Annotated in this window: 184 protein-coding genes and 1 pseudogene (2 of these 185 running past the window's edge); 101 read left to right on the top strand and 84 right to left on the bottom strand. The window is 67.2% G+C overall.

Annotation, left to right across the window (positions count from 1 at the left end):
- The 4 genes from ABZ827_RS06680 to ABZ827_RS06665 all read right to left on the bottom strand — a co-directional run.
- Positions 1-420, bottom strand: the 5' end (the start) of a protein-coding gene (locus ABZ827_RS06680) for a cation:dicarboxylase symporter family transporter (RefSeq protein ID WP_357233506.1). 933 nt of this gene lie to the left of the window's left edge; only the first 420 of its 1,353 coding nucleotides appear in the window; it begins with the start codon at positions 418-420; its stop codon lies beyond the left edge, outside the window.
- Between the two features lie 269 nt (positions 421-689).
- Positions 690-2,357 (bottom strand): hypothetical protein, encoded by a 1,668-nt coding sequence (locus tag ABZ827_RS06675; RefSeq protein WP_357233504.1) that lies wholly within the window; start codon positions 2,355-2,357, stop codon positions 690-692.
- Positions 2,358-3,217: 860 nt separating this feature from the next.
- Positions 3,218-3,466 carry a WhiB family transcriptional regulator gene (locus ABZ827_RS06670; protein WP_357233502.1) on the bottom strand — a complete coding sequence of 83 codons (249 nt, stop codon included), beginning with the start codon at positions 3,464-3,466 and terminating at the stop codon, positions 3,218-3,220.
- 27 nt (positions 3,467-3,493) lie between these two features.
- Positions 3,494-4,042 carry an HNH endonuclease gene (locus ABZ827_RS06665; RefSeq protein WP_357233500.1) on the bottom strand — a complete coding sequence of 183 codons (549 nt, stop codon included), beginning with the start codon at positions 4,040-4,042 and terminating at the stop codon, positions 3,494-3,496.
- 931 nt (positions 4,043-4,973) lie between these two features.
- Here ABZ827_RS06665 and ABZ827_RS06660 point away from each other — a divergent pair.
- The 4 genes from ABZ827_RS06660 to ABZ827_RS06645 all read left to right on the top strand — a co-directional run bounded on the left by ABZ827_RS06660 (position 4,974) and on the right by ABZ827_RS06645 (position 10,926).
- Positions 4,974-7,163 (top strand): malate synthase G, encoded by a 2,190-nt coding sequence (locus tag ABZ827_RS06660; RefSeq protein ID WP_357233498.1) that lies wholly within the window; start codon positions 4,974-4,976, stop codon positions 7,161-7,163.
- Between the two features lie 130 nt (positions 7,164-7,293).
- Positions 7,294-8,052: an NAD(P)H-dependent oxidoreductase gene (locus ABZ827_RS06655; RefSeq protein WP_357233496.1), complete on the top strand. Its 759-nt coding sequence runs from the start codon at positions 7,294-7,296 to the stop codon at positions 8,050-8,052.
- Between the two features lie 164 nt (positions 8,053-8,216).
- Positions 8,217-9,923, top strand: coding sequence for a hydrogenase maturation protein (locus tag ABZ827_RS06650; RefSeq protein WP_357233494.1), 1,707 nt, complete (start codon positions 8,217-8,219; stop codon positions 9,921-9,923).
- Positions 9,924-10,083: 160 nt separating this feature from the next.
- Positions 10,084-10,926, top strand: coding sequence for an MHYT domain-containing protein (locus tag ABZ827_RS06645; RefSeq protein ID WP_357233493.1), 843 nt, complete (start codon positions 10,084-10,086; stop codon positions 10,924-10,926).
- A gap of 285 nt (positions 10,927-11,211) precedes the next feature.
- Here ABZ827_RS06645 and ABZ827_RS06640 read toward each other — a convergent pair whose 3' ends face one another.
- The 8 genes from ABZ827_RS06640 to ABZ827_RS06605 all read right to left on the bottom strand — a co-directional run bounded on the left by ABZ827_RS06640 (position 11,212) and on the right by ABZ827_RS06605 (position 20,759).
- Positions 11,212-12,789, bottom strand: a complete 1,578-nt coding sequence (locus tag ABZ827_RS06640; RefSeq protein ID WP_357233491.1) for a hypothetical protein — start codon at positions 12,787-12,789, stop codon at positions 11,212-11,214.
- 129 nt (positions 12,790-12,918) lie between these two features.
- Entirely contained in the window at positions 12,919-13,812 is an 894-nt protein-coding gene (locus ABZ827_RS06635) for a 3-methyladenine DNA glycosylase (protein ID WP_357233489.1), read from the bottom strand.
- Complete coding sequence (locus tag ABZ827_RS06630; protein WP_357233487.1) at positions 13,809-14,876, bottom strand: hemolysin family protein; 1,068 nt, start codon at positions 14,874-14,876, stop codon at positions 13,809-13,811. Before ABZ827_RS06630 ends, ABZ827_RS06635 begins: the two co-directional genes overlap by 4 nt.
- Positions 14,869-16,278 carry a hemolysin family protein gene (locus ABZ827_RS06625; protein ID WP_357233485.1) on the bottom strand — a complete coding sequence of 470 codons (1,410 nt, stop codon included), beginning with the start codon at positions 16,276-16,278 and terminating at the stop codon, positions 14,869-14,871. Before ABZ827_RS06625 ends, ABZ827_RS06630 begins: the two co-directional genes overlap by 8 nt.
- A gap of 261 nt (positions 16,279-16,539) precedes the next feature.
- Positions 16,540-17,976, bottom strand: a complete 1,437-nt coding sequence (locus ABZ827_RS06620) for a GuaB1 family IMP dehydrogenase-related protein (RefSeq protein ID WP_357233483.1) — start codon at positions 17,974-17,976, stop codon at positions 16,540-16,542.
- A 71-nt stretch (positions 17,977-18,047) separates the two neighbouring features.
- Positions 18,048-19,358 carry a DEAD/DEAH box helicase gene (locus tag ABZ827_RS06615; RefSeq protein ID WP_357233481.1) on the bottom strand — a complete coding sequence of 437 codons (1,311 nt, stop codon included), beginning with the start codon at positions 19,356-19,358 and terminating at the stop codon, positions 18,048-18,050.
- Positions 19,359-19,392: 34 nt separating this feature from the next.
- A complete protein-coding gene (locus ABZ827_RS06610) occupies positions 19,393-20,331 on the bottom strand; it encodes a M56 family metallopeptidase (protein WP_357233479.1) in 939 nt (312 codons plus the stop codon).
- A gap of 38 nt (positions 20,332-20,369) precedes the next feature.
- Complete coding sequence (locus tag ABZ827_RS06605) at positions 20,370-20,759, bottom strand: BlaI/MecI/CopY family transcriptional regulator (RefSeq protein WP_357233477.1); 390 nt, start codon at positions 20,757-20,759, stop codon at positions 20,370-20,372.
- Between the two features lie 281 nt (positions 20,760-21,040).
- On the opposite strand from ABZ827_RS06605, the gene ABZ827_RS06600 reads away from it, so the two are divergent.
- Both ABZ827_RS06600 and ABZ827_RS06595 read left to right on the top strand, forming a co-directional pair.
- Positions 21,041-21,748, top strand: coding sequence for a hypothetical protein (locus ABZ827_RS06600; protein ID WP_357233475.1), 708 nt, complete (start codon positions 21,041-21,043; stop codon positions 21,746-21,748).
- Positions 21,749-21,931: 183 nt separating this feature from the next.
- Positions 21,932-22,378 carry a PaaI family thioesterase gene (locus ABZ827_RS06595; RefSeq protein ID WP_357233473.1) on the top strand — a complete coding sequence of 149 codons (447 nt, stop codon included), beginning with the start codon at positions 21,932-21,934 and terminating at the stop codon, positions 22,376-22,378.
- A gap of 90 nt (positions 22,379-22,468) precedes the next feature.
- Here the strand turns inward: ABZ827_RS06595 and ABZ827_RS06590 are convergent, their stop codons facing one another.
- Positions 22,469-23,233 (bottom strand): SDR family oxidoreductase, encoded by a 765-nt coding sequence (locus ABZ827_RS06590; protein ID WP_357233472.1) that lies wholly within the window; start codon positions 23,231-23,233, stop codon positions 22,469-22,471.
- A gap of 194 nt (positions 23,234-23,427) precedes the next feature.
- Between ABZ827_RS06590 and ABZ827_RS06585 the strand changes: the two genes are divergently transcribed.
- Both ABZ827_RS06585 and ABZ827_RS06580 read left to right on the top strand, forming a co-directional pair.
- The gene (locus ABZ827_RS06585) at positions 23,428-25,059 is read left to right on the top strand and encodes an ABC-F family ATP-binding cassette domain-containing protein (RefSeq protein WP_357233470.1); all 1,632 of its coding nucleotides are present in this window, start codon (positions 23,428-23,430) and stop codon (positions 25,057-25,059) included.
- Positions 25,060-25,141: 82 nt separating this feature from the next.
- The gene (locus ABZ827_RS06580) at positions 25,142-25,375 is read left to right on the top strand and encodes a helix-turn-helix domain-containing protein (protein ID WP_280422023.1); all 234 of its coding nucleotides are present in this window, start codon (positions 25,142-25,144) and stop codon (positions 25,373-25,375) included.
- An 83-nt stretch (positions 25,376-25,458) separates the two neighbouring features.
- On the opposite strand, the gene ABZ827_RS06575 is transcribed toward ABZ827_RS06580, so the two are convergent.
- From ABZ827_RS06575 to ABZ827_RS06560, 4 genes are all read right to left on the bottom strand, one after another.
- Positions 25,459-26,418 carry a hypothetical protein gene (locus ABZ827_RS06575; protein WP_357233469.1) on the bottom strand — a complete coding sequence of 320 codons (960 nt, stop codon included), beginning with the start codon at positions 26,416-26,418 and terminating at the stop codon, positions 25,459-25,461.
- Between the two features lie 12 nt (positions 26,419-26,430).
- Positions 26,431-26,877, bottom strand: a complete 447-nt coding sequence (locus ABZ827_RS06570; protein ID WP_357233467.1) for a hypothetical protein — start codon at positions 26,875-26,877, stop codon at positions 26,431-26,433.
- A gap of 209 nt (positions 26,878-27,086) precedes the next feature.
- Entirely contained in the window at positions 27,087-27,503 is a 417-nt protein-coding gene (locus ABZ827_RS06565) for an acyl-CoA thioesterase (RefSeq protein WP_357233465.1), read from the bottom strand.
- A gap of 39 nt (positions 27,504-27,542) precedes the next feature.
- The gene (locus ABZ827_RS06560; protein WP_357234561.1) at positions 27,543-27,965 is read right to left on the bottom strand and encodes a cupin domain-containing protein; all 423 of its coding nucleotides are present in this window, start codon (positions 27,963-27,965) and stop codon (positions 27,543-27,545) included.
- 145 nt (positions 27,966-28,110) lie between these two features.
- Between ABZ827_RS06560 and ABZ827_RS06555 the strand changes: the two genes are divergently transcribed.
- Positions 28,111-28,611 carry a MarR family transcriptional regulator gene (locus tag ABZ827_RS06555; protein ID WP_357233463.1) on the top strand — a complete coding sequence of 167 codons (501 nt, stop codon included), beginning with the start codon at positions 28,111-28,113 and terminating at the stop codon, positions 28,609-28,611.
- 30 nt (positions 28,612-28,641) lie between these two features.
- Here the strand turns inward: ABZ827_RS06555 and ABZ827_RS06550 are convergent, their stop codons facing one another.
- Together ABZ827_RS06550 and ABZ827_RS06545 are read right to left on the bottom strand one after the other, a co-directional pair.
- Positions 28,642-29,208 carry a helix-turn-helix domain-containing protein gene (locus ABZ827_RS06550; protein WP_357233461.1) on the bottom strand — a complete coding sequence of 189 codons (567 nt, stop codon included), beginning with the start codon at positions 29,206-29,208 and terminating at the stop codon, positions 28,642-28,644.
- Positions 29,209-29,489: 281 nt separating this feature from the next.
- Complete coding sequence (locus ABZ827_RS06545) at positions 29,490-32,294, bottom strand: aconitate hydratase (protein WP_357233459.1); 2,805 nt, start codon at positions 32,292-32,294, stop codon at positions 29,490-29,492.
- 270 nt (positions 32,295-32,564) lie between these two features.
- On the opposite strand from ABZ827_RS06545, the gene ABZ827_RS06540 reads away from it, so the two are divergent.
- From ABZ827_RS06540 to ABZ827_RS06510, 7 genes are all read left to right on the top strand, one after another.
- On the top strand, positions 32,565-33,215 hold the full coding sequence (locus ABZ827_RS06540) for a DUF6676 family protein (protein WP_357233457.1): 651 nt from the start codon (positions 32,565-32,567) through the stop codon (positions 33,213-33,215).
- 243 nt (positions 33,216-33,458) lie between these two features.
- Positions 33,459-34,616, top strand: a complete 1,158-nt coding sequence (locus tag ABZ827_RS06535; RefSeq protein ID WP_357233455.1) for a MoxR family ATPase — start codon at positions 33,459-33,461, stop codon at positions 34,614-34,616.
- A gap of 32 nt (positions 34,617-34,648) precedes the next feature.
- Entirely contained in the window at positions 34,649-35,599 is a 951-nt protein-coding gene (locus ABZ827_RS06530) for a DUF58 domain-containing protein (RefSeq protein WP_357233453.1), read from the top strand.
- Positions 35,596-36,597 (top strand): VWA domain-containing protein, encoded by a 1,002-nt coding sequence (locus ABZ827_RS06525; RefSeq protein ID WP_357233451.1) that lies wholly within the window; start codon positions 35,596-35,598, stop codon positions 36,595-36,597. The genes ABZ827_RS06530 and ABZ827_RS06525 overlap by 4 nt, the downstream gene beginning before the upstream one ends.
- 176 nt (positions 36,598-36,773) lie before the next feature.
- The gene (fabG1, locus tag ABZ827_RS06520; RefSeq protein WP_357233449.1) at positions 36,774-37,490 is read left to right on the top strand and encodes a 3-oxoacyl-ACP reductase FabG1; all 717 of its coding nucleotides are present in this window, start codon (positions 36,774-36,776) and stop codon (positions 37,488-37,490) included.
- A 115-nt stretch (positions 37,491-37,605) separates the two neighbouring features.
- Positions 37,606-38,439 (top strand): NADH-dependent enoyl-ACP reductase InhA, encoded by an 834-nt coding sequence (gene inhA, locus ABZ827_RS06515; RefSeq protein WP_357233447.1) that lies wholly within the window; start codon positions 37,606-37,608, stop codon positions 38,437-38,439.
- 24 nt (positions 38,440-38,463) lie between these two features.
- Positions 38,464-39,516, top strand: coding sequence for a ferrochelatase (locus ABZ827_RS06510; RefSeq protein WP_357233445.1), 1,053 nt, complete (start codon positions 38,464-38,466; stop codon positions 39,514-39,516).
- Between the two features lie 33 nt (positions 39,517-39,549).
- Here ABZ827_RS06510 and ABZ827_RS06505 read toward each other — a convergent pair whose 3' ends face one another.
- Positions 39,550-40,365: a hypothetical protein gene (locus ABZ827_RS06505; protein ID WP_357233443.1), complete on the bottom strand. Its 816-nt coding sequence runs from the start codon at positions 40,363-40,365 to the stop codon at positions 39,550-39,552.
- Positions 40,366-40,429: 64 nt separating this feature from the next.
- A complete protein-coding gene (locus tag ABZ827_RS06500) occupies positions 40,430-41,257 on the bottom strand; it encodes a DUF3097 domain-containing protein (protein WP_357233441.1) in 828 nt (275 codons plus the stop codon).
- A gap of 102 nt (positions 41,258-41,359) precedes the next feature.
- Here ABZ827_RS06500 and ABZ827_RS06495 point away from each other — a divergent pair, with 102 nt between their 5' ends.
- From ABZ827_RS06495 to ABZ827_RS06475, 5 genes are all read left to right on the top strand, one after another.
- A complete protein-coding gene (locus tag ABZ827_RS06495) occupies positions 41,360-41,791 on the top strand; it encodes an NfeD family protein (protein WP_357233439.1) in 432 nt (143 codons plus the stop codon).
- Positions 41,791-43,038 carry an SPFH domain-containing protein gene (locus tag ABZ827_RS06490; protein ID WP_357233437.1) on the top strand — a complete coding sequence of 416 codons (1,248 nt, stop codon included), beginning with the start codon at positions 41,791-41,793 and terminating at the stop codon, positions 43,036-43,038. The genes ABZ827_RS06495 and ABZ827_RS06490 overlap by 1 nt, the downstream gene beginning before the upstream one ends.
- A gap of 126 nt (positions 43,039-43,164) precedes the next feature.
- Entirely contained in the window at positions 43,165-44,448 is a 1,284-nt protein-coding gene (locus ABZ827_RS06485) for an ABC transporter substrate-binding protein (RefSeq protein ID WP_357233435.1), read from the top strand.
- A 71-nt stretch (positions 44,449-44,519) separates the two neighbouring features.
- Positions 44,520-46,301 (top strand): hypothetical protein, encoded by a 1,782-nt coding sequence (locus ABZ827_RS06480; RefSeq protein WP_357233433.1) that lies wholly within the window; start codon positions 44,520-44,522, stop codon positions 46,299-46,301.
- A complete protein-coding gene (locus tag ABZ827_RS06475) occupies positions 46,298-47,965 on the top strand; it encodes a tetratricopeptide repeat protein (protein ID WP_357233431.1) in 1,668 nt (555 codons plus the stop codon). The genes ABZ827_RS06480 and ABZ827_RS06475 overlap by 4 nt, the downstream gene beginning before the upstream one ends.
- Before the next feature lie 25 nt (positions 47,966-47,990).
- Here ABZ827_RS06475 and ABZ827_RS06470 read toward each other — a convergent pair whose 3' ends face one another.
- From ABZ827_RS06470 to ABZ827_RS06450, 5 genes are all read right to left on the bottom strand, one after another.
- Positions 47,991-49,637 (bottom strand): ABC transporter, encoded by a 1,647-nt coding sequence (locus tag ABZ827_RS06470; protein ID WP_357233429.1) that lies wholly within the window; start codon positions 49,635-49,637, stop codon positions 47,991-47,993.
- Positions 49,634-51,103: a glycosyltransferase gene (locus ABZ827_RS06465; RefSeq protein ID WP_357233427.1), complete on the bottom strand. Its 1,470-nt coding sequence runs from the start codon at positions 51,101-51,103 to the stop codon at positions 49,634-49,636. The genes ABZ827_RS06470 and ABZ827_RS06465 overlap by 4 nt, the downstream gene beginning before the upstream one ends.
- Positions 51,100-52,548 carry a hypothetical protein gene (locus ABZ827_RS06460; protein WP_357233425.1) on the bottom strand — a complete coding sequence of 483 codons (1,449 nt, stop codon included), beginning with the start codon at positions 52,546-52,548 and terminating at the stop codon, positions 51,100-51,102. The genes ABZ827_RS06465 and ABZ827_RS06460 overlap by 4 nt, the downstream gene beginning before the upstream one ends.
- A gap of 6 nt (positions 52,549-52,554) precedes the next feature.
- On the bottom strand, positions 52,555-54,513 hold the full coding sequence (locus ABZ827_RS06455; protein WP_357233423.1) for a hypothetical protein: 1,959 nt from the start codon (positions 54,511-54,513) through the stop codon (positions 52,555-52,557).
- Between the two features lie 108 nt (positions 54,514-54,621).
- On the bottom strand, positions 54,622-55,335 hold the full coding sequence (locus ABZ827_RS06450; protein ID WP_357234558.1) for a TVP38/TMEM64 family protein: 714 nt from the start codon (positions 55,333-55,335) through the stop codon (positions 54,622-54,624).
- A gap of 353 nt (positions 55,336-55,688) precedes the next feature.
- Between ABZ827_RS06450 and ABZ827_RS06445 the strand changes: the two genes are divergently transcribed.
- The 3 genes from ABZ827_RS06445 to meaB are packed head-to-tail and all read left to right on the top strand — an operon-like array spanning position 55,689 to position 60,837.
- Positions 55,689-57,563, top strand: coding sequence for a methylmalonyl-CoA mutase family protein (locus ABZ827_RS06445; RefSeq protein WP_357233421.1), 1,875 nt, complete (start codon positions 55,689-55,691; stop codon positions 57,561-57,563).
- Positions 57,563-59,848: a methylmalonyl-CoA mutase gene (gene scpA / locus ABZ827_RS06440; RefSeq protein ID WP_357233419.1), complete on the top strand. Its 2,286-nt coding sequence runs from the start codon at positions 57,563-57,565 to the stop codon at positions 59,846-59,848. The genes ABZ827_RS06445 and scpA overlap by 1 nt, the downstream gene beginning before the upstream one ends.
- The gene (meaB, locus tag ABZ827_RS06435) at positions 59,845-60,837 is read left to right on the top strand and encodes a methylmalonyl Co-A mutase-associated GTPase MeaB (RefSeq protein ID WP_357233417.1); all 993 of its coding nucleotides are present in this window, start codon (positions 59,845-59,847) and stop codon (positions 60,835-60,837) included. Before scpA ends, meaB begins: the two co-directional genes overlap by 4 nt.
- 12 nt (positions 60,838-60,849) lie before the next feature.
- On the opposite strand, the gene ABZ827_RS06430 is transcribed toward meaB, so the two are convergent.
- From ABZ827_RS06430 to ABZ827_RS06420, 3 genes are all read right to left on the bottom strand, one after another.
- Positions 60,850-61,671 carry an amidohydrolase family protein gene (locus ABZ827_RS06430; protein ID WP_357234555.1) on the bottom strand — a complete coding sequence of 274 codons (822 nt, stop codon included), beginning with the start codon at positions 61,669-61,671 and terminating at the stop codon, positions 60,850-60,852.
- Positions 61,672-61,789: 118 nt separating this feature from the next.
- A complete protein-coding gene (locus ABZ827_RS06425) occupies positions 61,790-62,860 on the bottom strand; it encodes a nucleoside hydrolase (protein ID WP_357233416.1) in 1,071 nt (356 codons plus the stop codon).
- A 120-nt stretch (positions 62,861-62,980) separates the two neighbouring features.
- Positions 62,981-63,751 carry an MHYT domain-containing protein gene (locus ABZ827_RS06420; protein ID WP_357233414.1) on the bottom strand — a complete coding sequence of 257 codons (771 nt, stop codon included), beginning with the start codon at positions 63,749-63,751 and terminating at the stop codon, positions 62,981-62,983.
- Between the two features lie 442 nt (positions 63,752-64,193).
- Here ABZ827_RS06420 and ABZ827_RS06415 point away from each other — a divergent pair, with 442 nt between their 5' ends.
- From ABZ827_RS06415 to ABZ827_RS06395, 5 genes are all read left to right on the top strand, one after another.
- Positions 64,194-64,424, top strand: a complete 231-nt coding sequence (locus ABZ827_RS06415; protein WP_357233412.1) for a hypothetical protein — start codon at positions 64,194-64,196, stop codon at positions 64,422-64,424.
- A gap of 119 nt (positions 64,425-64,543) precedes the next feature.
- A complete protein-coding gene (locus tag ABZ827_RS06410; protein WP_357233410.1) occupies positions 64,544-65,437 on the top strand; it encodes a Sir2 family NAD-dependent protein deacetylase in 894 nt (297 codons plus the stop codon).
- A 114-nt stretch (positions 65,438-65,551) separates the two neighbouring features.
- Positions 65,552-65,965, top strand: coding sequence for a YjbQ family protein (locus ABZ827_RS06405; protein ID WP_357233408.1), 414 nt, complete (start codon positions 65,552-65,554; stop codon positions 65,963-65,965).
- 27 nt (positions 65,966-65,992) lie between these two features.
- Positions 65,993-67,054 carry a Gfo/Idh/MocA family oxidoreductase gene (locus ABZ827_RS06400; protein WP_357233406.1) on the top strand — a complete coding sequence of 354 codons (1,062 nt, stop codon included), beginning with the start codon at positions 65,993-65,995 and terminating at the stop codon, positions 67,052-67,054.
- Positions 67,055-67,150: 96 nt separating this feature from the next.
- The gene (locus tag ABZ827_RS06395; protein WP_357233404.1) at positions 67,151-69,358 is read left to right on the top strand and encodes a molybdopterin-dependent oxidoreductase; all 2,208 of its coding nucleotides are present in this window, start codon (positions 67,151-67,153) and stop codon (positions 69,356-69,358) included.
- A gap of 30 nt (positions 69,359-69,388) precedes the next feature.
- Here ABZ827_RS06395 and ABZ827_RS06390 read toward each other — a convergent pair whose 3' ends face one another.
- On the bottom strand, positions 69,389-70,012 hold the full coding sequence (locus ABZ827_RS06390) for a helix-turn-helix domain-containing protein (RefSeq protein ID WP_357233402.1): 624 nt from the start codon (positions 70,010-70,012) through the stop codon (positions 69,389-69,391).
- A gap of 149 nt (positions 70,013-70,161) precedes the next feature.
- On the opposite strand from ABZ827_RS06390, the gene ABZ827_RS06385 reads away from it, so the two are divergent.
- Positions 70,162-71,118 (top strand): oxygenase MpaB family protein, encoded by a 957-nt coding sequence (locus ABZ827_RS06385; protein ID WP_357233400.1) that lies wholly within the window; start codon positions 70,162-70,164, stop codon positions 71,116-71,118.
- A gap of 73 nt (positions 71,119-71,191) precedes the next feature.
- Here ABZ827_RS06385 and ABZ827_RS06380 read toward each other — a convergent pair whose 3' ends face one another.
- Positions 71,192-72,937: an amidohydrolase family protein gene (locus ABZ827_RS06380; RefSeq protein WP_357233398.1), complete on the bottom strand. Its 1,746-nt coding sequence runs from the start codon at positions 72,935-72,937 to the stop codon at positions 71,192-71,194.
- Between the two features lie 74 nt (positions 72,938-73,011).
- Positions 73,012-74,457 carry an NADP-dependent phosphogluconate dehydrogenase gene (gene gndA, locus ABZ827_RS06375; protein WP_357233396.1) on the bottom strand — a complete coding sequence of 482 codons (1,446 nt, stop codon included), beginning with the start codon at positions 74,455-74,457 and terminating at the stop codon, positions 73,012-73,014.
- Between the two features lie 247 nt (positions 74,458-74,704).
- Here gndA and ABZ827_RS06370 point away from each other — a divergent pair, with 247 nt between their 5' ends.
- Entirely contained in the window at positions 74,705-75,721 is a 1,017-nt protein-coding gene (locus tag ABZ827_RS06370) for an alpha/beta hydrolase family protein (RefSeq protein ID WP_357233394.1), read from the top strand.
- 124 nt (positions 75,722-75,845) lie between these two features.
- On the opposite strand, the gene ABZ827_RS06365 is transcribed toward ABZ827_RS06370, so the two are convergent.
- The 4 genes from ABZ827_RS06365 to ABZ827_RS06350 all read right to left on the bottom strand — a co-directional run bounded on the left by ABZ827_RS06365 (position 75,846) and on the right by ABZ827_RS06350 (position 86,605).
- Positions 75,846-77,240, bottom strand: coding sequence for a condensation domain-containing protein (locus tag ABZ827_RS06365; RefSeq protein WP_357233392.1), 1,395 nt, complete (start codon positions 77,238-77,240; stop codon positions 75,846-75,848).
- Positions 77,241-77,250: 10 nt separating this feature from the next.
- Complete coding sequence (locus tag ABZ827_RS06360) at positions 77,251-78,696, bottom strand: MFS transporter (RefSeq protein ID WP_357233390.1); 1,446 nt, start codon at positions 78,694-78,696, stop codon at positions 77,251-77,253.
- On the bottom strand, positions 78,693-85,292 hold the full coding sequence (locus ABZ827_RS06355) for an SDR family NAD(P)-dependent oxidoreductase (RefSeq protein WP_357233388.1): 6,600 nt from the start codon (positions 85,290-85,292) through the stop codon (positions 78,693-78,695). Before ABZ827_RS06355 ends, ABZ827_RS06360 begins: the two co-directional genes overlap by 4 nt.
- A 257-nt stretch (positions 85,293-85,549) precedes the next feature.
- Positions 85,550-86,605 carry an alpha/beta hydrolase family protein gene (locus ABZ827_RS06350; RefSeq protein WP_357233386.1) on the bottom strand — a complete coding sequence of 352 codons (1,056 nt, stop codon included), beginning with the start codon at positions 86,603-86,605 and terminating at the stop codon, positions 85,550-85,552.
- 288 nt (positions 86,606-86,893) lie between these two features.
- On the opposite strand from ABZ827_RS06350, the gene ABZ827_RS06345 reads away from it, so the two are divergent.
- Entirely contained in the window at positions 86,894-87,394 is a 501-nt protein-coding gene (locus tag ABZ827_RS06345) for an SRPBCC family protein (protein WP_357234552.1), read from the top strand.
- Between the two features lie 33 nt (positions 87,395-87,427).
- Here ABZ827_RS06345 and ABZ827_RS06340 read toward each other — a convergent pair whose 3' ends face one another.
- On the bottom strand, positions 87,428-87,805 hold the full coding sequence (locus ABZ827_RS06340; RefSeq protein WP_357233384.1) for a hypothetical protein: 378 nt from the start codon (positions 87,803-87,805) through the stop codon (positions 87,428-87,430).
- 187 nt (positions 87,806-87,992) lie between these two features.
- On the opposite strand from ABZ827_RS06340, the gene ABZ827_RS06335 reads away from it, so the two are divergent.
- Entirely contained in the window at positions 87,993-88,415 is a 423-nt protein-coding gene (locus tag ABZ827_RS06335) for an organic hydroperoxide resistance protein (RefSeq protein WP_357233382.1), read from the top strand.
- Between the two features lie 11 nt (positions 88,416-88,426).
- Here the strand turns inward: ABZ827_RS06335 and ABZ827_RS06330 are convergent, their stop codons facing one another.
- Together ABZ827_RS06330 and ABZ827_RS06325 are read right to left on the bottom strand one after the other, a co-directional pair.
- Entirely contained in the window at positions 88,427-89,452 is a 1,026-nt protein-coding gene (locus tag ABZ827_RS06330; RefSeq protein WP_357233380.1) for a hypothetical protein, read from the bottom strand.
- Positions 89,453-89,524: 72 nt separating this feature from the next.
- Complete coding sequence (locus ABZ827_RS06325) at positions 89,525-89,758, bottom strand: hypothetical protein (RefSeq protein ID WP_357233378.1); 234 nt, start codon at positions 89,756-89,758, stop codon at positions 89,525-89,527.
- A gap of 122 nt (positions 89,759-89,880) precedes the next feature.
- Between ABZ827_RS06325 and ABZ827_RS06320 the strand changes: the two genes are divergently transcribed.
- Positions 89,881-91,155 (top strand): hypothetical protein, encoded by a 1,275-nt coding sequence (locus ABZ827_RS06320; RefSeq protein WP_357233376.1) that lies wholly within the window; start codon positions 89,881-89,883, stop codon positions 91,153-91,155.
- A 42-nt stretch (positions 91,156-91,197) separates the two neighbouring features.
- Here ABZ827_RS06320 and ABZ827_RS06315 read toward each other — a convergent pair whose 3' ends face one another.
- The 3 genes from ABZ827_RS06315 to ABZ827_RS06305 form a co-directional block, all read right to left on the bottom strand.
- Positions 91,198-92,772: a DHA2 family efflux MFS transporter permease subunit gene (locus tag ABZ827_RS06315; protein WP_357233374.1), complete on the bottom strand. Its 1,575-nt coding sequence runs from the start codon at positions 92,770-92,772 to the stop codon at positions 91,198-91,200.
- Complete coding sequence (locus tag ABZ827_RS06310; RefSeq protein WP_357233372.1) at positions 92,769-93,251, bottom strand: MarR family transcriptional regulator; 483 nt, start codon at positions 93,249-93,251, stop codon at positions 92,769-92,771. The genes ABZ827_RS06315 and ABZ827_RS06310 overlap by 4 nt, the downstream gene beginning before the upstream one ends.
- A gap of 160 nt (positions 93,252-93,411) precedes the next feature.
- Positions 93,412-94,338: an alpha/beta fold hydrolase gene (locus tag ABZ827_RS06305; RefSeq protein WP_357233370.1), complete on the bottom strand. Its 927-nt coding sequence runs from the start codon at positions 94,336-94,338 to the stop codon at positions 93,412-93,414.
- 207 nt (positions 94,339-94,545) lie between these two features.
- On the opposite strand from ABZ827_RS06305, the gene ABZ827_RS06300 reads away from it, so the two are divergent.
- Positions 94,546-94,872 (top strand): Lsr2 family protein, encoded by a 327-nt coding sequence (locus ABZ827_RS06300; RefSeq protein ID WP_357233368.1) that lies wholly within the window; start codon positions 94,546-94,548, stop codon positions 94,870-94,872.
- Positions 94,873-94,983: 111 nt separating this feature from the next.
- On the opposite strand, the gene ABZ827_RS06295 is transcribed toward ABZ827_RS06300, so the two are convergent.
- The 3 genes from ABZ827_RS06295 to ABZ827_RS06285 form a co-directional block, all read right to left on the bottom strand.
- Positions 94,984-95,829 carry an SAM-dependent methyltransferase gene (locus tag ABZ827_RS06295; RefSeq protein WP_357233366.1) on the bottom strand — a complete coding sequence of 282 codons (846 nt, stop codon included), beginning with the start codon at positions 95,827-95,829 and terminating at the stop codon, positions 94,984-94,986.
- 52 nt (positions 95,830-95,881) lie between these two features.
- A complete protein-coding gene (locus ABZ827_RS06290) occupies positions 95,882-96,766 on the bottom strand; it encodes an SAM-dependent methyltransferase (protein WP_357233364.1) in 885 nt (294 codons plus the stop codon).
- Positions 96,767-96,833: 67 nt separating this feature from the next.
- Complete coding sequence (locus ABZ827_RS06285; RefSeq protein ID WP_357233363.1) at positions 96,834-97,289, bottom strand: hypothetical protein; 456 nt, start codon at positions 97,287-97,289, stop codon at positions 96,834-96,836.
- Positions 97,290-97,996: 707 nt separating this feature from the next.
- Between ABZ827_RS06285 and ABZ827_RS06280 the strand changes: the two genes are divergently transcribed.
- From ABZ827_RS06280 to ABZ827_RS06270, 3 genes are all read left to right on the top strand, one after another.
- Positions 97,997-98,890 carry a helix-turn-helix transcriptional regulator gene (locus ABZ827_RS06280; RefSeq protein WP_357233361.1) on the top strand — a complete coding sequence of 298 codons (894 nt, stop codon included), beginning with the start codon at positions 97,997-97,999 and terminating at the stop codon, positions 98,888-98,890.
- 313 nt (positions 98,891-99,203) lie between these two features.
- On the top strand, positions 99,204-100,562 hold the full coding sequence (locus ABZ827_RS06275) for a M20/M25/M40 family metallo-hydrolase (RefSeq protein WP_357233359.1): 1,359 nt from the start codon (positions 99,204-99,206) through the stop codon (positions 100,560-100,562).
- Positions 100,563-100,583: 21 nt separating this feature from the next.
- Positions 100,584-101,111, top strand: coding sequence for a YbhB/YbcL family Raf kinase inhibitor-like protein (locus ABZ827_RS06270; RefSeq protein WP_357233358.1), 528 nt, complete (start codon positions 100,584-100,586; stop codon positions 101,109-101,111).
- 87 nt (positions 101,112-101,198) lie between these two features.
- Here the strand turns inward: ABZ827_RS06270 and ABZ827_RS06265 are convergent, their stop codons facing one another.
- Together ABZ827_RS06265 and ABZ827_RS06260 are read right to left on the bottom strand one after the other, a co-directional pair.
- Positions 101,199-103,028, bottom strand: coding sequence for a long-chain fatty acid--CoA ligase (locus ABZ827_RS06265; protein ID WP_357233356.1), 1,830 nt, complete (start codon positions 103,026-103,028; stop codon positions 101,199-101,201).
- 189 nt (positions 103,029-103,217) lie between these two features.
- The gene (locus tag ABZ827_RS06260; protein WP_357233354.1) at positions 103,218-104,723 is read right to left on the bottom strand and encodes a PfkB family carbohydrate kinase; all 1,506 of its coding nucleotides are present in this window, start codon (positions 104,721-104,723) and stop codon (positions 103,218-103,220) included.
- A 371-nt stretch (positions 104,724-105,094) separates the two neighbouring features.
- Here ABZ827_RS06260 and ABZ827_RS06255 point away from each other — a divergent pair, with 371 nt between their 5' ends.
- Positions 105,095-105,460 carry a hypothetical protein gene (locus tag ABZ827_RS06255; RefSeq protein WP_357233352.1) on the top strand — a complete coding sequence of 122 codons (366 nt, stop codon included), beginning with the start codon at positions 105,095-105,097 and terminating at the stop codon, positions 105,458-105,460.
- A gap of 19 nt (positions 105,461-105,479) precedes the next feature.
- Here the strand turns inward: ABZ827_RS06255 and ABZ827_RS06250 are convergent, their stop codons facing one another.
- Genes ABZ827_RS06250 through ABZ827_RS06240 form a run of 3 tightly spaced genes read right to left on the bottom strand, consistent with a single transcriptional unit; the run spans position 105,480 to position 107,856 of the window.
- A complete protein-coding gene (locus tag ABZ827_RS06250; protein ID WP_357234548.1) occupies positions 105,480-106,556 on the bottom strand; it encodes a quinone-dependent dihydroorotate dehydrogenase in 1,077 nt (358 codons plus the stop codon).
- 5 nt (positions 106,557-106,561) lie between these two features.
- A complete protein-coding gene (locus tag ABZ827_RS06245) occupies positions 106,562-106,828 on the bottom strand; it encodes a DUF5703 family protein (RefSeq protein WP_357233350.1) in 267 nt (88 codons plus the stop codon).
- On the bottom strand, positions 106,828-107,856 hold the full coding sequence (locus ABZ827_RS06240; protein WP_357233348.1) for a hypothetical protein: 1,029 nt from the start codon (positions 107,854-107,856) through the stop codon (positions 106,828-106,830). The genes ABZ827_RS06245 and ABZ827_RS06240 overlap by 1 nt, the downstream gene beginning before the upstream one ends.
- A 159-nt stretch (positions 107,857-108,015) precedes the next feature.
- On the opposite strand from ABZ827_RS06240, the gene ABZ827_RS06235 reads away from it, so the two are divergent.
- The 3 genes from ABZ827_RS06235 to ABZ827_RS06225 are packed head-to-tail and all read left to right on the top strand — an operon-like array spanning position 108,016 to position 111,117.
- Complete coding sequence (locus ABZ827_RS06235) at positions 108,016-108,363, top strand: hypothetical protein (protein WP_357233346.1); 348 nt, start codon at positions 108,016-108,018, stop codon at positions 108,361-108,363.
- A gap of 17 nt (positions 108,364-108,380) precedes the next feature.
- Positions 108,381-108,935 carry a hypothetical protein gene (locus ABZ827_RS06230; protein ID WP_357233345.1) on the top strand — a complete coding sequence of 185 codons (555 nt, stop codon included), beginning with the start codon at positions 108,381-108,383 and terminating at the stop codon, positions 108,933-108,935.
- Between the two features lie 16 nt (positions 108,936-108,951).
- A complete protein-coding gene (locus tag ABZ827_RS06225; RefSeq protein WP_357233343.1) occupies positions 108,952-111,117 on the top strand; it encodes an MMPL family transporter in 2,166 nt (721 codons plus the stop codon).
- A gap of 7 nt (positions 111,118-111,124) precedes the next feature.
- Here ABZ827_RS06225 and ABZ827_RS06220 read toward each other — a convergent pair whose 3' ends face one another.
- From ABZ827_RS06220 to ABZ827_RS06205, 4 genes are all read right to left on the bottom strand, one after another.
- On the bottom strand, positions 111,125-112,024 hold the full coding sequence (locus tag ABZ827_RS06220; RefSeq protein ID WP_357233341.1) for a heme ABC transporter ATP-binding protein: 900 nt from the start codon (positions 112,022-112,024) through the stop codon (positions 111,125-111,127).
- 116 nt (positions 112,025-112,140) lie between these two features.
- Positions 112,141-113,220 (bottom strand): iron ABC transporter permease, encoded by a 1,080-nt coding sequence (locus tag ABZ827_RS06215; RefSeq protein ID WP_357233339.1) that lies wholly within the window; start codon positions 113,218-113,220, stop codon positions 112,141-112,143.
- 145 nt (positions 113,221-113,365) lie between these two features.
- Positions 113,366-114,403: an ABC transporter substrate-binding protein gene (locus ABZ827_RS06210; protein ID WP_357233337.1), complete on the bottom strand. Its 1,038-nt coding sequence runs from the start codon at positions 114,401-114,403 to the stop codon at positions 113,366-113,368.
- Between the two features lie 50 nt (positions 114,404-114,453).
- Positions 114,454-115,428, bottom strand: a complete 975-nt coding sequence (locus ABZ827_RS06205) for an aldo/keto reductase (protein ID WP_357233335.1) — start codon at positions 115,426-115,428, stop codon at positions 114,454-114,456.
- 422 nt (positions 115,429-115,850) lie between these two features.
- On the opposite strand from ABZ827_RS06205, the gene ABZ827_RS06200 reads away from it, so the two are divergent.
- The 6 genes from ABZ827_RS06200 to ABZ827_RS06175 all read left to right on the top strand — a co-directional run bounded on the left by ABZ827_RS06200 (position 115,851) and on the right by ABZ827_RS06175 (position 121,200).
- The gene (locus ABZ827_RS06200; RefSeq protein ID WP_357234545.1) at positions 115,851-116,786 is read left to right on the top strand and encodes an undecaprenyl-diphosphate phosphatase; all 936 of its coding nucleotides are present in this window, start codon (positions 115,851-115,853) and stop codon (positions 116,784-116,786) included.
- 85 nt (positions 116,787-116,871) lie between these two features.
- The gene (locus ABZ827_RS06195) at positions 116,872-117,573 is read left to right on the top strand and encodes a histidine phosphatase family protein (RefSeq protein ID WP_357233333.1); all 702 of its coding nucleotides are present in this window, start codon (positions 116,872-116,874) and stop codon (positions 117,571-117,573) included.
- Positions 117,574-117,696: 123 nt separating this feature from the next.
- Positions 117,697-118,281 carry a DUF3090 domain-containing protein gene (locus ABZ827_RS06190; RefSeq protein ID WP_357233331.1) on the top strand — a complete coding sequence of 195 codons (585 nt, stop codon included), beginning with the start codon at positions 117,697-117,699 and terminating at the stop codon, positions 118,279-118,281.
- The gene (locus ABZ827_RS06185; RefSeq protein ID WP_357233329.1) at positions 118,278-119,084 is read left to right on the top strand and encodes an SCO1664 family protein; all 807 of its coding nucleotides are present in this window, start codon (positions 118,278-118,280) and stop codon (positions 119,082-119,084) included. Before ABZ827_RS06190 ends, ABZ827_RS06185 begins: the two co-directional genes overlap by 4 nt.
- A gap of 167 nt (positions 119,085-119,251) precedes the next feature.
- A complete protein-coding gene (gene mshC / locus ABZ827_RS06180) occupies positions 119,252-120,493 on the top strand; it encodes a cysteine--1-D-myo-inosityl 2-amino-2-deoxy-alpha-D-glucopyranoside ligase (RefSeq protein ID WP_357233327.1) in 1,242 nt (413 codons plus the stop codon).
- A gap of 143 nt (positions 120,494-120,636) precedes the next feature.
- Entirely contained in the window at positions 120,637-121,200 is a 564-nt protein-coding gene (locus ABZ827_RS06175) for a TetR/AcrR family transcriptional regulator (RefSeq protein ID WP_357233325.1), read from the top strand.
- A 21-nt stretch (positions 121,201-121,221) separates the two neighbouring features.
- Here the strand turns inward: ABZ827_RS06175 and ABZ827_RS06170 are convergent, their stop codons facing one another.
- On the bottom strand, positions 121,222-121,800 hold the full coding sequence (locus ABZ827_RS06170; protein WP_357233323.1) for a helix-turn-helix domain-containing protein: 579 nt from the start codon (positions 121,798-121,800) through the stop codon (positions 121,222-121,224).
- Positions 121,801-121,919: 119 nt separating this feature from the next.
- Between ABZ827_RS06170 and ABZ827_RS06165 the strand changes: the two genes are divergently transcribed.
- Complete coding sequence (locus ABZ827_RS06165) at positions 121,920-122,585, top strand: class I SAM-dependent methyltransferase (RefSeq protein WP_357233322.1); 666 nt, start codon at positions 121,920-121,922, stop codon at positions 122,583-122,585.
- 42 nt (positions 122,586-122,627) lie between these two features.
- Here the strand turns inward: ABZ827_RS06165 and ABZ827_RS06160 are convergent, their stop codons facing one another.
- Together ABZ827_RS06160 and ABZ827_RS06155 are read right to left on the bottom strand one after the other, a co-directional pair.
- The gene (locus ABZ827_RS06160; RefSeq protein WP_357233320.1) at positions 122,628-123,089 is read right to left on the bottom strand and encodes a VOC family protein; all 462 of its coding nucleotides are present in this window, start codon (positions 123,087-123,089) and stop codon (positions 122,628-122,630) included.
- Positions 123,086-123,673: a DinB family protein gene (locus ABZ827_RS06155; RefSeq protein WP_357233318.1), complete on the bottom strand. Its 588-nt coding sequence runs from the start codon at positions 123,671-123,673 to the stop codon at positions 123,086-123,088. The genes ABZ827_RS06160 and ABZ827_RS06155 overlap by 4 nt, the downstream gene beginning before the upstream one ends.
- A 63-nt stretch (positions 123,674-123,736) precedes the next feature.
- Here ABZ827_RS06155 and ABZ827_RS06150 point away from each other — a divergent pair, with 63 nt between their 5' ends.
- Entirely contained in the window at positions 123,737-124,762 is a 1,026-nt protein-coding gene (locus ABZ827_RS06150; RefSeq protein ID WP_357233316.1) for a YafY family protein, read from the top strand.
- Positions 124,763-124,836: 74 nt separating this feature from the next.
- On the opposite strand, the gene ABZ827_RS06145 is transcribed toward ABZ827_RS06150, so the two are convergent.
- The 4 genes from ABZ827_RS06145 to ABZ827_RS06130 form a co-directional block, all read right to left on the bottom strand.
- Positions 124,837-126,447, bottom strand: a complete 1,611-nt coding sequence (locus ABZ827_RS06145; RefSeq protein WP_357233315.1) for an acyl-CoA synthetase — start codon at positions 126,445-126,447, stop codon at positions 124,837-124,839.
- 43 nt (positions 126,448-126,490) lie between these two features.
- Positions 126,491-127,741, bottom strand: coding sequence for a hypothetical protein (locus ABZ827_RS06140; protein ID WP_357233313.1), 1,251 nt, complete (start codon positions 127,739-127,741; stop codon positions 126,491-126,493).
- A 5-nt stretch (positions 127,742-127,746) separates the two neighbouring features.
- Positions 127,747-128,298 (bottom strand): nuclear transport factor 2 family protein, encoded by a 552-nt coding sequence (locus tag ABZ827_RS06135; protein ID WP_357233311.1) that lies wholly within the window; start codon positions 128,296-128,298, stop codon positions 127,747-127,749.
- Between the two features lie 117 nt (positions 128,299-128,415).
- Positions 128,416-128,616, bottom strand: coding sequence for a ferredoxin (locus ABZ827_RS06130; RefSeq protein ID WP_357233310.1), 201 nt, complete (start codon positions 128,614-128,616; stop codon positions 128,416-128,418).
- A 362-nt stretch (positions 128,617-128,978) separates the two neighbouring features.
- On the opposite strand from ABZ827_RS06130, the gene ABZ827_RS06125 reads away from it, so the two are divergent.
- The 5 genes from ABZ827_RS06125 (at position 128,979) to ABZ827_RS06105 (ending at position 133,403) form a co-directional block, all read left to right on the top strand.
- Complete coding sequence (locus ABZ827_RS06125) at positions 128,979-129,392, top strand: carboxymuconolactone decarboxylase family protein (RefSeq protein ID WP_357233308.1); 414 nt, start codon at positions 128,979-128,981, stop codon at positions 129,390-129,392.
- A 70-nt stretch (positions 129,393-129,462) separates the two neighbouring features.
- Positions 129,463-130,332, top strand: coding sequence for an LLM class F420-dependent oxidoreductase (locus ABZ827_RS06120; protein ID WP_357233306.1), 870 nt, complete (start codon positions 129,463-129,465; stop codon positions 130,330-130,332).
- A gap of 2 nt (positions 130,333-130,334) precedes the next feature.
- Positions 130,335-131,630, top strand: coding sequence for a glycosyltransferase family 4 protein (locus ABZ827_RS06115; RefSeq protein WP_357233304.1), 1,296 nt, complete (start codon positions 130,335-130,337; stop codon positions 131,628-131,630).
- A complete protein-coding gene (locus ABZ827_RS06110) occupies positions 131,624-132,355 on the top strand; it encodes a class I SAM-dependent methyltransferase (RefSeq protein ID WP_357233302.1) in 732 nt (243 codons plus the stop codon). The genes ABZ827_RS06115 and ABZ827_RS06110 overlap by 7 nt, the downstream gene beginning before the upstream one ends.
- Positions 132,342-133,403 (top strand): prenyltransferase, encoded by a 1,062-nt coding sequence (locus tag ABZ827_RS06105; RefSeq protein ID WP_357233300.1) that lies wholly within the window; start codon positions 132,342-132,344, stop codon positions 133,401-133,403. The genes ABZ827_RS06110 and ABZ827_RS06105 overlap by 14 nt, the downstream gene beginning before the upstream one ends.
- A gap of 218 nt (positions 133,404-133,621) precedes the next feature.
- Here the strand turns inward: ABZ827_RS06105 and ABZ827_RS06100 are convergent, their stop codons facing one another.
- A complete protein-coding gene (locus ABZ827_RS06100; protein ID WP_357233298.1) occupies positions 133,622-134,488 on the bottom strand; it encodes an LLM class F420-dependent oxidoreductase in 867 nt (288 codons plus the stop codon).
- A gap of 438 nt (positions 134,489-134,926) precedes the next feature.
- Here ABZ827_RS06100 and ABZ827_RS06095 point away from each other — a divergent pair, with 438 nt between their 5' ends.
- Positions 134,927-136,537 carry an AMP-binding protein gene (locus ABZ827_RS06095; protein ID WP_357234542.1) on the top strand — a complete coding sequence of 537 codons (1,611 nt, stop codon included), beginning with the start codon at positions 134,927-134,929 and terminating at the stop codon, positions 136,535-136,537.
- 92 nt (positions 136,538-136,629) lie between these two features.
- On the opposite strand, the gene ABZ827_RS06090 is transcribed toward ABZ827_RS06095, so the two are convergent.
- Positions 136,630-137,943 (bottom strand): salicylate synthase, encoded by a 1,314-nt coding sequence (locus ABZ827_RS06090; protein ID WP_357233296.1) that lies wholly within the window; start codon positions 137,941-137,943, stop codon positions 136,630-136,632.
- A 267-nt stretch (positions 137,944-138,210) separates the two neighbouring features.
- Here ABZ827_RS06090 and ABZ827_RS06085 point away from each other — a divergent pair, with 267 nt between their 5' ends.
- The 17 genes from ABZ827_RS06085 to ABZ827_RS06005 all read left to right on the top strand — a co-directional run bounded on the left by ABZ827_RS06085 (position 138,211) and on the right by ABZ827_RS06005 (position 164,614).
- The gene (locus ABZ827_RS06085) at positions 138,211-140,898 is read left to right on the top strand and encodes an ATP-binding cassette domain-containing protein (RefSeq protein WP_357233294.1); all 2,688 of its coding nucleotides are present in this window, start codon (positions 138,211-138,213) and stop codon (positions 140,896-140,898) included.
- Positions 140,895-142,649 carry an ABC transporter ATP-binding protein gene (locus ABZ827_RS06080; protein ID WP_357233292.1) on the top strand — a complete coding sequence of 585 codons (1,755 nt, stop codon included), beginning with the start codon at positions 140,895-140,897 and terminating at the stop codon, positions 142,647-142,649. The genes ABZ827_RS06085 and ABZ827_RS06080 overlap by 4 nt, the downstream gene beginning before the upstream one ends.
- 281 nt (positions 142,650-142,930) lie before the next feature.
- Entirely contained in the window at positions 142,931-146,932 is a 4,002-nt protein-coding gene (locus tag ABZ827_RS06075; protein WP_357233291.1) for an amino acid adenylation domain-containing protein, read from the top strand.
- Entirely contained in the window at positions 146,929-148,761 is a 1,833-nt protein-coding gene (locus tag ABZ827_RS06070; protein WP_357233289.1) for an IucA/IucC family protein, read from the top strand. Before ABZ827_RS06075 ends, ABZ827_RS06070 begins: the two co-directional genes overlap by 4 nt.
- Complete coding sequence (locus ABZ827_RS06065; RefSeq protein ID WP_357233287.1) at positions 148,758-151,115, top strand: penicillin acylase family protein; 2,358 nt, start codon at positions 148,758-148,760, stop codon at positions 151,113-151,115. The genes ABZ827_RS06070 and ABZ827_RS06065 overlap by 4 nt, the downstream gene beginning before the upstream one ends.
- Positions 151,112-152,584, top strand: coding sequence for a condensation domain-containing protein (locus ABZ827_RS06060; protein WP_357233285.1), 1,473 nt, complete (start codon positions 151,112-151,114; stop codon positions 152,582-152,584). Before ABZ827_RS06065 ends, ABZ827_RS06060 begins: the two co-directional genes overlap by 4 nt.
- 86 nt (positions 152,585-152,670) lie before the next feature.
- Positions 152,671-154,212, top strand: a complete 1,542-nt coding sequence (locus tag ABZ827_RS06055; RefSeq protein ID WP_357233283.1) for a pyridoxal-dependent decarboxylase — start codon at positions 152,671-152,673, stop codon at positions 154,210-154,212.
- A complete protein-coding gene (locus tag ABZ827_RS06050; RefSeq protein ID WP_357233281.1) occupies positions 154,205-155,518 on the top strand; it encodes a SidA/IucD/PvdA family monooxygenase in 1,314 nt (437 codons plus the stop codon). The genes ABZ827_RS06055 and ABZ827_RS06050 overlap by 8 nt, the downstream gene beginning before the upstream one ends.
- A gap of 170 nt (positions 155,519-155,688) precedes the next feature.
- Entirely contained in the window at positions 155,689-155,937 is a 249-nt protein-coding gene (locus ABZ827_RS06045) for an acyl carrier protein (RefSeq protein ID WP_357233279.1), read from the top strand.
- Positions 155,934-157,097, top strand: a complete 1,164-nt coding sequence (locus ABZ827_RS06040; protein ID WP_357233277.1) for an acyl-CoA dehydrogenase family protein — start codon at positions 155,934-155,936, stop codon at positions 157,095-157,097. Before ABZ827_RS06045 ends, ABZ827_RS06040 begins: the two co-directional genes overlap by 4 nt.
- Positions 157,094-158,350 carry a wax ester/triacylglycerol synthase domain-containing protein gene (locus ABZ827_RS06035; protein ID WP_357233275.1) on the top strand — a complete coding sequence of 419 codons (1,257 nt, stop codon included), beginning with the start codon at positions 157,094-157,096 and terminating at the stop codon, positions 158,348-158,350. Before ABZ827_RS06040 ends, ABZ827_RS06035 begins: the two co-directional genes overlap by 4 nt.
- Positions 158,351-158,395: 45 nt before the next feature.
- Positions 158,396-160,033 carry a long-chain-fatty-acid--CoA ligase gene (locus ABZ827_RS06030; RefSeq protein WP_357233274.1) on the top strand — a complete coding sequence of 546 codons (1,638 nt, stop codon included), beginning with the start codon at positions 158,396-158,398 and terminating at the stop codon, positions 160,031-160,033.
- Between the two features lie 107 nt (positions 160,034-160,140).
- A complete protein-coding gene (locus ABZ827_RS06025) occupies positions 160,141-160,623 on the top strand; it encodes a hypothetical protein (protein WP_357233272.1) in 483 nt (160 codons plus the stop codon).
- 109 nt (positions 160,624-160,732) lie between these two features.
- The gene (locus ABZ827_RS06020; protein ID WP_357233270.1) at positions 160,733-161,470 is read left to right on the top strand and encodes an ATP-binding cassette domain-containing protein; all 738 of its coding nucleotides are present in this window, start codon (positions 160,733-160,735) and stop codon (positions 161,468-161,470) included.
- Entirely contained in the window at positions 161,470-162,258 is a 789-nt protein-coding gene (locus ABZ827_RS06015; protein ID WP_357233268.1) for an ABC transporter permease, read from the top strand. The genes ABZ827_RS06020 and ABZ827_RS06015 overlap by 1 nt, the downstream gene beginning before the upstream one ends.
- Positions 162,259-162,427: 169 nt before the next feature.
- The gene (locus ABZ827_RS06010; RefSeq protein WP_357233266.1) at positions 162,428-162,862 is read left to right on the top strand and encodes a site-specific integrase; all 435 of its coding nucleotides are present in this window, start codon (positions 162,428-162,430) and stop codon (positions 162,860-162,862) included.
- A gap of 312 nt (positions 162,863-163,174) precedes the next feature.
- Positions 163,175-164,614, top strand: coding sequence for a hypothetical protein (locus ABZ827_RS06005; protein WP_357233264.1), 1,440 nt, complete (start codon positions 163,175-163,177; stop codon positions 164,612-164,614).
- 9 nt (positions 164,615-164,623) lie between these two features.
- On the opposite strand, the gene ABZ827_RS06000 is transcribed toward ABZ827_RS06005, so the two are convergent.
- The 5 genes from ABZ827_RS06000 to ABZ827_RS05980 all read right to left on the bottom strand — a co-directional run bounded on the left by ABZ827_RS06000 (position 164,624) and on the right by ABZ827_RS05980 (position 167,904).
- The gene (locus tag ABZ827_RS06000; RefSeq protein WP_357233263.1) at positions 164,624-164,920 is read right to left on the bottom strand and encodes a Tn3 family transposase; all 297 of its coding nucleotides are present in this window, start codon (positions 164,918-164,920) and stop codon (positions 164,624-164,626) included.
- On the bottom strand, positions 164,836-165,252 hold the full coding sequence (locus tag ABZ827_RS05995; RefSeq protein WP_357233261.1) for a Tn3 family transposase: 417 nt from the start codon (positions 165,250-165,252) through the stop codon (positions 164,836-164,838). The genes ABZ827_RS06000 and ABZ827_RS05995 overlap by 85 nt, the downstream gene beginning before the upstream one ends.
- A 74-nt stretch (positions 165,253-165,326) precedes the next feature.
- A complete protein-coding gene (locus tag ABZ827_RS05990) occupies positions 165,327-166,139 on the bottom strand; it encodes an ABC transporter permease (protein ID WP_357233259.1) in 813 nt (270 codons plus the stop codon).
- Complete coding sequence (locus ABZ827_RS05985; RefSeq protein WP_357233257.1) at positions 166,136-166,954, bottom strand: ABC transporter permease; 819 nt, start codon at positions 166,952-166,954, stop codon at positions 166,136-166,138. Before ABZ827_RS05985 ends, ABZ827_RS05990 begins: the two co-directional genes overlap by 4 nt.
- Positions 166,954-167,904 carry an ATP-binding cassette domain-containing protein gene (locus ABZ827_RS05980; RefSeq protein ID WP_357233255.1) on the bottom strand — a complete coding sequence of 317 codons (951 nt, stop codon included), beginning with the start codon at positions 167,902-167,904 and terminating at the stop codon, positions 166,954-166,956. The genes ABZ827_RS05985 and ABZ827_RS05980 overlap by 1 nt, the downstream gene beginning before the upstream one ends.
- A gap of 946 nt (positions 167,905-168,850) precedes the next feature.
- Between ABZ827_RS05980 and ABZ827_RS05975 the strand changes: the two are divergent.
- The 8 genes and pseudogenes from ABZ827_RS05975 to ABZ827_RS05940 form a co-directional block, all read left to right on the top strand.
- Positions 168,851-169,153, top strand: a pseudogene (locus ABZ827_RS05975) (metalloregulator ArsR/SmtB family transcription factor); the annotation flags it as partial.
- 6 nt (positions 169,154-169,159) lie between these two features.
- Positions 169,160-169,579, top strand: a complete 420-nt coding sequence (locus ABZ827_RS05970; RefSeq protein ID WP_357234539.1) for an SRPBCC domain-containing protein — start codon at positions 169,160-169,162, stop codon at positions 169,577-169,579.
- A gap of 257 nt (positions 169,580-169,836) precedes the next feature.
- Positions 169,837-170,619 (top strand): GntR family transcriptional regulator, encoded by a 783-nt coding sequence (locus ABZ827_RS05965; protein ID WP_357233253.1) that lies wholly within the window; start codon positions 169,837-169,839, stop codon positions 170,617-170,619.
- Positions 170,620-170,847 carry a ferredoxin family protein gene (locus tag ABZ827_RS05960; RefSeq protein WP_063057804.1) on the top strand — a complete coding sequence of 76 codons (228 nt, stop codon included), beginning with the start codon at positions 170,620-170,622 and terminating at the stop codon, positions 170,845-170,847.
- 7 nt (positions 170,848-170,854) lie between these two features.
- The gene (locus ABZ827_RS05955; protein ID WP_357233251.1) at positions 170,855-172,234 is read left to right on the top strand and encodes an ABC transporter substrate-binding protein; all 1,380 of its coding nucleotides are present in this window, start codon (positions 170,855-170,857) and stop codon (positions 172,232-172,234) included.
- On the top strand, positions 172,231-173,085 hold the full coding sequence (locus ABZ827_RS05950) for an ABC transporter permease (protein ID WP_357233249.1): 855 nt from the start codon (positions 172,231-172,233) through the stop codon (positions 173,083-173,085). Before ABZ827_RS05955 ends, ABZ827_RS05950 begins: the two co-directional genes overlap by 4 nt.
- The gene (locus tag ABZ827_RS05945; protein WP_357233247.1) at positions 173,082-173,849 is read left to right on the top strand and encodes an ABC transporter ATP-binding protein; all 768 of its coding nucleotides are present in this window, start codon (positions 173,082-173,084) and stop codon (positions 173,847-173,849) included. The genes ABZ827_RS05950 and ABZ827_RS05945 overlap by 4 nt, the downstream gene beginning before the upstream one ends.
- Complete coding sequence (locus tag ABZ827_RS05940) at positions 173,846-176,542, top strand: fumarate reductase/succinate dehydrogenase flavoprotein subunit (RefSeq protein ID WP_357233245.1); 2,697 nt, start codon at positions 173,846-173,848, stop codon at positions 176,540-176,542. The genes ABZ827_RS05945 and ABZ827_RS05940 overlap by 4 nt, the downstream gene beginning before the upstream one ends.
- A 66-nt stretch (positions 176,543-176,608) precedes the next feature.
- On the opposite strand, the gene ABZ827_RS05935 is transcribed toward ABZ827_RS05940, so the two are convergent.
- Entirely contained in the window at positions 176,609-178,282 is a 1,674-nt protein-coding gene (locus ABZ827_RS05935) for an FAD-dependent oxidoreductase (protein WP_357233244.1), read from the bottom strand.
- The gene (locus ABZ827_RS05930) at positions 178,283-179,641 is read right to left on the bottom strand and encodes a cytochrome P450 (protein ID WP_357233242.1); all 1,359 of its coding nucleotides are present in this window, start codon (positions 179,639-179,641) and stop codon (positions 178,283-178,285) included.
- 214 nt (positions 179,642-179,855) lie between these two features.
- Between ABZ827_RS05930 and ABZ827_RS05925 the strand changes: the two genes are divergently transcribed.
- The 11 genes from ABZ827_RS05925 (at position 179,856) to ABZ827_RS05875 (ending at position 190,825) form a co-directional block, all read left to right on the top strand.
- A complete protein-coding gene (locus tag ABZ827_RS05925; RefSeq protein ID WP_357233240.1) occupies positions 179,856-180,749 on the top strand; it encodes an SDR family oxidoreductase in 894 nt (297 codons plus the stop codon).
- Between the two features lie 4 nt (positions 180,750-180,753).
- Positions 180,754-181,809, top strand: a complete 1,056-nt coding sequence (locus ABZ827_RS05920; RefSeq protein WP_357233238.1) for a TIGR03857 family LLM class F420-dependent oxidoreductase — start codon at positions 180,754-180,756, stop codon at positions 181,807-181,809.
- Complete coding sequence (locus ABZ827_RS05915) at positions 181,806-182,870, top strand: phosphotransferase (RefSeq protein WP_357233236.1); 1,065 nt, start codon at positions 181,806-181,808, stop codon at positions 182,868-182,870. Before ABZ827_RS05920 ends, ABZ827_RS05915 begins: the two co-directional genes overlap by 4 nt.
- Positions 182,871-183,012: 142 nt before the next feature.
- The gene (locus ABZ827_RS05910; RefSeq protein ID WP_357233234.1) at positions 183,013-184,188 is read left to right on the top strand and encodes an LLM class flavin-dependent oxidoreductase; all 1,176 of its coding nucleotides are present in this window, start codon (positions 183,013-183,015) and stop codon (positions 184,186-184,188) included.
- Complete coding sequence (locus ABZ827_RS05905; protein ID WP_357233232.1) at positions 184,185-184,637, top strand: MarR family transcriptional regulator; 453 nt, start codon at positions 184,185-184,187, stop codon at positions 184,635-184,637. Before ABZ827_RS05910 ends, ABZ827_RS05905 begins: the two co-directional genes overlap by 4 nt.
- On the top strand, positions 184,634-185,317 hold the full coding sequence (locus ABZ827_RS05900; protein ID WP_357233230.1) for a CE1759 family FMN reductase: 684 nt from the start codon (positions 184,634-184,636) through the stop codon (positions 185,315-185,317). The genes ABZ827_RS05905 and ABZ827_RS05900 overlap by 4 nt, the downstream gene beginning before the upstream one ends.
- A 22-nt stretch (positions 185,318-185,339) precedes the next feature.
- Positions 185,340-186,065: a trimeric intracellular cation channel family protein gene (locus ABZ827_RS05895; RefSeq protein ID WP_357233228.1), complete on the top strand. Its 726-nt coding sequence runs from the start codon at positions 185,340-185,342 to the stop codon at positions 186,063-186,065.
- Between the two features lie 27 nt (positions 186,066-186,092).
- Positions 186,093-187,346: an amidohydrolase gene (locus ABZ827_RS05890; protein WP_357233226.1), complete on the top strand. Its 1,254-nt coding sequence runs from the start codon at positions 186,093-186,095 to the stop codon at positions 187,344-187,346.
- A 60-nt stretch (positions 187,347-187,406) separates the two neighbouring features.
- Positions 187,407-187,865: a helix-turn-helix transcriptional regulator gene (locus ABZ827_RS05885; RefSeq protein ID WP_357233224.1), complete on the top strand. Its 459-nt coding sequence runs from the start codon at positions 187,407-187,409 to the stop codon at positions 187,863-187,865.
- On the top strand, positions 187,862-188,272 hold the full coding sequence (locus ABZ827_RS05880) for a VOC family protein (RefSeq protein WP_357233223.1): 411 nt from the start codon (positions 187,862-187,864) through the stop codon (positions 188,270-188,272). Before ABZ827_RS05885 ends, ABZ827_RS05880 begins: the two co-directional genes overlap by 4 nt.
- A 156-nt stretch (positions 188,273-188,428) precedes the next feature.
- A complete protein-coding gene (locus ABZ827_RS05875; protein ID WP_357233221.1) occupies positions 188,429-190,825 on the top strand; it encodes an excinuclease ABC subunit UvrA in 2,397 nt (798 codons plus the stop codon).
- A 97-nt stretch (positions 190,826-190,922) separates the two neighbouring features.
- On the opposite strand, the gene ABZ827_RS05870 is transcribed toward ABZ827_RS05875, so the two are convergent.
- Both ABZ827_RS05870 and ABZ827_RS05865 read right to left on the bottom strand, forming a co-directional pair.
- The gene (locus ABZ827_RS05870; RefSeq protein WP_357233219.1) at positions 190,923-191,255 is read right to left on the bottom strand and encodes a VOC family protein; all 333 of its coding nucleotides are present in this window, start codon (positions 191,253-191,255) and stop codon (positions 190,923-190,925) included.
- Positions 191,256-191,474: 219 nt separating this feature from the next.
- Entirely contained in the window at positions 191,475-193,067 is a 1,593-nt protein-coding gene (locus ABZ827_RS05865; protein WP_357233217.1) for a serine hydrolase, read from the bottom strand.
- 251 nt (positions 193,068-193,318) lie between these two features.
- Here ABZ827_RS05865 and entS point away from each other — a divergent pair, with 251 nt between their 5' ends.
- Complete coding sequence (entS, locus tag ABZ827_RS05860) at positions 193,319-194,629, top strand: enterobactin transporter EntS (protein ID WP_357233215.1); 1,311 nt, start codon at positions 193,319-193,321, stop codon at positions 194,627-194,629.
- On the opposite strand, the gene ABZ827_RS05855 is transcribed toward entS, so the two are convergent.
- From ABZ827_RS05855 to ABZ827_RS05830, 6 genes are all read right to left on the bottom strand, one after another.
- Positions 194,598-195,575 carry an ABC transporter substrate-binding protein gene (locus ABZ827_RS05855; RefSeq protein ID WP_357233214.1) on the bottom strand — a complete coding sequence of 326 codons (978 nt, stop codon included), beginning with the start codon at positions 195,573-195,575 and terminating at the stop codon, positions 194,598-194,600. The two genes, entS and ABZ827_RS05855, sit on opposite strands and share 32 nt — an antisense overlap.
- Positions 195,576-195,599: 24 nt before the next feature.
- A complete protein-coding gene (locus ABZ827_RS05850; RefSeq protein WP_357234536.1) occupies positions 195,600-196,415 on the bottom strand; it encodes an ABC transporter ATP-binding protein in 816 nt (271 codons plus the stop codon).
- A gap of 11 nt (positions 196,416-196,426) precedes the next feature.
- Positions 196,427-197,521, bottom strand: a complete 1,095-nt coding sequence (locus tag ABZ827_RS05845) for an iron chelate uptake ABC transporter family permease subunit (RefSeq protein WP_357233212.1) — start codon at positions 197,519-197,521, stop codon at positions 196,427-196,429.
- Positions 197,515-198,534 (bottom strand): iron chelate uptake ABC transporter family permease subunit, encoded by a 1,020-nt coding sequence (locus tag ABZ827_RS05840; RefSeq protein ID WP_357233210.1) that lies wholly within the window; start codon positions 198,532-198,534, stop codon positions 197,515-197,517. Before ABZ827_RS05840 ends, ABZ827_RS05845 begins: the two co-directional genes overlap by 7 nt.
- 228 nt (positions 198,535-198,762) lie before the next feature.
- Positions 198,763-199,380: a dihydrofolate reductase family protein gene (locus ABZ827_RS05835; RefSeq protein ID WP_357233208.1), complete on the bottom strand. Its 618-nt coding sequence runs from the start codon at positions 199,378-199,380 to the stop codon at positions 198,763-198,765.
- 61 nt (positions 199,381-199,441) lie between these two features.
- A complete protein-coding gene (locus ABZ827_RS05830) occupies positions 199,442-200,032 on the bottom strand; it encodes a TetR family transcriptional regulator (protein ID WP_357233206.1) in 591 nt (196 codons plus the stop codon).
- An 857-nt stretch (positions 200,033-200,889) separates the two neighbouring features.
- Here ABZ827_RS05830 and ABZ827_RS05825 point away from each other — a divergent pair.
- A complete protein-coding gene (locus ABZ827_RS05825; protein WP_357234534.1) occupies positions 200,890-201,318 on the top strand; it encodes an endonuclease VII domain-containing protein in 429 nt (142 codons plus the stop codon).
- Between the two features lie 208 nt (positions 201,319-201,526).
- Here ABZ827_RS05825 and ABZ827_RS05820 read toward each other — a convergent pair whose 3' ends face one another.
- Positions 201,527-219,694: an amino acid adenylation domain-containing protein gene (locus tag ABZ827_RS05820; RefSeq protein WP_357233204.1), complete on the bottom strand. Its 18,168-nt coding sequence runs from the start codon at positions 219,692-219,694 to the stop codon at positions 201,527-201,529.
- Between the two features lie 1,068 nt (positions 219,695-220,762).
- Here ABZ827_RS05820 and ABZ827_RS05815 point away from each other — a divergent pair.
- Entirely contained in the window at positions 220,763-221,197 is a 435-nt protein-coding gene (locus ABZ827_RS05815) for a Fur family transcriptional regulator (RefSeq protein WP_357233202.1), read from the top strand.
- A gap of 23 nt (positions 221,198-221,220) precedes the next feature.
- Positions 221,221-223,404 carry a catalase/peroxidase HPI gene (gene katG / locus ABZ827_RS05810; RefSeq protein ID WP_357233200.1) on the top strand — a complete coding sequence of 728 codons (2,184 nt, stop codon included), beginning with the start codon at positions 221,221-221,223 and terminating at the stop codon, positions 223,402-223,404.
- A gap of 88 nt (positions 223,405-223,492) precedes the next feature.
- Here katG and ABZ827_RS05805 read toward each other — a convergent pair whose 3' ends face one another.
- Entirely contained in the window at positions 223,493-224,137 is a 645-nt protein-coding gene (locus ABZ827_RS05805) for a dihydrofolate reductase family protein (RefSeq protein ID WP_357233198.1), read from the bottom strand.
- A gap of 58 nt (positions 224,138-224,195) precedes the next feature.
- Between ABZ827_RS05805 and ABZ827_RS05800 the strand changes: the two genes are divergently transcribed.
- A complete protein-coding gene (locus ABZ827_RS05800; RefSeq protein WP_357233196.1) occupies positions 224,196-224,735 on the top strand; it encodes a helix-turn-helix domain-containing protein in 540 nt (179 codons plus the stop codon).
- Between the two features lie 256 nt (positions 224,736-224,991).
- Positions 224,992-225,876, top strand: coding sequence for a hypothetical protein (locus ABZ827_RS05795; protein ID WP_357233195.1), 885 nt, complete (start codon positions 224,992-224,994; stop codon positions 225,874-225,876).
- Positions 225,877-225,910: 34 nt separating this feature from the next.
- Here ABZ827_RS05795 and ABZ827_RS05790 read toward each other — a convergent pair whose 3' ends face one another.
- Complete coding sequence (locus ABZ827_RS05790; RefSeq protein ID WP_357233193.1) at positions 225,911-226,450, bottom strand: hypothetical protein; 540 nt, start codon at positions 226,448-226,450, stop codon at positions 225,911-225,913.
- Positions 226,451-226,489: 39 nt separating this feature from the next.
- Positions 226,490-227,137, bottom strand: a complete 648-nt coding sequence (locus ABZ827_RS05785; protein ID WP_357233191.1) for a DUF308 domain-containing protein — start codon at positions 227,135-227,137, stop codon at positions 226,490-226,492.
- Positions 227,138-227,251: 114 nt separating this feature from the next.
- Between ABZ827_RS05785 and ABZ827_RS05780 the strand changes: the two genes are divergently transcribed.
- A complete protein-coding gene (locus ABZ827_RS05780; RefSeq protein ID WP_357233189.1) occupies positions 227,252-227,611 on the top strand; it encodes a DUF6191 domain-containing protein in 360 nt (119 codons plus the stop codon).
- A 73-nt stretch (positions 227,612-227,684) separates the two neighbouring features.
- Complete coding sequence (locus ABZ827_RS05775) at positions 227,685-228,902, top strand: TerC family protein (RefSeq protein WP_357233187.1); 1,218 nt, start codon at positions 227,685-227,687, stop codon at positions 228,900-228,902.
- Positions 228,903-228,943: 41 nt separating this feature from the next.
- Here ABZ827_RS05775 and ABZ827_RS05770 read toward each other — a convergent pair whose 3' ends face one another.
- Positions 228,944-229,732 (bottom strand): SDR family NAD(P)-dependent oxidoreductase, encoded by a 789-nt coding sequence (locus ABZ827_RS05770; protein ID WP_357233185.1) that lies wholly within the window; start codon positions 229,730-229,732, stop codon positions 228,944-228,946.
- A gap of 67 nt (positions 229,733-229,799) precedes the next feature.
- The gene (locus ABZ827_RS05765; protein ID WP_357233183.1) at positions 229,800-230,468 is read right to left on the bottom strand and encodes an NAD(P)H-dependent oxidoreductase; all 669 of its coding nucleotides are present in this window, start codon (positions 230,466-230,468) and stop codon (positions 229,800-229,802) included.
- A 68-nt stretch (positions 230,469-230,536) separates the two neighbouring features.
- On the opposite strand from ABZ827_RS05765, the gene ABZ827_RS05760 reads away from it, so the two are divergent.
- On the top strand, positions 230,537-230,686 hold the start of the coding sequence (locus ABZ827_RS05760; RefSeq protein WP_357233181.1) for a MarR family transcriptional regulator. 300 nt of this gene lie beyond the right edge of the window; the window shows 150 of its 450 coding nt (coding positions 1-150); the start codon lies at positions 230,537-230,539; the stop codon falls past the right edge of the window.

Below are 230,686 nucleotides of genomic sequence, written 5' to 3'. Positions count from 1 at the left end.
GATGCCGTGGATGAAATCCACGGTGCCACCGGCGCCGTGCGCCTCCTCGGCGTACTGCGCGCCCTGGCCCGCCGAATCCGTGATCTCCAACCCGGTGCCCGGATCGAGCAGGTTGCCGACCAGCAGGCCGATACCGAGGGCCACCGTCGACATCACCAGGAAATATCCGATGGCCAGGCCGCCGACCTTTCCGACTGTGGCCGCCGCGCGCACCGATCCGATGCCGAGGACGATCGTGCAGAAGATCACCGGTGCGATCATCATCTTGATCAGGTCGACGAACATCGTGCCCAGCGGCGCGAGCGCGCGCCCGGTTCCCGGCGCGAGCCAGCCGACCAGAATTCCCGCCAGGACGGCCACGATAACCGCCAGATAGAGCCAATGGGTGCGGTCCCGCCGCGTTCGATTCCCGTCCTTCATGACCTGATCCCCTTCCGAATCGTCGTACACGGGCGAGGTGAACCCGGCCACCGCGCCTGTGCAGAATGATGGACCGGTATGTGACACACGTCATGATTTTGCGGATATCGTTGCGCGGAAAGAAGTTTGTGCGGGCGCGGTACTCGCGGATCACCGCGGCGCTGACCGGAGCGGCTCGCCGAGGGCGGTGTGGCGCTCCGGTTACGGCGGCCCCCGGCCCTGCTGTCGCCGTCGGGAATCCTTGGGCCGACGGCCCGGATGACCGCCGGTCAGGGCGTGGTGAGGGCCCCGACCATCGCGGTGCCGAACTCGAGGTCGTTGCTGGTGGGCAGGACCTTGTAGGTGCCACCGGTGCGCTGGGTCAGGGTGCGCAGGGAGTCGCTGCCCGCACCGCCGACGACGATGACATCGACGCGGATCGGCTTCTCCGGATTCCCCTCGTCTTCGATGGCTGACAGCAGGTCTGCGCCGTTGAGCGCGGAATCGCCCTCGGGCCCGTCGGTGACCAGCAGGATCGAGTTGGTGCGGTCGGGGGCGTAGCCCTCGACCGCGCTCCGGTAGGCGGCGAGCAGTGCCGGATAGCATTCATCGGCTTTCGTATCCGTCGCCTGGATCGAACCCAGTGAACCCATCAGAGTGCCGCGGTGCTCGTCGGTGAGCGGGGCAGTATCGGCGACCACTTCGAACGGGTTGCCCGCGTCGAGATCCTTCCCGAAAGTCCAGATACCCAAACCGAATTCCGGCGGCATGACATTGACGGTGGACGCGAGGGCGCCGACGGTATTGGTCAGCCGGGTCAGGTCGCCCTCGGCGGCCCCCATCGATGCGGAAACATCGAGCAGGGCCGTGGCGTGGACGCCGAGCACAGGATTTCCGAGGAGGCCGCGGAGCCGGTCCAGTGCGGCCCGCGGCGGTGAGGCGACCGGATCGGCCGGCGGAGCGCCGAAACCGGCCGCGACCAGATCGCGTTGCTGTTCCGGTTTGCGCAGGTACTCCGCGAACAGGCCCGCGACCAGGTTCTCCGTCTTGTCCACCCACGGTCCGGACATCAGCGCGGCCGGATAGTCGGCGATCGGGGTCGCGCCGGTGGGCACGTAGAAGGTGGTACTGCCGTTCGCCGCGAGCTGTCGCTGGGTCACCGGCACCACGTGGACGCCGGCTTCGGCCGGGGCGGCAGACGAGAGAGCCGTGATCGCCGCGGAGGTGTCGTCGGCCTTCGGCGCGGCGGCGGCCAGACCGGATACCGCGGATACGGACTGCCCGGCGGTAACGGCCTCCTCGGTCAGTGGGTCGGTACCGGCGACAGCGCCCGCGACCGCGGCGGCAACCGCCAGTGTCGTATCGCCCGGTGGCATTGCCATCTGCAGGCCGTTCCAGCCCGGCAGTCCGATGGCTTCGAGTGAACCCTGCTGCAATCGGGGCAGATCCGCCCAGGAGGTCCGGGTGGAGGCCAGTGCGTGGCGCAATATCTCGGGTACGGCGAGCACGATCGGACTGGACGCGATCGAGCGCGGGCTTCCCTCGATCAGACCGGGAACCCGCATCGATTCGATCTGCCGGCTGGATACCGGAATCCACAGCGCCGGACGGGGTCCGAGCACCGGATTCCAGGTCGCCTCGGAGGTGAAGGCCGCGACCATATCGGCGGTCGCCCGCTCGGTGATCACCACCTCGGCGCAATGGCCGCGCACGACCGGCCGGGTCTCGTTGTATCGATCCGCGATTGTGCGTATCGGGTCGGCGATCTCGGGATCGACGGTGACGTCGAGGACTGCGTTGCCCTCCACACATTCGCCGTCGGACGCTTCACTCGCCGAGTCCGGACCTAATTGCCACCAGCCGACAACGAGTACGAGCAGAACCACAACCACCACCGCGGCGGTCACCGGTCCCTTGCTGATCTCCCGGGAAGAGCCGGTGCTGCGATGGGTACCCACGGCCAGTCAGTGTAAGGAGAGAACCCGGGTTATGGCGCCCCGGACGGGGCTGTGCTTATGGTTCCGTCTCCGGCAACGGGTCGGGCGCTGCAACACTGCTCTCGGCGTAGAGCGTCTAACCACTGATCTTGAGGGAGATCACCCGCGAAGGGGCGGAGGTAGACCACCCGCGAAGGAGCAGGAGGTAAACCACGCGCGGAGGAGCCCGAGGTAGACCACGCGCGGAGGAGCCCGATGTAGACCGTTCGTGAAGGGGCGGGCTGTGTTATTGGAGCCGCTCCGCGGCTCGAGGGCGGGGCCCTATTAACCCCGCTTCTTCACTCCGACGCTCGGTCGCTGCGCTCCCTCGCTCTGTCGCTGCAGAAGCGGGGCGGGCCCCGCCCGCAAAGGTTGACCGAACTCGAAGGGTGGGAGCTGGGTTCATCCGTGGGTCTTTACTCCTCGCCGGTCGGTCGCTGCTCGCGTTCGGCTCATTCGTTCCGGCTCGGGGTGGCCGCGTACGCCGGGCCTGCCCCCGCCTGAGCGCAGATCGCCCACACCGTTTCACGGATGGCCGGCATTTCCGGGCGGGGCCCGCCCGGTTCTGGAGCGACGGAGCGGGGGAGCGAAGCGGAGGAGCGCAGGAGTGAAGAACCGGGTTAATAGGGCCCCGCCCTCGAGGCGCGGAGCGCCTCCAAAAATACAGCGCGCGCCTTCAAGGATGGTCTACGCCGAGAGCGGGGCTGGATGGTCCACGCCGAGATATCAGCAGGGCTGGATGATCTGCGCCGAGAGCAGGGGCAACAGGGCCCCGACCCGCAACGCTGGAGGCGGCGCGAAAATTACAGCCCCGCCTCCAGCGTCGTACCGGGTTGTGCCGGTTATTCGCGGATCATCTTTCCCCGGTCGAATTCGTGCCCACCCCACACCCCGGACTGTCCGGTCTGTTCGGCGAAGGCACGGCAGTCCGGCCGGATCGGGCACCGGCCGCAGACCTGACGCGCGTACTCGAAGTCCTGCGATGGGTACGGAAACCACGCCTCGTGGTTCGGGTCACCGCGGCAGGCGGCGCGATGCCAGCCACGGCTGTCGGATATGGGCAGCAGATCCGCCAGCACTTCGACGGTCATATCGATCCCCTCCTTTCGCGGATCGGTTCAGGGTGTCGCGGCCAGGTGCTTCCACACCCGCCGTTGTTCTCGGGCCAGCGGTTCGGGTGCCCGGGGTTCCCAGAGCAACCGCATACCCGCCTCCTCCGGAGTGCGGTCGGCCTTACCGGTATTGCAGGTCACGCAGCAGGCGATGAGGTTCTCCCAGGTGTTGGGGCCACCTCGGCTGCGCGGGCGGATGTGGTCGACGGTGGGCGCCCAGCCGCCGCAGTACCCGCACCGGTTCCCGTCGCGCCGCAGGATCGCGGCGTGCGTGGCCCGGCCGCCGGGCGACCGCACGGTGATATGGGCGAGGTACCGGTAGCGGACCAACCGGATCGTCTCGGGCAGCATGATCTCGGTGTGCTGGGAGCGGACCGGGAAATGCGGCCGGCGGATCACGACCGATTCGGCGATACCGCTGGTCAGCAATACGATCGCCCGGTCCGCGCCGATCTGGTCCAGCGCCTCGTAGCTGGCATTGAGCACCAGGACACGGCTGTGTATCCAATTGTCCGGAGTGAGCGTCACCGGTTCGGCGACAGCGTGTATCGGCATGGGAATCACCAGGTTTCGACAGCCGGGACGACCCGGACTTCAACAGGGGGAACGGAACGAGAGCGTCAGCGGCGACGTGGGAGGAGTAGATCGATCCCGAGATCGCCGGCGGGTTTCGGCTGCTGTGCCTGTTCGGCGTTCATCGGCCGGGCCGATACGCGGGCCCGACGCTCGGATTCGGCGCTGGACCGGGTGCTATCAGCCGGTGCGACTGGATACAAGATCACTCCTCCCTTCTCCGTATCGTCGGCCTGCCCCTGTGGCCTGCCGGTGGAATACATGGTGGCACAGCGCAGTACCGGTTGTCGGCCCATTTTTCGGTGCCCGCACCGTGACGCACGGCCCCCGGCCCGACCGGTATGCACGGCCATACCGCCCGGAGAGTCTGCTCCGGCACGTCCGCCCGGGGCGATAATGTTCGACCAGCATTCGTGATTGTTCAGCCCCTGTTCGAGGTCGATACCCACCCCGAGCCCGAACCGACAGGACCGAAGGCCCATGGAGACGGCGCTCCCCGCCCCCAGATCCGCCGGCTTTTCCGGGCGGGGCCCGCCCGGTTCTGGAGCGACCAGAGCGAAGGAGCGCAGCGACTGAGCGCCGGAAGTGAAGAACCGGGTTAACAGGGCCCCGCCCTCGAGCCGCGGAGCGGCTCCAAAATTACAGCCCGCCCCTTCACGAATGGTCTATGCCGAGAGCGCGGTTTTCTTCACCGATGGCCTACGCCGAGAGCGCGGGAATCGTCTCCACGGACGATCCACGTCGAGAGCAGAGCCAGATGGTCCACGTCGAGAGCAGTGTTGACAGCACCCCCACCCCGCGCAACCGGAGGTGGCGCCATAAACACAGCTCACCCGCCGACCGTCCCGGCACTACCGGCCGGTAACATAAACATCGACTTTCCACCCGGTATTCGCGGAAGTGAGGCACGTAGATGACAGAGCGGAAAAAGGTCGGCGGGCTCGAGGTTGCCACCGTTCTCCACGACTTCGTAGAGAACGAAGCGCTCCCCGGCACCGGCGTCGATTCCGCCGCGTTCTGGGCCGGTGCCGAGCGGATCATCACCGAGTTCGCACCGCGCAACCGCGCCCTGCTGACCGAACGCGACGAAATCCAGGACAAACTCGACGCCTGGCACAGTGAGCATCCGGGGGCGAACTACGACAAGTCCGCCTACAAGCAGTTCCTGACCGAGATCGGCTACCTGCGGCCCGAGCCCGCCGATTTCACCGTCGGCACCACCGGGGTCGACGACGAGATCAGCAGCACCGCCGGCCCGCAGTTGGTGGTTCCGGTGAGCAATGCCCGCTTCGCCATCAACGCGGCGAACGCGCGCTGGGGCTCGCTCTACGATGCGCTGTACGGTACCGACGCCATTCCGGAGACCGGCGGCGCCGAGAAGGGCACCGGTTACAACAAGGTGCGCGGTGACAAGGTCATCGAATGGGCGCGCAACTTCCTCGACGACGCGGTCACCCTCATCACCGGGTCCCATATCGGTTCCACCTCGTACACGATCGTCGACGGTGAGCTCGAAGTCGGCCTGGAGGACGGTACCGCCATCGGCCTGGCCGATGCCGATCAACTCGTGGGCTATATCGGCGACCCGGCAGCTCCCAGCGCCGTCCTGCTGAAGCACAACGGCCTGCATATCGAGATCCAGATCGATCCCGAATCGCCTATCGGCAGCACCGACAGCGCCGGGGTGAAGGATCTGGTCATCGAATCCGCGGTCACCACCATCATGGATTTCGAGGATTCGGTCGCCGCGGTGGACGCCGAAGACAAAACCCTCTGCTACCGCAACTGGCTGGGTCTGATGAAGGGCGACCTCGCGGAGGAGGTCACCAAGGGCGGCAAAACCTTCACCCGCACCATGAACCCCGACCGCGTCTACACCGCGCTCGACGGTTCCGAGCTCGCGCTGCACGGGCGGTCGCTGCTGTTCGTGCGCAATGTGGGCCATCTGATGACGAGCGACGCGATTCTCGACGCCGACGGCAACGAGGTGCCCGAGGGCATCATGGACGGCATCATCACCTCGCTTGTCGCCGCGCATTCCCTCCGTGACGATGTGGCGCTGAAGAACAGCCGCACGGGCTCGGTGTACATCGTGAAGCCGAAGATGCACGGTCCGGACGAGGTCGCTTTCACCAACGACCTGTTCGCCGCCGTGGAGGACGTGCTGGGGTTGCCGCGCAACACCCTGAAGGTCGGCATCATGGACGAGGAGCGCCGCACCACCGTCAACCTGAAGGCCTGTATCAACGCGGCGGCCGACCGGGTGGTGTTCATCAACACCGGCTTCCTGGATCGCACCGGGGACGAGATCCACACCTCGATGGTGGCGGGTCCGATGATCCGCAAGGCCGAGATGAAGACCCAGCGCTGGATCCTGTCCTACGAGGACTGGAACGTCGACACCGGTCTGGCCGCGGGTCTGCCCGGTAAGGCGCAGATCGGCAAGGGTATGTGGGCCATGCCGGACCTGATGGCCGGGATGCTCGAGCAGAAGATCGGCCATCCGAAGGCCGGCGCCACCACCGCCTGGGTGCCGTCGCCGACGGCCGCCACCCTGCATGCCACCCACTACCACCTGGTGGATGTGTTCAAGCGGCAGGCCGAGATCGCCAAGGGCGGTGCGCGGGCGAGTGTCGACGATATCCTGCAGATCCCGCTGGCGGCCGATACGAACTGGAGCGAGGCGGACAAGCAGCAGGAGCTGGACAATAATTCGCAGTCGATCCTCGGCTATGTGGTGCGCTGGATCGATCAGGGCGTGGGTTGTTCGAAGGTTCCCGATATCTCCGATATCGCCCTCATGGAGGATCGCGCCACCCTGCGGATCTCGAGCCAGCTGATGGCCAACTGGCTGCGCCACGGCGTGGTCACCGCCGACCAGGTGATCGCCAGCCTCGAGCGGATGGCGCCCGTGGTGGACCGGCAGAACGCCGGCGATGCCGGCTACCGGCCGATGGCTCCGGATTTCGCGGGCAGCGTCGCCTTCCAGGCGGCCAAGGAGCTGATCCTCGAAGGAACCACGCAGCCCAATGGATACACCGAGCCGATCCTGCACCGCCGCCGCCGCGAAGCCAAGGCGCTGGCGGCCAAGGACGGGTCGTAGCAATACGAGCGCCGCAAACCGACGTCGCCCCCGGCCGGTAACGGCCGGGGGCGACGTCGTTCGGTCGGCCCCACCGGCTCCGATTTCTTCGCTCGGAATGCCCGGGCCCGGTGGCGAGGTTGGTCCGGATATGAAGGTGCTGATCGTGTATGCCCATCCCGAGCCGGATTCGCTGACCGGAGCGTTGAAAGACGTAGCCGTGGAAAGGCTCCGCGCCGAGGGCCACGAGGTCCGGGTGAGCGATCTGTATGCCATGGACTGGAAGGCGCACGCCGACGCCGCGGATTTCGGCGAGGTCGCGGAAACGAACTTCATGCTCGCATCGGGCGAGGCGTTCGAGAACGGAACGCTCAGCGCGGATATCCGGAACGAGCAAGAGAAACTGCTGTGGGCCGATACGGTGCTGCTGCATTTCCCGCTGTGGTGGTTCTCCATGCCCGCGATGCTGAAAGGATGGGTCGACCGGGTTTTCACCTGCGGATTCGCCTACGGCGCGGGCGGAACCGCGATTCCGCGATACGGCGACGGTGTGCTGGCGGGCCGGCGGGCCATGCTCGTGGTCGCCGTCGGCGGCCGGGAGCCCGCGTATTCCGAGCGTGGAATCAACGGACCCATCGAGGATCTGCTCTTCCCTATCCACCACGGGATCCTGTACTACCCGGGCATGGATGTCCTGCCCCCGTTCGTCGTGCACGGTGCCATCCGGGTGGACGACGACCGTTTCGCGGCGATCGCGGACGAACTGCGGGAACGACTTTCGTCTCTCGACCGGACCGAGCCGATCCGATATCGGCGGCAAGCCGGTGGTGACTACGACCGTGGACTACGGCTCGAACCCGGCCGGGAGAGTCCGGGATCGGCCGGATTCGAGTTGCACGTAACCTCCTGAGCTGCGGATGCGCCGGCTTCCGCGGCTCGAAGTCGCTGGTACGCGGGCGGATACGGGCGGGCGTCGAAGTGTCGGCAGTGTCACTCGGACTGCGACCGTGGCGCCGGGCGATTAGCTTTGTCGGGAATCGAAAGATTACTTTGGGATCGCATAGATCTCGCCCGATGGAGGAAACCTTGCGCGTCCTGCTCGTCGCCAGCGCATTCAACAGTCTGACTCAGCGCGTGCACACCGAACTGCGCGCTCGCGGGTACGAGGTGGGGGTCGAGCTGGCGCTCGGTGACGATCTGCTCCGGGCCCGGGTTACGCATTTCCGGCCGGACCTCATCCTGGCACCGATGCTGACCACCGCGATTCCGGAAGACGTCTGGACCGAGTACCCGGTCCTGATCGTGCATCCGGGCCCGAAGGGCGATCGTGGACCCTCCTCGCTCGACTGGGCGATCAGCACCGGCGCCCAGGAGTGGGGCGTGACCGTTCTGCAGGCCGTCGCCGAAATGGACGCGGGGCCGATTTGGGCGTCGATGCCGTTCGCGGTCGCCAGCTGCGGTAAGAGCGAGCTGTACCGTAACGAGGTTTCCGATGCCGCGGTGGCGGCGGTTCTGCTGGCAGTGGACCGGTTCGCCGGCGGCGACTTCGAGCCCGAGCCGCTGGACTACGGCCGGCCCGATGTGCGCGGGGAATTGCGGCCCTACCATTCCCAGCGATACCGCATGATCGATTGGCGGACCGAGGACACCGCGTCGGTCCTGCGTAAATTGCGCGCCGCCGACTCCCAGCCGGGTGTTCTCGACGAATTCTACGGCCGGGAGTACTTCGTCCACGGCGGGCACCGGGAAGACCGGTTGCGCGGTGTTCCGGGAGCGGTGATCGCCACTCGTGACGGTGCGATCTGCCGGGCCACGGCCGACGGCGCGGTCTGGCTGCCGCAGCTGCGGCGCCGCCGGGTACCGGGCGGGCCGCGGACCTTCAAACGCCCCGCCGTCGACGCGCTCGGTGCCGATCTACCCGGCAATGTTCCGGAGGTCCCGGTCACCCCGGCCGAGGCGGCAGTCCGCGATACATGGTCGGAGCTGCGGTATTACGAGCAGGGATCGGTCGGCTATCTGGAATTCGCCTTCGCCGGCGGTGCGATGAGCACCGAGCAGTGCCGGCGGCTGCTGGCCGCGTACGAGCAGGCCTGCGCGCGGCCGGTCCGGGCGCTGGTACTGGGTCCCGCCCGCGACTTCTTCTCCAACGGTATCCACCTCAACGTCATCGAGGCGGCCGAGGACCCGGCCGAGGAATCGTGGCGCAATATCACCGCGATGAACGATCTCGTCGAAGCGATCCTCACGACGACGGACAAGCTGGTGATCTCGGCGCTGGCCGGGAACGCGGCGGCCGGTGGCGTTATGCTCGCGCTCGCCGCCGACGAGGTGTGGTGCCGCCAATCGGCTGTGCTCAATCCGCATTACCGGTTGATGGGGCTGTACGGCTCGGAATACTGGACGTATTCGCTGCCGCGGCGAGTGGGATCGACGGAGGCCGCCCGGCTCACCCGTGAGACTCTGCCCGTCGGGGCCACGGCGGCCGCGGAAATCGGCCTGGTGGACCGGGTCGTCGCGGGTAGTACCACGCAATTCCGCGAATGGGTACGTCGGGAGGCGACGCTGCTGGCGGATTCGCCGGAACTGGAGAACTGGTTGACGGCCAAGAAACAACTGCGTGAAGCGGACGAATCGGCCAAACCGCTGGCCGAATACCGGTCCGAGGAATTGGCGCATATGCGCCGGAACTTCTTCGCCGAGGGTGAGCCGTACCACGAGTTGCGGCGAAACTTCGTCTACAACGTGGCGCCACCGGCCACCCCGGCCTACCTGTTGGGCTAATCGCTGTGCGGTACGCGATAGCCCAGTTGTGACATCAGGTGGCGGCCACCCGCCTGCCTGATGTGAAATTTTTACCTTGCAACCGGGTTCGGGTGCATCGAACTACTGTCCACGCGGTGGTGGTTCGGAAAACGACTAATACAAGCGGAGTAGAGAGAACGTGCTACATCTCGAGCACTTCAGCAACGGCTGGGTGACTCCTGTCCTTGCCTATGTGATGTCATTCATCGGTTCGGTCCTCGGCCTGCGCTGCGCGGTGCGGGCCAGGACAGCGAGACCGGCCGTCGGATGGCTGCTCGCGGCAGCCATCGCGCTCGGCGGCGCGGGGATCTGGGTCATGCATTTCACGGCCATGCTGGGGTTCACCGTCGAGGGCACGAGCATCCGCTACAACATGCCGATAACGCTGCTCAGCGCGGCCATCGCGATTGTCGTGGTGTTCATCGGGCTCACGATCGTCGTGCGCGGAAACCGCGAGGTGATCTCGCTGCCACTCGGTGGCGCGGTGACCGGGCTCGGAGTAGCCGCCATGCACTACCTGGGCATGGCGGCTATGAGCACCGGCGTCGCGATGGAATACAGCACCGGTCTGGTCCTGCTCTCGCTGGTGATCGCGGTCGTCGCCGCCACCGCGGCACTCTGGTTCATGTTGCACGTGCAGGGCTGGGGCAACACCGTGGGTGCGGCGATGATCATGGGTGTCGCGGTATGCGGTATGCACTACACCGGGATGGCGTCCATGAGCGCCCACCACGGTGAACATCAGGGATTGCCGGAGGGGGTGGCACCGGTCGAGCTGCTCACTCCGCTGCTCACCACGGTCGCACTGGTGGTCGTGGGTCTGGTTGTGCTGGTCGGAGTGGCCGAACTCGAAGTACGCAGTGTCGCCGCGGTGGCGGGTCCGGCACCCGAACCGAATAAATCCGGCACTCTTCTCACCACGGATCCGTCCACGCTGGCACATAGTGGCCGTGAGTGGCCACGGCTGCAGACCCACGATTAGTCTCGGATTCGCAGATGTGACATCGCCGGTGCCCGGTTGTCCCGATCTGCCGGGGGCCCTATTCTCGGCCACCGTATCTGCAAGCTGATGTGAGGACTGGCTCGATGGGTAGTACTGTGCTCGATATTGCCGCGCTGATCGTGACGCGGGTCGGGGATTTCTGGAACTGGGCGACCACCGGTTCGGCGGGATTCCCGCCGCTGTGAGTCGGTAGCCGACAGATACGCGGAACCCGGATGCTCGAGGGCATCCGGGTTCCGTTGTTCCTGGCGGCCCACCGTGCGCTCAGGAACCCACCACGGACTGTTGATCGGCGGGCGGCGAGTACACCGATTCGTCCACGTGCAGAACCATGAATCCGTTGTCGGAACAGGTGACGTGGAGATCGTTGCCGCGCCATTCCGGCGGCGACAGACACCAGTCGGTGGAAACATCGCCCAGGGCGAGTTTGCCGGTGCGCGAGGAGAGCGCCTGGGACGGATCGAACTGGCCCTCGAGGACCGCGCGGGCCGCGCTCGGCGCCGTCATCGCCGGGATACCGAGCAGCGACGCCAGCGCGTGCGGGGAGTTGACCATATCGAGGTTGCGCCCCGTCCGTGCGGGCGGGTTGAAGTAGGCGATCTCCCGGATGGCCCCCGGATCGCGGATATCGAACACCCGGATCCCGGACGAAATCCAGCCGCAGGCCAGTGCGGTCGGGTTCACCGGGCGGTCGGCGGCGCAGTAATGGGATTCGTAGGCGAAGATCGAACCGCCCATGGAGGAGGCGATACTGCTGTCCAGATTCTGCGGCAGATTGATCTCCAGCTTCACCTTCGCGACGACCCGGGGGTCGGCGTCATCGGAGACATCGATCAATTTCACGCCACCGGAGCCCCCCTCGTCGACCGTGTAGATATAGGGCTTCCCGTCGTAGGTGACCGGAATGCTGTGCTGGGTGGCCCACCCGTCGGACCAGAACATGCGCCCGATGTGCTGCACCTGGGGATTCGGGTCGCGCCGCTGTACCGCGCTGACGTCGAGAACGGTCACCCCGCTGAGCGCCGACAGATAGACGCGGTTCCCGTCCGGGCTCACGCCGAAACCGTGCGCGGTGATTCCGGTGAGCCCCTGCCATACGACCCGGGGGTTGGTGGGATCGCTGAGATCGACGGCGCTGAGGAAGCCCGGTGTGATCCCGGACGCCCAGTAGGTGTTCCCGTCCGGCGAGAACCCGCCCTCGTGGGTGGTGATCGGCAGGGGCATACCGAGGTTCGCGCCCGGTCCCGGATTCAGCAGCCGCGGATGCGCACAATCGGAAATATCGTAGACCGAGAGGTAGCCGGCCCCGACGAGCATCGGAACCCCGGTGCCCACCAGCAGTTTCCGCTGCGGGTTCACCTTCAGGCTCTCCCAGGTACCGGCGACCATCGCCGGTTCGTTCAGGGTCGCGGTCGGGCGTGGATTCGCCGGGTCGGAGACGTCGAGTACCTGGACTCCGCCGTTCTGGTGCAGCAGGTTGCCGGGGAAGAAGGTTCCCATATAGGAGCAGTGTTCGAAGCTGGTGGAGGTGATTCCGGCACCGCGGCCGGCGAACTGACCGATCATCGACATATTGCACCGGTAGCCCTGAGTGCTGCGTCCACTGTCCCGGTCGGCGGCCGGCACATCGCCCTGCAGGCCGGGTTCGGGCATGGAGCCGGGCCCGCATTCGGCACGGGGTACTGCGGTGCGGCCGATATCGAGGAACTCGCGGACCTCGTTCTGGATATCGGATCGCAGATCCGCCGCGGCGCTGCCCGGCACCATGATCGCGGCGACCACCGCGACCGCGCCCAGGGCCAGTGACCTGGCCCGATAGACCTGTCCGAAGGGACGCCCCATCGCATCCTCACGCTTCCCGAGCAATCTCGTCCGAACCGTCCGGGTTGGGTTTGGGACACATCCCGGAATTGTTCAGTGATGGTAGCGATTCGGGCCCGGGGCAGGGGCGGTTTCGCCGAAATGTCTGGGTCAGTCCAGCGCTGCCAGTAGCGATTCGCAGGAGTCCAGCAGATGCCGGCGCAATACCGCTGCTCGATCGGCGATCGCAGCCTGGGCTCGGACGTAATCGGCCCGTCCGGCCGGGGTTTCGATCGGGACGGGTTCGTAGCCGTATTCGCGCAGATCGTACGGACTGGCGCGCATATCGAGCTCGCGGGCATCACGGGCCAGGGCGAAACAGTCCAGCAGCAGATCCGAGCACAGCAGCGGAGAGAGTTTGAAACTCCACTTGTACAGGTCCATATTCGCGTGCAGACAGCCCGGCTGCTCGCTGTGCAGTTGGCCGTCCCGGGTGAGTTGCCGGTCGTTGCGGCCGACGGCGGGCGGGGTGAAGAACCGGAACGCGTCGAAATGGGTGCAGCGCACCGGCATCGACTCCACCACGGCATCGGTACCCGCGGCGCCGAGACGCAGCGGGACCGCATCGTGGCGGACCTCCCCGGCGCGGTACACCATCGCCCATTCGTGCAGGCCGAAACACGACAGCTGGGCCGGTCGCGTCGCGGTCGCACGCAGTAGGCCGGCGATATAGGCCACGGTCTCGCCGCGGCTGCGGAGAAATCGGGGATCGGCGGTGACGACGACCGAGGCGGGGTCTGCGTCGTCGAGCAGGTGGTAGCCGCGCAGGCCCGTGTACTCGGGAGCGCCGCGCAATGCGACACCGTAACCGGGATGCCAGCGCCGTAGCTGAGCGGGCCGGTGGCTGTAATAGGTCCACAGGAAATCGAGCACCGGATGTTTCACCCCGGCCGCGCGGCGCTGCAGGTAGTCGCCTGCCAGGCTGTCGGCCCGCGCGCGGTGTGCGGTGGCGCGGGCCCGCCACTCGGATTCGGCGAGTATCCGGAGGGTGACCCCTGCCGTCATTCGGCCACCCGGTGCGTGGCATCGCGCACTGTACCGACGAACTGTTCGACCAGATCCTCCAGTGCGACGATGCCGACCGTGTTACCGCGCGCGTCCACCACCCGGCCGAGGTGGCTGCTGGTCCGCCGCAGTCTGGCCAGTGCCTCGTACAGGGTGGTCCCCAGCAGAACGGTCGGTAGCGGCCGGATATCGGTCCGCGGTATCTCGGTGTTCGGTCCGGCCGCCTCGTCGGATACCTTGTCGAGTACGTCCTTGACATGCAGGTAACCGACCAGGGAACCGTCGGCGGCCCGCACCGGGTACCGGGAGAACCCGGTTTCGGCGACCGCGTTCTCGATATCGCCGAGGGTGGTGCCGCCCGCCCCGCGTAGCGGGACGGTGCGCATCCGGTGTAGTGGGACCATCACCTCGGCCACGAACCGCTCGCCCGTACCCAATGCCTGGGTGAGGCGGCGGTGCTCCTCCTCGTCGAGCAGCCCCTCGGACCGGGATTCGCCGATCATCTCGGCGAGTTCGTCGCTCGAAACGGCGGCCTCGAGTTCGTCTTTCGGTTCGATCCGCAGCATTCGCAGGGTGGTATTGGCCGCGAAGTTGTAGATCGCGATGAGCGGCCGGGCGATGCGCAGCCACGCCAGATGCAGCGGCACCAGCAGCAGCGCACTGCGTTCCGGCCCGGCGAGGGCGATGTTCTTCGGGATCATCTCGCCGAGCAGGATGTGCAGGATCACCACGATGGTGAGTGCCAGGACGAACGACACCGGGTGGAGCAGGGATTCCGGTAGCCCGGCCAGTTCGAAGGGGTGTTCCAGCAGATGCGCGACCGCGGGTTCGCCGACGCGGCCCAGCAGAATCGAGCAGATGGTGATACCCAGCTGCGCGGCGGCCAGCATCATCGACAGGTTCTGTCCCGCCCGGATCACGGTGTCGGCGTTGCGTTTACCCTGTGCGGCCAGCGCTTCGAGCCGGTCACGCCGGGCCGAGATCAGCGCGAATTCTGCGGCGACGAAGAACGCGTTGCCCGCCAGGAGTACGACGGTGAACGCGACGGCGAGTAGATCACCCATGGTGGTGCTCCCGTCCGGCCGGTTGCTGTTCGCGATGTAGCGATGCCGCGTCGATCGATGCGGCATCGACCGGTACGAGCCGGATCCGGTCCACGCGACGTCCGTCCATCCGCTCGACCCGGGCGAGCCAGCCGCCCGGTCCGTCGATATGACGCCGATCGGGTCCGCGATGCTGCGGGAGGACGACCGTATCGCCGGCCACCGGGATGCGACCCAGTCTGGTCAGCACCAGGCCACCCAGGGTTTCGTATTCGCCTTCGGGGGCGATGTAGCCGGTAGCTCGCGATACCTCGTCGATCCGGAGCAGACCGGAGCAATCCCAGCCGTCGGAGACGCGGCGTACATCGCGCTCTTCCTCGTCGTGCTCGTCGCGTACATCGCCGAGGATCTCCTCGATGATGTCCTCCATGGTCACCAGGCCCGCCGTGCCGCCGTATTCGTCCACGACCAGCGCCACCTGCATACCGTCGGCCCGCACCCGTTCCAGGACCTCGTCCCCGTCCAGGCTGGCGGGAACAACGGGAACGGGCTGGGCGATCTGCGCCAGGCCCACCCCTGCGCGGGTGCGCGCGGGATGTGCGAACGCCTGTTTGACGTGCACCACGCCGAGGGTGTTGTCCAGATCGCCGTCGATCACCGGGAACCGCGAGAATCCCGTGCGGGCGGCCGCGGCCAGCAGGTCGCCGATGGTGCCGGTGCGGTCCAGCGCCTCGATCTTGACCCGCGGAGTCATCAGCTCCTCGGCACTACGTTCCCCGAACTGCAGCGAACGGTCCAGGATCTGCGCGGTGCGCTGGTCGAGGGCGCCGTGCTGGGCGGAGGTCCGCACGAGCGAGCCCAGCTCCTGCGGGGAACGCGCGGAACGGAGTTCCTCGGCGGGTTCCACCCCGAACCGGCGTACCGCCCAGTTCGCCGAACCGTTGAGGAACTGGATCATCGGTTTGAACACCGCCGAGAACGCCACCATCGGCCCCGCGGTTGCGCGTGCGGTGGCCAGGGGAGCCGCGATCGCGATGTTCTTCGGAACCAGTTCGCCGTAGATCATCGAGAGCGAGGTGGCCAGGATCAGGGCCAGGACGAGCGAGATACCGGTGGCCGCGGAATCGGGAATCCCCACGGCGCCGAACAGCGGTGTCAGAAATCGGGCCAGCACGGGCTCGGCGATATAACCGGTGATCAGCGTGGTGATGGTGATACCGAGCTGGGCGCCGGACAGCTGGAACGAGAGGGTGCGATGTGCTTGGCGGACGGCGCGCGCCCGGACATCGCCGCTGCGGGCGTGCGCTTCCACCGTGCTGCGTTCCAGAGCGGTGAGGGAGAATTCCGCGGCTACGAAGAGAGCTGTGCCCGCGGTGAGCGCCACGAACCCGATGAGGCTCGCGATGGTGAGTAGGACGGACATATCACCACCACCCGGCGAGCATCGGCATCAGCGAAGCGGGTCGAACCGGAGGTCGGTGGAGGGTCGTGCGGAGGGGGACGCCGGGTCTGTCACCCGGCTCGATAGATGAGCCCTCCTGAGTGGCGCCCTCGGACGCGGGTGACAACTGGTTCCTTTCGTCCTGAAGATTCGTGCCGGCGGCCGCCGACGATCCTCATGGTACCGGCCTGTGCACCCGGGTGCACAGGCCGGTGTACTCCGGTATCGGAGGGCCCGAGCGGTTCACCACCCGCCCGGCAGCGGACGGCCCTCGGCGAATCCGGCCGCTGACTGGACGCCCAGTACGGCGCGATCGTGGAACTCCGCGAGGGTGCGCGCGCCCGCATAGGTGCACGCACTGCGGACGCCGGAGCAGATATGGTCGATCAGATCCTCGACTCCGGGACGCTCGGGGTCCAGGAGCATCCGGGAACTGGAGATCCCCTCTTCGAACAGGGCCTTACGCGCCCGGTCGTAACCGTGATCTGCGCTGGTACGAGCCGCAACCGCACGTTTGGAGGCCATTCCGAAGCTCTCCTTGTAGGCCTTGCCCTCCCGGTCGACCCGCAGATCGCCGGGGGACTCGTAGGTTCCGGCGAACCAGGACCCGATCATGACATTGGAGGCGCCCGCCGCGAGTGCCAGCGCGACATCGCGCGGATGCCGGACACCACCGTCGGCCCAGACATGCGCACCGAGCTCCGCGGCCGCGGCGGCGCATTCGGCGACCGCCGAGAACTGGGGACGGCCGACACCGGTCATCATGCGGGTGGTGCACATCGCTCCGGGCCCGACTCCGACCTTCACGATATCGGCCCCGGCCGCGATCAGATCTCGGGTGCCCTCGGCGGATACCGTGTTCCCGGCCACCAGGGGTACCCCGAGGCTCAGGTCACGGATGGCGCGCAGGGTTTCCAGCATTCGCACCTGATGTCCGTGGGCGGTATCGACCACCAGGACATCGGCGCCCGCGTCCACCAGCGCCTTGGCCTTGGCCGGCACGTCACCGTTGATTCCGACGGCGGCGGCGATCCGGAGCCGGTTTTCCTGATCGACGGCCGGGGTGTAGATCCCGTCCCGGACCGCGCCGGTGCGGGTCAGCACACCCGCGAGGGTGCCGTCCGGGGCGAGCAGGACCGCCAGGCCGGCGTGTGCGGCCTCGAGCCGGTCGAAGATGTAGGAAGGCTCGGCCGTCACCGGAGCGGTGACGAAATCGGTGGTGGCGATCTCGCGCAGCCGGGCGAACCGGTCGACATCGGCACAGGCCGCTTCGGTGACGACGCCGACCGGCCGGCCCTCGTCGACCACGACGACCGCGCCGTGCGCCCGTTTGTGGATCAGCGCCATGGCATCGGAAACCGAATGATCCCAGGTGAGAGTCACCGGGGTGTCCGCGGTGAGCGAGCGGCTTTTGACGAAGGCGATGGTCTCGGCAGCGGCATTGTTGGGCAGATCCTGCGGTAACACCACGATCCCGCCGCGCCGGGCCACCGTTTCCGCCATCCGCCGCCCGGCGACGGCGGTCATATTCGCCACGACGAGCGGGATGGTGGTGCCCGAACCGTCGGACGTGGTGAGGTCCACGTCGAACCGGGAGGCGATATCGGTGCGGTTCGGAACCAGGAAGACGTCGTTGTAGGTCAGGTCGTACGGCGGGGTTTGCCCGGGGAGAAACTGCACTGCACCCATGGTAATAGGGAGCCGGCCGTGGTGGGCGGCATCGCGGGGTGCGGCCGTCTACCGCACGGTCATCACTTCGCCCGGCGGCGATGTGGCCGGCGGGCCGGCGGCGGGGCAGCGGCCCGGTGTCCTCGTCCGGACCCGCGCCGCGGCCTGTCCCGATCGCGGGCGGCGGGTTCCGGGGGTGCCGACGGGGCGCCGGCCGGTGCTCGGGCACCGGTGAGCTGCTGGAGTGTCCGATCGTCCGGGCGGACGGTGTGGGTCACCACGTCGACCCCGGCTGCCCGCGCCAGAGCGGTGACTTCGGCGCGCTGGTCCGGGGTCACCACGGTGACGACCGTGCCGCTCGCGCCGGCCCGTGCGGTACGGCCGGCTCGATGGACATAGTCCTTGGGGTCGGCGGGTGGGTCGGCGTGGACGACCAGCGATACCGCGTCGACATGGATACCGCGTGCGGCGATATCGGTGGCGACCAGCGCCGAGACCCCGCCGTCGGCGAATGCCGCGAGCGTGCGCAGCCGCCGGTTCTGAGCGCGACCGCCGTGCAGTGCCGCGACCGCGATGCCCTGCTCGCGCAGTCGCCGGGTGAGTTTCTCCGCGCCGTACTGGGTGCGTACGAACAGCAGGGTGCGTCCTTCGCGCGCGGCGATCCGCGCGAGCACGGCGGGTTTGTCCGCGGGTTCGACGTAGAGCAGGTGGTGGATCGCGACGGCTGCCGCGGGCTCGGGGGCCACGCTGTGGGTTACCGGATCGCGTAGATACCGCCGGACCAGATCGTGGACCGATTCGTCGTCGAGGGTCGCCGAGAACAGCAGTCGCTGTCCGTCACCGGGGGTCGCGTCCAACAGCTGCCGGACCTGGGGGAGGAATCCGAAATCGGCCATATGGTCGGCTTCGTCGATCGCCGTGACCCGCACCGAGTCCAGTACCGCGGCGCCCTGCTCGACCAGATCGGTGAGCCGGCCGGGGGTGGCGATCAGCAGATCGACACCTCGCTGGAGTTTCTCGGCCTGCCGGGCGGTGGGCATCCCACCGACAGCGGCGGCCAACCGGAGTCCCAGCGCGAAGGGTTCCAGCGCTCGCTCGATCTGCAGCGCCAGTTCACGGGTCGGGGTCAGGACCAAGCCACGCGGGGCGCGGGGAATGGCGGGCCGCCCGGCGAGCCGGGCGAGCATCGGCAGACCGAACGCGAGGGTTTTGCCCGACCCGGTCGGCGCGCGACCCAGAATATCGCGACCGGCGAGTGCATCCGGAATGGCGGCGTCCTGGATGGGCAGCGGGTCGGTGAGGCCTTCCCGGCGCAGGGCCTGGACCGTGAGCACCGGCAGACCCAGGCGGGCGAACGGGGGAGGGCCGGCCGGATCGGCCGCTTTCGCGGACACCGGTGGCTGTGGCTCCGGGGCTCCTCGTACGGGTTCAGGCACGGAAGAGCCGGCTCAGCTCGACCAACCAGGGAATCGCGACCGACAGTGTCGGCACCACCAGGATGGCGATCGAGGCGAGATACGCGGCACCGGCGATCCGGAGATCGCCCAGCGGACCGGCCAGACGCTGGATCCGGATGAGCGTACTGGGGCCACCCACCGCGAGCGCACCCTGCGGGGCGATCGATTTCGAACACGCCACCAGGGCCCGGGCCAGGGGTTTGGGCCCGGTGACCTTCACCGCGGAATCGTCGGCGAGCAGTTCGATGAGCAGTTTCACCGAATCCAGTGCCGATTTGCTGCGGACGAAGCGGGGAAACGCCTCATGCGCCGCGGTGAACGCCTCGAGCACCAGATCGTGGCGGGCCCGCAGATGTGACCGCTCATGGCTGAGGATGGCGGTCAGCTCCTGTTCGTTGAGGTTGTCCAGGGTGCCCGCGCTCACGACCACGCGCCGCCGCAGCCCGGGCAGGCAATAGGCGATGGGCTCGGTGGCCGAGAGCACCCGGATATCCGCGGCCCGGCGGACCGGACCGCTCTGATCGAGCAGGTCCACCAGCATGCGGTGCCGGGCCCGGCGCCGGCGGGTATGGATCCCGACCCGGATCGACGCGTACATCAGCCGCCCGCCGACCATCAGCGTCAGCATGAAGACGGAGACATATGCCAGCCACAGCGGCAGCCCGAGCGCATCGATCTCATCGGTGGGTTTGGTCGTGGGCCGGCCGTCGGGGCCGGGGACCAGGAGTTCGGCGGCGATGGCGAGGCCGGAACTGAAGGCGCTGAGTACGGCGGCCAGGGCGATGGCCTGCCAGAGTACGAGTGCGGCACGGGGCACGCGGTAGGTCCAGGTCGCGCGACTGAGTGCCTCCGGAACGGGTCCGGCGAGAAGCAAGGCAAGTACGGCGAAGGCCGGTGCTGCTGCATCCATCGACTCTGCTCACTGCGTTGTGGGGCCAGGGTCCGAGCTCACTGCGGCGGTGCGGTGTCCTCGGTTGCTTCGAGCTTAGCGAGCGCATCCCGCAGGGCCGCGGCTTCATCCTTTCCGACCTGCTCCACGAAATGCACCAGGGCCGCCGCCCGGCTGCCGGCCTCCTCGGCTTGCTGCAGCGCATCCATCATGAGTCCGGCGACCAGCTCGTCGCGGCTGTGTACCGGAGCGTACCGGTGCGCGCGATCGTCGCGCCGCTGCACCACGAGGTTCTTCTTCGCCAGTCGCTGGAGCACCGTCATCACTGTGGTGTACGCGAGTTCGCGGCGCGCCGACAGGGCCTCGTGCACCTGCCGGACCGTTTGTGGTTCGTCGGCGGACCACAACTGGTCCATAACCGCCTTCTCGAGTTCACCAAGTCCAGCCATCTCTCGATTTTACGACTTCAACGACGCTTGGGCGTACTACAGGGTGTCGTAACCGCGTGGGATTGGTCATAGCTCACAGTTTCATCTGCCTCGCCGGTGGGATAGGGGTGTTCTTCCGCGGGCTCCCGCAGCTACATCGCTGCGGGGTCGAGCGGGTGCGGGATACGAGGGGGCTGCGGCCATTAATTCTTCATTCGCGCGAAACACTTGCTAGGTCTGGTAAGGCTAACCTATCTTTCGATCAAGTCGTTGCTGCGAACGCCGATCCCGAGGAGGTTCGAATGTCCGAACTGGCCACTGTGCGCATCCCCCGTCCCTACGAGGCGCCGTTCGGTTCGGCATGTTCCCGCCTGCGTGCCCTGCAACCCGAGCATCCGCGTGTCTACGCCGCCGCTGCGATGGCCGATCAGGGCAAAAGGCGCTGGTGGGCGCTGTCCACGGGGCTGCGTGAAGGTCGGATCGATCTGATGTACCGGCGTCATGCCGCGGAAATGATCAGTGCGTCCGCGGCCGCGGAGGTCGTGGCCACCGCGCTGATCCACGCCGTGCTGGGGCGCGTCGCCGCGCTGTGGGTCGCCGACGGCCGCGCCTGGGATCCCGGGCTGGAGAATGTCTGGATCCACACCGACAACGACGGTGGTATCGACTGGGCGGGTCTGACGGATACGACGATTCGGGTAGTCGACGGTGACCGGCTGGCCGGCTCACCCGGCGTGGTGACCTTGCCGTGTGAACGGGCGATGTGGGTATGGCTCGCTTATCGCTGTGAACCCTCGCTGTTGCTGGTGCAGGGGGCACTGGCCCGCTGTGCGGGGTTGAGTCCGCGTCGTTTCTGGGCGCTGGTCGCCGAATCCGTTTCCGGCGCTACGACCTACGTTCCCGAGCTGGCGGGTGCGGATCCGGTGGCGGGCGCCCGCCGTGGGCAGGGGCTGCTGATGGCGCTGGAGGATCGCGGGCTGGCAATCCGGCGCGCGCAACGTGTTGCCTAGTTAGGTAAGGCTGACCTATACTCGAAAACGGCGTACGGATCGCGCGAGAGTCCCGAGGGCTGCGGTGACCCCCGATCCAATGCGCGCGACGGGCCCCACCTCCTGGTGGGGCCCGTCGCTTCCTTTCCGCATCCCGCGTGGCCGGTTCATTCCTGCCCCGGCCTCGCATGCGATTGTTGATCCATGACGGAACAGCAAACCCGGCTCCCGGATTCGATGGCCGATCTCACCGCCGAGGAGATGAACGAGATCAACAAGGGCACGTTCGCGGACCTGCTCGGTCTGCGGGTGACCGAACTGGGACCGGACCGGGTATGCGGCGAATGGGTCGTTACCCCGCGGCACCACCAGCCCGCCGGGATCCAGAACGGTGGTGTGCTGTGCACCGTCGTCGAAACTCTCGCCAGTACCGGTGGGGCCGCCTGGTACGGCGATCGCGGAGTCGTGGTCGGAGTCAACAACTCCACCGACTTCCTCCGCGCGGTACGCGAGGGAAAGCTCACCGCCGAGGCCACCCCGATCCATCGTGGCGGGATGCAGCAGCTCTGGCAGGTTGTGGTCACCGACGCCGACGGCCGTCTGGTCGCCCGCGGTCAGGTGCGGTTACAGAATCTGCCGCATCGATCCTGACCCACCCCCGCCGATACGACGGCGGTGGGCGGGAAAGAGAACGGGCCGCGGCAGTGCACAGACACCGCCGCGGACCGGTTCCGATCAGCCTCAGAGACCGCCGGTCGACAGCAGACCGCCATCGACACGGACTGTCTCCCCAGTGATCCACTCCGCCTGGTCGGAAGCCAGGAAAGCGATGAGCCGGGCCACATCCTCCGGCGAACCCAGCCGCTTCATCGGATAGGCCTGCGCGGCCGCATCCTCGTCCGCCGAATACAGCGCGTCCGCGAAACTGGTCTTCACGACGCCGGGCGCGACCGCGTTGACGCGGATCTTCGGGCCGAGCTGCCAGGCCAGTTCGTCGGTGAGGCGGATGAGTGCCGCCTTGGACGCCCCGTAGGCCGCGATCACGCCGGTCGAGCGCAGACCCGCCACGCTGGCCACATTCACCACGGCGCCCCCGTGCTCGCCCATCCACGCCTTGTACGCCTCCTGGACGTAGCCCAGCGCGGCGACGACGTTCACATCGAAGATCTTGCGGACGGCGTCCAGATCGGCTTCCATCAGCGCGCCGTACACCGGGTTGATACCGGTGTTGTTGATGAGGATGTCCAGCGATCCGAATTCGGTGACCGCGCGCTGTACGGCGGCCGCGCGAGCCTCGGCATCGCCCGAGTTCCCGGCCACCGCGACGACCTCGCCCTGGTGCCCCAACCCGCGCAGTTCGGCGGCCGCCTTGTCCAGCGGCTCGGGTTTACGCGCGGTGATCAGCACGTTCGCGCCCCGGCTCAGCAACTCCGCGGCCACCGCGTAGCCGATACCCCGGCTGGCCCCGGAGACCAGCGCGCTCTTACCCAACAGATCGGTGCTCATATCCGGGCACGTTACCCCGCACGGCCGGTTTCCCGGTCGGCGGCGGACCGCTGCGCCGCCCGGCCCGGGCGAGCACTCGGGCAGGCCGGGTAAAATCGGTGGTTCCGTGTCCGGGTACCGCCGATCATGGGTGGAACAACCGCCACCGAAGGCACCGGACCCCCTGTTCCCGACCCTACTCCGAGGAGATATCTGTGATCACCGCGACCGACCTAGAGGTCCGGGCCGGCGTCCGTACCCTGCTGTCCGCGCCGGGCCCGGCGCTGCGGGTGCAGGCCGGTGACCGGATCGGCCTGGTCGGTCGTAACGGTGCCGGGAAGACCACCACCCTGCGCATCCTGGCGGGTGAGGGCGAGCCGTACGCCGGAACGCTCACCCGGTCCAGTGATATCGGCTATCTACCGCAGGATCCCCGTGAGGGAAATCTCGACGTCCTCGCGCGCGACCGGGTGCTGTCCGCGCGCGGACTGGACGCGCTGATGCGGGATATGGAGAAACAGCAGGCGTTGATGGCCGAATTGGCCGACGAGACCGAACGCGAACGTGCAGTCCGTAAGTACGGCCGGCTCGAAGATCGTTTCTCGGCGCTGGGCGGGTACGTGGCCGAGAGCGAGGCCGCCCGGATCTGTCACAGCCTGGGCCTGCCCGACCGGGTGCTGGGTCAGGCACTGCGCACCCTCTCCGGCGGTCAGCGCCGGCGAATCGAACTGGCGCGCATCCTGTTCGCGGCCTCCGACGGCAGCGGCGGCCGCTCCGACACCACCCTGCTGCTGGACGAGCCCACCAACCATCTGGACGCCGATTCGATCACCTGGCTGCGCGGTTTCCTGCAGAACCACGACGGCGGCCTCATCGTCATCAGCCACGATGTCGATCTGCTCGCCGATGTGGTCAACAAGGTCTGGTTCCTCGACGCCGTTCGCGGTGAGGCCGATGTCTACAACATGGGCTGGACCAAATACGTCGATGCCCGCGCCACCGACGAACAGCGCCGCCGCCGGGAACGCGCGAACGCGGAGAAGAAGGCCTCGGCGCTGCGCTCGCAGGCCGCGAAGCTCGGTGCGAAGGCCACGAAAGCCGTTGCCGCTCAGAACATGGCGAAACGCGCCGACCGGCTTATCGCGGAACTGGACGAGGTGCGCGTCGCGGACAAGGTCGCGCGGATCAAATTCCCGGAACCCGCGGCCTGCGGTAAGACCCCGCTGATGGCGGAGAACCTGACCAAGGCCTACGGCTCGCTGGAGATCTTCACCGGTGTGGACCTGGCCATCGACCGCGGCAGCCGCGTCGTGGTGCTGGGTCTCAACGGTGCGGGAAAGACGACGCTGCTGCGGCTGCTGGCCGGCGCGGAACAGCCCACCGCGGGCGGGTTGGTCCCCGGCCACGGCCTGAAGGTCGGCTACTTCGCGCAGGAACACGACACACTCGACGATTCGGCCAGCGTTTGGGAGAACATCCGGCACGCGGCACCGGACGCGGGTGAGCAGGAGCTGCGCGGTCTGCTGGGGGCCTTCATGTTCAGCGGGCCGCAACTGGAGCAGTCGGCGGGAACGCTGTCCGGTGGTGAGAAAACCCGGCTGGCGCTGGCGGGGCTGGTCTCCTCGGCCGCCAATGTCCTGTTGCTCGACGAACCGACCAACAACCTGGACCCCATCTCGCGCGAACAGGTCCTGGACGCGCTGCGCACCTATGCCGGCGCGGTCGTCCTGGTGACCCACGATCCGGGGGCCGCCGAGGCGCTGAATCCGGAGCGGGTGATCCTGCTTCCGGACGGTACCGAGGACCATTGGTCGGCGGAGTATCTGGAATTGATTCAGCTCGCGTGAGTTTCATCACAAGAACTCATTGCCGGATGCTCGCCGAATGCTTAGCCTGAGAGAGACGCTGCTCGGCGACTCGGAGGAAGCCATGGGCGACAGACCGGTACAGAGCAAGAGCACGCTGGGTAAAGGCACCCGCGTCACGGGAAAGTCACGCGACCGCCTACAGACCCAGTTGAAGAAGCAATACGAAGCAGGAGCGAGCATCAGGTCGCTGGCACGAGCGACCGGACGTTCCTACGGGTTCATCCACAACGTGCTCACGGAGTCGCATGTGCAGCTCCGTAGCCGTGGTGGCGCGAACCGCCGTAAAGCACGCTGACCGCACGGTATTCGCGGGCCCGCCGCCGGGCATAGTCCGGCGGCGGGGTATCCGTGGGCGAGGGGACCGGCCCGGCCGGGCGGCTACCACCCGGATACGGCACCGTCTCCGTGGGCCAGCAGGTTGGCCAGACTCGCGAAGATCGGCAGTCCGGTCTTGATCTCCAGATAGGCGAACTGCCCCTGTGGATTGACCTCGAGGAAATAGTGCTCGCCGTCCAAGCCGATCCGCAGGTCCAGCACGCCGAAACTGAGTCCCAGCGTGCCCATCAGAATCGCCAGTGATTTGCTGACCGATGCCGGTAGCCGGGCGGGGGAGAAGTCGACCGAGATATCCAGCCGTGAATCGACTCGCCCCGCGCCCGCGGGGGAATCGATCCGCACCACCCACTCCTGTCCTTCCACCCACACCACACGCAGATCGCATTCCGGGTCGATATAGCGCTGGAAGGTGGTCGGCGACGAGCGGATGGCGGTCAGCCGGTCCAGATCGGCGGGTTCGACGAGCCGGGTCTCGGAGAACTCCGCACGCGAGGTTCCGGTGCGTTTGAAAACCACGGGAGCCCCGCAGGTTTCGACGAACTCCCGAGCCTCGTCCGGATCGTTGGTGATCAGTGTCTCCGGTAGGGCACAGCCGGCGAGGCGAGCCGTCTCCAATTGGACGATCTTGCGATGGGCGATCCGGTCGTGACCCGGGTCGTTGACCCAGCGGGCCGGGAGCGACCACAGCAGGCCCTGCGCGAAACCGTCGCATTCGGCCTGCCGATAGGCATCGTCGTCCGCGCGGACACCGGCGGGTACCCGGCTGGGATGCGGCCGCCGCCACCACACGGCACGGATATCGTCCAGTCCGGTCAGACCGGCCAGGGAGCGGGTCGTTCCGTGGCCGTCGAGCCGGAAACTGCCCGATTCGCGCGGAAAATCGCGAAGATCCAGCAGGAGTGGGTCGATCCCGTGTCGTTCTCGCAGTGTCGCCTGTACGGCCGCGGCGTGCAGATCGTCGAATTCGGAGACGATGAGGACCGACCCCGTACGGGTGGTCATCGATCGCGCCACTCAGTCGAGGCTGTCGCAGTGGATACCGTCGTCGCTGCCGTCACGCGACCTGGTCTGTGCGCAGGTGAAGGTAGCCGGGTGCACTGGAGAGTCGGCGATATTCAGTCGCGCCGTCCAGGCCTCGGTCAGCCGGCGTAGCTGTTCGTCGCCGAAGGCAGGCGACGGTGGCGCCGCCAGTGTCATCGGTCGTTCCCCCACATCGATGCGCAGTCGGCGGGTGAAATCGGCCGTCGCACCGGGCCGTATCTCGATCAGGACCGCGTCCGCGGGCATGGCGGTCCGGTTGTCGTACTCGCGGATGGCGAGCACATCGCCGCGGTGGAAGGTCCACGTCCCCTCCGCAACTCGTACCCGGATATCGCAGTCGGACTCGCCGACGACTACACCCGTGAGGGTGGCGGTCGCTCCGGATTGTGTTGTGCCGAGGGGGTGGAGGGCATCGGTCATCTGAATCTCCGATCTAGCTCGCAATGTGCCACGACCCGAGCGCGTCCGGATCATAACGCCGCACGCAGACAGGGGAAGCTGATATTGCCCGATTTGCCCGTCCCGGGATCTGATCTTGTTTCCGCAAAAATTCCTGTGGCGGAAGATTTCCGGAAAGCAGACTGGACGTTCGGACCGGAAAAATGTTTGCCGGAACCGCCGGAGTGCGGTCAGCCGCCGAGTAGTTCCGGCTTCTCGGCCAATCCGCGTAACCGCGCGGCCGGATCCTCGAGCAGCCGCCGGGCGTCCAGATCGAGCAGGCCGCCGATCACCGCCACCTCGGCCGCGAGCGTGCCGTCGACGCGGATCATCTCCTGCCGGATGCGATACGTCTTGCCGGTGCCCCATTCGAATTCACAGGTGACCCGGAATTCGTCACCGCCGCGCAGTTCGCGCCGGTACTTGATGGTGCTTTCCAGTACTACCGGTCCGATGCGGGCAGCCACCAGTTTGTCCGCCTGGAGGCCGGCGGCCAGCAAGCACTCCCAGCGGGCGTGTTCGGCATACTGCAGGTAGACCGCCTGATTGACATGGCCTTGGACATCGAGTTCATAACCGCGGACGGTCACGGGGACGGAGAAGGTCATGCCGATGCGAACCCGCCCGGGGCCGCCGTTGTTCCCGGATCAGCGTCGCTGGGCGTTGCGCTCCTGCCACCACCGAGGCGCGTCGACGAAGTGGTTGTCGTATTCATCCTGTGATGCGGCGAGTTCTTCCAGGGTCGCCTCGCCCCGTGCGATGCGTTCGAGCAGCCGGAAGTAGCCGAACCGTTGGACGCCGGGCATGAGTGCGATCAGGATACGGGCGCCGGCATCCGGTGTGGCGCCGAAGGCGTGAGTGGTCGTCTTCGGGACGACAGCCGTGCCGCCCGCGCCGATGGTGACGAGGCGATCCCCGGCCAGGAGTTGCAGTTCGCCTTCGGCGACATAGAACAGTTCGTCGGAGAGTGTGTGGAAATGCGGTGCGGCGCCGTCGGCGCCGCGCGCCATGGTGACCTCGACGGTGCTCACCGAGCCGTTGGCCTGTTCGGCATCGATGAGCAGACGCATGGTGACCGATTCGGTGCGCAGGATCTCGGCGTCGCCGGCTTGCTGGATCGCGGGGGGATGGGGGGTGCTGTCCACGGCTACTCCTAGTGATTCGGAGGCGAATAGTTCGTTGCCAAACTATATGCCGGCGAATAGAATCTTGTCCATGACCGAATCCGATGCGATCGATGCCATCGAGCGGCAGTGGCGACGCGAACGTCCCGACCTGGACCTGGCGGCGATGGTGGTCTTCGGCCGGCTCGGCCGGCTCGCGATCGTCGCCGAACGCGCAATAGAGTCGGTGTTTCTCGCGCACGGCCTGCGACGCGGCGAATTCGACGTGCTGGCCGCGCTGCGGCGGGCCGGGGCTCCCTTCGAGCTCAATCCCTCCGGGCTCGCGGAGACTCTCATGCTGTCGCGGGCCGGGATGACAGGACGGTTGGACCGCCTGGAATCGGCGGGCTACGTGCGGCGGATCGCCGATACCGGCGATCGGCGCGCGGTGCGGGTCGCACTGACGGCCGCGGGACGGGAACTCGTCGATACGGTGGTGACCGACCACACCGCCAACGAGACGCGGATGCTGTCGGCTTTGACCACGGCCGAACGCGGGGAGCTGGACCGGATCGCCGGAAAGCTGCTCACCGCACTCGAATCCGGCGGCTGACGGCCGTCCGGTGAGCGCGCGGCACGGCGCTCACGGGCGCCGGCGCACCGAAGCCTCCACCAGATCCAGGACGGCGGTGAGGTTTTCGTTGGTATGCCCCGAAGCGATGCGGGCGATCAGACCGTCGAGCACCAGGTCGAGATAGCCCAGCAGGACATCGGTGGGCACATCGTCGCGCAACGCACCGGCGGCTTTGCGGCGTTCCAGCCGGGCCAGGGTCGCGGCGGTGAGTTCGGCCGAACGCTGCGTCCAGCCGGCCCGGAACTCCGGATCGGTGCGGAGCCGGCGGGCGATCTCGAGCCGGGTGCCCAGCCAGTTGTACTCCTGCGGGTCGGCGAGCATATTCCGCATCACCTGCACAATGCCCTGATTGGCCGCGACGTCGGCCATCCGCTCGGCATCCTCCTGGGCAAGTGCCAGGAAGAGCGCGTCCTTATCGCGGAAATGATGGAAGATCGCGCCGCGGGACAGGCCGATGCCTTCCTCCAGGCGGCGCACCGTGGCGCCTTCGTACCCGAACTCGGCGAAACAGCGGCGCGCGCCGTCGAGTATCTGTGTGCGCCGGGCGGCCAGATGATCGTCGCTGACCTTGGGCATGAACTCTCCTCCACAGAGGGGTGGATACGAAACACGGGCTATGGTCACAGATACGCGCAACCCCGCCGCGGCCGAGACCGAGGCGGGGAATCCCGGTGTCTACTATGTGATCTCGTGCGGACTGCGCCGCACCCGGGTACGCGTAGCCGCGTCCTGCGGCGATTCGGGAGTCCTCGCGGACCCGGTCGCCGCGCGCCGGACCTCGAAACCTGATGAGCCGCAGGCTCTGGTCCCGAGGGCCGCCGCGCGGAACCGGCAAAGCCCGGCCCGCCGTAGGCCGATCAGCTCCGGATCATATTCCGCAGCACGTACTGCAGAATGCCGCCGTTGCGGTAGTAATCCGCTTCACCGGGGGTGTCGATCCGGACCACCGCGTCGAATTCGACCTTCTGGCCGTCTTCCTTGGTCGCGGTGACGTGGACGGTCGACGGGGTGGTACCCGAGTTGAGCTCCTCGATACCGGCGATATCGAAGACCTCGGTACCCGTGAGGCCCAGCGATTTCGCCGATTCGCCCGCCGGGAACTGCAGCGGGATCACACCCATACCGATCAGGTTCGACCGGTGGATACGCTCGAAGGATTCGGTGATGACGGCCTTGACGCCGAGCAGCCGGGTGCCCTTCGCGGCCCAGTCCCGGGAGGAACCGGAGCCGTATTCCTTGCCGCCCAGTACGACCAGCGGGATACCGGCCTTCTGGTAGTTCTGCGAGGCGTCGTAGATGAACGCCTGCGGGGCGCCCTCCTGGGTGAAGTCGCGGGTGTAACCGCCCGAAACATCGTCGAGGAGTTGGTTGCGCAGCCGGATATTGGCGAAGGTGCCGCGAATCATCACCTCATGGTTGCCGCGCCGCGAGCCCAGGGAGTTGTAGTCCTTGCGCGCCACGCCGTGGGAATCGAGGTAATCGGCGGCCGGGGTGCCCGGTTTGATGGCGCCGGCGGGCGAGATGTGGTCGGTGGTGACCGAATCGCCCAGCAGTGCCAGCACGCGGGCGCCCTTGATATCGGCGACCGGTTCCGGCTCCATGCCCATACCGTCGAAGTAGGGCGCCTTGCGGACGTAGGTGGAATCGTCGCTCCACTCGAAGGTATTGCCCTCCGGGGTGGGCAGGCTGCGCCACCGCTCGTCGCCCTTGAAGACGTCGGCGTAGGACTTGGTGAACATCTCCTGGCTGATCGCCGATTTGATGGTGTCGTCGATCTCCTGCGCCGAGGGCCAGATGTCCTTCAGGAACACCGGGTTGCCCTGAGTGTCCTTGCCCAGCGCGTCGTTCTCGAAGTCGAAGTCCATGGTGCCCGCGAGCGCGTAGGCGATGACCAGCGGCGGCGAGGCCAGGTAGTTCATCTTCACGTCGGGGGAGATACGTCCCTCGAAGTTGCGGTTACCCGACAGCACCGCCGTGACGGTGAGGTCGTTGTCGTTGACCGCTTTGGAGATTTCGTCCGGCAGCGGACCGGTGTTGCCGATGCAGGTGGTGCAGCCGTAACCGCCCAGGTAGAAGCCGAGCTTCTCCAGGTACGGCCACAGGCCGGCCTTGTTGTAGTAATCGGTGACGACCTGCGAGCCCGGGGCCATATTGGTCTTCACCCACGGCTTACTGGTCAGGCCCTTCTCCACCGCGTTACGGGCGAGCAGTGCCGCGCCGATCATGACCGACGGGTTCGAGGTGTTGGTGCAGGAGGTGATACCCGCGACCGCGACCGCGCCGTGGTCCAGGATGAACTCACCGCGCTCCTCGCTGGCGACCCGCACCGGTTTGGAGGGCCGGCCCTGGGAGTTGACCGCCGCGGACAGCACGTCGACGGCGCCGTCGTCGGCGAAGGACAGCGTGGCCGGATCGGAGGCCGGGAACGATTCCTCGACGGCCTCGTCCAGCTGGGAATGCGGCGTCGGGTGCTGATCCTCCACGTAGTTGTGGATGTCCTTGCGGAACGCGACCTTCGATTCGCTCAGCGCGATCCGGTCCTGCGGGCGCTTGGGGCCGGCGATGGAGGGCACCACGGTGCTCAGGTCGAGCTCGAGGTACTCCGAGTAGGTGGGTTCGGCGGCCGGATCGTGCCACATGCCCTGTTCCTTGGCGTAGGCCTCGACGAGCGCCAGCTGCTCATCGGTCCGGCCGGTCAGGCGCAGGTAGTTGATGGTCTCCTCGTCGATCGGGAAGATCGCCGCGGTGGAGCCGAACTCGGGGCTCATATTGCCCAGGGTGGCGCGGTTGGCCAGCGGCACCTCGGCGACGCCCTGACCGTAGAACTCGACGAACTTGCCGACCACACCGTGCTTGCGCAGCATATCGGTGACGGTGAGCACCACGTCGGTGGCGGTGACGCCCGGTTTGATCTCACCGGTGAGCTTGAAGCCCACCACGCGCGGGATCAGCATGGAGACCGGCTGGCCCAGCATGGCGGCCTCGGCCTCGATACCGCCGACGCCCCAGCCCAGCACACCCAGGCCGTTGACCATGGTGGTGTGCGAGTCGGTGCCGACGCAGGTGTCCGGGTAGGCCTGGCCGTTACGGACCATGACGGTACGGGCCAGGTACTCGATGTTCACCTGGTGCACGATGCCGGTGCCGGGGGGGACGACCTTGAAATCGTCGAACGCGCCCTGTCCCCAGCGCAGGAACTGGTAGCGCTCGCCGTTGCGCTCGTATTCGAGTTCGACATTGCGCTCGAAGGCGTCGGCGCGGCCGAAGACATCGAGGATGAGCGAGTGGTCGATGACCATCTCGGCGGGGGAGAGCGGGTTGACTTTCTCCGGATCGCCGCCGAGAGCGGAAACCGCCTCGCGCATGGTGGCCAGGTCGACCACGCAGGGCACGCCGGTGAAGTCCTGCATCACCACACGGGCCGGGGTGAACTGGATCTCGATACTGGGCTGGGCGTCGTGGTCCCAGTTCGCCAGGGCGCGGATATGGTCCGCGGTGATATTGGCGCCGTCCTCGGTCCGCAGCAGATTCTCGGCGAGGACCTTCAGTGCGTACGGGAGTTTCTCGGTGCCGGGCACAGCCGAGAGTCGGAAGATCTCGTAGGAGTTGCTTCCGACCTCGAGGTTGCCCTTGGCGCCGAAAGTATCGATACTTTTCGTCACGTCAGCTCCACTTGTCGGGTGTGGGCGCCGTCGGCGGGGCTGTGCCGGCGGCGGTACGTCTCTGGCATGAGGTGCCGGCCCGGGATGGCGCCGGTCCCCGCGATTCCCAACCCTAACAGTACGCTTGTCCTGTGAAATTTCCGGGCCGATGGCACCGCCGCCGCTCGGCCCGGCAACCATCGGGCGTGGCGCGTGTAGGTCAACCGCTGCCTCGTCGCGTAATCTGCTCTCGAGCTGGTCCGGGTTGCCGGGGCGTACCGTCGGGTACTCGTGGAACTCGTGCCCAGTATCGGACTCCCCGTTGCGTCGTCCATCGATGCGACCTCGACCAACACCGGATGGAAGATGCCCGTCAACCACACTTCGGCCTTCTCCCTCGGGGCCACCAAACTGCCGGACGAATTCGACTCGGACACCATGCAGGAGGTTCGTTCCGATCTCGCCGACAACGGTGTGTCCGCACCCGACGACGACGACCAGAGCGATCTGGCCGCAATCGTGGCCGACGCGCGTGCGCAGGGCATCGATCTGAGCATCGTGGTGATGCACGGCAACCCGGGCCACGATTCGGAGCTGCGGGACCTGGCCACCGAGGTCGCCGGGTTCCAGCACGGAACGGTCGCGGTGTTCAGCGACGACTGGATCGGCACCGCCAGTGATTCGATCAGCCGGGTGCACCTGGAATGGGCCGAGGACAAGGCCAAGTTCAAAGAAGGCGACAGCGAGGAAGCCGCGCAGATTCTGGTGCACCGCCTCGAACAGACCCCGACGATGAGCTGGACCGGGATCACATCCGTGCTGCTCACCGTGCTCGTCCTGACGATCGGCGGGCTGTACTGGATCAAATCGCGCCGCGAGAACACACCGGTCGCGGCGGGCACCCCGGCCGCGCCCGCCGCCGAGGAACCGGCGCCGCGGTAGCCGCTGCCCCGTCCAGCCCTGCGACACGGCCGAGGTTTCGACAGCCCTTGTGGCGGGCATCATGCCGTATCGGTACGTATGGTCGACAGCGACGGGCGATGAAAGCGGCCGTGGCTCGACCACAGCGGCCGGTCACCGTATCCGGGTGCGGCGGAATTCGCGACAGTGGAGCCGGGTGCGGCGGATACGGCCATCACCTGGAATAGTTGTGACAGCACGCACAAGACCGAGGCGAAAGCGGGGATGTTGGTGACTTCGACGGATGGTGTCAGCGGGGCAGATTTGGCGAAAGAACCGCCGGCGCCTGCTTCGAACACCCTCGAACGTGACGTCCAGACCCTGGAAAAAGCGATATACGAGGTCAAACGGGTTATCGTCGGGCAGGATCGGCTGGTCGAGCGGCTATTGGTCGGGGTGCTGGCACGCGGGCATGTGCTGCTCGAGGGTGTGCCCGGTATCGCGAAGACGCTCGCGGTGGAGACCTTCGCCAAGGTGGTCGGCGGTTCGTTCTCCCGCGTCCAGTTCACCCCCGACCTGGTCCCCACCGACCTGGTCGGTACCCGTATCTACCGGCAGGGCCGGGAAGAGTTCGATACCGAACTCGGCCCCGTCGTGGCGAACTTCGTGCTCGCCGACGAGATCAACCGCGCACCGGCGAAGGTGCAGTCGGCGCTGCTCGAGGTGATGGCCGAGCGGCATGTGTCGATCGGTGGCAAGACCTACCCGATGCCCGATCCGTTCCTGGTGATGGCCACCCAGAACCCGATCGAGAGCGAAGGCGTGTACCCGCTGCCGGAGGCGCAGCGCGACCGCTTCCTGTTCAAGGTGGTCGTCGACTATCCCTCCGTCGAGGAAGAGCGCGAGATCATCTACCGGATGGGTGTCGCGCCGCCGGAACCCGGGCAGATCCTGGAGCCGGCGGAGTTGCTGCGACTGCAGAAACTCGCGGCGAGCACCTTCGTGCACCACGCACTGGTCGACTATGTGGTGCGGGTGATCTCGGCCACCCGCAATCCCGCCGAGTTCGGTATGCACGATGTCGCGAACTGGGTGGCCTACGGTGCCTCGCCCCGCGCGAGCCTCGGCATCATCGCCGCCGCCCGCGCCGTGGCACTCATCCGTGGTCGTGACTATGTGGTCCCGCAGGACGTTATCGAGGTGATCCCGGATGTGCTCCGGCATCGCCTGGTGCTGTCCTACGACGCGCTCGCCGACGAGGTCAGCCCCGAGGACGTCGTTCAGCGGGTGCTGCAGACCGTCGGTATGCCCCAGGTCGCGCCGCAGGCGGTGGCACCCGGTGCACCGCCCGCCGCGGAGAACGGCAACGGCCGTTCCGCCCCGCCGCAGCCCGCCGGGGCGCCCCAGGTACCGCAGACCGCCGGCACGAACCAGACCCAGTGACCCGGTCACCGGACCCCCGTGCCCGAGTACCCATGGCCGATCACGCGCCGCCGTCGTTCCGTTCGGGAGAACTGACCGATCCGCATCTGTCGGCCGCGCTCAAAACGCTGGAGCTCACCGTGCGCCGCCGGTTGGACGGTGTCCTGCACGGTGACCATCTCGGCCTGATCCCCGGACCCGGTTCGGAGCCGGGCGAGGCGCGCGCGTATCAACCCGGCGACGATGTCCGGCAGATGGACTGGTCGGTAACCGCCCGCACCACCCATCCGCATGTCCGGCAGATGATCGCGGACCGCGAGCTGGAGACCTGGATGGTGGTGGACCTGTCCGCCAGCCTGGACTTCGGTACCGCGGCCTGCCAGAAACGCGATCTGGTGGTCGCCGCCGCGGCCGCGATCACCCATTTGACGATGGGTGGCGGGAACCGGATCGGCGCTGTGGTCGCCACCGGTGAGCAGTTGCTGCGGATTCCGGCGCGTAGCGGCCGGGTGCACGCGCAATCGATGCTGCGCAGTATCGCCACCACCCCGCATCCGCGCGACGGAGTGCGCGGCGATCTACGCGGTGCGATCGAATCCCTACGCCGCCCGCAGCGTAAACGCGGGCTCGCGGTGGTCATCAGCGATTTTCTCGGCGATATCGGCTGGCAGCGGTCATTGCGCGCCATTGCCGCGCGCCACGAACTGCTGGCCGTCGAGGTACTCGATCCGCGCGATATCGCGTTACCCGATATCGGTGACGTGGTACTGCACGATCCGGAAACCGGACGCACCCGCGAGTTCAGCGTCACCCCGCAATTGCGCGCCGACTACGCGGCGGCCGCGCAACGGCACCGGCAGGAGGTCGAGCAGACTCTGCGCAGCTGCGGCGCCCCGGTGCTGACCCTGCAGACCGACCGGGACTGGATCGCCGACGTGGTCCGGTTCGTCTCCACCCGGCGCCACAGCCTCGGCGCCTCGACCCCACGGGTGCCACGCCAGTGAGTATTTCTGATTTCGCTTCCCCGATCTGGCTCGGGTTCCTTGCTGTCATCCTGCTGCTCGCATTGGGATATCTGCTGGTCCAGCGCAGTAAGCATCGGAATATGCTGCGGTTCAGCAATATGGAGCAGCTCGAGAAGGTGGCACCGAACCGGCCGAGCTTCTGGCGTCATGTGCCGATCGTGCTGCTGATCGTGGGCATGGTGTTCTCCACGATCGGCGCGGCCGGTCCGACCGCCGAGAAGAAGGTGCCCCGTAACCGGGCCACCGTCGTACTCGTCATGGACGTCTCGCTGTCCATGGAGGCCACCGATGTCTCGCCGAATCGGCTGCAGGTCGCCCAGGAGGCCGCCAAGAACTTCGCCGACGGCCTCACGCCCGGAATCAATCTGGGTTTGGTGACCTATGCCGGCACCGCCTCGGTACTCGTCTCGCCCACCACCGATCGAGGGTCGGTGAAGGCCGCGATCGACAACATCAAGCTCGCCGAACGGACGGCCACGGGTGAGGGGATCTTCACCGCGCTGCAGTCGATCGAGACCCTGGCCTCGGTTCTGGGCGGTTCGGAAACGCCGCCGCCCGCGCGGATCGTCCTGATGTCCGATGGTAAACAGACGGTCCCGGATTTCGAGGATGTCGACAATCCGCGTCACGAGTTCGTGGCGGCCCGGCTGGCCAAGACCAAGAAGATTCCGGTGTCGACCATCTCCTTCGGTACGAAATGGGGTGTTGTCGAGATACCCCGGGACGACGGCGGTACCGATCAGGTCGATGTTCCGGTGGACGACGAGGCGATGCAGGAGATCGCGCAACTCTCGGGCGGGGAGTTCTATACGGCCTCCAGCCTGCAAGAGCTGTCCAGCGTCTACGACACCCTGGAGGAACAGATCGGGTACGAAGTGACCAGAGGCGATGCGAGCAGACCGTGGTGGATGCTCGGTCTGCTCGCGACGCTCGCCGGTGTCGTGGTCGCCCTGGTCCTGCGTCAGCGGTTGCCGTAGCCGGGGCCGGACCTGATCGGTTCCGGCTGCCACGGGCTTTCGCGGGCCGGGTTCAGAGCTGGACCCGGCCCGCGTCCTGTCTGCCGGTGTTTTGTCGAAGATCCACAAGTCCGCCGGGAGAATTCCGGTGGACGTCCCATGCGAGTGGCCGCCCCTCGGCCAGGTAGGTTGTCCCCATGTCGAACTTCACAGCACGTTCGGTCCTGGTGACCGGCGGTAACCGCGGTATCGGGCTCGCGGTGGCGCAGCGCCTGCACGCCGACGGTCACAAGGTGGCCGTGACCCATCGTGGTTCGGGCGCACCCGAGGGCCTGCTCGGGGTGAAATGCGATGTCACCGACAGCGAATCGGTCGATCGGGCCTTTGCCGAGGTCGAGGCGCAGCAGGGTCCGGTGGAGGTTCTGGTCGCCAATGCCGGGATCACCGATGACACCCTGCTCATGCGGATGAGCGAAGAGCAGTTCACCAAGGTTGTCGACGCCAACCTGGCCGGCGCCTTCCGGTGCGCCAAGCGGGCCAACCGGGCCATGCTGCGCGCCCGCTGGGGCCGGATGATCTTCCTCGGCTCGGTGGTCGGGCTCGCGGGCCAGGCCGGGCAGATCAACTACGCCGCCTCGAAGGCCGGTGTCGTCGGGCTGGCACGCTCGATCACGCGTGAGCTCGGCTCGCGTTCGATCACCGCCAACGTCGTCGCGCCCGGTTTCATCGAGACCGATATGACCAAGGATCTGCCGGACAATCTGCGGGAGATGGCCGAGAAGTTCATCCCGCTCCAGCGCGTCGGCAAGCCCGAGGACGTCGCCGCTGTGATCAGCTTCCTGGCCTCGGAGGACTCGGCCTATGTTTCCGGCGCGGTGATCCCGGTCGACGGCGGTATGGGTATGGGGCACTGACCCGCCCGCAGTTCATCGACCACATTTCGAAGGCCACGCCGACGACACCGTGAGCGCGGTCGGCGCTCCGGCCGGGCGTTACACAACACCACACATCAGGGAGAACCGAGAACTCATGGGCGGATTGCTCGAAGGCAAGACGATCCTCGTCACCGGCATCATCACCGATGCTTCCATCGCGTTCCACGCGGCGGCGATCGCGCAGAAGGAGGGGGCGAAGGTGATCATCACCGGGATCACCGAGCGCCTGCGGTTGATCGACCGGATCGCCAAGCGGCTGCCGGAGGAGGTGCCGCCCGCCATCGGGCTCGATGTCACCAACGACGAGGACCTGAGCAAACTGCCCGACGAGCTCCGCCGGCTCGCGCCCGAAGGTATCGACGGTGTTCTGCATTCGATCGCCTTCGCTCCCAAGACACTGATGGGCCCGGACGCGGTGCCGTTCCTCGACGGTCCCAGTGCGGACGCGGCGAAATCCTTCGAGATCTCCGCGTGGAGCTATGCGGCGCTGGCCCGCGCGGTCCTGCCGGTGATGAACGAGCGCGGGTCGATCGTGGGCATGGATTTCGATCCTCGTACCGCGATGCCGTACTACAACTGGATGGGTGTGGCGAAGGCCGCGCTGGAGTCGGTGAACCGGTACGTGGCGCGCGAAGTCGGATACGCCAAGAAGATCCGGTCGAATCTGGTCGCCGCGGGACCGGTGAAAACGCTTGCCGCCAAAGCCATCGCGGGTACCGCCACCGATGACGCCAAACAGTTGAAGCAGCTGGACACCTACTGGGACGGCGCCTCACCCATCGGCTGGGACGGCGGGGCCGAAGTGGTCGGTAAATCGATCGTCGCGTTGCTGTCGGATTGGCTGCCCGCCACCACCGGGTCGATCATCTACGTCGACGGTGGAGCCAGCCACAACACCTGGTTCCCCGAGAACATGCCGCTGGACTGACGACCCGACCGAAGAGGAGGAGCCGTGGCCCGCGCGGCCGACGCATTACTGCTGCTGTCCTTCGGTGGACCGGACGGTCCCGAGGATGTGCTGCCGTTCCTGGAGAACGTCACCCGCGGGCGCGGTGTCCCACCCGAACGCCTGGCCGAAGTCGCCGAGCACTATCTGCATTTCGGCGGGGTGTCACCGATCAACGCCTGCAACCGCGAGATCATCGCGGCGATAGAGCGTGAGCTGGTACGCGCCGGCCTGGATCTGCCCGTCTATTTCGGCAATCGCAACTGGCATCCGCTGGCCGAGGACACACTGGCCCGGATGACGGCCGACGGTGTGCGCTCGGCCCTGGTCTTCCCGACCTCGGCCTGGGGCGGCTACTCGGGGTGCCGCCAGTACGACGAGGATATCGCCCGGGCCCGCGCGGCAGTGGGGCCCGATGCTCCCGAACTGGTGAAACTGCGCCAGTATTTCGACCATCCCCTGCTGATCGCGGCCTTCGCCGACGCCATCGGCGCGGCCCGGGCAGCACTTCCCACCGACCGGATCGAGAGCACCCGGCTGGTGTTCACGGCGCATTCGGTGCCGGTCGCGGCCGATAACGCGGCCGGACCACCGGCGGACGGCGGACGCCTCTACAGCCGGCAGGTCGGGGAAGCGGCTCGGTTATGTGCTGTCGCAGCCGGTTTCACCGATTACGACGTGGTGTGGCAGTCCCGTTCCGGACCCCCGCAGGTGCCCTGGCTGGAACCGGATATCGTCGACCATCTGGAAACCTTGCCGGGCAAGGGGTTCGACGCCGTGGTGATCTGCCCGGTCGGATTCGTCTCCGACCACCTCGAGGTGATCTGGGATCTCGACAACGAGGCCGCCGAGAAGGCGGCCGAACTGGGTATCGCCTTCGCCCGCGCGGCGACACCGGGCACCGACAGCCGGTTCGCCGAGATGGTGGTGGAGTTGGCCGGGGAACAGATACGCGGTGCGGCCGCCCGCCGACTCGGTGAGGTTCCGGGCTACGGATGCACGGTCGACGGCGCGGCCTGTGCTGTCGATTGCTGCGCACCGGTGCGACGTCCCTCATAGCAGTACGTTCCCCGGAGATTGCTCGCGGCGATCTCAGCGGGTCTGTGGGGCCGCGGTGTGCACGGCGACGAGCCGGGCGGCGCGGATCGCGTCCCACAGCGGGCGCAACAGCGATTCGTGGGCGGTGGCGGCGGTGGCCGAGGTGGGCGCGGAGGCCGGTTCACGCTGGGCGACGGTCAGGATGGCCGCGACATGGTCGGCGGTATCGAGGATGCGTTTGGCGCGCAGTGGGACGTAGTCCGGGTAGGTGTGCCGTGAGTAGTCGGCCAGCTCCGCCTCGATGAGTTCCCGCGGGTCGGAATCGCCGGCGCCGAGGCCCGTCGTATGCAGGCGCATGAGGGCGTCCGCGGCATCGCGCACAGCTTCGCGCATCGCGTACTCGGCTTCACCCAGCGACATATCGGGGCCTGCCGTGCGGGGCATCGGAACGGCGTAGATCGTCCACTGCAGGGTCGACTCGTCCGTGTGATACGGGATGAGACCCGTGCCGTCGCTGCCCGGCACCCCGATGAGGATACCTTCGCCCGCCTCGATCGCGTCGCTGGCGAAGGCGGTGCCGACCGGAAGACCGCGGACATCGCCGGGCACCGGCAGCACCAGCCGCAGCTCCGCCCCCGGCACGGCCAGTGCTTCGCGAAACATCTTGAGCAGCGCCATGACCGCTGTCCCGGACGGCTCCCCGAGTGCCGACCACGGCAGATCGGTGCGCCCGCCGGTGACCGGATCGCCGGCGGCGAGAGTGTGCACGGGTGCCCACGCGTGCAGCGCCTCGAGGATATCGTCGGGCGCGTTGCGACCCGCGAGCCACGAACCGGCCCACAGCGTGAGGGTGGCACTGGGAGAGCACATAATCATCGAGCATAAAGGGTGTCGGCAACCCGCGGGCAGCCTCTGCGCAGCCTGTTCGGGCGGGTTAGAATTGTTGCCCCGGTTCGGTGACGAAATCGATCAGCCGTTCCACCGCGCCGAGTAGCGGCGCCTCCAGATCCCGGAACGAATTCACCGCCGAATACACGCGGCGCCAGCCCTCCTGGGGTGTGCCCCAGCCCAGTCGCTCGCAGATACCGGTTTTCCAATCCTCGCCGCGCGGAATCCGGGGCCATTCCGCGATTCCCATCGTCGCGGGTTTCACCGCCTGCCATATATCGACATAGGGATGCCCGGTGACCAGAACGTATTCGCCGAGTCCGGTGGTGAGATGTGATTCCTTGGACCCGGTGACCAAATGGTCCACCAGGACACCGACCCGTTTACCGGGGCCGGGCTCGAACTCGGCCAGCCGGGCAGCGAGGTTGTCGAGTCCCTCCAGATGCTCCACCACCACTCCCTCGACCCGGAGGTCATGGCCCCAGACCCGTTCCACCAGTGCGGCATCGTGCACGCCCTCGACCCAGATGCGGCTGGGCGCGGCGACTTTCGCGCGCAGACCCTCGACGCGGGTCGAACCGGAAGCCGAGCGGACCGGTTTCGGTGGTACCGGTGATTTCGGCCGGACGAGTGTCACCGGTACACCGTCGATGAGAAACGCGGCTTCGCGTAGCGCGAAGAGGCGCACCGTTCCGCGGCCGTCCTCCAATTTCACGAAATCGCCGTCGTAGCTGCGGTCGAAACCCACCACCGCGCCGCAGAATCCGCTGGCCGCGTCCTCCACTACGAGATCGGTTTCGGCCTCGATCCGCGCGACGGTGCGTTTCGCGGTGCGCGGATGGCCGGAGAAGATATCGCCGTATCGATCGCTCACCGGGCCGAAAGTAGCGTATCGGCGGTTGCCGCGTGGGCTGCCGGTGCGGGGTGTCGCCCGTCGGGCCCCCGTCCGGTGGCATATCCCACTAAGCTGGGCCACGTGGCCGCTATTGTCTGGCTGGTCGCCGGCGTGCTGCTGGCGGCTGCCGAGATGTTCGTCGGTGAACTGACGCTGCTGATGCTCGGTTCCGCCGCGCTGCTGACGGCGGGGGTGAGCTTTCTGACCGACGCTCCCGTGGTCGTGGACGCGGTGGTCTTCGTCGTCGCGGCGGTTGTCCTGCTGCTGGGTGTCCGGCCGACCCTGTTGCGGCGCTTCGGCACTCCGCCGCCGACACCGACCAATGTGGACGCGCTGACCGGTAAGACCGCATTGGTACTGGAACCGGTCGGTGAACACGACGGGCGGGTGAAATTGAGCGGTGAGGTGTGGAGCGCCCGGTCCTTGGATCCGGGGGAGCAGTATCCGGAGGGCGCGACCGTATACGTGATGAAGATCGACGGGGCGACCGCTGTCGTCTGGAAAGGGCCGTAATGGCTGCATTGATTCTCGTGATCGCCCTTGTACTGCTCGCGGCGGTGGTGGTGTTCAAGTCGATCGCCCTGGTGCCGCAGGCCGAGGCCGCGGTCATCGAACGATTGGGCCGGTATTCGCGGACGGTATCGGGACAGCTGACATTCCTGGTGCCCTTCGCCGACCGGATTCGCGCCAAGGTCGACCTGCGCGAACGGGTGGTGTCCTTCCCGCCGCAGCCGGTGATCACCCAGGACAATCTGACCCTGCAGATCGACTCGGTGGTGTACTTCCAGGTGATGCAGCCGCAGGCGGCGGTCTACGAGATCTCCAACTACATCGCCGCCGTGGAGCAGCTCACCGTGACGACCCTGCGCAATGTGGTCGGCGGTATGACCCTGGAGGAGACCCTGACCTCCCGCGACCAGATCAACAGCCAGCTGCGCGGGGTACTCGACGAAGCCACCGGACGCTGGGGGCTGCGAGTGGCGCGAGTCGAGCTCAAATCCATCGATCCGCCGCCGTCGATCCAGGAATCGATGGAGAAGCAGATGAAGGCGGACCGGGAGAAGCGCGCCATGATCCTCAACGCCGAGGGCACCCGGGAATCGCAGATCAAAACGGCCGAGGGTTCCAAACAAGCGCAGATCCTCGCTGCCGAGGGGGCCAAACAGTCGGCGATCCTGTCCGCCGAGGGCGAACGGCAGAGCCGTATCCTGCGGGCCCAGGGTGAACGGGCCGCCTCGTACCTGCAGGCGCAGGGTCAGGCGAAAGCCATCGAGAAGGTTTTCGCCGCAATCAAATCCGGGAAGCCCACCCCGGAGTTGCTCGCCTACCAGTACATGCAGACCCTGCCCATGGTCGCCCGCGGCGACGCCAACAAGGTGTGGCTGGTGCCCAGCGATTTCGGTAAGGCGCTGGAAGGCTTCGCGAAGAATTTCGGCACCCAGGGCGAGGACGGTGTCTTCCGGTACGAACCACGTCCCGAAGACGAGGCCCCCGGCAAACCGGAGGACGATTCCGACGAGGTGGCGGATTGGTTCGATACCAGTACCGACCCGGCCGTCGAGCGCGCGGTGCGCGCCGCGGAATCGGTGGCCCGCACTCCGGTGGATACGGCGGCGCCGGTCAGCACAACCAAACCGGACCCGCGCAACCAGCCTCCGCAGGCGGTGCTGCCCCCGCAACCCGGCCCTTCGTACGGTCCGCAGGCGCAGCCGGGGGTGCCCCCTCAGCAGCCGTACCAGCAGGGTCCCTACCAGCAGTAGTAGTCGTAGGAGTCGTCCGTTCGGTGCACCGGACGACAACCGGGTCCATCGGGCGAATACCCGCCACCGCGCCGCGGGCCGGGGGATAATCGGAACCCTCTGCTGGACAAGGCTATCGGGGGGACCGTGACGACACGCCGTACCGTGCTCCGGACCGCGGCGGTATTGCCGCTACTGGCGGCCTGCTCGCCGGATGTCCTGCTCGGAGCTCCGGGGTCGGTGCGGATCGCGGTCTCCTGGAGCGGTCAGGAACTGTCGGCCTTCCAGTCCGTGCTCGCGGCCGCTCGGCTACCGGAGCCGGTGGAGGTGGTGCCGCTGGGTGACGAGATCTACACCGCGCTGACCGCGCAGGGGCGATCGGCGCCGGATATCGTCATGCTCCCGCAGGCCGGCCTCGTCCGGGATCTCGTGGCTGACGGCCGGTTGCGCCCGGTCCCGCAGGATCTCTGGTTCGATGCGCGGGGCCCGCGCTACAGCGACCAGTGGCGCCGGCTGTGTTATCACGGCGACCGCTCGTACGGGGTGCCGTTCAAGGCAAGCGGCAAATCGCTGGTCTGGTACGACCGGGAAGCCGTCGCCGAACTCCGGCTCGCCGATCCGGCGGACTGGTCGCTGCTCGACTGGTCGGTGGAGGTGCGCCGGCTGGCGGGTACCGGACGGCGGTTCCTGGCGCTCGGCGCGGCCGACGGCTGGGTGCTGACCGATCTTTTCGAGAATATGCTGCTGGCCGAGTCACCGGCGGTATACGGGTCGCTGGGATCCGGGGAGCGGGACTGGGATGATCCCGCGGTCCGGGCCACCTTCGCCGGGCTCGGCGACCTGTGGGGAGTGCGGGAAGGCCTGCCCGGCGGGGTTGCCACCGCCCTGGTCCGGCAGTTCGCCGACGCGGTGCGCGATGTTTTCGAACATCGCCGCGCGGTGGCGGTGGCGGCGCCCGATTTCGCCGAACCGGTGGTGCGCGACGCCCTGCGCAGGTCGGGGCGCGCCGAGTCCGCGGCAGGTGTCGTGCCGTTCCCGGCGGTAAACGCCGACCGGGAAAGACCCCGCATCGTCGGTGGTGATGTCATGGTGCTCACCAGCGCCGCCGGCCCTCGCGCCGACGCTGTGGTGCGCGCATTGGCGGACCCGCAGGCGCCACTCGCCTGGATCCAGGGAATCGGGGGGTTCCTCGGTCCGAACGCGCGGACACAGGCTGCTTATTCGCCCTGGTCGGCGCCCACAGCTGCCGACCTGTGGACCTGGCAGGCCTTCGATCTGTCCGACCGGATCGGGGCGGTCGGCGGCCGCGACGGGCTCTGGCGGGTGCTCACCGAATTCCTGATCACCGTGGGCGATGCCGGTGGTGATGTGCGGGCTGCCACGGATACCGCGGTGACAGCGTTGACACGGTTCGAACGGGGGTGGCGATGATATCGCCGGAAACGCGGCAGCCGGATGTACCGGGAGAGGGATCGCGGATATACGAGGCGCACGGTCTGCGGATGGAACTGCCGACCGCGCGGCTGCGCGGCCCGCTTGTCCCGGGTAGTCCGCCGCACCGTGGGATCACCCGGATCGCCGGCGCGCCCGCGGTGCTGTTGCTGGCGCTGCTGCTGATTCCGGCGGGTGTCACGGTGGTGCTGGCGGTGCGCACCCAGGTATGGCTCGTGGTGTGCTGCGTGGTCCTCGCGGCCGCGTTCGTGGTGGCGATGGTGCGCCTGCGCCGGAAAGACCGGCGCGGAGACGAACCCCGGGCGTGGGTGGCTCCGGTGCTGGTCGCGGTGGTAGCCGTGCTGGTTTTGTACCGGATCGGTCAGCCGTACGCACGCAGTCTGTACTGGATGGGTTTCGCCGCGGTACTGCTGGTGGCGGCGATGGTGCTCGCCTGGTGGAGTCGTAACACCCGGGGCCTGTGGCTGCTCCCGCTGATCGTGCCGTTCGGGATCTCCGCGTTCGTCGCCGGTGTGGCGTTCCGGCTCATCTTCCAATATTCGGGCGCGCAGGTCGGATTCGACGGATTCCCCGGCTACCGGTCCTGGTTCGCGGTGATGCTCGGGTCGGCGTTCCTGTGGACCTGGCTGGGTTTCCTCATCGCGTTGTTCCGGGCGAGTGTCCGTGCCCTGGCCGGCGATCCGGTGCGGTGGAGCCGGGTGCAGGACGAATCCGGTCTCACGTTGTACCTGCGATTGTTCACGTTGCAGCGCCCGGTGGTGCTGGTCGCGGGGCTGGTCGTGGGAGTGGCCGCCGCCCGCGTATTCGATGTGGTGCTGATCGGTGTCCCGGGTTCGGTTCAATACCGGCTCGACAGCGCCACGGTGTACTGGTGGCGCCTGGCCGCCGACCCCGCCACCGCCGGTGAGGCCGCCGCGTACGCCCTGCCCCTGACGGTTCTGGTCGCGGTGGTGGCATGGACACTGCAATTCGATCTGCGGGATCGCCGGCCCGGATTGTCGCCGGTCCCGGGGATGGCCTACGCGGGGCACGCGGTTCCCGGGGACACCCGCCGGTTCGCCGCGTACGCGCGCACGCTGGGTTTCGGCCTCGTCTCGGTCGCGGCGATGATACCGCTGGTGGCGTTGCTGGTGGTGGCGCTCCAGGGGCCCGACGGCTGGTCGTTACATGCCTTCACGGATATGTGGGCGGATCGGGCGCTGTTGAAATCCATTCAGGCGACCCTCTGGGTGGCGCTGCTCGCGACGATCGTCGTTATGGCGGCCGCCGCGCCGCTGGCCTACCGGCTCGCGGTAACACCGGACGGTTGGGTGTCGAAGAGCCTGGTCTCCGCCCTGGTTGTGCTCGCGGTACTGCCGGTACAGGCATATCTCGGTCCGCTCGATATGTTCATCGACGGCCACGGCCTGTCCGGTACGCGGATTCCGCTGGTTCTCGTGCATGTGGCCGCCGGTCTGCCGATCGCGGTGCTGATACTGCGCGGAGCCGTCGCCGCGCCACCGGGTAGCCCGGCCGCGGACGCGCTGCGCGGTCTGGCCGCCCCGGGGACGCTGGCTCGGCGGCTGGTCGTCTCCGCCGGTCCGGCCGCTGTCGCGGTGGCGGTGCTCGAATTCGTGCAGGTGTGGAACGATTTCGTCGTCGGTCTGCTGATCAGCGGCGCGGGTGCGTCCCCGTGGTCGCTGCTGCTGTGGGGCGAGGCGCGCCAGTTCGGGGAGAACGCCGCACAGCTGGCGGCCGGTGCGCTCATCTCCGCGGTGCTGCCGGTCGTGCTGGTGCTCGCGACCTGGCGCCGCTGGATTGTCCCCGGCCTGACCGCGGGGGTGCTGCGATGAGGGAGCCGCTGCCGCCTTCCTCGGTGGTTCCGGGCGTCCTGGGCGGACTCTCCGTACTCGCCACCACACTGCTGCTGGAACTGGGCCGCAATCTGGTGATGAACTCGTTCGGCGAGAGCGACGGCGTACGCCTGCTCTCCTCGGGGTTGCGGTGGCTGGCCCTGCTCATCGTGGCGCTGGCCGTGCTGTACAGCGGGTACCGGGTCGCGGTGGATCGGCGCGCCCGGCTCAGACTGGTGGACCGGCGCCGGACGCTGGCCGTGCTGGACGGGGCACGGCCGGTGGGGCCCGCCGTTCCGCGGCCGGTATCGCTGCCGGAAGTGGCGTATGCCCGGGATCTGCACAGCGAATTCGTCGAGGCGCTGGGCCGGCTGCCCGTGATCGAATACGACGCCGCGACTCTGTCCGCGATCCTGAGCGCCGTGGCCGATGTGCACGACGGTGAACCGCGACCCCCGGCGGATGGACGGTGGACCGCGCCGGGTCTGCGCGAATGGTTGCTGGACGGCGACATAATGATCTGGTCCTGCAATCGCTATGGACTGATGCGAGTACCCGCGACTGCGTCCGCGCATGTGGAGCGGGTGGGCGAGATATGGCAGGCCGCGTTGTTCGGGCTGCTGTCCCATTGCGCCGAGCAGGCGTCGAGCTGGGCGGTGGCACTGACGACGGTTCCGTTCGCGCCGGGCGCCCGGCGCTGGTTCACCGTCGAGGAGCCTTATCTCCGGGAGCTTGTACGCCGGTGCGGCACAGGTGGATTCGCCTGGCCGATACCCGCTGCCACGGTCGTGCAATTGGTTCGGATCGCCGACGCGCTGGATGTGTGGTACGCGCACCAGGTCAGGGTGCGGGACGACAAGAGTGCCGTGGTGGCAGAGAATCTGCTCGCGCTTACCGCGCGGTCCCGGTTGAGCTGGTTCGAGCGGCTGATGCGGGTGCGGCGGCCCGTACCGGCCGACAGCGAGACAGCGCGACGGCGGCCGGGAGTCGACTGCGGGCTACGAAGACGGGCGACCGGGCTCGCCGCACGGTGGGACCACCGGGAGGCCTTGGCCCGGCTGCGCACGGCGGTCACACCGGACGACCTGACCGAGGCTGTGCGGCAGCTGCGGTCAGCGTGGTGGCGGCTGCCGCGGGAGGATGTGACCAATCAGGTGCGCGTGCTCGTCAACCTGGCCGTCGCCCATATCGAGCAGGGCCGGCTGGACGCTGCCGCGGATCGACTGGAACTGGCGGCAGTGCGTGCCGTCGAGGAGGAGGACGCCGAGGGCCGCGCGCTGGTGCACGAACTGGACGGCGCGGTGTGCTGGGCGCGTGGCGAACCACGTGGCGCGCTGCGGCATTGGCAGCGGGCGCTGGGCATCTACCAGGACCTCGCCGATGACCGCGGCGTCGGCCGGTGTCTGCAACATATCGGTTCGGCGGTACTCGTCGCCGAGGAGCACGGCGACCTCGTACTCGGCGCCGATACCGCTCCGGCAGCGGCCGATATGCCACGTTGTGCCCACGGCTGGCTGGCCGAAGCGTTGCTCCTGTTTCCCGGCGCTGCCGTCGCTGCGGACTACTCGGTCGAGGCCGCGGCGATACGGGGTGGCGCCGAGCCGCCGGAGATCGGTCGGCGGCCACTCCCGCTTCGTGACGAATCCGCTGAAGCCGAGCCCTGACCGGCGGCAACACGATGGTTCGCGTTCATCGGGACCGGACACGGTACAACCGCCAGACCGGTTGGTCGTCGCCGTCGTTGGGGATCTCCAGTTCCAGAGTCGCTATTTCCGCACCGGTTTCGTAGAGCGTGGGGTACCGGACATTGACGGCGTCGGAGGCGCCGCGGCCACTGTTCGGGACGGCCAGGATGTACTGGACCCCGTATGCGGCAGGGTCGTTGAGGATCGTGATGAAGTCCTGATCGGAGGGGATGATGTAGGTGTGCGGCCGGTCGGTCGCCGTGTACACCGCGAATCCGTAGACCGTATCCATCAGGACCGACGAGTCCGGCAGGCCGAGATCGTCGATGTACCGTGCCAATTCGCGTTCGGTATGGAACGAGGCGATGATGCGCCGCTCCTCGGAGCGGGTCGCGGAGGTGTCGTCCGGGGCCGGGAACACGATCTCCTGCAGGGCGTACTGCTGGACCGAAAGAGTCGGCGACATCATCAATGCGCCGGTGACGATCGGGGTCGCGATAACCAGCACCGTCGCGAATACGGCCGGCGTGAGTGCCCGGCCCCCGGTGATGACCGGGCGTGGCCGGCGGTGGCGGCCCGGTCGCCGGGCGGGGATCGTGCCCCGGGCCGGCACCAGCTGGCAGGCCAGGACGATCATCAGCGGTATCGCGCTGATGTAGAAACGCAGGAAGGGGAAGGTCGTTCCGGTCATATAGTTGCGTGTCGCGAAGACCAGTACCGCGCCGAAGACGATGCCCGCGGCCAGGACTTCGGGGTCGCGGCGGCGCCACGACAGGACCAGACAGACCGGGATCAGGATGGGCAGCACCGGCCCGAGGAGTATTGTCTCGCTGATCGAGAACAGCAGTCCGTAGAGCGGCCCGTGGATCGCGCCGGTGCTGCTCTGCGCGACGATGCTCAGGTTGCCGTAGGTGGAGGTGAACTGCTGGAACGGTTCTCCGGTGATCAGCCAACTCGTGACCGTCCAGACCACGAATGCCACCCCGGTGGGTGCCGCCACGAGCAGTGCGTCCATCGCCGCATCGGTGATCCGGAACCGGCGCGGCCCGCGGGCCCTCAGCTCGGTCACAGTGGCGACGAACAGCGTGACACCGGCAGCGGCCGGAAGCGCGTCGTACCGGGTCAGATAGGCGAGGGCGAGAGCGAGACCGGCGAGGCACAGATCGTGGACGTCGTCGGTGTGCAGCCAGCGGATCAACCGGCGTGCGGTCCAGCACAGCAAGAAGACGAAGGGGGCCTCGCTCATCCCGTTCGCCGCGTAGAAAACGATCATCGGGTTCAGCGCGAAGATCGCCGTCAGCACCCAGATCAGCCAGGTCGGCGCGCCGCGATCCGCGCAGATACCGCGTATCTGTACGACCGCCCCCGCCATGAACGGCGCCGACATGAGAACGCCGGTGATGTTGAAGGAGGTCAGCGCGGGCCACCAGTGGCTGAGCAGGACGACCGGTAGCTGCAGGACGGTGGTCAGCGGGGTGAAGATGAAGCCGATGGCGGCCAGGTGGGGATCGCGGCTGAACAACACGCTGCGCGCGGCCGCTACCCGGCTCAGCGAGTCGCCGAGAATATAGTGCGGTTCGATGGCCAGATACAGCCCGGCTGCCACATATACGGCCGTGGCGAGTGCGAACAGCCAGCGCGAGGTCCTCATTGCGGCGGTCCCGCCGGCCCCGGTCCGTCCGCGCCGGGCAATCCGTGGAAGGTCTTCTCCCAGTACGACGGTTTGCTGATGAGCTGGTACACGCCCTTGATCGCGGCGACACTCATCAGCACCCAGTAGAGCGGCGTGGTCAGCGCCGCGAGCAGCAGTACGGTCAACCGGCTTTCCCGGCAGGCGACCAGGTTCATGTACATCACCGCCGTATTGCCGAACACCAGACAGAACAGGGCGGGAAAGTAGATATACGGCGGGAACTGATCCTGGACGGCGTGCGGCTGGCCGAGCAACCACGCCAGGGTGATCAGCCAGAAGAGCATGTTCAGGCAGGCGATGAGCGGTGTACCGGCGAGCAGCGTCGTGAAACGCGCGAAACCGATCGGACCGAGCATCCGCCACAACCGGACCGGCCGCCGCATATGTACCAGCCAGGTCTGCAGATAGCCCTTGTACCAGCGGGAGCGCTGCCTGATCCAGTTGATCGGGTCGCTGTTGGCTTCTTCCCAGGTGACGGAGTCCAGAACGGCGGTACGGTAGCCGCTCTCGGCGATCCGGACGCCCAGGTCGGCATCCTCGGTGACGTTGAACGGATCCCAGGCGCCTATCTCGTCCAGAACGTCGCGCCGGAGATGATTGGAGGTGCCGCCCAGCGGGATCGGGGCATCACCGCGCATCAGGCCCGGCAGGATGAAACCGAACCACAGCGCGTAGTCGGCGGTGAACCATGCCGTGAGCAGGTTCTGGCCGCCGTTGTGGAAGGCCAGCCGGGCCTGGACGCAGGCGGTGTCGGCGGGCAGCCTGCCGAAGGCGACCGCGGCGCGCCGCAATTGCAGAGGATCGGGCCGGTCCTCCGCGTCGTAGATGGTGACGATCTCGCCGGTGGCGAAATGCAGGCCGAAATTACAGGCTTTGGGTTTGGTCCGCGGATCAGCAGGGGGGACCTCCACGATCTGCAGTGATCCGGGTGCGTCCACGGCCCGGGCCGCCGTGATGGTGGCCTCGTCGTCGGCCTCGAGCAACAGCAGTATCTGGAGTTTGTCCGCCGGGTACCGGAACGCGGCGAGGTTCTCGATCACCGTCGCGATCACCTCCGGCTCCCGGAAGGCGGGCACCAGGATGGTGTAGGTGGGTAGCGCGTCGTCGCCGACCGCGTCCGCCTCGGCGGCGGTGACAGTCACGATGCTGCGGCCGTCCAGACCGCGGAAGAAAAGGATGAGGCGATCGACGAGCGTCCACACGTACGCGGCGGTACAGACCACGGTGATCGCGATCAGGGTTTGTATCCGGGCGAAAACCGCGCCCAGGACGAGCGCGACCAGCAGGCCGACGAGCACCCAGCGCTGCCAGGGAACCACCACTCGGGCGGCGGATACCTCGGGGCGTTTCTCCCGCAATCCGTGCACGGCATCGTGCAGGGCCGTGGCCACCGGATCGGTCCGGCCCGGCTGCTCGTCGTTCACCACTGCTGCACCTCCACGAGCTGCCGGCCCAGCGTTTCGAGTAGATCGGCGTCCTTGAACTCCGGGTCGGTGGCCGTGACCGCGGAGACGCCCCGGGCGAGGAGGGCGATCATCGCCGAGGCCGTACCCGCCACGGACGGCGCCGGCGGCAGGAAATAGGCGTCGGGTTCGTGGTTGTCGACGGTCATCACCGTGACCCGCTGGATATGGGCAGAATCCCGCCGCCAGATGAAGGTGAGGTAGTTCCAGGTGAGGTGAATACGCTCGTCGACGACCGAATACATCGTCCCGACGAGATCGCGTCCGAGCGGGACGGAACGGGGCGGGTTGCTGACCCGGGCGTAGCGCATATCGTAGGTGACCAGGGTCGGGGTGACATCGAGGGCCGCGCCGTAGCGGACGGTGAGCAGGTCGATCTGCGCCGTGCGATCGCGGCCGAGGGTATCCCAGAGTGGATTCGGTTCGAGCGTGCGAATTGTCTGCCGCAGGAAGGTCGAATCATTGCTGTAGAAGTGTTGCGGCCAGTCGAACGCCCGCAGGTCCGTCTGGCGCCAGCCCGGCGGGACCGCCAGCCCTGTCGCCCCCTGATACCGCGGTCCGGCGCCGATATTCTCGCTCGACATGGCCGGCATCGGCGCCACCATGATCAATAACGCGGCCGCGGCGACCACGCCGAGGACATACCACGGGTTGTCCGGACCGCCGCCGATCGGTGGCGCGGTATCGGCGGGCAGCGGCGTTTCGCGCAGGAGCAGGGCGCAACCAACGACGACGAGAGCGGTCACCGGGACGACACCGCCCAGGATGACCGAGATGCGGATATCCGGAAACCGTTGCGTGAGAACCACGAAGACAACGCAGTCGAGGGTGACCGCCAGCGCGCTGACCCAGGCCACGCGGCGCCGGCCGCGGTGGAAACCGTAGGCCAGGGTGATCGCCGAGGCCACGATCAGCACCAGCGAATACGCGAACAGGCCGCCGCCGAGCGCGACAGCGACGAGCCGGTAGACAACCGGATTGACGACCAGCAGGAGCACCCAGACTTCCCAGTAGCGCATGGTCGCCCGCATCCCGAACAGCAGGACGGCGCCCGATATCACGAACAGGATCAACGCGAGCACATCGAAATGGAAGAGCTCGTAGAACGGGGCGTAGCGGGGGAGCAGTAACCGTTGTACGAACAACGCGACGATGAGGCCGATGAGGCCGACGATGACATCGGTTTCCCGGTCGTGGATCGGCAGGACCGGTTTCCGGCGCCGTCGCACACCGAGCATCAACGCCAAGGCCAGCAGCGGCAGTATGAAAAGGTAACCGATCGAGGTGCCCTCGCCCCCACCTCGCCAGATATCGGCCAGGGTGCGCCGGAACGCCAGCGCGGTGAGGACCAGTAATAACGTCCAGCGGACCGCGATGCGCGTGACCGGTACTGCGGTGCGGCGCATGGCCGATCAGTGCCGGTTCGCCGGGCGGAGACCGCGCGCCGCGAACCACAACGCGACGACTAGTCCGACGGCCAGTAGGACTCCGGCGACGATGAGCACGGTGCGCATCGTCCCCGAGATCGATGCTTCGTTACCGGTCTCCGATGGCGTGGTGGGCAGGCTGTAATCGGTGGGTGCGCGCCCGGCGGCGGTGAACAGGACATCGCCGGACAGGGAATACCAGCCATCGGGCCGGTCGGCCAGCCAGTTCAGGGTGCGGTCGAGTTCGCCGGGGCCGGCGTTGCTGGTGGCCACCAGCAATTGGTGATTGCCGTCGTAGTAGCTCTGCAACGAGGCGAACCGGAGGTCGGGTGAGAGTTGCAGCTGGGTTGTAGTGCCGTCGTCTTCGGTCAGCTGCAGCCGGGTGTCGTCCGTTTTGCCGAGGGGCGGTGTGACGCCGTCGGGCGTCTGCCCGTCGGCCATGATGATGATCGCGGGCCGGGTGCCCGATACTGCCTCGGGCAAGGGGGTCCATCGTGGGTCGAGCCGGGTCGAGGTGAGTGACTGCAAACCGGTCGTCAGGCCGACCGCCCGGCTCAGATCGTCGAAACCCCCGGAGGTGGCGGCCACATCGACCGCCGGGAGCAGACTCTGCGGAAGCGCCTGGAATCCGCGAGGCGGACCACCTGGTGCGGTTTCACTGGTGACCTCGCTGCCGGGCAGGATCGTGAGCGTCAGTGGCTGATCGGTACCGCAGCGGCCGGTGTCACCGGTAGTGCGCAGGGTGACCTGTACCGGTGTACTGCGCTGCAGGACGTCATCAGGGATATCGATCCAGCGGTCGATCTGCCCGGACGACTCCGCGGCCCAGGTCGCGAGTTCCCGGTCACCCGCGGTGACGGTGATCTGGCCCGCCTGACTGGGTGGTAGCGGTGTGTAGTGCCCCTGCAGCTTGATCCGGATATGCCCGGAAGGCCGGCCGAGCCGGGACTGGTCGAGCGCGAACCGGACGCTGACCTCCGCATGTGAACTCGCGTCGAGGGTGCCCACCCCGAGCTGCCCGAGGGTGGTGGTATCCGGTGCCAGGATCGGTGCCTGGTCGAGCGACCCCGCGACGGCGCGGCTGCCGACCGCGAATTCGGAAACCTGGCTGGTGATCAGCCGGATCTGGTCGAGGAGCGCCTCGCCGTCACCGGTGACATACAGTGCCGGGGGCCCGGCCGCCGGGCTCAGCGTTGTGGCGGCCTCGCCGGCGGCTCGGATGGCGACCGAGCGACTGAACGGGCTGTCCGGTTCGGTGACCGACCCGTCCGGGGATATTCTGCGCAAACTCACGCGGACCGGCTGGCTCCCGTAACGGGCGACGACGGCGGTGGACAACGACAGGGCAGCGGTCGACTCGAGGTCGGACGGTGTATCCGGGACGTATACCCGTAGCTCCTGGAGGATGGGTGGCAGGAAATCGGCGAGGACGGCCGGTATCTCGGGGGTCCCGGAATAGCCCACCCGCATATCGCGCAGTACCGCTCCGTGATCGAACCAGTCGTCGGGGCAGCGGCCCTCGGCCGGATAAAGATTCGTGTGCAGAGTGATGGTGGCCGCCTGCTCGTCCACCGCTACCTCGTCCAGCGGCAGGGTCACCGGCACCCGGGTGGCCGGGCCCGCAGGGAGGTCGGCGTGCGCGATGAAGCGATTCCCGGATTCGATATCGATGGTTGCGCGCTCCAGATCGGCCGGGAGATCGACCGCCATCGTGAGTTCGGTGGGGGTCGTACCGGCCGGCACCGGAATCGTCAGGTCCACCTCGTCGTCGTCGCGCATGGTGATCGGATCGCCGAGGCCCAGATCCCGGGCGGAGAATTCCGTTGCCGCACCCGCCGCGGATTCGGCACCATCCGGCGGTTGCGCGGGCCCGGTTCCGGAAACGAGCACGAGGAGGGCGAGCACGGCCCAGCAAGCAGACAACGAGCGTACGAGAATCCGCATGGGCAGGACCCCTCAGCTATTCAGCGGCGATATAGCGGACGGATCCGAAATATCGCTGATTCCGCGCGTCAACCCTGGCTGGGGAAATGGTAACTGAGACAGTGGCAGCTATTGTTCAGCAACAACTGTGCGCGCGTTGCGTCCCGAATCGTCAGTGCGGTCCCGGTCGGCGACGGCCGGGGAATCGTGTGCGGCCGGCTTCCAGCGCTGGTCGATGAACAGGCCGATCGAACCGGCGGCGATACAGGCGAGCGATATGACCACCATGGCCGGGTGGGTGCCACCGGTCAGCGCGTCGGCGAGAACCACTGTCGCTGCCGTGCCGGGCAGGATCCCGATAACGGTGGCGCCGAGGTAGGGCCAGAAGCGGATCGAGGACAACGCGCAGGTGTAGTTCACCACCGAGAACGGTGCGAAGGCGATGAGACGGAGCGCGCCCACGGCGAGCCAGCCGCGGCGGCGTAGCCGTTCGTCGACGAGCCGCACCGAGGGATGGTCCAGATAGGGGGCGACCCGGTCGCGGCCGAAAACGCGCACCAGGAGAAACGCGGCCGCGGCGCTCAGTACCGACGCGGCGACCGCCACCGCGAGACCGACGACGGGGCCGAACAGCAATCCCGATGCCACGGTGAACACGGTGCGCGGAACGGGGGCGATGGTGACCACGGTGTGCGCGGCGAAGAACACCAGCGGGAAATAGGGACCGGCTTCTTCGGCCCATTCCTGGATCTGGCGGGGGTCGGGCAGTGGGGTCAGCAGGGCCGCCGCGCAGACGACCGCGGCGAGGCACAGCAGGAGGACCAGCCGCCGGTCGCTGAGCATACGGGACACCGCGGCGAGATTACCTGGTGTTATCCGGGTCGCGCCGATCGGTGCCGAGGCCGGCCGGGATCGCGGCGACCGAATCGCGTGTCGTGATGCCGGGTGCCCGGGTTCCGTGCGCCGGGGCAAGTTAACAGTCAGCATATGTTCGTGCCCCGTGACGGTTGGCAAATCGGCGCGAGGTTACTCATTGGTAGCGGTGGCCCCGGGCATGCGGTTCCGGGCTCCCCGCTAGCATCGGAGGGGCGGGCTGAATGCCCGTTAACCAAAGTGTTCGCTGAGCTGGGCGGATACCAAGGTACCCGCGCACGCAGGTGGTGCGCTTGTACTGGAACGACAAGAGGGAACAGGGTATGCCGATTGCTGCAGAGCCCGCGGCCGGAGCTGATCCGTCCTCGTCCGCGGTGCCCGATTATCCCGCCTGGCGCAAGGGTGTGGCGGGTGTGCTGGCCAAGGCCCGCAAAGTGGATGCGGCCGAACTCGGTGCGGAACCCGAAAAACTGCTGACTCAGTCCACCTATGACGGACTGAGTGTCGCGCCGCTGTACACGCGCCGCGACGAATTGCCCGAGGAGCCGCTGCCCGGCGCCTACCCGTTCGTTCGCGGTGGTGACGGTGCGCGCGATGTCCACCGGGGCTGGTTCGTGAGCACCCGGATCGGGGCGACCGATCCCGCTGCCGCCAATCAGGAGATCGTGAGCGGGCTGGAGAACGGCCTGAGTGCCGTCGAGCTGACCGTCGGCACCGGCGGCCTGCCGCCCAGCGGCCTCGCGACCGCGCTCGACGGCCTGCTCCTCGATCTGGCGCCGTTGAGCCTGCGGGCCGGTGCCGCGGCGGCCGACGCCGCTGCCGCGGTACTCGCCGTCGTCGACGACTATTCGGCGACCGAACGGGCGGATATCCGGGTCTCCTTCGGTGCCGCACCATTGACCAGCGCATTCTCCGGTGCCGAGGATCTCGGCGTGGACGAGACCGTCCGCCTGGCAGGTCTCGTGGCACAGCGGCCGGAAACTCTCCGCGCGATCACCGTGGACGGAACGGTCTTTCACGATGCGGGCGCATCGGACGCCCAGGAACTGGGCGCGGCGGTAGCCGCCGGACTCGAATACCTGCGGGTGCTGTCGGCGGAGCTGCCGGTGCCGGAGGCGCTGCGCCAGCTGGAGTTCCGTTTCGCCGCCACCGACGACCAGTTCGCCACCCTGGCCAAATTCCGGGCCGCCCGGCGCCTCTGGGCCCGGGTCGCGCACGCGCTCGGCGCGCCCTCCGAAGGCGCCGCCCCGCAGCATGCGGTGACCTCGGCGGCCATGATGAGCCGGCGCGACCCCTGGGTGAATCTGCTGCGCACCACCCTGGCCGCTTTCGGGGCCGGAGTGGGCGGGGCCGATACCGTCACCGTGCTGCCCTTCGATTCGGCGCTGCCCGCCGGGGAACTCGGCGTCTCGGCGGCGTTCGCGCAGCGGATGGCTCGTAACACCCAGCTGCTGCTGCTCGAGGAATCCCACCTCGGGCATGTCCAGGACCCGGCCGCCGGATCCTGGTATGTCGAGAGCTTCACCACCGACCTCGCCGCCACCGCATGGGAATTCATGCAGGAGATCGAAGCCGCCGGTGGATACCGGGCGGCTCTGGACTCCGGTTGGCTCGCCGAGCGGATCGATACGACCCGCACCCGGCGGCAGGACGATATCGCCCATCGCCGTACCGCGGTCACCGGAGTCAGCGAATTCCCGAATCTCGCGGAGGCGCCCCTGTCGGAGGCCGCACTCGCCGCCGGGCCGGGACAGCGTTACGGGGCGGATTTCGAATCATTGCGCGATCGGTCGGATGCGTACCTGGCAGCGCACGGTTCACGGCCGAAGGCGCTGCTGGTGCCGCTGGGTACCGTCGCCGAACACAATGTGCGGGTCACCTTCGTCGCCAACCTGCTGGCGTCCGGCGGTATCGAATCGATCAACCCGGGCCCGCTCGCCGGTGACGAGATCGCCGCGGCGGCCAGGGATTCCGGCGCGGCCATCGCGGTTCTGTGCGGTACCGACGCCCGCTACGGCACGGACGCCGCCGCGGCGGTGGAACAACTGCGCGGCGCGGATGTGGGGACGGTGCTGCTGGCCGGGCCCGAGAAGGTGCTCGCCGCTATCGACGAAGCCCAGCGGCCGGACGGGTTCCTGGCGGCCCGTATCGATGCGGTGACCGCCCTGACCGCCCTGCTGGAGAAGGTGGGAGCCTGATGACGACACAGCGAATCGAGCAGGTGATCGGCAGTTTCGCCGAGGTACCGCTCACCGAGCCCGGTTTCACGCCGGAACCGGCCGGCGACAGCGCGCGGGATGCCTTTGTGCAGGCCTCCGCGGCCGCCAACAACTACGCCCCCGAACAGCTGGTGTGGTCGACGCCCGAGGGTATCGACGTCCCGCCGGTCTTCACCAGGGCCGACCGTGACGCGGTGGCCGCGGCGGGATTCCCGCTCGACAGTGTTCCGGGTATCGCGCCGTTCGTGCGCGGGCCGTATCCGACCATGTACGTGAACCAGCCGTGGACCGTCCGGCAATACGCGGGCTTCTCGACGGCCGCGGATTCCAACGCCTTCTACCGGCGTAATCTGCAGGCCGGGCAGAAGGGTCTGTCGGTGGCCTTCGATCTGGCCACCCACCGCGGCTACGACTCCGATCATCCGCGGGTGCAGGGTGATGTCGGGATGGCCGGCGTCGCCATCGACTCCATCCTGGATATGCGCCAGCTCTTCGATCAGATCCCGCTCGACCAGGTCAGCGTCTCGATGACCATGAACGGCGCGGTGCTGCCGATTCTGGCGCTGTACGTGGTAGCTGCGGAAGAACAGGGCGTCGCGCCCGAGCAGCTGGCCGGAACGATTCAGAACGATATTCTGAAAGAGTTCATGGTCCGCAACACCTACATCTATCCGCCGAAACCGTCGATGCGGATCATCTCCGATATCTTCGCCTACACCAGCGCGAAGATGCCGAAGTTCAATTCGATCTCCATTTCCGGCTACCACATTCAGGAAGCCGGAGCGACCGCCGATCTGGAGCTCGCTTACACCCTCGCCGACGGCGTGGAATACCTGCGGGCCGGTATCGACGCGGAAATGGAGATCGATAAGTTCGCCCCCCGGCTCTCGTTCTTCTGGGCCATCGGGATGAACTTCTTCATGGAGGTCGCCAAACTCCGCGCGGGCCGGTTGCTGTGGAGCGAACTGGTGGCGAAATTCGATCCGAAGAACCCGAAATCGCTCTCGCTGCGTACGCATTCGCAGACTTCGGGATGGTCGCTGACCGCGCAGGACGCGTACAACAATGTCGCCCGGACCTGTATCGAGGCGATGGCGGCCACCCAGGGTCACACGCAGTCCCTGCACACCAACGCCCTGGACGAGGCGCTCGCGCTGCCGACCGATTTCTCGGCCCGGATCGCGCGCAACACCCAGCTGCTCATCCAGCAGGAGTCCAACACCACCCGGCCGATCGACCCGTGGGGTGGTTCGTACTACGTGGAATGGCTGACCCACCAGCTCGCGGAACGCGCTCGCGCGCATATCGCCGAGGTGGAGGCGCACGGTGGAATGGCGCAGGCCATCGGCGAGGGTATCCCGAAGCTGCGAATCGAGGAGGCGGCCGCTCGCACCCAGGCGCGGATCGATACCGGCCAGCAGCCGGTGATCGGCGTCAACAAGTATCAGGTCACCGAGGATCACGAGGTCGAGGTCCTCAAGGTCGAGAATTCGCGGGTGCGCGCGGAGCAGATCGAGAAATTGCGGCAATTGCGCGCCGACCGCGACCAGGCTGCCGTGGAACGCGCGCTGGCCGAATTGTCCAGGGCAGCGGGCTCTTCCGAGGGCGGTATGGCGAACAACCTGCTGGCGCTGGCCATCGACGCCGCCCGCGCCAAGGCCACCGTCGGTGAGATCTCCGACGCCCTGGAGAAGGTCTACGGCCGCCACCAGGCCGAGATCCGTACCCTGTCCGGTGTGTATCGCGACGAGGCCGGCAAGGTCACCAACATCACGACCGCCGGCGATCTGGTCACCGAATTCGCCGAGGCCGAAGGGCGCCGGCCGCGCATCCTGGTCGCGAAGATGGGCCAGGACGGGCACGACCGGGGACAGAAGGTGATCGCGACGGCCTTCGCCGATCTCGGGTTCGACGTCGATGTGGGCCCGCTGTTCCAGACCCCCGAAGAGGTGGCGCGCCAAGCCGCGGACAACGATGTGCACGTCGTCGGTGTGTCCTCGCTGGCGGCCGGTCACCTCACGCTGGTGCCCGCCCTGCGGCAGGCGCTGGCCGATGTCGGCCGGCCCGACATCATGGTCATCGTCGGCGGTGTCATTCCGCCCGGTGATTTCGACGAGCTCTACGCAGCGGGTGCCGCGGCGATCTTCCCGCCGGGGACGGTTATCGCGGAGGCCGCGATCGATCTGCTGCGCAAGCTGGGTGCCGTGCTCGGCCACGAGCTCGGTTCGGGTGCTTCCGGATCCGAGGCGAATACGCAGGGATGAATCCGCGCGCCATCGATATCGACGCGCTCGCGCAGGCGGTCCGCTCCGGTGAGCGGGCCGCCCTCGCCCGGGCGATCACGCTGGTCGAATCCACTCGATCCGATCACCGGGACCAGGCGCAGCAACTACTGCTGCGGTTGACCCCGGAAGCCGGTGCGGCACTGTCGAACCGGGTCGGCATTACAGGTGTGCCCGGGGTCGGGAAATCGACCTTCATCGACGCTCTCGGGATGAGCCTGATCGCGGAGGGACATCGAGTCGCGGTGCTGGCGGTGGATCCGTCGTCCACCCGTACCGGCGGCTCGATCCTCGGCGACAAGACCCGGATGGCGCGGCTGTCGGTGGAGGCGAACGCCTTCATCCGCCCCTCGCCGACCGCCGGGACGCTCGGCGGGGTCGCGAAGGCGACGCGCGAGACCATCGTGCTGCTGGAGGCGGCCGGATACGACGTGATCCTGGTGGAGACCGTCGGCGTCGGCCAGTCCGAGGTGACGGTCGCGAATATGGTCGATGTGTTCTGTTTCCTCACCCTGGCCCGCACGGGTGACCAATTGCAGGGCATCAAAAAGGGTGTGCTCGAGCTGGCCGATCTGGTCGCGGTGAACAAGGCCGACGGCAAACACGAGATCGAGGCCAAGGGCGCGGCACGCGAACTGGCGGGGGCGCTACGGCTCATCCATCCGCATGATGCGCTGTGGCGGCCGCCGGTCCTCACCATGAGCGGTCTGGAGGGGACCGGGCTGGAGAAGTTCTGGCAGACGGTGCTGGACCACCGGCGAGTGCTCACCGACGCGGGGGAGTTCGCCGAGAAGCGCCGCCGGCAGCAGATCGACTGGACCTGGACGATGGTGCACGACCAACTGCTGCGCAGGCTCGCCGACAATCCGAAGGTGAAAGCGATCCGTGGGGAAGTAGAGGCGCAGGTGCGGGACGGCAGCCTGACCGCCGCACTGGCCGCCGGGCGATTACTGGACGCCTTCGACAGCTGAGGAGCTGCCCGGCTACTTCAGGCCGAACAGTTGCGCTGCGGCGCCGTAGCAGACCGCGCGCAGCCATTCGTCGCCGAGATCGAGACGTTCCAGTGCGTGGACGCCGTGGCGGTACGGGTACGGGATATTCGGGAAATCGCTGCCGAACATCATCCTGTCGCCGTGGTCGGCCAATCGCTGCCGGTCGGCGGGCGGGAACGGGGCGGTGTCCTCGGCGAAATCGGTGAAGGCCATGGTCGTATCGAGATGGACGCCGGGATAGCGGTCGGCGAGGTCGAGGAATTCCCGGTACTCCGGCATGCCCATATGGGCGACGATCAAGGGCAGCCGGGGAAATCGGCGGAGGAGCTCGGCTATCGGTTCCGGGCCGGTGAATGCGCCGGGCGCGGGCCCGGAGCCGCAATGGATCACAGTCGGGACCGCCGCGTCACTCAGTGTGCCCCAGACGGGTTCGAGCAGCGGATCGCGGGGATCGTAGGCGCCGACCTGAATATGCGCTTTGAACACACGCGCGCCCGCGTCGAGCGCGGCCGGGACATAGCCGGCCGCGGCCGGCTCCGGAAAGAACGTCGCGGTGTGCAGGCAGTCGGGAACCTCGGCGGCGAATTTCGCGGTCCAGTCGTTGAGCCACGCCGCCATATCCGGGCGGTGCGGATACACCAGGGCGGTGAATGCGCGGATCCCGAACCGGCGCAATGCGTCGAGCCGCACGGTTTCCTCGTCGCGATAGGTGATCGGCCACGGGCGGCCGGTGAGCGGACCGGCCGCATCGAAATACGCCCAGACCTTGCGCAGCACCCGGTGCGGCATGAAATGGGTGTGGACATCGATCATTCCGGGAAGACCGAGCCGCTGCCGGAACTCCGCCAGATACGTCTCGTCGGCCGGGATCTCGGATTCTCCGGAAACGGTCACTGGTTCTCCTGGGGCGGTCGGGTGATGGGTGCGCCGGTCACCCGGGTTCGGCGGCGATTCGCTCCGGGGCGGGGTCGCCGGGACAGCGAGCGCGGGCGTAGTCGCCGATGCGGGCGATGAGGCGATCGAAGAACCGGTCGGGATCGGTAGCGACGACGATATCGGCGTTGGGCGGGCGACCCCACATACCTGCCCAGTCGGCAACGGTGGTGGCGCGGGTGAGCGTTCCGGTGAGCTCCACGTCGACCGTCGCGGGCCGGGTGCGGGCCAGTGCGGGATCGAGGGCGACGGCCGCGGCGAACGGATCGTGCATATGGGCCAGATAGCCGAGGTCGTAGGAGTGGTGAAAATCGAAGTAGAAGCGGACGGCGTCGGTGAGATGCCGGACGATCGGATTACTTGCCGCGGATCGGGCCTCGGACGGGTCCTCCGGTGCGACGGTTTCGACCGGTACGCTCCCGGCTCGTTCGGCCAGCCGGGCCAGATGTACGGGCCGCATCTCGATGGTTTCGGTGATATCGAGCGCGCAGACGAGCGGGCGGCGATCCGCCGGCGCCGCGGAGAAGGCGTCGAAGACGAGCTTCGCGGCTTCGGGGTCGACATGGATGTTCCACTCATTGGTGGGTGTGGTGTTCCCGGGATGGTTGAAAGCGCCGCCCATGATCACCAGGCGGCGCAGCAGCCGCGGGAGCTCGGGTTCCGCCCGCAGGGCGAGGGCGAGGTTGGTGAGGGGACCGGTGCACAGGCCGATCAGTTCGCCCGGCCGCTCGCGTACCAGGTCGACCCACATGCTCGCGGCGCTGCGCGCCGAGACGCGCCGGGTCGGAATGGGGAGTTCCGCATAACCGACACCGTGCGGTCCGTGGGTGTCCTCGGTGGTGCGCAGTGGTATCTCGAGCGGATCGGCCGCACCGAGGGCCACTTCGATATCCGGGGCGCCCGCGAGTTCGAGCCATGCGAGATTGTTGATCGCCACCTGCGCTGCCGGCACGTTTCCGGCGGTGGCCGCGATACCGGCGATCTCGGCGTCCGGACTGGCGAGCAGGTACAGCAGGGCGAGGGAATCGTCCACCCCGGTATCGACGTCCATGATGATCCGCTGCGGCACTCCCTGAGCGTAGCGAGACCGGGGCGGGGCAGAACGGCCGCCACCCACGCCGGGTCCGTGCGGGCAGACGCGGCGCGATCACGTCACGTGACGCACTTTGGCCAGGGGGGCTAGGACTGCTCAGTCCCGGGTGGGCCAGTAATGGTCTGTGGCGGGCCGGCGGGTGAGAGGCGCCGCGCCGCCTACCTCGGTGAGACCCAGGTGGAACAGCATGCCGACCGTCACCAGGCTGACACTCACGATCAGTGGTGTGAGCAGTTGCGCGGCTCCGGCTCCCGACGGTGGCATCTGGTGCTGGTGGTCGCCGATATGCATGGCGAACATTCCGGTGTAGTGCATACCTGCGACGGCGGCACCCATCACGAGGGCGGCGCCGAGCGTGGCCAGGGTGCCACGCACATTGAGGGTGAACCATAGTGCGGCGGTCGCGGCGACAACGGCGATGACCATGGACAGTGCCACGGTCGGCCAGTCGTATCCGATCTCCGCGTCGGTCTTCATCGCGTACATACCCGCGTAATGCATGGTGCCGACACCGATTCCGGTGACCACGCCTCCGATGAGCAGACCCTGAGTCCCCAGTTTGCGCTGCTGGGCCAGGCACAGGCCGAGCCAGACCACGACCATGGCGATCAGTGCGCTGGCCAGGGTGATGGGAACGTCGTATTTGATGGCCGCACCGTCGATCCGGAATCCGAGCATCGCGATGAAATGCATGACCCAGATACCTGTGCCGCCGATGGCGACGGACGCGGCGATGAGCCAGCCGTCGAAAATCGAACCGCCGCGGACACGGCTCATGCACCGTAGCCCGAGCAACGACCCGGTGAACGACATGACGTATGCGACCACGGGGGTTAGCCAGCCGTGGCTGAAGTGGTCGATCTCCACCAGTGGACCTCCTCGCTGGATGGAATACCGACCCCGCAACAGCGGAACACGAGCATTCCAGAATGTGAACGTGCAGGGAGTGAATTTAGAGGAGATATATAGTAAAAAACAAGGGCCCCAGAAGGGACATAGGCACATATGCGACACCCGGTCCGGCGACGGTCCCGGGAAAAGTGCCGCGCGTACGATCTCCGGACGCGGGAGGGCATTTCCGCTATCGATCGGCACCCGGCGGTGCTCAGGTAATTCCGCGCTGTTACTACCGAATACGGCCGCACAGTACTCCGGTCGGCCGGTCCCGGAACAGTCGCCCGGACTGTCACGGGATATCGGCGCGAGGCGGTCGGTGACCATATCGGCCGTGTGGCCGGGCTGGGGTTTTTCGGTTGAGCTGTGTTTCACCGGCCGTCGGCGTAGGCTTCGAGGAACTCGAAGGAGACCAATGCCTGGCATATCCAGCCGCCCTACACCCGTCGATCACGATCTACCCGACGCCGAACTGGCGGAGTTCGCCGAGATCCGAAGTGCCGAACGAGCCGAGGTCGCCCGGCGCAGCGCCGTTGCTGCCCGGATCGTCGCGGGACACGCTACCGACGCCGCCGATTGCCGTAACCTGCTGGCGATGCTCGGACTCGACGCCGAGGCGGGCAAACTCGCAGGTCTCCAGACCTGAACCCGGGCCGGCTGCCGGTACCGGCCGGAAGAACCGGCGCCGATACGGAATCGGTGGTCGTGCCCACGTAGGCCGGAGGGCCGGTGCGGCGCGGCCGGTGACGTACGTACCCTCGGAGCATGGTCGATTCGGTTCTGCTCAGCGCTGACCCCCCGATACGCTGTGCGGATCTCGTCGACGATCTGTTCGAGGTGATCGGTGACCGGCGGATGGTCGTACTCACCGGTGCGGGGATCTCGACCGACAGTGGAATCCCCGACTACCGCGGGCCCGGCTCACCGCCGCGCAACCCGATGACCTACCGGCAGTTCGTGGGCGATCCGGAATTCCGCCGACGGTACTGGGCGCGTAACCATATCGGCTGGCGATACATGGATGCCGCCCGCCCGAACCCGGGTCATCGCGCGCTGGCCGAACTCGAGCGGCGCGGTGTCGTCGCCGGGGTGATCACCCAGAATGTCGACCTGCTGCACACCAAAGCGGGCAGCAGGCAGGTGATCGATCTGCACGGCAGCTATGCCCAGGTCCGGTGTCTCGCCTGCGGTGCCCGCATCTCCCGGATGACCCTGGCCGAGCGGCTGGAACTGGTCAATCCCGGTTTCGCGGCCGCGTCGGTGACCGGACTCGAGGTGGCGCCCGACGCGGATGCGGTGGTCGAGGATATCGACGGTTTCCGCATGGTGGATTGCGAGCGGTGCGGCGGGCTGTTGAAGCCGGATATCGTCTACTTCGGGGAGAACGTGCCACTGGACCGGGTCGCGGCGGCTCAGGAACTGGTGGATACGGCCGAGGTGATCCTGATTGCGGGCTCGAGCTTGACGGTGTTGTCGGGCCGCCGGTTCGTCCATCGGGTCGCCCGCCGCGGCGGGACCGTGCTGATCGTCAATCGCGGCCCCACCCGCAGTGACAGCATGGCCGCCCGCACGGTGAATGCGGGTTGCTCGCCTGTTCTGGCCGGTCTCGCGGATCGTTTCGGGAATCGCCGGAACCCGGCGGCGCCCCGGGGCACCTGACCGGGTACGCGCGAGAGGCGAACGGAACCGCCGCGATGTCCCGGCCGCGTATCGACCGGCCCGCGGGTGCGTCGCGGCATGCCGGAACCGGGGGGAGTGCGTAACCTGCGCACTATGCGGAGCACACTGATCGCGGTACACACCGGCACCGCGGAGACGGTCCGGGATATCACCGGCGAATGCTCGGAATTCGCGCGTGCGGCCGGCGGCGACGGGTTGCTGCATATCTTCGTCCCGCACGCCACCGCCGGTGTGGCCGTGCTCGAACTCGGGTCCTACAGCGACGACGATCTGCTGGCCGCACTGCGTGAGCTGCTGCCGGCCGACGATCGCTGGCGGCACGCGCACGGGTCGCGCGGGCACGGGCGCTCACATGTGATGCCTGCCCTCATCGCCCCGTACGCGACCGTTCCCGTCCTGGACGGCGAACTCGCTCTGGGGACCTGGCAGTCCATCGCTCTGGTGGATGTGAACGTCGACAACCCCGATCGGCAGGTGCGGCTGTCGTTGCTGACCTCCGCGGCGTGAGGGCCGGATCCGGGTAACGTCGCCCGCATGAGCAGTCTCGGCGTGGCGATTATCGGGTACGGCTCGGCCGGGGCGGTGTTCCATGCCCCGCTGATCGCCGCTGAACCGCGTTTGCGGGTGGCCGCGGTGGTCACGGGGTCCGCGGAACGGTCCCGGCACGCCCGGGACACCCATCCCGGGGTCCGGGTTCTGCCCGACGCCGACGCCCTGTTCGCCGACCTGTCCGGTATCGATGTGGTTGTCGTCGCCGCCCCGAACCGCCTGCACGCCCCACTTGCGCACCGTGCCCTCGCGGCGGGTGTCGCCGTGGTGGTGGACAAGCCGTTCGCGGTATCCGCCGATGCGGCGGCCGAGGTCATCCGGGACGCTGCGGCGGCCGGTGGCCTCCTCACCGTTTTCCACAATCGGCGCTGGGACGGCGATTTCCGGACCGTCCGGCAGTTGGCGGACGAGGGTCGGCTGGGGCGGGTGCGCAGGTTCGAATCCCGGTTCGAGCGCTGGCGTCCGGTGCCGAAGAGTGGCTGGCGGGAAACGGGTACCGCGGCCGACGCCGCCGGCATCCTCTACGACCTGGGCAGCCATCTCGTCGATCAGGCGCTGGTGCTGTTCGGTCCGCCCACGGATGTGTACTGCGAGCTGGATATCCGGCGCCCCGGGGTCAGCACTGATGACGATATGTTCCTCGCGCTGACCCATGCCGGTGGTGTCCGGTCCCATCTGTGGGCCAGTGCGGTGGCGCCGCGGCTGGGCCCGCGGTTCCGGGTACTGGGTGAGGGAGCCGGCTACGAGGTCTACGGTCTCGACCCGCAGGAGGCCGCTCTGCGCGACGGCAGGAGTCCGGGCGACGGAAAGCCCTGGGGGACGGTGGATCCCGAGCGGTACGGAATTCTGGGTGCGGATCCGGACGGTGCGCCGGTTCCCACTCTGCCCGGCGATTACCTCGCCTTCTACAGCGGGCTGGCCGATGCGATACTCGACGGCGCGCCCGTTCCGGTGGACCCCCGAGACGCTCTGGCCGGTCTGCGGATTCTCGAGGCCGCCCGCGAATCGGCCGGTTCGGGCACGGTGGTGCGGATCCGATCCGAGTAGTGCGTTTCCGGGAAACTGAGGGCGGTACGCCGCAGTTTGTCGCGGGAAACGGCCGAACCCTATCCGAGAGCCGGGGTGACGGGTCATGATGGAGTCATGGCCACACAAACGTCTCCTACTCCCGCCGGCGCCGGTTCCCGGAACCTGCTGCGCACCTGCCCGCTGTGCGAGGCGGTATGCGGTCTGGAGCTGACGCTGGACAGCGATGACCGGGTGACGGCGGTCCGCGGGGACAAACACGATCCGTTCAGCGCCGGATTCATCTGCCCGAAAGGCGCGAGTTTCGGCCGTCTCGACAACGATCCCGATCGCCTCACCGAGCCCATGATCCGGGACCGCGCCACCGGTACCTGGCGGATCGCCGGCTGGGACGAGGCCTTCGATCTCATCGCCGCGCGAATCCCGGCGATAAAAGCGGCCCACGGTAATCAGTCGGTCGGTCTCTATCTCGGTAATCCCAACGCGCATACGGTGGCGGGCACCCTCTACGCCCCGGCACTGATCCGCGCACTCGGTACGAAGAACCTGTACTCCGCCAGTACGGCCGATCAGATGCCCAAACAGCTGGCCTGCGGCCTGCTCTACGGGGATCCGCTGGCCGTCCCGGTTCCCGATCTGGACCGCACCGACTATCTGCTGATGCTCGGCGCCAACCCGCTCGAATCCAACGGCTCGGTCTGCACCGCCCCGGATTTTCCCGGCCGCCTGCGCGCGCTGCGGGCGCGTGGCGGACGGCTGGTGGTGGTGGATCCGCGGCGCACCCGGACCGCCGCTCTCGCGGATGAGCATCTCTTCGTCCGGCCGGGTACGGATGCCTATCTGCTCCTGGCGATGGTGCACACGTTGTTCGCCGAAGAGCTCACCGGCGTCGCCACCGAGGTACAAGGCCTGGATGAGGTGCGTGCCGCGGCAGCGGACTTCGGCCCGGAAACGGTGGCCGGCCGCACCGGGGTACCCGCCGATACGATTCGCCGCCTGGCACGCGAGCTGGCCGCCGCCCCTACGGCCGCGGTGTACGCCCGGATCGGTACCTGCACAGCCGAATTCGGGACGTTGACGCAGTGGCTGGTCGATATTCTCAATACCCTCACCGGCAATCTCGACCGGCCCGGCGGGGTCATGTTCGCCACCGCGGCGGCCCGCGGGATCGTCCGCACCAAACCGTTCCGGCCGGGCCGGTGGCGCAGCCGGGTGCGGCAGTTGCCGGAGGCGATGGGGGAGCTGCCGGTCGCCACGCTCGTCGATGAGATCACCACTCCCGGAGAGGGGCAGATCCGCGCCCTGATCACGGTGGCGGGCAACCCGGTATTGTCGGCGCCCAGCGGACCCCGGCTGGACGGTGCGTTCGCCGGACTCGACTTCATGGTGAGTATCGACCGCTACCTCAACGAGACCACCCGGCATGCGGATGTGATTCTGCCGCCACCCCGCCCGGTACAGTCCCCGCACTACGATTTCGCGCTCCTGCAGTTCGCGGTACGCAACTACGCGCGGTATTCACCGCCGCTGGTTGCACTGGGCGAGCGGCCGTCCGAGGCGGCTCTCTATGTCCGGCTGGGCGCGGCTGTGAGCGGGCAGCCGCACAATCCCGGCGCGGATTTCGACCCACTGGCCGCGTTCGACGAATTCGTCATCGGCGATACGCTGCAGCGGGCCGGACTCGCGCAGCGCCGGCCGGAACTGCTCGGCGGCACCACGACCGAACAGCGGCTGGATCTGATGCTGCGGCTCGGCCCCTACGGTGCGTGGAACGGCGGCGAGCTGAGTCTGCAGACCCTGCTGGACAATCCACACGGTATCGATCTGGGGCCGCTGCGGCCCAGATTGCCGGAGGTTCTGCGGACCGCCTCGGGGAAGGTCGAGCTGGCACCCGAACTGCTGCTGGCCGATATCGATCGCCTGCGCGCCGGCGCGGCGAACCCGCCGGCGGAACTGGTGCTGATCGGGCGCCGCCATCTGCGCTCCAACAACAGCTGGATGCACAATATGGAACGTCTGGTCGGCGGCACCAACCAGTGCACCCTGCAGATCCATCCCGACGATGTATCCCGTCTGGGTCTCGGCGACTACGCGATCGTGAAATCCGCCGCCGGTTCGCTGACCGTCCCTCTGGAACCCACCGATTCGATCATGCCCGGGGTTGTGAGCCTGCCGCACGGGTGGGGCCATTCGGGGAGCGCCCAGCAGGTGGCGGCCGAACATCCCGGTGTGAACGCCAATACGCTGACCGATGATTCGGTGCTCGATATCCCGTCGGGTAACGCGGTGTTCAACGGTGTTCCGGTCTCCTTGACGCCCGCCTGATGCGCGTCGGCGCCGTCTCCGGCAGACGGGTCAGCTGTCGCCCGAAGACGGGAACATCAAGGGGGCCAGATAACGCCGGGCGAATTCACGCGCGTCCTCGGTATCGCCGAGCGGTAGTACACCGCGCGGATTGGTGATGAAGGAGATAGTGAGCCGGACGAACAGTTCGGCCACCACCTCGGGGTCGAAACTGCCCAGCTCCCCGCGTTGCTGCCAGTAGGTGAGGAACCGGGCCACCAGTTCCCGGCCCTGGGCGACGGCATCGTCGCCGGTGAGGAAATCGGTGAGCTGTCCGGCGGCACCGGTGGAGCGCAGGCTGCGGGTGAGCAGCCGGGGCGCGGTGGCCTCGCTGACGAAGGCGGCGAACATATCGGCCAGGGCGCCCACCGGCCCGGCGGAGCGGTGCATGGCGTCGCCCACGATCGTCGAGACCCGCTGCGATTCGGCCATCAGCGCGTACCGCAGGATCGCGGATTTGGTACCGAAGCGCCGGTACACCGTCGCCACACCGACACCGGCGGTTTCGGCGATCCGGACCATGGTGGTGTCCTCGAATCCGCGGGCGGCGAAACATTCACGGGCGGCGTCGACGATATCGCGTGATCTGGTGTCCAACTGCTGCAGTTCGGTCCACGGCGCAGCGGTGGTCTCCATTCACACCAGCCTACCGGCCTCGTCGCCCGGCGGAAGTCTCCGTATCTGGACCGCGGGAGGCAGGTGCGCACCGTGGTTTCCGGTCCTGATTCGGTGATAGTCTGAAGGCGGTAAAACTATCATTTCTCCGTTGATCCCGAGGTGACGAGATGGCGAACAACGCGACGATGCGCCCCGCCGAACAGTCCGCCGACCCCCGTATCCGGCCGGAAGTCCTGCGCGAATTCCGCAAACACTCCGGCAGCGTCCTCGCGGGCGTCTTCGCCGGCGCGGCCTTCGATCAGGTCGCGCTGGTTCCGGTGGCGGCATCGGTGGACCGCACCGGCCGGTTCGAGGCCAACTTCGCCGACCGCGGGGTGCGCAGCGGAGTTTCGGCGATGATCGCCCTGTGGGGTGATTCCGACGACCGCCGTGCCGAGGCCGAATGGCTCAAACTGCGCCATCGTGATGTCCGTGGGACCGGCGCCGCGGACTTCGAGGACGTGAAATACAGTGCGCTGAGCCCGTTCACCTGGAAGTGGATCGCGGTGAGCGGAATCTTCGTCGTGCTCAACACCTTCACCTATTGCACCGGCGTCGAACCGAGCCCGGCGGAGGAGGAAGCGGCGTACCAGATGCTGCGCGAGGTCTTCGCCCATCTGGAACTGCCCAGCGCCGCGGGGAAACTGCCGGTCGATCTCGCCGAGGCCCGGGAGTACTACGACACCATGGCGACCGAGGAACTGCGCACCAATCCGTTCCTCGTGCAGAAATTCGCCGGGCTCACCCGGCTGCCCTTGCCGACCCTGGGCCTGCCGCCGCTCGCCCGGCGTGCGCTCACCCCGCTGTGGCTGGTGACGCGCCCGATCGCGGGGCATGTGATCCAGGTGTGCTCGTCCAAGGCGATGCACCCGCGGGTACAGGAGATGACCGGTTTCGAACTCACCCCGCGCCACGATCGGGAGTTCGCGGTGTACGTGTGGTTACTGCAGTGGGCTTGGCGGAACCTGCCCGACCGGCTGTTGCTACAGCCCCTGGCCTACAACCGGTTCCAGTACGAAAAGCTGGTCCGGGCGTTCCGTGGCTACGGCCTGGACTCCTTCGCGGTCCCCGCGGACCGGCGCTGAATCGCGTGTGAGCAACCACGGCCGGATGTCCGCGGTGCGGTACCCGAACCCGGCCGGAACGGGACGCCGGATATCAGTGCTGTCGTGCCCGGAGGAACCTGCCGGTTCGTTCGGTACCGAGCACGGGATCGGCGGTACCGGCGCCGAATACGAAGCGGCCGCCGATGTACACGGCGGTGACCGCCGCGTCGTTCCGGTTGACCATCCGGGACAGGTTTCCGTACTGGGCGATCGGGCTCTCGGCATAGGCGTCGAGTGAATCGTCGAGACCGGCCGGGTCGACGATCACGAGATCGGCGCGATCGCCCTCGCGTAGATGCCCGGCGTCGATGTCGTACCAGTCGGCGAGTTCGCCGGTGAGCCGGTGTACCGCGCGCTCCAGCGGGATGACCGGGGTACCGGCCTGTTCGGCCCGGTACATACGGCGCAGGAAGCGGAGCCCGAAGTTGTAGAAGGCCATATTCCGCAGATGCGCACCCGCGTCGGAGAACCCGAGCTGGATACCGGGGTGGGCCGCGAATCGATCCAGGATCTCCGGACGGTGGTTGGAGATGGTGGTGCGCCAGCGCAGTTTCGTACCGTGTTCGAGGACCAGATCGAGGAATGCGTCCACGGGGTGCACGCCGCCCCGGTCGACCCCCACCTGACCGAAGGTTTTCCCGATGACCGCCCCGTCGGGACAGTCGACGATTTCGGCGTCGAAGAAGTCGCGATGCCAGACGCGCAGGCCGAACCTGGCGTCGTAGTCCTTGCGGAACCGCCGGCGATAACTCTCGTCGGCGAGTAGCGTATCGCGTTCCATCCGGTCGGCCAGGTGCAGAGCCGCCGCACCCGATCCGAACTCTTCGAATATCACCAGGTCGATCCCGTCGGCGTATACCTCGAACGGGACCGGGAGATGCTGCCACCGGAAATCCGCGCCGAGCGCGTTGACCAGGCGCGCCAGCGACCCGATGAGCACGACCGCGAAAGGGTTGGCCTTGATATCGGCGGCCGACAGCAGGGTGGTCTTCAACCGCTTGCGGGCGATACCCAGACTGCTGAAGATCATCGCACCGAGACTGCGCGGTGAGGTGATATCCGGACCGCCCTGCAGAATCCGGCCCCGCACGCGCAGGATCGCGTTGAGCCGGCGCCGTTCCCGGGCTTTGGCGTAGGTCGAGGGCAGCGTGCGGGAGCGGCAGGTTTCGCCGTCGACCTTGTCGAACAGGAGTTGCTGCGCCGACATACCGACGAACCCGGCATCGAGTGCCTCGTGTAGCGCTGCTTCCATCTCCGCGAGCTCCGCACGGGTTGGTCGCACATCCTTACGAGTAGCGCGATCCAGGCCCATGCGGGCGGTCCGGATATCGGAATGCCCGAGCATTGCCGCGATATTGGGTCCCAGCGGCAACTGTTCGAGGGCGGTGACGTATTCGTGCGCCGAATGCCAGGTCTTGGTGTCGTCGAGGGTGTCGATGACGCGGCGGCGAGGGATGGCCTCCACCCGGCCGAAGATATCGCCCGCCCCGGTGGGGTCGATATGGACGGTGGACAGCGAGCACGAACCGAGCAGCACGGTGGTGATTCCGTGCCGCACCGATTCCGACAGCGACGGTGTTTTCAGCACCTCGATGTCGTAGTGGGTATGGATATCGATCATCCCCGGCAGAACCCATTTGCCCCGGGCGTCCACCACATCCGGGCAGCCGGTCTCGTCGAGTGGGTCTGCCGATACGGTCACGACCCGATCGCCGCGCAGTCCGAGATGCCGAACCGCCGAGGGTGCCCCGGTTCCGTCGAACCAGCGGCCGTCTTTGATGATCGTGTCGTAGCTCACACTCTCATTGCAACTGGTCAAGTGACCGGAGTCAAGAGAGGGCGGCGCCGGGCCGGCGGCCCGGCGCCGGCGGTTCAGTCGGCCCGGGCCTCGGACCGGTCCTCGCTCCACAGCGTGTGGTATTTACCCGCGGCGTCCACCCGCTCATAGGTGTGCGCGCCGAAGAAATCGCGCTGGGCCTGGGTGAGCGCGGCCGGTAGCCGCTCCGCGCGCAGCGCGTCGTAGTACGACAGCGACGAGGCGAAGGCCGGTACCGGGATACCCAGCAGGGTCGCGGTGGCGACTACCCGGCGCCAGCTGTCGATCGCGGTTTCGATCGCGCTGCGGAAGTAGGGCGCCAGGATCAGGCTCGGCAGCGCCGGGTCGGTTTCGTAGGCCTCCTTGATCCGGTTCAGGAAGCGGGCCCGGATGATGCAGCCGCCACGCCAGATGGTGGCGAGATCGCCCGGCGTGAGATCCCAGCCGTATTCCGCGCTGCCCGCGGCGATCTGATCGAAACCCTGGGCGTAGGCCACAACTTTGGAGGCATAGAGGGCCTGCCGGATATCCTCTGTGAACTGCGCGATATCGGTGGGTTTGGCCGCCAGTTCGCCGGCCGCCAGATCCTTGGCGGCCGCGCGCTGGCCCCGCGAGCCCGACAGCGCCCGGGCGAAAACCGCCTCGGCGATACCGGTCACCGGGACACCGAGATCGAGCGCCGATTTCACCGTCCAGCGTCCGGTGCCCTTCTGCTCGGCCGCGTCGACGATGACGTCGACCAGCGGTTTGCCGGTTTTCGCGTCCACCTGGGAGAGCACCTCGGCGGTGATCTCGACCAGATAGCTTTCCAGATCGCCGGAGTTCCACTGGGTGAAGATATCGGCGATCTGCTTCGGATCCAGATCCAGCGCGGCCCGGAACAGGTGATAGGCCTCGCCGATCAGCTGCATATCGGCGTATTCGATACCGTTGTGGACCATCTTCACGAAATGCCCGGAACCGTCGGGTCCGATATGGGTGCAGCAGGGGGTGCCGTCCACCTGGGCGGCGATCGACTCCAGCAGCGGACCCAGCGATTCGTAGGACTCGACGGGCCCACCGGGCATGATCGAGGGCCCGTTGAGCGCGCCTTCCTCGCCGCCCGAGATACCGGCGCCGACGAAGTTCAGACCACGCTCCCGCATCGCCGCCTCCCGGCGGATGGTGTCGGTGTAGAGGGCGTTACCGCCGTCGATGATGATATCGCCGGGTTCCATGGCGTCGGCGAGCTCGGAGATCACCGCATCGGTGGCATCCCCGGCCTTCACCATGATGAGCACCCGGCGTGGTTTCTCCAACGCCGCCACGAACTCGGCGACGGTCTCGGTACGGACGAAATCGCCGTCGTCGCCGTGGGCGACCAGCAGAGCGTCGGTCTTGGCGACGCTGCGGTTGTGCAGGGCCACGGTGTAGCCGTGCTTGGCGAAGTTGCGGGCGATATTGCTGCCCATCACCGCCAGGCCGGTGACACCGATCTGGGCACGCGCTGTGGAGGACGCCATGAACCTGCTCTTTCCTTCGACAGTTCCAACAGTTTCGGCCGGTCGCACCGATGCCGCGAGCAGGGCGTTTCGCTCGACGGCGCCAGTGACTGCCTCTGCTCTTTTCTACCGGGTGGCCCCATGGCCGTGCGCGCGGACCCGCCGATGCCGTGCCTCACGGACTGCTGCGGTACCGCTCGATCGCTGTGGCCGGACTCTTCGCGGCAGCGCACAGGTGGTCCGGGACCCGCACCGGAATCGACTGTGCGTGGAATCCGAGGCCGGTACCCGCGCAACGGAAATCGACGATGCGGCAGGCGGTTTCGGGATGTACAAGGGAAGTGTGCGGTTGAAATGTCTGTTTGCGGTATCGAGTGCGGCGATCACGGTAGCGATGTCACTGTTCACCTCCACCCCCGCGGTGGCCGGGCCGGGGCCCCGGGTGGATGCGGAAAGGCCGCTCGGGGAGCGCGCGATCCAATTGGATGTGTTCTCTCCGGCGATGAACAAGGTGGTCACCAACCGGGTCGTTCCGGCGGCCGGGGGTGGACCCGCTCCCACGGTGTACCTGCTGACCGGTATCGGTGGCGGGACCGACGGTATCTCCTGGTGGGACGATACCGACGTCCGCCAGTTCTTCGCGGACAAGAACGTGAACGTGGTGATGCCGGTCGGCGGCGCGTACACCATGTACACGGATTGGCATACCGACGACCCGGCCCTCGGCCGTGCTCGCTGGCAGACCTATCTCACCGCGGAACTGCCGTCGGTGGTGGACGCCCGGTTCGCGACCACCGGGCGTAATGCCGTCGCCGGCGTCTCGATGAGCGGAGGCTCGGCGGTGGATCTGGCGATCCAGGCCCCCGGGCGCTATCAGGCGGTCGCATCCTTCAGCGGATGCCCCTGGTCGGCCGATGCCGCGGGGATCGCGATGGTCAGCGCCCAGGTGGTACGCGGCGGGGCGAATCCGGGCAATATGTGGGGCGTGCCGGGTAGCTCGGGCTGGCAGGCGCACGACGCCTTCGCCCAGGCGCAGCGGCTGGCGGGTAAGACGGTCTACCTGTCCGCCGCGTCGGGTGTCCCGGGCGGTATCGACCGGGGCTGGGGGTTCCCGCCCGTCGAGGCGATCGCCAGTGCCTGTACCTCGGCCTTCGCCGGGCGGCTCGCCCAGTTGGGAATCGGTGCCGTCCATATCGACCGTCCGGCCGGTGCGCATACCTGGGGCCAGTTCGAATACGACCTACACGATTCCTGGCCGCATCTGGCGCGGGCGATCGGCGCCTGAGGGCCGGAGGATGCCGCTGCGCATGCGGACGGGCCCGGCGATGATGGTGTCATGAACCAGATGCGGTGCACCTATTGCACCGGCACTCAACCGCGGATGCCGGCGGTCGACTTATCCCCGGCGCTCAGTCGCGTTCGGCGGCGGCCGTCCGCATGATCCGGCCCAAGGTGTCCAGATAGCGCCGCACCGATTCGTGGGCGACCGGGTTGTCCGGGTAGATAACGCTGATCGTGGTTTCGCCCGGCAGCCGGTTGATCCAGATGAGGGCTTCCTCGCTGGCCGCCCGGTTTCCGTAGAGGCCGCTGCCGGCGATATCGAAGAACTCGCTACCGGCGAAATCGCGGGCATCGACAAAGGAGATCATCGGGTTGGACCAGTTCGGGCCGACCGCGATACCGCTATCGGCCGGGGCCAGTTCGAGAACACGGTGGATGGTTGTGGTTTTCAGCCGCATACCGTTCTCGTAGGCGCGCTGGGCTCGCGCCACCGTCCGCTCGAACGAGGCGCGTATCCCGATCGGGAACGCCACCGGCACCAGGGCCACATACCAGCCGATCGAGGCCATCTCCTCGAAGGTGCTGCGGGTGTTCAGCGGTGTGATACCGAAGTAGTAGTCGCTCTCGGTGAGTTCCCGCTCGGCCAGAGCGGCCGCGGCGAACACCCCACCGGCGAACTCGCCGCCGTTGTCCCGGCAGATCTTCTCGAAACGAGCCGCCGAATCCTCGTCGAACAGCGTCACCGTGCGGTGCGCGCTGCGGTGCGTATCCGCACCGCGAAGTCCCAGATCCAAGGGGAAGCAGGGCAGCTCACCGTCGTTGCCGCGCAACAGTCGTAACCAGGTGCCGACTTCGGGGGAGGAGAGCGTCAAACGCGCGGATGCCGCACGTTCCCGGACGCAGTACTCGGTGTAACTGGCCGGCTGTGGGATGGGCGACGCCTGATCCCAGGCATGTTTCGCGTACAGGCAGGCCAGTTCGAAAGACGAGATATGCTGCCCCACACCGTCGGTGTGGAGATGGTCGACGGCCATGAACACGGTGGTGGATTCGGCATGTTCGACTGCCCAGAAGGTGAAACAGTCCCACTGGGTAGGTGGCGGCGTCCGCGATTGCGCGAGGTCGCGGATGGCCGCGGCGTCACCGACCGGACCGTGATCGATGGGCTCGAACTCGATATCGCCGGGTTCGAGGAGGTGCCGCCGGAGCGCGCCGTCGGGTTCGAGGGAGAACCAGCTGCGGAAAGTGTCGTGCCGGGTGAGGAATTCGTTGACCGCGCGGGTCATCGCCGCCCGGTCGAGCACGGTGGGCACTTCCGCGGTGACCAGGCACAGTCCGGAGGCCCGGTATTCGGCGCCGGCATTGCGGTGCGCCTGACGCAGATAATGCTCCTGCTGATGTGACGGTGGCGCGCTGTGCACGGGGGCCACAGCGGCCGCGGTCCGGGCGCCGGCCGTCGCCTCCCAGCTGATCACCCGCCCGGGCGCGGGATTCCATTCGTCGATGAGTCCGAAATCGACCATCTCTCGTTCCTCAGGTCACCGCCGGCGCGATCGCCGGTTCGGAATTGTCCGGCACAGCCGGCTCGGGAAGAGCCAGCGTGACGGCGGCCAGAATCAGCGCGACCACCGCGATCGCCGACAGCATGGCTGTGCTGCCGCCGAGCGTATGGGCGCGGAAGAAAACGGTCGCCAGCAGTGCGAGACCGACACCGTTGCCGATCTGCTCGATGGTGGGGAGCAGGCCGGACGCCTCGGCCATCTGTGTGTCGTCCAGGCCGGACAGCATGATGGGTTGCAGTGGAACAGCGAAAACACCCGCGCCGAAACCACACAGGAAAACCGGTGCGGCGCACAGCAACATGTTCACCTGTCCATCGGTGATATTCACATACGCGACTCCCATCAGCACACAGGTGGCGTACACCACGAGACCCACCGCGAGCACCCGCACACCCCACCGTTTCACCAGGAACGGGGAGAATAACGCACCCGCACCGGCGCCCAGCGCGAACGGGGTCATCGCGATCCCGGTGCGGAGCGGGGAGAACTGCAGAACATCCTGCAGGGTGATCGAGATGGCGAAAACGAACGCGGTGAACAGGCCGAAGAATCCGGTGATCACGATCGAACCGACCGCGAAGCCGCGATCGGCGAACAGATCGAGCCGCAGCAGCGGTCCGGCATCACGCCGGGTCGCGCGTCGTTCGTGCAGCAGCGTGAGTGCTCCGAAGACGATCGCTACCGCGATGATCAGGCACGGAACCGGACGCCAGCCGCGTAGGTGGATCTCCGAGAACGCATAGAGCAGAGCGAACAATGTCGCGGCGGAAAGGACTGCGCCGGGGAAATCCATCGGGACCCGCTGCGATGGCGCGTCGAGCCGCAGGAACCGCCAGGCCAGGGCGAACGCCACGACACCCAGCGGCAGGTTCATCAGGAAGACGGTGTGCCAGCCGAGCCCGGCGATATCCGCGGTCACCAGGGCGCCGCCCAGGATCGGCCCGAGCAGTCCCGCGAAACCTGAGGTGGCGCCGTAGAGCGCGAATACCCGGGTGTGCAGTTCGCGCGGGAACAGGGCGGTGAGTATCGCGATCGTCTGTGCCGCCATCCCCGCCCCCGCGACGCCCTGCACGATGCGGGCGAGGACGAGTTCGTTCGCGCTGCCCGCCGTACCGCACCACACCGATGCGGCGGTGAAGGCGACGACCGCGAGGAGGAACATCCGCCGCCGGCCGATCCGGGCGCCGAGCCGGGCGGCGGGCAGCAGGGTGCACGCGAACGCCAACGCGTATCCCGAGACGATCAGCAACTGCTGGGCGGTGCTCGCGTGCAGGTCGGTGGTGATCTCGGGCAGTGCGGTATTGACGATCGTCACGTCGATCATCTGCATGAACACCGACAGCAGGCACCCCGCGAAGGCGAGCCAGGCGCCCGGGCCGGTGCCGGCCCGGGCGGCGGCGATCGCGCCCGATATCACGGAAGCGCCTTGCCACCGAGTAGTACGGCATCGGCCGGGGTTTCGCCCGCGGATGCCGGTTCGCTGCCGTTGTTATCCGTCGCGGTGGACTCCGTGTCTGTGCTCACCCGCGGCTCACCGCCGTTGGCGGTATATAGCGAGCCGTTACCGTTCGCCGCGTGGGCCGGGCCGTTCCCGTCGACCGTCGCGTCCGGTGTATTTGCGGCCGGCGCGGTACCGGCGGACGCCGCATCGGTGCTGCCCCCGGTCGCATCGGGCAGGGCCGCCGCGAAACCGGCGGCCGGATCGGTGGCCAGGATCAACTCGGCCACTTTCGGTCCCGCCTGTTCGAGCGAGAACGATCGGCCCATCTGCAGCGACATCAGCTCGACCCCCAGCTGTTTGCTGACCCGGGAACCGAATTCGACGGCCATCAGCGAATCCAGGCCCAGTTCGGTGACGGGGGCGGTCAGGTCGATGGTGTCGGGTTGCACTCCCATGACGACAGCCAGCTGGTCGGCGAGCATCCGGGCCATGGCCTGACCGCGCTTTCCCTCTTCCAGCGCGGCGAGATCGGCTTTCAGTTTCGCCAGCATCGAGTTGTCCTGCACCGAGGCCGCGACGAGCGCGGTGAGCCGGCCGGTGCGGCTCATCTGGGGGAACGCCGCGGTGAGTTTCGACCAGTCGGTGGGTATGACGGCGGCGCGGGTGACTCCGAGCCGCAGAGCCTGTTCGAGGTAAACCGTTCCGTCGGCCATATCGATGGGCCCGAAACCGGCCAACTCCAGATACTTCGCGACTTTCTCGTCGGCGGCCATGCCCCCGGCGGCGCCGGACATATGTCCCCAGCCCACGCACAGCACCCGCTCACCGGCCCGGGACCATTCCTCGGCCAGGGCCTCCACGGCGAGATTCGCGGCGGTGTAATTGTACTGGCCGTAGATTCCGAACATGGAGCCGCCGGAGGAGTACAGGACGAACATATCCAGTTCGGCGCCGGCGCGTGCGACGGCATCGTGGAGCACTCGCGCGCCGTGGACCTTGGACCGGTAGACGCGCGCCAGCTGCTCGGCGTCCATCTGCCCGACCCGGTTATCGGCCACCGCACCCGCGGCATGGAAGACGCCGCGCAGCGGATGCCGGGGGTCGTGTGCGCGGGCGACCAACGCGGCCACGGTCTCCGGCTCGGCGATATCGGCACGCTCCTCGATCACGGTGACATCGGCGGCGCGCCAGGCGGCGAGCTGCTGCCGGGCGGCGGGTGTCGAAGCTCCGCTGCGGCCGACCAGTACCAGCCGGCGCGCGCCCTTGGCGACGAGCCAGGTACCCGTGGCCATACCGAAGCCACCGAATCCGCCGGCGATGAGATAAGTACCCGCCGGGTCGATCTCGAGCTCGGGCAGCATGGGCCGTACCGGCGGCGCCTCATCGGATATCGACAGGGCGACGCGGCCGATCTTGGTCGAACGGATGGTGTCGTCGAACGCCTTCGCGACTTCGTGCGTTCCGTAGAGTTCGTAGGGCAGCGGCTGATATTCGCCGGTCCGGAACTTCTCCACCACACGGCGCAGCAGATCCGCGAGCTGCAGGGGCCGGTACCGGCACATGCGGTCGAGGTCCATCGAGAAGTACGAGAGGTTCTTGTCGAAATTGGCGAGCTCGAGCAGACCGCCGGTATAGATATCGGCCTTACCGACCTCGACGATACGGCCGAATTCGCGGATCGCCTTGAAGTTCTGGCGCAAGGCCTCACCGGGCGCCGAACTCAGGATCACATCCACACCGGCACCGTCGGTGAGGCCCAGGACCGCGTCGGCGAAGTCGAGCGAACGGGAATTCAGGGCGTGATCCGCGCCGAGCTCGAGGATATGCGCGCGTCGCTCCTCCGTACTCGCGGTGCCGATGATCCGCGCGCCCCGGGCCTTGGCCACCTGGATCGCCGCGGACCCCACCCCGCCGGCGGCGCCGTGGATCAAAACGGTTTCGCCCGGTTCCAGGCGCGCCAGGTCGAGCAGGGAGTACTCGGCCGTTCCGAACGCGGTGGTGCTGGTGCACACCGCGGGGTCGGTGCCGGCGGGCAGCGGTATGACCGCCGCACGATCCACAATGTGATAGCGCCGCATCATGCCCTTCGCGGCGATCGCGACCAGGTCGCCGACCGCGATATCGGTGACTCCGTCGCCGACCCGGGTGACCGCACCGACACCTTCCATCCCGGGGCTGGTTCCGAAGAACGTCTCGGCCAGTTCGCGTTCGCCGAGGATCCCCATGACCTTGAGCGGGTCTTTGTAGTTGAGGCCGATGATGCGCATTCCGACCTCCACCTCGCCCGGTCCGGGGTCGCGGCGCGGCGCACGCCGCCAGGCCAGCGCGGACAGGAGTTTCGATTTCGGTATCTCCAGCGCGAAATCGGCCTCGGGATCGGTGAGGGGTTCGGCTGTGTCCAGCGTATCGATCCGCTCCTGCAGCGGCGCGGTGATCCGCGGCAGCCAGCGGGCGCCGTCACGCAGCAGTACTTCGTCGGAATTGTCGTACCGGAATGCTCCGGGGACCGAGAGTTCGGTGACGAGATCGTCCATCGTGGTGCCGGGTTCGGTATCGATCAGCCGCCAGCGCAGCGCGGGCTGCTCGTTCAGCAGCACCCGGCGCGCGCCGGCCAGTGCGGCCTGCCGCGAATCCGGGGGCGTCGCCGTATCCGGAAGAGCGAAGGCGTGTTCGGTGACCACCGTGATATGACAGGTACCGTCGCCGATCCCGACCATCGGGGTATCGCCCTCGCCGGGTGCCACGAACTCGTGGGCGGCGACCGCGATCCGTTTGAACGTCCACAGATCGGCCAGATCATCGTCGATGCGGCCCGCTACGACGACCAGATGTACCCGAGTCGTCTCGGGGTCGTCCGATCCGGTACGCAGCAGCTGGGTGAGCTCGGCCTCCAGGCCGGGATCGTCACCGGTGGTGAGCCGGTACCGGGCGCGGGGGAGGGTATCGGCGAGAGCGCGGGCGCGCTCGCTCTCGCCGAGCGCGAGCACCACGGTGGCGGCGGTACCGGTATCGCCGAGCGCCGCCGGGTCGATCGGTTCGGCTTGTTCCACGGTGTCCGCGTAGTAGAAATCGGCCATCCGCTGCAGCGGGCTGCCGCCCGGGGTGAGCGCACCCAGCCGGACGCCGAGCAGATGCAGGCACAGGGTGCCGTCGGAGGCGAGCAACCGTACGTCCGCGAGATGACCGGCTTCCGGGTCGCGCCGCGCGACCACGGTCACCTTCGCGGGCAGCGGCCGGTACATCCGCACCGCCGAGACCCCGACCGGGACCATGGCCCCGTCGCCGAGCCCGTCCTGCGCGAACAACAATGCCACGGTCTGCATGGCGGCGTCGACGACGGCCGGATGCGCGAGATGTCCGGAATCCGCGGCGATGGTCGCATCGACGGTGGCCACTACAGCGTCGCGGCCCGCCCGGACCGAGGTGACCCGCCGGAACGCGGGACCGTACTGCAGGCCACGGGAGGCCAGTGCGGCGTAGAACAATTCGGGTTCGAATTCGACCGCCGACTCCGGTTCGGGCACCGTATCCATGATGGTCTCGTAGCCCCCGTTGAGAATCCGCCCGGTGGAATGGACGGTCCACACCGAGCCGGTGGCGCTGCGGGACCGGATCAGGAACCGTCCACTGGCGTCCTCGATCCCGAGTTCCAGGAACGGCACGTCGGGCTGGGCCATGACCAGCGGTGCCACGAACCGTACATCCTCGAGCGCGATCCGCTTGTCACCGGAGCGGGTGGCGGCGGCGCTGAGCGCCGCGTCCAGGTATGCCGCACCCGGCATGATCCGCATCCCGCCCACCACATGATCGGGTAGCCACGGCAGCAGTTCGGTACCGACCTGCAGCATCCAGCCGGATCGGCCTTCCATATCCGGGTCGCCGAGCATCGTGTAGGTATCGGGGCTGCCCAACCGCAGTTGTTCGAACAGCGGCAGTGGATTGTGCAGCCGGGTGTTCTGCCACGGGTAGCGGGGGAGCGGAAGGTGTTCGGTGGCGGGCCGGTCCGCCGGAAACAGCGTGGCGGTATCGAGGACGCCGGCGGCGTATACGCCGGCGATCGCGCGGCGGATACTGTCGGTATCGCCTTGCTTGCGGTTCAGCGTCGCGACCGTGGCGCCGTTCTCGCCGGCGGCGAGCAGCACCTCCCGGATATTGCCGGACAGGACCGGATGCGGTCCGATCTCGAGGAAAACCCGGTGACCGGCGTCGACCAGACCCGCGATGGCATCGGCGAAACGCACCGGCTGCCGGACATTCGCGCACCAGTACTCGGCGTCGAAACCGTCCTCGGCTTCCACCACCGCCTGTGCGGTCACGGTCGAGACCAGCGGGATCCGCGGAGCCCGCGGCGCCAGGTCCGCGAGCGCGGTGCGCAGTTCGTCGAGGATCGGGTCCATGAACCGGCTGTGGTAGGGCACCTCGACCCGCAGTGCCCGGGCGAACGCACCGTCCTCGGTGAGTTTCTCGGCGATCTCGTCGAGACGGTCCACATCGCCGGCCAGGGTGAGGGATCCGGGGCTGTTCACCGCGGCGATATCCACGGCGTCGTCGTCATCGAAATATTCGCGCACCTTGTCCGCGCCGGTACCGACGGCGAGCATCGCGCCGGTGCCCGCGGTCGTGGCCTGGAGCCTGGATCGGTGGTAGGCCACGGTGACGGCTTCGTGCAGGGTCAGCATGCCGGTCACATAGGCGGCCGATACCTCGCCGACACTATGGCCCACGATGCGGGCCGGGGTGATTCCGTACTGCGCGAGTTCGGCGACCAATCCGACCTGCACCAGGAAGTTCGCGGGCTGGGCGACCTCGGTCGCGGTGACCCGGGACTCCTCTTCGGGGCGCAGCAGTTCCTCGATGATCGACCAACCGGCGACCTCCCGGAACGCGGCATCGACGGTACGCGCCGTGGCGGCGAAGACCCCGTCGGCGGTGAGCAGATCGCGGGCCATACCCCACCATTGGGGTCCCATCCCGGAGAACACGAACACGGGTTCGTCGGTGCGCTGGGCGACAGTACGCACGGCGTCGCGCCCCTCCCCGGCCGCGTACTGCCGCAATTCTTCGATCAGCTCGCCGCGCTCGCGCAGCGGTACCCCGGTGCGGAACTGGTGGTGCGCGAGCCGGGTCCAGGCGGCTTCGGCCAGATGGTCCGGGTCGGCGCCGGCCGCCAAGAGGTCGGCGAACCGGCCGGCCATGGCCCGCACCGCGGGGGCACTCCGGGCCGAAACCGGTAGTACGCCGAGATGGTCGCGGTCCCGCTCGTCCGGTGCCGCGGCCGTGGGCCGGAATTCTTGCAGGATCGTATGCGCGTTGGTGCCGCCGTACCCGAATCCGTTCACCGCGATCGACATCGGATCCGCGTCCTCGGGCAGGGGCTGGGGCTCGAGCTGGATATGCAGGTTGAGGTCGGCGAACGGGATATCGGGGTTGGGTTCGTCGAGCCAGCCCTGTGGCGGAATGGTCCGATGATGCAGGGCGAGTGCGGATTTGATGACACTGGCGATCCCTGATGCCGCTTCGGTGTGTCCGAGGGTGGCCTTCAGCGAACCCACGCCCAGGGAACCCGCCCGGGTCGCGGCAGCACCGTACACGGTTCCCAGGGCGCGTAGCTCGATCGGATCGCCGACCGGCGTGCCGGTACCGTGCGCTTCGACGTAGGTGATCTGCTCAGGCGACAATCCGGAGCGCTCACAGACCGTCCGAGCCAGCGCCTCCTGTGAATCCGCGTTCGGCACCGTGATCGCGGCGGTGCGCCCGTCCTGGTTGGACCCCGTCGCCTTGACCACCGCGTAAACGCGATCGCCGTCGCGCAGCGCATCGTCGAGTTTCTTCAGGACGACGATGCCACCGCCCTCGCCGCGCCCGTACCCGTCACCGGCGGCGTCGAAGGATTTACAGCGCCCGTCGACCGCGAGGAACCCGCCCTTGCACATCATGACGAAGGTCTCGGGCTGCAGCATGACGTTCACCCCGCCGGCGACCGCCATCGTGCAGTCGCCGTTCCCAATCGCCTGACAGGCCAGGTGGAACGCCACCAGTGACGAGGAACAGGCGGTGTCGATGGTGAGCGCGGGACCGACAAGGTCGAGCGCGTAGGCGATCCGGTTCGAGAGCATGGTGTAAGACGCGGACGCGGCGGTGTGCATATCCACATGCGCGAGCGCGGGGCCCACCACTCCGACCACGGACTGATCGACCACGAAGCCGCCGATATAGACGCCGACCGATTCCCCGGTGGCCTTACCGGCGACACCGGCGTCGTCGAGGGCTTCCCAGGTCACCTCCAGGAGCAGTCGCTGCTGGGGGTCGAGGCCGGTGGCCTCGCGCGGGGAGATCCCGAAGAAATCGGGATCGAATTCCCAGGGGTCGCTGGTGAGGAACGCGCCGTGTTTGGTGTAGCTGCGGCCGGGCGTGCGTTTCTCGGGGTCGTAATAGCGGCGGTAATCCCAGCGGTCCGCGGGGATCTCGACGACGGCATCGCGTTTATCGACTACGAACTCCCAGAACGATTCCGGGGAGTCGATTCCTCCGCCGAATCTGCAGCCGATACCGACTATGGCAATGTCCGACATCTATGTGTCCTCCCGGATTCGGGGTGATCTGCGGTTTCCGCCGCGGACGTCGCCGGAACATCTGTTGCGATGAAAGTCCGGCCAATATGCCAAATGGTCGCAAAATATCCGGTGCCGCTACGACAATGGCCCGATGCTACCGATCGAAATACGGTGTCTGGAATGGCTTCCAGACAACCTTCCGTCACCGCACAAGCGGTGCCGAGCCCAATTGTGAAGTAGCCCAGTGCGGTTGCGTTCCGCACTGGCGTGTCCACTCAATCCCCTAGAGTCGCTGCGAATACCGGCCACGAATCGTGTAGTTCCTGCTGCCAGTACCCCCAGGAATGGGTTCCGTCGGGCCGCAGCGCCACGGTGGCCGGTATCCCGAGTTCGTGCAGGCGTTCGCCCAGGCGGGTCGCGCAGCCCGCGGCCACGGTCTCCAGGAGGCCGCCGACGAGCATTTGATCGATCAGTTTCCCCGGATTGCGCTGGATCCCGGGGCCGTCCATGGTATCCAGGGCGCCGGGCGCACCGGTTCCGGCGGACACATACAGTGCGAGGCCGCGCAGCGCCTCGGCGTGCAGGAAGGGATCATTGTCGTTCCACGCGCGATCCTGAGGTGGGCCCCACATGTTTTCCGGATCTCCGCCATTGCTGCGGACCACCAGCTCGACGACGGCCCGGCCCTGTGGATCGCTGGTCCGCACACAGCCGCTGTAGGAGCCGAGCGCCCGGTAGCGGCCGGGCGCCGCGAGCGCCAGCTGGAACACCGAAGCGGCGGCCATCGAAACCCCCGCGAGCGCGTTGGCCCCGCTGCCGTGGAAGGTGCTGTCGATCAGCGGCGGGAGTTCCTCGGTGAGGAATGTCGTCCAGCGCTGACGTCCGAGGATCGGGTCGTCGGCCCGCCAGTCGGTGAAATAGCTGCCCGCACCACCGATCGGGTTGACGATGGTGACCTGCTCGGAATCGAAGTGTTCGGCGATATCGGTGCGGTCGAACCAATTGCCACCGTCGCCACCCCCGGTGATCCCGTTGAGCAGATACAGCACCGGCGCCTCGGCCGCGGGGTCCGCGGCGGGAAGGACCCGAACCGGAATCACCCGGTCCATCGCGGGCGAGTACACCGAGAGTTCCAGGGTGCGTCCATCGAGGGCGCGTACCCCCGCGGTCCGTGCCTCCTGCGATACCGGCCGGCCCGGCGTCGAGGGGGCGGGAGCCGTGGGGGGCCGGTCCGGCGGCTCGGCGGAACCGGGTGCTGTCGCCACGGGTGCGAGGGCGAGCGCGGTCACGGTGACGAGAATTATGCGATTCGTGCGGCGAAGGTGTCGCATCGCCGGAAGTTATTCCGCCCGCCGCCGCCGCGGACGCGATTCCGCCGAAGTCTGTGAGACGGGCCAGTGCGGGCCGGCTTTCCCTGCCACCGGTCCCAATCCGCCTTCTCGCGCCCTGCCGCCGCCGAGGTTACCGCCAGGATATGGACATATAACTGGACAGGTGTCACGATCGGTGCGCAGCCCGTAGTCCGTGGCTGTGCCGAGCGACGAGAGGAATATGAGCATGGACACCCGTGCCAACCGGGGGCCGGAGAGCGAAATCGGCGGTGGCCGGCCATGAGCACGATGCGTCCCTGTGAACGGGTCGGGGTCGAATTCATCGACAGCGCGCCCGTGCGGTTCAGCAACAGCGTGGATCTGGCGATCACCCCGGAACAGCTGTTCGAGGTCCTGGCCGATGCCGAATCCTGGCCCCGCTGGGCGACCGTGATCACCAATGTCACCTGGACCAGTCCCGAGCCCCGCGGAGTCGGAACGACCCGGCTGGTCGATATGCGCGGCGGGCTGGCCGGCGACGAGGAATTCCTGGTCTGGGAGCCGAACACCCGGATGGCTTTCCGGTTCAACAGCTGCTCCACCGGTGCCGTCGCGGCGTTCGCGGAGGACTACCGAGTGGTCGCCACCCCTGAGGGCTGCCGACTCACCTGGACCCTCGCGCAGCGTCTGGCCGGTCCGGCGCGTTTCACCGCGTTCGCGGCGAAACCGTTCATGAATATGGCGTTCCGCAGGTTCCTGGCGAATCTGCGCCGCTATACCGACAGCCGTTTCGCGGTCGCCGGGTCCTGACAGGTGTCACCGGCGGGCCCACGGCCCGCCGGGTCAGCCCATCAGCAGTGAACCCGCCAGCCATGCGCCCAATACCAGTACGACCCCGATCAGCGCGCCCGGATACAGTGCGCGACCGCTGCGTGCGGCATTGAGCGAGGTCGCCGCGCCGAGCAGGAATCCGAAGCAGCCACCCAGGACGATGATCCAATTACCGGTACTCGGATCGGTGGTGCAGCCGGTGCGTCCCTCACAGACACCCATGGCCAGCAGGAACCACGGGGAGATGACGACCGAGACAATCGCCAGGGTGGCGAGCAGGAACCACAGCAGCGCGGTGATCACCAGATCGGGCTCGCGGGGCTGCGGCAACGGCCCGCCGCGGCCGTAGGCCTCGTCCGGGATGGGGGAGACCGGATAGTCGGTGGACATCTGGTTCGGGAACATATGCCTCGCGATCGCTCGAGCCGACAGGGCCGCTGGATGTTATTTCGGAACCTTCCCTGTGCCGCAACTGATCCGGCACGCGCGCGACACTACACTGCGCGGAGAGACGCGGCAGCGAACCGCGGACCGCGGTACGGACAACCGTGCCGGCCCCGAACAGAGGAGAACGGCGATGCGTGTGCTGTACACGGCCGAGGCACTGGCCACGGGCGACGGCCGCAACGGACATACCCGCACCACCGACGGCAGTATCGATCTGGATCTGGCCGTTCCGAAGGAAATGGGCGGTAACGGTGGCGCCGCGAACCCGGAGCTGCTGTTCGCCGCCGGGTACGCCGCATGCTTCCACTCCGCGCTGCGTATGGTCGGCTCGCAGGCCAAGGCGAATGTCAACGATTCGGCGGTGGGCGCGAAGGTCGGTATCGGCACTGTCGACGGGGGCGGATTCGGACTGACGGTGACCCTCGAGGTCTCGCTTCCTCATCTGTCCGAGGACGACGCACAGGCTCTCGCGGACAAAGCACACGAGGTCTGCCCGTACAGCAATGCGACGCGGGGCAATATCGACGTGGAGGTCCGGGTCGCCCGGGATTGAAGGATCCGCCACTAGCGCTGCGCCGGCCCCGTCCCGGGCGGCTCACTGTCGTCGGGCGGATCCGTGGCCTCCGTCCGTGACTCCGTCGCTTCCGATCCGGTCGCGGTTGCGTCGGGTGGGCGTGTCGCCGGGCCGGCCCCGGTTGCGTCGGCCGCCGGGCGATCGGTGCCTGTGGTGGCCACATAGTTCGATGTCGTCCCGCGGGATACGCTGATTCGCCAGGGGGTCCACGTCGAGCCCGAGCCGTCCGTACGCCGCGGCATCGTCGCCACCGCGATCACGGCCGCACCCACGGCGATCACCACCGCCGCGATCGCCGCGCTGGTGATGGTGCCCGATGCGACGTAGTCGACCTGATTCAGGCCCGCCACCGGCTTCGAGCCGTCGTTGAACGCCCAGTTGATCCAGGAGCCGATCTGGCCACCCAGATCCCAGCGGCGGATCGTCATGTTCTTGAGGCTTTTCTGCTGGGAGGTCAGATACAGCAGATTCGCGAGGACCAGCAACGCGCTGAGCACGGAAGCGCCGGTGGCGATCCGGGCGAATCGCGGCGAACCGGTGACGATATGGATCGCGACCGCGGCGATGGTGACCGCGATGACGCTACTGGCGGTGACCGCCCACGAACCGGTGAAATTCGCCGCGGGCGGCGGCCCCTCGGACGACCATACGGTCAGATACTTGGTCGTCGAGTCGACCTGTCCGAACGGTGTGGCCGCGGCCATCCCATCCGGGCCATGGGCCACCATCCAGTGCTGGAACATGAGGATGAACGTGACAACGAATCCGAGCGCGGAGAACACATAGCCCCATTTACCGCTCAGCCGTGGTGTCGTACGGATTTCCTCGGCCCGGTCCCGCGTCCGGCGAAGCGCGGCGGCGGCGAGCGCTCGCCGCCGATCCCAGCGCTCGTCCCGGAGGCTGCCGGTGGCCTGGCCGCCGGTCGCTGTACTGCTCGGGGTGGACGCGGACGGCGTATGCACCTCACCGGCCGGTTCGGCACCCGCGGTCCGGCCCCACGGGGTCGGTTTGACCATCAGTCCAGTCTATTTCCGTGTTCAGCACTGGGAATAGGTGCCGGAAGCGGTTCCGGCCCATCGAATTCGGTGTCAGGCCGCGCCCGAGTGCCCCGCACGGCCGTTGGCGACCAGATCGACCACCGTATCGCGCAGGCCGGTTTGGATACGCAGTGAATGTCCCCGGAGGGCCGTCGAAGCCGCGCTTCCCGAGCCGGCGGATTCGGCCTCGGCGAGATCGACGAGTTCGTTGACGATATGACACAGCGCGAGCAAGCGCCGCACCATATCCCGCCGCTCGTCCGGCGGTATGACTTCCGTGTTCACGACTGTGTCATCGCGCGCGGTCCAGGAGTTGTTTCGTCTGTGAGCGGCATCGTCCAGATGCCGAGCGTGCCCCGCCCTCCCGGAGAACGACAACGCGGGGTATCTGGGTAGCGTTCGGGGCAGTGTCGCCGAGCACGGCAGGCGCCGGAGCAGCGTCCACGACACAGCCGATCTACTGCCGGGAGGTAATGGTGAACGTCGGCCGGGTACTACCGGCGCTGCTGGCAGCCGTACTCCTCGGGTCGTGCGCCGCCTGCGGGTCCACCGGCGATAGGCAGGTGACCGGCGCGCCGGCCCGTGGGGAAATCGTATCGGCGAGCCCGGTGATGGAGCTGAACGGTCCGCAGACCAGTGGCTATCTGGACCGATGGCAGTATCCGGTGGCGCAGGCGAACGGTATTCGCGCGTACCGGGTCGTCTACGGAACCATCGCGCCGGACGGTGCTCCTACCACGGCGAGCGGGCTGGTCGTCGTCCCCGATACCGGTACCCGGCGGCTACGAGCGGTCTCCTACGCGCACGGCACGGTTGTGCGCCGGGACGAGGCACCGACCGTTGCCGGTGAGACCGATCGTGCCCGGACGGCCATGTTCGCCGCCGCCGGTTATCTGGCGGTGGCGCCGGACTATCTCGGTCTGGGTACCGGACCGGGCCCGCACCCGTACGGGCACGCACCGTCGGAGGCCTCCGCGTCGGCGGATCTACTGCTGGCCGCGCGCACCCTGCTCGCCGAGCAGCGGCGCGAACTCCACCCCGAAGTGTTGGTTACCGGATTCTCCCAGGGAGGTCAGGCGGCGCTGGCGCTCGGCCGGGAGTTGAGAGCGGGAAAGGTCGAGGGGCTGGGCCCGGGCGCGGTCGCGGCGGTGAGCGGGCCCTACGACGTTCAGGAGGTACAGGCTCCGGCCGCGCTGGACGGTCGCGTCGAGGCCCGGCAGGCGGTCGTCTTCCTCGCGTACTGGATCACCGCGATGAACCGGATCTACCACCTGTACAACGATCCCGCCGACGCGTTCCGGCCGCCGTACGCGTACGAGGTCGAGGCGCTGTTCGACGGGCGCCACGATCTGTTGTCCATTTCCGCCGGATTGCCGAGGACCCCGCAGGAGCTGCTGACCCCCGAGTACCTCGAGCTGGCCCGGAACCCCACCGGTCCCGCCCTGCGGGCCATGGCCGACAGCGATGCGGTCTGCGACTGGTCTCCGGATGTACCCGTCCGGCTGTACGGGGCCACCGGTGACCGCAGTGTCCCGTTCGAGAACTCACAGCGGTGTATGAAGGCCGAGCTCGGCGCGGACGCCGAACTCATCGATCTGGGCGCCGCCGATCACGGTGGCACCGTCCACACGGCGCTGCCGCGGATTCTCGACTGGTTCAGGAATACGGCACCGCCCGCCTGAACCGGTCGGTTCGGGCGGGCGGTGTGACGCGGCCGAGCGGAATCAGTGCATGAGCACCGGCGCCGGCTTATCCGTATCGGTTGTCGCGACATCGCTCGCCTTGCGGGGCAACAGCAGCGAGAAGCCGACCGTGACCAGGCACAGCACGAAGGCCACCCAGAAGCTGCTCGCATAGGCATCGGACATCTCGCCCAGCATCACGGCCTGGAACTTATCGCCCAGGCTCGCGATGTACTGCAGCACCGACGGGTCGGGCTGTCCGCCGGTCCGCTGCGCTTCCATCATCGCCTGGCCGGCCGAGACCGCCTGCGAGTCCTGCATACGGTTGGTCAGCACGACCGAGATCACCGCGACACCCACCGAACTGGCGATCTGCTGAATGATGTTCAGCAGTGTGGATCCGCGGGCCACCTGCGCCTCCTTCAGAGTGCGCAGTGCGGCGGTCATCAGCGGCATCATGGTCAGACCCATGCCGAGACCCATGATGAACAGCACGCCGAGCACATAGAAGTAGGAGCTGTCCGCCTCGATCTGGGTCAGGCCGAACATGGTCGCGGCGAGGATCGCCAGACCGACCGGTACGACCCGGCCCACCGGAACCTTGTCCACGAGCATGCCCGCGATCGGCATGGTGAGCAGCGAACCGATACCCTGTGGCGCCACCAGCAGGCCCGCCATCAGCGCGCTCTCGCCCCGAACCTGCTGGAAGTAGGTCGGGATCAGCAACAGCCCGCCGAAGAACGAGGCCGAGAAGAGGAACATGGTGACCGTGGCGACGGTGAGGTCGCGATTCTTGAACAGCCGCAGATCCAGCAGCGGATTCTTCGGCTTGAACGAGTAGACGACGAATGCGACCACCAGGGCGCCGCCCACCAGCATGGTCGCCCACACCTTCGGGGTGTTGACGGTACCTTCCTCCGGGATGGAGGAGATGCCGTACAGGAACAGCGCCAGACCGGGCGACAGCATCAGCATGCCGACGAAATCGAACGATTCGGCGGGCCGTGCCTCGTCTTTGGGCAGGGCCCACCAGGCGTAGACGATGGCGATCGCGCCCAGCGGCAGGTTGATCAGGAAGATCCAGTGCCACGAAGCATCCTCGATGAGCCAGCCACCGAGAATCGGGCCGAGAATCGGGCCGAGCAGCATCGGGATACCCAGGATGGCCATCAGCCGGCCCATCCGCTCGGGGCCCGCGGCCTTGGTCAGGATGGTCATACCGAGCGGCATGAGCATCCCGCCGCCGAGACCCTGGATCACCCGGAAGCCGATGAGCGCGCCGATGTTCCAGGACAGTGCGCACAGCACCGATCCCGCGGTGAACAGCAGCAGGGCCACCATATAGAGGCGTTTGGTGCCGAAACGGTCGGCGGCCCAGCCGGTCAGGGGGATCACGGTGGCCAGCGCAAGGGTGTAAGCCGTGACCGTCCACGCGACCGTGGAGTAGTTGGCGACATCGAAGACGGTCTGGAACGTCGGCATCGCGACGTTCACCACCGTGATGTCCAAGATGGACATGATGGATCCGAGGACCACGACACCGGCCAGTTTCAGGACCGATGCGTCGATTCTCTCCGAAGCCCCCGCGACGGGCGCGGGGGCTGGACTTGCGTTCACGAATTGTCTCCTGACGATGCTGGGGGGCAGACCACGACGTTGTGTACGGCCCCGGACTCGAGCACGGCGGTGAGGACCTCGCACAGATCCGCGCGCAGTGTGTCGGGCAGGCGGTCGACGACCTGGTCGATCGTCGCGCGGTGTATTTCGATCTGGTCCCAGGCGAGGCGATGCCCGTGTTCGGTGGGGCCGACGAGTTTGACCCGCCGGTCGGTGGGGCTTTCCTGCCGGGTGAGCAGATCCAGGCGTACCAGCCGATCGACATTGCGACCGGCCGCGGTCATCGACAGTCCGAGTTCCCCTGCGATGGTGTGGATCGGCTGCGGCTCGCTGTGCCGGACGACGCTGAAGAGCACCCGGGCCTGAGCCAGGGTCAGATCCAGTTCGGCGAGCCGGTCGACCCCCTCCCACCGTCCTGGATCGCAGACCGCGAGCACGAAGTGCTCGATCAGTGTGCTCGTCTCCGTCTCACTTGCCACCGCGCGATGATATGGCACCCCGGGATAGTTGCGGAAGCGGGATTATCGCGTATGTGATGGGAAACATATAGGGCCGGGGCACGGCATCACGAACGGTGGACACCGGATGATCGGAAACCGGCTCCGATTCACGATTCCCCCCGATCACGGGGGAGTCCGTTCAGTCCGTGGAATCGCCGGTCAGGAAGTTCCCGACAACTTCCGCGATCTTGCCGGGCTGCTCCAGATGCAGGAAATGCCCGGCGCCGGACAGCGTCTCGGTGCTGCCGCCGGCCGGAGCGAGGACCTCGGCGACGCCCGCGGTGAACGCCGGGTGCATTGTCGTATCCGCCGCACCGTGCAGGTACAGCATCGGTACTCGCGGAGCCCGGTCCCAATACCGATGCAGTTCGCGGTATGGCTCGGGCATACCGCCGGCTACGCGGAGGAACGCGCGGTAATAGGACAGGGCGGCGGTTCGGTGCGCGCCGGGTGGTAGCGCGGCAAGCGCGAACGCGATATCCGCCTCCGCCGGGTATCCCGGGGACCAGTCGTGCCACAACCGGGGAATCAGACGGTCGAGTGCGCGTTCGGATACCCCGGGCAGCTGGTTGAACACCATGTACCAGCTGTATCGGAGCTGGCGCAGATACGCACCCACCGAACGGACGGCCGTCCCCGGCCGCGGCCGCATCGCAGGCACCGGCGGTACCGCCAGGGAAACCACCCGCCGGAACGGGCAATCCGGGTGGGCGGCAATCGTATTGGCGGTCAGCGCACCCCAGTCGTGGCCGATGAGGACGGCATCATCCGGAGCGCCGAGCGCGCGATGGATCTCGCCGGCGTCGTAGGCGAGAGCGCCCAGATGGTAATCGCCGTCCGCGGGTACAGCGGTCGGGGCGTATCCGCGAGTGAACGGCGCGATAACGCGGAAACCGCGGTCGGCGAGTGCGGGACCGAGATACCGCCAGGTCCACGCACTGTCCGGAAAGCCGTGCAGGCACATGGCAATCCGGTCCTCCGGCGCACCCCAGGCGAGGGCGGTCATCGCAAGGTGCGGCAGCTCGAATTCGACGGTCTCGGGCTGCTCGGTGTGGTGGATGCTCATCCGGCGGTTCCTCCTTCGGGCCTGCCAGTGACGGTACCTCCGCACCCGGATTCCGCCCCGGCGTGAGAGCGGTCACCGGGAGCGGTATGCTCACATCCCCAGGAGAGGTAGCTGTGCCGGTGCTGCGGGCAGGCCCGGATTTCGCACAGCCGCGGGGTTGTTGATGTCATATGTGGCAATGTATTCGGGGATCGGAGGAGTAAGCCCATGGCGCGCAAGGTCGTCATCAGCTTGATCGATGACCTCGACGGCGAATCACCCGCGGCCGAGACCGTGGTGTTCGCTTTCGAGGGCGTGACGTACGAGATCGACCTGACCGAAGCCAACGCGGGGGAATTGCGCGCAGTCTTCGGTAAATGGACCCCCTTCGGCCGCCGGGCCGGGCGAGCGGCGCGCACGAAGCGGGAACGTCCGGGCCGTTCGGCCTCGGCAAGGGTTATCCGGGAGTGGGCGAAACGTAACGGTCACGAGGTATCGGCGCGCGGCCGTATCCCGGCCGGCGTGCTCGCGGAATTCCAGCGGGTGAACGGCTAGGCATACCTCCGCCTCCGCTGCGGCCGTGCACTATCCGCGGTCGGATGTGCACGGCCGCGGTCCCCAGGAATCGCCCGCCGACCGGGGTGGGCGGGCGATTCCGTTGTTCGGTTACCCGGGTTTGTAGGCGATCCCGCCGACCATGACCCATTCCTCGGGATAGCGTTCGCGTAGGGCAGGGCCGGCCGGCCACCAGTCCTCCAACTGGACCAGGCCGGGTGCGACGAGCTCGAGCCCACCGAAGTATTCGAGGATCTGCTCGGTGGTGCGGTACCAGCCCGAGCCCAGGCCTTTTTCGGTGAAGCGTCGTTCGAGCTCCTTGGCCAGTGTGTGCAATTCCGGATGTGCGGGCCCCGGGTCGTGGAAATGGCTTATCGCGAGATACGACCCGGGAGGTAGCAATTCGACATACTCGCGCATCAAACCCACTGGGTCGAGTTCGTCGTCGATATGGTGCAGGAGGCCGCACAGGATCAGCCCGATCGGTCGCTTCATATCCAGGTGCCGGGTGATATCGGCCTGCCCGAGCAGCGTGCCCTCGTCGAGGAGATCCGCGGGAATGAAATGGGTGTTCTCGTTCTGTTCCAGCAGCACCCGGCCGTGTGCGTTGCACACCGGATCGTTGTCGACGTAGACCACACGCGCGTCGGGGCGCTGCTGTTGCGCGATTTCGTGGGTATTGGCCACGGTCGGCAGGCCCGCGCCGACATCGAGGAACTGGTCGATCTCCGCGGGACCGGCCAGATACCGGATCACACGATGCAACCATCGGCGATTCATGATGGATACATCACCCTGCCGTGGCGCGACTTCGAGAATCTGCTCGTAGGCGGCCCGGTCGACGTCGTAGTTGTCCTTGCCGCCGAGGCTGTAATCGTAGACGCGGGCGATACTCGCTCGGGTGGTGTCGACCCCGACGGGTTTGCGAATACCGGTCCGGGAAACCGGTTCGGCCATGTCGACCTCTTTCTGGGTGATGTAGCCGGACGAATAGGGGTGTGCGAGCCGGCTACTCGTCGCTCGGGACGCTGCGCAGCCGGGGCGCCGGGCTGGGCGGTTTGAACCCGACACCGCCGATCACGACGCGCTCCTCCGGCAGCCGTTCCCGCGCGGGCGGTCCGGCGGGCCACCAGTCTTCGAGTTCGGTGAATCCCGGCGGGAGGAGTTCGAGACCGTCGAAGTACTCGAGCTGCTGCGCGCGGGTGCGGTACCAGCCGGAGCCGAGACCCATTTCGGTGAAGGCCTGCTCCAGTTGCTTTGCCAGCGCGTGCAATACGGGGTTCTCGTCGCCGGGATCGAAGAAATTGGTGATGGCCACGTACGACCCCGCCGGCAACCGGGATATGTACTCGCGCATGACACCGGGCGGGTCGAGCTCGTCGTCGAGATGATGCAGCAGCCCGCACAGGATGATCGCGATCGGCCGGTCCGGATCGAGGTATTGCAGCACATTCTTGTTCTCCAGCAATGTGCCCTCCTCGAGCACGTCACCGGAGACGAAATGGGTGTTCTCGTTCTGTTCCAGCAGCACCCGGCCGTGTGCGTTGCACACCGGATCGTTGTCGACGTAGACAACCCTGGCTTCCGGATTCTCCTGTTGCGCGATCTGATGGGTGTTGCCGACGGTCGGCAGGCCCGCGCCGATATCGAGGAACTGGTCGATACCGGCCGGTCCGGCCAGATAGCGGACCACCCGGTGCAGCCAGCGGCGGTTCATGCGGGAGACGTCGCCCTGCCGCGGCGCGATACGCTGGATCTGTTCGAAAGCGACCCGGTCGACGTCGTAGTTGTCCTTGCCGCCGAGGCTGTAATCGTAGACGCGGGCGATACTGGGCCGGGTGGTATCCACTCCGACCGGTGCGCGAACCCCCGTCTGAGGAGCCGGTTCGGCCATGAAAACCTCTCTCTACGTTATCGATCGAACAGGGCGATATTAGGACCGCGCCGCGGAGGGCCCGCGCTCAGGCTCCGTCGCCGCGTTCGAGGACTTTGCCCGGCAGCCAGCCGCCCCCCAGATGCGTGACCCGCCACCAATCGATATCGACGACGATCGCGGTGACCGGAGTGGCGAAGAACGGCTCGATCTGCGGCTCTTTCCGCAGCAGCGCCTGGAAGGTTTCGTCTCGCTCGCTGTCGTCACGCAGCGTTACCGTGCCCAGTCCCTGGGCGAACGGTTCCGCGATACCGGCGGGTACCACCTTCACGCCCACGTTGGGATTCGCCCGGAGCTGATCCAGTGTCCGCCCGCTGTTCTCCAAGATGAACGTCAGCCGGAACAGATCGTCGTCGAGGTTGGCGAAGAAGGCGCTGGTGGCCCAGTTGACGCCGTCTTTGGATGTCGCGAGGTCGATGCTCGAATGGGCGAGAACCTCGGTGAGTTTCTTGCGGATCTCGGTGGCGGTGACATCGTCGGACATCGGTTCCTCCAGTTGTACTCGTTGTTCGGGGTGGTGATTTCGTTTCCGGCCCGCCGTCTGGTGCACGGGTTTCGTGTCGGGCGATCTCGGCCGGCCGTTGGATCAGGGGCCGGATCGTCGCGCGAGCATATCGGCCGGTACCGGCACACCGCAGCGCGAGTGGAGAATTCGTATGTACGGCGAACACCGTGGCGCCCAGTCGATTACGGTTCGTCCGGGTCCCGCCCGGAAATACCTCGGTGGCTCCGCGGTAGCGGCGGCGTACCCTCCGGGGCCTGTGAACTCGCCTTCGGAAAAGGAAGGATGACATACCGGCGAACCGGCCGGTCGGTTGTCGCGATCGGGGCGGGGGGACGGTATGCTCGGTACCGCTTCAGCGATACTAGCGCTTGCTTCCGGTGCCCTCATCGGTGTCATCTCCCCAGGTCTTCGTGGTTGTGAGGCCGGACCGTCGTGTCGTGGGGGAGTTTACGCAAGGAAGCCTGATGCCGCGCGCAAACTACCGAGATGCTAGGTATAAGCGGCGCTGTAGAATTCGAGTCGAGGGTTCACGGCAGCGGGTTGCCGTGAGGATGCCGGTTCCGCCCCGAGTGGGCGCGTTACCGAAAACATGCGCTTACCACAGAGTAGGATCGCGTGCCGACCGGTGCGTTCGTCGGTGGGGGCGCCGTACGATCCAGCACAGCACGAACTGGCCAGAGGCGATCATGACAAACGAGCAGGATGACTCCGATATCCCGGATCAGGCGGAAGCCGACCGCGGGCCGACCGTATTGCGTATATCGCTCGGCAGCCGCCTGCGTCGGTTGCGTGAGGCGTGCGGGATCAGTCGTGAGGACGCCGGCGAACATATCCGTGGATCGCATGCGAAGATCAGCCGGCTCGAGCTGGGGCGCACCAGGTTCCGGGAGCGCGACCTACTGGATCTGCTGAAGCTCTACGGTGTCGACGATCCGGAGAAGCTCGCCGTCTACCTGGATCTGATGAAGAAAGCGAACGATCCGGGATGGTGGCACCCGTTCAACGACGTTCTCCCGAACTGGTTCGAGGTGTATATCGGCCTGGAACAGGCCGCGACCACGATCCGTACCTATGAGGCGCAATTCGTTCCCGGCCTGCTGCAGACCGAGGCCTATGCCCGTTCGGTGATCAAGCTGGGTAACGACGAGGAGACCGAGCGCAGGGTCGGGATGCGGATGCGCCGCCAGGACATCCTCAGCCGCGCCGCCGCCCCGACTCTCTGGGCGGTGGTGGACGAGAACGCGCTGCGCCGGCCGGTCGGTGGTTATCCGGTGCTGCGCGGGCAGATCGAACATCTCATCACGGTGTCCGATCGGCCGAACGTGAAGATTCAGGTGCTCCCGTACGATGTGGGCGGGCACCCGGCCGCCGGTGGTTCGTTCAGCATCCTCCGATTCCCGGAACCCGAGTTGCCGGATATGGTCTACATGGAGCAGCTCACCACCTCGCACTACCTCGAGAAGCAGCCGGAGGTGGAGGTGTACATGACGGTGATGAACAAGCTCAGTGTTATCGCTCCCACGCCCGGCGAGAGTCGCGACTACCTGCGTAAGGTGCTCAGTGAACTGCCCATCGAGTAAATGTGTGTAGCCCCGCGGGCTGGGGGATTCGCCGTTTCGCGCCCGCGCCGCCCGGTGGGGTAGTGGAGCGGCGGAATCCGCTGATTACCAGTCTTTTTCACCTCGGCCGGAACACCTGAATACGTCGTCCGGAGCTCCACTCGGCTGAGGTGTCGCTCGTCGGCAACCTGGTGATACATGAACGGATATTCCGATAATTGCAGATTATGATACGTAGATATGCGCATCTAACTATCTATTACACCTCAGGAAATCGACACCCGACCAGAACGCCGAAAAGAATCAACGACACCCTTGATGGTAGGAAGAGTGCGTGGCCGCTACAGGTGATAACTCTGGCTCCGCTCGTTCCCGTGCCGTGTCGGAGGTGGTGGAGCTGGTCAGCACGCTGATCCGCTTCGACACCTCGAATACCGGCGACCCGGCGACCACAAAGGGTGAACGGGAGTGTGCCGAGTGGGTCGCGCGGCAGCTGGAAGAGGCCGGGTACACGACGGAGTACGTGGAATCCGGTGCGCCGGGCCGGGGAAATATCTTCGCGCGGCTGCCCGGAGCCGATTCGAGCCGCGGGGCCCTGTTGATGCACGGCCATCTCGATGTGGTGCCGGCCGAGGCCGCCGACTGGAGCGTGCATCCCTTCTCCGGCGCCGTGCAGGACGGGTACGTCTGGGGCCGTGGCGCGATAGATATGAAGGATATGGTGGGGATGATGCTGGCGGTGGCCCGCCAGTTCAAGATCGAGGGCACCGTCCCGCCGCGTGACCTGGTGTTCGCGTTTCTCGCGGACGAGGAGAACGGGGGGAAGTGGGGGTCGCAGTGGCTGGTGGAGAACCGGCCGGACCTGTTCGACGGGGTCACCGAGGCGGTGGGGGAGGTCGGTGGTTTCTCGTTGACGGTGCCGCGTCCGGACGGTGGGGAGCGGCGGCTGTATCTGGTGGAGACCGCGGAGAAGGGGCTCGGCTGGATGCGGTTGCGAGCGAAGGCCCGTGCGGGACACGGTTCCTTCCTGCACGAGGACAACGCGGTGACCATTCTGGCGGCCGCGGTGGCCCGTCTGGGAACGCATACTTTTCCGCTCGTATTGTCCGATTCGGTGGCCGAATTCCTTGCGGCGGTGTCCGAGGAGACGGGGCTCGCGTTCGACCCGGGCAGTAAAGATATCGAGGGAACGCTGGCGAAACTGGGGTCGATCTCCCGGATCATCGGCGCCACCCTGCGAGATACAGCGAACCCGACCATGCTCAACGCCGGATACAAGGCGAATGTGATTCCACAGACCGCGGAGGCGGTGGTGGATTGCCGGGTGGTGCCCGGCCGGCAGGCCGAGTTCGAACGTGAAGTGGACGAGCTGATCGGGCCGGATGTCGAGCGGGAATGGGTCACCAAACTGGATTCCTATGAAACGACTTTCGACGGCCACCTGGTGGACGCGATGAACGATGCGATCTTGGCGCACGATCCGCAGGGGCGTACGGTGCCGTACATGCTTTCGGGTGGCACGGATGCGAAGGCCTTCGCGCATCTGGGTATCCGGTGCTTCGGGTTCGCGCCGCTGCGGTTGCCGCCGGAGCTGGATTTCGCTGCCCTGTTCCACGGGGTCGACGAACGAGTTCCGGTGGACGCGCTCGAATTCGGCACCGACGTCCTGGAACACTTTCTGTTGCACAGCTGATCCGATTCGAAAGAGGAGAACATGGCCGACAACCCTTATGACGCTCTACCTTCGGTACCCTCGTTCACCGTGACCTCCGCGGACGTGTCCGACGGTGCGACGCTGAGCAACGATCAGGTCAGCGGTGTTTTCGGTGCGGGCGGTAAGGATGTGTCCCCGCAGCTGAGCTGGTCGGGTTTCCCGGCGGAGACCAAGAGTTTCGCGGTGACGGTCTACGATCCGGATGCCCCGACCGCCTCGGGTTTCTGGCACTGGGCGGTCGCGGATATCCCGGTCTCGGTGACGGAATTGGCGGCCGGCGCCGGTAGCGAGGGCGGTTCGCTGCCCGCGGGTGCGGTGATGTTGCGTAACGACGGCGGTTTCGCGGGTTATGTGGGCGCCGCGCCTCCCGCGGGACACGGCCCACACCGCTACTACATCGTGGTGCACGCGGTGGATGTGGAGTCGCTGGGCATTCCGCCGGAGGCGACCCCGGCGTTCCTCGGGTTCAACCTCTTCTCCCACACTCTGGCGCGCGCGACGCTGGTCGGCACCTACGAACAGAAGTAGATCGCGAAACCAGTTGTGGCCCCGGCATCATGCCGGGGCCACAACTGTTTCAGGCGGGCGGGCCACCGCGATGTGGCCCGCCACGCTTCAGCCGCGGACGTCGATAACGGTCTCGGGTGCCTGTTCGGCGTAGAGGGCGGTGATCTGCTCAGCGTATTTCTCGGCGATCGGCGCGCGTTTGAGTGACATCTTCGGGGTGAGTTCGTCCCCGCCGGGTTCCCACACGGTGCCGACAACGGTGAACCGTTTGATCTGTTCGACCCGGGACAGTTTCGCGTTGCCGGCCTGCACCGCGGCGCGGATGTCCTCGACTATCCGCGGGTGACGGGCGAGAGTGGCGATATCGGCGCCGGTGGCGTCGATATCCTTGGCGCGGACGGCAGCCATATCCGGATCGAGCATGATCAGTGCGGTGATGTAGGGCTTGGCGTCGCCGAGCGCGACCACCTGCCCGGCGAGTGACGACGCCGCCTTGACCGCGTTCTCGATATTGCTGGGGGCGATATTCTTACCCCCTTCGTTGATGATGATCTCCTTTTTGCGGTCGATGATCCGCAGATAGCCGTCGGAGTCGAGGGTGCCGATATCGCCGGTGTGCAGCCAGGATTCCGAATCCAGGGCTTCGGCGGTTTTCTCCGGCATGCCCCGGTAGCCGTGCGTGATGATCGGGCCCCGGACCAGAACTTCGCCGTCGTCGGCCAGCCGGAGTTCGAGTCCGTCGACGGGCCGGCCGACGGATCCGGGGCGGGGTTTGTCGAGTTCGGTGTAGGTGGCGACCCCACTGGTTTCCGACATCCCCCACACCTCGGAGACACAGAAGCCGAGTCCGAGGAAGAATTCGAGGGTTTCCGCGGGAATGGGCGCGGCGCCGGAGGAGGCCACTCGCAGCGCGTCCAGACCGAGCGCCGCGCGCAGCTTACCGAGCAGCAGCCTTTCGGCGAGGCTGTGCTGGATGTTCAGCAGTGGTCCGCGGCCGGTGCCGGCGAGATCCGCTTTCGCGGCGGCGATACCGGTTGCGACAGCCCAGGTCGCAATGGCTTTTTTCGCGCCGGTTTCGGCAGATAGCCTGGCTTCCACCCCACCTTTGATCTTCTGCCACACGCGGGGGACACCGAAGAAGACGGTGGGCCGGGCATCCGGCAGGGCGGCGGCGATTTCCCGGGGATCGGGGACGGTGGTGATCTGGATGCCGGTGACGAGGTTGATGGCATGTCCGGAGATGCGGTCGGCGACATGCGCGGCGGGCAGATAGGACAGTGCTCGGTCGTCCATACCGACGTCGAGAGGGCCGCCGCACAGCGCGACGATCTGGGCCAGCACATTGCTGTGGGTGAGTTCTACGCCTTTGGACGGCCCGGTGGTGCCGGAGGTGTAGATGAGAGTGGCGAGGTCGCCGGGCTCGACGGCCTGCCAGGCGGCGTCGAAATCGAATTCGGGGTCCGGGTTGCTCTCCAGTTCGGTGAGGGTTGTGGCGCCTTCGGCCGCGCCGTCGACGACGACGAGATGCTCGATGGCTACCCCGGCAGCCCGGATGGTGTCGAGAAACTGCTGTTCGGTGATGACGATTTTATTGCCGGCGTTGGTGAAAACGTGTGCGATCTGTTCGGGGGAGCAGGTGTTGTAGACGGAGAACGGGGTGGCGCCGACGTGCAGGGCGGCGGTGTCGAGAAGGTTGAACTCCGGGCGGTTGGTGAGCATTATTCCCACGGTGTCGCCAGGGGAGAGGCCCAGCGCGGACAGGCCCGCGGCGAGCCGGCGGACCCGTTCGCCGTATTCACGCCAGGTGATCTCCTGGGTGCCGCCGACGGTACGCAGTGCAACGGCGTCGGGCCGGAGGGTGAGGGTCTGCTGGAAGGCCGCCGGCACTGTGCGGACGGTGCTGCCGGTGCGGTGCGTAAATGAGATATCTGTGGTCATGGTCCGTTCCCGGGTGCAGGGGTTCCGCGGACTCGAGGAGGTGACGGCGGTGGCGCTCGGCCCGCCGTCGAAGTGACGCGGATCACTAATGGTAGCGGGGAAACGGTAGGGGCGGGTCAAATCTGTCTGGGTCAGTGGATCTACGCGGAGCAGACCTGGTATGGGTACAAGGTCGACGGATGGCCCCGCTCAGTGTCGTTCAGCCGTGAGCCGGACGATTCTGTCGACTTCGCCGACTTTCGGCATGGTGTCGGGGATATCTCCGGAGAACGATTGGGTGGCGACCATGGCAGCGGTGGCCCAGGCGAAATCGTTTTCGCCGGCCAGTTCGGTGAGAGCGCCGCCGGTGTCGCGCTGTTTGGACAGGAGCCTGTATATGAGTGCGCCGGTGAACGCGGACCGTGAGCCGGGGATATCGGTGAACGCGGTCGCCTGGAAGCGCGGTATGTCGAGCGCGATCTTGTCGGAGCGGACCGTGCACCCGAAATCTTCGACGACACACACCGCGCGCGCCCCGAGCATCTGGAGGAGCTCGGCGATATGCGCACCGGATTGTGCCGGAACTTCGGGGATGAGGTAGTCCAGTTCCCGGGTGGAACCGATGAGGTAGTCGATCGACGATAGGTATCGATAGAGGACCTGAGGTGTTTCGATATGGGCCGCGGTGACCAGGGTCAGCGGTCGTCGGGGGAGTGTATGGAGGGCGGCCAGCGTTCGTTCGATCACCGGTAGCGGCGGTTCGAGGGTGAGGAGTAGGGCGTCGGCATCGGTGATCGCGGATCGGACACTGCCGCTTCGCAGGTTGCTGTCCGTCAGCCGGATCCGTTCATCGGTACAGGCGATCGTGCCGGTGACGCCGGTGCGGCTGACGATCAAGGCGGTGACAGGCGTCTCGGCGTTGGGTACGACCTCGACCAGCGAGGTGTCGACGTTCTCGGAACGCAGGTAGTCGAGTATCCGGTGGCCGTCCGCGTCGTCACCGACAGCGCTGACGAAGCGGACGTCGATTCCGAGGCGCGCCGCGGCCACGGCGCAGTTGAGTCCTTTGCCGCCGGGACTCCGGCTGAATCGCCCGCGGGCGAACCCGCGTTCATCGGGGATGGCGTCCACTTGGTAGACGTGGTCGACAACGGCGTCACCGATGATGGTGAGGGACCCCACGCCGGTACCGGCGCCTGTGCGTGCGGTGCCGCGGGCGAATCGGTCTCCGGTGTGTACCGCCCCGGTGACCAAGACCGCGGCGAGGGCCGTGAAAGCGCGCCGTTCGGGCGCTGCGCGCAGCGAACGGACGGTTGGCGCCGGGGGGATGGGATCGGCTTCGGTGACCTCGTGGAGCCGGCGCCAGTGCGCGGAGAGGTATTCGCGCCGGGCGCCCAGGTCCTGGGAATAGAGGGCGGCGGGATCGATGCCGGCTGGTTCGGGGTTGCGCAGGAGGCCCAGGGACAGTTCGGCGTCGACGATCACACGGTAGGTGGGTGGCAAACGCCGCGCGAGTTCGCGGATCACCGGTAGAACGGCGTCGGTGGGCGCGGTGCGGTTGGCTTCGGCGTGGCGTCGGATCACCGGGAGTTCGAGTAGTGGCGTGATGTCGATTTCGGTCGTGGTCAGCCGTTCGTGACTGAGTCCTGAGCGTTTGCACAGCCGGGTGAGGATGTTCCGGATGGCGACGATGGCGGTGTCGTCATGAGGGGCCATTCGGCTGCCTTTCTGTCCGTTCCGCCGTCATCCGGAGGTTTCTGCACCGGCAGTTCTGGCAATAACCATAGTGCAAATGGCGTTTGACATTGGCATTGACCCGCGGAACTGTCAAATGACACACTGGAGCTAGCTTTTCCCTCGACCAGAGGAACGGGAGGGCCTGGTGATGACAGTGAGGACAGCCCTGGCCTTCGGATACCGCCACCAGGCACGGCGGGTTATCGATCGTGCCGCCGTGGATCCGGAGCCATCCTCTGCGAAGGCGCGCTGAGCGCCCCGCACTCCGCCATCCCCGACGGCAGCGATGCCGCGCCGGCCGGTAGACACCCCGGCCCGGTCTCGGTGCCGAGCCCCCTGAGGAGGCAGCTGTGACCATTTATCTCACCGACTGGCTCATGACCAGCGATATCTCACCCGAGTTCGCCGAGCGTGTGCAGACCCGTCACGGATCGTCGTGGCTGTTGACCTGGTTGCCCCAGCGGGCACTCTCATTCGAACAGGCCTATGCCGCAATGGAACTCGACGAGATTCTGTCCGACCCCCGGCTGGTGCACGACAACGCGGCGCTGATCCGGGCGCAACAGCAAGTAGCACTGGTCGGGCTGGTGTGGGAGCAGGTCGTGTATCTGCTGGCAGGCCGGGTCGAGGCACGATTGATGGAGGCACAGATCCTGCAGGACGCGCCCGGCCCGGAGCCCGCGCCCGGCGCCATCCGCAGCGGCTCGGCTGCTTGACCGATCCGGCGGCCGCGATTCAGCGGTGCGCGGCGTGGCCGGCGCCCACGGCGTCGGCCAGGCTGCGGTACCCGCCGGCACGCAGGCGTTCGGCGATCCCGCGGTGTATGCGCCGCGTCCACAGCGGTCCGCCGTAGATGAAACCGGTATAGCCCTGGAGCAGGGAGGCGCCGGCGAGGATACGTTCCCAGGCTTGGTCGGGGGTTTCGATACCGCCGACCGAGATCAGAACGAGCTGTTCGCCCACTCGGGCGTACAGCCGCCGCAGGACCTCCAGCGACCGGTCGGCCACGGGCGGTCCGGACAATCCGCCGGCCCCGATGGCGGCGACTTCACCGGCGTCGCTGTGCAGGCCGTCGCGTTTGATGGTGGTGTTGGTGGCGACGATCCCGGCCAGGCCGAGTTCCACGGCCAGATCGGCGACCGCGTCGACATCCGCGTCGGACAGATCCGGTGCGATCTTGACCAGTACGGGCACCCGCACGCTGTCGAGTACCGCGGCCAGGACCGGCCGCAGCGACTGTACGGCCTGCAGGTCCCGCAGTCCGGGGGTGTTGGGCGAACTGACGTTGACGACCACGAAATCGGCATGTGGGCCGAGCAGGCGCGCACTGGTCGCATAGTCGGCGCCGGCCTGATCGGCGTCGACAACCTTGGTTTTGCCGATATTGGCGCCGATCGGCACCGTGCGAGCCCGGGCATGCAGGCGGGAGGCCGCCGCGGCGGCGCCGTGATTGTTGAAGCCCATCCGGTTGATCAATGCGCGGTCGGCGGGCAGCCGGAACAGGCGGGGTTGCGGATTACCGGGCTGGGCGGCCGCGGTGACGGTACCGATTTCGGCGAACCCGAAGCCCAGCGCGCCCCACGCGGCCACCGCTTCGGCGTCCTTGTCGAAGCCTGCGGCCAAACCGAGTGGCGCGGGGAATTCGATGCCGAAGGCGGTGGTGCGCAAGATCGGATCGGGCGCGGCGAATACCCGGTGCAACAGCGCCCTGGTGGGGGTGAGGGCTGTCGCCGCGCGGATGACTCCGAAGACGAGACGGTGAATCCGTTCCGGCGGCACCAGGAACATGAGGCGAAGCAGTAATCGGTACAGCACGTTCATAGCTCCGTGGTGTGCCCTGCCGGGCTGTTCAACGCGGTTTTGCGGCGGCGCAGCAGGACGCGGCGGCTGCCGTCGGTGTAGGCGCGGACGCGGGACAGTTCCCAGCCGCCGAATTCCGCCTGGATCGCCAGCCGCATCGACGCGGTGACTCTGGTGACATCGGGTGGCAGCCGCAGCGGGATGTACTCGTAGTCTTCCCCGGTGGTTTCCCAGCCGGCCGGAAGTTTTGCCCGCGAAGCCGCGCCACGGTGAGTGGATGCCATCACTGCCCTCTCTCGCGCTGGTCCGCCGATATCCGCTGCAGACCCGGTTCGGTCGCGGAGCCGATATAGATATCGCCGGTGTCCGCGTCGACGGTGACCGCGTTCGGCTGCCGGACGGTGGGGTAGCGGCCCACCTCGCGCGGTGTTCCCGTCGACAGGTCGTAGCCGACGATCTCGTTGCTCTGCGTGCACGTCGCCCATACGGTGTCAGAACGCCGGTCATAGGCAAGTGCGTAAGGCGATGATCCTACCGGGTAGCGCTGCCGGAGGACGAGCGGATCGGTGGTGAACACCAGGAGCTGGCCGCTGTCGGGGTCGGTGACGACGACCCGGTCGAAGGATGCTTCGACGAGGTTCGCGGCGCCGGTACCGGCACGTAACGCCAGCCCGAGGTTCTCGTAGCCGGGTGCGATCTCGGTGAGCAGGGTCTGGCGGCGGTCGAGCACTGCCAGGGTGTCGCCGGTGAGGGCGATCGCGTCCGCGGAGGCGAGTCCGGTGACGGTGCGCTGGACGGTGCCTTCGCGGTCGAGGACGATGACGCGGCCGTCCGCTGTTCCCGCGATCAGGGTGTTGTCCGGCCGCGAGCGGACGCTGCGCAGGTCGCCGTCGACGGGGATTTCGTCGACGGCGCGGGTGGCGGCGTCGATCCGCAGAATCACCCCGTCGCCTGGAGCGAGGAATTCGCCGGGGTTTCCGGCGGCCACCGTGACGGCCGGGCCGGGGAGCTTCACCTGGTGTGTGGTGGGTGGTCGGGTGGCGGGCTCGATCAGCGTAAGGGTGGTGCCGCCCGGATCGAGACCGGCCAGCTTTCCGCTGCCGGGGTCGCTGACCAGGCCGGTGAATGCGGTGGGAACCGCGTAGACGTCACCGGCCGGGGCGGTGGTTGCCGGAGGTGAGGCCGCGGGCGTGGCCGGTTCGCGGGTAGGTGCGTCGCCGGCACCGGTCTCTGAATCGCCGGAGCAGCCGGCCAGCAGAGTGGCGGCGAGCAGGACGACGGCGACGGTACCGCGTGATCGCCGGTGTCGCATTCGTCTCGCTGTGTCCGGAAACGACCGATACTGCATTCGATTATCTGATCACGACCGGGTACACCTGCGTGGCAGCGGGGTGTGGGGGTGTCTGCGACGGGTACACCGCGGGGCGGGTTACCGTACCGGATCAGACGGTGCAAAGTTCAGGAGTCGACGATGCACGAGGTGCCGGGTTTTTCCGCCGATGAGGTGACGACGGGTCCGTTCGCGCACGGATTCGGCCGTACCGGTGACGGGCGGTCGTTCGCGTTCCGCACGGTCCGGGCGACCCTGCAACTGGAGATCTATCGAGCCGACCTCGATTCCGAGGTACCAGGGCCGGAGGATGTGGTGGCTGTGGCCGAAACCCAGGTCACCGATATCGATCTCGACGACGCCCGCAGTGTGGTGGCGTCGGTGCGGGACCTGCTGCCGGCCGCGGTGGCCCCGCCCGGAGGCCGTAATGTTCCGACGGTGCGGGCATTGCTGGCGCGTATCGGTTCGGTTATCGAGGGCAGGCAGTGAGTGGTATGCAGGACGTGATGCGGTACAGATCTGTTTCCCGGCGGATACGCGTTCTGCGCGTCGGCGCGGCAGTCGCGGCATCGGCCGCGGCGCTGTTGATCACCGGCTGCGGGACCGGTGTCGACGAGGACGCGGTATCGGCGGCCCGGTCGTCGGCGAAGGCGGCGTTGTCGTCGTCGGCGGCGGCGACATCGCAGGAGCTGGCGTCACGTGCGCTGCCGACCGCGGCGGAACTCGACGCACAGATCAAACGGGCGCTGGATCCGGCGCTGCCCGATTCGGAGCGGACGGCGCTGATCGAGGACGGCGAATCGTTCCAGAACGCGATTCCGGATATGTACAAGGCGCTACAGGACAATCCGCGGGCCGTGTACGGGGTGACCGATCCGGTATTCGACAATCACGACGGTACGGTGACGGCGACGTTGCGGCTGGACAAGGACGGTTCGGGAACCGCGGTCCGGACGACGGTGGTGCATTTCATCTATCTGGACGGTGCGTGGAAGCTGTCGCGGACGGATCTGTGCGGGATCCTGCGTTCGGCCGACTACCGCACCCCGGCCTGCGGTTAGGGCGCGGGCCGGATCGATGTTCACCGCGGGGACCCATCGGTGGGGTCGTTTCGTGTACCGGCACCGGGTGGCGGTGCTCGTGGTCTTCCTGTTCGTGGTCGGGTTGTCCGGGCTGTTCGGGCGGGATCTGGCGGATCGGCTGACCCAGGACGGCTGGTTCGACGAGTCCAGTGAGTCGGTGGCGGCGTCGAAACTGGCCGACGCCACATTCGGCCGCGATACCGACAGTGATGTGATCGCCCTGTACACCGCGCCCGCGGGCACGACCGTCGACGATCCGCGAGTGCGGGAGGCGGTGACCGCGCAGCTGGACGGGTTGCTGCGGGAACATCCGGACCGGGTGCTGCGGATCGACAGTTATTGGGACAGCGCGCTGTCGGGGCAGTTCGCCGACGATTCCCGGACCCACGCGTTCGCGAGTATCGGGTTGCGCGGTGAGGGGTCGGTGACTGTCGACAACTTCGAGGCGATCACCGGTGATCTGGACGCGGACCGGCCCGGGGCGGGACCGGCCGGGACGACCGTGCAACTGGCGGGGCTGCAGCCGGTGGTCGACGGCATCAATACCGGAATGCAGGACGATATCCGGCGCGCGGAGATGATCGCGCTGCCGCTGGTGGCGCTGCTGCTGTACTTCGTGTTCGGCGGGGTGGTGGCGGCATTGCTGCCGGTACTGGTGGGCGGTATGACGATCCTGGGCACGCAGGGCATCATGCGGCTGCTCACCGGCTATATCGACGTGAACGTTTTCGCCAGCGCCGTGGTGACTCTGGTGAGTCTCGGGTTGGCGATCGATTACGGCTTGTTCTCGGTGACCCGGTTCCGTGAGGAGCTGGCGGCGGGTCGCACGGTGGAGGAAGCAGTGGCGCGTACGGTGGCGACGGCCGGCCGCACCGTGGTGTTCTCGGCGGCGATCATCGCGGTGAGCTTGGGGGCGTTGTTCATCTTCCCGAACGGGGTGTTGCGTTCGGTGCCGTACGGCGGGATCAGTTCGGTGCTGCTGGCGGCGGTGCTGTCGGTGACCGCACTGCCGGCGATGCTGGCGATCGCCGGCCGGCGGATCGATCTGTGGCAATGGCGCCGGTTCGCGCGGGCCAGTACGGAGGCCGAGATCGATCGCGGGATCTTCTCCCGGCTCGCGGTGTGGGCGATGGCGCGGCCGTGGGCGGTGATCGTGCCGGTGGTCCTGGGCCTGTTGTTGCTGATGGTCCCGTTCCGGCATATCGAATTCGGTGGTTTGAGCGAAAAGTATCTGGCGCAGGACAATCCGGCACGGGTGGCACAGGAGCAGTTCGATGCCATGTTCCCCGGGTTCCGGACCGAACCGTTGCGGCTGGTGGTCACGGGCGCGGATGCCGGGCAGCTGAGCGAGATCCGTCTGCAGGCCAATGTGACGCCCGGGCTGACGGGTCCGTTCGAGCCGGCGGCGCCCACCCGCGACGGCATCAATGTGCTCGAAGCGGGTCTGGTCGACGAGCGGGCCGCGGATACCGCGATCGCCGTGCTGCGGTCGATCGACGAGCCGGACGGTGTGCGGGTGATGGTGGCGGGCGTGCCCGCGCTGGAACGGGACAGTATCCACGGCCTACTGGACGGCCTGCCGCTGCTGGCGCTGTTGTTGGTGCTGGCGGCGCTGGCCTTGATGTATGCGGCGTTCCGGTCGCTGATCCTGGCGGTGAAGGCGGTTGCGATGTCGGCACTGAGCCTCGGTGCCACGCTCGGCATCCTGACCTGGATCTTCGTCGAAGGTCACGGTGCCGAACTATTCGATTTCACGCCGGGCCCGCTGATGTTCGCGGTGCTGGTACTCATCGTGACGGTGGTTTTCGGATTGTCCACCGACTACGAGGTGTTTCTGCTGTCGCGGGTATCCGAGGCGCGCGATTCCGGCGCGGACCCGCCGGAATCCATCCGGTACGGTATCGCGCACACCGGCGGCGTGATCACCTCGGCGGCAGCGATCCTGATCGTGGTCACGGGCGCGTTCGGCTTCTCGGAGCTGGTGATGATGAAGTACATCGCCTACGGGATGATCGCGGCGCTGGTCCTGGACGCCACGGTGATCCGGATGCTGCTCACCCCGGCGGTGCTCAAACTGATCTGGCGCCCGAAACGCTCCGGCGCCGAAGGTGTGGCCCGGACCGATCCGGAACCGGTGGCGCCCGGTACGACGCGGCCGTGAGGGGCCGTTACGCCCGTGCCGGGCGGGCGGGTAGTACCAGCTGCGCGCCGGTGCCCGGATGGTCGAGGACCTCGACCGGGTAGCGGTAGACGCGGCTGAGTAGTTCATCGGTGAGGACTTCGCGGGGTGCGCCGGCCGCGGCGAGACGTCCGCCGTCGATAACGGCGACGCGATCGGCGTAGGCGGCGGCAGACGCGAGGTCGTGCAGCACCACCACCACAGCGGCTCCGGCGGCGGCCCGGTCGGCGGCGAGGGTCAGAACCGCTTCCTGGTGTCCGAGATCGAGTGCGGCGGTCGGTTCGTCCAGGAGGAGGGTCGCGGTGTCCTGGGCGAGTACCCGGGCCAGGGCGACCCGGGCCCGTTCGCCGCCGGACAGGCTGGGGAACGCCCGCCCGGCCAGATGGGTGCAGTCGGTCGCGGCCATCGCTGCCGCGATGATCTCGCGGTCGCGGTCGGCGCGTGGGGTGCGCTGCCAGGGGGCGCGGCCCATCGCGATCACTTCGGCCGCGGTGAACGGGAAGCCCACGGTATGGGATTGCGGGAGCACGGCGCGGCGGCGCGCCATATCGATCGGTGTCCAGTGCGTGAGCGACCGGCCGTCGAGTTCGACGCTGCCGTGCCCGGGTTCGAGTTCGCCGGCCAGCACGGCGAGCAGGGTCGACTTTCCGGCGCCGTTGGGTCCGACGAGGGCCACCACTTCGCCGGCGGCGACCTCGAAATCGACATTGTCGAGGACGCGGCGGGTGCCGCCACCACCGCCGTGGCGGTCCAGACTCACCCCGCGTGCCCGGAGTGTGACGGCGCCCGGTTCGACAGGTGCGGGCAGGTCGTGGGTGCGTTGCAGTAGTCCGGCGAGACTACGCAGCGGGCCGTATGCGGGGCCGGAGATGCTGTGCCGATCGGGCATGGACCCGGCTCCTCCGTGGTTACGCTCCCTCGCCGCCTCGGTCATGCTGTGTCGATGGGGCACGGACGAGGGCCCTTCGTGGTTACGCTGCGCTGCCGCCTCCGGACCCGACTCGCTCATGCCCAGCCTCCCGCTCGGGCGCGGGTGCGGCGCAGCAGCCAGAAGAAGAACGGCCCGCCGATGAGTGAGGTGAGCATGCCCAGCGGCAGGTCGGCGTTGTCGACGAGGGAACGGGCGGCGACATCGGCGGCGAGCAGGACGACGGCGCCGGTGACGGCGCTGATCGGGATCAGCGCACGATGCCCGGGGCCCACCACCATGCGGACCACATGCGGGACGATGAGACCGACGAACAGGATGATCCCGGAGAACGCGACACCGGCGGTGGTGAGAACGGCGACTATCACGATCACGAAGCGCCGGAGCCGCTCCACGTCCACCCCGAGGTGACGGGCGGCGGATTCGCCCAGTGCCAGCAGATCCAGCCGGGGCGCGACGAAGACCGCGGCAGCGATCCCGGCGGCCGCGAGCGGCGCGACCACGGCGACAGCGTCCCAGGTGGCGCCGTTGAGACTGCCGAGCTGCCAGAAAACGATCTGGTCGCGGGCGGCGGGGGAGGCGACGAACAGCAGGAAGGCGATGAGTCCGCCGGCGAACGCGTTGATCGCGACACCGGTGAGGACCAGCGTCACGACTTCGGTGCGGCCGTTCGCCCGGGACAGTAGATACACCAGAGCGGTGGTGACCAGACCCGCCGCGAAGGCGGCGGCGGCCACCGACCAGGCGGCAACGAACGCGCCCCCGAACACGATGACCGTTCCCGCGCCGACCGCGGCACCGGAGGACACTCCGATCACGCCTGGTTCGGCGAGTGGGTTGGCGAAAACACCCTGCAGCAGTGCCCCGGCTGTGGCGAGAGCCGCGCCGACCAGGATCGCGAGCAGGACCCGCGGGAACCGGACTTCCCACAGGGTGACCTCGCCGGCCGGGTGCGCGGGCAGCGGCCCCCAGTCCAGGCCGATGCGGTGGGCGACACTGCCGGCGACCTCGCCGGGACTGGTGGGGACCTGCCCGATGGCGGCAGAGGCGATCGCGAGCGCGAGCAGGGCCAGTGCGGCGACGATGAACACGAGCACGGCACGGCGTCGGTGGCCGAGGTGCTCGGTGGTGGGGTTCTCGTCCAGGTCAACGGTCATGCGGTGTCCATCGGCAGGAGCGAGGGCCCTTCGTGGTTACGCTGCGCTGCCGCCTCCGGGCCTGACTCGCTCATGCTGTGTCGATGGCGCATGGACGAGGGCCCTTCGTGGTAACGCTCCGCTGCCGCCTCCGGGCCTGACTCGCTCATGCGGTGGTCTGCCCGTAGATGGCGTCGGACAGGGCGGTGATGACGCGACCGGTGTTGGGACCGAACGACAACACCACCGAATCGGACATATCGACGATCCGTTTGTTGCGTCCGGCCGGGGTCTGGGCGATACCGGGGATCTGGAGGATGCCGTCGACCCCGCCGACCGATTTCATACCGTCGGTCATGACGAGCAGGACGTCCGGGGCCGCGGCGATCATCGCTTCGCTGGTGATGGCGGTGAACGGCTCGGTGACCCCCGCCTCCTGCCCGGCGTCGCGGGCGCCGAGCGCGGCGATGAGCGCGTCCGCGCCGGAACCGGGTCCGGCGAGCATGGTGATGGCACTGGATCGCAGGTACAGGAAGGCAATGCGCAGCGGCGGATCCTGGGCGGGGACCGCGGCGGAGGCGGCGGCTATTTCGTCCCGGGTGCGCTGCGCCAGTTGCTGTCCGCGCTCCGGTACGCCGAGAGCGCCGGCGACGGCCTCGATCATCGGTACGACACCGTCCATGGAGCGTTGCGGATCGAAGTAGACGACTTTGATCCCGGTGGCCCGCAGCTGTTCCCGCACGGCCGGTGAGGCGCTGGTCGTATCGGTGAAGAACACGCTGGGCCGCAACGCCAGGATCGATTCGACGTTGAGCGCGCCGTTGCCGCCGGTGACGTTCGGCAGGTCGGCGATCCCGGGAAAGTTACCGCCGGTGCTACGGCCGACGAGGTTGTCGCCGAGACCGAGGGCCCATACGGTCTGGACCAGAGTGCCGTAGCGGTCGGCGGCGACGATCCGGCTTGCGTCGGTGACGGTGACGTCCGTGCCGTCGAAGGAACGGACGGTCGCCGGGAGCGCCGGTACCGGGGGTGGTGTGAGCGGGACCGGCGCCACATCCTCAAGGACCGCGGTCGACGGGCCCTGCTGACCGGCGGCGCCCGCGGGTTCGGTACTGCCGCAGGCGGCGGTGAGGACGAGCAGACCGGCCGCGAGGCCGGCCAGCAGTGCACGCGCCCGTCCGGTTCGGGCCCGGGGATAGCTCATGAAGGCAAGGCTAATCCGTAGCGGTGTGCGGGTATCGCGCGCGTCCCCGGCTACGGGGTGGAGCTCACATCGTCGAGAGCGGCGGCGATCGCGCGCGGAAGTTCGAGGGTCTCGGCGGACAGTACGCCGGTCAGCTGGCCCATATCACGGGCTCCGACGAACATGCTGGCAACTCCGGGCCGGTCCCGCACCCAGGCCAGCGCGACCGCCAGCGGTGAGGTGGCCAGTCCGTCCGCGGCGGTGACGAGCGCGTCGACCACGGCGGTGGCGCGTTCGTCGTCGAGTCGGCCGCGGATCTCGGCGGCGGTGGATTCGTCGGCGGCGCGGGAATCGGCCGGGACACCGTCGCGATATTTACCGGTGAGGATCCCCGCGGCCAGCGGTGCGGTGGCGACGATACCGGCGCCGTGGTGGGTGGCGGCCGGCACCGTATCGTCTTCGGCACCGCGGGTGAGCAGCGAATACGGTGTTTGCACGGAGGTGATGGGGGTGACCGCGGCCAGACTCGCCAGCTGCCATGCGGTGAAGCCGCGGACCCCGGCGTAGCGGACGCGGCCGGACCGTATCGCGTACTGGAGGGTGCCGGCGATCTCATCGAGGGGTGTGCGCGGATCCCAGGCGTTGACCTGCCACAGGTCGAGGTGGTCGGTGCCCAGTTCCAGCAGGGTGCGGTCGAGTTGGCGCAGCAGGGTGCGGCGCGAGCAGTCGACGGTGATGCGCGCCTGTTCCGGTGCCGGTGGGTCGCTGCCGGCCGGCACGCTCGGCAGGTGCGGGACCTGGCCGGCGCCGGCGCACAGGACGAGTTCATCGCGGGACACCAGATCGCCGAGGAGTTCGGCCAGTATCCGCTGGGCCGCTCCGCCGCCGTAGGCGGGAGAGGTGTCGACGAGGGTCCCGCCCGCTTCGGTGAACGCGATCAGTTGTGCGGCGGCGGTATCGGCGTCGGTATGGCTGCCCCAGGTGTGGGTGGCCAGCCCGATCCGTGAGACCCGCAGCCCGCTGCGTCCGACGGTGCGCTGTTCCATCACCGAGTCTCCATGCCCGATCGACACAGCATGAGCGAGTCGGGCCCGGAGGCGGCAGCGGAGCGTAACCATGCAGGGCCCTCGTCCATGCCCGATCGACACAGCATGAGCGAGTCGGGCCCGGAGGCGGCAGCGGAGCGTAACCACGCAGGGCCCTCACTGCTGCGCGGAAGACACAGCACAGTTCGACGTTTCCTCACGGCGACCAGCCTAGAGCGTGACCGCTCGGTGACCGTTCGCGGCGAATCTCCCGGGCGCGGCGTGTCCTGGGTGGGCCCGGCCGCCGCGCGCGCTTCCGGGACGGCGATGTAGGGTCGCTGCGGTCGATCGCCGGGCACCGTGAATACGGCTGGGTGTGGCGTAAGCGCGAAGGCGGAGCGGGTTTTCGGCGTGGTTCAGGAGGATGTGTGGTTGGCGAGGCGATGACCTGGGTGCAGGCATTGGTGCTCGGTTTGGTGCAGGGTTTGACGGAATTCCTGCCGGTTTCGTCGTCGGGGCATCTGCGGATCGTGTCGTCGGTGTTCTTCGGCGACGACGCGGGTGCGTCGTTCACCGCGGTCACCCAGCTCGGTACCGAAGCGGCTGTGCTGTTGTTCTTCGCCAAGGACATCTGGCGCATCGTGCGCGTGTGGTTCGCGACTGTGTTCGAGAAGCTGACCCGGCGTTCCCGGGAGACGGTCCCGCTGAGCGAGCAGGTGACCACGAAACTTCCGGTCGTCACCGGCTCCGGGCCCGCCGGATACGACCCGGATGCCGAGGCGCAGCGCGAACTCGACTACCGGATGGGCTGGTATGTGATCATCGCCACTATTCCGATCGGGGTGCTCGGGGTCGTCTTCAAGGACGAGATCCGTACCGGCGCACGTAATTTGTGGCTGGTCGCGATCATGTTGATCGTTTTCGCGCTGGTGATCGCTGCGGCCGAGCACTACGGCCCGAAGGAGCGCCCGCTGGAACAGCTCACCACCCGCGACGGTTTGGTGATGGGTTTCGCGCAGTGCCTGGCCCTGGTTCCGGGAGTTTCGCGGTCCGGCGCCACCTCCAGCGCCGGCCTGTTCCTCGGGTTGAAACGGGAGGCGGCGGTGCGGTTCTCGTTCCTGCTGGCGATCCCCGCGGTGACCGCGTCGGGTTTGTTCAGTCTGCCGGACGCGTTCGAACCGGCCGGTGAAGGATTGAACGCGTCGGGCCCGCAACTGCTGGTGGCGACCCTGATCTCGTTCGTGGTCGGGTATGCGTCGGTGGCGTGGTTGCTGCGGTTCGTGGAGAAGCATTCGTTCTACTGGTTCGTCGGGTACCGGATCGTGCTGGGGTTCGTGATCATCGGTTTGCTCGCGGGTGGGGTCGTGTCGGCGACATGACGGGCGCGGATCGCGGGGCCGTTGCCCCGGCCCCGCACGGGTTCTCCCGGCCTCGGTGCGCGGCGGCGGCCATTAGGCTGGCAGCATGACAGTGATCCTGCTGCGACACGGCGTGTCGACGTCCAACAACGGTGGCACTCTCGCGGGACGCAGTCCGGGTGTCGAACTCACCGACCGGGGCAGCGAACAGGCGCGCGCGGTCGCCACGCGGCTCGCCGGTCTGCCCATCGCGCGGATCGTCACCTCGCCGATGCTGCGATGCCAGCGCACGGTATCTCCGCTGGCGGCCGATCTGGAACTGGAGCCGGTGGTCGACGAGCGGCTCGCGGAGGTCGACTACGGCGAGTGGACCGGGCGCAAGATCAAGGATCTGCTGCAGGAACCGCTGTGGCAGGTGGTGCAGCGGCACGCGTCGGCCGCGGTGTTCCCCGGCGGTGAGGGGCTGGCGCAGGTGCAGGCGCGGGCCGTTTCGGCGATCCGGGAACACGATCGTGCGCTGGCGGAGTTGCACGACGGGGATCGGCTGTGGGTGGTGTGCACCCACGGCGATGTGATCAAGTCGGTGCTCGCCGACGCGCTCGGCATCCATCTCGACGGGTTCCAGCGGATCATGGTCGAACCCGCCTCGCTCAGTGTTGTCCGCTATACCCGGACCGCGCCGTTCGTCGCACGGATGAACGACACCGGTTCGGACCTTTCCGGTCTGGCGCCCGCGCCGGCGGCCGAATCCGGGACTTCCGGCCCGGTACCCGGCGGGGAGATCGGGGCGGGAAGGAAAGACGGATAATGGGTATGCCCGATACCGGCGGATGTGCCACCGCTCGGCGGCGTCGGGTGAATCGGCGTTTGCGCCGGGAAACGGCGCAGCGGAGCACCGCAGCCGAACAGGGTCACGTATCAGGAGGTGCATGTGTCACGAGCCATCCATGTATTCCGCACCCCCGAACGTTTCGTCGCCGGAACCGTCGGTGAGCCGGGCGATCGCGCGTTCTATCTGCAGGCAGTGGAGGAACCCCGGGTGGTGAGCGTCCTGTTGGAGAAGCAGCAGGTCAAGGTGCTCGCCGATCGGATGGGTCTGCTGCTGGACGAGGTGGCGCGCCGGTTCGGGGCCGAGGTGCCGCCGCAGGCCGAACAGGTCGGCGACAACGATCCGCTGGTGACTCCGATAGACGCCGAATTCCGGGTCGGCACAATGGGCCTGGGCTGGGATGCCGACGCGAACGCCGTGGTGGTGGAGTTGCTGGCGATCACCGAGACCGAGGTGGACGAATCGGTGGTCCTGGACGACACCGAAGAGGGCCCCGACGCGGTGCGGGTGTTCCTCACCCCGGATCAGGCACGGGAGTTCGCGCTGCGTTCCACCCGGGTCATCGCGGCCGGCCGGCCGCCGTGCCCGCTCTGCGGGGAGCCGCTGTCCGCGCGCGGGCATATGTGTGTCCGCACCAACGGATACAAGCGCGGTGAACTGTTCGGCGCGAGTGATCTGGAGGAATGAGCGTGCCCGATGCCGGGGACCTACTGTCCTCCGGTGAACTGACGGTGCTGGGCCGGGTGAGTGTCGCCAGCAACGTGACCCTGGTGTGCGATCTCGGCACCGGTGACGGCGCCGTACGGGTGGTGTACAAACCGGTGCGCGGGGAGCAGCCGCTGTGGGATTTTCCCGACGGCACGCTGGCGGGCCGGGAGGTGGCGTCATATCTGATCGCGACAGCGCTGGGCTGGCCGGTGATCCCGGAGACGGTGTTACGGGACGGTCCGTACGGCCCCGGGATGGTGCAGCGCTGGATCACGACCCGCGAGCCCGCCGAACCCGGGAGTACCCGGCTCGACCTGGTGGATCTGTGCCCGCCGGGGCTGGTGCCGGACGGTTACCGGGAGATCCTGCGGGCTTACGACGGCGCCGGGGACGAGGTGTCGCTGGTGCACGCCGACGATCCGCGGCTGCTGCGGATGGCGGTGCTGGATGTTCTGCTGAACAATGCCGACCGTAAGGGCGGTCATGCGCTGGAGGGGGTCGACGGCGGTGTGTACGGGGTCGACCACGGGATCTGCCTGCATCAGGACAACAAGCTGCGCACCGTCCTGTGGGGGTGGGCCGGTGAGCCGATTCCGGCGGATCTGCGTGCCGATATCGGTGCCTTCGCCGATTCGCTGCCCGGTGAACTCGCCGACCGGCTGTCGCACCATCTGACCGATACCGAGATCGACGCGCTGCTGCGGCGTGCCAAACGGTTGCTCGACGCCCCGGTGATGCCGCTGCCCGAGACGGCGCGACCCATCCCGTGGCCGGCGTTCTGAACCCGGCCACGACGGTTCATCCGATGATTCACTCGGTCTGACGGCAACGGTTGCCTTCCCCGGACCGGCGGATCCGTGCAGGTCCGGGGCCCGGAGGTCGACGCGCTACCGGCCGCCGGGCCGGGCCGGGCGGGGGCCTGCCTGTGCCGACCTCTACTCTCGAAGGTATGCAGTCCTGGTCCGACACCCCGATTCCCGCGGTCCCCGGAGCAGGGCCACCGTTACGTTTGCACGACACCGCCGATTCGTGTATTCGGCCGGTCACTCCCGGTGCGACGGCGACCATGTATGTGTGCGGTATCACTCCCTACGACGCCACCCATCTCGGTCACGCCGCCACCTATCTGACCTTCGATCTGGTGAACCGGCTGCTACGCGACGCCGGGCACGAGGTGCACTACGTCCAGAACGTCACCGATGTCGACGATCCCCTGTTCGAGCGCGCGGCCCGCGACGGCGTGGACTGGCGGGATCTGGGGACCGGCGAGATCGAACTGTTCCGGGCCGATATGGCCGCGCTACGGGTGCTGCCGCCGCGGGACTATGTGGGCGCGATCGAATCGGTGGACGAGGTCGTCGAACTGGTGCGCAAACTGCAGGCCTCCGGCGCCGCGTACACCGTCGACGACCCGGAGTTCCCGGATATCTACTTCCGGACCGACGCCACCGAACAGTTCGGGTACGAGTCGGGCTACGACCGCGAGACCATGGCGCGACTGTTCGCCGAACGCGGCGGTGATCCGGACCGGCCCGGGAAACGTGATCCGCTGGACGCGCTGCTGTGGCGGGCCGAGCGCGCGGGTGAACCGTCGTGGCCGTCCCCGTTCGGTGCGGGTCGTCCCGGATGGCATATCGAATGCGCCGCGATCGCGGTGAACCGGCTGGGTACCGAGTTCGATATCCAGGGCGGTGGCAGCGATCTGATCTATCCCCATCACGAGTACTCGGCCGCGCACGGTGAGGCGCTGGTGGCGGGTCGCCGGTTCGCCCGCCACTATGTGCACACCGGGATGATCGGCCTGGACGGGGAGAAGATGTCGAAGTCCAAGGGCAACCTGGTGCTGGTGTCGAAGCTGAGGGCCGCGGGGGTGGATCCGGCCGCGATCCGGTTGGGTCTGTTCGCCGGCCATTACCGTGCCGACCGGATGTGGACCGATAGTGCGCTCGCCGATGCCCAGGCCCGGCTGGACCGCTGGCGGCGCGCGGTCGCGGTACCGGCCGCGCCGGCGGCGGGCGATACCGTCGCGCGCCTGCGCACTCATCTGGCCGACGATCTCGATACGCCGCGCGCGCTGGCCGCGGTCGACGCGTGGGTACACGACGCCCTCGAATACGGCGGTAACGACTCCGGCGCGGGCGCGGAGATCGCCACCGCGGTCGACGCGCTGCTCGGTGTGCGCCTGCGCTGACCGGTCTGCCCGGTTCGGGCGCAGGACCTTTCACTGTTCGCCCCGGCTGTGAACCCGCACAACGGTTCGTCGGCCGAATTCGCCGATGGGGTACTGTTCGATGCTCGAGATCCCTACCCGTTCATCGACCAGATCGGCGCCGTATGTCTCGTATCGTGAGTAAGGACAACTACTTCGACACCGGGCTGGAGGTGCTGTCCGACCTCGGTTTCCGGCATCTGAATATCGGCGTGCTGTGCCGTCGCCAAGGGGTGACCAGCGGCTCGTTCTATCACCATTTCGGTAGCTGGCAGTCGTATGTCGATGCGCTGCTGGAACATTGGGAGAACCGGCAGGTGCGGATCCTGCGTTCACTGCGGTTCGATCCGTCGACTCCCGATCAGGCGATCCGTGCGCTGTCGGATCTGACGCTCGGCCTGCACCATCGGGCCGAGGCGGCGATCCGGGCCTGGGCGGCGAACGACGAATCGGTGGCGGTGGCTCTCAAACGGGTCGACGAATCCCGGCGCCGCACCGTGCGCGCCACGATTTCGGGAGTTGTCGGCGACGAGGAGATCGCCGCGGTCGATACCGAATTGGGGATGGCGATGCTGATCGGGTACCAGCAGATGGTGGCGTCCGGACAACAGGTGTCCCTGGAGGATCTGCTCGGGGAATACGCCCGACTCGTCTACTCCCATATGCGGCGGTCTGGCGCGAACGACTGAGGGCGCCGGTCACGCCCGGGACTATTTCAGGACGAGTAGCGCGGCGCGCTCGAGCCGGTCGGCGATATCGGCGTAGGACTCGTAGCCCATGCCGGCGCGGACCAGGGCTCCCGCGTACAACAGTTCCAGCGATTCCACGGTTTCCGGGTCGGCTTCCGGTTCCAGTGCCCGGGTGAGCCGGTGGCGGATCTCCACGCCGATACGGGTGCGCAGATGCTGGACATCGGGGTCGCGTCCCAGCAGGGCGCTGGTCACCGCTCCCGACAATTCCTGTTCGTCGGCCACCAGCAGCGCGATACCGCGCAGTTCGGCGAGGACACGCACGGTGGGGTCGGCGTCCTCGCTGACCGGTGTTTCCGAGGACCGGATGCGGCGCCAGAAGATCTCCGCGACCAGATGTTCCTTCGAGGAGAAGTAGGTGTACGCCGTGGCGGTTCCCACGCCGGCGGCACCGGCGACCATCCGGATGGTGAGTCCGGCGAATCCCTCCCGCGACAGAACTTCCATGGCGGCCTTGGTGAGCTTGTCGACGGTGTCCGCCTGCTTTCCGCTCAGTCGGCGCCGGGTGGCCTCGAGAATTCTGGAATCGCCTTCGGACATGTGTCTAGATAGTAGTGTCGGTGGCGTGCCGGATCAACCGACTCCCGGTCCACGGCCCGTCGAGTACTGTCGGTCGGCCCCCTGCCGACCGTGATTTCCGGAAGAGAGACGCAACCCCCATGACCTCGCCAGCCCCCACCGCACCGCTGACCGACGAGCAGCTGTTCGACCATGCCCGCCGCGCCACCGGATTCATGCCGGAGGAGGAAGGCCGCGCCCTGCACGCCGCCGCCGTGAAGTACTGCCGCGGCGGGGTGATCACCGAGATCGGCACCTACTGCGGTAAATCCGCCGTCCTGCTCGGCGCCGCGGCCCGCGCGACGGACGGGGTCGTGTTCACCATCGATCACCACCACGGCTCCGAGGAACACCAGCCCGGCTGGGAGTACCACGACACCTCCCTGGTCGACCCGGTCACCGGCCGCTTCGATACGCTGCCGCGCTTCCGCCACACCATCGACACCGCGGGACTCGGCGATACCGTGATCGCCGTCGTCGGCGCGTCGGCGCGGGTCGCGGCCACTTGGCGCACCCCGATCGACTTCCTGTTCATCGACGGCGGCCATACCGAGGAAGCCGCCGACCGCGACTATCGCGGCTGGGTCAAATGGGTCGTCCCCGGTGGCGGCCTCGCGATCCATGATGTTTTCCCCGACCCCGCCGACGGCGGCCAGGCGCCTTACGGCATCTACCGCCGCGCGCTGGACAGCGGCGAGTTCCGGGAGGTCTCGGTCACCAGCTCACTGCGCATTCTCGAACGTATCGCGGAGTCTCCCGACCGCTGACGTATTCGCGACCGGGACGGCGGAACCCGTAACCGATCCAGGTCAGTCCAGGCAGAACTCGTTGCCCTCGGGATCGGTCATGACGATGAACCCGGCCTCCAGGGGAGGGGCGGGCTCGAAGCGGCGCACCCGGGTCGCCCCCAGCGAGACCAGCCGGGTACACGCATCCTCCAGCGCGGCCATCCGTTCCTCCCCCTGTAGTCCCGGAGCCGCCCGGATGTCGAGGTGGACGCGGTTCTTGGCAACCTTGTCTTCGGGTACCTGCTGAAAGAACAGTCGTGGGCCGTGACCGTCCGGGTCCTCGATGGCCGATTTCGTATTGCGCTGTTCGGGCGGGACCCCGATGCCGGCGAGGAACTGGTCCCATGCGGCCAGCGGGTCGGCGTCCGTGGGCAGGTCGGCTCCGGGCGGGCCGGGATGGACGTAACCCAGCGCGTCGCGCCAGAAGGTCGACAATGCCCTCGGGTCGTGGGCGTCGAACGTGATCTGGATATGACGGCTCATCGGGTGGCTCCGTTCGTGGTGGGGTGCGTGTGGAGATACAGATCGCGCAGCAGACAGACCTCGGACAGATGGTGGATCAGTTCCCGGTGGATATGTAGCACCAGATCGGCCATGGACGCCTCAGGGTAGGGCTCCAGCGGGCCCGCCGGGCGCCGGAGCCCGGTATCGCCGAGATCACGCACCCCGGCCAGCCAGCTGCCGAGGTGGGTTTCGAGCTGGTCGAGCGCGGTGGCCGCATTCCCCGCGTATTCCCAGGTTTCGTACGACGCGGCCGGCGCGCCGAAATGCGCCGCATTGCGGGTGGCGAGCACGCCGACGATCACATGGCCGAGCCGCCAGGCGATCGTGGTGAACGGCGGGGGATCCGGCTCCGGGAAGGCGAAGTCGATCGTGAACTCCCCGGCGCCGGCCTGGACAGGCGCGGTCGAGCTGCCGCGCGGTCGCACGTTCCAGGAGTGCGGCACCGGGGACCAGAAGTATTCGTCATCGGTGAGGCCTTGGAGCCGGGCTCGCACATGGTGGTCCCAATGGGCCTCGAACTGCTCACGCAATGCCCGGTTCCAGTCGAGTTCGTCGGTATTCATGAAAACCACCTTGGCACCTGGAGAGGACAGGATCGGTCCGCTATTTCTGGCAGGCTGGTCGGCGTGGTCGCGGCAGAGAATGACGAGCGGGGTACGACCGAGCGGGTACTAACTCTGCTCGGGTTGCTGCAGCAGCGCCGGGTGTGGACCGGCCCCGAACTGGCGGACCGGCTCCGGGTCACGCCGCGCACGGTGCGGCGTGACGTCGAGCGGTTGCGCACGCTCGGTTATCCGGTGCACGCCGAACACGGCGCCGGCGGCGGCTACCGCCTCGGCGCGGGACAGGAACTGCCGCCACTGCTGTTCGACGACGAGGAAGCGATCGCCACCGCGGTATCGCTGCTCGTGGGCGCGGATCGCACCGCCTCGGGTACCGGCGATGCCGCGCTGCGAGCACTGACGAAACTCGACCGGGTGCTACCGGCCCGCCTGCGGCACGAGGTGCGCGCACTGGCCGGCGCGGTGGAGTCTTTCGGCACCGGCCGCGCGCCGGTCGACCCGGAGGCGCTCATGACACTTGCCCGGGCCTGCCGCGACGAGGTCGAGGCCCGCTTCGGCTACCCATCCGCGAGCGGGCCACACGAGCGGCGGGTCGAGCCGTATCGCCTGGTCGCCTCGGACCGGCGCTGGTATCTCCTCGCCTACGACCTCGATCGGGACGACTGGCGGACCTTCCGGGTCGACCGGATGACCGATGTGGCGACCCGGACCTGGCGCTTCCGTCCACGCCCCGCGCCCGACGCGGTGCCGTACGTGCAGGAGGGTGTGGCGAGCCGCGCCTACCCGTATCGGGCGCGCTTCCTCGTGCACGCGACAGCCGAAACCGTCCGCGCGCAGGTCCCGGCCGCGGCGGCCCTCGTCCGACCGCACGACAGCGGGCACTGTGAGGTGCTCAGCGGCGCCGACAACCTCGATTTCGTGCTCATGCACGTACTCCTGCTCGGGCACTCCTTCGAGGTACTCGACCCTCCGGAGCTGGCGACGCGCTGTCGTGTACTGGCGCAGCGCCTGCTGACGGCCGGCACCACTGTTCCGGACACCGCGAGCCGGAACCCCGGTTCCAGCCCACCGGGCGCGCACCCGGCCTGATGGCCGGCTACGCGAGGTCGAGGGTGCCGACGAATCTCCGGCGATCCGCGCTCCCGGGTGGAGGCCGGACCCGGTCAGTCGGCGCGGTGATCCGGCTCCCGGGCGCCGGCGTACTTCCCGGCCCAGGTGTAATCGGGTTTACCGCTGGGGGAGCGCGTTATCGTCTCCGCGACCCAGATCGCGCGCGGCACTTTGTATCCCGCGAGATGGCGGCGCACATGGGCCTGCAGATCGGGCAGGTCCAACTCCCCGCCCGCGTCGGTGGACAGGCTCACCACCGCGGCGACCTGCTGACCCCAGCGCGGATGGTCGACCGCGATCACGGTGGCGTCGTAGATGGCGGGGTGGGATTTCACCACACCTTCCACCTCCTCGGCGAACACCTTCTCACCACCGGTATTGATGACCATATTGCCGCGGCCGATGAGACTGATGGTGCCGTCGTCCTCCAGTCTGGCCCGGTCGTCGGTGACCACGATCCGCTGCCCGTCCACCAGTTTGAACAGTTTCGCGGTTTTGGCCTCGTCCTTGTAGTAGCCGAGCGGTACCGACCCCGTTTTCGCCAGCCAGCCCTCGGATCCGGGCTGCACCGGCCGCCCGTCGTCGTCCACCACGACCGCGCCACGACCGATCGATACCCGGGGCTTACGGGACGGGTCGTCGTCCCGCTGCGCGAACCCGATCCCTCCGAAACCGGTTTCGGAGGAACCGATGGAATCGGAGACGAACAGGTTCGGTAGCAGGTCCAGCAGTGCGTTCTTGGTCGGCTGGGTGAGCAGCGCCGCGCCCGACGCGATCATGAACAGGCCGGTCGCGTCCACCGGGTCGGCGCGATAGGAGTCGATCAGCGGGCGGGCCATGGCGTCACCGGTGATCACCATGACTCCCGGATGTTCGGCGGCGACTGTCTTCCAGACGGTGGCCGCGTCGAAGCGGGGCTCGAAGATCACACAGTTGCCCGACCACAGGGCGATGAATGTGGGCATCATCGCCGCCAGGTGCATGAGCGGCGGCAGGATCATCCAGGTGGAGGGTTCACCGGCCGCGCCGGTGCGCGATTGCTGGTATTCGTCGGTGACGGGTTCGTTGTTGTAGAAATCGATACCACCGCCGAGGACCCGCCACATATCCTCCTGGCGCCACAGCACGCCCTTGGGCATACCGGTGGTGCCGCCGGTGTACATGACGAACAGGTCGTCGGCGGTCCGGGCGGTATCGGGGCGGGTCGCGGAGGCGGCGGCGGTGACCTCGGCCAGGCAATCCACGCCCGGATCCGCGGGCGTCCGGTCGTCCGCCGCGCACAGCAGATATTTCACCCGTGGCGACCGCTCGACCGCGGCGCGGACCGCGTCCCCGTAACAGGCGTGGTAGACGAGATGTTCGAGATCGGCGTTGTCGTAGAGGTAGGCGAGTTCCTCCGGCCCGTACCGGAAGTTGATATTGATCGGTACGGCGGACAGTTTGAAGCAGGCGATCAGCATCTGCATCGTATCGATGCTGTTGTGCATCTGGAACCCCACATGGGTTCCGCGGTGGACGCCCACCGACGTGAGATGGTTGGCGAGCCGGTTGGCGCGCTCGTCCAATTCCCGGTAGGTGATGCGCCGGCCCTGTTCGATCAGCGCGATCCGGTCGGGCATTGCGTCGACGGAGTGTTCGAACAGGTCGGCGAAATTATTGGCCATATCTATCCTGCGGTAGTGCCGGATCCTCCCGTGCCGGGAGGACTCAGAGAACGGTGAGGGGCAGCGGGATACCGCGATCGGTGAACCGGAAATCGACGCCGGTGCTGAACCGGGTGATCGCGACCTCCGGGGCCTCGTCGAACGGTTCGCCGGCCGCCGTGATCTCGGCTGTCCATCCGTCGGGGCCGCTCTCGGTGACCCGGCTCCGGAAGCGCGAGTTCACGCCCCGTACCAGCGAATCCAGCGGGCCGAGATGGTCGGGGTCGATCATCGACAGCCAGCCGCGGTCGGTGAGCGCGCCGCTGGTGGCGGGGAACCGTATCCGCATTACACCGCCGTCGGACTCGACTTCGACAGCGGTGTAATGCAGCGGATTGAGCGCCGGATGCGCACTCAGCACCTGGGCGAGGGCCTCGATATCGTCACCGAGCCCCAGGCAGGCGCGGATGCGTTCGGACGCGACCCCGGCGATACCGGTGAACTGCTTGCGGCCGATCTCCAGCGCCGCGTCGACGTCGGTGCGTTCGTGGACCGCGACCATGAAACCCAGGACCAGCAGATGTTGCTGCAGGCATACTTCTTCGGCGATCCGCACGAGCGCGGAATGCGAGAAATCGGGGAACCGCAGATCGCTGAGCAGCGGTCCGCTGTAATCACCGCGACCCTCGTCGCCGGGATCGATATCGGCCAGCGGAAGGCGGGCCGCCACCGTCTCCGCGACCAGCGGCGCGTTACGCGGAACCTGCGGCGGGATATGCGATTCGTCGATGATCACCGTCCACGCGCATACCGGATGCCGGTCGGCCGGTGTACGCGGCGGCCGGTGGATCGGGCGCACCTGGGCGTATTTGTTGGTGGCCAGTGCGGTGGCGTCGAAGGTGGGGTCCTCGATGTCGTGGCACATCGATTTCACGTAGTCGACGCCCATGGGTTCCACATCGGCCAGCGCGCCGCAGTGATCGAGCCAGAATTCACCGTGCTGCGGGTCGTCGACCCGGAACCGGAAATCCATGAACTGCGGCGGCGCCCCGATATCGAGTTGCAGGCCCTTGAAGATGGTGACGATATCGTCGCCGGTGTAACCGAGAGCCTGCTGCATCCGGCGGGTGTAGATCGGGCTGGAGAGCTGCCATTCCTCGATCGCGACTTCGGCCATCCCCTCGCGGCCGAAGGCGGAGATACAGTGCGCCATCCCGGATCGGTCGATCAGCTGCCCGCACAGCAGCAGTTCGGGCACCAGCGCCGCCAGGGCCTCGCGGCTGAGCGCGTGGAACCGGCTGGTGGGTACGGTCATCGGGGTCACCACAGGGAGGCCGGCGCGGTGCCGATCCGGTACCAGCCGGGCAGCCGGCCGGCGGTCGATTTCGCGATGCGCTGGTTCATCCCCTCCGACATCGCCTTGTTCGTCATCATCTCCAGGAACAGCGCGGAGACGTTGCCGAAATCGAAGAAATCACGCTGCCAGGACCACTGGTAGTTGCCGCCGTACCGGAACCAGCTGCCGCCGATACCGTCCACGGTGTACAGGCTGCCGTCCTCGCGGGGAGTGGTGGTGTACATCTGCTTCCAGAAACCGATGGCGTCGCCACTGCGCTCGTCGATCACGAACTGCTGGTAGGGGTACTCCCAGCCCTCCAGGCCTTCCATCTCCTGGCCGAGCGCCAGCTCGCGGATCTCGTCGCGGCCCACCGCCATGAACTCGTCCTTGGGGCCGTAGTTCCAGCCGTACGTGGCGTCCTCGGTGTACATCTCGGCCAGCGGTTTCCAGTCACCCAGTTTCTCGCAGCGCTCGTTCTCGGCGATCCAGCGGCGCACCATCTCGTCGAGTTCGGCGCGATCGAAACCTGTCATCGGTGTTGTCCCTTTCGAAAAGATCCTGTTGGGCTGTGGATCAGTGGGTCGCTGTGTTCAGCGCACGAGCGAGGGCTGTGTGGGTGGCGCTGACTGCCGCCACCCGGCCCGGCTCGCTCATGTCTCGTCGGCGACCAGCAAGAGCGCCTGGGTAGGGCAGTAGCGGATGGCATTGTCGACATCGGCTTTGTGCTCCGGCCCCGGATTCGGGTCGAGGATTTCGACCTGACCGCGCTTGGGTACGGAGAATATGTCCGGTGCCTCGGCCGCGCAGACGGCATGCCCCTGGCACAGGTCCATATCGGCCACGATCTTCATGGTGTGTGCTCCCTCGGCGTCTGATGTGCGGGTGCGCGCCGCGATTCCGGCCGCTCGCGGTCGCCCCCGTCCGAGAACGCGTTCTTCCCGGTTCGCGAGGAGCGGACCCGTCGGAAAGACACGTAGCTGGACATGTGTCTGGACGCTACCACCGACGGATGTGTCCGACAACGATTCAGCAATTTTTCCAGAGACGACGATGAGTTCGGGTCGATTTACGAAGGCCGCCGCCGACTGCGCGTCTGCCGTCGCCCGACCCGGCCGACGAGAACACGTTCTTGCGTGGCGGAGAGTGTCCGAATTATATTCCGTACACCTGTCCAGACACTTTCGCCGGACCGTTGCGGCGCCGAAGGAGCATCATGAGCGACCCCACCCCCCACGCGGCGAGCGACCCCACGGTGCGTGAACGGGGCCTCGCCAAGATGGCGGAGGTCTACGGATGGGAATTCCAGGACGGCCCCGGCGACCATTTCGCCGTGACGGCCGATCACCTCTTCGCCGATATCTGGTCCCGCCCGGGCCTGTCCCTGCGCGACCGGCGGCTGCTGCTGCTCGGCGCACTCACCGCACAGGGCCTGTTCGATGTGGCCGGTATCCAGATAGGCGCCGCGCTCAAGAACGGCGAACTCGACGACACCGCGCTGCGCGAGATCTCCCTGTTCCTGTGCCACTACGTCGGCTGGCCCGCGGGCACCTCGCTCGACCACGTGATCGGCGCCCAGCTCGACCAGCACGCCAAGGCCGCGAAGAAAGCCGCCCAGAACGGTCGGTGACGACCGCGAACACCTCCGCCGGGACGCGCGCCGCGACCCGATCGACCACCACCACAGACAAGGCACAGCTATGCGTTTCGGCATCGTCCTGTTCACCAGTGATCGCGGGATAACTCCCGCCGCGGCCGCCCGCGCGGCCGAGGACAACGGCTTCTCCTCGTTCTACGTCCCCGAACACACCCATATCCCGGTGAAACGGGAAGCCGCGCACCCGCAGACCGGCGACGCGTCCCTGCCCGACGACCGCTATATGCGCACACTCGACCCGTGGGTTTCGCTGGCCATGGCCGCCGCGGTCACCGAACGGATCGAACTGGCCACCGCGGTCGCGCTGCCGGTGGAGCACGACCCGATAACCCTGGCCAAAACCATCGCCTCGCTCGACCACCTCTCCGGCGGCCGCGTCACCCTCGGCGCCGGTTTCGGCTGGAACACCGACGAGCTCGCCGATCACGGAATCCCCGGCAAGCGGCGCCGCACCGCACTACGCGAATATCTGGAGGCCATGCGCGCCCTGTGGAGCGAGGACGAAGCCTCCTACGACGGCGAGTTCGTGAATTTCGGTCCGAGCTGGGCGTGGCCGAAGCCCGTCGACCGTACGGTCCCGGTACTGGTCGGCGCGGCGGGTACCGAACGTACCTGCGCCTGGATCGCCGCACACGCCGACGGCTGGATCACCACCCCCGGGGAAACCGATATCTCCGAGCGGCTCGCGACCCTGAAGAAAGCCTGGGCCGACGCCGGGCGCGAAGGGGCCCCGCGGGTCGTCGCGCTGGACTTCAAACCCGACGCCGACCGGCTGGCCGCCTGGGCCGCCGACGGGGTGACCGACGTGCTGTACGGATTGCCCGATAAGCCGGAACCGGAGGTGCGTGCCTACCTCGAACGGCTGGCTGGCAAACTGCGAGGCATGAATTCGATCACCCGTGAGGTCAGCTAGCCGTGCGAATTGCCTTGTTGTCCTACCGCAGCAAGCCTCATTGCGGTGGGCAGGGGGTCTACGTGCGCCGGCTCAGCGCCGGTCTGGCCGAACTCGGCCATCAGGTCGAGGTCTTCTCCGGCCAGCCCTATCCGGCCGACCTCGACCCGCGCGTGACCCTGACCGAGGTGCCCAGCCTGGACCTCTACCGTGAGGACAACCCGTTCCGTACCCCGCGGCCCAGCGAGATCCGTGACCGGATCGATCTGCTGGAACTGGCCACCATGTGGACGGCGGGATTCCCCGAACCGCGGACGTTCAGCCTGCGCGCGGCCCGCCTGCTGCGGAACCGGGTACAGGATTTCGACGTGGTGCACGACAACCAGTGCCTCGGCAGTGGGCTGCTCGATATCGCCGGACGGCTGCCGCTGGTGGCCACGGTGCACCATCCGATCACCAAGGACCGTGAGGTCGATCTGGCGGCCGCGATCTGGCGGCGCAAACCGCTGGTGCGCCGCTGGTACGGGTTCCTCGGTATGCAGCAGCGCATCGCCCGGCAGATCCCCGATCTGCTCACCGTCTCCTCGTCGTCGGCGACCGATATCGCCGACGATTTCGGTGTCGACCCGGCGCAGCTGAAGGTGGTCCCGCTCGGTGTGGACACCGATCTGTTCGCGCCGCGCGGGCCGCGGTCCCCGGGCCGGATCGTCGCCGTCGCCAGCGCCGACAAACCCCTCAAGGGCATCACGCACCTGCTGCAGGCGCTGACCCGGCTGCGCGTCACCCACCGGGTGGAACTGCAACTGGTCGCGAAACTGGAACCGAACGGGCCGACGGAGAAACAGATCGCCGAACTCGGGCTCTCCGATATCGTCACCGTCCGCTCCGGGCTGACCGATACCGAACTCGCCGAACTGCTGGCCTCGGCGGAGATCGCCTGCATCCCGTCGCTGTACGAGGGGTTCTCGCTGCCCGCGGTGGAGGCGATGGCCTCGGGAACCCCGCTGGTGGTCAGCCGGACCGGTGCCCTGCCCGAGGTCGTGGGGGAAGCCGGAGTCTGTGCCGAACTGACCGAACCCGGCGATTCCGCCGCCCTGGCCCGGGTGATCGGCACGCTGCTCGATTCCCCGCAAACCCGGCAGCGCATGCAGGCCGCCAGCCGCGAGCGCGCCGTCTCGGTGTTCAGCTGGGAGTCCGTGGCCGCCCAGACCGTGCAGGTCTATCAGAACGCGATCGACCGGTACGCCGGCCGGAACGCGGGCGACCGGTCCACCGGAGCACCCGCCCAGCTCACCACCACAGGAGGCACCTCGTGCTGACCGTCGATTTCGATCGCGCCGGGATCGGGCCCGGAACCCGGGTCATCGATGTGGGCTGCGGCGCCGGCCGGCATTCGTTCGAAGCGTATCGGCGTGGCGCCGACGTGGTCGCCTTCGATCAGGATGCTCCGGAACTCGAGGGTGTCGCCACGATGTTCGAAGCCATGGCGAAGGTGGGTGAGGCCCCGGCCGGGGCGAAGGCCGAAGCCGTCCACGGTGACGCCCTGGACCTGCCGTACGGGGCGGGCGAGTTCGATGTCGTCATCGCCTCGGAGATCCTGGAGCACGTACCCCCGGACGACGCGGCCATCACCGAACTCGTGCGGGTACTGCGCCCGGGCGGACAGTTGGTGGTCACCGTGCCGCGCTGGCTGCCCGAACGCGTGTGCTGGGCGCTGTCGGACGAATACCACGCCAATGAGGGCGGACATATCCGCATCTACAAAGCCGACGAGCTCCGCGACAAGATCACCGCCCACGGCTTGCGGCACACCCACCGCACCCATGTGCACGCCCTGCACTCGCCCTACTGGTGGATCAAATGCGCGGTCGGTGTGGACAAGCCGGACCATCCGCTGGTGCGCGCCTACCATCGGATGCTGGTGTGGGACATGATGAAACAGCCATTGCTCACCAGGACCGCCGAGAAGGCACTCGATCCGCTGATCGGTAAGAGCGTGGCCCTGTACTTCAGCAAACCGGCGGTGACCCGTGCCGCCGGTTGACCTACCGTCGGTACCTTCGGTTCTCACCCGCCGCCAGTGTCTGCAGACCGCCCGGTCCATCGCCGCCGATCAGGAACCTTCCGGTGCCATCCCGTGGTTCGCCGGCGGCCACACCGACCCGTGGGACCACATCGAATCCGCGATGGCACTCACCGTGGCCGGGTTACGTGACGAAGCGGTCGCCGCCTACACCTGGTCGGCTCGCACGCAGCGGCCAGACGGCTCGTGGCCGATGCAGTTCCGCGACGGCGAGATCGAGAACGCCGCCACCGACGTCAACTTCTGCGCCTATATCGCCACCGGTATCTGGCACTATTTCGCCGTCACCGGGGACGCCGCATTCGTCTCCGATATGTGGCCGGTGGTCCGCGCGGCGATCGACCTCGTCGTCGACTGCCAGGGCGAGCAGGGCCAGATCTACTGGTTAAGGGACGGCGCCGATGTGCTGCCCGAGGCATTGGTAACCGGTTCGGCCAGCATGTATCACAGCATCGGTGCCGCACTGGAACTCGCGCACCGGCTGGGAGACCCGCATCCGGAGTGGGAAAGCGCACGGGCCCGGCTCGGCACCGCGCTGCGGGAGCACCCCGAGGCCTTCACCGAGAAGGACCGCTACTCGATGGACTGGTACTACCCGGTCCTCGGCGGTGCTTTACGCGGGAGCGCCGGGCAGGCCCGGATAGCCGAACGCTGGGACACTTTCGTCGTCGGCAATATCGGTATCCGCTGCGTCTCGGATCGCCCGTGGGTCACCGGTGCCGAAACCTGCGAACTCGTACTCGCGCTGGAAGCCCTCGACGACCACGAACGCGCCCACCAACTGTTCGCCAATATGCAGCATCTCCGGGAAACCGACGGCTCCTACTGGACCGGGCTGGTCTACGCCGACGGGAAACGCTGGCCGGTGGAACGCACCACCTGGACCGGCGCCGCGGTCATCCTGGCCGCCGACGCCCTCACACGGACCAGCTCCGGTAACGGGATCTTCCGTGATCTGGCCGCCGACGCCGTCGTGAGCGCGCCGGTCCCGGTACGGGTCATCGGGTAGTCCTCCCTTATCCGGTTGCGGTTCACCGGTGACGGACGGTGGATGGCCGTCGATGAAACCCGCACCCGATCTGACCGGACGCGTGGCCGCTGGGTGGTGGGCCAGGTCATCGATTCCGAAGGCGGATTCCGCCGGTCCGGCTTCTGACCCACCACCTGGCCCGGCCCTCGGTCAGCGGCCGGGCCGGACCGCCGGTGGAATCACCGTGAGCCGCACTGTCAGAGGTCCGCGAGCCGGGGCACGACCGGTGCGACGGTGTCGATCCACGCCGCCGGTGACCCGCCGGGCGGCATCACGATCGCGGTGTGCACCCCGAGTCCGGCGTAACCGGCCATATCGCGGACGAAATCGTCGAGCGCGGCCGGGTCCGGGCTGCCCGCCAGCACGGTTTTGTGGATCCGCTCGTAATCGGTACCCACTTCGTCGCAGTGGCGGCGAAGCACATCGAGTTTGTGCGTGACTTCCTCGGTACTGGATGCGAACAGGTTGCACGCGTCGCCGTACTGAGCGACCAGCCGCAGCGTCCGTTTCTCACCGCCACCGCCGATGAGCACCTTCGGCCGGTGCAGTGGCTGCGGGGAACACAGCGTTTCGGCCAGCTGGTAATACTTCCCGTCGAACGCCCCGTTGTTGCCCGGATCCCACATCTGCGCGCAGATCCGCAGTGTCTCCTCCAGCCGGTCGAACCGTTCCCTGACCGGCGGGTACGGAACGCCCAGCCCGAGATGCTCACGTTCGAACCAGGCGGCACCGATCCCCAGCGCGGCCCGGCCCCCGGACAGCACATCCAGGGTGGTGACGATTTTCGCGAGCAACCCCGGATGCCGGTAGGTCACGCCGGTCACCAGCAGGCCGAGTTCGATCGTGGAGGTGTGTGCGGCCATGAACCCCAGGCTGGTGTAGCCCTCCAGCATGTTCGCTTCCGCGGGTAGCCCGGTGGGTTCGATCTGGAAGAAATGGTCCATGAACGACAACCAGGTCCCGCCGGCGGCCTCGGCTGCTGCGCCCACGCGTGCGAGTTCTCCGGCAATGGCGGCGGTACCACCGTCGATTTCGAAAATCGGTATGTGAAAACCGAGCTCCATGTCATCCCCTTGTGATGGTGGGTGATCGGGTCGATGACACGCTACGACCTGGAGAGCACTCCAGGTCAAGATCCGCGTGGAGTGTCCCGAACCGGTGGCCGGTCCGTTGTGTTGATGGCGGAGGCGAGGAGCTGAAACCGTACCTCACTGCTGTACAGCTCGTACTTGCTGGGAGCGGTACCCCGGTTCGGGCGCCTCGATCGTTCTTCCGGTAACCGGCGGTGGGGTATCGCACGATTTCGAGTTGCCCGTCGACTGCGTCGGGGAGTGGTGTTAGCTTAGCCTAAGCAAATGGCGACTGAGGAGGGTCGGGGTCGGTGGTGGCCGTACCGGGCAATGAGGCGGGATCACCGGGCGGGTGGACCTCCGAGCGCCGGACGATCATCGAATCTCGAGACCTACTGAGGCTCCCGTGCTCGTACCGAGAGGCATATCGTGATTCCCCTTGACACCTCCACCACCCATCGCGAGGGCTACGTTCCCTTTCCTGCCGAGGAGGCCGCAAAATACCGTAGCGCGGGTTTCTGGCAAGGACGCTCGCTCGGTGAGCTGCTGCGTGAGACCGCGCGGCGGTACCCGCATCGGACCGCGCTGCTCGGCGCCGACGGACGTAGTTACGCGGCGCTCGACGCGGAGGCCGATCGACTGGCGCACGGGTTCCGGGCGCTCGGAATCGAACCGGGGGACCGGGTCGTGGTGCAGTTGCCGAATGTGGTCGAGTTCGTGCCGGTGTTGTTCGGGCTGTTGCGGGCGGGGATGATCCCGGTTCTCACGTTGCCGGCGCATCGGCGTAGCGAGATCGAGCATCTGGCGCGGCTTTCCGAAGCGGTCGGCTATATCGTCGTGGACCGGATAGGTGACTTCGATTACCGAGAGTTGGCCGCCGAGGTGCAAGCCGCGGTGCCGTCGCTGCGGCACGTGCTCGTGCTCGGTGACGCCGGCCGGTTCGTCGATCTGAATTCTGTGCCGTGCGGGGGTGAGTCGCTACCCGTGGTGGACCCGGGCGATATCGCGCTCATGCTGGTTTCCGGTGGTACCACCGGGCTGCCGAAGCTGATCGCCCGCACCCATGACGATTATGTCTACAACGCGACCGCAAGCGCGCAGGTGTGTGAACTGACCGAGGGCGATGTATACCTGGCGACACTGCCCGCCGCGCACAACTTCCCGCTCGCCTGTCCCGGCATCCTCGGCACGATCGCGGTCGGGGGCGCGGTGGCCTTCGTCACCGAGCCCAGTCCGGAGAATGCGTTCGCCGCGATCGAACGGAACCGGGTGACGGTTACCGCGGTCGTACCGCCGATTGCCCAATTATGGTGTGCGGCAGTCGAATGGGAGGAGGCCGATCTGTCCTCACTGCGGTTGCTGCAGGTCGGTGGCGCCCGCTTGGCCGAGGTGAATGCTCGTGAGGTCGAGCCTGCGCTCCAGGCGCGGCTGCAGCAGGTGTTCGGTATGGCCGAGGGGTTGCTCAACTTCACCCGTCCCGACGATTCGGACGAGTTGGTGTGCGGCACCCAGGGGCGGCCACTGTCCCCGGCCGACGAGATCCGCGTCGTCGACGGTGACGGCAACGACGTCGCCCCCGGGGTCGAGGGCGAGCTGCTCACCAAGGGCCCCTATACGATTCGCGGGTACTACCGGGCGCCCGAGCACAATGCTCGCGCTTTCACTCCGGACGGCTACTACCGCAGCGGCGATCTGGTGCGCCGCCTGCCCAGTGGTCATCTGGTTGTCTCCGGTCGCATCAAGGACGTCATCAACCGTGGTGGTGAGAACGTCTCCTGTGACGAGCTCGAGGAACACCTGCTCGCTCATCCGGCGGTCCGCCATGCCGCTGCTGTCGGGTTGCCCGATGCCGCGCTCGGTGAGCGGGTCTGCGCTGTTCTGGTTGTCGGCGGCGAAATGCCGACGCTGTCCGAGATCAAGGCATTCCTGACCGACCGCGGCCTTGCCACGTACAAGCTTCCCGATGTGCTACGTCGTGCGGATGATCTGCCCACGACCGCGGTCGGCAAGATCGACAAGAAGGCGCTGCGCGCCGAAGGATGACGAACCAGGTATTCGGGCCGGCGCGGCCGATCGGGTGTCGATTCCGTGGCCGGTGCGGGTGGGCGCCGGCCGTTCGGGCGCCGTCGCTCGACCTACGCCGCGACGACGTACGGCGCGATACTTTCGAGTTTCTCGCAGGTTTCCTCGAATTCGCGCTCGGGTGTGGATTGTTCGATGATCCCTGCGCCGGCGCGTAGCCACGCGCCGTGCAGGGTTTGGTAGACCGCGCGGAGCACCAGCGTGGCCTCCAGTGAGCCGGAGGGGGAAACGGTCAGTACCGCACCGGAATACAATCCGCGCGGATCGCGGTCGAGCCGGAAGATCGCGTCGACGCCCTCGCTTTTGGGGATTCCCGAGGCGGTGACGGCCGGGAACAGGGCTTCCAGGGCGTCCCAGCCGGTGCGGTCGGCGGTGAGCAGGCCGCGGACGGTGGAGGTGAGGTGCTGGACGCTGCCGCGTTCGCGCACTGTCATGAAATCGATGATGGCCGGTGTGCCAGGTGCGGCGATCGCGGTGATCTCGGTGAACGAGGTGTTCACCGACATCGCGTGTTCGGCGATCTCTTTGGGATCCCCGAGCAGATCTGCGCGCGCTGCCAGGTCGGCCGCCTGGCTGCGGCCGAAGCGTCGGGTACCTGCCATCGGCTTGGTGGTGATCACGCGGCCGTCGTCGACGGAAACGACCAATTCCGGGCTGAATCCGGCCGCCGCGAGGCCACCCAGCCGCAACAGGAAGGACCGAGCGGGAGTGTTGTGTGCGCGGCCGAGCCGGTAAGTGGCCGGCACGTCGACCATGAAGGGTAACTCGACCTTTCGAGACAGTATTACCTTCCGGTACCGGCCGTTCCGGATTTCGGCGGCCGCCTCGGTGACTCGTTCGCGGTAGCCGGTCCGATCGCTGCGGATATCCGCCGGATGCGGCAGCGGCAGCGCACTGTCCTGAGCGACGAGGACGAGATCGTGTATCGCTCGGGTCTCGTCGGGGGTCGCACCGGAGATCCGGATACCGGACATCGCGATCCGCACCTCGATACGCGGAATCATCAGATGCGCCAGTATCGTGGACGCCGGCACATGGGCGGTGGCATCCAGCGCCCAGGCGCAGAATTCGAATCCGACCCATCCGTACACATTCCGTCCATCGAGCGGTAGTGCGCGGAGTGCCTGATCGAGGGCGTGTGCGGGCCTGCCGGTCCACCGGCGGGTGCTGCTGCGCCCCTCCCATTCGACCCGCAGCTGCTCGACACCCAGTTCGACGGTGCCGATCGGATCGGCCGCGAACACCCACTCTCCTGGGCGTTCGTACACCACGTATTCGCCGAACAGATCGGCCCCCGCCAGCCCTGCCACCGCCGCCACCGGATCGGTCACATAGCCCGCCTGCGAGCGCTCATCCGTGATCGACAACGGTCCTCCAAAAGGTCATACCCGACTGCGGAAAGTTAGGCTAGCATAGCCTTACCTGTCGTCGGTCCTTGTCGCGCAGCCGAAAAGAGTCGGAATCGTGGATCTGGTTCGGCACCGTGGGTATGTGTAGGCTAACCAAAGTTGTCGAGCCTGTCTCCGTGGAGAGCTGGGGCGGCGGCGTATAGCCGGTGCGCCCGCTCGTGCCCGCGCTGTTCGGCAGGTGACCTCGACGGTCATCGAGTCTGGTATCGGAGGACGTACACCGCAATGGCGCGCAGAGGATTTCAAGGTGTGGTACTGAACGCCTTCGGTGTTCAGTACCACACCGCCACCGTATCGAGTACAGAGCAATTGACACCGCGGATGCGCCGGGTCTGGTTGAGTGCGCCGACGTTGCTGGCGGATATCGATATCGAACCGACGGCGTGGCTGCGGATGTGGTTCCCCGACAACAAGGGTTCGGACGCGGAATTTCAGCGCGGATACACGATCGCGGAGATCGACCCGGATACCGTCGGCCGGTTCGCGGTGGATTTCGTTCTGCACGAGCCCGCGGGCCCGGCCTCGGCGTGGGCGTTGAACGTCACCGGCGGTGAGACGATCGAGGTGACCTCGTTCGGATCGCGAGGGTTCTCGGTATCGGAGGATCTACCGGCCGGCTATCTGCTGATCGGTGATTCGGCCTCTGTTCCGGCGATCAATACGATCCTGGCCGCGGTGCCACATCAGGTGGCGGTCGAGGTCTACTTGGAACAGCATCACGATGATGATCTGCTGCTCCCGCTGGTCCACCATCCGCTGGCGCGGGTGCACTGGATTCCGCGCACCTCGGAGGAAGCCCTTGCCGCGGCCCTGGAAGCGCGGGACTGGTCGAACTGGTACGCCTGGATGGGGCCGGAATCGAAGGCCCTGAAGCACCTCCGGGCGCGGGTGAAGGAATTCGGTTTTCCCAAGACGGATGTGTATGCGCAGGCGTACTGGGTGCACGGCCGGGCGATGGGTAAAGAACGCGGGGCCGAAGAGCGTACCGCCGCGGCCTCCGTTCTCCCGGCCGGTACCGCGGACAGCGCGCCCGCCGGCAACGCTTCGGACAGTGCCGTATCGAAGGCGCCCGAAGAGGCGGTGCCGGAGGCCGTCGACGCCGGATCGGCACCCGGGGTGGTCCCGTCTGCGCAGGTCGCCGCAGCCGACAAGGCGCAGGATGCGCGATCCGTTCGCGCCGGAAGGTGGCGTTCTCAGGCGGGCAGCCGCTTGTTCGCCGGCGTCAAGCCGAAGCTCTATGTGGCGGGCATCCTGCAATTCTTCGTCACACTGATCCAGCTGGCGCCCTATGTGCTGCTGGTGGAACTGGCGCGGGAACTGCTCGCGGGTAGTGGAAGTGGGACACTGTGGCGTCTCGGCCTGTGGGCGCTGGGACTGTTCGGGCTGGGCGCTTTGCTCGAATCGGCGTTGCAGCTGTGGTTGCACACGGTCGACGCACGGTTCAGCCGTGATATACGCGGCCGGTTGCTCGGCAAGCTGGCGAAGCTGCCGCTGGGCTGGTTCACCGCGCGCAGTTCGGGCCAGGTGGACAAGCTGATCAACGGTGACACGCTGTCGCTGCACTATTTGATCACGCATGCGGTGGTCGATGCGGTGGCCGCGGTGGTGGCCCCGCTTGCGGTACTGGTCTACCTGTTCTTCGTGGACTGGCGAATGGGTCTGGTGCTGCTGATCCCGATCCTTGCCTACATATTCACGATGATGACGATGATGGCGACATCGGGGCCGAAGACGATGCAGGCGCAGCGCTGGAGCGAACGGATGAAGCGCGAGGCGACCTCCTATATGGACGGTCAGCCGGTGATCCGGGTATTCGGTGGTTCGGCTGCGTCACCGTTCCGGCGCAGTCTGGATCAGTACATCGCCTTCCTGGACGGCTGGCAGCGGCCGTTCGTCGGCAAGAAGTCGGCGATGGACCTGATCACCCGGCCGGTCACCTTCCTGTGGCTGATCCTGGTGGCCGGAACCGCCCTGATCGTCGCGGACAGCCTGGATCCGGTGGATCTGTTGCCGTTCCTGTTCCTGGGCACCACATTCGGCTCGCGCCTGCTCGGCATCGGTTACGGCATGATGGGGCTGCGGGAGGGCCGGGAAGCGGCGCAGCGGATCCAGGTCGTCTTGGATACCGACGAGCTCGAGGTGCGGACCGGGCCGGCGGGTGCGGTGGACGAGCCGGGCCGGGTGGTGTTCGACGAGGTGAGCTTCGGCTACCGGCCGGGTGCGCCGGTGATCGAGAACGTCTCGCTCACGCTGGAACCCGGCACGGTCACCGCGCTGGTCGGTTCCTCCGGCGCCGGAAAATCGACACTGGCCGCGCTGCTGGCCCGCTTCTACGACGTCGGCTCCGGTGCGATCCGGATAGGTGGCCGCGATATCGCGACACTGTCACCGGATGAGCTGTACGAGCAGATCGGCTTCGTTTTCCAGGACACCCAGCTGGTACGCGGCACGGTCCGGGAGAATATCGCCCTGGCGGTACCGGATGCGTCCGACGATGCGATCGAGCGTGCCGCGCGCGATGCACAGATCCACGACAGAATCCTTCGGTTGCCGCAGGGGTACGACACGAAGCTGGGTGCCGACAGCACTATGTCCGGAGGTGAACGGCAGCGGCTCACCATCGCTCGGGCGCTGCTGGCCGACACCCCGGTGCTGGTGTTGGACGAGGCCACGGCGTACGCCGACCCGGAGTCGGAGTATCTGGTTCAGCAGGCACTCAACCGGCTGACCATCGGGCGGACGGTGCTGGTGATCGCCCACCGGCTGCGCACGATCACCGAAGCCGACCGGATCGTGGTCCTGGAAGGTGGCCGGATCGCCGAATCCGGAACGCACACCGAACTCCTCGCCGCCACGGGCCGCTACCGGCAGCTGTGGAATGCCGGCGCCGATATGAAGGAGATCGCCCGATGATCCGCACCATGTTGAGCCTGCTGCCGGCCGAGCAGCGCAGCCGGACCACCGGATATCTCGCTCTCCTGATCATTTCGGTGATCCTGCGGGCGACCGCGGTGGTCCTGGTGGTGCCACTGGTCACGGAACTGTTCGGGGACACCCCGGCCGATGCCTGGCGGTGGGTGGGGGCCCTGACCCTCGCCGTCGCCGCCGGCTGGGTCGTGGACACGATCGCCTCGCGGATCGGTTTCGACCTGGGATTCCACCTACTCGACAACGCCCAGCGGGCGGTCTCGGCGCAGGTGGCGCGAATTCCGCTGCGCTGGTTCACGGAGGACAACTCGGCCGTCACGCGGCGCGCGATCGCCACCACCGGCCCGGACCTCGTGGGGCTGGTGGGCTACCTGGTGACGCCCCTGTTCCAAGCTGTCGCGCTACCGGTCGCGATTGCCGTCGCGCTGATGCCGGTCGTGTGGCAGCTGGGCCTGGTTGCGCTGCTCGCGCTGCCGTTGATGCTGGGTTCGCTGTGGCTGACCAACCTGCTCACCCGGCGTGCGACCACAGTGTCCAGGGAAGCCAACAGCGTACTCACCGAGCGCATTCTCGAGTTCGCCCGAACCCAGGCCGCGCTGCGTGCGTCGCGGCGCGCCGAGCCGGCCCGCAACGAGACCGGTGCGGCACTGTCCGCCCAGCACGGGGCGACGACTCGGTTGTTGCTGCTGAATGTCCCGGGTCAGGTGCTGTTCGGTCTCGCGAGCCAGATCGTGCTCCTGCTGATGGCGGGAACCGTCGCATGGCTGGCAGTGGCGGGCACAATCGGGATTCCCGAGGCTGTTGCGCTGATCGTGGTGGTGGTGCGGTTCCTGGAACCGTTCGCTGCATTCGGTGACCTCGCGACGGCGTTGGAAACCAGCCGTGGTGCGCTGCGTGATATCCGCACCGTCGTCGAGGCGTCGGAACCCGAGCGGAGCGGCAAGGCGGTGCGGGCGGCCGATGAGCCCACTCGGGTTGCGCTGCGCGCAGTGCGTTTCGCCTATGGTGCCGAGCCGGTACTGGACGATGTGGATATCGAGTTCGAGGCGGGCAGAGTGACGGCGGTGGTCGGACCGTCGGGGTCCGGTAAGAGCACCTTGCTCGCACTGATATCGGGTTTGGAAGCGCCCACGTCCGGCAGCGTCACCGTCGGCGGCGTGGAGCTCGGGACTCTCGATGCCGCGGACCGGCCGGCGGTGGCCGGCATGGTATTCCAGCAGCCGTATCTGTTCACCGGCACGATCCGGGAGAACGTCCTCGCCGGCGCCCCGGAGGCCGATCCGGAACAGTTGGCACAGGCTCTGCGCCTGGCGCGGGTCGACGAGTTCGCGAAGCGGCTGCCGGAGGGACTCGACACCCTGGTCGGGGAGGCGGGTACCGCGTTGTCGGGTGGTGAACGACAGCGGGTATCGATTGCGCGGGCGCTGCTGAAGCGGTCTTCGGTGTTACTCGTGGACGAGGGCACCAGTGCGCTCGACGCAGAGAACGAGGCCGCGGTGGTAACCGCCATCACCGGTGACCCGCAGCAGCGGACGCGTGTGGTGGTGACGCACCGTCTCTCCACCATCGTGGGCGCGGACCGGGTGCTGTTCCTGGACGAGGGCCGGATCGTCGAGGACGGCACAGTCGACGAGTTGCGTGCTGCGAACGGTCGTTTCGCCGAGTTCTGGGCGCAGCAGCACGAGGCTGCCGGGTGGCGGATCAGCGCGGACCCCGCGGCGGTGGGCACTCCCTGACGGGCTGGTCGGTATCCAGAGGGTGGGCATCCACGGTAGGCGGATGCCCGATTTGTTCAGGCCGAGGGGGAGTGCGAGGAAAGGTTGAATACATCCCATTTCCGTTCGGATTAGCTTAGGCTAAGCTTCCTTCGGTCGGACCGATGTGCCGCTGCTCATGGATGTGCTGTGGTGTAGCGGTTTTCGTGCGGCGGACCAACCGCTTCAGTAGTGGTAAGTGCACCCTAAGTTATTAGGGTAGGCTAAGTCCGCAAATGTGGTGATCTTCGAGAGGCGTCCTCATGGTGGTTGCTCGTCCAGAGGCGGGTGCGGATATCGATATCCGGGAAGAAGTAGGTGCGATCCTGGGTATTTCACCGGAGTCCCTCGAATCGGATACCGACCTGGTCACGCTGGGTTTGGACTCGCTGCGCATGATGCGTCTGGCCGGCCGCTGGCGTAAGCAGGGAATGGATATCGACTTCGCACGACTCGCCACGGCACCGACGATCGGCGCTTGGTCGCTGCTCCTGCGATCCGGCGCCGCCGCGGAGCAGCTCGGATCCATCCCCGATGGCGCTCCTGCCATCGATATCGAGCAACCTTTCCCGTTGGCGCCGATGCAGCATGCGTACTGGATAGGTCGCTCCCCGAGTCTCACCTACGGTGGTGTGGCCGCCCATCTCTACGTGGAGTTCGATGGCCGCGAGCTCGATCCCGAACGTTTCCGGACGGCGGTCGCAGCTCTGGTGGCGCGGCACCCGATGCTGCGGCTGCGGGTGCTGCCCGACGGCCGGCAGATAATCGGCCGGCACGCGGATGTCTTTGCGGTACACGACCTGTCGTCGGAAACTTCGCACACCGCCGCCGAGATCCTGGAACGCCGCCGCAACGAGGGGACGCATCGCGCGCTACCGATCGAGGACGGAGAGGTTCTGCGCGTCGAACTGACCCGGCTCCCCGGGGGCGGTTCGCGGGTGCACCTGGACGTCGACATGATTGCCGCCGATGCCATGAGCTATCGGGTGCTCGTCGACGATCTGGCTCGTCTCTACCGGGGCGAGGAGCTGCCGGAGTTGGGCGTGACCTTCCCGGAGCTGTCGGCACGGCGCGCCGCGCGTACCGCCCGCGCCGACGATATCGCCTGGTGGCAGCAGAAAATCGCCGAACTGCCGGGCCCTCCGGAACTACCGGTGAATACGGAGCGGACCGGCCGGGATACCGCCACCGTGCGGTTACATCACGTCATCGACGCCGGCGACCGGCGCCGGCTGGAGGAACACGCGCATCGCCGGGGCGTAACACCCGCAGCCGCGGTGGCGGCCGTTTTCGCGGAGGCCGTCGGCGCGTACTCGGGTACTCCGCATTTTCTGCTCACCGTGCCACTGTTCGACCGGGATATGGGGCACGCCGATGTCGACAAGGTGGTCGGCGACTTCACGTCGTCGCTCGTGATCGACGCCGACCTGCGTACGCCCGCCACTCTGGCCGAGCGGGCCGGACAGATGCGTGCCGCGATGCACGACGCCGCCGCGCACGGCAGTTTCGGCGGTCTGGACGTGTTGCGCGAACTCAGCCGCCGGCGCGGCGAACCCGTGGTGTCGCCGGTGGTTTTCACCAGTGCGCTGGGTCTCGGCGAACTCTTCGCGCAAGCTGTCACCGACGTGCTCGGTGAACCTTCCTGGATCGTCTCCCAGGGCCCGCAAGTGCTGCTGGACGCGCAGATCACCGAGGTCTCGGGCGCGCTGCTGCTGAACTGGGACGTGCGCGCATCCGATCTCGACCTCCGTACCGCGCGGGCGATGTTCGCCTACTACGTGCGCCTGCTGGACCTGCTGGTCGCGGGGGAGTGGGACGGCCCCGCGCCCGATCCGGTATCGGACGAGGTTCGGGCGCAACGGCAGGCGACCGAGCGTCCACTACCTGCGACCGATGTTTTCGACGGGACTTTGCACGGGCATTTCCTGGCCGCGGCCGACCACCGCGCGGATGCTCCCGCCATCATCACCGACGCCCGGATATGGACGCACAGAAAAGCCGCCGCCGAGGCCCGGCGTATTGCGGGCGCGCTGCAAGCCGTGGGAGTGCGATCCGGCGACACCGTGATCGTCGATCTACCGAAGAGCGGCGACCAGATCCTTGCGGCGCTCGGTGTGCTGACCGCGGGTGCCACCTATGTGCCGATGGCACCCACGCAGCCGCGAGTGCGTAGAGAACGGATCGCCGCGGTCGCGACACCCGCTGCCGTGCTCACCGATCTGCCCGCGCGCTGGGCGGATTCACCGACCCGGGTGCTCGGCCTGACGGCCGCTCGTACCGCCACGGCGGCCGAACCGGTGCCGGTCTCACCGGATGCGCTCGCCTACATCCTGTTCACCTCGGGCTCGACCGGACAGCCCAAGGGGGTCGAGGTACCCCATCGCGCCGCGGTCGCTACCCTCACCGATCTGACCGGGCGATACGGTCTCGGTCCCGAGGACCGTAGCCTGCTGGTGTCGTCGCTGGAGTTCGATCTCTCCGCGTTCGATATCTTCGGTCTGCTTGCCGTCGGTGGCGCTGTAGTGGTTCCCGGCGCCGACGAGGACACCAAGGTCGACGAATGGTCCCGGTTGCTGCGGGACGGCTCGGTCACCGTGCTCAACTGTGTGCCGTCGATTCTGGGCATGCTGCTGGATCTGGCGCCGCTGCCGGCGTCGTTGCGAGTGATCCTCATGGGTGGTGACAAGGTCGCCGTCTCCCTGCTCGACCGAGTCGCGCACCAGCTGCCGAACTGCCGCGTCGCCGGTCTCGGCGGCACCACCGAGACCGCCATCCACTCGACCATCTGCGAGGCACACCATTTACCCGCGGGCGCGGCGTTCGTGCCCTATGGAGTGCCACTGGACGGTGTGCGATGCCGGTCGGTCGATCGGGCCGGCCGGGACCGGCCCGATCTCGTCCCCGGCGAGTTGTGGATCGGCGGTGCGGGTGTGGCGGACGGTTACCGGGGCGACCCGGAACGCACCGCCGATCGATTCGTGGAGTACGACGGCGTCCGCTGGTACCGCACCGGAGATATGGTGCGGTACCTGCCCGGCGGTTTCCTCGATTTCCTCGGCCGCGCCGACCACATGGTCAAGATCCGCGGCTATCGAGTGGAACTCGGGGAGGTCGAAGCCGGTCTGCTGACCCTGGATACGGTGACCGCTGCGGTCGCCTGGTCCGACGGAAACGAACTGCGTGCGGCGGTGACCGCGGCAAGCCCGGCCGGTACGGCGATCCGTGAGGCACTCACCGAGGTGCTGCCGCCCCATATGATTCCGCGGACCGTCACCGTGCTCGAGGAGCTACCACTGACCTCGAACGGCAAATACGATCGCGCCGCGATCGGCACCCTCGCCACGGACTCCGATCGAAGGGAATCCGTCGCTCCCCGCACCCCGCTGGAGGCCGCGCTGGTCACTGTGCTCGGCGAGCTGCTGAGTACCCGCCCGATCGGGGTCACCGACGATTTCATCGCTCTCGGTGGGGATTCCGTACTGGCCACCGCGTTCGTTGCCCAGGTACGCCAGTGGCTGGACGTCCCGCGCCTGACGGTGTCCGATATCTTCCGGCGTCGCACCCTGGCTGCGCTGGCCCGACGACTGGTGGAACTGGAAGGTGCGCGGACCGCGCAGGTCGCCGAGATCTTCCTCGAGGTGGCGCAACTGTCCGACGAGCAGGTCAGGGCCGAGGCGGGCGACGTCGCCACGACGTATCACTTCCAATCCCGCGGAATCGATATGGACCGCGATCTGGAAGCCGTACACCGCTGGCTCAACCACCCCAAGTCCCACTACTGGGACATGCTCAACAGCTCCCTCGGCGATGTGGAGAAGCTGGTCCGCGACGCCGGCGCCGACCCGGATCCGCGCTTCGGCATGCGCATCGGGTATTTCGAGGGTGAACGTCAGTTCCTCTTCGAGTTGTACAACCCGCTGACCAGTGACCTGGCCCAGCCGGGCACCGGCTACGTATACGAAACCGGTGACATCGGTATGCATCTGCTGGTGTCCAGCAGCGAGCGCCGCCTGCCCGGTTTCACCGGCGCTGTCATGTTGCACATCATGCGCACCGCGTTCTTCGAGGCCGGTGCCGATCGTGTGGTGGTCGAACCGGATGTGCGCAACACCGATGTGCAGCGGCTCAATGCCGCTGTCGGTTTCCGGGTCGCCGGTGATGTCCCGGTACCCGGCAAAACCGCCCGGCTCAGCTACTGCACCCGTGAGGATTTCGCCAGGGCGACCGATAACGGCCGCACTCTGGCCGGAGAGGTCGAGTCGTGAGCATCGATGTCCGGGGTGCCACCGAGGTACCTGTTTCGGCCTGCTCGTACCGGCAGGTTTACAACACCCGGCTCGCCAGGAAGATACTGGCCGAGTTCTGTCATGAACGGTGCGTGCGGCCCACCGAGCTGTCACCGGGCGAGTATGTGGTCTATTCCGACGATCGCGAAACCGAATACCGCTTCCGCGCCGAGGTCCTGTCACTCGACAGCTGGTGTATCGACGCGGCGTCGCTGCGGCGGGTCCGTAAGGGCGAGCAATTGCGGATCGACTCGATCGACCTGATCGTCGATTTGAGCGGCAGCCTCGGAATCCCGATCGACGCCCTACCGGAATACCTCGAAGAGTTCACCAACACCGCCTCGATCAGTACGAACCGGCCCGATACGCGCCGGATCGCGGCAGCCGACCTGGCAATCGCCGATTTCCAGACCATCGAGAAGACGATGACGGAGGGACACCCGTGCCTCGTCGCCAATGCGGGCCGGCTCGGCTTCAGTGCCGACGATATCGAGCGGTACGCACCGGAATCGGGCGGTCGCTTCGCGCTGGAGTGGGTCGCGGTGCTGCGTGCGAGCACCGATTTCGCCGCGATGCCGGGTAACGACTACGACAGCCTGATACGCGACGAACTCGGTGCGGACACCCTGACCCGGTTCGATCGCGTGCTCACCGGGCAGGGCCTCGACCCGGCGTCCTACTACTACATGCCGGTACATCCATGGCAGTGGACGGAGAAAATCGCCCGGATATACGCGGTCGACATCGCGGAAGGCCGGATAGTGCACGTGGGCCCGGGACCGGACCGGTACCAGCCGCAGCAGTCCATCCGGACCCTGTTCAACACGTCGGTTCCGACGCGCCACTACGTGAAGACGGCGCTGTCGATCGTCAATATGGGCTTCACCCGCGGGATGTCCGCCGACTACATGCGCACCACCCCGCTGATCAACGATTGGGTCCGCAGTCGGGTACACGGCGACCCGTACCTGGCCTCGATCGGTTTCGAGATGATCTACGAGGTCGCCGCGATCGGCTATCGCAACACCACGCTCACCGCGATCACCCGGCCGGGTTCGGAGTACCGCAAACTACTGAGCGCACTGTGGCGGGAAAGCCCCGTTTCCCGGGCCGCCGAACACGAACAGCTGTCCACCATGGCTGCCCTGTTGCATATCGACCACAACGGTATCCCTCTGGTCGGGGCGTTCATTCAGAAATCGGGTCTGGCCGCGCAGGAATGGCTGGCCCGATATCTACGGGCTTATCTGCACCCGATCATCTATTTGCTCTATCGCTACGAGTTCAAGTTCTCGCCGCACGGCGAGAACCTGATCCTCGTACTCGACGACGGGGTACCGGTACGTGTCATCCTCAAGGACATCGGTGAGGAAATCTGCATATTCGATGCTCCCGACGATATTCCGGAAACCTGCCGCCGTGCGGTGACCGAGGAAGCCGACGAGATCCGTAATCTGGGTGTGCTCTCGGATGTATTCGACGATTTCCTGCGCCACCTCGCATTGCTGCTGCACGAGAACGGGATCGTCGCCGACGCGGACTTCTGGGCCGTTGTCGCGCACAGTGTGGGCGAATTACAGGCCCGGCATCCGGATCTGGCCGACCGCTTCGAGAAATGGGATCTGTTCGCCCCCACCTTCAAGGCCATTCACCTGAATCGCCTGCAGCTGTCGAACAACCGGCGCATGGTCAACCCCGGTGACTCGTATTCGGCACTGCTGGACAACGATCACGCGTTGCCGAACCCGATCGCCCGGCACCGGTCCGCGATCGCGGCGACCTCGGGACAGGGGGTGCATGCCGCATGAGCACCACAGACAACAACCGGCCCGAGCTGGAGATCGTCCGGGACGCGCAGGGCATCCCGCATATCACCGCGGACTCCGCCGAGGCCGCGCTCTTCGGCCAGGGATACGCGTGCGGGATCGACCGTGCCTGGCAGATCGAATTCCTGCGGCTGCGTGCCGAAGGACGCACCGCGGAGGTTTTCGGTGCGGACACCGTCGAATGGGACGCATTTGCCCGGCGTTCCGGAATGGACCGCGCCGCCCGCCGGATCTATCGAGCCTCCTCCGCTCGCACCCGCTCCCTGCTCGCGGCATACACCGAGGGCGTCAACAGCACTATCGATGCGGCCGACACCCCCGAGCTGACCGAACTCGGGCACCGTCCGGCACCCTGGCAACCGTGGACACCGATCGCGGTGTTCCTGATGCATCACATCCTGTTCGGCCGTTTTCTCACCAAACTGTGGCGATTGCATGCGGTGCGCGCACTCGGCCGTGACGCGTTGACTCTGTTCGATTGCGAAGGTGTGGATCCGGCGGACGACACTGTGCCCGAGTATCCGGACGATGCGTTCCTGACCGAACTGCTGGCGAATTTCCCCGCCCTACCCGGGCGCGGCGCCTCGGTGACACGGTCGTTCGGTGATGCCCTGTCGGGTAGCAATGCCTGGGGTGTCGCCGGTGCCCGCACCGCGACCGGTGCACCGTTGATCGCGGGCGACCCGCACCGGTTCCTGGAACTGCCCGGTATCTACCAGCAGTTCCATCTGGCGGCACCGGAATTCGATATTGTCGGCTTCGCCTTCGCCGGGGTACCCGGTACGCCGCATTTCGCCCACGCGGGCACCGTGGCCTGGGGCATCACCAACGGGATGGCCGACTACCAGGATCTGTACATCGAACGCCTGAACCGGGCCGGGACCGGCGTGCTCGCAGACACCGCCACGGGGCGCCGCCCGGCCGAGACCAGAACCGAGTGGATTCTCGTGCGCGACGGCGAACCGGTCGAGCTCGAAATCATCACCACGGGGAACGGTGCTGTCGTATTCGGCGGGCCGGAGGCATCGTTCGCGGTGAGCCTGCGTACGCCCATGCTCACCGATCCCGAGACGACCTTCGACGCCGTATTGGATGTGCTGTTCGCCCAGACCACCGCCGATGTGGAACGTGCCCTCACCCAATGGGTCGAGCCCGTCAATCGGATCGTCATCGCCGACGCCGCCGGGCGGCTCACCCACCACGTCACCGGAAAGTTCCCACGGCGGGCCCCGGAGAACTACTGGCTGCCGGTGCCCGGCTGGGACGAGCGCTACCAGTGGCACGGATACGTCACCGAGTCGGTACGCGACGAGCAATTCGACGGCCTCGTGCCCGGCTATTCGGTGATCGCCAACCAGCGCATCCCGCAGACCGTCCCGCTGCAGCCGACCACCACCGAAACGGTGCCGGCCTACCGAGCCGACCGTATCGATGCTCTCCTCGCGGACTCCCCGGCCATGACGGTGGCCGACTGCGAACGCGTCCATGCCGATGTAGACAACGGTGCGGCCGACGCATTGTTGCGCCTGCTACCCCCGCTGACCGGATTGAGTACGGGCGCCGACCGGCTCCGTGGACGGCTGCTGGATTGGGACCGCCGGATGCACGCGGGCAGTACCGACGCCTACCTGTTCGCCGAAGTACGAGCGCACCTGGTCCGGGCGATCGCCACCGACCCCGCGCTGTCCGGGCTCGCCGCACCGCACGGGTTCGGCGCCACCTTCACCCCGTGGTTCGTGGCGCAGACCCGGATCGCGGCCGCACTGGAATCGGTGATCGACGGTGCCGCGGCGCTGGGCGTGGATATCGCCCGGCTGATCACCGGCGCCCTCGAAACGGTCTCGGAAGCTGCGGACGTGGATGCGCACCTTCCGACGTGGGGGAGTGTGCACGTACTCGCTCCGATCCACGGGTGGGACCTGGTCGGTGCAACACCGAAGCACCCCGAGGTCGCGCGGCAGCTCCGCCCGCAACCACAGCCGCTGGGCGGTGACGCCGAGTGCGTCATGGCCAATGCCAGCGCGGTGGGCTTCTCGCACGCCTGCGGCGTCGGATCTGCCGCTCGCTATGCATGGGATCTGGCCGACCGTGACGCGAGCCGTTGGATCGTCCCGCTGGGTGTCAGCGGCGACCCACGTTCCCCATGGTTCGAGGACCAGGCGCCGCTATGGGCACAGGGGGAGCTGATCGACATCGTCAGCGACTGGACGACAGTGCGGGAAACCGCGGTGCAGCACGACGAATTCACCCGGGTCGCCGGAACGCTGCGGTCCGCACGCTCGGTGCCCGCGGCAGCTGAGCGGTCCCCGATCGGCCCGAAGCAGGAAGAAGTATGACGAACTTACTGACCGATGCGCGACTGGAAGTCTTGCGCCGGCGCCTGGCTGTCGCGGGAGCCACCGTCGGCCCGGCGGAGAGCTTCGCGACCGGGGGCGCGGTTTCCGCCGGCAGTCTGTGTGTTGCCGAACGCCGGATGTGGAAGATCTACCAGCTCGACCCGGACTCGATTTCCCACAATATCGGCCTGATCCTGGACTTCGCCGGCGCCCATACGATCGACTCGGTGATCGCTGCGTTCGAGCTCATGGTGCGTAATGCCGCGGTGCTCAGCTCGGTGATCGTCGTCGGGGCAGCGGGCGATCCGCGCCGGGAGACCATCGAGCACACCGGCCGCTGGGTCGAGCCCGGTGCCGTGTGGGAGTGGGGCGTACTGCCGCCGCACCACGCACTGACCGCTCCGGGCACACCGATCGGCCGTGAGCAGATCCGGGCGGCTGCCGAGGCACTGGCGCAGGCGCCGTTCGACCTGACCCGGGAGCCGCCGTTACGGGCGCGGATCTTCGCGGATGCCGACGGTACGGTCACGGTGGCGCTGGTCGTCCATCATCTGGCTGTGGACGACACCTCCTGGCCATTGCTGCTGGGTACGCTGGTCTCCGGTTCCCGGCCCACCGTCACCGGCCGCCCGGCCCGCCCGGCGACGGTCGCGACTCCCGACGAGATCGACCGGGCACTGCGGCACGCCCAGGACACCTGGGCGGCCGCGGACGTTCGATACCCGCTGTCGGGTGAGTTGCCCGGTGACAGCGCCGAGCAGAGCTGGCTCGCTCCGCTCGCCGATGCGTCCGGTATCCGCCTCGGAACACCGATCGAGCCCGCGGGTATCGAGGGGTTGGACAGCGTCGCCCGGGAAATCGGCGCCACCCTCAACGCGCTACTCATCGGAGTGTGTGCGGTGAGTGTCTACGCGCTCAGTGGCGCTGCCGATCACGTCCTGCTGGTGCCGGCCGACAACCGCGATCCCGGCCATGGCCCCGACCGCGTCGGCTACAGCGGCAATATCATCCCGATGCGCTTCCGCTTCGAACCGGCAGCGAGCGTGCGTGACTCACTGCGCGCGGCGGCGTCGGTGGTGTACCGGGCGATGGAGTTCGCCACCGTCGACTACGGCACCGTACTCACCGCGCTGCGCAACGCAGGTGGGCGCTTCCCCGTCGCCGAGATCATGGCGTCGGTGCGGAGTGCGCCGCTACGCGGTATCCCGGTGCCCGATCAGGGCCGGGTGAACTACGAGTCGGTGTTCCACGGCGTCGGCAACTATCCGCTGACGCTGGCCTTCGAACGTGGTGCCGACGACCGCGTCCACCTGGAGGTCGATTATCAGCCGGAGGCAGTCGGCGCCGATCTCGCCCGTGGTGCAGGCGTTGTGGTCTCCGCACTCGTCGCAGCCATTCCCCGGGCGTTGGACCGCCCCCTGAACGAACTCGTTCGGGCCGTCCGGGAATCCGCCGCCGGAACCACCTAGATCACACAGTCGAAGACTGCTTCGCGCGCCGCGGTGGGGACGGGACGAACGCAGTCGTTATCCATATTCGAGTCGATGGGCTATCCGTGTCAGAGAAAATCGCATTCCCACGAAGACAGAGATCCAAGTTCGCCACGCCGGGTGATGGGTGGACGGCAATAGGGCAAGGCCTCGCACAGTTGGCCGGTCCGGTGGAACCCCGGCATCACGGCGCACCGCTGCCCTGGGGAAAACCGGCCGAAGTGCTCGAGGCTGTGGCCGAACAGTTGGGCCCGGAGCAGGTTCCGGACCACGGGGCGGGGGAGGACGCGGCGTTGAACCGGGTCGCCGAACTGATCGCCGCGTACGGCCTGGACCTCACCCACCGGCATGCGACGGCGCATCTGCAACCGCCCGCGCTGCGGGTGGCGGTGGTCGCCGATGCACTGGCCAGTGCCACCAATGCGTCGTTGGATACCTACGATTCGGGACCGGCGACCCTGGCCATCGAGAAATGGACCATCAGCGCACTTGCCAGGCTGGCCGGCTTCACCGAAAGGTCCGGTGGCGTCTTCGGCCCCGGTGGCTCCTATTCGAACCTGCTCGCGCTACTGATCGCTCGTGACTACGCCGCTGCCGAGCTCGGCATCGATATCCGCCGCAACGGCGTGAGCGGCCTGCCACGCCCGGTCGTGCTGTGTTCGCGGATTGCGCATTTCTCGGTCCACCGCGCGTGCGCGGCACTCGGGCTCGGGGAGAGCGCCGCGATCGCGGTCCCGGTCGATTCCGCGCACCGGATGGTCCCGGAGGCTCTCGACGATCTGCTCACCGAACTCGCCGAGAGCCACACCCCGATCGCGATCGTGGCCACGGCAGGTACCACCGACTTCGGTTCCGTCGATCCGTTGCCGGAAATCGCCGATATCGCTGCGCGCCACAAGGTGTGGATGCATGTCGATGCCGCATACGGTTTCGGCACACTGTTCTCCGATAAGCTCTCCGGGCTGCTCACCGGCCTCGAGCGGGCCGACTCGGTGACACTGGACCTGCACAAGGTCGGCTGGCAGCCGGCTGCCGCCAGTGTGCTGCTGCTCGCCGATCAGGGGCGATTCTCCTCGCTGAACCGGTCGGTGGCCTACCTCAACCCGGACGACGATATCGAGGCCGGTTTCGGCGGCCTGCTCGGCCAGACCTTGCAGACCACTCGTCGCCCCGATGTGCTCAAAGTACTGGCCACCTTTCTCGCTTACGGCCGGACCGGGTTGGGGGAGATGCTCGACACCTGCCACGATCTCGCCCGCCATGCCGAGCGCCGCATCGTGACCGAGCCGCAGCTGGAGCTCGTCGCGCCGGTCACCATGACCACGGTCGTGTTCCGCTACCGCTGCGAGGATCTCGATCTCGACCAGGTGAACGGGGAACTGCGGCGCCGCCTGATCAGCTCGGGTAAGGCGCTCATCGGCCGTACCCAGGTATCGGTGCACGGTGCGGGTGAACCCCGGACCTGTGTGAAGCTCACCCTGCTCAACCCGGAAACCACCGAGCGGGATATCGATGTCCTGTTCGATGAACTGCTGCGTATCGGGCTGGAAGTGGAGTCCGAGGGTCTGCGTCGCGATCACGACGAGATGGTGAAGATCCATGAGTGATATCCGGAAAGTGGACGTACTGGGTATCGGCTGCGGGCCTTTCAACCTGTCGCTGGCGGCCATGGCCTCGACGGTCGACGGCCTCGACATACTCGTGGCGGATTCCGCCGAGGAATTTCGCTGGCATCCCGGCCTGCTGTTCGACGAGGCGAAACTACAGGTCAGCTTCCTGTCCGATCTGGTCTCGCTGGTAGATCCGACGCACCCGCTGTCGTTTCTTGCCTATCTGGCCGACGTCGATCGCCTGTACCCGTTCCTGGTGCGTGAGGACTGGTTCCCGACGCGACGCGAATACGAGGCGTACCTGCTGTGGGCAGTCGGGAAGCTGGATTCGCTACGGTTCGGCACCACCGTCGATGCGGTGCGCTGGGACGGCGAACGCGGGCATTTCGAGGTATCGATGTCCGGTCGCGGCACCACCTCGATGCTGTACGCCGAGCATGTGGTGGTCGGTGTGGGAACCGAACCGTCCATCCCGAAGACGCTTTCGACCGACTCCTCCGCGCTGGTACACAGCGCGCATTACCTGTACCACCGCGACACCGCTCATCGCGCGGAGTCCGTCACAGTGATCGGCTCCGGTCAGTCCGGCGCCGAGATCGTCGCCGACCTGCTCGAAGAGAACCTGCGTGGCGGTCCGGGTGTGCGCTGGTGGACCCGTACCCCGTGGTTCGCGCCCCTGGATTTCACCAAGCTGTCCTTGGAAATGACCACACCGGCATATATGGACTATTTCCACAGCTTGCCGGAGGCCACCCGTGATCGAGTGCGGGCCGGGCACTGGCAATTCCACAAGGGCATTTCCACCGACACCTTGGAACGCCTGCACGATCTGCTCTACCGGCGTGAGTTGCTGGAGAAGTCGCAGCCGGTGGAGTTGCGCAACGGCGTCGCGGTCGAAGGCCTCGACACGCTTCCCGACGGCCGCCTCCGGGTCCGGGGCCTGCACCGTGACACCGGAAAGAAGATCGCACACACGACCGGCCTGGTAATCGCGGCCACCGGTTACCGGCAGCGTAGGACCGATTTCCTCGGCCCCCTGGAACAGCATCTGCGGCGTGATTCGCGCGGCCGTCCGGTGGTCGAGAACGACCATTCGGTGAGCGCCGGCGACGCGCTGCGGGGCCGGTTGTTCCTGGCCAATGCCGAGGAACACAGCCACGGTGTCTCCGCGCCGAACCTGGATATCGGTGCTGTGCGCAACGCCAAGATCCTCAACACCGTGACCGGGCGCGAGGTGTACCGCATTCCGCGGAACACGGCGTTCACCAGCTTCGGGGTCATAGGCGAGGAGGTTTCCGAATAGTGGCTCGGCGCCCTGTGCCAGGTATGCCCTGCCCGGTGCGTCCGGTGGCGTCGACGCTCGCCGTGCCGGTTCGCCGGACGCTCACCACCAGTGGTGTCCCTCCGTCCGACCGGAGGTACAACGCCGGCCCCGAGGCCGGCGGATCCGAACATTCTCCGAGGAGTTTCTAGATGTCCGACCGAATTCGCGACGTACTGCACAGCATTCTGGAAGAAGATCTCGACCTGTCGCTCACCGACCTCGACCAGGACTCGCTCCTGGTGGAGGACCTCGGCATCGATTCGGTCGCCTTCGCGATCGGCGTCGTGGCCATCGAAGAGCGCCTGGGCGTCAAGCTCACCGAACGGGAGATGGCCGAGGCCGCATCGGTCGGCGATCTGGAAGACCTGATCCGGGCCAAATCCGGCGCCGCCGCATGACAGTCGCCGCGCCCGCCGACTCGTACCCCGATCTGCTGGCCCGGGCCTTCGACGACCGGGTGGTCCAGTGGACCGAACAGGCCGAACAGGACAACGAGTTCCCGCGGGTCCTGCTCGAACATCTCGGTGCCCAGGGCGTGTTCGCCCGGAAATGGAACGACCGCAAGATCACCGACCTCGGCGACCATTTCGCGCTGGCCCGCGAGCTGGGTGCGCTCGGCTCGGCGGCCATCGGCGTCGGAGTCAGCCTGCACGATTCGGCGATCGCCGTGCTGCGCCGTTTCGGGCGCACCGATTTCCTGCGGCAACTCGCCGAGCAGGCGATCGCGGTCGACACCGTGCTGTGCATCGGGGCGTCCGAGGAATCCGGCGGCTCGGACCTGCAGAACGCCCGGACCCGGATCGAGCCGGAAAGCGGCGGCTACCGGGTGGTCGGCCACAAGAAGTTCGTTTCGCTCTCGCCGATCGCCGACTACATGCTCGTCGTCGGGCGCACCCTCGGCGAGGAACCGGCCACCGAATCGGGCAATGTCGCGCTGGCAGTGGTGCCGATATCCCAGGTGCAGGTCGGCAAGCCGTACCAGAAACTCGGTGCCGGTCCGCTGGACACCGCCGCGGTGAGCATCGACACCTGGATCCCGGAGGATGCGCTCATCGCCCGTCCCGGCACCGGTTTGGCGGTGATCAGCTGGGGTCTGGCCCACGAACGCTACTCGGTGGCAGGTCAGATCGCCGCGTCCTGCGAGCGCATGCTCGGTGTGACCCTGGCCCGGATGTACGACCGCGTCCAGTTCGGCAAGCGGCTCTACGACCATCAGGCGCTGCGACTCCGCGTCGCCGATCTGCAATCGCGGGTCGATACCCTGCGCCACGCACTGGCCGGTGTCGCCGCCGAGGGACGTATCAATCTGCGCACCGCCGCCTCGCTCAAAGCCACCGCGGCCAATCTGGGCGAAGAAGTGGCCTCGGAGTGCCTGCACATCTGGGGCGGTATCGGCTACCTCGATACCGGACTCCCGCTGAACCGCTGGTTCCGGGATATGAAACTGGCGCGCGTCGGTGGCGGTACCGACGAGGTGCTGTGGGAGTTGGTGGCCGCGGCCATGAAGCCCGACACGGACGGCTACCAGGCCCTACTCGCGAAAGTGGATACGCAATGACAGACGCCTCGGTAACGACGCTGACCCCCTCGGATCACACATACCTGCACCTGGATACCCACAGCAGCCCGATGCACTGGGCGATGCTGCTCGAACTGTCCGCCGACGGCGCCCACGTACAGATCGGCGAGGTGCGTGAACGGGTACGTGAGCGCAGTGAACTGTTCGAACTGTTCCGGCTCGGCATCGACCGTGGACGCTGGCGCCGGCCCCGCGAAGTGGTGGCCGAGAAGGTCGATGTGGACAGTCATCTCACTGCCGCCGAATACGCCGATGCGGCGGAGCTGAGCAAGCAGGTCACCGCACTGCTCGAGGCGCCGCTGCGCCGCCCGCAACCGATGTGGCACATCACGCTGTTCACCCCGGTCGGCGACGGCTCGCAATACTTCCTGCTGCGCGTGCACCACGCGGTGTCCGACGGTATCGCGGGCGCCGCGTTCGCCGCGCTGCTGGCCGACGGCACGGCCGCGGAACTCGCCGAGTTCGAGCGGTTCGCGACCAGCCCGCGGTTCCGCACGCCGGAGATCGAGCCGGAGGTCCTGAAGGAAGCCAAGGCCGCCTTCGCCGAACAGCACGCCGCCGGAAAGTCCGGCCGCAACTGGCCGAAACTCACCACATCCGGCCGGCGGGAATACGCGTTGTACAGTGCCTCCACCCGCGACCTGCGCCGCGCCGCCAAGGCGCACGGCGCCTCGGTGCACGAGTTCCTGCTCGCGGCCGTCGGCCGCGCTGTCAGCCTCGCCCCGCCCGGTTCGGCACCTGCAGAAGTCATCCGGGTGACCCTGCCGGTGACCAATGATCCGGATTTCCGGCACACCGGTAACGCCGTGATCGTCACCCCGTTCAATCTCGCCGGTAACGAATCGGATCTCGACCGGCAGATCGAGCGATGTAAATCGGAACTCGCCGTCGTCGAGAAGCGCCGCCCCGAGCTGACTTCGGCCGCGCCCGCCACCGAACCCGGGCTGCCCTGGGCGTTGCGGCGCGTGATCGGCAGCGCGGCGATGAAGCATATGAGTCCCGATATCCATATCGGTATCAACCCCGGATTCTCCAGGGCGCGTTCGGTACTCGGAAAACCGATCATCGAACTGACCGCACTGTCGCCGCTGGCGGGTTACTCGTTCTCGGTGACATCGCTGATCCTGGGGAAGCGGACATCCTTCGGCATCGTCATCGACCCCGCGGCCCTACCGCCGGGATACGCCGACACCTTCGTCGAGCACTTCGACCGGGTACTCGGCGAGGCGTAGCGCGCCACGGCCGGAAGCATTCCGCCGGGCAGAAATGGAATTCCAATGAGCAGAATCACCCAGTTGCTTTTCGATGAACCGGTTTCCGAAGTCAAAGGTTTGTGGAGCGGACCCGATGCCTCCGAGCTGACCTTCCGCTCCTGGGATCGGTTGCGAGCCAGGGCCCGCCGGGTCGCCGCCGGATTGGCCGAGGTGGGCGTGAGCCCGGGTGACTCCGTCGCGATCCTCGCGGGCCCGGCCGACGATGTCATCGTCGCGGTTCAGGCGATATGGATGCGTGGCGCGGTATTCACCATGCTGCACCAGCCCACTCCGCGCATGAATCTCGAGACCTGGCTGACGGATACGCGTGCCGTAATCGAGATGCTGAGTGCTCGGTTGGTCGTGCTGAGTGAGCCGTTCACCGAGGCCGTGCGAACCCTCGACCTCGGTGCACCGATCGCCGTCATCGACGAACTGGCCGAGCGCACCGAAACGATCGCGCATGTACCTACCGCTGAGGACGATACCGCCATCCTGCAGCTGACCTCCGGCACCACCGGTGTGCCGAAGGCGGTGGAGATCTCCTACCGGAACCTGCATCAGAATCAGGCCGCCATGGTAGACCGGACGGGTTTGACAGCCGATTGGGTAGGAATCAGCTGGTTGCCGCTGTACCACGATATGGGCATGATCGGGCTGCTCATGACTCCGCTGCTCGCGCAAGCGACGACGGTGGTCGTTCCGCCGCTCGCGTTCCTGAAGAATCCGCTGTGCTGGGCGGAGTTGATCAGCCGATTCGAGGGGAACTACACCGCGGCACCGAATTTCGCCTATTCACTGCTGGCCCGGCGGTTGCGCCGAGCGCCCGACGGCGTCTACGACCTGTCCCGCATGCAGGTCGCGGTCAACGGTGCGGAGATCGTCGACGAAACGACCCTGCTGGAATTCCTGGATGCGGCAGCGCGTTTCGGGTTCCCGCCACAGGCTCTGACGCCGGCCTACGGTATGGCCGAGACGACCCTTGCCACCTCGTTCACCGATGCCGGCGCGCGTTATTCGGTGGATGTCATCGAACCCGGACGCGCCGAAGGTGAGGGCGTGGTCGAGCGTGATCCGGCCGGCGCATCGCGAACACTGATGCGGCTGGGAACACCTGTCGCCGGGATCGAACTGAAGGTCGTCGACGGTTCCGGGGCTGCGCTCCCGGCCGACCGGATCGGCGAGATCCTGGTCCGCGGCGATGCGGTGGCCCGGCGGTATCTCCTGCCCGATGGTTACGTATCGGCGGTGGATGCCGAAGGCTGGCTCGCCACCGGCGATTTGGGGTACGTCGCCGATACCGGTGAAACCGTGGTGACCGGGCGTAAGAAGGACATCATCATTGTCTCCGGCCGCAATATCGCGCCTACCACGGTGGAACGTGCGGCGGCCGGAGTCGACGGGGTACGCGCCGGCAGTGTGGCGGCATTGGCCGTGCGCCTGTCCGGGATGGCCCGCGAGGGTATCGCGGTGATCGCGGAATCTGTTCTCGCAGAGGACCCCGAGCAGAGTGAGCGGATCCGCAAGGAAGTGGCTCGGGCTGTCTACGACGATATCGGCATCGCCCCGGCAGTCGTCACGATCGTGCACAAGGGCGCACTGCCCAAAACTCCGTCGGGCAAGCTACGCCGTTCGTCGGCCGCGAGTCTCATTCCGTCCTGATCGAATACCAGTCGAAAGTTAGGTTTGACTTGCCTAACTTTTGCGGCTTATTGTTGGACCGCCCGGAGGCCCGGGTTTGTTCGTTGTTTGGCTCGAAGGGACCGCCCATGCCGAAACTCATCAGGATCGTTTCCGTCTTGGTATTCGCCGCGTTGCTCGGCCTGGGCTCGGCCCAGCCGGCCACCGCCGATGTGTCGATTCGCGACGGTAAGGCCGGCGATCTCTACATTCGCGACGAGGCCCCGAACCTCGGTCAACTCGAGCGGCAGTTCGCTGCCTTCTGGAACCCGAACATCGGTGTCGAGCCCAAGCTCGAGGTCAGCTACAACGGCCCGCAGGCGCGCGGCGCGCTCGAACAGGTCATGGCGAACAGTCAGACCATGGACTTCTTCTCGATCCAGGGCCGTGCGGTCGGCGATATCGATATCTCCGGCAACACGATGTCGGTTCGAGTCGAGGGTGTGATGGCGGGTTTCCCGGCCACCTCCATCAACTATCACTTCATCCGTGAAGGCGGCCTGTGGAAGTACGACTGGAAGGCGATCTGCGCCGAAATGCAGTGCGCGGGTGACCCGGACTTCGGGTACTGACAGCCGCCGAGATTTCCGGAACGACTCCCCGTCGACGCCACGGCCGAACGGGGAGTCGTTCTGCGTATGTGCCCACTCACCAGCCACTCATTCGTTCAGGAATGTATCGATGATCAGTATTCGCGGCGTGTCCAAACGCTTCGGCGATATCGTCGCCGTAGACGATGTCAGTCTCGAGGCCGAACCGGGCTCGATCACCTATCTACTCGGGCCGAACGGCGCCGGCAAAACGACCGTCATGCGGATGATCGCCGGACTGACCCGGCCCACCGGTGGCACACTCACCATCAACGGTAAAGGCCTATTGGACTTCCGGGACACCATCCGCGAAATCGGGTTCGGCCTCGGCGCGTTCACCCGCGATCCCCGGCACACTGCGACGCAGCATCTGCTGTGGCAGGCCCGCCTGGGCGGAGTGCCGTCGGTCGCCGTGGGCCGGGCGCTGGAACGGGTCGGGCTGGACAAGGTCGCGAAGCGTCCGGTCGGCAAATTCTCCTACGGCATGCTGCAGCGGCTCGGTATCGCCGCGGCGCTGCTGGGCGATCCGCGAACCCTGGTGCTGGACGAACCCGCCAACGGGCTCGATGTCGAAGGCACGCTGTGGCTGCGCGAACTGGTCACCGGGCTGGCCGCCGACGGGAAATGCCTGCTGGTGGCTTCGCACAACCTCACCGAGGTCGAGATCACCGGCGATCGGATCGTCGTCATGGGCAAGGGCAAGGTGCTGTCCGACACGAGCAAGGACGAGTTGGTCGCCCGCGGATCCGGCCCACGACGACTGGAGTCCGCCTACCTCGGGATCACCGCGAACAGCGTCGAATACACCACCGGTGGAGGTGAAGGCTGATGCTCGCCCGCTATACGATCCGCGCAGTCCGCAGCGAACTCGCGAAGCTGTCCTGGCGTAATCCCCTGTGGTATACGGTCGTCCCGCTCGCGATCCTGATCCCGCTGGCGCTCAACTTCGGCATCGCCAAAGCGTCCCAGGCCGAAGCCATCAACGGGTACGGCGGAATGGAGACCAGCAATGCCACCTACTGGGTGCTGATCTTCTCGACCTTCATCCTCATGTCGGGCGCGGTGTCCTCCCTCAGTAACGAATTCAAGGACAAGACCGTCGAGACCGTTGCCGGAATCCAGGCGCGCCGCTGGCTACTGCCCGTGGCGAAGTTGATCGTGTTCGGCGTGCTCTCCGGTGCGGTCGCCGGTGCGACCACGTTCCTTCTGCTGGGCGGCTTTCCGCGCCTGTTCCCGGACGTATGGGGCGGCGTCGATGCCTTCTCCGGCGCCGGTATCCGCCTGCTGATCTGCGTGCCGATCCTCACCGTGCTGGTCTGTGCGCTCGGCCTGGGCCTGGCCGCACTGCTGCCGAAACCGGGCCTGGTGGTGATGATCGTGCTGCTGTGGAAGTTCGGCATCGAGGTTTTCGTCACGTTCGTCAACAACGATTTCGGGCGCATGCTGCAACGGTTGTCGCCGTTCAAGAACGGCGAACTCGGCGTCGGCCAGCTCTCGACCGTCGAGAGCTACTTCGGCGGCCCGAACGGATCACTGCTGTACTTCGCGGTGCCGTGCCTGGTGATCTTCGTGCTCGGCACCCTGCGCCTGTCCACGGGCGATATGAAAAGCGACTGATCGAGGCCGGGACCATCCGCGAGAAAGGTCACGCTAAGGGGTTACCGCAGATAGTGGCATACTATGCGCGGCAACTATTCGGCTGTCCTGGCGCTATAGGCGTTGTGCGGCGGGCGACTCGGGAAACTATCTGCGGTAGTGGGGTTCGGATGCGCCGCTGCGGGAACGGGTGTTGTGGCATCTGCTCTACGAATCCTCCGCACGTGCCGAGGAAGTGCTGATGCTGGATGTGCCCGACCTCGACACGGCGAACCGGTGCGCGGTGGTAACCCGAAAAGGCGGAGCTCGCGAGGTCGTTGCCTGGCAGACCGGTACCGCCCGGTTGTTGCCGCGGATGTTGGCCGGGCGGTTGTCCTACCGTCGCGCCGCGGAGCTGTTCGAGAACCATACCGCGGGCTTTGATGACGGCCGGTATACGTTGCATCAACTGCGGCATTCCCGGCTGACTCATGCCGCGGAGGACGGCGCGTCCACTCCGGTGCTGATGAAACCTGTCGGGGCATACCTCGGTACGGAGCCTGGTCAAATACGCGCGGATCTCCGACGAGGGGTTACGCCGGTATCAGGCCGGCAGCGACCCCGCTTCGCGGCGGCGGTGATCTGAGGTGGTGAGTTTCGTACCAGGTGCCATCAGGTGGTGGGCGTGGTGAGTGGGGCGCCTCTGAGTGGAGCGGGACGGGAATTGCTCCAGCGCATGCGCGACGACATGGTGGAGGTGCTCACTCACCGAGCCAGTCCCCACTTGCATCGCACACTGGGTGACCTGGCTGAAGAGGTCCGAGGGACGCGGAGGATCAGCGACGCCGAACACGACGCCCGTGAACTGGTAGAAGCCGGCATGCGTCGACCGGATTCGCCGAGAGCGCGCGGAGGCCGGGGTGGTGAACGTGATCGGGTTCCCGATAATGTGGCGGCGTTGCTGACCAGTGTGCGGGCGAGCGGGGTCGATCCTGGGACTGCGGCCCGGGTCGAGCGTGCGGTGCTGGACAGATATCAGCAGCAAGTACAGGTACGGGAGCGGAACCTGCGGCAAGAGTTCCTCAACAACAGATCCCACGCCCTGCGCGACCGAGGCGAGTCCGCGGACGCGGCCGAAACCACCGCCAGAAACGAAGTCGACGATTATCTGCGCGGGGAACGCGCTCAACAGCTGATCACCCGCGACGCCGCAGCGCGCACCGATGAATGGGCAGACAACATCGGACTCGCCCCCATCCTCCGCGAGATCGCGACGTCACCACGAACAAGGCCGGAATCGGTCGACGACACACTGGCCCGGCTCACGACACGTGCCGAACAGAACACCTCACTGCCCAAGGGCCTCAAACAGGCGCTCACCCGGCTGGAGAACAGCAACGCCGACCCCCGTGCCGTCGACCGAGCTACAAGATTGCTGCACGACCGCTACCACGAGTATCGGCAGCATCCCATGGCCAACACCTACCGTGAGACCCTGCTCGAGCGGCGGGCCGAGTTCACGCGCAACGGTTTTCCCCCGCACGTCGCGGACCGCCTCGCTCAACGCGACACCGAAGCCTTCACTCAAACCCCGAAGGCACAAAGAATGATCGACAGCGTCGCGGCCAACAACACAAACCAGTGGTTCGAGAAGATGCGCGGCGCCGCCGACCGTGACGGCGTCGATGTCGCCGACCGGCTCGCCGAGATCCACCGATACGAACATCAGCCGGTGCCCGAACCCGAACTGCGCGCGGCCGGCGGTCGTCTCGATGCCATGCATGCCGACCTCGACAACACTCAACACCAGCTGAACTCACTGCTGGAGAGGTCACCGGAACTGGCAGGCAAGGGTGCTGACCGCTGGCAGGAAGGAATCGACGCCACCCGCGACAGTATCTCGCGCCTCTCCGAGACGGTGCGTGCCGGAACCACGGGAGGTGAAACCGTCACCCGGCGGGCGATCAACGATGCCGCTCTGCACGGCCCCGAAGCCAACGTCCGCGGATACGACGGCGAAATCCGGATGGCCGCGAAACTCGACAACATCCACGATCTCGGCCCGTTGGTCGACGTGAGCACCCCCACCGGCACCAGGATGGCCAGCGAGGTCGATATCGTCACTGACCAGGGCCGCACCTGGCACGAAGTGAAAACCCATGATCCCGACACCCAGCGTTTGCACCAGAAGGATCTCGAAGCGCAAAGCCGCAAACAGCTCGCCATCTCCCACATGAACCGCGAGTACTGGGTCGACGGCAAGCCTCCGGAGCTGAAGATGCACTTCATGAACGGCGTGCACCCCACGGTGAAGTCCCGTATCGAGGCCATCCGCATCGAAGACGAGAACGGGCATATTCTCGACGACCATCGTGTCGAGGTCATCGACGAGTCCTGAGCAGAAAACTCACTCGCTGTCGGCGGCTCCCGGATCGCGCAGTGGACGGTGTGTTCCGCCGAGATCGGGCAGATGGAAACTGTAATGCCCATCGATTCCGAGTTGACTGCGCACGAACGGTGACAACCGGGCCACGTCCACATCGTCGAGCGGGTAGTCCTGGGCGCGGAGCTCGGCCAGGGCACGATCCAAGTAGACGGTATTCCACAGCGCCACGCAGTTCAACACCAGCCCGAGCGCGGAGAGCTGGTCTTCGATCCGTGCGCGGACACCGCGCCGGTATGAATAGATACCGCGACCGCACATATCCTCCAGTGCCGGCCGATCCGCTTGACATCGATGCGACCGCGGGCGGCCTTGTCCAGGGAGCCGTAGTCGGCGGCCGGGTCGATTCGCCGCAACCGTTGATCGGGCAGGTTCGCCAGTTGCGGCCGGTACTGGCGGCCGAGCAGCTGCAGCAGCCCGAACACGATATCCCTGTAGGAGCCGGTGTCGGTGATGATCGCCTCCGGCACCGTCCCGCCCTGCTGACGTAACACCACGTCCACGGCGTGCAGCGAATCACGCGGAGTCCCCGGCAATACCTGCGCGGCACCCCACGCCTGCGCCAGCGGTTTCCGCGCCTGAGCCTCGACCAACGCAGTGTTGGCGGCGGCGAGGGTAGCCTCAACCCCTGATCGAGGCCGGGGCGGCGATCTGCGCCGGCGTGTTGTCAGCGGCGTTCCGCGGCATGCCGGAAGCCGCGGAACGCCAACGGCCCGAACACGACGACCAGTCCGATCGTCCAGAGCACAGTGATTGCCAGCGGCTCCGCCACCGGACCGCCCTCGGTCAATCCACGAACAGCATCGATCGCCGGTGTCATCGGCTGATGGCGGACCACCGGCTGGAGCCAGCCGGGGTACTCGCTGACGGGTGCGAACCCACCGTTGAAGAACAACAGCAGCAGGAAGAGTCCATTGAGTTGCTGGATGGCCTGCCGGCCGGAGGCCACCGTGGCCATAGCGACCACCGGCACCGCGATACCGGCCGCAAAAACCATCGCCACCAGCCCCGCGCCGATTCCGGCAGCGATACCCTGCTCGAACCGGAACCCGAGTGGGATCGCGACCGCAAACAGTACAAGGGTGGCGATCCCGGTGCGGATCGCTTCGGCAAGCAGCCGTCCGGCGAGAAAACCCACGCGTGGCACCGGCAGTGTCCACATCCGGGCCAGCAGCCCGGTATCGCGTTCGTGGATGAGGCTGATCGCGGTCGCCAGAGTGCCGAACAGTGCCCCCACCAGTGCCACGAGACCGGTGTTGCCGAAGATGCTGTCACCGCCACCCATCGAGGTCACGGTCTTGCCGAGGACCAGTTGGAACATCAGCAGCAGGAACGCGGGAAAAACTATCGACTGCACCACGATTCCCGGATCGCGCGACCAGGAACGCAGTAGCGCGCCCGCCTGGACGATCGATTGCCGTAGCAGCGGCACGCTCTGTCGTTGTGGCCAGGTTGCCGTGTATGTCATCGTCTCTGTCATCGTTTCACCTGCGCTCGGCCTGCGGCGGCGATCGCCGCGCCGCCGATGGCGAGTAGCGCCACCGACCAGAGCGCCACCGCGGTCAGTTCGGTATCGGCGCCCGAGGCGAGCGCACGGAGAGCGTCGGCGTAAACCGACATCGGCTGATTGCGAACGAACGGCTGTACCCATTCCGGGAATGCCTGCGCGGTGACCAGGCCGGTGGATGCCATCACCAGAATCAGCTGCGGGATCATGAGAACGCTCGCGATCGACACCGAATTGCGCGCAACGGTGCCGATCGCATCGGTGACCAGGCTCATCGCCAGCCCGAAAACGATGACGAGAACGACGAAGACGAGGGTTTCCACGATTGTGCCCTGGAGCCGGAAGTCCAACGCGTAGCCGATGGCGAGACCGCCGCCGAGCGCCAGGGCCATCCGCACGACAACCCAGGCCATGCGCCCGAGGAAGGGGGCGACGCGCGGGATCGGCAGCGACATCATCCGCTCGTGTACGCCGGCTCGTGCGTCCTGACCGGCAGCCTCGGTCGCGGTGATGGCGGTGAAGAGCCCGGCTTGCAAAAGTATTATCGGGGTCAGGAATTGCGCGTAGTCGCCGCCGCCGAGTTCGAACTGGCGGTGCAGCGGTGTATAGAAACACAGAAAGAAAACAACCGGCCCGAAGACGGCGAAGACGACATCACCCGAGCGGACCGCGGCCAGAATCTTCTGGCGGGCAAGGGTAGCGGTGGCCGGTACGAGACCGACCGAGCTCCGGGGCGTCGTGCCGGGAGAATTCGTGGTGGGCGCGGGCTCGACAGTGGCCGCAGTCATCAGCTCGTCTCTGTCAGTTGCAGGAACACTTCGTCCAGTGATGGCTGCCGTAGGCCGATATCGACCACGTCGATTCCCGCGGAGCCCAACCGGTCGATAACGCCGGACACCGTTGCCATTCCGTTCGGCGCCCGGACCACCAGTCGCGGATGGGCCTGCGCCCCGGTGGCCGAGCCGTCCCTCGGTGATTCGACGAGTTCCAGCCCGTCGAGCAGTCCGACGACCCGGGCACTATCGGCCCGATCCACGAGGGTCACTTCGCAAACCGCCGCGCCGACCTCCTTTTTCAGCTGGCCCGGCGTGCCGACGGCAACCACCGATCCCCGGTTGAGCATCACGATGCGGTCGGCGAGCCGGTCGGCTTCCTCCAGATACTGGGTGGTCAGCAGGACCGTGATCCCTGCCTCCCGTAGGCCGGCGACGGTGTCCCACACCGAGGCGCGGCTGCGTGGGTCCAAACCGGTTGTCGGTTCGTCGAGAAACAGCACCTCGGGCCGAGTCACCAGGGCACTGGCGATATCGACCCGGCGTTGCATCCCGCCGGAGAGAGCACCGACCCGTCGGTTGCGCACCGCTGCGAGGTCGAATTCGTCGACGAGCTCGTCGATTCGGGTGCTCAGCCCCCGGCCGCGCAAACCGGTGAGTCGACCGAAAACGGATAGGTTCTCGACGGTGGTGAGTCCCTCGTCCAGAGACGCGTATTGCCCGGTGAGCGAGACCTGTTCGCGCACCCGCGCAGCCTCGGCGACCACATCGTGACCGCAGATCCGGGCGCTACCGGAGGTGGGTCGTTGCAGGGTGGAAAGCAGTGTGACCGTTGTGGTCTTACCGCTTCCGTTCGGGCCGAGTAGGCCCAGTACCTCTCCGCGGGCCACCTCGAACGAGATGCCGTTGAGGGCCGCCACCGAACCGTAATTCTTGACGAGATCGGTGACCTGGATCGCTGCCACATGTGCTCCTTCTACGGAGGTCATCGCATCGGTACCGGGTTGTGCGGGGGCGAACGATTCTCCGGCCTGCCTCTCGGCGCGTGTTGGCCACTCGACGCGTGGTGACATGGATTTCTGCCTCCCCTGGGGCCCCGCCGGGGACCCCTACCGGTACTTAGGGAAGGCTACACTAGCTTTCGGCGATCTGGTGGGGCACAGAACGGCACGGCGGTCCTCTCCACTCGGCGGAGTAGCGAATACAGCTCGATCCCTGTTCACTCCGGCGACGGTCGCCTGCCGGTAACGGGCGTGCACGTGACCGGCATTCCGGTCGGTCGGCGGGCGCCATGCCGGCAATGGAAGAGCGAGGTAGGGCGGGCTGGTGTACTCGGCCGCCTCTGCATGTTCCTGCTGGTGAAAGTTTGTCGCTGTTTTCGGATTCGGCGTTCGGTGGGGGAGTGGGGCGGGACAACGGGCCGGTTCCCGGCGTGGGGAGGGGGTGTGTTCCGCAGATCGCCGATTCGGGCCGGGTAAAGGAGCGCCCCGGCCCGGTGGCAGCCTCCTGCAGGAAAGTACTAGTCCACACGTTATATCTGTCGATACATAGATATGCGCATCTAACAATCTATCCGCTCGCCTGCTACATCAACCAATCAACAACCACCACAAAAAACCTTCAAGGAAGGGGCGTCTATGCGGAATTGCGTAGGCGACCGCGGTTCCGGGAACCGCTTCGCGATGGCTGCCACGATCGCGTCCGGTTCAGTTTCCTGGATGAAATTCCCGGCGCCGGGTAGCCCGACGATGTCGCGAACGGAACAGGTCCTCTCTCCGGTGGCGGGTTGCCTCGAAGTCGGGCCGGTTCGGTGTCGAGGTCCCGTACGCACTGTCCGACCTTCGCTCGGCTAGGCTTCAACGTGTCGGAGAAAGTTGACATGTCGGATATTTCCGACGTAATGTGTCGGCTGTGGCTCAGGACGATGTGTTTCTCGCACTGTCCAATCCTGTGCGCCGGCGATTACTGGAGGTGCTCGCGCAGGGGCCCCGGTCGGCCGGGAATCTGGCCGGTTTGTTCGACCTGAGTCGGCCTGCCGTCGCCGAACATCTCCAGGTGCTGCGCCGGGCCGGTTTGGTGCGCGATGAAGCGGTCGGCCGGCACCGGCACTACTACCTGTCGGCTGATCCGCTCGCCGAGGTCAGCGCGTGGGTCCACCCGTTCGAACGCTTCTGGCACAGCCGGTTGCGCACCCTTGCCGATCTCGTGGAGGAGAACCCCGTGAACAACGCCGACGCCGACCTCGCGACCATCTCGCTGGACCAATACATCGCCGCACCACCGGCGAGGGTGTGGCGGGCGCTGATCGATCCCGAACTTCACGGTCGATGGTGGGCACCGGGCGATATCGCCGCGACTCTCGGGCACCGGTTCCATCTCGAGATGCCCGGCTGGGGTTCCATTCCCTGTGAGGTCATCGAGGTCGAACCCGAGCGGCGGCTCGTCTACACCTTCAACGAGAACTGGACGCTGGCCTGGCAGCTGACACCCCAGGACGACGGCACTCTGCTGCACCTCGACCATTCCGGATTCGACCTGGACGATCACCGGAGTCGTGACGCCTACGGGCGGATGGGGCCCGGATGGCGCGACAAGGTCCTGCCCGGTCTGGCCCGGCTGGCGGAGAATCTCCCGGACTGAGCGGCCGTCCCCACGCCGGATCGCGCCCTTTGCGACAGCGCCCCCCGACTCCGCGGAGTCGGGGGGCGCTGTCGTCGTTCATTCGAATCGAGATGATCTCAACCCCGGTGACGGCGACGGGGGTGGCGCAATGGCCGCGGCCGTCCGCATACACGCTGGTCGCGCGCACGATCCACCCGGCGCATTGTGGAACCGCCGGAATACCTCCGCCCGCGGCCATCCGGGATCGCCCCGCGACGCCACTATCGTCACCGTTCATGCAGGTCAGCGAGACGAACACCGAGCGGGCGGGCGGCGCGGCCACGGTCCGGCGGGTCCGTGCCGACCAGGCCCGGCGGGTCGCCGATATCCTTCGCCACCAGATCCATGCGGGGACCGTCGGCGACACCCTGCCCAGTGAGCAGGAACTGGCTACCGAACACGAAACCTCCCGCAACACCATCCGCGACGCCCTGACCCTGTTACGTGACGAGGGGTTGATCGCCCGCGCGCCCCGGCTCGGGACCCGGGTGGCCGCACGGAAATTCGATCACGGCCTCGATGCGCTACTCGGACTGCAGGAAACCCTGGAGGGCCGGGGAACGGTCCGGAACGAAGTGCGGGCCGCGCAACGGATCACCGCACCGCCCGTGGTGGCGCGGCGGCTCGGGCTCGCGCCCGGCGAGCAGGTCGTCTATCTGGAACGCCTGCGTTACCTCGGTGATCAGCCGCTGAGCCTGGATCTCACCTATCTCGCGCCCGATATCGGTGCCCGCGTCCTCGATCACGATCTCGCCCACACCGATGTCTTCGTGCTCCTCGAACAACTCGGCGGGCAGTCGCTGGGTTCGGCGGATCTCACCGTGGAGTCGATACCCGCCGACCGGCATACCGCCGCCACCCTCGACGTCCCCGGCGGCGCACCCTTGCTCATGCTCGAACGACTCACCCGCCTCGACGACGGGACACCCGTCGACCTCGAATACATCCGGATGCGCGGCGACCGGATCACGCTGCGCGGCAGTCTCTCCCGCGGTATCCCCGAATGGAAGGTCCTGTAGATGGCTCTGGCGAACCAGCGCACCGATATTCCCGTGACCATCGACGAATCCCTGTGCATCGAAGGCTGCACGCTCTGTGTCGAGATCTGCCCGCTCGACTCACTGGCGATCAACCCGGAGAACGGGAAAGCCTTCATGCATGTCGACGAATGCTGGTACTGCGGCCCCTGCGCGGCCCGGTGTCCCACGGGCGCAGTCACCGTCAACATGCCATATCTCCTGAGGTAGATCCATTATGTCCACTTTGAAGCGGTTTGCCGCTGTGCTCGCCGCCGGGGTGCTCGCCCTCACCGGATGCTCACTGGAAGACGCCGCCGCCGGCGACACTGTCCGCGTTGTCGTCGGCTACCAATCGAAAACCATCAACACCGTCACCGCGGGCACCCTGCTGCGCGCCCAGGGGTACCTGGAGCAGCGGCTGGCGCAGCTCACCGAGGACGGCGGCCCGGCCTACGAGGTCGAATGGCAGGACTACGACACCGGCGCTCCGATCACGGCGCAGATGGTGGCGGAGAAGATCGATATCGGTTCGATGGGCGATTACCCGCTGCTGATCAACGGGTCGCGTACCCAGGCCAACGAGCGTTCGCGCACCGAATTCCTCTCGGTTACCGGCTACAACCCCAAAGGCGCGCTGAACATGGTGGTGGTGCCACCGGATTCGCCCGCGAACGGTCTTCCGGATCTGGCCGGTAAGAAGATCTCCGCCAGTGTCGGCTCGGCCGGGCACGGCACGCTGGTGCAGGCGCTGAGCCGCGCGGGTATCGACCCGGCCGGTGGTGTGGAGGTGCTCAATCAGCAGCCGCAGGTGGGGGCGTCGGCTCTGGAATCGGGGCAGGTGAGCGCGCTGTCGCAGTTCGTGGCGTGGCCGGGGCTGCTGGTTTTCCAGGACAAGGCGAAACTGCTCTACGACGGCGCCGAGCTGAATGTTCCCACTTTCCACGGGGTGGTCGCCCGGAAGGACTACACGGCGCAGCACCCGGAAGTGGTCGACGCGTTCCTGCAGGCGCAGCTGGACGCCACGGAATTCCTATGGCGTGAACCGCTGGAGGCGTCGCGGATCGTGGCCGAGGGTTCGGGCCTGCCGCAGGAGGTGGTCTATCTCTACAACGGTCCCGGTGGCACGTCCTTCGACACCACCCTCAAACCGAGCCTGCTCGCGGCTTTCAAAGACGATGTGCGTTATCTGAAGTCCATCGGTGATTTCGCCGATCTCGATACCGATGCTTTCGCCGATGACCGGCTGATCCGCGCGGCTTTCGCCGCCCGTGGCCAGAACTACGACGAGGCGCTCGGCGATACCGCCAACCACACCAGCGGTTCGGGCACCGAGCTCTGGCTCGACGGTCAGAACACCACCCAGCCGGCCGGTGATCCCACCGGACTGCTGCGTGCGGTGAAAGGCGCTCGTGCACAGGGTAAATCGATCCGTGCCACCTATATCGTCGATTCCGAACTGGGTACCCGCTGGTTCGCCGACAAGGCCGTGTGGCTGCGTGACGGCGACACCTATCTGGCGTTCACGACGCCGGCGGCCGCCGGTCGTCACCGGCAAGCCCATCCCACTGCCCAGCCGGTCGGTTACGATCGGGCCGTCGCGGAGGTCCGGTTATGACCGTGGCCGCCACAGCCGATTCCGGTGCCGCCCTGCACAGCGACCGCGCCCGCCCGCGGTATCGGGCCCGGTCTGTGTGGCCGGACCGGGCACTGCGGGTGGTGTCGGTGGTCGGCGCGGTGCTGATCTGGCAGTTGCTGACCGCCTCCGATATCCGGTTGTGGCTGCGGTTCGATACGTTGCCCACGGTCACGGAGGTGGTGACTGCCTTCGGCCGCCAACTGGGCACGGACGTCTACTATCTGGATCTCGCGCAATCGCTCATCCGTATTCTCACCGGTTTCGCGATCGCGACCGTGCTGGGTGTGGCCAGCGGGATCGCTCTGGGCCGGTCCCGGGTATTCGCCGGTGTTCTCGGCCCGCTCGCCGAACTCGCCCGCCCGATTCCGGCGATCGCGGTGGTGCCGATCGCGATCCTGCTGTTCCCCGACGACGAAGCCGGGATCGTGTTCATCACCGGTCTCGCCGCCTATTTCCCGATCATGGTCAGTACCCGGCACGCGGTCCGCGCCCTGCCCACTCTGTGGGAGGACTCGGTGCGGACCCTGGGTGGTAGCCGGTGGGATGTGCTGGTGCGCGTGGTGTTCCCGGGTGCGCTGCCGGGGATTTTCGGTGGGCTCTCGGTCGGTCTCGGGGTTGCTTGGATCTGCCTGATCTCCGCGGAGATGATCTCGGGCCGGCTGGGTGTGGGTTATCGGACCTGGCAGGCGTACACCATCGTCGACTATCCGGGTGTGTTCGTCGGGATCATCACCATCGGTGTTCTCGGTTTCGGTACTTCCGCGGCGATCGAACTACTCGGTCGCCGGGTCACTCGCTGGCTGCCCAGGGGAGAGGAGAACGCCCGATGACCACCACCCTCACCACCCGGGATCCGCGTCCGGAGACCGGTGCGCACGGTATGAGCTTGCGGCTGGACGGTGTCTCGCTGTCCTACACCGGCGACCCGGTGATCGACGATCTGTCGCTGGATGTCCGCCCGGGCGAGATCCTGGTCCTCACCGGACCGTCCGGCTGCGGGAAATCGACTGTTCTGCGCGCTCTTGCGGGTCTGCTGGCACCTGATTCCGGTCGTGTGCTCGCCGACGGTGACCCGGTCACGACGACGTCCCGGGATCGTGCCGTCGTCTTCCAGGACAACGCGTTGCTGCCGTGGCGTAGTGTCCGCGCCAATATCGAGCTCGCGCTGCGGTTGCGTGGGGAACCGAAAGCCGGGCGCCGCGCGGCGGCCGACCGCTGGATCGAGGAGGTCGGGCTCACCGGTTTCGGCGATTTCCTGCCGAAGAGCCTGTCCGGCGGTATGCGCCAGCGCGTCCAGCTGGCCCGCGGGCTGGCGGGTGCGCCGCGCGCGGTGATGATGGACGAACCGTTCGGCGCGCTGGACACCCAGACCCGCGCCACCATGCAGCGCCTGCTCGTCGAGACCTGGGGCACCCATCCCACGACCATCGTGTTCGTCACCCACGATGTGGACGAGGCACTGTTGCTGGGCGACCGGGTCGCCGTGCTGGGGCGGGCCGGACGGCCGGTGCGTGCCCTGATCGATGTTCCGAATCCGCGCGAAACCGCCGACCGGTCGGCCGACCGCGCCCGACTCGTGGAGGCCCTGTCGTGACCGCACCCGCTCTCTTCGCAGCACCGGATCTCGCCGATACCGTCCGTCTGGACTGCGATGTCCTGGTCGTCGGCGGTGGAACGGCCGGTACGATGGCCGCGCTGACCGCCGCCGAACAGGGCGCGAATGTTCTGCTGCTGGAGAAGGCGCATGTCCGGCACTCCGGTGCGCTGGCCATGGGGATGGACGGGGTGAACAATGCGGTGATCCCGGGGAAGGCCGAACCGGAGGATTATGTCGCCGAGATAACCCGCGCCAACGACGGAATCGTCGACCAGCGCACCGTGTATCAGACGGCGACCCGCGGTTTCGCGATGGTGCAGCGGCTGGAACGTTACGGCGTCAAGTTCGAGAAGGACGAATACGGTGAGTACGCGGTGCGCCGCGTGCACCGGTCGGGTTCGTATGTGCTGCCGATGCCCGAGGGCAAGGATGTGAAGAAGGCGCTGTACCGGGTGTTGCGGCAGCGCAAGAACCGGGAACGGATCCGGATCGAGAACCGGTTGATGCCTGTGCGGGTGCTGACCGCGGCGGGGCGTGCCGTCGGTGCGGCCGCGTTGAACACCCGGACCGGCGAATTCGTCATTGTCGGTGCGAAAGCCGTCATTCTGGCGACCGGGCCGTGCGGGCGGCTCGGTCTGCCGGCCTCCGGGTACCTGTACGGCACCTACGAGAATCCGACCAATGCCGGCGACGGCTACTCGATGGCTTATCACGCCGGGGCCGAGTTGAGCGGGATCGAATGTTTCCAGATCAATCCGCTGATCAAGGATTACAACGGCCCTGCCTGCGCCTATGTGGCGAACCCGTTCGGCGGATACCAGGTGAATGCCGAGGGGGAGCGGTTCGTGGATTCGGATTATTGGTCGGGTCAGATGATGTCGGAGGTCAAACGGGAGATCGATTCCGCGCGTGGCCCCATTTATCTGAAGGTGTCGCATCTGCCGGATGAAACCCTCAGCACCCTGGAAGGGATCCTGCACACCACCGAACGCCCCACCCGCGGTACCTTCCACGCGAACCGCGGTCACGATTACCGCACCCACGATATCGAGATGCATATCTCCGAAATCGGTTTGTGTGGGGGCCATTCCGCGTCGGGCGTGTGGGTTGACGAGAATGCCAGGACCACTGTCCCCGGCCTGTACGCGGCCGGTGACCTGGCGTGTGTCCCGCACAACTACATGATCGGCGCCTTCGTGTTCGGGGAGCTGGCGGGCGCCCATGCCGCGACCGGCTGTACCGAGGTCGAGGCCCCTGGTGAGCTGCCCGGCGATCAGGTCGCTGCCGCACACGAACTCGTGTACCGGCCGCTGCGCCATCCCGACGGACCACCGCAACCCCAGGTCGAGTACAAGCTGCGCCGGTTCGTCAACGACTATGTGGCGCCACCGAAAACCGCCGCCAGGCTCTCTCTGGCTGTGGAAACGTTCGAACGGATGCGCGGCGATCTCGCCGAGATGGGTGCCCGCACGCCGCACGAACTGATGCGCGCGGCCGAGGTGTCGTTCATTCGCGATTGCGCCGAGATGGCGGCCCGCAGTTCCCTGACCCGCACCGAATCACGGTGGGGCCTGTACCACGAACGTGCCGACCTCCCGGAGCGTGACGACCGGCAGTGGCGCTATCACCTCAACCTCCGCAAACGCGCCGACGGTGAGATGGAGTTCCTGAAGCGACCGGTCGCACCGTATCTGGTACCCGTGCCCGGACTGGATGACCTACCGTCACAGGAGGAGCCGGTGGTCGTTGCCCAGCCCGGACTCGTCGGGCACCGCCGCGCCCCGGATGCCGCAACACAAACGCCCCGGATCACGGAACCCACGGCGCCCGCATCGCCGCGGCTCGTCGCGCTGCTCGCCCTGGACGCGCCCACGGCTGTGGATCTCTCGGATTACCTGTCCGATACCGACGAGCGGGTGCGGGCGGCGGCGATCGCGGCGTTGACCGAGAACACCCCCGACGGATACGCCCCGCTGCTGGTGCGCGCACTGGACGATCCGGCAGCAATGGTCCGGGCCGCCGCGGCGGCCGCTCTGCGCGAACTGGTGGAGGTCCTGCCGTCCCCCGACGGCCTCGCCGACCGGCTCGGCTCGGCCGACCCGGTGGTCCGCGCGGTCGTTGTCGACCTGCTGCGTGCGATGCGCGCGGGATCTGCCGCGGCGTATCGAGCGGCACTCGACGACGCGGACCATCAGGTCCGTATCGAAGGTGTGCGGGCGCTGGTCTCGTTGGACGAACGGGACGCGATTGCGGCCGCGGCCACCGACACCAACCGTGAAGTGCGGATCGCGGCCGCGCAGGGCCTGGCCACGATCGGTGACGGGGGCGCCGATATCGTGCGGATACTGGCTGGCGACCGCGATCCACTGGTGCGGGCGGCGGCGCTGGCGGCATTCGCCGGCACCGGTGCCGGCGCAGCCGATATCGAAACCTGTATCGCCGCACTCCGGGAGACCGCCTGGCAGGTCCGGGTGGGCGCGGCACGGGGGTTGGCCTCGGCGGAGCCCGTGGACGCGGTTCCCGCGCTCGCCGCGACCCTCACCGATCGTCACCTGGATGTACGTAAGGCGGCAGTGCTGACCCTGACGACATGGCACAAGTACGGACCGGCTCGTCTGGCACTGAGGGAAGCGGTCGACGATCCCGACGCGGATGTCCGCGCCTATGCCCGGCGCGCGCTGGCAACCTGAGCACGCTCGCGGATCAAGAGGACTTCCCGGTGCCAAGCCGCCGCCGAAGACCACACAATGACCGATTCAGCCGCGGCGTGCGGTCGCCAGTAACTGTTCCACGGTGGCCAGTTTGACCCGTGGCCGTCCCGCCGCGGCACCCGCGGCTCGTTCGGCACGGTCCACCGCCTGCCAGGCGGTGCGATCCAGCATCTCGGGTTGCCGTTGCCGGACGAGTTCCGTCATGGCGGCCCGATCCCGGTCCGGGGCAGCCAGTGCGCCGGACCGGAAATCTGCCAGTATCGCGGCCACGGTTTCCGCGGCGTCGGCGCGGTTGGAGCCGATGACACCGCGTGGTCCGCGTTTGATCCATCCGGCCGCGTACACCCCGGGTACCGGTGTTCCGTCCGCGTTCACGACCCGGCCCGAGTCGGTGGGCAGCACCCCGCGCCGGTCGTCGAACGGCAGATCGTCGATCGCTTGCCCGCGGTAGCCGACCGCGCGTAAGACCAGGGAGGCGTCGAGTTCACCGGTTTCGGTGGTCGGCCGGGCGGTGGGAGAACCGGTGGGGCCGGTGAGTTCGTTGCGCACATAGCGCACGGACCGGACCCGGTCGTCGCCGGTGATCTCGGTGGGGGATACGCAGTACTGGAACCGGATCCGCTTGTGCCCCGCGTGCGGCGGGCGGGTCGCGTACTCACCGGCGGCGGCGATTTTCAGCCCGAGTTCGTAGGCGGATTCCGGGCTGTCCAGGAATTCCTGGGCGGCTTCGTCGAGTACGACATCCGCCGGGTCGATGACGATATCGACCCCGGTCAACCGCCCCAGCGCCCGGAATTCCGGTGCGCTGTAGGCGGCCTGGAGCAGGCCGCGCCTGCCCAGGATGACGACCTCGCGGATTTCGCTGCGCCGTAACGCCGCCAGCGCGTGATCGGCGATATCGGTGCGAGCCAGCTCCTCGTGGTCCATGGTGAGGATCCGCGCTATATCCAGGGCCACGTTTCCGTTGCCGACGATCACCGCCCGCTCTCCGGACAGGTCGAATTCCCGGTCCGCGTAGTCGGGGTTGCCGTTGTACCAGGCCACGAATTCGGTCGCGGAATGGCTGCCCGGCAGATCTTCGCCCGGGATCCCGAGGCGGCGGTCGGCGGGGGCGCCGACCGCGTAGATCACCGCGTGTGCGCTCTCCCGGAGTTCGGTGTGGGAGAGGTGGGTGCCGATCTCGGTGTTCAGATACATCTGCAGGGTGTCGCGTTTGAACGCGGCCGTGAACATATCGGTGACCCCGCGCGTCTGCGCGTGGTCCGGCGCCACTCCGTAGCGGGCCAGCCCCCATGGCGTGGGTAGCCGGTCGAACATCTCGACCTCCACCGAACCCGCGCCGAGTAGTTGTTCGGCGGCGTAGCAGGCGGCGGGCCCGGTGCCGACGATCGCGACCCGTAGTGTGCCGAGGTCCTTGGCGAGCCGCTGTACCGGCGGTGGGGGAGACATATCCGGTTCCAGCGGGTGTTTCGCGAAATAGCCGGCGTTGACGTCGAGGAATCCGTCCAGGTGCCCGGGCAGATCCTCTTCGGCGTAGATGGCGTCCACCGGGCAGGCCTCGTAGCAGGCGCCGCAGTCGATGCAGGTGTCCGGGTCGATGTAGAGCATTTCCGCGGTCGCGAATTGCGGGTCCTCGGGGCGTGGCCGGATGCAGTCCACCGGGCATTCGGCCACGCAGCTCGCATCGTTGCAGCAGCGCTGCGTGATGACGTACGCCATCTAGCTCTCCCGGCGCCTGCGGCGGTATCGCACCCGGCACGGCTGCTGCAGCTGCACCACCATCTTGGAGTGGTCGTTGCGGTAGGTCTCCGAGGGTTGCACCATCTCGAACTCCCAGTCCCGCAGCAGCACCGAGAAGATCGCCTTGAGCTGCATGAGCGCGAACGCGGCGCCCACGCAGCGGTGGCGGCCGGCGCCGAACGGGATCCAGGTCCAGCGGTTGACGAGATCCTCTTGATTGGGGTCGATATAGCGGCCGGGGTCGAAACTTTCCGGGTTCGGGAAGTCTTCCGGCAGCCGGTTCGAGATCGCGGGGGTGGCCGCGACATGGTCGCCCTCGGAGATACTGTGCCCGCACACCTCGAAATCGCCCTGCGCGACGCGCATCAGGATGATCAGCGGTGGATGCAGGCGCAGTGTTTCTTTCAGTACCGCTTCCAGTTGCGGGATCTGCCGCAGCGCGTGGAAGCTGACTTCTTGGCCGTCGGCGTAGAGCTCGTCGAGTTCTTTCACGACGCCCGACAGCACTTCCGGGTGGCGCAGCAGTTCGATGACCGACCAGGCGGCGGTGCCGGAGGTGGTGTGGTGGCCGGCGAACATCATCGAGATGAAGATGCCGGTGACTTCGCTGGCACTGAAATGTAGTTTGCCGTCCTCGCCCTTGACCGAGACGAGGACGTCGAGCAGATCGCGGTCTTCCTTGTCGGCGGGCGGGTTCGCGATCCGGACGTCCATGATGTCCTGGACGAGTTCGACCAGTTTCGCCCGGGATTCGTCGCGGATCCGGAAGCTTTCGATCGGCATGTACGGGTCGACGTAGGCGAGGGCGTCGGTACCGCGTTCCAGGTTGTGGTAGAGATGCGCGAACCGGCTGTCGAGTTCCTCGCGGAATTTCGTGCCGATCAGGCAGGCCGAGGACGTGTAGATGGTGAGTTCGGCGAAGAAGTCGAGCAGGTCGATTTCGCCTTCGTCGCCCCAGTTCGCCAGCATCCGGTCGACTTCGCGTTCGATTGTCGCGGCGTGGCCGCGCATCTGGTCGCCGCGCAACGCGGAGTTGTGCAGCATCTCCTTGCGGCGTTCCGGGCTGGCGTCGAAGACTACGCCTTCGCCGAAGATCGGTTTCATGAACGGGTAGGCGGCGGCCTGGTCGAGGTCTTCGTCCGCGGAGCGGAAGAAGAATTCGTTGGCTTCGGCTCCCGTGAGCAGGATGACATGGCGACCGGCGAGTTCGAACTGGCCAACATCGCCGCATTCCTCCCGGACCCGCCGCATCAGCGCGATCGGGTCGGTGCGGAACTCCTCCAGGTGGCCGTGTTCGTGCTCGCCTCCGGACACCCGCGGCGGTTTCACCGAAGTCATGTGGAAATCCTTCCCCAGATTACTGTCCAGGATCTATGGTAGACACCTGTCCAGACAGTACTACGGGGTGTTGACGAGAGGCAAGGCCGTACTCATTCGGTCAAATCAACGATCCGCTGACGCGGCACCGTCACAGTGCCATACTGCCTGGACACCTGTACGGAATAGTGTTCGGCCGCGGTTATTCGCCGGCCCCGGAAACGAGAGCAGGTCCATGAGCGGGCAGCAGACCCTATGGGGACGCGGAGCCGTCGTCGTCGGCGCCACCAGCGGTATCGGTCACGCCGTCGCCCACACCCTGGCCCGGCACGGCGCCGGAGTCGTCGTGAACGGCCGAAACGAAACCGCCGTCGAACGCACCGTCAATTCCGTGACTCTCGGCGGTCAGCGCGCGGTCGGCGTGGCGGGCAGCGCTGCCGACGAAGCGGTCGCCACCGAACTCGTCGACACCTGTATCCGCACCTTCGGCACCATCGACATCCTGGTCAACTGCGCCGGTATCGCCGAACCGGACGCATCCTCGATCCTGAATGTCACGACCCGCGACTGGCGTGCCCTGCTCGACTCCCACCTCACCACCACCTTCAACACCTGCCGTGCCGCCGCCCCGAAAATGGTCGCCCAGCGCCGCGGCAGCATCATCAACACCAGTTCGTTCGCCTACCTGGGGGACTACGGCGGCACCGGATACGCGGCCGGCAAAGGCGCGGTCAACAGCCTCACCCTCGCCATCGCCGCCGAACTCGCCGAGCACGATATCCGCGCCAATGTCGTCTGCCCCGGCGCCAAAACGCGGCTCTCCAGCGGTTTCGCCTACGAAGCCAAGATCATGGAGCTCTACCGCCGCGGGATGCTCGACGAAATGAGCAAGGACGCCGCCCTCGACGCCCCACCCGCCGAATACGTCGCCCAGCTGTACCTGTATCTCGCCGGCGCGGCAGCCGAGAAGATCACCGGGCAGATATTCGTCGCCGCGGGCGGTTTCGTCGGCCGCTATGACCGGCCCACTCCCAGCATCCTCGGTTTCCGCGACCACAACGACACTCCGCCGTGGTCCCAGGACGAACTGCACGCCATGATCAGTGGCAGCAACGCGCAGGCGCGGTAGTCCGATGAGCGAATTTCCCGAACTGGGCTGCTACGGCCTCGCCGGTCATGCCACCGACCCGCACATCCTGTTGGACGAGGCCCGTGCCGCCGAACGCCTCGGATTCGGCACCATGTTCCTGTCCGAACGCTTCAACACCAAGGAAGCGTTCACCCTCGCGGCCGCCGCGGGCGCTGTCACCACCGATCTGCGCATCTGTACCGCCGCCACCAACCACAACACCCGCCACCCGCTGGTCACCGCGGCGGGCGCGGTCACCCTGCACCGGCTCACCCAGGGCCGCTACAGCCTCGGCCTGGGTCGCGGATTCGACGCCCTTTTCGACGTGATCGGGCTCCCGCGCATCACCTCCGCGCAGCTCCGCGACGCCGTCGACCTCTACCGGCGGCTCTGGCGCGGCGAAACCGTCCTCGGTCACGACGGGCCCGCCGGTAAGTACCCACTGCTGCAACTCGACCCCACCTACGACGAGAAGATCCCGGTCACCCTCACCGCGATCGGCCCCAACACCCTGCGCCTGGCCGGTGAGATCGCCGATTCGGTCGTCCTGCACACCTTCTTCACCGACGACACCACCGCCCGCGCGGTGCAGGCCGTCCGCGCCGCCGCCGAAGCCGCCGGCCGTGACCCGAACAGCGTCCGGATCCACTCGGTCCTGGTCGTGGTGGACGATACCCAGGGCGAAACCGCGCGGCTTCGCAAACTCGTCGGCCGGCTCGGCACCTACCTGCAGGGTTACGGCGATATCCTGGTCCGGGTCAACGGCTGGGACCAGCGGGTACTCGACGATTTCCGCGCGCATCCGCTGGTCACCGGCGCCGGTGGCGCGCTCGACGCGGTCGCCGACCCGGAAACCCTCACCGCCGTCGAGGAGCTACTGCCCGCCGAATGGCTCGCCGCCTCGGCAACCGGCACCACCGCGCAGTGCGCGGCCAGGATCACCGACCAGTTCACCGCCGGCGTCGACGGCGTCATCCTGCACGGCAACACCCCCACCGAACTGGAACCGGTGGTCGCGGCATGGCGCCGGCACCGAACTCCCGACAGGAACTCCCAATGACCGCACCCGTCGAAATCGGCGACCTCACGCCCGAATGGCTCACCGCCGCTCTGGGCACCCCCGTCCGTGAAATAACCGCCGAACCCGTCGGAACCGGCCAAATCGGCTCGGTGTACCGGCTGCGGCTCACCGGAGACGGTGTACCGGACAGCCTGCTGGCGAAACTGCCGGCCGCCGATCCCGGCACTCGCGCCATGCTTGCCGGTGCCTACCGGCAGGAAGTCCGTTTCTACACCGAGATCGCCGGCACCGTCGCCGTCCGCACCCCCCGCTGCTACCACGCCGAAATCCACGGTGACGGCAGCGAATTCGTACTCCTGCTGGAGGATCTGGCCCCGGCCTGCCAGGGCGATCAGATCGCCGGATGCTCGGTCGCGGAGGCTCACCCGGCCGTCGCCAACCTCGCGGGACTGCACGCGCCTCGCTGGTGTGACGACGCTCTGCTGGATATCGAGGGGTTCAGTCGCAACGGACCCGAGGAAGCCGGGACGCTGGGTGAGCTCTACGGACCGACCACCGAGATCTTCCTCGACCGGCTCGGCGACCGGCTCGCCCCCGAAGACCGTGACACCGTCCGTGCCTGCGGTGACACCATCGCCGACTGGCTGATCGCGTGCCCGGAACGTTTCGGTCTCGTCCACGGCGACTACCGGCTCGACAATCTGCTGTTCGGTGCGGGCGAGCCGGCGCGGGTCACCGCCGTCGACTGGCAGACGGTCAACCTCGGGCTGCCCGCCCGCGACCTCGCCTACTTCGTCACCACCAGTCTCGACGCCGGTACCCGCCGAACCGAAGAGCGGAACCTCGTCGCCACCTATCATCGGCGGCTGGCCGACCTCGGGGTCGCCGGCTACTCGTTCGACGATTGCCTGCAGGACTACCGGTTCGCCACCCTGCAGGGACCGCTGGTCGCCGTCTTCGGCGCCGCCTACGGCACACCGACCGACCGGGGTGACGCCATGTTCGCCACCATGGTCCGGCGCAGCTGTGCCGCCATCCGTGACCTGGAATCCCTCACCGCGCGGCCGGCGCCGTCCCGTACCCGCCACCACGCACCCTGACCGGTGCGAACCCGAGGGTGCCCCTCCCTCCTCGTGCGGACAGGGTTGCGATGCCCGGGCCGGCGGGCATCGGAATAACCGGACCACCCCCTCGGTTCAACTAGATGCAAACGCATAGAACCGACGGTGGGAGCGATACACAATGCAGTTCGGAATCTTCTCGGTCAGCGATATCACCCGTGACCCCGTGTCCGGCGTGACACCCAGCGAAACCGAGCGCATCGACGCGATCGTGCAGATCGCGAAGAAAACAGAAGAGGTGGGACTCGATGTGTTCGCCATCGGCGAGCACCACAACCCGCCGTTCTTCTCCTCCTCGCCGACCACGCTGCTCGCGCATATCGCGGCCACCACCGAGCGACTGATCCTGACCACCGCGACCACCCTGATCACCACCAACGACCCGGTGAAGATCGCCGAGGACTACGCGATGCTGCAGCATCTGTCCCAGGGCCGGATGGACCTCATGCTCGGCCGCGGTAACACCGGACCCGTCTACCCGTGGTTCGGTAAGGACATCCGTGCGGGCCTGCCGCTCGCGTTGGAGAACTACAACCTGCTGCACCGGCTGTGGCGCGAAGATGTCGTCGACTGGGAAGGCAAGCACCGCACCCCACTGCAGAGCTTCACCGCGACCCCGCGGCCCCTCGACGGTGTGCCGCCGTTCGTCTGGCACGGCTCCATCCGCACCCCGGAGATCGCGGAACAGGCCGCCTACTACGGCAACGGTTTCTTCGCCAACCACATCTTCTGGCCCACCGCGCATTCGCTGCAGCTCATCGAGTTCTACCGGCAGCGGTTCGAGCATTACGGTCACGGCACCAAGAAACAGGCCATCGTCGGGCTCGGCGGGCAGGCCTATATCGCGAAGAAATCCCAGGACGCGTGGAACGAATTCCGGCCCTACTTCAACGAGGCACCGGTCTACGGTCACGGGCCGACACTGGAGGATTTCGCCGAGATGACACCTCTGTCGGTCGGCAGCCCGCAGGAGATCATCGACAAAACGCTCACCTTCCACGACACCTTCGGTGACTATCAGCGCCAACTGTGGCTGATGGATCACGCCGGACTGCCGTTGAAAACGGTGCTGAACCAGCTCGACCTGCTCGGCGAGGAAGTCGTCCCGGTCCTGCGCAAAGAACTGGACGCCCGCCGTGATCCGGAATCGGCGCCGGCTCCCACCCACCAGGCGCGGGTCACCGCGGCCTACGGCGATACCCCGCCCCGGCAGGCCCGCCCCAACGCCAACCAGGGTGACAACCTAGCCGGCGCCAGCCCGTACCTGGACGCCGCCCCGACCTCGGCCGGGAAATGACCAGAACCAGCAGCCGGCTGGCCAACGACGCCTGGGAATCGTTGCTGACAGCGCACGCCCTGCTGATGAAACAGTTCGCGGCCGAGGACGTCTGGCACGGGTTGACCATGCGGGAATACGACGTCCTCTACACGCTGTCGAAATGCCCCGAACCCATCCGCCCCGCGGAGCTGAACCGGCACGTCCTGCTCACCCAACCGGCGCTGTCCCGGATGGTGGACCGGCTGGTCGAACGCGGTTTCGTCCAGCGCACCCGGGACAGCCGGGACGGGCGCGGGGTCCGGCTCTCCCTCACCGACGAGGGCCGGACCCAGCAGCGCCGCATCGGCGGCCGCCACGCCGTCGGCGTCGCGCGGGCGCTGACGAGCGCGCTCAGCGACGAAGACCTGCGCAGCCTCGAAGAAATCTGCGGAAAACTCGCCGACACCACGAACAGGAAGCAACCATGAACACGAACGGACAGACGCACGAGCCCTACCGGCTGGTCGTGGTCAGCGGCGGAACCAGCAACCCGTCGTCGACCCGGATGCTCGCCGACCGCGTCTCCGCGCGGATCGGCACGGTGGCGGCCCGCCGCGGCGCGACCGTCACGGTCAGCGTGATCGACCTGCGGGAACTGGCGACCGAGATCACCACCGCCCTGGTCTCCCAGCTCATGGGCCCGAAAATGACCGCCGCTGTCGAGAAACTCGCGGCCGCGGACGGACTGGTCGTCGCGGCCCCCGTCTACAAGGCGGCACCGAGCGGACTGCTCACCTCGTTCTTCCACGTCCTGGACAACGACCTGCTGATCGCCAAACCGGTAATCCTCGCGGCCACCGCCGGCACCGCCCGGCACGCCCTGGTCGTCGACGAACAGATGCGCGGCCTGTTCGCCTACCTGCGGACCATGACCGTGCCGACCTCCCTGTTCGCCGCGGCCGAGGACTGGAGTGACAACGACCTGAACAAGCGGATCGACCGCGCCGCCCTGGAGCTGGTCCTGCTGATGGAAAGCGAATTCGCCCATAAGGTCAAGGACGAATCCTGGGACAGCTACCAGCACACCTTCGGTAGTGCCGGTGGCACCGAAACCACCGTCGACCTCGACACCGATCTGATGCGGCTCGCGGCCGGCGGGGGAAGATAACCGCGCGTGTTAGTTTGCTGCCGTGGCCGCACCCATCGACACCATCGACCAGGTCACGCGGTATCTGGACCTGGCAGGCGTGCTGGCGTGCGCCATGCTCGGCGGTGCGGTGTCGCGGACCGAGGGGCTCGACCTGTTCGGGTTCCTGGTCGTGGGCATCGTGTCCGGGCTCGGCGGCGGCATCATCCGCGACACCCTGCTGCAGCAGGGCCCACCGGTAGCCCTCACCGACTACGCCTACCTGCCCACCGCGGTCGCCGGCACCCTGATCGCCTTCGTCATCCATCTCAGCGAAAACTCCTGGGACCGCCTGTTCACCGCCCTCGATGCCGCCGTGATCGGTTTCTGGGCCGTCACCGGCGCGCAGAAAACACTCGCCGCTGGACTCGGCTGGCTGCCCGCCGTGCTGCTGGGCATCACGACCGCTGTCGGCGGCGGCGCCACCCGTGACGTCCTGCTGCGCCGCGTTCCGGCGGTTTTCGGCGGCAACGGCCTGTACGCGACCGTCGCCGCGGTGGTCGCGGGCACCATGGTCACCTGCACGTATCTCGGTGCGCCCGCCCTCGGAATCGTGCTGGGCATCTTCTGCTCACTGGTGTTGCGGCTGGCCGCGGTCCGGTTCGGCTGGGGACTACCCAACGGGCTGAACTGGCAGCCGCACACCCGTTTGGCCGCGGCCTTCCGCGGTACCCGGCCACCACGGCGCAGACGCCGCAGACGCGATCCCGGAACAGAAGAAGGCAGCTGACCCCGGCCCCAGCGGAAGGCAGCACCGATGAACCGCAACGTCTCCACCGTGCTCGCCGGCCTCGACGACGCCCGCGACGATATCGAGAACCTCTACCGCGACCTGCACGCACACCCCGAACTCGGCCTGCGGGAACATCGCACCGCCGACCGGGTCGCGACCGCGTTGCAAACCCGCGGATACCAGGTCACCACCGGAATCGGTGGCACCGGAGTGACCGGTGTGCTGGGCAACGGCCCGGGACCGACCGTGCTGCTGCGCGCCGATATGGACGCCCTCCCGGTGGAAGAAGCCACCGGCCTGCCGTACGCCTCCACCGTCACCGTCGACCGTGGCGGCACCCGGCAGCCCGTGATGCACGCTTGCGGTCACGATATCCATATCGCGTCCCTCGTCGGTTTCGCCGGGCTGATGGCGGATGCCACGCAGGCGTGGCACGGAACACTCGTCACCCTGTTCCAGCCGTCGGAGGAGAACGGTGACGGTGCCCGCGCGATGGTCGACGACGGACTCGCCGGCAAGATCCCGGCACCCGATGTGGCACTCGCCCAGCACGTTCTGCCGTACCCCGCGGGCTACGTCGGCACCCGCCCCGGCCCGTTCCTCGCCGCCGCAGACAGCCTGCGAGTCACCCTGTACGGTCGCGGCGCGCACGGCAGCCAGCCCCAGGCCGCCGTCGACCCCGTCGTCATGGCCGCGATGTGCGTGGTGAAGTTGCAGACCGTGGTTTCCCGGGAGATAGCGGCCACCACACCCGCCGTGGTCACCGTCGGCAGTATCCATGCCGGGACCGGACCGAACGTGATACCGGACCGCGCGGTCCTCGAAATCAATATCCGCACCTACGACACCGCCGTCCGCGACCACGTCTTGCACGCCGTCGAACGGATCCTGCGCGCCGAAGCCGCGAGCGCCGGCGCCGCACGCGACCCCGAAATCGAAACCATCACCACGTTCCCGCCCACCGTGAACGACACGGATACCACTCGGACGGTCGCCGCCGCCTTCGCCGAGACCTTCGGCGACAACGCGCACACCATCGACCTCCAGACCGCGAGCGAGGATATGAGCGAGATCCCGGCCGCGTTCGGTATCCCGTTCACCTACTGGGGTATCGGCGGAACCGATCCGGCCGCCTACGCCGCAGCCGAGCGGAACGGGACCATCGCCCGGGATATCCCGGTCAACCACAGTCCGTTCTTCGCACCCGTACCCCAGCCCACACTCGACACCGGCGTCACCGCTCTCACCGCCGCCGCCCTCGCCTGGCTCGGCACCTGAGAACGAGGCCCGGCCGCGCGGCACTGGGCAACACCCCCGCCATATGGCACGATTTCCCCCGTGACCAGCAAACCGTCCGCCGACCCGAAACTGCGCGATCTCGCGCTGCTGCGCCGGGTCCGGGACCGGATGGACCGCGAATACGCGCAACCCCTCGATGTCGAAGCGCTTGCCCGCGGGGTCAATATGTCGGCCGGTCACCTCAGCCGCCAGTTCCGGCTCGCCTACGGCGAATCACCGTACGGATACCTGATGACCCGGCGGATCGAGCGTGCGAAGGCACTGTTGCGGCGCGGCGATATGAGCGTCACCGAGGTCTGCTTCGCGGTCGGCTGCTCGTCGCTGGGCACCTTCAGCACCCGGTTCACCGAACTGGTCGGTGAACCGCCCAGCAGCTACCGGCAGCGCGCCGCGGGTGAGGTCGCCGGGATGCCGCCCTGCGTCGCCAAACAGGTGACAAGACCGATCAGGAATCGAGAAGCGCAGGTCACCGCGGCGCGGCTAGCGTCGTCGTCATGAACCTCACCATCAATGCCAGCTACCTCCCGCACGACGACCCGGACGCGGCACTGGCCTTCTACCGTGACCTCCTCGGATTCGAGGTGCGCAAAGATGTGGGCTACGAGGGGCTGCGCTGGCTGACCGTCGGCCCCGTCGGTCAGCCCGGCACCTCCATCGTGCTCACCCCGCCGGCCGTGGATCCGGGTATCACCGACGACGAGCGCCGCACCATCACCGAGATGATGGCCAAAGGCACCTACGCCTCGATCAACCTCGCCACGGCGGACCTCGACGGCACCTTCGACCGGCTGCAAGCGGGTGACGTCGAAATCGTCCAGGAACCCACCGACCAGCCGTACGGGATCCGCGACTGCGCCGTCCGCGATCCCGCCGGAAATATGATCCGCATCCAGCAGGCCGGCTGAGCGCGGCAGACAACCCGACCGCCGGTGTAGCGAAGCCGGCGCGATATTCGATAACGGACCGGGCGGACGACGAAAGCTGTCGGCGCCGCCCGGCCGGATCGGCCGGACGACGGCGACAGGGACCGCATCGCGGCCCGGATACCAGAGGGAGAGCAGATGAGCACGGCCACGAAATCCGGTACGCGACCGGCGGAACCGCACGTCGCCGACACCCACGACCTGATCCGCGTGTACGGCGCACGCGAGAACAACCTCAAAGACATCAGCGTCGAAATCCCGAAACGCAGGCTGACCGTGTTCACCGGGGTTTCCGGTTCGGGAAAGAGTTCGCTGGTCTTCAGCACCATCGCCGCGGAATCGCAGCGGCTGATCAACGAAACCTACAGCGCGTTCATCCAGGGATTCATGCCCAACCAGGCCCGCCCCGATGTCGACGTCCTCGACGGCCTGACGACCGCCATCATCGTCGACCAGGAACGGATGGGCTCCGACCCCCGCTCCACCGTCGGCACCGCCACCGACGCCAACGCCATGCTGCGGATCCTGTTCAGCCGGCTCGGCACCCCGCATATCGGCTCACCGCAGGCGTTCTCCTTCAACGTCGCCTCCATCAGCGGAGCGGGCGCGGTCACCGTCGAAAAGGGCGGGCAGACAGTGCGGGAACGACGCAGCTTCAGCATCACCGGCGGGATGTGCCCGCGCTGCGAAGGCCGCGGATCGGTCTCCGATTTCGATCTCACCGCGCTCTACGACGACAGCAAATCACTCAACGACGGCGCCCTCACCATCCCCGGATACAGCATGGAGGGCTGGTACGGCCGCATCTTCCGCGGCTGCGGTTTCTTCGACCCGGATAAACCGATCAAGAAATTCACGAAGAAACAGTTGAACGACCTGCTCTACAAAGAGCCCACCAGGATCAAGGTGGAAGGCGTCAACGTCACCTACGAAGGCCTGATCCCGAAGATCCAGAAATCCTTCCTGTCCAAGGACCGGGAGGCGATGCAACCGCATATCCGCGCCTTCGTCGACAAGGCGATCACCTTCGACGTCTGCCCCGATTGCGGCGGCACCCGGCTCAGTGCGGAAGCACGGTCGTCGAAGATCAAGGGAATCAGCATCGCCGACGCCTGCACCATGCAGATCAGCGATCTGGCCGACTGGGTACGCGACCTCGACGAACCGTCCGTCGCGCCGCTACTGACCGCGCTCGGCCAGACACTCGACTCGTTCGTCGAGATCGGCCTCGGATATCTGTCACTCGAACGCCCCGCGGGCACCCTGTCCGGTGGTGAGGCGCAACGGACGAAAATGATCCGGCACCTCGGGTCCTCGCTCACCGACGTCACCTACGTTTTCGACGAACCGACCATCGGGCTGCACCCGCACGACATCGCGCGAATGAACGAACTGCTGCTGCAACTGCGCGACAAGGGCAACACCGTCCTGGTCGTCGAACACAAACCCGAGGTCATCGCCGTCGCCGATCACATCATCGACCTCGGCCCCCGCGCGGGCACCGACGGTGGCCAGGTGATGTTCGAAGGAAGTGTCGACGGTCTGCGCGCCAGCGGCACCATCACCGGGCACCACCTCGACGACCGCGCCGCCCTGAAACCGTCGGTGCGCACACCCACCGGCGCCTTGCAGGTGCGCGGCGCCACCTCACACAACCTGCGCGATGTCGACGTCGATATCCCGCTCGGGGTGCTGGTGGTCCTCACCGGCGTCGCCGGCTCCGGCAAGAGCTCACTCATCGACAGTTCGGTGGCCCGCCGCGACGGGGTCGTCACCGTCGACCAGACCCCGATCAAGGGTTCCCGGCGCAGCAACCCGGCCACCTACACCGGCCTGCTCGACCCGATCCGCAAAGCCTTCGCCAAAGCCAACGGGGTCAAACCCGCCCTGTTCAGTTCCAACTCCGAAGGCGCCTGCCCGACCTGTAACGGTGCCGGTGTCATCTACACCGACCTGGGTGTCATGGCCACCGTCGAATCCCCCTGCGAGGAATGCGAGGGCCGGCGGTTCCAGGCACAGGTCCTGGAGTACACGTTCGGCGGCCGGAATATCGCCGAAGTGTTCGCCATGTCGGTCGCCGAAGCCGAGGAATTCTTCGGCGCCGGCGACGCCCGGATCCCGGCGGCCCATAAAATCCTCGACCGCCTCGTCGACGTCGGCCTGGGCTACATCAAACTCGGGCAGCCGCTCACCACCCTGTCCGGCGGTGAACGGCAACGGGTCAAGCTGGCGACTCAGATGGCCGATACCGGAGGTATCTACGTGCTCGACGAGCCGACCACCGGTCTGCATCTCGCCGACGTCGAAAAGCTGCTGGGCCTGCTGGACCGGCTCGTCGACTCCGGTAAATCCGTGATCGTCATCGAACACCATCAGGCGGTCATGGCGCACGCGGACTGGATCATCGACCTGGGACCCGGCGCCGGCCACGACGGCGGCACGATCGTCTTCGAAGGCACCCCCGCCGATCTGGTCGCCGCCCGATCCACCCTCACCGGCGAACACCTCGCCGAATACGTCGGTGGCGGAAAATAGTTCCGAAGCAACGACTTTCGGAACTGTCCGGAATCGATGACGGGCCGGTCACCGCGCGGCCGGGAATGTGCGACACCTCCCCGGCCGCGTGCCTGCGCTACTTACCCCGCAGACCGAACGTGTTCCCGTCGGCATCCCGCAACACGCACACGCTGACGCCCGGCGCGACCTCACGCGGCGCGCTGCTCTCGGTCGCACCGGCCGCCAGCAGCGTTGCGCGGACCGCCTCGATATCGTCGACATCGGTGTACGCCACCGGCCCCTCCGAGACATCGCCGTTCGGGTTCAGGCCGATCTCGAACCCGTCGGCGGAATAGCCGACGTAATACGGCTGGTCGGTATGCGGCGCCCCGAACAGCGCCGAATAGACCGATTTCGCGGCGACCAGATCGGACACCGGGATGACAACGCTGCGGATCGTGGGATTCATCAGTTCTTCCTCTCGCCGGCCCGGCCGGACCGGTCGACGACCCATGACCGGAAACCACCGAGCAGAAGGTGACGTGATGGACGAAAACCCGAGCTACTCGAACGGCAGCGTACCCACCCGCCGGTATCGTTCCCGAGTTTCGGGAACACACTGTGCCGAAATCGGGACACAGCGGTAACCGCGGATCCCGCAGCCCGGGGGAGAGGCCTGCCGCGCGGGTCAACGGACGAACGTACCCAGACCGTCGCTGTCGTAGAACTCCAGCCACAACCGGTCACCGTCGAACCGGGCCTGTGACACCGTCCCGGGATCCGCGCTCTCCCCGGACGGCGTGAAAACGAACGTATCGCCGTCCCAGTGCCGCAGCGGCATGCTCACCTTTCCCGGCCCCATCGTCAACATCAACCGGTCACCGTCCACCGTGACCGTCGCCGGACCGAAGTAGTCGTTCCCGTATTCGCCCGCGTAACTGTCCAACGGGCGCCCCGGAGCCGGTGCCGGTGGTGGTGTCTTGCCGACCAGCTCCCCGGTAGGCGCCTCCACCTGCGCGAACGCATCCCGGTACAGATTCCCCCAGTCCTCCCGGACCTCACCGAACTGGACCAGGTCGGCGAACTCGGCGTTCAACGTCTCCGGCACCCCGATCGGCGCCGCATTCGTCAACGTCACAATCCCCACATCCGCCGAAGGGATCATCGTCAACGCTGTCGCCGCACCCGCGTTGAACGCACCCGAATGACCGAGCACCACCCGTCCCGCCGCCGACGTGCCCACATTGAACCCGAACCCGTACGCCCCCGCCCGCGCGTCCGGCGCCCCGGGCGGTGACGACACCGCCTGCGGTGACACCGCCGGCAGCAACGCCTCCGGCGCCACCACCTGCCGACCCTCGAACGATCCGTCACCGAGCACCATCGTCATCCACCGCGCCATATCCGCCACCGAGGAACTCACCCCACCCGCCGGCGATTGCGCATCCGGCTGCCGGCCCGGCTCGGCCCGGCGGTACGCGTCGTCCACCCGCACATGCCCCACAGCCCGATCCTTCGCCGCCACGTAATCGGCGTACCGGGAACTGGTCGCCGCCATTCCCAGCGGCTCGTAGATATTGCGCTTCGACAGATCCGCCCAATCCAGCCGAGCCGACGCCGCGACCGACACCGCGGCCGCGGTCAACCCGAAATTCGTGTAATCGTAGGACGCCCGGAAAGGCGACAAAGGCAGCAACCGCAACCGCTCCAGCACCTGCGCCCGGTCGTACCCCAGATCCTCCAGCCGGTCCCCGGCATGATCGGGCAACCCCGAACGATGGGCATACAGATCACCGACGGTCACATTGTCGCTGACATAGGGATTCTGCAAGGCGAACGCGGGATCGTACTGCCGCACCGGACTGTCCCACCGCACCGGCCCCTCGGCGACCTGCCGCGCCACCACCGTCGCCCCCACCGGTTTCGACAACGACGCCAACTGGAACACCGTGTCCGGACCCACCTGCTGCTCGGTACCCACCTCCCGCACCCCGAAGCCCTGCTCGTACACGACCTTCCCCTCGTATACGACCGCCACAGCCATACCGGGGATACCCGTCGACTGCATCAACTCGCGGGCACGCTGCTCGACCCGGCCCAGAATATGCTCGACCCGGCCATCCGGAATGGCAACCCCCGCCGCCCGGTCGGGCTGCGGAACCTCGCTGCTCGTCCCCACCGTCGCCCCGGACGGCACCGGCGCCTCGATCTCACCGCACCCCGCGACCAGCCCGGCCGCCGTAACCACCGCACCGAGAGCCACCAACCGCCGTCCGCGCATAGCCCGCCTCCGAGAGGTCGTCGCCGATACGAGCCCGATCGCCCGAGCCTATCTCCCACCGGGCGTTCGGTAGCGCACCATGTGAACCTGCGGGTCGATCCAGCGACACGAGAACAGCCCACCATTGCCCACAACCCGGGCCCGCCACGTTCCGGCCTCCACCACATCGATCCCGCCCGCCCGGTGCCCGGTACCCTCTACCAGCCGTCGCCGCCGCGCACCGGCCGCACGAACAGGGAGAGGAGCCGCCCATGCCAGGAGGCAACCGCCGACGCATCCTGACAGGGGCATCGACGCGCAAGATCGCGGTCGACCTGGCGCCGCTGCGAACCAGCCGCGATTTCCGGACCCTGTTCGCGGCCCGCACCATCTCGGTATTCGGCATCGGATTCCTGGTGGTCGCGCTACCGATCCAGGTGTATCAGCTCACCGATTCCACCACCATGGTCGCGACCGTCGCCACCGTCATCGGGATCTCCGCCTTCGCCGGCACCCTCATCGGCGGCCCCGCCGCCGACCACTACGACCGCCGCGCCGTGATCGTGTCCTCCCGAGCCGCCGCGACCCTCGGATTCGCACTACTCGGGGTGAACGCGATGCTCCCCGAACCGCGGCTGTGGATCATTCTGCTCTGCGCCGTCATCGACGGACTGACCGGAGGAATCTCCGAAACCGCGCTCGTCGCCGCCATGCCCGGCCTCGTCCCGCACGACAAACTGGCCGCGGGAGCCGCGCTGATGGCACTCACCGCCGACCTCGGCCAGATGGCGGCGCCCGCGCTCGCCGGACTACTCATCGCATGGCTCGACGTCGCGGCCAACTACTGGCTTGCCGCCGCCGCCGGCCTCGTGACCACCGTGCTCATCGCCCGGCTCAGCCGGATGACCGCCGAGCGCGGCCACAACGAATCGCCGCTACGGGCCGCACTGTCCGGCTTCCGCTTCGTCGCCGGGCACCGGATCGTCGGCGCGACCCTGCTCGTCGGCTGCGTCACCATGCTGCTCTCCGGATGGAACGTACTCATCCCCGAATACGTGACCGAGGTACTGCACGGCGGAGAAACCACCGCGGGACTACTGTTCGCCGCACCCGCGGTCGGGGCGGTAATCGGCTCGCTCACCTCCGGCTGGACCGGATCGATCCGCCGCGGCGGCCAAGTGATCTTCGCGGCCACCCTGATCTCGGCCGCCGGAATCGCCGGGGCCGGCCTCGCCGGCGCGACCGTCGCGGTCTTCACCGGCCTCGCCGCCCACGGCGCGGGCCGCGTGGTCAGCGATATCGCACGATTCGCGGTAGTCCAGGCCCACACCCCCGACGCTTTCCGCGGCCGCGTCTCCGGCCTGTGGACCGCGCAACTCACCATCGCCCTGTCGATGGGCGCGGTCGTCGCGGGCCTGGTGTCGAACGCGGTCCCGACCCGGGCGGTCTTCCTGATCTACGGCGCCGGGGGATGCCTGCTCACCGTCGCCCTGTGGTGCCTGCTCACCACCCTGCGCACCCTCGACAACCGCGAAACCGCACCGCGGACACTCACTCCACCGCGGCCGCCAACTGCGGAGTGATGCGATCCAGCGCGAAACCCAACGACTTCGGAGTTCCCGCCGACAACGCCAGAACCGCCGGATCGTTCTCCGGCAACCGCACCGCGTGACCGTCACGCACCACCGCCAGCGAATTGATCAAGGGGTCGTTCTCGAGATCGGCGAACGGTAACCCGATCGTCGTGAAAACACCGGCCTGCGAATCGAGATCACCAACCCGCTCCACCGGGACCTGCGCGAAAAACCCCGAACTCTGCAACCGCGTCACCGGCGGATTCTGCACAAAACCCAGATCGGCGAAGAAATCGAACCGGGCATCACCCGCCAGATACGCACCGTAGGCAGTGCCGAACTTCGCGGCGTAGACGAACCGCTTGCCCGCGAACTCCGGATGCTCACGGGCGACAGTCTGCTGCGCGGTCGTCGTCTCCGCGACAATCCTGTCCGCGTCCGCGCCTTTCCCGAGAGCCGCGCCGATGATCTGCGCCTGAGTCCGCCAATCGACCGCGAAATCGCCGGTCCCCTCCGGCGCCGTCACCACCGGTGCGATCTCACGCAAACGATCGGTCACCGCGCTGTCCGCCTTCGCCCGCACATTGAGGATCAGATCCGGATCGAGCTCCTCGATCTGCTGCATATTGAACTCACCGGCGCTCTGCGCGGACAACAACTCCGGCGAGGTGTCCCCGAACCCCGCCACATCCCATTCACCGACCCCCTTGGTGTCCTCCCCGAAACCCATCCAGTCATAGATCGCCACGGGCCGCACACCCAGCTCGACCGCGACCCCACCGTCCGACCAGCCGAGCGCCACCACCCGCGGCTGATCCGGCAGCGAGAACCCCGGCGTGCCGGCCGGATCGTCGAACACCTCATAGGTCGTGTCATCGGACTGCACACAGGCGGTCGACGCCAGCACCGCGCTCGCCAGCACCGCCACGATCCCGCGGAAACGCCACTTCGACATGGTTCTCCTCCTCGGTTGTACCGTTCACGCGCTGTCGGCCCGGACCGCCCCCTCGGCAAGCGGGACAACCAGCGGAGTCCCCGTCTGCGGATCATCGATCACCTGCGCATACACGCCGAACACCCGGTCCACCAACTCGGCGGTGATGATCTCGCGCGGGGGACCGGCCGCAATGATCTCGCCGCCACGCATAGCGATGATGTGCGAGGCATAACGGGCAGCCTGATTGAGATCGTGCAGCACCGCCACCAGCGTCGTACCCCGCCGGTTGAGATCACCGCACAATTCGAGCACCTCGATCTGATGCCCCAGATCCAGAAAGGTCGTCGGCTCGTCCAGCAGCAAGATCGGCGTCTCCTGGGCCAGCGCCATCGCGATCCACACCCGCTGCCGCTGACCCCCGGACAACGCCTCCACCGGTCGCGTCGACAACTCGGTCAGCCGCGTGACCTGCAGAGCGAAATCGACAGCACGCTGATCCGCGTCCGTCCACTGACGAAACATCCGCTGATACGGGAAACGACCACGCGACACCAGATCGATGATCGTGATCCCCTCCGGCGCGATCGACTGCTGCGGCAGCAACCCCACCTCCCGCGCGAACTCCTTACCCCCGTAATCCGCCACATCCCGCCCATCCAGCAGCACCGTGCCGCGCCGCGGCCGCAACAGACGCGACAGCGTCCGCAGCAACGTCGACTTACCACACGCGTTCGGACCGACGATCACCGTGAACGAACCATCCGGCACCACGACATCGAGACCGCTGATCACAGTCCGCTCGCCGTAACCGACCCGCAGACCGGTAGCGGTGAGCCGCCCCGCGGCGTCGCTCGGCATGGCGTTGCTGGTCACAGGCGAGCCTTTCGAGACTGAGCGAGCAGCAGGAACAACAAATACACCCCACCCAGCGAAGTGGTCACCACACCGACCGGAAGCTGTGTCTGTGGCGCCAGGATCGTCCGCGCCACCACCTCGGCGGAAACCAGCAGCGTGGCGCCCACCGCCGCCGACACAACCAGCGGGATCCCAGCGCTCGGCGTGATCCGCGCCGCCACCTGCGGCGCCACGAGCGCCACGAACGCGATCGGACCCGCGATCGCGGTCGTCGCCGCCGCGAACCCGACCCCGATCACCAGCAGAACCACCTGCGTGCGCTCGGTATCGACCCCCTTACTCGCCGCCGAATCGGTACCCAGCTCGAACATCCGCATCCGCGGCGCCACCACCATCAGCGCCGGAACCAGCACGGCCAGCGTCACGAAAACCGGCACCGTATCCGCCATCGACAAATCGCGCAGATTACCCATACCCCACGCGGCCGCCGCCCCCGCGTTCTGCACATCCGCCGTAGCGACCAGATAACCGTTGAACGACAACAACATCGCCTGCACACCGATACCTACGATGATGAACCGATAATTACCCGTCCCGCCGCGCATCCCCAGGAAATACACAGCCAGCGCGGTCACCAGGCAACCCAGCAACGCACCCACCGTCGCACCACCCGAACCGAGCCCCAGCACCAGCATCGCGACCAGCGCGCCGGTATTCGCGCCCGTCGTGAAACCGATGATGTCCGGGCTGCCCAGCGGATTACGGGTGATCGTCTGGAAGATCGCACCCGACAACGCCAGTGAGGCGCCGCCCAGCACCGCCGTCACGACCACCGGCAGCCAGTTCGCCACATGATCGGCAGGCCGGCCACCCACCTGACCGGCGAGCACCCGGACCACCTCGACGAACCCCAGCCCAGGAGTATCGGTGGTGCTCGCACCCAGCGACAGAACGCCCACCACCGCCGTGACCAGCACCAGGCCGACCGTGACCGCCGCCGCGACAATATCGACCCGCACACTCAGCCCCAGCCGCGGCGCCCGCACGAACCGCACCCGACCGGGCCAGCGCGCGGGCGTGACCGAATCGGTTACCGCCGGCGTCACCATTGCGAACCCCTCTCACCACGGGCCAGCCAGATCAGCACCGGCGCACCGAGAAACGCGGTGACCATCCCCACCGGCAGTTCACTCGCGGTGGCGACCCGCGCGACGAGATCCGATCCGACCAGCACAATCGGCCCGACCACCAAGCACAACGGAATCATCCAGCGATGATCCGGCCCCACCGCCATACGCACCGCGTGCGGCACCATCAAACCGACGAAACTGATCGGCCCGACAGCCGCCGTCGCCGCGCCGCACAACACAGTGACCACGACGAAACCCACAGCACGCACCGCGGACACCGGCACGCCCAGCGCGTTCGCGCGGTCGTCACCGAGCGCCAGCGCATTGAGATAACCCGACAGCGCCAGCGCACCCACCAGGCCGAGCAGTATCAACAACCAGGTCGCCGACAACTGCGGCCAACCGCGCCCGTCGAGCGTTCCCACCATCAGCCCGCGGATAGCGTCGAACGTGCGCGGATGAATCATGGTCAAGCCGAATGCGAGTCCGCTGAGCGTCGAAGCGATCGCGACACCGGTGAGCACGAGCTTCGCCGGACTCGCCCCACCGACCCCGCGGGAACCGACGAAATACACCAGCACCGACGCGGCGAACGCACCACCCAGCGCCCACCACAGGTAGTCCGTGCCCCCTGCCCCGGCCACCACCGAGCCCAGCACCATGGCGAAGTACGCCCCGGAGTTCACACCGAGGATCCCGGGATCGGCCAGCGGATTTCGCGTCAGCCCCTGCATCACCGCGCCCGCCACCCCCAACGCCGCGCCGACCAGCGCGGCCAGCAATGTGCGCGGAATTCGCTGTTCCCGGATAACGCCGAGGGTGGTCGCGTCGCCTTCGTTGAACAATGCGCGCCAGGCATCGTTCACCGAGAAATCGCCACTGCCGACAAAGAGGCCACCGGCCAGCAAAACTACGAGCAACGCGGCCAGTGACAGCAGCACAACGGTCCGCGACAGCGCCGTCGGCGACACGGTCACGGTGGCTGAGGGCACAGCGTTCCATCCTCGTTTCGCAATGCTGCGGTTGGTGGCCGGCAGGTAGCTACCGCCGCCCGCGGTTAGTTTAGCCTCGGTTTACCTGCAGGTGGCGGCGCCGCGCGGGGCCCGGAGGCCGGCCGCATCGAACAACGTCGTCGTCTCGTCGACGCCTGAATCGACCGCCGTCGATACCGACCCGGACCGCACGTCGTCGGCCGCGTCGGTGCTCCGATCGTTCCGCGCCTACTTACCGGTGGACTGCGCTGTGGCAGGGTCTCGGTCGTAGGTGAGGAAGGCCGCTCCGCTGTCGAGGACGGTGTGGTCGACGAGTCCCCAGGTGTTGGGTGCGAAGCCCGCGGCCCGTCCGAAGAGCGGTATACCGGTACCGATGGTGAGCGGGCTGAGTTTCACGATCACGCGGTCGATCTCGCCGTACAGTGCCCCGGCCAGTTCCCCGCCGCCGACGAGCCAGATGTCTTTGCCGCCGTGGCGTTTCAACTCTCGCACCCTCGCTACCGGGTCACCGGCGACGAGTTCGACGCCGGGGTCCGGGCTTTCGGTCAGTGTCCGGGAGAAAACCAGGTGCGTGAGGTGAGGGTAGGCGTCGGTCACACCGGCCGCGAGGCCCACCTCATAGCTCTTGCGGCCTTCGACGACCGTATCGAAGTGGGTGCCTTCGGCAGTCACACCGAGCGCGGCTCGGGCCGGTCCCGGCAGGGTCTCGGGATACTGCTCGATGAGGTGCCGCAGGTAGTCCTCGGACGGGGTCCAGAAGCCACCTGGGCCGGTGGGGTCGGAGCCGTCGGGACCGGCGATGAAGCCGTCGAGGGTGGAGGCGATGTAGTACACGAGCTTGCGCAAAGTTGGTCCTTCGTTGACGGGTCGGCAGGTCGTCGCGGCCGGGGCAGGGAGCCACCGGGTGTTATGTCGTAGCTGTGAAAAATGGCGTGACGATGCGCTCCACTGCCTGCGTGACCAATTCGTCTCGCTCGGCGTCGGTGAGAACATCGGGAAGCGTGAGCTGCTCGACGATCAGCCAGTTCATGGCCAGGTACATCAGCAGGACCGCGACCGCCCCTCCGGGCAGGCCCGCGGCCTCGTGCCGGGTGACGTTCTCGTCGATATCGGCGCGGACCCGCTCGGTGAGCAGCGTACGCAGCTCCGGCCTCCTGGTGGCCTCCAGTCGAAGCTCCAGCAGCGCAAGGTGCCCGGATCGGAAGTCGGCCACCCTGTCGACGCTTTCGCGCAGCATCGCGCGGTACGACGCGGGGTCCTGTGCTCGGTCGAACATCTCGCTGAGCGCGTCCTCCTCGGGTCTCAGCCGCTCGTAGATACGCACGCCTGCCTGGACGAGGAGGTCGTTGCGATTGCGGAAGTAGTTGGAGGTGGTGCCGATGGGCACTCCTGCCTCTTTGTCGACACCACGCTGAGTCAGACCGCGCGCCCCCTCCCGGGCGAGAACTTCGATAGCGCCGTCGAGTAGCGCGGCCCGCCGGGCCGGATTCTGACGCATCGTCTCACACTCCATCCTTTGCGCTGACGTCCGTAAGCAAACCACACCAATTGAAGTACGTCAATTGAAGTGGTTTGGCGCGAACTCCGAGTCCAGAGGTCCCGCCCTCGGTATCCGCACATGTCGGCGTGTGGGCCGTTATCCGGGGTGGCGTCTGATGTGAACTGCGGCGGCTCCGCCGTGGGCCTGAGTGAAGCGGCATCGGTGGGTCGCTCGACCTCCGAGCCTCTTCGGTCCTGACGCCAGCGGCAATGTCGACCAGTAGCTACCGAGGCCCCGCTGTTCTGCGCCATCACTACCGAAACCCTGAGGAGTGTCGGAAAGGCGGATATTCATGGTCGGGAGACATCACCCACATTTCGTCACAATGACGAAATGCCCTCGGCCTGTGAGGAGTCGAGGGGGAGGGGCCGGTCACTGACCGGGCGGCTTGTCACCGAAACGGCATATCGTCACCAGTGGTCGGTCGTTTGTTGTTGCCGGTGGTGTGGGCTCGGCCGCCAGGCGGGCGCATCGTCAGCGGCACGGCCGAATCGGTCCGAGTTGACATAATCCCGCAGCGGATAGCTCGGTCGCGTGGGTTGGTCGCCGACGCCGGGTGTCCCGGACCTTCCGCTTGGCGGCGGAGATCCCGAACCGGCCGAGACCGGTTACCGTGCAGGAGGTTTGCCCGCCGGTGGCATTCCGGACGCGCACTCCCGAAGACTGCCGATAATCTACATTCTGTTAACTAGAATCCCACGGGGGTTGTCGGTGGCTTCTGTGAAGATGCTGACGTGACAAACCCACAAACCGCGGTTGACGACCTCCTTTTCCCCTGTTCAGGCGGCTGTGAGCAAGAGAAACCACGGACAAAAATGGTTCGGACGAAACCGCCGAACGCAATGTGTCACGCGTGTTATCAACGCGCCCGGCGGAGCGAGAACGCGCAGGATATTCGTCGCGCGAATCTTTGGGCAAAGTACCGGATCACACCCGATCAATACGATGAGCTGAGGACCGCCCAGGGGTATCGCTGTGCGATATGTGACGTTCACGAGAACGACATCGATACCACGCAGGTCGGCGGCCGCCCTCGCCGGGATGGCTCGAAGCTGCTGAAATCCCCTCTTGCTGTAGATCATTGCCACATGAGCCGGGCTGTTCGGGGCTTATTGTGCGCCCGGTGCAACTTGGGCCTGGGGGCATTCGACGACGATCCGGTCCGCCTGGCCGCGGCGATTGCGTATCTCGAGCGGAATGAGCCGCTGCTCGGTGCGATCAGCCCGCCTATAGCCGCACTGTGACGCTCGTTTTCCGCAGGTTCAGGAATGGGTGGTCTGCCGGGTGACACTGCCACCTCACCACCACCCAGTACGTACAACCTCGTCCGATTCCCGAGGTTCTCGGCTCAGGCGGGTCCCTACCCGGTGGTACGGGCCCGGCTGCCGGAGGCACGGATACTCAGACAGCGATCACCTCGCTTGCGCCGAGCGCCGGGGCTCCGCGTAGCTCTTATCGGTCGAGTAGTCCGTTCAGGATCCGGGTGATCTGGGCGATGGCCGCGGGTTCGGTCATCGCGAGGTGGGCGGAGTCGATATCGAAGTTGGAGATATGGCCGGCTACCACGCGCTCCCAGCCGCGGTGGCCGGTGGCGTCGTCTCGCCGGTCCGTTGTCGCGGTGAAGTACACCATGTCGCCGTCGAGCATCGGGGGTTTCCAGGCGGCGGCTGCCCGGACCGACTGGTTGTAGGCGTCGGTCATGCGTTCGATCATGGCGGCGTCGATGGCGATGCTGTCACCCAGGTACTGCTGGATCAGGTCGGCGGCTTCCTCTGCGGTCGCGTCGTCGTGCACGAAATCGATGCCGAGGACGGGGCCGAGGTTGCTGACCAGTTCGCCGGCGGTGACCGTCGAGACGGATTCGGTGGCGATACTGTCTACTTCGGCGTCCAGCACCGCGAGCAGCGCGACCTGTTCGCCGTCGGCGCGGATGCGGGCGGCGACGGCGTGGGCGATGACACCGCCGAGCGACCAGCCGAGCAGGTGGTACGGGCCGTGTGGCTGGACGGAGCGGATCTCGTCGGCGTAGCGTTCTGCGATTTCGCCGATCGTGCCGGGGCCGGGAGTTTCGCCGCTGATCTGGGGTGCCTGGATACCGTAGATCGGCCGGTTCTCGGACAGGTACTGGCTGAGGGTGTGGTAGGACCAGGCCAGGCCCGAGGCGGGGTGGATGCAGAACAGGGGCGCCCGGTCGCCGCTGGTGCGGATGGGGAGCAGGACATCGAATCCGAAGGCGGCGGGGCCGGTGTCCTCGTGGCCGGATGCCATACCGGTTTCGATGCGTTTCGCGAGGTCGGCGGGGCGTGGATCGGACAGGATCCAGCTGACCGGGACCTCGTAGTGGAGTTCCTTCTTCAGTTCGCTCACGACCTGCACCGATTTCAGCGAGTTGCCGCCCAGCGCGTAGAAGTCGTCGTCGGCGCCGACCCGGTCCATGCCGAGTACCTGTCCGTAGGCGCGGACTACTTCACCTTCCAGCCAGGACGACGGTTCCCGGTACTCCCCTACCGCGAGTACCGGTTCCGGCAGCCGTGAGCGGTCGAGTTTGCCGGAGGCGGTGAGGGGCACCGTGTCGAGCACCATCACGGTGGACGGCACCATATAGCCGGGTAGTTCGGTGGCGGCGTGCGCGAGAACAGCGGCGGTGTCGAGGGTGGCGCCGGTCGCGGGGACGAGGTAGCCGACGAGTTGGTCCCCGGCCGTGGTGGTGCGGACGGCGGTGATCGCGCGGGAGACGGTGGGGTGCTCGGCGAGGACGGCCTCGATTTCGCCGAGTTCGATGCGCAGGCCGCGGAGTTTCACCTGGAAATCGGTGCGGCCCAGGTATTCCAGTTCACCGTCGCGCCGGTGGCGTGCCAGGTCGCCGGTGCGGTACATGCACTGGCCGGTGGCGTACGGGTCGGGTACGAATCGTTCCGCGGTCAGGCCCGGGCGGGCATGGTAGCCGCGGGCGATCTGCGTACCGGTCAGGTACAGGTCTCCTGCGACACCGGGCGGGACGGGTCGCAGCAGGGCGTCGAGCACGTAGGCCCGGACGTTCCATACCGGTGCGCCCATGGGGACGCTGCCGGTATCGGCGTCGGTGACCGCGTGGGCGGTGGCGTGGAGGGTGAATTCGGTGGGGCCGTACAGGTTGTGCAGGTCGACGTCGGGCAGAGTGTGCCGCGCGGTGGCGACGACCTCGGCGCCGAAGGCTTCACCGCCGACGAGCAGGGCCCGCAGGGAAGGTAGCGAGTCCGCGGGGGTCGCGTCCGAGAAGGCGGCCAGCATGGACGGTACGAACGAGGTGACCGTGATCTGCCGCTCGGCGATGGTTTCGGCGAGGTAGGCGGGATCGGTGTGCCCGTCGGGCCGGGCGACCACCATCCGCGCCCCTACTGCCAGGGTGGCGAACAGTTCCCAGACCGAGACGTCGAAAGTCGCCGGGGTTTTCTGCAGGATCGTGTCGGCCGGTGTCAGGGCGTAGGTGTCGATGATCCAGTGCAGCTGGTTCAGTACCGCGCGGTGCGGTACGGCGACGCCTTTGGGTCGTCCGGTGGATCCGGAGGTGAACAGGACGTAGGCGATGTTGTGTGGCCGCAAGTGCGCGAGGCGGTCGTTGTCGGTGACGGGCGCGTCGTCGAAATCGGTGAGGTCCAGCCCGTCGAGGGAGGACAGGACGACCACGGGTGCGGCGGTTTCCAGCATGTAGTCGATGCGTTCGGCCGGATAGTCCGGGTCGACCGGTACGTATCCGCCGCCGGCGGCGTGTACCGCGTACATGGCGGTGACCTGGTCCAGGGACCGGCGCATATGCAGTGCGACCAGCGAGTCCGGGCCCACGCCGCGCGATATCAGCCATCGGGCCAGGCGGTTGACGCGTGCGGCGAACTGCGCGTAGGTGAGTTTGCCGGTATCGGATTCGATCGCGGTCCGGTCCGCGTGGGTCTGCGCGGCCCGAGCGAACAGTGAGGCGAGGGTTTCGCCGGGGTCGAGGGTGTGGCCGGTGTCGTTCCACCGGTGCAGAACGTCTTCTCGTTCGGCGGAGTCGAGCAGGTTGACGTCGTAGACCCGGTGGGTGGGGTCGGCGGCGAGTGCGTCGAGCGTCCGTTGCAGGCGGTCGACGATGGCGGTGGCGGTTTCGGCGTCGAAGAGGTCGGTCGCGTAGGTCACTCCGCCGGTGATGCCGGCGGGTGCGCCGGTGGCGTCGTAGGAGTCCGAGACGGTGACCTGTAGGTCGAACAGTGAGGTCGCGGTATCGGCTTCGATGGCGGAGGCTTTGAGGCCGGGTAGTTCGAAATCGGTGGTGGTGAGGTTCTGGAAGGCGAGCAGCACCTGGAACAGTGGGTGGTGGGCGTGTGACCGCACCGGGTTCAGTTCCTGCACCAGTCGTTCGAACGGGACGTCGGCGTGCCCGAATGCGGCGAGATCGGTGCCGCGGACGTGTTCGAGCAGTTCGGTGAACGACATATGCGGGGTCAGCCGGGTGCGCAGGACGAGAGTGTTGACGAACATGCCGAGCAATTCGTCGAGTTCGGGTTCACCGCGTCCGGCGTAGGGGGTGCCGATGGCGATATCGTCGGTATCGGCCAGCCGGGCCAGGGTGGCGGCGAGGGCGGCGTGGAACACCATGAACAGGGTCGTGTTGTGGGCGCGTGCGATGTTCTCCAGTTCGGCGTGGAGGTCGGCGCCGATGGTGATCGGGACATTCGCGCCCGCATAGGTTTGGACCGGGGGGCGCGGCCGGTCGGCCGGCAGTTCCAGTAGCGGCGGCAGGTCCGCCAGCTGTGCTGTCCAGTAGTCGATCTGGGCGCGCAGCAGCGATTCGGGGTCGTGTTCGGTGCCGAGTACGGTGTGCTGCCAGATCGCGTAGTCGGCGTATTGGACCGTGAGTGGCGCCCATGCGGGTGCCCGGCCGTGGACGCGGGCCTGGTAGGCGGTCATCATGTCGCGGGCCAGCGGGGTCAGCGATGAGCCGTCGCCGCAGATGTGGTGCATCACCACGGCCAGGACCCATTTGTCCGGGCCGAGTTCGAACAGCCGCACCCGGAACGGTACTTCGGTGGTCACATCGAACACGGTCGAGACGAGGCCGGCGATCGCGGCGGGGAGGTCTGTTTCGTCGATCGCGGTGACGGCCATCGGTGTGGTTCCGGTGGCGGGGAGGACGACCTGCGCGGGCTCGCCCGCCGTGTGCGGGTACACGGTGCGCAGCACTTCGTGCCGGGAAATCACGTCTTGGACCGACGCGTGGAGGGCGGCGACATCCAGTTGCCCGGACAGCTGGATGATGATCGGGATGCTGTAGGCGGCCGAGTCGGGTTCGAACCGGTTCAGGAACCACATCCGCTGCTGCGCGTACGACAGCGGGATATGCGCGGGGCGTGGCTGCGGGGTGAGCGCGACCCGGCCGGTATCGGCGTGTGATTCGGCGCGGGCGGCGAGTTTGGCGACGCTGGGGGCGTCGAAGATCATCGCTACTGGCAGGTTCATATCGAGGGCGGCGCCGATCCGGGCGGCGACGCGGGTGGCGACCAGGCTGTTGCCGCCCAGTTCGAAGAAATCGTCGTCGGCGCCGACGAGGCGGTCGAGGCCGAGAACTTCGGCGAACACGTCGGCCACGATTTCCTCGACCGGTGATGCGGGGGCGCGGAACTGTTTGGCCTGCAGGACGGGTTCGGGTAGTGCTTTGCGGTCCAATTTCCCGTTCGGGGAGAGGGGGATCTCGTCGAGGATCATGACGGCGGTGGGCACCATATAGGAGGGCAGCGCCTCGGACAGTTCCGCGGTCAGATCCTCGATCGATACGTCAGTGCCCGCGGGCGGCACCACATAGGACACCAGGATCGCCGGCCCGGCGCCTTCGCGGCGTGGCACGGTCACGGCGAACGCGACGTCCGCGCGGGCACCGAGTACGGTGTCGATTTCGCCGAGCTCGACCCGGTAGCCGCGGATCTTCACCTGGTAGTCGTTGCGGCCCATGAATTCCAGGTCGCCGGCGGTGTTCCAGCGCACGACGTCACCCGTGCGGTACATGCGAGCGCCGGGTTCGCCGTACGGGCAGGCGAGGAAGCGGGCGGCGCTGGTCGCGGTGCGGTGCAGGTATCCGCGGGCGAGTGCGGGGCCGGCCAGGTACAGCTCGCCGGCGACGCCGGCCGGTACGGGTTGCAGCCGGTTGTCCAGTACGAGTGCGTGCATACCCGGGAGCGGGGTGCCGATGGCGGGCCGGTCGCCGGGCCGGACCTGTTGTGTCGCGGTGGCGACCATGGTGGTTTCGGTGGGCCCGTACAGCACCCGGAATTCGCGGGTGCCGCTGCTGTCGGTGGCGGCCCACCGTGTGATCAGGTCTGTGGGGACCTCGTCGCCGCCGGACAGGACCACTTGGAGGTCGTCCAGTCCGGTGGGGTCGACCGATGCCAGTGCGGCCGGGGTGACGAAGGCGTGGGTGACCCGGCGGGACCGGAGGAATTCGGCCATTTCGTATCCGCCGTACATTCCGGCGGGGGCGATGACGAGGGTGGCCGCGCGGCTGACGGCGAGCAGGATTTCCAGCAGGGACGCGTCGAACGAGGGGGACGCGAAATGCAGTACCCGGGAGTCGGGACCGAGTTGGTGTTCGGCGCGTTGCGCGGAGACGAAATCGGCGACACCGGTGTGGGTGACGGCGACGCCTTTCGGCACGCCGGTGGATCCGGAGGTGAACACGACGTAGGCGGTGTTGGAGGCGCGTAGTGGCCGGAGGCGTTCGCTGTCGCTGATCGAGGTGTCGGATCGGGTCTCGATCTGTGCGGATTCCTCGTTGTCGTCGAGCACGATCCAGTCGAGGGATCCGGGGAGCTGGCCGCGGGCGGCCGATACGGTGACGCCGAGTGCCGCGTCCGAATCGGTGATCATCTGTTCGATCCGGCCGGCTGGGTAGCGGGGGTCGACCGGGACGTAGGGGGCGCCGGTTTTCACCACGGCCCACCAGGCGGTGATGGATTCGATGGATCGTCCGGCGGCGACGAGTACCGGACGCTCCGGTCCGGCGCCGCGGCCGATGAGGTGGCGTGCCAGCCGGTTCGATCGGGCGTCGAGTTGGGCGTAGGTCAGTTCGGTATCCGCTGATATGACGGCGGTGCCGGTGCCGTTGTCCTGGACGGCGGCAGCGAACACCTGCGGCAGCAGCGCGGGTGGCCGGGGTGCGCCGGTGGGGTGCGGACCGATCCGGGTCACGAGCCGGGCGTGTTCGTTCGCGTCCAGCCAGTCGATATCGCCGACCGCGGTCGACGGGTCGCCGGTGACGGCTTCCAGTACCCGGATGAAGCGCTGGACGAATCCGGCGGCGGTCGCTTCGTCGAACAGGTCCCTGGCGTACATCATGGTTCCCGAGATACCGTGCGCCGCTCCCCTGTCGCCGTAGTTGTCGGCGAGTACGAGTTGCAGGTCGAATTGGGACAGTCCGGTGTCGACGTCGGCGCGGGAGACCACGACGCCGGGGAGTTCCATATCGGCGGTCGCCACGTTCTGGAACGCGAGCAGGACCTGGAACAGTGGGTGCTGGGAGTTGGATCGTTCCGGGTTCAGTTCCTCCACGACGCGTTCGAACGGTACGTCGGCGTGTTCGAATGCCTGCAGGTCGGTTTCGCGGGTCCGGGTGAGCAGTTCGGTGAACGGTTCGCCGCCCTCGATCGGGGTGCGCAGGGCGAGTGTGTTCACGAACATGCCGACGAGGTCGTCGAGGCCGGGTTCGCCGCGGCCGGCGACGGGGGTGCCGATCACTACGTCGTCGCTGCCGCTCAGCCGGCCGAGTACGGCGGCGAGGGCGGCGTGTACCGCCATGAACAGTGACGAGCCCCGGGAGCGGGCCAGTTCGACCAGGCGGGTGTGCAGTTCGGCGCCGATCTCGACCGGTACCCGGCCGCCGGCCAGGGAGGCCGCGGACGGGCGGGGCCGGTCGGCCGGCAGGTCCAGGTGATCGGGTGCGTCGGCCAGTGTGGTGCGCCAGAACTGTAGCTGGGTAGACAGCAGTGATTCGGGGTCGTCGCCGGAGCCGAGTACCTGCCGCTGCCACAGCGCGTAGTCCGCGTACTGGACAGCAAGGGGTTCCCAGTGCGGGGCGTTACCGGTGACCCGTGCCGCGTAGGCGGTCATCACGTCCCGGGCCAGTGGGCCCATGGACTGTCCGTCACCGGCGATGTGGTGGACGACCAGGACGAGTACATACTGTTCGGTGCGGTCGTCGTCGGCGCCGAGTTCGAACAGTCCTACGCGCAGCGGGACCTCGGTGGTGACATCGAATCCGGTGTGGACGAATTCGCCCACCAGGTCCGGTGCCGAATGCGCGTCCACTCGCAGTGTTCGCACGGGGGTCGGGGGTTCGTCCAGGATCACCTGGCGGGGTTCGCCGGCGGTTTCCGGGTAGATCGTGCGCAGTACTTCGTGGCGTGCGACCACGTCGGCGAGGGCCGCGCGGAGGGCTCCGGTGTTCAGTTTGCCGGTGAGTCGCAGCATGACCGGGATGTTGTAGGCGGCTGATTCCGGTTCGAACCGGTTCAGGAACCACATCCGCTGCTGCGCCAGCGACAGCGGTACGGGGTCGGGGCGAGGGCCCGCGGTGAGTGATATGCGGCCACCACCGCGGAGTGATCCCGCGTGCCGCGCGAGCCCAGTGACGGTGGGCGCTTCGAACAGTGCCCGGACCGGTACCCGGACGTCCAGGGCGGCACCGACCCGCGCGACCACCAGCGACGCGCTCAGCGAATCGCCGCCGAGAGAGAAGAAGTCGTCGTCTGCGCCTACCCGGTCCACGTGCAGGACTTGAGCGAACGCGTCGGCGACTACTTCTTCGAGAAGTGTTGCCGGTGCCCGGAATTCGCGGACGGTGAAAACGGGTTCCGGGAGTCGTTCGCGATCGAGTTTCCCGTTCGAGGTGAGCGGCACGTCGTCGAGAAGTACGACCGCCGCGGGCACCATATAGGTGGGTAGCGCGTCGGCCAGTGCCGTATGCAGCTCCTCGACCGATACTTCCGAGCCCGGGGCCGGGACGACATAGGACACCAGCCGCACCGGCGACCCTTCGGCGCTGTGGCCGATGGTGGCGGCGAAGGCGATATCGGCGCGCGCTGCCAGGAGCGTATCGATCTCGCCCAGTTCGACTCGGGTACCGCGGACTTTCACCTGGAAGTCATTGCGGCCCACGAACTCCAGATCGCCACCGGTGGTCCACCGCACGATATCGCCGGTGCGGTACATCCGTTCGCCCGGATTCCCGAACGGGCAGGCCACGAACCGGGCCGCTGTCGTGTCCGGCCTGTCGATATAGCCTTCGGCCAGGCCCTCGCCGAACAGGTACAGTTCACCGGCCACACCGTGAGGCACCGGCCGCAGCCAGGTGTCGAGGACGGTGGCCGCGACGGGCCCGACGGGCCGGCCGATCGTGATGGGGATATCGGCGCTCACCTGGCCGGCGGTGGCCCAGATGGTGGTTTCGCTCGGCCCGTACAGGTTCACCATCCGGCGTTGCGGCGCCCACCGTGCGACCAGTTCCGGCCCGACCGCTTCACCGGCGGTCGCCAGTACCCGCAGACTGCCGAGACCGTCCGCCGGGACCGTGGCCAGCGCCGACGGTGTGATCACCACATGGGAGATGTGTTCGCGCCGGATCAGGTCGGCCAGTTCGCGGCCGCCGTACACGTCCGGGGGCGCGACGACCAGCCGGGCGCCCGACCCGTGTGCCATCAGCAGCTCGAACAGTGAGGCGTCGAAGCTGGGCGAGGCGACCTGCAGTACCGTCGATCGCTCGTCGACGCCGAGCGTGCGGCGCTGCGCCGCGACGACGTCGGCCAGGCCGCGGTGACCGACCACCACGCCCTTGGGGGTTCCCGTCGAACCGGATGTGTAGATCACGTACGCGCTTCGGTCGAGAAGGATGGGTGCGCCGCGTTCGGCGCCGGTGATCGGTGCATCGGATTCGGCCGCGCCGGCGCGGCGGGTTTCGTCGTCGTCGAGGACCACCCAGTCGATGTTGTCGGGCAGGTTTTTCCTGGTGGCGGTATCGGTGACGCCGAGGGTGGCCGTCGAATCGGACAGCAGGAACTCGATGCGCCCGATCGGCAGGTTCGGGTCGATGGGTACGAACGCGGCCCCCGCTTTCGCGGCCGCCCATATCGTGACCACCCACTCCATGGACCGCGGGAGTGCGGCGGCGGCGATTCGTCCCGGGCGTCCGCCGCGCCGCAGCAGGACCCGGGCGAGCTGGTTGGACATTTCGTCGAGACTTCGGTAGGTCAGGGTTGTCGCACCGTATTTGACGGCGACCGCATCGGGTGCGGCGGCCGCGGAGCTCATGAGGATTTCGGCGAGGGTGCGCGGATCCGGGTGTTCACCGGCCGGTTCGGGCCGGGCTGGTGCGTGTTCGTCGGGTAGCGCGATATCGCTCAGCCGCAGGGACGGTTCCCGGGCGAGGCGATCCAGTAGTCGCGTGAAGCGGCCGAGTATCCGGTTCGCCTGTTCGGCGTCGAATTCGTCACGCAGGTACCGGAGGGTTATCTGCAGGCCTTCGGCGCCGTCGCGTTTGGGGGCGACGACCAGGCTCAGCGGGAACGGGGTGGCGTCGACACCGGTGATCTCGTCGACCTGCAGGCCCGCGGATTCGACGAGCTGCTGCAGGGCGGGCCGGTCGAGGGGGAACGATTGGAAGGCGATCGCGGTGTCGAAGAGTTCGGTGACGCCGGCGCTGCGGTGGATATCGGGCAGGCCGACGTAATGGTGGTCGAGCATGCGGGCGTGCTGGTCCTGGATGCGGATGAGCAGCTCGTGCAGTGTCGCGGTGGGATCGAGCCGGACGCGGACGGGGACGGTGTTCAGGAACATGCCGAGTGTCCGATCCACCTGCGGTAGTTCCGGTGGCCGGCCCGATACCGCGGAACCGAAGATCACATCGGTTTCGCCGGTGAGTACCCGCAGGTTGATCGCCCAGGCGGCGGCGACGGCCGTGTTGACGGTGACGGCGGCGTCCGCCGCTATCCGGCGCAGGTCGTGGTAGCGGTCCGCGGGCAGTTCCGTGTTGACTTCGGCCGCTGTGTTCGCGGCCGCGCCGGTTCCGCGGGCGACCCGGGTCGGTGCGTCGACATCCGAGTAGGCCTGTGCCCATGCGGCTTTGGAGGTGGCGAGGTCTTGCCGGTCCAGCCACATCAGGTAGTCGCGGTAGGAGGGGGCGGGTTCGCCCGAGCCGATGAGATCGGGCGAACCGTAGTATTCGAGCAGTTCGCGCATCAGTAGCGGCATCGACCAGCCGTCCAGGATGACATGGTGATTGGTGACGAGTAACCGGAAGACGCCGGGGTCGCTCTGGATGAGAGTGAAGCGGATCAGCGGCGGGGTGGTCAGGTCGAAGCCGGCGGTGGCGTCGGCCGTGGCGATATCGGTGGCCGATCGCGGATCGTCACCGCGGGTGAGATCTATTTCCCGGAACGCGGCGTCGGCGTGGTCGAGGACGATCTGGCACGGGCCGCTCGCTGTTTCGACGAACGCGGCGCGCAGGATATCGTGCCGGTCGATCAGTGCCTGGGCGGCGTAGCGCAGGCGTTCGCCGTCGATGTGGCCGGAGAACCCGATCGACGTCTGCACGGTGTAGTTGTCCGCGGTATCGGGCGCGAACGTCGAATGGAAGTGGATACCGGACTGCATCGGTGACAGTGGCCAGACGTCGGACAGGCCGTCGTACTGTTCCCGCAGTGTCTCGATATCCGGCGGGTCGAGCGTGACCAGCGGGAATTCCACGTGTTCCGCGTCGCGCCGCGCGGCGGGCGAGGGCTGCTCGTCCGCGGCGGCCGTATCGGGGCGGGCCGCGACGGCGAGCGCGGCCACTGTTTTGCCTTCGAACACATCGCGAGGAGTCAGGATCAGTCCGGCGGTTTTGGCGTGTGCCACCAACCGCATCGAGACGATGCTGTCGCCGCCCAGGGTGAAGAAGTTGCTGTCGGCCGAAACGTTTTCCAGTTGCAGCACTTCGGCGAACAGGCGCGCCATCACCTGTTCGGCGGGGGTCGAGGGGGGCCGGCCCGCGGCCGCTTCCGCTCGGAAGGCGCGTTGCCGTAATTGTTTCCGGTCGATTTTGCCGGTGGCGGAGACGGGCATCGCGTCGAGTTCGACGATCGCCGCGGGGTTCATGTAGTGGGCGAGGGTGCGTTCGAGGTAGTCGTGCAGGGCCGGTATGTCCACCGTCGTCTCCGGGGCGGCGACGATATAGGACACCAGGATCGGTTCGCCGGCGGGCCCGGTCTGCGCGACCGTGGCGACATTGCCGACCGCGGGGTGCCGGGCCAGATGGGCGTCGATCTCTCCCGGTTCGATCCGCAGGCCGTGGATCTTGACCTGTTGATCGTTGCGGCCCAGATATTCCAGCTCCAGCCCGGTGCGGCCGCGGATCCAGCGGACGGAATCGCCGGTGCGGTAGATCCGCTCGCCGCGGTCCGAGCCCGGGTCCGCGACGAACCGCGATGAGGTCGTACCCGCCCGGTCGAAATAGCCGCGGGCCAGGCCGGGCCCGCCGAGATACAGTTCACCGGCTACCCCCACCGGCACCGGCCGCAGCCACATATCGAGAACGGCCACCGATACGCCACGGATGGGCCCGCCGATCGTCACCGGTTCACCGGGGCGCAGGGTATCGGAGCCGGTCGCCCAGATCGTGGTTTCCGTGGGCCCGTAATGGTTCATCAGCCGGCGTCCGGGCGCCCACCGGTTCACGGTGTCCGCGCCGGTTGCCTCACCGACGACCGCGACCGCTCGCAGTGACGGCACCTGCGCCGGGTCCATGGTGTTCAGTACGGACGGGGTGATGATGGCATGGGTGACCTGTCCGGCGCGTACCAGCTGCGCCAGATCCGTTCCGCCGTACACGTCCGGTGGCGCCACCAGGAGGCAGGCGCCGCTGCCGTGGGCGAGCAGCAGTTCCGAGACGGAGGCGTCGAAACCCGGTGAGGCGACCTGCAATACCGTGGAGGTCGTATCCGCCGCGAAGGTTTCGGTATGGGCGGTGACGAGGTTCGCCAGGCCGCGGTGGCTGACCTGGACCGCTTTCGGGGTGCCGGTCGAACCGGAGGTGAAGATCATATAGGCCGTATTCGCGGGCAGCGGCCGGCCCGCCGGAGCCGGCGGGTGGCCGGTATCGTCCGCGGCGTCCAGCAGCAGCCAGTCGACCGTATCCGGAAGGTGTTGCGCGACAGAGACGGTCGTGACACCCAGGCTGCTTCGCGAATCCGTCAGCAATTCGGCGATCCGGTCGGCGGGATTGGCCGGGTCCACCGGTACGAACGCGGCACCGGTTTTCGCGACCGCCCAGATGGCGACAACCAGTTCGATCGACCGTGGCAGTGCCAGGGCGACGAATGTTTCGGGGCGGGCGCCGTGCCCGGTGAGCCGGGAGGCGAAAGCGTCCGCGCGCTGTTCCAGCTCACGGTAGGTGAGGGCGGTATCGCCGTACCGGACGGCGACCGCATCCGGGTAGGTGCGGGCGGTGGTGGACAGGATGTCGTACAGCGTCCGCTCGGCGGCCGGTGCGTCGCCGCCGATAGACAGCAGTTCGGCCCGTTCCCGATCGCGGCACGAGGAGACCGCGGCCGCGCGTGTGCCGGGATCGGTCACCAACTGGGTCAGGATCAGCTCGAATCGTTCGAGCAGGGCGCGGGCTTCGGCCGCGTCGAAACGGTCGGTCGCGTAGCGCAAGGTCACCGTGTAGGTGCCGGAACCGGTGGTGTCCGGGCGGCCGTCCCGCGTCGGCCGCGGCGGGGTGACCTGCAGGCTCAGCGGATACGGGGTGGCATCCTGGGCGTCCACGTCGAGGAGCCGCAAACCGGCTTCGTCGAGATCGCGGGCCAGGCCCTCCCGGTCGAGCGGATAGGACTCCAGCACGGTGACCGTGTCGAACATATCGCCGATACCGGTGGCCTGCTGTAGTTCCGCGAGTCCGATATGGCGGTGGTCCAGCATCGAGGCCTGCTCGGATTGCACGCGGACGAGCAGGTCGGCGACGGACTCGCGGGGGTCCAGCCGGACCCGCACCGGGAGCGTGTTGATGAACAGGCCCACCATATGTTCGACGCCGAGGATCTGCGGCGGGCGATGCGACACCGTATTGCCGAACACCACATCCGAGCGTCCGGTCAGCACGGTGAGCAGTAACGCCCACGCAACCTGGATGGAGGTGTTGGCGGTGACACCGTGGGAGCGACCCAGTTCGAGCACCGCGGCGGCGGTGGCGGGGTCGAGGTCCAGGCCGACGTCTCCGCTGGGCGCGCTGACCGTCCGGTCCGGGCGGCCCGCGACCCGTGTCGGGTTCTCCACCCCGGCGAGCATCCGCTGCCACGCGGCGATCGAGGTATCGCGGTCCTGAGAGTGCAGCCACTGCAGATAGTCGCGGTAGGAGCGCGGCGGAGCGACCTCCCCGGCATCACCGTCGGAGGTGTACAGCGCGAGTAGCTGATGGATCAGCAGCGGCATCGACCAGCCGTCCAGCACGATGTGATGGTTGGTGACGAGCAGCTGGTACTCGGTGGCTCCGGTGCGGATCAGATGGAAACGCAGCAGCGGCGGCCGGGTGGGGTCGAACGGTGCCGCCTCCTGCTGCGCGAGACGCCGGAGTTCGCGCGCGCGTTCCTCGTCGCCGATCCCGGCGATATCGGTTTCGCGCCAATCGACCCGGACGCCGGCGGCGACGATCTGGCGTGGCCCGTCGCCGCTTTCCACGAACGCGGTCCGGAGGCTGTCGTGCCGGTCGATCAGCGATTGCGCGGCCTGCCGCATCCGCCGCGTATCCACCTGACCGGCGAGGGTCAGTGCTGCCTGCACGATATAGCCGTCGTCGCTGTCGTGGTCGTAGACGGCATGGAACAGCAGCCCGGATTGCAGGGCGGTCAGCGGCCACACATCGGTCATCGACGGGTAGTCCCGCGACCAGTGGTCGATATCCTCCTGCGATACCGGGACCAGCGGGAAATCGGAGGGGGTGAAACCACCAGCGGTTTCGGTGCGGGCGTGACCGGCCAGCCCCCGCAGCGCCCGCACCCACAGCCCGGCGAGTTCCTCGATATCGTCGACGCTCACGATCTGCGCGGCGAATTCCCAGGTGGCGTCGAGTTCGAGCCCGTCGGGACCCGGTTCGGCGATCGCGTTGACATCGATCACGGCGGGCAACGTCATCCGCGGATCGCTCGTCGCGGTCAGCGAAGTGAATTCGGTGGTGGGTGTCCACGCCCCCGAGAGATCGCGGACACCCACCCGCCCCAGATAGTTGAAACTGATCTGAGGCTCCGGCGCTCCCCCGAGTTCGGCGCCACCGACGGGATCGAGGCAGCGCAGCATTCCGTAGCCGATCCCGTTACCGGGTACCGCGCGCAGCTGTTCTTTGACCTGTTTGACGGCGAGGCCCGCCGCCGGGCCGCCGGCGAAGGCGTCCTCGGCGTCGACACCCGGTAGTTCGAGCCGGACCGGGAATCGGGTGGTGAACCAGCCGACCGTGGCGCTGAGGTCCGCGCCGGGTACGGCGTGTTCCTCACGGCCGTGGCCCTCCAGCGAGATCAGTTCGCCGTCGGCGGGCACGCCGCGGCGGCGCCGCCATTCACCCAGAGCCAGCGCCAGCGCCGCGAGGAGCGGGTCGTTGGCGCTGCCGTGGAAACGGGCCGGGATGGTGGTGAGCACCGCCTCGGTGATATCCGCCGGGATCCGCAGCCGGACCCGTTCGGCCGTGGCCGCGGTATCACGATCCGGGTCCAGGCGCCGTGATCCGAGTAGCGGATCGGGATGGGCGAGAACGTTTTTCCACCGGTCCAGTTCGGTGGCACGCCGGTCCGGTGCCTGCTCGGCCAGCCCGTGCACCCAGCGCCGGACCGAGGTGCCGCCGGAACCGATACGCGGGTCGTCCCCGGCCGATATCTGCTGCCAGGCCTGCGCGAGGTCGGCGAGCAGGATCCGCCACGACACCCCGTCGACAGCGAGGTGATGCACTACGAGCCACAGCAGGTCCGGGCCGGTGTGATCCCGCAACCAGACGGCTCGGACGAGGACACCGCCAGCGGGGTCGAGCTGATCGGCGGCCGCCTGCAGGTTCCTGTCGACTTCGGTGGCGTCGCGTTCGCGCAGCGAGACCTGGGTGAGGACCGCGGCGGCGTCGACGGAACCCGGGTCGAGGACATCGATATACCGGTCGCCCGAAGGGGTTTCCCGCAGTGCCGCGCGCAGGATGTCGTGCCGGTCCAGCAGGGTCTGGAGTGCCCGCACGAGATGTGCGTGGTCCAGGTCGTCGGGCAGCTCGACAAGAGTCGCCTGCGCGAACCGGTCGAAATGACCGCGGTCGAGCATGGCGTACACGATGGGCGACAGCGGTATCCGCCCGACACCGCCACCGGGCAGTTCGGCCAGGTGCGGGGTGCCCGCTTCGGTGGCCATCGCGGCCAGGCCGGCGACCGTTTTGTGCTCGAACACATCCTGGGTGGAGAACCCCAAACCGACAGCCTTCGCCCGGGCCACCAGCTGGATCGACAGGATGCTGTCCCCGCCCAGCGCGAAGAAACTGTCGTCGGCCCCGACCTGCGGTACCCCGAGTACTTCGGTGAACAGGCCGGCCATCAACGTCTCGCGGGGAGTAGCCGGCGCGCGACCCGGCGATACGGAACCGAACTCGGGCTCGGGCAGGGCCCCGCGATCGAGTTTGCCGAACGCGTTCACCGGAAGGATGTCCAGCGGCACGAGCACCGCCGGGACCATATGGGGAGGCAGGGTCGAGCGGGCGAAACGCTGCAGTTCGGGCAGATCTATGCGGCGGCCGCCGACCGGGACAACATACGACGCGAGAACCGTCGCGCCCGCTTTGTTCCGCACGGGGATCGTCACGGAGAGGTCCACGTCCGCGTGGCCGGTCAGCGCCGCGTCGATCTCGCCCGGCTCGATCCGGTAGCCGCGGATCTTGACCTGGAAGTCACTGCGCCCCATCAATTCCAGCGTGATTCCCGCGCCCGCACCGGCCCAGCGCGCGATATCGCCGGTCCGGTACATCCGCTCACCGGGGTCGCCGTACGGGTCGGCGACGAACCGGGCCGCCGTTTCGGCGAAACGATGGTTGTAGCCGCGCGCCAAACCCGGACCGGCCAGATACAACTCCCCGGCGGTGCCCACCGGCACCGGCTGCAGGGTCCGGTCCAGCACCATGGCCGATACGCCGCGGATCGGGCCGCCGACGGTGAGTTCACGATCGGGTCGGATGGGCGCGCCGGCCGCGGTCACTGTGGCCTCGGTGGGGCCGTATTCGTTGAACATCGACCAGTGCTGAGTCCACCGCTCGATCACGTGTGGCGGGCATACGTCACCACCGACCACGACCACCCGCAGGTCGGTCAGCGGCTGCGGGTCGACGGTGGCCAGCATCGCCGGAGTCAACGTCAGATGGGTGACGTGCTGGTCGGCGAGCAGATCGGTGAGCCGGTCGCCGCCGATCACCTCCGGGGGGACGACCACCAGGGTGGAACCGTTCGCGAAACAGGTCAGGAACTGTTCCAGGGAGGCGTCGAAACTGGGTGACAGCGCGTAGGAGACACGGGAGGCCGCGTCGATACCGTAGGTTTCGCTGCGGTCGGCGATCAGGTTCGCGAGGCCGGTATGGGTGACCTGAACACCTTTCGGCACACCGGTGGAACCGGAGGTGTAGGTGATATAGGCGATATCGACCGCCCGCAACGGGCGCGTCCGCTCCGGGTCGGTGACCGGCGTGCCCGCGAGACCCGCGCAGGACCGCAGTGTCTCCGGATCGTCGATGACCACCTGGCGCGTGGTCCGCGGCACCCGTCCGCGGGTATCGCCGACGGTGAGCGCGACCCGGGCGCCGCTGTCGGTGACCATATGCTCGATCCGCGGCATCGGGTATTCGGGATCGACCTGCACGATCGCGGCCCCGGTTTTCGTGACCGCCCAGGCCGCGACGATCGATTCGACCGAGCGCCGCAGAACGATCGCCACGGCGGTCTCCGGGCCGCAACCCAGCGCTGTCAGATACCGCGCCAGCTGGGACGATCTGGTGTCCAGCTCGCGGTAGGTCACCGTATGCGCGTTCGCGACGACAGCGCTCGCGCCCGGGTCGCGGTGCGCGCTGTCGCTCAGGATATCGGGCAGCAGCAGGGTGCCGGTGCCGTCCGCGCCCCGGACGGGAAGTAGCGCGGCCCGCTCGTCCGCTTCCAGCAGCGGCAGCCGGCCGACCGAGCATTCGGTTCCGCCGGCGAGGAACTCGCGCAGGAACATCAGGAACCGCGTGTGATGGCCGGTGAGCTCGGCCGTGCTGTACACATTCGGGTTGCCCTGGAAATCGATATGGGTGCTGTCCTTACCCGCTCCCGGATAGATGTTGACGAACAAGTCGGCGGTCGGACCGGAGGTGAGGACGTTCAACCGGCCGGTCGTCGGGCCGAGCACGATCTCGTTCTCGACCATCATGAGGTTCACGGCCGGCCCGAACGACGCGGCCTCGTCGCGGGCGATCCCCATATCGTGGAAGATGTCCTCCTGGCGGTAACGCTGCCGCCGCAGAGCACTGGTCAGCTCGCTCTGCGTGGCGTCGATCAATTCGCCGACGCTGTGCGCGGCGACCGGGATCCGCAGCGGAACCACATTGGCAACCATGCCCCCGGACTTCCGCAGAACAGCGGAGTGCCGGCCCGATACCGGCAGGCTCAGCAGCACCTCGTCGCTGCCGGTCATCCGGCCGAGATAGGCGGCGAAGGCCGCGACGACCACCGGGGTGACGCTGGTACCGCGCTGCACCACGACACTGTCCAGCAGTCGCGCGGTCTCCTCCGGTAGGGCCGCGCTGACGAGCGCCGGGTGGATGGTCGGTTTGGCGACCCGCCCGGCGAGGCTGACAACGGGTGGCGCGCCGGCGATATGTTCGGTCCAGTAGTTGCGGTCGTTGTCGAAGCGTGTCGAGCCCCGGTACGCCAGATCCTGCTCGATGATCTCGCCGAGATCCTTCGCTGTCGACGCCGGCGCCCGCTCCCCCGCGACCGCGGCGTTGTACAACTCGGTGATCCGCTGCAGCATCGTGACCGCCGCGAAACCGTCGAGCACAATATGGTGGGCGCGCTGGTACCACAGGTAGTGGTGCGAGCCGACCTGGAACACAACACATTTCATGAGCCGGTCGTGCAGCAGGTCCAGCGGCGCGGAATAGTCCTCGACCATCAGGTTGTGGGCGGCGGCGACCGGGTCCGCCCGGTCGCGCAGATCCACCACCGATACCGGCGACGGGAGGCTTTCGTCGACCAGCTGATACGGTTCGCCGTCGACCTCGATCAGGCGCACATGCGCGGACCCGAACTCGCGGCCGGCGGTCGCGCACGCCGTGACGAGGGCGTCTGTGTCCAGTTCGCCGTCGACCTCGACGTATTGGGCCACCGATATCGGTGAGGATCCTGCCAGGTGCTGGGCGAACCAGATCCCCCGCTGGGCCGCGGAAAGCGGGAGTGCTTCGCCCGCCCGCGGGTCGGCCGGCGCGGACCCGTTGTGTGCGCGTGAACCGTTACCGGGAACCGGGTGACCGGCGAATTCGACCGAACCGTACCGTACGGGCACCGGCTCTTCCTGGTTGCTGTCGAGGTTGCGCTCGGACTGGGTCACCTGACCTGACCTCCCTGATTTCGTATCTCAGAAGACAGCCGATATTTCGGCCGCCCACTGGTCGCAAAATTGGATAACCCCGCGTAGACGAATTAGATTTCGCAAAATTGTCATGAAACGTCGATCAGACCGAATTGATACCTTTTTATGGCGGTTTTGGGCGAGCGTGGCAGTTTGTGGTGAACCCGTAATAAATTACGTTCGGAAATTGAGACCTGACGGTTATGGATTTTGTGTAACGCCCTGTGGGGTACCGTCCGATTACGGGCATGCGCCGACCAGGGGGAAGCCAGGTGGCCTCGGATGGTCATCAGGTTCCGCCCTGCTTACGGATTGAGGTGTTTCCGCCGAACCCGGCGGTTCCATGGCGGCCGCACGACTGACCCGACACCTCCGTCCGGGGCGTAACGCACACCCTCGTGGTTAGGTATTTGCAGGTCAGCGCGCCGACCCGGCCTCGATTCGAGGACAGGCGCAGCGGGCGGGAAGCAGACTCTATCGGAAGTCATTGGTTGCACTGGATCGCCTTCTGGGATGTGGCGCATCGATTTACCAGTCAGTTCCACCCGGAATCAGCCGACGACACTGTCGCCGAATTCGCATTGTGGATTCCCCGCAACCCCGACAATTGGAGGATTCGTCTGTCTTGCCGATCTGCCGTTTCGGCAATCGGACCGGCAGTCGCCGGAACGCGGTTGCGATCTCGACGACCAGCTTGAGAAGGCAATGATAAGCAAGTTTCAGCGACAGGCGCAATGGGCATTCCAGCATTGCCTGTTCTGCCCGGAGGTGGCGCGTTCGAAATCGCGCGCTGTGGGTTACCTGTTCAGTTCATGGACAGTCGTCGATTCGGGCTCGGCCCCGCACGGATATCACCGTATTTCTCGACGTACTCGTGAACGGCCGCGGCGGGGTCGAGCGAACCCCGGTAGCCCGCCCCCTCCCGAACGGGATGGTTCTGCCCTGCTGGATGCTGCGCGGATCGTACCGGTCCGCCGCCGGATCCGGAGCTTATCTGGATAAATACCGAGACTTGATTGATTCCAGAAAAGCGGTAGGCTTCCTGGCGTGACCACGACCGCCGAGTTCGAGAACATGCTGCGCGATGCCGCGCTGCGTGTGACCGCACCCCGGCTCGCGGTACTGAACGTGGTGCACGACCAGCCCCATTCCGATACCGACACGATCATCGGTCAGGTGCGCGAAACCCTGGGCGCGGTTTCGCATCAAGCCGTGTACGACGTGCTGCGCGCACTGACGACAGCCGGCCTGCTGCGGCGCATCCAGCCCACCGGATCGGTGGCCCGCTACGAAACCCGGGTCGCCGACAACCATCACCATCTCGTGTGCCGGTCCTGCGGCGAGATCGCCGATGTCGATTGCGCCGCCGGACCGGCACCCTGCCTGACCGCCTCCGACGACCACGGTTTCACCATCGACGAAGCCGAGGTCATCTACTGGGGCCTGTGCCCCGCCTGTTCGTCATCTCCCAGCCCGAAATGACCCCTGTTACCGGAAGGAATGCAGTGTCCGAGACCACCACAGGCCAGTGCCCGTTCGCGGCCAAACACCCCACCACGGGTGCCGGCAACCGTGACTGGTGGCCCAACCAGCTCAACCTGAAGATCCTGCGGAAGAACGCCCCCGCGTCGGACCCGATGGAACCGGACTTCGACTACGCGGCCGCATTCAAAACCCTCGACCTCAACGAGGTCCGCAAGGACATCACCGAGGTGCTGACCACCTCGCAGGACTGGTGGCCCGCCGACTTCGGCCACTACGGCCCCCTGATGATCCGGATGGCCTGGCACAGCGCCGGCACCTACCGCACCATCGACGGCCGCGGTGGCGGCGGTGGCGGCCAGCAGCGGTTCGCGCCGCTGAACAGCTGGCCCGACAACGGCAACCTGGACAAGGCCCGCCGGCTGCTGTGGCCGGTCAAGAAGAAGTACGGCAAGAAACTGTCCTGGGCCGACCTGATGATCTTCGCCGGGAACGTCGCCCTGGAATCCATGGGCTTCCAGACCTTCGGTTTCGCCGGCGGCCGCGCCGACGTGTGGGAGCCGGACGAGGACGTCTACTGGGGCCCGGAGTCGGTGTGGCTGGACGACGAGCGCTACACCGGTGAACGCGATCTGGAGAACCCCCTGGGTGCCGTCCAGATGGGCCTGATCTACGTCAACCCGGAAGGCCCGAACGGGAACCCCGATCCGCTGGCCGCGGCCGTGGACATCAAGGAAACCTTCAGCCGGATGGCGATGGACCACGAGGAAACCATCGCGTTGATCGCCGGCGGGCACACCTTCGGCAAGACCCACGGTGCCGGTGACGCCGACCTGGTCGGCGCCGAACCCGAAGCCGGGGCCATCGAACAGCAGGGCCTGGGCTGGAAGAGCGCGTACGCCTCCGGTAAAGCCGGCGACGCCATCACCAGCGGGCTGGAGGTCACCTGGACCACCAAACCGGCTCAGTGGACCAACGACTTCTTCGAAATCCTCTTCGGCTACGAATGGGAACTCACCAAGAGCCCCGCCGGAGCCAACCAGTGGGTGGCCAAGGACGCCGAGGAGATCATCCCCGACGCGCATGATCCGGCCAAGAAGAAGAAGCCGATGATGCTCACCACCGACCTCGCGCTGCGCTTCGACCCCGAGTTCGAGCCGATCTCGCGCCGGTTCAAGGACAACCCGGACCAGTTCGCGGACGCCTTCGCCCGCGCCTGGTACAAGCTCACCCACCGCGATATGGGCCCGGTCGACCGCTACCTCGGCGCGGAAGTCCCGTCCGAGGTGCTGATCTGGCAGGACCCGATCCCCGCGGTCGACTTCGAGGTCGTCGGCGAAGCCGATATCGCGGCCCTCAAGGAGCAGGTGCTGGCCGCCGGTCTCACCGTCCCGCAGCTGGTGTCCACCGCCTGGGCGTCGGCCTCGACGTTCCGCTCCAGCGATAAGCGTGGCGGCGCCAACGGTGCCCGGATCCGCCTGGAACCGCAGAAGAGCTGGGATATCAACGAGCCCGAGCAGCTGGCCACGGTGCTGAACGCGCTGGAGAAGGTGCAGGAGTCGTTCAACGCGGCCCAGTCCGGCGGCAAGAAGGTCTCGCTGGCCGACCTGATCGTGATCGCCGGCGCCGCCGGTGTCGAACAGGCCGCGAAGGAAGCCGGCGTGCAGATCACCGTCCCGGTCACCCCGGGCCGCAACGACGCCGTCCAGGAGCAGACCGATGTCGACTCCTTCGCGGTGCTCGAACCGCGGGCCGACGGTTTCCGCAACTACATCGGCAAGGACCACCGGCTGCCGTCGGAGCACCTGCTGATCGACCGCGCGAACCTCCTCGGCGTCACCGCGCCGGAGTTGACCGTGCTGGTCGGCGGTCTGCGGGTGCTGGGCGCGAACTACAAGCAGTCGAAGCAGGGTGTGTTCACCGACAAGGTCGGCACACTGACCAACGATTTCTTCGTCAACCTGCTCGATATGGGCGTGGAATGGAAGTCCACCGACGAGTCCCAGGAGACCTTCGAAGCTCGCGATACCGCGACCGGCGAGGTCAAATGGACCGGCACCCGTTACGACCTGGTGTTCGGCTCGAACTCCGAACTGCGTGCCGTGGCCGAGGTGTACGCGGCCGACGACGCGAAGGAGAAGTTCGTGCGCGACTTCGTGTCGGCATGGAACAAGGTGATGAACGCGGACCGGTTCGACCTGGCCTGATCCCGTTCACCCGGTACGCCGGGTAGTGGTCTCGTATGCCCGGGCGTCGATGCGGCGCCCGGGCATACGGCTGTCGGGGGGTGTCTCGTCACCGGCGCCAGAACAGATGGTGGACGACACCGCTCGGGCTGGGCACCTTGTCCAGATGGAACCGGTCGAGCAGCTCTTCCGGGCGCTCCCAGAGGCGCTCGCCGGACCCGAGTTCGTTCGGCGCGACAGCGATGTGCAGGGTGTCGATCAGGTCCGCGGCCAGGAATTCGCGCACGGTGCTCACGCCGCCGCCGATCCGCACGTCCCGGCCGTCCGCGGCGGCGAACGCCTGCTCCAGTGCTTTTTCCGGAGTGGCGTCCAGGAAGTGGAAGGTCGTATCGCCCAGGGTGAAGGACGGCCGCGGGTGGTGGGTGAGTACGAAGACCGGTGTATGGAACGGCGGCTCGTCGCCCCACCAGCCCTGCCAGTCCTCGTTCTCCCACGGACCGCGCTGCGGTCCGAATTTGTTGCGGCCCATGATCTCCGCGCCGATATTGCGGGTGAAATCGCGGGTGAAATAGTCGTCGAGGCCGCGGGTCCCACCGGGGTCGGTGCGGTTCGGCCAACTGGCGGTGGCGCCGGCCCAGGTGAACATGATCCCCGGATCGGCGTGGCCGAACGGCCGGTCGAGGCTCTGGCCGACACCGGCTCCGTAGCCGTCGCCGGAGACGGTGAAATTCTGCACTCGCACAAGCTGGGTCATCGACGTCCCTTTCTGATTTCAATATGCAACCAGTTGTGAACCTACCTAGACTGATCTCATGACGCAACCAGTTTCGCCGGCACTGTTACCCGTCGAACCCGGAAAATCCGGGTGCCCCATCAACATGACCATGGAATTACTCGGCGACCGCTGGAGCCTGATCGTGCTACGCGACATCATGTTCAGCGCGAACACCCACTTCCGGGAACTACTCGGCGCCTCCATGGAGGGCATCGCCTCCAATATGCTCGCCGCACGGCTCACCAAACTCGTCGACGCCGGACTACTGAGCCGCGACGACGACCCCAGCCACCGGCAAAAAGTCGAATACCACCTCACCGAAGCCGCGATCCAACTGGTACCACTGATCACCGAACTCGGCGCGTGGGGCGCGCGGTGGCTGCCCACCTCCCCGGAACTCGCGATACGGGCACAACTCCTCGCCGACGGCGGCCCCGAACTCGGCGAACGCTTCATGGCCGAACTCCGCGAAATCCACCTCCACCGCCATCCGGCGCCCGCTGACGGCGTACTCGCCGAACTCACCGCGGCCTACACGGAGATCGCCCGAGCCGAGAAAGAATCGCGGCAGAGCTAGGGGCGCAACCCGGCCAGCGACGCTCACAACGTGAGGGCCACGCCTTCCGGAGTGTTCGGTACAGTACCCGCGTCCGGGTGCGGTCCGAGAGCGGAAGAGGTGCGATGGCCGACATCGATCGGGCGCACTGCTTCCCCGCAGCGCTCTCGCCCTACTCACGGTCCACATCAGTCGCGGCGGCGTCTGCTCCACCGACGGAAACCACCCCGCCGAACCGATGCGGTCGATCCACGGTCACAGCGACAGGAAAACCTCGATGGGCGGGCCTGGCGGCGAGATCATCGCAAAAATGCTACAGGCGGCCGGGCGCATCGCCGACACTGTCGTTTACAAGGCCGCCCCGCAGATCAGCAAAACACACCGCGAATTTCCGCACGAAGTACAGAACCACCTCGAACGAGTCCGGTTCTCAGAAGAGCAGTGCGGAGTCGAACTGGACCGGATTCGTCCGGCTGTAGCCACGGGACGCGAAACCACCGCCGAACACGCGGCACCCGATGAGATAACCGCACACGTCGCCAGAACGGGATGGGCAACCGACCCGATCATGTTGCGTGCCCATACGACCGATGCCGGAACGGTGATCCCGCCGAGAAGTATTTCGGAGGCAACAGCAAACGTGCCTCCCCCCTTCGACCCACGGACCTTCCGCAGCCGGGCCGGTCTGATCGAACTGTTCCAGATGAACATCGACAACGGTGTCCGGCTCGATCGGCTCGAACCACTCACACCGATCAACCCCCACTACAACTGTCACGGGTACACATTCAGCCGCGACGGCGCAGCCGGGTGGCTGGGAGGCAGTTGGGTCGACACGATCCTGTCGGACAACGGGTTCCGCAGAATATCCGATACCGGTTCGGCGGTTCCGGGTGATGTGGTGATCTACCGGAACTCCGACTCCGTCGTCACACATTCCGGGGTGGTCGCAGACGTAACTTCCGGCGAGGTCTCTGTAGATTCCAAACACAGCCCGCTGTCGGTGGTGCGGCACCGAATCCACGAGGTCACCGAGATGTACGGTTCGGATGTGACGGTATACCGCACAGACCGCCCGGACGGCAGGTTCCTCACACCGGTCGAGAACTCTGGAGAGCCGGCGCCGGCATGGCCGCCTGCCCCCTCGCTGGACGGCTCGTAGCCGCGGTCTCCCACCTCCGTGCCCGGCCCGGGCATTACCAGACCAGGGTGAGCTCCGGGATGCGGACACGGCCGAAGAACCGCTTGGCGATATCGCTGCCGTCGAAATTGTATCCGTTCATCAGGTCGGCCAGCTCGGTGGCCAATTCCTGTAATTGTGGGCTGACCCGCTCGATACCGTCCTCGACCACCCAGCCCCAGTCACGCGGAACGTTGTCGATGGTGATGTCGATGCAGCTGTGATGCGGCAGGTCGACCGTGATCTCGATCTGCACCGGCGCGTCACCGAGAGGGTCCCGGACCGCGGGCTCCCCCACCCGAGTCTGCGGGGCGAACATGATCCGCCCGAGCGTGATATCGGCCCGGATCATCTCCGCCACCGCCGGGAGATCCGCATGTTTGCCGACCCGGTGATAACGGTCCCCGTAGGTGCGGTCACCGACCGGCGATCCACCACTGCGGGCCAGCATCCGATCCAGCATGCGCTGGGCCGTCGCGCGCTCGTCCGACCCGGTATTGGGATGGTCGATAAGGGCACGCAAACGCATGATCCGCTGGCTCGTAATGGTCGCCATAGCAGCACAGGGTAGCGAAACCGGGAGCGATCCGGCGGTTCAGTCGGAGGCGCGTCCCCCGGAACCTCCCGCACTGGCGATCACCGAGGTCAGGTGCTGGTCCGGAGTCAGTACCTCCGAGTCCGCGGACCGCACCGCCAGCGGTGACCGCAGCGCCGTCCACACCTCCAGAGCGCCGAACACCGTCATACCGCAGCCCGCCACCGCGGCCAGCATCTCGATACTGTCGAACGGGGCGATCGCGATCACCAAACCGGCCGTCAACGTCACCAGACCGAACAGCTCCTGCTTCCCGCGGCCGGTCACCTCGTCGTCGTCCCACACACCGGCCACCGCGTGAGCGACTCCCCGCACCGACCACGCCAGCCCCAGCCACATCGCCAGCAGCAGTGTCCAGTTACCCGCCCGGAAGCACAGGGTCGCCGTCACCAGCGATACCACCGCCGCGAGCAGCAGCAGAGCCCGCGGAAAACGACCCAGACGACTACCGAAGGCCACCGTCGCCAACGAGACAGCACTGCAGAGGAGCGAGAACATGAACAGATTGCCCACCGCTCCCAGCGATTTATCGGGCCAGGTGACCGTGGCGACCCCGATCACCACCGAGCAGACCCCCATCGCCAGCACAGTCTGGCGCACTCCAGGACCGAACACCGGAGTAGCACCCGCTTCCTCGTAGGTCGGCATAGCTGAATGATATGGGTACACTCCATCGATTGCCCAATGGTTGCCGTCAATACCCGTTCACCACCGCCTGTCGGGCCCGGAGACCGACCTCCCGCGGCGGCCTACAATCCATCCGTGGGAATTGTGTGGGCGATGACTCTGCCCGGGCTGGTCTGCCTGTTGATCGGGCTCGCCTTCGCCGAGGTCCTCGTCAACCGACTGACCGGCGTGCGCCTGCTGCCCTGGAATCGCGGCAACCCGGCCCGCCGCACACGCCCGGTCGCCGCCACCGGTTTCGAAGAAGTCGCCGCGGTGTTCCAAGGGTCGAAACATATCGAATTCGAACAGCGCAGGCACAGCCTGATGCATCGCGAAGACGAATCCGACGGGGCGCCGCCGCTGCCGGCCTACGATCCGGCCGCGAACCGGGTCACCATACGCGCTGCCGCCCACACCGAACCCGGCGGCGGCGCGGCGACACCGCCCGCGCAGTAACGTCCCGGCGAGCGGATCCGGCACTAAGGTCGCACCGAGACGTATATCGGGGGCACCAGTCAGGAGGGCCGTCGTGACCGTTCCCGCACTGGTGTGGGTGTGCACCCTCGCCCTGATCGCCGGGCTGTTGCTGTTCGACTTCTTCTTCCACGTCCGCAGTGCGCACACCCCGTCCCTCAAAGAAGCCGCTGTCTGGTCCGCCGCCTATATCGGCGTCGCGGTGGCGTTCGGGTTCGCGGTCTGGGGGTTCGGCGGGACCACCATGGGAGTCGAGTACTTCGCCGGGTACATCACCGAAAAAGCGCTCTCGGTCGACAACCTGTTCGTCTTCCTCATCCTCATGACGACCTTCCGGGTACCCAGTGCCGCGCAGCAGAAGGTACTGCTCGTCGGGATCGTGTTCTCCCTGGTGGTGCGCACCGGATTCATCTTCGTCGGCGCCACACTCATCAGCAGGTTCGCCTGGGTCTTCTACATATTCGGTGCCGCGCTGCTGATCACCGCCGGCAATATGCTCAAACCGGAAGGTGAGGACAGCCATGCCGCCGACAATTTCGTGCTGCGGCTGGCCCGCCGGTTCCTGCGCACCAGCGACAACTACGACGGCGACAAACTCTTCACCGTGGTCGACGGCCGCCGGCATATGACGCCGATGCTGCTTGCCATGGTCGCCATCGGCGGCACCGACGTCCTGTTCGCCCTCGATTCCATACCCGCCATATTCGGGCTCACCCAGAACGTGTTCATCGTGTTCACCGCGACCGCGTTCTCCCTGCTCGGCCTGCGTCAACTGTTCTTCCTGCTCGAAGGCCTGCTGGACCGCCTGATCTACCTCAGCTTCGGCCTGGCCGCGGTCCTGGCCCTCATCGGGGTCAAACTCGTTCTGCACGCTCTGCACGAGAACAATGTCCCGTTCATCAACCACGGCGACCCGGTGCCGGTCACCGAAATCTCCACCGGCCTGTCACTGGCCCTGATCGTGCTGATCCTGCTGATCACGGTCGCCGCCTCGCTGCTCAGCCCGGCCGGCCGCGCGCAGACCGCGGTCGCCAACGCGCGCCGCCACGCCACCCGCTACCTCGATCTCGGCTACGAAGCCGACCAGCGCCTCCGCGAACGCACCTACGCTCAGATGCTGGAAGAAGAGAAAACCATCACCGGCCTGCCGGCCAAATACCGGCGACGCATCCGGGAAGGCGAAACGGAACTGGTCGCGTTGCTCGAACGCTCGCATATCGTGCACGCCGACCGCGTCGCGCGGATGGAGGCCGGGCTACCCCTGCGCATGTGACCGCCTCGCGGCGAGAGGCGGTTTCGGCTGCTCCCGACGCGCTAGCCGCCTGCGTGTGCGGCGCGTGCGGCGGAGGATCCCTCTCGGAGGACTTCTCCGGTGAGGTTGCGGTTGCTGTCAGATCCCAGGAACACGATCAGGCGGGCGACATCGTCGGGATCGGACAGTCGCCGTGTCGGGGTGCCCGCGGCCAGCTCGGCGATCACGGCGTCGGGAAACGCCGCTCTGGTTTCGGTGAGGGTGAACCCGGGGGCGACGACGTTGACGAGAATGCCGTCCCGGCCGCCTTCCCAGGCGAGACTGCGGGATAGGCCGTACAGGCTGGATTTGGCCGTGCCGTAGGGGCCGGGTCCGGGGATCCCTTCCTCGGCCACGCTGGAGGAGATCAGTACTATGCGCCCCCAGCCGTTCCTGCGCATTCCCGGCAGCACCGATCGGAGAACCGCCACGGTGCCGATCAGGTTGGCGCCGATCATCCTGTGCCAGTGGTCGAGTGGCACATCCTCGAACCGAACGCTGGGGTCGGGCGGGGCGTCCCCACCCCAGTCGACCGCGTTGGCGACGAGAACGTCGATATCGCCCCAGTGCTCGGTGACCGCGCCCACCGCCGCGGCAGCGGTGGCGGCATCGGCGAGCCGCAACGGCACGACCATTGCCTCTCCGCCGGTCGCCTCGACCGACGAGGCCACCATCTCCGCGCCCGCGCGGTCGGTGTGGTAGGTGATCGCCACCCGGGCCTGCTCGGCCCCGAACGCGCGAGCAGTGGCAGCGCCGATGCCTTTGGAGGCTCCGGTCACCAGGACCACGCGGCCCTTCATTCCTGTATCCATTTTTCTCCGATTTCCAGTGTTTCCCGGGCTCGTGAGCGCCCGCTCGAAAGTTGTCGCAGGAGTCGGCTCAGCTCGACGGTTGCAGTGGTCGTCCGATCGAGGTGGCGAGCGCGGCAGCGGCTTCCAACGCGGCGGCCCGCGACGCCTGATGCGCGTGTTCGAACTCGGCCAGGAACGGGACGTGTCGTGCGTTGGTCAGTTCCGTATGGATGAAATGCAGATCCGCGATACCGAGTGTCTCGAAGTAGGCCCGCAGGTAGGGCTCCTGATGGTCGTGGGCCGCACGTGGTGTTTCCGGCGCGTACGAGCCACCCCTGGCGGTGACCACGACCGCGGTCCGCCCGGCCAGCGGCAGCCAGGGGAAGGAAATCTGGTCGATCCACGCCTTGAGTGTCGAGGGAAGTGAGAAGTTGTACATCGGGCTCGCGATCAGCAGCACGTCTGCCGCCAGTAGTTCCTCGATCAGCGGCCGGCTCACCGCCCAGCTTCTCTCCTGCGCCGGGGTTCGCACCGCGCTGGACATATCGGCCAGCTTGCGGATCCCTGTTGCGGATGCCTGGATCGCGATCTCGGTGCGAGCCTCGTCGACCGGCGGTACGGGATCGGCACCCAGATCCCGGTAGGTGTAGTCCCCACCGGGGTGTCCGATGCGCCACTCGGCGGCGAACACTCCGGCGACTTCGCGGGAGAAGGACGCCCTCCTGGCACTGGAGTCGATATGCAGCAGATGTGCCACGGTATCTCCGATCTTCGAAATACATTACATAGCCGACTATATGATAGCCGACTGTATAATAGTCGACTATGGAACTGCCTCGACCAGGATCAGGCCGCGACATCGCTCGCGGCATAGGTCCCATCGGCTACGCCCTCGCACTCGTCGCACGTGCACATCGGGCCGATCTGACGCATCGGCTTGCCCGGTTAGGGCTGCATCCCGGCCAAGAGCTCATC

It is taken from the genome of Nocardia sp. NPDC019395, from assembly GCF_040632335.1.
Classification (GTDB): domain Bacteria; phylum Actinomycetota; class Actinomycetes; order Mycobacteriales; family Mycobacteriaceae; genus Nocardia.
Note: the sequence above shows the minus strand (reverse complement) of the source record. Positions and strands in the feature narration are given on the sequence as shown.

Excerpts from the sequence above, each read along its gene's own strand:
- ABZ827_RS06600 (WP_357233475.1), top strand. The coding sequence starts at position 21,041 with ATGTCCGAACTGGCCACTGTGCGCATCCCCCGTCCCTACGAGGCGCCG.
- ABZ827_RS06385 (WP_357233400.1), top strand. The coding sequence starts at position 70,162 with ATGGCGAACAACGCGACGATGCGCCCCGCCGAACAGTCCGCCGACCCC.
- ABZ827_RS06245 (WP_357233350.1), bottom strand. The coding sequence starts at position 106,828 with ATGGCATCCACTCACCGTGGCGCGGCTTCGCGGGCAAAACTTCCGGCC.
- ABZ827_RS06160 (WP_357233320.1), bottom strand. The coding sequence starts at position 123,089 with ATGAGCCGTCATATCCAGATCACGTTCGACGCCCACGACCCGAGGGCA.
- ABZ827_RS06415 (WP_357233412.1), top strand. The coding sequence starts at position 64,194 with ATGCCTGGCATATCCAGCCGCCCTACACCCGTCGATCACGATCTACCC.
- ABZ827_RS06065 (WP_357233287.1), top strand. The coding sequence starts at position 148,758 with ATGAGCACCACAGACAACAACCGGCCCGAGCTGGAGATCGTCCGGGAC.
- ABZ827_RS06205 (WP_357233335.1), bottom strand. The coding sequence starts at position 115,428 with ATGGAACAGCGCACCGTCGGACGCAGCGGGCTGCGGGTCTCACGGATC.
- ABZ827_RS05900 (WP_357233230.1), top strand. The coding sequence starts at position 184,634 with ATGAACACGAACGGACAGACGCACGAGCCCTACCGGCTGGTCGTGGTC.
- ABZ827_RS05910 (WP_357233234.1), top strand. The coding sequence starts at position 183,013 with ATGCAGTTCGGAATCTTCTCGGTCAGCGATATCACCCGTGACCCCGTG.
- ABZ827_RS05855 (WP_357233214.1), bottom strand. The coding sequence starts at position 195,575 with ATGTCGAAGTGGCGTTTCCGCGGGATCGTGGCGGTGCTGGCGAGCGCG.
- ABZ827_RS05915 (WP_357233236.1), top strand. The coding sequence starts at position 181,806 with ATGACCGCACCCGTCGAAATCGGCGACCTCACGCCCGAATGGCTCACC.
- ABZ827_RS05845 (WP_357233212.1), bottom strand. The coding sequence starts at position 197,521 with ATGGTGACGCCGGCGGTAACCGATTCGGTCACGCCCGCGCGCTGGCCC.
- ABZ827_RS06290 (WP_357233364.1), bottom strand. The coding sequence starts at position 96,766 with ATGGCCGAACCGGCTCCTCAGACGGGGGTTCGCGCACCGGTCGGAGTG.
- ABZ827_RS06100 (WP_357233298.1), bottom strand. The coding sequence starts at position 134,488 with ATGGAGCTCGGTTTTCACATACCGATTTTCGAAATCGACGGTGGTACC.
- ABZ827_RS06195 (WP_357233333.1), top strand. The coding sequence starts at position 116,872 with ATGACAGTGATCCTGCTGCGACACGGCGTGTCGACGTCCAACAACGGT.
- ABZ827_RS05950 (WP_357233249.1), top strand. The coding sequence starts at position 172,231 with ATGACCGTGGCCGCCACAGCCGATTCCGGTGCCGCCCTGCACAGCGAC.
- ABZ827_RS06660 (WP_357233498.1), top strand. The coding sequence starts at position 4,974 with ATGACAGAGCGGAAAAAGGTCGGCGGGCTCGAGGTTGCCACCGTTCTC.
- ABZ827_RS06230 (WP_357233345.1), top strand. The coding sequence starts at position 108,381 with ATGCGGTACAGATCTGTTTCCCGGCGGATACGCGTTCTGCGCGTCGGC.
- ABZ827_RS06015 (WP_357233268.1), top strand. The coding sequence starts at position 161,470 with ATGCTCGCCCGCTATACGATCCGCGCAGTCCGCAGCGAACTCGCGAAG.
- ABZ827_RS06270 (WP_357233358.1), top strand. The coding sequence starts at position 100,584 with ATGGCCGACAACCCTTATGACGCTCTACCTTCGGTACCCTCGTTCACC.
- ABZ827_RS06215 (WP_357233339.1), bottom strand. The coding sequence starts at position 113,220 with ATGACCGTTGACCTGGACGAGAACCCCACCACCGAGCACCTCGGCCAC.
- ABZ827_RS05825 (WP_357234534.1), top strand. The coding sequence starts at position 200,890 with ATGGTTCGGACGAAACCGCCGAACGCAATGTGTCACGCGTGTTATCAA.
- ABZ827_RS06050 (WP_357233281.1), top strand. The coding sequence starts at position 154,205 with ATGAGTGATATCCGGAAAGTGGACGTACTGGGTATCGGCTGCGGGCCT.
- mshC (WP_357233327.1), top strand. The coding sequence starts at position 119,252 with ATGCAGTCCTGGTCCGACACCCCGATTCCCGCGGTCCCCGGAGCAGGG.
- ABZ827_RS06400 (WP_357233406.1), top strand. The coding sequence starts at position 65,993 with ATGAGCAGTCTCGGCGTGGCGATTATCGGGTACGGCTCGGCCGGGGCG.
- ABZ827_RS06670 (WP_357233502.1), bottom strand. The coding sequence starts at position 3,466 with ATGACCGTCGAAGTGCTGGCGGATCTGCTGCCCATATCCGACAGCCGT.
- ABZ827_RS05945 (WP_357233247.1), top strand. The coding sequence starts at position 173,082 with ATGACCACCACCCTCACCACCCGGGATCCGCGTCCGGAGACCGGTGCG.
- ABZ827_RS05930 (WP_357233242.1), bottom strand. The coding sequence starts at position 179,641 with ATGACTTCGGTGAAACCGCCGCGGGTGTCCGGAGGCGAGCACGAACAC.
- ABZ827_RS06580 (WP_280422023.1), top strand. The coding sequence starts at position 25,142 with ATGGGCGACAGACCGGTACAGAGCAAGAGCACGCTGGGTAAAGGCACC.
- ABZ827_RS06240 (WP_357233348.1), bottom strand. The coding sequence starts at position 107,856 with ATGCGACACCGGCGATCACGCGGTACCGTCGCCGTCGTCCTGCTCGCC.
- ABZ827_RS06135 (WP_357233311.1), bottom strand. The coding sequence starts at position 128,298 with ATGACAGGTTTCGATCGCGCCGAACTCGACGAGATGGTGCGCCGCTGG.
- ABZ827_RS06430 (WP_357234555.1), bottom strand. The coding sequence starts at position 61,671 with ATGATCGATGTCCACACCCATTTCATGCCGCACCGGGTGCTGCGCAAG.
- ABZ827_RS05890 (WP_357233226.1), top strand. The coding sequence starts at position 186,093 with ATGAACCGCAACGTCTCCACCGTGCTCGCCGGCCTCGACGACGCCCGC.
- ABZ827_RS05785 (WP_357233191.1), bottom strand. The coding sequence starts at position 227,137 with ATGCCGACCTACGAGGAAGCGGGTGCTACTCCGGTGTTCGGTCCTGGA.
- ABZ827_RS06480 (WP_357233433.1), top strand. The coding sequence starts at position 44,520 with ATGGAACTGCCGACCGCGCGGCTGCGCGGCCCGCTTGTCCCGGGTAGT.
- meaB (WP_357233417.1), top strand. The coding sequence starts at position 59,845 with ATGAATCCGCGCGCCATCGATATCGACGCGCTCGCGCAGGCGGTCCGC.
- ABZ827_RS05800 (WP_357233196.1), top strand. The coding sequence starts at position 224,196 with ATGACGCAACCAGTTTCGCCGGCACTGTTACCCGTCGAACCCGGAAAA.
- gndA (WP_357233396.1), bottom strand. The coding sequence starts at position 74,457 with ATGGCGTCCTCCACAGCGCGTGCCCAGATCGGTGTCACCGGCCTGGCG.
- ABZ827_RS06505 (WP_357233443.1), bottom strand. The coding sequence starts at position 40,365 with ATGTGCTCTCCCAGTGCCACCCTCACGCTGTGGGCCGGTTCGTGGCTC.
- ABZ827_RS06565 (WP_357233465.1), bottom strand. The coding sequence starts at position 27,503 with ATGACCTTCTCCGTCCCCGTGACCGTCCGCGGTTATGAACTCGATGTC.
- ABZ827_RS06355 (WP_357233388.1), bottom strand. The coding sequence starts at position 85,292 with ATGTCGGACATTGCCATAGTCGGTATCGGCTGCAGATTCGGCGGAGGA.
- ABZ827_RS06475 (WP_357233431.1), top strand. The coding sequence starts at position 46,298 with ATGAGGGAGCCGCTGCCGCCTTCCTCGGTGGTTCCGGGCGTCCTGGGC.
- ABZ827_RS06140 (WP_357233313.1), bottom strand. The coding sequence starts at position 127,741 with ATGACCGTACCCACCAGCCGGTTCCACGCGCTCAGCCGCGAGGCCCTG.
- ABZ827_RS06075 (WP_357233291.1), top strand. The coding sequence starts at position 142,931 with ATGGTGGTTGCTCGTCCAGAGGCGGGTGCGGATATCGATATCCGGGAA.
- ABZ827_RS06530 (WP_357233453.1), top strand. The coding sequence starts at position 34,649 with ATGGCCGATCACGCGCCGCCGTCGTTCCGTTCGGGAGAACTGACCGAT.
- ABZ827_RS06305 (WP_357233370.1), bottom strand. The coding sequence starts at position 94,338 with ATGAGCATCCACCACACCGAGCAGCCCGAGACCGTCGAATTCGAGCTG.
- ABZ827_RS06395 (WP_357233404.1), top strand. The coding sequence starts at position 67,151 with ATGGCCACACAAACGTCTCCTACTCCCGCCGGCGCCGGTTCCCGGAAC.
- ABZ827_RS06185 (WP_357233329.1), top strand. The coding sequence starts at position 118,278 with ATGAGCGTGCCCGATGCCGGGGACCTACTGTCCTCCGGTGAACTGACG.
- ABZ827_RS06000 (WP_357233263.1), bottom strand. The coding sequence starts at position 164,920 with ATGTGCGGTCGCGGTATCTATTCATACCGGCGCGGTGTCCGCGCACGG.
- ABZ827_RS06595 (WP_357233473.1), top strand. The coding sequence starts at position 21,932 with ATGACGGAACAGCAAACCCGGCTCCCGGATTCGATGGCCGATCTCACC.
- ABZ827_RS06610 (WP_357233479.1), bottom strand. The coding sequence starts at position 20,331 with ATGGATGCAGCAGCACCGGCCTTCGCCGTACTTGCCTTGCTTCTCGCC.
- ABZ827_RS06125 (WP_357233308.1), top strand. The coding sequence starts at position 128,979 with ATGAGCGACCCCACCCCCCACGCGGCGAGCGACCCCACGGTGCGTGAA.
- ABZ827_RS06225 (WP_357233343.1), top strand. The coding sequence starts at position 108,952 with ATGTTCACCGCGGGGACCCATCGGTGGGGTCGTTTCGTGTACCGGCAC.
- ABZ827_RS06635 (WP_357233489.1), bottom strand. The coding sequence starts at position 13,812 with ATGACGGCAGGGGTCACCCTCCGGATACTCGCCGAATCCGAGTGGCGG.
- ABZ827_RS06120 (WP_357233306.1), top strand. The coding sequence starts at position 129,463 with ATGCGTTTCGGCATCGTCCTGTTCACCAGTGATCGCGGGATAACTCCC.
- ABZ827_RS06655 (WP_357233496.1), top strand. The coding sequence starts at position 7,294 with ATGAAGGTGCTGATCGTGTATGCCCATCCCGAGCCGGATTCGCTGACC.
- ABZ827_RS06490 (WP_357233437.1), top strand. The coding sequence starts at position 41,791 with ATGGCTGCATTGATTCTCGTGATCGCCCTTGTACTGCTCGCGGCGGTG.
- ABZ827_RS05865 (WP_357233217.1), bottom strand. The coding sequence starts at position 193,067 with ATGCGCGGACGGCGGTTGGTGGCTCTCGGTGCGGTGGTTACGGCGGCC.
- ABZ827_RS05955 (WP_357233251.1), top strand. The coding sequence starts at position 170,855 with ATGTCCACTTTGAAGCGGTTTGCCGCTGTGCTCGCCGCCGGGGTGCTC.
- ABZ827_RS06235 (WP_357233346.1), top strand. The coding sequence starts at position 108,016 with ATGCACGAGGTGCCGGGTTTTTCCGCCGATGAGGTGACGACGGGTCCG.
- ABZ827_RS06575 (WP_357233469.1), bottom strand. The coding sequence starts at position 26,418 with ATGACCACCCGTACGGGGTCGGTCCTCATCGTCTCCGAATTCGACGAT.
- ABZ827_RS06330 (WP_357233380.1), bottom strand. The coding sequence starts at position 89,452 with ATGGTCAAACCGACCCCGTGGGGCCGGACCGCGGGTGCCGAACCGGCC.
- fabG1 (WP_357233449.1), top strand. The coding sequence starts at position 36,774 with ATGTCGAACTTCACAGCACGTTCGGTCCTGGTGACCGGCGGTAACCGC.
- ABZ827_RS05830 (WP_357233206.1), bottom strand. The coding sequence starts at position 200,032 with ATGCGTCAGAATCCGGCCCGGCGGGCCGCGCTACTCGACGGCGCTATC.
- ABZ827_RS06335 (WP_357233382.1), top strand. The coding sequence starts at position 87,993 with ATGCGTGTGCTGTACACGGCCGAGGCACTGGCCACGGGCGACGGCCGC.
- ABZ827_RS06665 (WP_357233500.1), bottom strand. The coding sequence starts at position 4,042 with ATGCCGATACACGCTGTCGCCGAACCGGTGACGCTCACTCCGGACAAT.
- ABZ827_RS06625 (WP_357233485.1), bottom strand. The coding sequence starts at position 16,278 with ATGTCCGTCCTACTCACCATCGCGAGCCTCATCGGGTTCGTGGCGCTC.
- inhA (WP_357233447.1), top strand. The coding sequence starts at position 37,606 with ATGGGCGGATTGCTCGAAGGCAAGACGATCCTCGTCACCGGCATCATC.
- ABZ827_RS06045 (WP_357233279.1), top strand. The coding sequence starts at position 155,689 with ATGTCCGACCGAATTCGCGACGTACTGCACAGCATTCTGGAAGAAGAT.
- ABZ827_RS06650 (WP_357233494.1), top strand. The coding sequence starts at position 8,217 with ATGGAGGAAACCTTGCGCGTCCTGCTCGTCGCCAGCGCATTCAACAGT.
- ABZ827_RS05935 (WP_357233244.1), bottom strand. The coding sequence starts at position 178,282 with ATGGCGTACGTCATCACGCAGCGCTGCTGCAACGATGCGAGCTGCGTG.
- ABZ827_RS06085 (WP_357233294.1), top strand. The coding sequence starts at position 138,211 with ATGGCGCGCAGAGGATTTCAAGGTGTGGTACTGAACGCCTTCGGTGTT.
- ABZ827_RS05790 (WP_357233193.1), bottom strand. The coding sequence starts at position 226,450 with ATGGCGACCATTACGAGCCAGCGGATCATGCGTTTGCGTGCCCTTATC.
- ABZ827_RS06365 (WP_357233392.1), bottom strand. The coding sequence starts at position 77,240 with ATGGTCGATTTCGGACTCATCGACGAATGGAATCCCGCGCCCGGGCGG.
- ABZ827_RS06155 (WP_357233318.1), bottom strand. The coding sequence starts at position 123,673 with ATGAATACCGACGAACTCGACTGGAACCGGGCATTGCGTGAGCAGTTC.
- ABZ827_RS06345 (WP_357234552.1), top strand. The coding sequence starts at position 86,894 with ATGCGTCCCTGTGAACGGGTCGGGGTCGAATTCATCGACAGCGCGCCC.
- ABZ827_RS05795 (WP_357233195.1), top strand. The coding sequence starts at position 224,992 with ATGGGCGGGCCTGGCGGCGAGATCATCGCAAAAATGCTACAGGCGGCC.
- ABZ827_RS06260 (WP_357233354.1), bottom strand. The coding sequence starts at position 104,723 with ATGGCCCCTCATGACGACACCGCCATCGTCGCCATCCGGAACATCCTC.
- ABZ827_RS05920 (WP_357233238.1), top strand. The coding sequence starts at position 180,754 with ATGAGCGAATTTCCCGAACTGGGCTGCTACGGCCTCGCCGGTCATGCC.
- ABZ827_RS05870 (WP_357233219.1), bottom strand. The coding sequence starts at position 191,255 with ATGAATCCCACGATCCGCAGCGTTGTCATCCCGGTGTCCGATCTGGTC.
- ABZ827_RS06405 (WP_357233408.1), top strand. The coding sequence starts at position 65,552 with ATGCGGAGCACACTGATCGCGGTACACACCGGCACCGCGGAGACGGTC.
- ABZ827_RS06555 (WP_357233463.1), top strand. The coding sequence starts at position 28,111 with ATGACCGAATCCGATGCGATCGATGCCATCGAGCGGCAGTGGCGACGC.
- ABZ827_RS06220 (WP_357233341.1), bottom strand. The coding sequence starts at position 112,024 with ATGCCCGATCGGCACAGCATCTCCGGCCCCGCATACGGCCCGCTGCGT.
- ABZ827_RS06455 (WP_357233423.1), bottom strand. The coding sequence starts at position 54,513 with ATGCGGATTCTCGTACGCTCGTTGTCTGCTTGCTGGGCCGTGCTCGCC.
- scpA (WP_357233419.1), top strand. The coding sequence starts at position 57,563 with ATGACGACACAGCGAATCGAGCAGGTGATCGGCAGTTTCGCCGAGGTA.
- entS (WP_357233215.1), top strand. The coding sequence starts at position 193,319 with ATGCCAGGAGGCAACCGCCGACGCATCCTGACAGGGGCATCGACGCGC.
- ABZ827_RS05960 (WP_063057804.1), top strand. The coding sequence starts at position 170,620 with ATGGCTCTGGCGAACCAGCGCACCGATATTCCCGTGACCATCGACGAA.
- ABZ827_RS06130 (WP_357233310.1), bottom strand. The coding sequence starts at position 128,616 with ATGAAGATCGTGGCCGATATGGACCTGTGCCAGGGGCATGCCGTCTGC.
- ABZ827_RS06170 (WP_357233323.1), bottom strand. The coding sequence starts at position 121,800 with ATGTCCGAAGGCGATTCCAGAATTCTCGAGGCCACCCGGCGCCGACTG.
- ABZ827_RS06080 (WP_357233292.1), top strand. The coding sequence starts at position 140,895 with ATGATCCGCACCATGTTGAGCCTGCTGCCGGCCGAGCAGCGCAGCCGG.
- ABZ827_RS06295 (WP_357233366.1), bottom strand. The coding sequence starts at position 95,829 with ATGGCCGAACCGGTTTCCCGGACCGGTATTCGCAAACCCGTCGGGGTC.
- ABZ827_RS06450 (WP_357234558.1), bottom strand. The coding sequence starts at position 55,335 with ATGCTCAGCGACCGGCGGCTGGTCCTCCTGCTGTGCCTCGCCGCGGTC.
- ABZ827_RS06165 (WP_357233322.1), top strand. The coding sequence starts at position 121,920 with ATGACCTCGCCAGCCCCCACCGCACCGCTGACCGACGAGCAGCTGTTC.
- ABZ827_RS06020 (WP_357233270.1), top strand. The coding sequence starts at position 160,733 with ATGATCAGTATTCGCGGCGTGTCCAAACGCTTCGGCGATATCGTCGCC.
- ABZ827_RS06550 (WP_357233461.1), bottom strand. The coding sequence starts at position 29,208 with ATGCCCAAGGTCAGCGACGATCATCTGGCCGCCCGGCGCACACAGATA.
- ABZ827_RS06300 (WP_357233368.1), top strand. The coding sequence starts at position 94,546 with ATGGCGCGCAAGGTCGTCATCAGCTTGATCGATGACCTCGACGGCGAA.
- ABZ827_RS05965 (WP_357233253.1), top strand. The coding sequence starts at position 169,837 with ATGCAGGTCAGCGAGACGAACACCGAGCGGGCGGGCGGCGCGGCCACG.
- ABZ827_RS05925 (WP_357233240.1), top strand. The coding sequence starts at position 179,856 with ATGAGCGGGCAGCAGACCCTATGGGGACGCGGAGCCGTCGTCGTCGGC.
- ABZ827_RS05985 (WP_357233257.1), bottom strand. The coding sequence starts at position 166,954 with ATGACTGCGGCCACTGTCGAGCCCGCGCCCACCACGAATTCTCCCGGC.
- ABZ827_RS06175 (WP_357233325.1), top strand. The coding sequence starts at position 120,637 with ATGTCTCGTATCGTGAGTAAGGACAACTACTTCGACACCGGGCTGGAG.
- ABZ827_RS05770 (WP_357233185.1), bottom strand. The coding sequence starts at position 229,732 with ATGGATACAGGAATGAAGGGCCGCGTGGTCCTGGTGACCGGAGCCTCC.
- ABZ827_RS06630 (WP_357233487.1), bottom strand. The coding sequence starts at position 14,876 with ATGGGTGATCTACTCGCCGTCGCGTTCACCGTCGTACTCCTGGCGGGC.
- ABZ827_RS06340 (WP_357233384.1), bottom strand. The coding sequence starts at position 87,805 with ATGTCCACCGACTATCCGGTCTCCCCCATCCCGGACGAGGCCTACGGC.
- ABZ827_RS05905 (WP_357233232.1), top strand. The coding sequence starts at position 184,185 with ATGACCAGAACCAGCAGCCGGCTGGCCAACGACGCCTGGGAATCGTTG.
- ABZ827_RS06040 (WP_357233277.1), top strand. The coding sequence starts at position 155,934 with ATGACAGTCGCCGCGCCCGCCGACTCGTACCCCGATCTGCTGGCCCGG.
- ABZ827_RS06640 (WP_357233491.1), bottom strand. The coding sequence starts at position 12,789 with ATGGGGCGTCCCTTCGGACAGGTCTATCGGGCCAGGTCACTGGCCCTG.
- ABZ827_RS06265 (WP_357233356.1), bottom strand. The coding sequence starts at position 103,028 with ATGACCACAGATATCTCATTTACGCACCGCACCGGCAGCACCGTCCGC.
- ABZ827_RS06570 (WP_357233467.1), bottom strand. The coding sequence starts at position 26,877 with ATGACCGATGCCCTCCACCCCCTCGGCACAACACAATCCGGAGCGACC.
- ABZ827_RS06030 (WP_357233274.1), top strand. The coding sequence starts at position 158,396 with ATGAGCAGAATCACCCAGTTGCTTTTCGATGAACCGGTTTCCGAAGTC.
- ABZ827_RS06200 (WP_357234545.1), top strand. The coding sequence starts at position 115,851 with ATGACCTGGGTGCAGGCATTGGTGCTCGGTTTGGTGCAGGGTTTGACG.
- ABZ827_RS06280 (WP_357233361.1), top strand. The coding sequence starts at position 97,997 with ATGACAAACGAGCAGGATGACTCCGATATCCCGGATCAGGCGGAAGCC.
- ABZ827_RS06145 (WP_357233315.1), bottom strand. The coding sequence starts at position 126,447 with ATGGCCAATAATTTCGCCGACCTGTTCGAACACTCCGTCGACGCAATG.
- ABZ827_RS05850 (WP_357234536.1), bottom strand. The coding sequence starts at position 196,415 with ATGCCGAGCGACGCCGCGGGGCGGCTCACCGCTACCGGTCTGCGGGTC.
- ABZ827_RS06590 (WP_357233472.1), bottom strand. The coding sequence starts at position 23,233 with ATGAGCACCGATCTGTTGGGTAAGAGCGCGCTGGTCTCCGGGGCCAGC.
- ABZ827_RS05875 (WP_357233221.1), top strand. The coding sequence starts at position 188,429 with ATGAGCACGGCCACGAAATCCGGTACGCGACCGGCGGAACCGCACGTC.
- ABZ827_RS06470 (WP_357233429.1), bottom strand. The coding sequence starts at position 49,637 with ATGAGGACCTCGCGCTGGCTGTTCGCACTCGCCACGGCCGTATATGTG.
- ABZ827_RS06285 (WP_357233363.1), bottom strand. The coding sequence starts at position 97,289 with ATGTCCGACGATGTCACCGCCACCGAGATCCGCAAGAAACTCACCGAG.
- ABZ827_RS06460 (WP_357233425.1), bottom strand. The coding sequence starts at position 52,548 with ATGCGCCGCACCGCAGTACCGGTCACGCGCATCGCGGTCCGCTGGACG.
- ABZ827_RS06445 (WP_357233421.1), top strand. The coding sequence starts at position 55,689 with ATGCCGATTGCTGCAGAGCCCGCGGCCGGAGCTGATCCGTCCTCGTCC.
- ABZ827_RS06560 (WP_357234561.1), bottom strand. The coding sequence starts at position 27,965 with ATGCGTCTGCTCATCGATGCCGAACAGGCCAACGGCTCGGTGAGCACC.
- ABZ827_RS06350 (WP_357233386.1), bottom strand. The coding sequence starts at position 86,605 with ATGCGACACCTTCGCCGCACGAATCGCATAATTCTCGTCACCGTGACC.
- ABZ827_RS06390 (WP_357233402.1), bottom strand. The coding sequence starts at position 70,012 with ATGGAGACCACCGCTGCGCCGTGGACCGAACTGCAGCAGTTGGACACC.
- ABZ827_RS06605 (WP_357233477.1), bottom strand. The coding sequence starts at position 20,759 with ATGGCTGGACTTGGTGAACTCGAGAAGGCGGTTATGGACCAGTTGTGG.
- ABZ827_RS06210 (WP_357233337.1), bottom strand. The coding sequence starts at position 114,403 with ATGAGCTATCCCCGGGCCCGAACCGGACGGGCGCGTGCACTGCTGGCC.
- ABZ827_RS05880 (WP_357233223.1), top strand. The coding sequence starts at position 187,862 with ATGAACCTCACCATCAATGCCAGCTACCTCCCGCACGACGACCCGGAC.
- ABZ827_RS06060 (WP_357233285.1), top strand. The coding sequence starts at position 151,112 with ATGACGAACTTACTGACCGATGCGCGACTGGAAGTCTTGCGCCGGCGC.
- ABZ827_RS06025 (WP_357233272.1), top strand. The coding sequence starts at position 160,141 with ATGCCGAAACTCATCAGGATCGTTTCCGTCTTGGTATTCGCCGCGTTG.
- ABZ827_RS05990 (WP_357233259.1), bottom strand. The coding sequence starts at position 166,139 with ATGACAGAGACGATGACATACACGGCAACCTGGCCACAACGACAGAGC.
- ABZ827_RS06535 (WP_357233455.1), top strand. The coding sequence starts at position 33,459 with ATGTTGGTGACTTCGACGGATGGTGTCAGCGGGGCAGATTTGGCGAAA.
- ABZ827_RS06035 (WP_357233275.1), top strand. The coding sequence starts at position 157,094 with ATGACAGACGCCTCGGTAACGACGCTGACCCCCTCGGATCACACATAC.
- ABZ827_RS06410 (WP_357233410.1), top strand. The coding sequence starts at position 64,544 with ATGGTCGATTCGGTTCTGCTCAGCGCTGACCCCCCGATACGCTGTGCG.
- ABZ827_RS05805 (WP_357233198.1), bottom strand. The coding sequence starts at position 224,137 with ATGACCCAGCTTGTGCGAGTGCAGAATTTCACCGTCTCCGGCGACGGC.